This window comes from Listeria sp. ILCC797, assembly GCF_900186185.1.
Classification (GTDB): Bacteria; Bacillota; Bacilli; order Lactobacillales; family Listeriaceae; genus Listeria; species Listeria goaensis.
Genome location: NZ_FYBS01000001.1, coordinates 230686 through 461371 on the forward strand (window position 1 = coordinate 230686; position 230686 = coordinate 461371).

The following is a 230686-nucleotide window of genomic DNA, read 5'->3' on the forward strand; positions in this document are numbered from 1 at the left end:
AAGATTGAACGCGCAAGGCCCATTCCTTTATTTTTCCAGACAAGCTTCCACCAACCGCTTGCTCTCTATACTTTCCAAATAAAGTACTCTTCCTGCTTCGTGCTTTTTCATATAAAACGAAAAGGGTCTCCCGTCCATGTCTAATTACTAGACAAGGACGGAAGACCCGTGGTGCCACCTTGATTAACTTAAAAATTTAAGTTCACTTTATTCCATCTGCCAAAAGCTAAATGGTGCCTTGTATAACGATAAGGCTTAATCGCTAAATCCTACTTGGTTACCCCGTTCAGTTTAGAGCTAGAAAGTCCATTCACACTAATCATTGTTACCGGCTCACACCAACCGCAGGCTCTCTTGAAACAATTTTTTAGGTTACTTACTCTTTCATTCACGCTGTTATTTTAAGTTGTTCTCATCTTAACAAAATTAAATTTAAATTGCAAGCCTAATTTTTCATTCCCCTTTTTTCTAAAACAAAAGAACCAGAAAACGCTTTCGAAATAGACCTTAAGACTTAATTTTAATATTTTGTGAATCTTTTCACGTGAAACTATTTACAAACTTTTTATGCTGAGGTATACTAACGGTGTAATCAAGTCACACCTTAAAAAAGCTGGTAAAAGTCGACTGCCAAATTTTTTTAAACACATAGGGACGTTTTAAGTCTTTGTTGGACATTTTAAGTCCCTTATAATTCTAGGAGGTTGTAAAAATGGCAATTAAAGAAGAAGCTACTCGCGAAGTTTTAGAAGTTCAAAAAGTGATTGATAAGTTAGCAAACAACGGTGCAGAAGCGCTAAAAGCCTTTGAAAATTACACGCAGGAACAAATTGATTCCATCGTGCATGCAATGGCTGTTGCAGGACTTGACCAACATATGCCACTTGCAAAAATGGCTGTAGAAGAAACTGGTCGTGGATTATATGAAGATAAATGTATCAAAAATATTTTCGCAACGGAATATATTTGGAATAACATTAAAGCAAATAAAACGGTAGGCATCATTAACGAAGATAAACAAACTGGTGTTATCGAAATTGCTGAGCCAGTTGGCGTTGTTGCTGGTGTTACACCCGTAACCAATCCAACTTCAACAACTTTATTTAAAGCGATTATTGCCATTAAAACGCGTAATCCTATTATCTTTGCTTTCCACCCAAGTGCTCAAAAATGTTCGTCTGAAGCGGCACGTGTCGTATATGAAGCAGCTGTAAAAGCTGGCGCACCTGAAAACTGTATTCAATGGGTTGAAAAGCCATCTCTTGAGGCAACAAAACAACTTATGAATCATGATAAAGTTGCATTAGTTCTTGCTACAGGTGGAGCTGGAATGGTTAAATCCGCTTACTCAACTGGTAAACCGGCACTAGGCGTTGGTCCTGGTAACGTTCCTGCTTACATCGATAAAACAGCAAAAATTAAACGCGCTGTTAACGACATCATTCTTTCTAAATCATTTGACCAAGGTATGATTTGTGCGTCTGAGCAAGCTGTCATCGTTGACAAAGAAATTGTGAAAGAAGTGAAAGAAGAATTCGCTGCTAACGATTGCTATTTTGTAAAAGGCGCTGAATTCAAAAAACTTGAAAGCTATGTTATCAACCCTGAAAAAGGCACATTAAACCCTGACGTTGTTGGTAAATCCCCTGCTTGGATTGCTGAACAAGCTGGCTTTAAAGTTCCAGAAACAACGAAAATTTTAATCGTTGAAATTAAAGGCGTGGGTGATAAATATCCGCTTTCTCATGAAAAATTAAGCCCAGTTCTTGCTTTCATTGAAGCGAAAAATCAAGCAGAAGCTTTCGACCGCGCAGAAGAAATGCTTGAATATGGCGGTTTAGGTCACTCGGCTGTTATTCATTCAACAGATAGTGAAGCGCAAAAACAATTTGGTATTCGTATGAAAGCTTGCCGTATTATCGTGAATGCACCATCTGCTCAAGGCGGTATCGGAGACATTTATAACGGCTTTATCCCTTCCCTTACACTTGGATGTGGTTCTTACGGTAAAAACTCTGTTTCGCAAAACGTTAGTGCAACGAACCTTTTAAATGTAAAGCGTATCGCAGATCGGAGAAATAATATGCAATGGTTTAAATTACCGCCGAAAGTATTCTTTGAAAAATATTCCACGCAATACTTGCAAAAAATGGAAGGTTTAAATCGCGTATTTATCGTGACTGACCCTGGAATGGTACAATTTAAGTACGTTGACGTTGTTATCGACCACTTAAAACGTCGTTCAAACGATGTGGATTATCAAGTGTTTGCTGACGTTGAACCAGATCCGTCTGATGTCACCGTTTATAAAGGTGCAGAACTTATGAAAGACTTTAAACCAGATTGCATTATCGCGCTCGGTGGTGGTTCGGCTATGGACGCGGCAAAAGGTATGTGGTTGTTTTATGAGCATCCTGAAGCTTCGTTCTTTGGCTTAAAACAAAAATTCTTGGATATTCGTAAACGTACGTTCAAATACCCTAAACTTGGGGAAAAAGCTAAATTTGTTGCTATCCCAACTACAAGTGGTACTGGATCTGAAGTAACGCCATTTGCAGTTATTACTGACAAAGAAAACAACATTAAATATCCGCTTGCTGATTATGAACTTACGCCAGATGTTGCGATTGTTGATGCACAGTATGTCACAACTGTTCCAGCACACATCACAGCTGATACTGGTATGGACGTGTTAACGCATGCTATTGAGTCTTACGTTTCTGTTATGGCAAGCGACTATACACGTGGTTTATCCATTCAAGCGATTGAATTAGTGTTCGCCAACTTACGCGATTCTGTTCTTAAAGGTGATGAGGATGCACGTGAGAAAATGCATAATGCCTCTGCCCTAGCTGGTATGGCTTTTGCGAATGCATTCCTTGGAATCAACCATAGTTTAGCACATAAAATCGGACCGGAATTCCACATTCCACATGGTCGTGCGAACGCTATCTTAATGCCACACGTTATTCGCTACAATGCGCTTAAACCTAGAAAACATGCTTTATTCCCTAAATATGAAAGCTTTACTGCTGACGAAGATTATGCTCGCATTGCTCGTATTCTTGGATTAAAAGCGAATACTGCGGCAGAAGGCGTTGCTTCCCTTGTTGATGCCATCATTAAGTTAGGTAAAGACATCGGAATTGATATGAGTCTTAAAGGACAAAATGTTGATAAGAAACAATTTGATGCCGTTGTAGACACATTAGCTGATCGCGCCTTTATGGACCAATGTACAACAGCGAATCCAAAACAACCTCTTGTCAGCGAATTGAAACAAATTTATGTTGAAGCTTACAAAGGCGTTTAATGAAGACTCGCTCCCACCTTTAAAGAAATGAGTAGCGTAGATTGTTATCTTCATTCCCTAATATACAATCTCTAAAAACAACTTGCATGTAAGTATGCCAAGCTTACATAGCAAGTTGTTTTTTTCTACACCTAAAGACCTAATCGATGACCAATCTATAGATTCATGTTAATTGTGTAGATTTTGTGTATACTGATTATATTCTGTGAAAAAGGAAGTGAGCAAATGCCTGAAACGGTGTTACAACTTGAAAATATCTCGAAAAAAATTGGCAAAAAAGAAATCATACATAACATTAGTTTTGAAATTGAAAAAGGGGAAGTTTTCGGTTTACTTGGACCAAATGGTGCAGGAAAAACAACGATTATTCGCTCCATCGTTGGGTTAATCTCGAAAACAAATGGGCAAGTTTCCATCTGCGGGGTCAATTTAGACGAAAACTTCAAAGAAGCCATTCAAAATATTGGGGCTATCATTGAAAATCCTGAATTTTACATGTATATGTCTGGCTGGAAAAATTTAAAGCAATTTGCGCGTATGAGTCGAAAAGATATTTCAGATGAGGAAATTAGCGCGATTGTGGAAAAAGTAAAATTGAGTCATGCGATTCATAATAAAGTTAGAACGTATTCTCTTGGTATGCGCCAGCGTCTTGGCGTTGCACAAGCTTTAATTCATGAACCTGCCCTACTCATTCTCGATGAACCAACAAATGGGCTTGACCCACAAGGCATGGCGGAATTTCGAATGCTGATTAAAGAGCTCGCTGCAAATGGCACTTCTGTTTTAATTTCAAGTCATCTCTTAGCTGAAATTCAACAAATTACGGATCGCTTTGCCATTATTGACAAAGGGCATCTGACGCACATTGAGAAAATGACAGATTTAACTGCGGATAAAACGTTAAAAGTCACACTTGAGGTTTCAGACGGCGCTAGCGCTATGCTCGTATTAGACACGCTTGACCTCGAAATCATTGAACAAAGAGAGAATCAGTTTGTGTTAAATGTGACGCGCGAAGTCCTTCCAGAAATCGCCCGCGCACTTATCCGGGCTAATTTGGACATTCTTGAATTATCCAAAGTTCAATTCTCACTCGAAGATCGCTTCTTAGCACTTACAAACGGGGGGGAAATCTAATGCGTTTAATTCAAAACGAGTTTCAAAAATTATTTCTAAAAAAATCAAGTTGGAGTATGCAAATTATTCTTGTTGTTCTGATTTTCTTGATGACTATGTTGATGTTCACGATTTCAAGAACAGACGGTGTGGAAGAAAAGCTGCAACCACAAGGAATTACATCTTATTATAATGCGGACGGACAACCTATTTCAGAAGATGACTACTGGAACGCACAAAATGAGAATAAAGCAACTGGTTATACAGAAAAGGTCCTTTCTCCTAAAGATTCTGTCGCTGCTTTAAAAGTTTCAAAGGAAGCAGCTCCAAAAGAAGATCAGGAAAACATCCAAAAACAAATAGATTATTATCAAGTTTATGCTGATGAAGGTAAAATACCAATGTCATCTGTAAGTTCTATGACTGGTGCAGAATTTTTTGCAAGTCTTGGTACTATGAATATGATTGCGAGCATTCTAGTTGCTGTCATAGCAAGTATGATCGTTGCTTCCGAATTTTCGGGTGGAACAATTAAATTGCTTTTAGCTCGGCCTTACTCGCGAAGTCAAATTCTTGCATCTAAGCTTGCGGTTGTCATTCTGTATGCTGTGATTACGAGCATTGTGCTATTTATTTCTGCATTCTTATTCTCATTCATTTTGCCTAGCGGGGCGTATCTCATGCCAGTATCACCAGATTCTGGGGCATTAAATGCGTTGCAATCTGCGCTACTTCTGCTCGGCTCTAATTTTATTATGATGGTTGTTTATGCAAGTATTGCCTTCTTGTTCTCAGCCGTTGTTCGCTCTCAAGCACTTGCTGTTGGTGTAAGTTTAGGGGTATTGTTCTCTGGTTCTATTCTTTCAGCCCTCTTACCAATCGCAATCGAAAAATATGACTGGTTGAAATGGCTTATATTTAACTTGTTAAACTTGAACAGTGCTGTTACTGGAAACCCCATCGCTGGAGATTTAGCGATTTGGCAAATCATTTCGGGGCTTGCAGTCTATGTGCTGATATTTCTTGGCATCAGCTTTTATTTCTTTAGAAAACGAGATGTCGCACTTAGTTAATCTAAATTTGAAACGACAATAAAAAGAAGCATAATTCCAGAAAAACCATTTTTGAAAATGGTACTATTCCTGGATTTATGCTTCTTTTAATTTTAACTCATTGCTGGTTATAAGCACAAGTTACCGCGTGATCATTAATCACACCGATTGCCTGTAGATAGGAATATACAATGACGGGGCCGACAAACTTAAAGCCGCGTTTTTTCATGTCTTTACTTACTCGTTCGGAGAGTTCATCTTTCGCCGGCATTTCCTGATCTTCACTAAGTTGATGATTCATCACTTTATCGTCTGTAAAATGCCACATATATTTTGAAAATGAACCAAATTCTGCCTGCACCTTTTGGGTAGCCTGCGCATTCGTTCTAACGGCATTCACCTTCGCTTTATTTCGGATAATGGCGGCATTACTCACGATGTCTGCCAACTCTTCGTCTGTCAGTTTGGCGCAAGCGTCAATATCAAATTGTAAAAAGGCTTCTTGGTACCCTGCTCGCTTATTCAATATCGTGCGCCAAGATAAGCCAGCTTGAGCCCCCTCTAAGTTTAAAAGCTCAAAAAGATATGTATCCTCGTAGCTCGGCTTGCACCATTCATCATCATGATACGCCAGCATGACAGCATCGCCATTCGCTGCCCAACTACATCGCTTTTGTTCACTCATAAACACTCATCCTCCTAAAATATACTGCATGCACAGAAATGCACCACAAAAAAACGCGACATACGCAAAATAAAAATGCTTTGCTCGCCACTCCATCAGCCCTAGTGCAAGACAGATTGCTGTGAAAATAACTAAAACAAGTGGTGGCAACGGAATTTTATAACCACTTATAGACGTGATTAAACTAAGCATCAAACTAATAATAATAAGTAAAATTAATAACGTGTTTTTTCGCATCTCATTTTCCTTTCTCCACCCATTATAGAACATTAGTTCGCTAAATGCAATTAAAAAAAGACCGCTTTCTGAAAAGCGGTCTTTCGGATTAATTTTCTAGTTTTCCGCGTAAAACCATTTGCAAAATACCACCGTGGCGGTAGTAGTCGATTTCAACTTCTGAATCAAAGCGGGCAATCGCTTCGAATGTCGTTACTTTACCGTTTGGTGAAGTAGCGGTCACTTCAACAAGACTTCTTGGTGTGACGGATTCATCAATGGCAACGTGGAATGTTTCTTCGCCTGTCAAGCCGAGTGCGTCAGCACCTTCACCTTGTTTAAATTGAAGTGGCAAGACGCCCATCATGACGAGGTTGGAACGGTGAATTCGCTCGTAGCTTTTCGCGATGACCGTTTTAATCCCAAGTAAATTTGTTCCTTTGGCTGCCCAGTCGCGTGAAGACCCCATTCCGTAATCATCGCCGGCAAGGATAACTAGACCAGTGCCATCAGCCATATATTTGCGTGAAGCATCGTAGATAGACATGACTTCCTTTGTCGGGAAATAAGTTGTGTAGCCACCTTCTGTACCTTCTGCGATTTGATTTTTGATGCGAATATTCGCAAACGTTCCGCGCATCATCACATCATGATGGCCTCGTCTTGAGCCATATGAGTTGAAGTCGCGAATCGCAACACCTTGCGCTTGTAAAAATTGACCTGCTGGAGTATCTTTCCCAATGGCGCCGGCCGGTGAAATGTGGTCAGTCGTAACGGAGTCACCGAACTTCCCTATCACCCGAAGGTCAGACAAAGTTTCCACTTTTCCTTTTTCCTTCGATAAGTTTTCAAAAAATGGTGGGTTAGCGATATACGTTGAAGTATCGTCCCACTGATAAAGCGCCTCATCTGTTGTATTGATGGCATTCCATGCTTTATTTTCATCAAAAACACGCGCGTATTGTTCGCGGAATAGTTCAGGTGTTACGGTTTCTTCCACAAGTTGTTTCACTTCGTTTGAAGAAGGCCAAATATCTTTTAGGAAGTACGCCTTTCCGTCATTTCCGTGCCCAATTGGCTCATTTTCTAAATCGATATTTGTTGTGCCCGCTAAGGCATATGCCACAACAAGCGGAGGCGAAGCTAAAAAGTTCGCTTTTACAAGCGCATGAATCCGACCTTCAAAATTTCGATTTCCACTAAGAACAGCTGACACAAGCAGATCATTTTCTTGAATCGCCGCTTCAATTTCATCTTTTAATGGACCAGAATTCCCGATACATGTTGTACAACCGTAGCCGACTAAATCAAAGCCTAGTTTATCTAAATAAGGTAGCAATCCTGCTTTCTCCAAATAACCGGTTACTACTTTTGAACCAGGAGCAAGCGAAGTTTTCACAAATTTAGGCACTTCAAGTCCAAGTTCCACTGCTTTTTTTGCGACTAAGCCGGCTGAAAGCATGACATATGGATTGGACGTGTTTGTGCAACTTGTAATCGCGGCTATGGCAACCGAACCTGTTTTCATCACGGATTCATCGCCGTTTCCGTACACGACTTTCGCATGTTTATTTAGCGCATCTGGTTCTAAGCCGAATCCTTGATTACCAGCAGGCGCTGAGATGGATTTTTGGAACGTTTCCTTCATATCAGATAAAGGAATTAAATCTTGCGGACGTTTCGGTCCTGAAAGATTCGCTTCAATTTCGCTTAAGTTAATTTCTACCGTATCTGTATAATCAGGCTCACGGTTTTCTTTCGTAAAGAATAAATCATTTTCTTTTAAATAAGCTTCAACAAGGCGAATTTGTTCCTCGTTGCGGCCCGTTAAACGCAAGTATGTCAGTGACTCGGCATCAACAGGGAAAAATCCACAAGTTGCCCCGTACTCTGGCGCCATGTTAGCCACCGTTGCGCGGTCTGCAAGCGGTAACGTCGACACGCCTGGTCCATAAAATTCCACGAACTTCCCTACGACTTTTTTCTCCCGAAGAACTTGTGTCACTTTAAGTGCAAAATCCGTAGCCGTTGCGCCGTTCGGTAGAGCGCCTGTCAGCTTCACACCGATAACTTCAGGAATTGGGAAATACGAAGGTTGTCCGAGCATTCCTGCTTCAGCCTCAATCCCGCCAACGCCCCAGCCGAGCACCCCAATACCGTTAATCATCGTTGTATGGCTGTCGGTCCCAACGAGTGTATCTGGGAACACGATAGTTTCGCCGCTTTCCTCTTTTGCGATAACAACGCTCGCCAAATATTCCAGATTGACTTGATGCACAATTCCAGTTGCAGGCGGCACAGCGCGGTAATTATCAAATGACTTCTGCGCCCAGTTCAAGAACTGATAACGTTCCATATTGCGCTGAAACTCAAGCTCCATGTTGATTTTAAGCGCTTCTGGATTTGCATAGCTGTCTACTTGAACAGAGTGGTCCACAACAAGGTCTACTGGAATTTCCGGATTGATTTTCTCCGGATCGCCCCCCAAGTCCGCCATCGCTTTACGTAGTGAAGCCAAGTCAACAACAGCAGGGACACCCGTAAAGTCTTGTAAAATCACTCGTGCAGGTTTAAACGGAACTTCTCCGTCGTTTTGACTTGCTTCTTTCGACCAATTGCTAAGCCCCTTAATATGTTCTTCTGTGATTGCCTTGCCGTCGCTCTGTCTTAAAACCGATTCCAAGAGCACTCGAATCGAATAAGGCAACCTTTCAATGTTCGCTTCTAACGATTTTAATTTAAAATAGTGATACGTTTTATCATCCAATTGAAAAGATGATTTTGCTTTCGCTTTCAAGTTTGTCATCCACGTTTCCTCCTTCATTTCGAAACGATTGATATTCCCTACTTTATTTTACTGGAAAGTACATGATAAGTAAACTAAGTTATTTTGCATAAACACAATAAGTTTTAGTTATAAGCATAAAAAAAGGCATAAAGTTATGCCTTTTTATGCCTATCTTGCGAGCAATAATAATTTACCTTCATCAAGTTCGCTAACAAAATGAGCGATTTGTTCATCTGTTAAATCGAAATCCTCTAGTAGACGTTTCACCGTTTTATCATTTGTACGTGAAAACCATTTAGCAAATGGGCCTGCTGCATAGAGTGCGCCGTACTTCGGATTATATGCTTGCGGAATGACAATGGCGCCACTTAAACTTTGCAGAATACCGGAAATGATGCCGAATGCTTCTTCGTTTACTGGGCGTTCCTGTTCTGTTTCAGTTCGTTCGGCTATTTCCTCACTCATTTTCTTATTTTTAGCTAGAACAGAAATATCCTCTTTTGTATATCCTTTTTGAACAAGTTGTTCGATTTGTTTGACTGCTTCCTCTTCATTTTCTACTGACAAAACTTCCCATTTATCCATTTTTCAACGCATCCCTTCTTTATTAAATGTAAGTAGTGCTTTCATCTCATCAATGGTGAGTTTGTTAAGCAATTGTTCACCAGGTTGAATGAGCGCATCTACTAAGGCTTGTTTCTTTTGTTGAAGCTCAAAAATGCGTTCCTCAATCGTTCCTCTTGCAATAAAGCGAATGACTTGCACGACTTTCTTTTGTCCAATTCGGTGCGCTCGACTAGCCGCCTGTTCTTCAATCGCGGGATTCCACCACAGGTCGAATAGAATGACCGTATCGGCACCCGTTAAATTTAAACCCGTGCCGCCTGCCTTTAAGGATATTAAAAACACATTTTTTTCTCCTTGATTAAAAGCTAAGACATCGTCGACACGTTTTTTTGCATTCGTTTTTCCATCGAGATAAAAATACGGAATTTCTTGTTCTTCGCATCCTTCTGCAATTAATTGTAGCATACTTGTAAATTGAGAGAAAATAAGAACACGTTTCTCCCCTTGAAGTGCTGTCCCAAGCGTATCGAACAGTTGCGTAACTTTGCTTGACTCCCCTGTGTATTCTGGCATAAATAAGCGCGGATCACAGCAAATCTGTCTAAGGCGCGTCAAACCGGCAAGCAAACGAATATGCTCCTCACCTTGATTTAAGCCGCCGGAAGCAAGTTCAGCTTGAATTTTTTCCACATAGGCTAAATAAATTTGTTTCTGTTCAGTTGTAAGCTCTGAATAAAGATTCGTTTCGATTTTCTCAGGCAATTCACGCGCGACATCCTTTTTGAGCCGTCGAAGTAAAAACGGTCGAATGAGCGCAGCTACATGTTGATGGTCGACCTCTTTAAATTTGCGTAGTGACGGGAAAAAGCCTGGTAAAATCGTTTGAAAAATCGTCCATAATTCATCCACCGAATTTTCAAGTGGTGTTCCGCTAAGCGCAAACATCGATTTACGATCGAGCAATCTGACTGCCTGTGAAACTTTCGTCGTATAGTTTTTAATCATTTGTGATTCATCTAAAATAATTGTATGGAACAAGTTGCCTTCAAGCAAATCCGCATCTTGGCGCAGCGTTTGATAAGAAATCAAATACACTTGATTTTTTTTGAGTTCCGCCAATTGTTCTGCGCGTGAAAACTTGCTTCCTTCCACTATTTCCACGTTTATGCTACTTGCAAACGTCTGGAATTCATTTAGCCAGTTATAGAGGAGCGAGGCTGGTGTCACGATTAAAATTGGCTCGAGTTCTGCGTTTTCCTCCAGCTCAGATAAAAGAAATGCAATCGTTTGAATGGTTTTCCCAAGCCCCATATCATCAGCTAACACGCCACCTAGTTGGTATTTCGAAAGGGATTTCATCCATTCAAAGCCAACAATTTGGTAGTCGCGAAGTGTGGTATTTAGCGCTTTTGGAACGTTATAATGTTCATCGGAAAAATGTTGGACTTCTTCAAGCAATTCGCGATATTTCTTACTGAATTTTTGCCGATCTTGTTGGCCTTTTTCCAGTTCATAAAGCTGGATGCCGCGATAGACGGGCAACTGCATCGTTTGTTTGACTTCATTTTGCCGAACGTCAAGCAATTCGAAAATCCGTTTAATTTGCTCAAAGCTTTCGTCTTCAAGCGATAAAAATTGGCCATTTTTTAAACGATGATACGTTTTTTTCTCACGTAAGGATAAAAGTACATCTTTTGTTTCATCTTCTGGAATGCCCAAAAATTGGAAGGACACTGATAGAAACGTATTGTTTTCTGCCACATCAAAGGAAGTCACTGGCTGAATATCTTGAAATGCCATGTTTTCCATACCGTCTGCCATGAAGATTGCAACATATTCGCTAAGCTTTGGCACAATATGCGCATAAAAATGGTATAAGTCTTGTTCTTTCGCGCTTAAAACCATGCGATTTCCAGAAAATAAAATGGGGGCATTTTCAATAAGCTGCATAATTTTTGTTTCTGTTTCAATGTCACGGATAACAATTCGCTCGGCGCTCGCTCCGTTTTCCCCCGTGTGAAAAGGTTCAAAAATCCAATCTGCATACTCATATTGCAGGCGCAGCTCATGTTTGGCGTCTTCTGTCATTGAAATAAAAAGCTTTGCCTCAAGTGGAAAATTGATGATGCGATTTTGAATGGTCTCGTCCACATCGACTGTGCCACTTTTTTGTAGTGCTGGCAAAACGTAAGACACCATTTCGCTTAATCTAGCTTCGTTGAACTGTACAACATCACTTTTCGTTACTTTTTGGAATTCGAAAAGTGGCATTATGCTTAGCCATTCTTTTCGTTCTAAGTGATGGAAAGTGCCGTCTAAAAAGATGAGTTGATATTTTTCTAAAAAAACAGCTTGTTGCAGCGATTCGAGTTCAATTTGGTATTTCCCGTTTGACGTGCTTCTGAAAATATAGTTGAAATCCAGTTCCCCTTTGACCATCTTAATAGCGGGATAGCGCATTAAAATTTCATTTTTTTCGTTCATTATTTGTAAACTCGCGTTTTCCCCTGTGAGTTTTTGAAGTAACTCTTCTGCCAAATACGGCGTCACGATAAGCGTTTTGTCGTCTTCGTAACTTCTTGAAAAATAGCTGTCGGACAGTTCATACATCTTCTGGATATCGCAAATTTGCGTGAGCAGTTCGAGAATGGCGGAGTCTTTTTCTGAAAAAGTATGTTCATTTGGATCAAAGCTGAAATTTTTTGTAAAAACGAGCAACTGGTTGTAGCGCACGGCATCAAGAAAGGCTTGAATGTTTTTTACAACATACGTCCGCTCGGCGCCGACTTTTAGTTCCAGCACAATTTGTCGCTCTTCGTTTTCTGTTTTTAATGAAACATTGTAAACAATTTGTAGTGTTTTCTTTGCATCTAAAACAGGCACCTCAAATTGGTCCGCTAAACTTTCTTGAAAAAGTGCTAAAAGCGTGACGGATTCTTGTTCTAAAATGCGTTCTTTCAAACTGATTTTTTTCTTTTCGTGCAGCAACTCTACTTTTTTCAAATAAGTGGCATACATATGTTTACAGACGCGTTCCCCGTAAAGGTGACTGTCGCACGTGCAGTCCAGTACATCTGGTTCCGTTTCCGTGACAACTTCCCCGTCAGAAAAGTAAAAATTGGTCTGCTCGTTTTCTTCATCTATTTTATATAAGGCTTCGCTTTTTATAAGTCCTTTGGCATCTTGTTTCGTTTGATAAGGCACCATTTCATCTTGAATGTTGATTTGCCGTTTCATCATTATCCCTCGCTTTAAGAGTCCTCTAAACCTTTATTTTAACATAAAAAAAGGCATGAGGCTTGTTTATATACACCTCACGCTTTTTTTAAGTTTTTTAATAAGTTTTCTTTACTTTAACATCGCCAAAATCATCTGGTGAAAAACGGCTGTTATAAACTGAACACCAATCTGTTAGTAACTTATCTCTTAAAATGCTATTTCCTACTTGCTCCATCTCCTTTAAATTCGTACTATACTCCTCTAAATATTTTTTCACTTTATCTGTATCTCTTGTAAAATCATCATCTTGAAGAAATTTATCTTCAACACCTACTGTTTTTGTTAGTTTTTTATCTTTAACCTTGTAATTATATCCTAAATATACAATGACATTGTCACTCAATTCTTTTTGTATCGTTATGGAAAAGCTTCCATTATCTTTCTCCCCTGCAAAACTAAACATATAACTCAATCCGACTATCCCTTCTGGAAGGACATCATTAGAGTATGTTTCAAAAAAAGGAGTAAGTTCAAAGCTATGTGGGCCACTTCGATTCCATGGCTTCATCCCTTTAACTTGAGCTAAAGAAGCATCTCCAGAACCAAAAAGACCATCAGAAAGCGCAGTCCTTTCATCATAATAAATTTCATCAAAAATATTTTTGATTTTTATTTGATTTATAATCGTAACTGTTATCGGGATAGAAATAAGTAATATTAAGATAGTAGCTATAATTATCCATTTTTTCTTGCCCATAGTTCCTTCCCTTCATTTGCATAATTTTTAACATTATTTTGATTATATTCTACACTTTTAATAAAGTTATATGATTGTGGATAATTTTCTTTCACATAATTCAATTTCTCTGTTTCTGTTAATTCACGTTCCGTGTGTATATACGGACTATCATAACGCGCTTTACTACTTTGTTGCATTTTATTCCCATTATAAGTATATTCGTATCTAGGAGCCAAATCATCTAATATTGCTGACTTAACATATTCAAAGTCAACATTATTTTTAAACTTCTCTGCTCGTGTATATTTGCTATTTTTAATATCACTATAATATTGATTAGAAGCCATTAGATAATCTATTTCGTTATCTTCCATCATTCTAGTTATATTTACAGCATCTAAATCTGCTTGGTAATCATCATTTGCAATGCTAGGGTTAGCATCCGCTTGTGTTGTCGTATCTCCTCGCCACCCCGCTAATTCATTTGTAAATTCATTACTTAACCCCCTTAAATTTGAGAGCCTTAGAGGATTATTATATAAGATTGTTGCCATTGTAACAGATTGATGCGTAAAATCTGCCTTGTTTGAGAACCTATTTAAATTGGCATTCCATCTTTTTTCAAATTCTTCATCTGACATATTTCCATAGACATTTATAAGCTTTTTCTTAAATAAATTATATTTCTCTAAATCATTTTTCTTTATGAATTCTATATTATAAAGTTCAGATGCTCCCGAAAACTCATGCTGAATCCCAAGATTATATTTAAACTCTTTAATTTCTTGACTTGATAAACCCAATTCTTCTAGAATCTCTTCATAATTCTTAGCTATTCCTGTAACAGCAAAATCTCTAAAGAGAAAATAATAGCCTTCTAAACTCCCAGCAGTAAGTTCCCACTTCTTACTTCCATAAGTTACTCCGCTAAAAATCCGAAGCAAAATATAGTCTCTGTACTGTTGCGATATATCTGGAAACATTCTATCAAGATTCTCTTTTAACCTGTAAATTTGTTTAGCTGTTTCTTCATCAAATCCAAATTGCTCTTGCAAAGTAAGGAGAAACTCATGTTTTGATTTTCCTGCTAAATCACGCATGTCCCACTTATCATGAATACTTTGTGTCCAAGACAAGTCACTCGGAATGATAAAAGTACCACTTGTTGCACTCCATGCTGTTCTAGCTTGCGCTAATCCTTGATGAACCGTTTGCTCTAAGGAAGCAATCTCCGAAAATAAAGCAGGAGAACTGGCATTAAAAGCCAATAATTTATCAAGCTTTTCTTCTAAATCCTGCTTGCTTCTTCGATATATATTTAATATATTAGCATTAAAACTTAGTTGCTCATTTCTTGTTTCCCATGTCACGCTTGAAGATACTAGTTGACTACGGATATCTTCAAGCTCTCTTATTAAATATTCCGCTTGTCTAATTTTTGTTTCCAGTTCAGATTGCTTCAAATCACTACTATCTACTTGGGTAGTATACGTTTCTGGAAAGCTCTTCACTGCGTTATCTACCGCTTCGGTTAACAGCATACCACCTTTGGCAAGGGGAAGTAATACTTTTGCAAAATAGTCCTTTGCCGAGTCATACGCACGCCCTTGCAGTGCGGGAGAATTTATAACAAAATCATTGATAGCTTTTTGTAAATCTTCAAATCCTACTTCATAAGTTGCACACATCTTACTCACACTAGCTGCTTGATTTTTTGACTTCGAAACATACATATCAATGCTCATAAGTTGCTCTCCTTTGCTGCCAAAGCTAATTTGCGTTTATGATGCATCACATCATTTAATTCCTGCTCCATTTTCTTTTTCTCACGATAAGTAGTCTCTTCCGTTTCTTCTAAATATGTGATGGCTTGTCTGGATTCGTACGAAAATTCATCCATTGCTTGTTGATAAAAGTAAGGTTTATCACTTTTATGAAATAACTGCTCACACTCATGTATGAAGTTACGTCCTTCTCTAAGATTCGAATCATATTGTGCTTTGATATAACTTAATTGTTTTATTTCTTGCCTGATATGGTCTTCTTTCTCTAGCAATACTCTCTCTTGAGTATTCAGTTTTTCCCATTCATTCATAAGAGAGTCCTCCTAAAGTTTGAATGATTTGAGCATCTAATGCTTCAAATTCTTGAGATACAGACTGAATATCAGAAGAGGCTTTCATGATAGCTTCTGCTATTTTCTTCGCTGTGTCCTGTGCTTTCTTTGTAGCCTCGTGTGCATCCGAATTCCCACTCACCGTTGTTTGGTTATCCTGTTCGATTGTTAACGTTTGAACAAGGTTGTCCGTTGCATTCTTTAACGCTGTAGCTTTTTCCTTAGCCACATTTCCGTCTGTTTGTATGTTCAAAAATTAATTCCTCCCGTTTAAATAATCTTGATGTACTCTGGATTTCTTATAGTAAGAGAAAATCTTCATAACTATAATTATATAGTATTTTTCGGAATTGTAAATTATGAAATACAAAAAGAGACTCGCGACTTCTCTTCGCCGCGAGCCCTTTTATGTGTGTAACACGAACTCCGTCTTGCTTCCTTGGTTCGTTGCTGTCACTTCAAGCCGAGCCGGAATGCGCTCTTTAAGCTCTGGTACATGCGAAATGATGCCCACAAGTCGTCCGTTTTCCTGCGTTTCCAGCAAACATTCAATCGCCGTTTCCAAAGATTCCGGATCAAGCGTACCGAAACCTTCATCGATAAACATCGTATCAAGCGAAATGCCGCCAGCCATCTCCTGCACCACCTCAGCTAAAGCCAGCGCTAGCGCAAGTGACGTTTTAAAACTTTCACCGCCCGATAACGTTTTCACATGGCGCGTTAAGCCCGTATATTCGTCATACACCTCAAGCTCAAGCCCGCTCTGCGCGTTGCCTTTCGCTTTATCGCGCTTTCGGCTAAGCTCAAAACGCCCATTTGTCATCTTCAGTAAACGCACGTTAGCATGCTGAACAATTGTGTCGAGGAAAGTCGCGAGCACGTACCGCTCAAACGTAATCCGCAAATCATTTTTCCCGCGCGCAGTATCCGCAAGCAGACCCAAATCTGCGTATTCCGCTTCAAATTTAAGCAATTCTTCTTTTTTGGAATTAAAAAGCGTATAGCGACTGGACGTTTCACTTCCACGTTCGCGCACAACGAGCATTTTTTGTTCGGCCTCACTTTGAACAGCTTTCGCCGCATCTAGTTCTGCTTGCAATTTGCTGACGTCTTTCTTCTCGACGTTTTTTAGTTTTTCTGCTAGCACCTGTTTTCGATCTTCCGCCACAAAAAGCGCTTTTTCATAGCTCGAAAGTGTCGTTTCGGTCGTGGGGATTTCATTTTCGCGCGCCAAATAGGACTTAAAAGTCGCCTCATCTTGGAATCCAAGGTTGACTCGTTTTTCTTCAAAAAGTGTCTGATCGGCTTGCCATTCGTTTGAAAGTTCCGCGAGTTGTTTTTCTGTGCCTTTTAAGCGCGTTTCCATGTTGCTGACAAGCTCTTTTTGCGCCGTAACACCTTTTGAAACTTCCTGTTCGCGTTTTTCAAATTCTAACAGCGATGCCGCAATTTGGTTTTGCAAACGCTTGAAAGCTTCAGGTTCGCGCAAATTTTCCGGAATATCTGTGTAAAGCCAATTGATTTCCGTCTCCAAAAGGTCCAATTCGCGCTGCAACTTATCTTTTTCAATTTGCGCTTCAGTCATTTGATGCGTCAAATTCTGTTTCGCAGCTTGCTGTTCGTTTAGTTGCGCTTTGAGTTTGTTTCGTAGTTCCAGCTGTTCATTTAGCTTCGCTTGTTTTTGTTTGGCAGTTTCAATCGTAGCGGTCAATTTTGCTAGCTGCTCATCAAACACAGCAAAATCATTTCCGCTTACATCTCCCCACTGCTCAGTCTGCCATTTCAAACGGGCGATTTTTTCCTCAACTTGCTTTAATCCAAGCGTTTTAGTTTCCAGCTCTTTTGAAAGTTCCTCTAGCTTCCCAATATCCAAAGTTCCAGAAAACGTAGCCATTTGCGGGTGTTCCGTTGCGCCGCAGACTGGGCATGGATCACCGTTATGAAGGTGTGTCGCTAAGAGTGCGGCCTGCTCCTGTTTCGAAGCAGCAAGGAGTTCCGCTTCCTCTTTTTGAAGCGCTTTTACAACTGTCGTCTGCGCCTTTTGTTCTTGCCGCAAAACCGCAAGCTGCTCTTCTATTTGCAAAAGCTGGCTCGTTTTCTCAACATTTTCTGCCACTTGTTTCCGCTCGCCCTCTAGTTCGTTCATGTTCTCCAACAGCTGGAAACGTTCTTGCTCAAGGTTCTCAAGCGCCGCAATACGGTCCTCAAGCGAACTCACATCATGCGCAAGTATCTCGAAATCCACTTCAAATCTTTTAAAAGCTTCTTCTTTTGTAATAAAAGCAGCCTTTTTAAACTCCAATTGTGTTAAGTTTTCCGTAAGCTGCCTCATCTTCGGCGCCATTTTCTCAAATTCAATTTGATTGCGACGCCATTTTGCTACACGATTTGCCATCTCTAAAAGTTCCCGCTGCCCCTCTTCCCATTTTAAAAGCTCCGTGCGCGCATCTTCCGTCTGATTTTCAAGTTGCTCCTTTTCTAGCTGCACCGTGCGTATTTTTTCATTCGTTCGCTCCCGCTGCATAAACGCAGCTTGCAACTCTTTCGCCGCCTTCATTTTCGTTAGCTCCCGCTTCAACTCCTGCATTTTCTCCCGTTCACCGTATAATAGTTCGAGCTCCTCCAATTGCTTCTCAAGCTGTACAAAGTCCGCTTCGATATTTTCCGCCACCGCAACGCTTTGAGCTGCCGCGATGCTCACCTTCTCAAGTGTTGTTAGCTCATCTTGCAAACTTGCCATGTGCTTTTTCTGCTCCGCCATTTTCGTTTGAAATTGTTCTTCGATTTCGGCAATGGTTAGCGTTTCATCAGCGAATTCCGCTACAATCACTTTCCAAAGTTCGGTTCGCGTATTTTCTGCCAAAAGCTGTAACTCTTTTTGCTTTTCAAATAAAAGATTTTCGACATATTTGTAAAAATCCGTATGCGCCAACCGTTGTAAAATGACTTCCTTTTCCTTGCTTTCTGAAATGAGCAATTCACGAAACTCGCCTTGGGGAATCATTAAAATTTGCCGAAACTGGTCGACATTCAGTTGAATTAATTCTTCCATTTTTACTTTTACATCGCGCACGGAGCTAGCTAGCAATTTTTCGCCATCGTCCATTATTTCAAACAACTCGGCTTTTTGATTTAAAGAGCGCATGCCGTCGCCGCGCGCCTTTTTCACTTCCTGCTGCGGCATTCGTTTAATGAAGTACGTTTTTTCGCGCAACATGAAAGTGAGTGTCACTTCCGTTAAATCTGAATCCGCCGCAAAGTCACTTCGCATTGATGCGCCTTCCCGGTCAGCTAAATTTGTAACGCCAAAAATGGCAAAACTAATTGCATCAAAAATCGTGGACTTGCCCGCACCCGTTTTTCCAGAAATAACAAAAATACGTTCTGTCCCAAGTTCAGTAAAATCGATTGTCTCCAGTTTTTTATAGGCACCAAATGCCTCCATCGTTAACTTTAACGGCTTCATTCTTTACCTCCCTCACGCGCTTCTTTAAAAATTTCCGTCATCAGTTCTTTTTGCGCCGTTGTCATACTTTTACCTTCAGCAAATTCAAAAAACTGATCAAACAATGCCACATCATCCTTTTTCATCAGCTCATCAAACTTCAATTCAAGCTTGTCTTCCATCTGGTGCCGCATTCGCTCTAAATGCAAAATATTCGGATAGAACTTACGAAGTTGCCCCATCGGATCAAGAAGCGCACCTGCGTCTTCTAACTTCACTTGCAAGTAATCTTCTTTCTTGTCTAAAATATTGGTCGTAAGTTCGCTTAAGCTTCCGCTCACAATTCGCATGTCGCGTATTGGTTGCAAGAATACTTCACGTACGTCGAGCGTTTCTTCGAGTGTAACGATGCGCACACTTTTTTTATCCTTGCTTTCTGAAAAAGAATATTTTAACGGCGAACCGCTATAATGGATGGTGGGGTGCGTGATGGCGTGCGGGTGGTGCAGATGGCCAAGTGCAACATAATCAAAACCAGCGAAGCAGTTTGTCGAAACACGGTCTACATTCCCGACAGCAAGTTGACGTTCAGAGTCACTTGAAATGCCGCCAGCAACAAAGGCGTGTCCAACTAAAATTTGCTTTTTCGTTTTATCAGCACGCGCCCGAATGGAATCGGTTATTTTTTGCATCGCATCTTCGTAAGTTCGAATGTCGCTATCATTAAATTTTTCGCGCACAACTCCAGGCTCATGAAACGGGACAAGCCAAATTTCAGCATTTTGAAAGGCTACTTTTTGTACTGGGTCAGTGATTTTCCCAGCAAGATAAAGTGCCGTTTTTTCATACCATGCAGCGCCAAATTGCAGCCGCTCTGCGCTATCATGATTGCCGCTAATCGCAAAAATCGGCAAGCCAAGCGTCACGTTCCACTCGTAGAAAATATCGTTTAAAACGTCAACCGCGCTCGCTGGTGGAACCGAACGGTCATAGAGATCCCCTGCGATAATGATGCCATCTACTTTTTCCCGTTTAATAATTTCGGTTATTTGTTCTAAAATATATGTTTGATCCTCAAGCATCGAAACACCTGATACGATTTTTCCAAGGTGAAGATCTGCTGTATGTAAAAGTTTCATCATGGCCTCTTTTCTACTGCTTTATTTTTTTAATGCAAAAATCTGCATTTTTGAGTATACTTATACTAGTTGATGTCTTTTAGGGAGTGAAGAAGTTGTTTTATAAATTTGCGAAAACTGTCGTCCATATTATTTTAATCATCATTGGTGGACGATTTCAAGTACAAAACAAAGAAAAAATACCTGCGGCTCCTTATGTTGTTGTCTCGCCGCATACTTCATGGATTGAAATTATTTATCTTGGCTTTGCCGTCTATCCTGTATCTGTTCATTATATGGCGAAACAAGAGTTATTTAAAGGGAAATTCCTTAATTGGTTGATGACGCATTTAAACGCCTTCCCAGTTAACCGTGACAACCCTGGTCCTAGCGCTATTAAAGCGCCGATTCGTTTATTAAAACAAGGCAAAGTCGTCGGTATTTTCCCAAGTGGCACGCGTAAACAGACGAACTTGCATTTAAAACGCGGTGCTGTAACCATTGCTTTTAAAGGAAAAGTCCCGATGTTACCAGCCTTTTATGATGGCCCGAAAAACTTCAAAGAAATTTTAAAAAGAAAAAAAGTTATCATTCGTTTCGGTGATCCGATACATTTAAATGATACGGATAAAGAACAAAAAGAAGTTTTAGAAGAAAAATCACTTGAACTTATGGCAACATTCGAAAGACTGGAACAAGAAATTCAAGCTACGAAGAAAAAATAAATTTAAAAAAAGCATTTTGGGTAATCCCAAAATGCTTTTTTATTACATTGTATCTGTTAAAATATCCGAACCAGCTAAGCCATTATCTTCTAAGATTTTTGAGATATCAGCAGATGCTTTTTGAAGCTTCTCATCAGCACTTGTTGTGTCAACAGGTGTTGCGTTTAAAGCTGTTGCTTCATCGGCATAAGCAGCACTTAAATCCGAAACTGCCTTTTTAAAGTCGTCTGTAGATTTCCCTAAATCCGGAACTTTTTCAGCCGCTAAAGCATCGGAAACCGCTTGTGCAGAGGTCGATGCTTTTTTAGCAAGCTCCGCAAGTTCAGCTTCAGAAGGCTTAGGATCAGCAGTCGAAGCGCTTAGATAGGCACTGTAATCCGCGTTTTTATCACTAATAGTCGAAACTAAATCCATATAATAATTTAGTACATCTTCGCTTGATGTTTTCTTCGATTCTTCTTTTTTGTCTGTATCATTGTTGCTTGAAGATGAACAAGCTGCAAGCGTGAAAGCTAAAACAAACATAAGTAATGCAATTAACGTTTTCTTCAAAATATTTCCTCCTTTTTATCACATAAATGTGACCTTCCTCATTATAACTTTTACATAAATCTTACACAAGTATTTTTACGAATAAATCGCCTCATTCTGCCATTTCTTTAGTAGGTTGAAGGTTTTTAGCGACGTTTTTATATTGAAAATACATCGCAACACGCCACGGAACAATCATCGCGAACGCCATAATCCAAAACATTCCTGATAATTCCCCAACTTCAAGGCTACCACTAATTAAATATTTGATTAAAATTCGAATAAGTAACAGTGACATCAAAATGACCGGAAATGCCTTTGTACGTTTAATAAACACAAAATCCTTTTTAATTTCAAATTTCGTCGTCCAAATGAGAATGACAGAAAATACTAGCCCCATTAAAATGGCTTCGATAATATCAAGTCCCGAAACGCGGAAATACGGGACAACAAACATGAGCGCACCAGTCGACATCATCACTGGCGGTAAAATAATGCCTTTTATAGACGCTGGTCGTTTTGATGCTTTCATGCGAATTAAAATAATCATTGAACCAAAAATGAGTGTAACAATAATAGATAAAATAAGTGACATATCTGATTCCTCCTACAAAGCTTCGTTAGCCATTATAGCGCTTATTTTAAAGAAAAGAAACCAAAATGTTTACAATTCCATGCCACTATTTTGCAGTTGGTACATCGAATGATAAACTCCACCCGTTTGTAAAAGTTCGTCGTGTGTACCGCGTTCAATAATCTCGCCTTTGCTTAAAACTAAAATCAAGTCAGCATCTTTAATTGTCGAAAGTCGATGCGCAATCGCAATCGTTGTCCGACCTGTGCGCATGCGTTTTAAGCCCGTTTGAATTAAACTTTCCGTTTCCGTATCGATGTTCGCTGTCGCTTCATCTAAAACAAGAATTTGCGGATTCGTCACAACCGTACGTGCAAAGGAAATGAGTTGCCGCTGTCCACTTGAAAATGATGCTCCGCGTTCAATGACCTTATGGTCGTAAGTCCTATCTAACGTTTGAATAAAATTGTCTGCCTGTACAAATTTGGCCGCCTCTTCCACTTCCTGATCGGAAATTTCCTGGTTGTACAGCCGAATATTGTCCCGAATATTACCGTAAAACATAAAACTATCTTGCAGGACAAGACCCGTTTTTTTACGCAACTCACTCGTTTTATAATCTTTAATCGATTTTCCATCAATTAAAATTTCGCCGCGTTCAAATTCATAAAAGCGCATCATTAAATTAATAATCGAACTTTTTCCGCTTCCTGTATGCCCGACGAGCGCAATCGTCTGCCCAGATTCTGCCGTAAAGCTAATATTTTTCAAAACATCATGCTCCCCGTCATAAGCAAAGGATACATCTTTAAACTCAATTTTTGCGCTTTCAATTTTAGCTTGCGCATCATTTTTCTGAGCGGGCACTTCTTCTGTTTCGTCCATGATGCGGAAAACGCGCGCTGCCGCAGTAATCGCTTCCTGGTACATCGCAAGACGCTCCATCACATTATAAATGGCTTCTAAAAAGCGATCAAAATAGCTGACGAAAGCATAAATCGTACCAATGGCCACTGGACCGATGAGCGATTCTGCTCCGAAAAAGCCAAGGATAATTACGACCGCAATCGCATAAATGAAATCAATGGCTGGACCTAGTAACAGCGCATTAAATTTAATATTTTTTATCCCAACATCGTAGTAATCTTTGTTGATGACTTCAAATTCGCGAGCTAGACGTCTTTCCTGATTAAATTGTTGGACAATCGACATTCCTGAAATCGACTCGCTAATATTGGCGTTTAGTTGACTTAATTTTTCGCGCTTCGCCCGGTAAAATTTTGAACTTTTCTTCCGGTAAACGATAATAATAAAAGCGATGAGCGGAAATAGTGCCAAACAATACAGCGCAAGTTGCGCATCAAGAGCAAACATCGCTACGTACATACCAATTAGCATGAATAAACTTTGAATCGCAGTGGAAAGCACATTAATAAACATGTCTTTAATCGCTTCCGTATCGTTTGTCACACGCGACACAATACTACCCGCAGGGGTTTTATCAAAATAGCGCATGCCAAGCGTATGCAACTTAGAAAATATATCAATGCGAATGCGTTCCACAATCTGAAAGGCAATTTTTTGAAAGAAAAAGAGTTGGAAATACCAAATGATAACCTTTGCTAGCGCAAGTCCAAGGTATCCCGCCACAAGAATTGTAATCGCCTCTACTGCAAAGTTCATCGGTGTCAAATAATCATCTAAAAACTTCCGAATGATGAGTGGCGACACAACATCAATTATCGTCACAAACAACACGAGAAAACCAGTTAAAATTAATAGTGGAATATGGAAACGTGTGTAGCGCATCAGACGTTTTAAAACTTGCCGATGTTCTTTTCCTGTCATCGTTAATAAATCATCATTCATTTGCTCATTCACGTTCCCCACCACCTTTCAAATGTTCCGCTAATTGTTGCTCCCGGTATATCTCCGCATACCAACCATTTTCTCTAAGCAATTCTTGGTGTGTGCCACGTTCAATGACCCGCCCGTTATCCATGACGATAATGAGGTTGGCATGTTCGACGGAACTCAGGCGATGCGCACTAATGATGGTCGTTTTATCCGCTCGGCTCGCCTTTAAGTTTTCCAAGATGCGCTCTTCCGTCTTGGCATCAACTGCCGATAACGCATCATCTAAAATGAGCAATTCCGGATCCATAATTAAAGCACGCGCAATCGCAAGGCGTTGTTTTTGACCACCCGAAAGCGACACACCACGTTCGCCCACAACCGTTTGATACCCATCTACAAAACCTTCAATATCATCATGCACCGCCACGGTTTTCGCAATCTTCCTCACATCTTCAGGTGCCGCTTCTGGCACCCCAAAGCGAATATTATCTAAAACAGTCGTCGAAAACAAGAACTGATCTTGCGGCACATAGCCAATTGCTTTCCGAAGCGCATTTGTCTGATAATCTTGGATTTTGACTCCGCCGAACGAAATCGTGCCTGCATAGTCATCGTATTCACGAAGCAAAAGTTTTAAAAGCGTCGTCTTCCCTGAACCTGTTCGCCCAACAATTCCCAGTGTTTCACCTGCATTTATCGTGAAGTCAATATTTTCCAACACTGGCTCTTTTTCATCCGGATAAGAAAATCGGCTGATATGAGTGGCAAGAGCTCCGCTAGGCGTTTCTGCGCGCGCGTCTTCGTGGTCGACAATATCTTCTCTTTCGTTTAAAAGTTTGGTGATGCGGTCATATGAGGCACTTCCGCGTTGAATAATGTTGTACAAAAACCCAAATGCGAGCATTGGCCAAATGAGTAGAAATAAGTAATTGACAAACGCAAGGACTTGCCCAATTGTGAGCGAACCTTCAATGACAAATTTCGAACCAAATCCTATTGCGAGCACAAAAGAAATGCTTACAACAATCGAAATCATCGGGTCAAACATGGCATCGACGCGGGCTACGGCAACGTTCTTCTTCACGACAGCACTCGTTTGTTTGGCAAAATCCGCAATATCTTCTTTTTCCTGTCCAAACGTGCGTGTCACTTTAATGCCTGAAATACTCTCCTGTGTCTTATCATTTAGTTTTGAGAAAGCTCTTTGTGCGCCGTGAAAGCGTTCATGTAGTTTTTTCCCTAAAATCGATGACCCAAAAATCATAATCGGCATTGGAATGAGCGCAATGAGCGTCAACCGCCAATCAATACTAATCGCCATCATTAAAATAACCGTGCTACCTGTTAAAAATGAATCGGCAAGTGTCAGCACCCCAATGCCAGCAACTTGTTGAACGGCTGCAATGTCGTTTGTCGCATGCGCCATTAAATCGCCAGTCCGGTACCTCTGAAAGAAAAACGGTGACATCTTCGTCAAATGTTCAAATAACCGTAAACGCAAAGTTCGTTGCAATTTATTATCCGAACCAAAAATCATCAAGCGCCAAACGTAACGTCCGAGATAAGTCAAAACCGCAACAACAATCAAAATCACAATCCATTTTATTAACGTCTCTTTTGTCAAAGTCGAATCCGCTATCGCATCAACAATTTTCCCTATGACAAACGGCGGTATAAGCTGCAAAAGCGCAATGATGAATAAAATCGAAACCCCAAAAGTATACTGCTTTTTTCGTTCTTTAAAAAACCAGCCTAAATCCTTAAAAATCTTCACATGGCAACCCCTCCTTTTCCCTTTTTAGACAACAAAAAATAATGGACATCACTTCTGCCCATTATTACTTAAAAAGTATTATTTGCCATCTATTTTCCGCGCACAAAGCAAAGCATGCGAGAGGTCAATAAATCCCCTTTATACTTAAAGAATCGGTACGGAGCGACACAAATAATGAAATTTTAAGCAATAATGATTTTCCTACATATTTACGCATCTCGCATACCTCCTTTAAATTTTTTTATGCAACGCTTACATTTTACAATATCTTGAAAAAAATTACAACACCTTTTTTCAAAATTTTTCGTCATATAGCTTTTCCGCCACAACAAATAGCTGTAAATCAAGCGCAAGTCGATGCAGCTCACGAAGTGAACACCCGGATAAATCCTCTGGAATGAAAACGAGATCCATCGCTTGCTGTGCAAGCACCATTCTCCCTTCATCCGCCGCATTTTCCACCACAAACTGCCGCCCCAAAAGAGCAAGCACCTTCGCTTCCGCACCATGTTCCAGCTCCTCATCTAAAAGTAGCCGAATCACACCATTCTTCCTCGCGTCATGCTGAAACCGCGTCGAAAATAGCAACGCATAACCAATTTTCAGCCGATTCCCCGAATTATCCCCTAAAAATGGTGTCACATAGCCTGATAAAGTTTGCTCTACTTCTGATTCCAGCCGGTACAAACTGCGCTCTAAAATTAATGCTGCCTTCGCCTGTTCCATATTCTCTCCTCCTTTTCCCATATAAAAACGCCCTTTTAAACAAAAGGACGATCTTTATATTCTCAAAAAATGAAATTCGCTAACAGAAAATTATTTTTTCTTCTTCCCTGTTTCTTTTTCTGTTTGTTTATTCATCGCGCTCATCATTTGATTGATTTTCTTTTGAGACGGCTTTTGTCCCATTTGCGCCATCATCATTTGGAGCATTTGCTCATTGATAGGCGGGTTGTTTTTCAAATAGCTCATCATGTAGCGTCTTGCGATAAAGAAGCCACCAGCTAGTCCTGCAAGTAAGCATACAAGACCAACAAGAATGTAAATCCACATAGTTTCTTTCTCCTCCTTGAACGAATATACCTTCTTTATTGTACTTGATTTACGCCTCACAAACAACTCTTTTTTACAAAAGAAAAAGACGGACATTCAAATCACGAATATCCGCCTTGAAAATTATAAACTTTCGACTATTTTTACAATGTTTTCGACTGTAAAACCATAGTTTTCAATAATCGTTTCACCTGGTGCTGAAGCGCCAAATTTGTCAATACCAATGACTTTACCATCAAGCCCGGTGTATCTCTCCCAACCAAAGCTCGCGCCCATTTCAACGGCTACACGTTTACGTACAGCATTTGGTAAGACACTTTCTTTATAGTCAGCAGATTGTGTTTCAAAAAGGTCAAATGATGGCACTGAAACGACAGAAACATCAACGCCTTTTTTAGCTAGCTCTTCTTGTGCTTGAACAACTAAGTGCACCTCAGATCCGCTTGCAAGTAAAATCGCATCAGGCACATCTTTTTTCGCTTTAGACAGAACGTAAGCGCCTTTGCGTACGCCTTCTTCAGCAATTTCACTCGTATTTGGAAGTACAGGCAACCCTTGGCGTGTTAACACTAACGCATGTGGTTTGTTAGTTGATTCTACGGCTAATTTCCAAGCCACATTCACTTCGTTCCCGTCAGCTGGGCGAAGAATCGATAAACCTGGCATTGCACGTAGCGACGCTAATTGTTCAACGGGTTCATGCGTCGGTCCATCTTCCCCAACAGCAATACTATCATGAGTTAAAACGTAGGTTACTGGTAGATGTTGGATAGCTGCAAGGCGAATGGATGCGCGTAAATAATCCGAAAATACGAAGAATGTTCCGCCGTAAACCTTCAAGCCTTCATGAAGAGCCATACCATTTAAAGCAGCTCCCATCGCAAATTCACGAACACCAAACCAAATATTGCGATCTTGTGGTGTATCCTTTGTAAATTCACCATCTGTTTTAATCGTCGTATTATTTGAACCAGCTAAGTCGGCTGAGCCACCAAATAATTGCGGCAATGTTTCAGCAAGCACATTAATAGCTTCACCGCTTGTCGCCCGACTTGCAAGAGCTTTATCGCCAACTTCATATTTTGGTAATTTATCGGAAAATCCTTCTGGCAATTTGCCATCTAAGCTATACTCCAATTGTTTCGCAAGCTCTGGATATTTTTCTTTGTAAGCAACAAACATATCAGACCATGCTTTTTCAGCTTGTGCTCCGCGGCTCGCGATTGTGCTACCAAAGCGTTCATAAACTTCATTCGGCACATAAAAATCTTCTTCGTAATCCCAGCCATAAGATGCTTTTGCTGCTTTCACACCGTCAGCGCCTAGAGGAGCGCCGTGAACTTTACTAGTGCCGGCATTAGGAGCACCAAAACCGATTACAGTTTTCACTTCAATCATCGTAGGTTGCGATGTATTTTGTTTCGCTTTTTCAATGGCCGCTAAAATTTCAGCTGTATCATTGCCGTCTTTCACAAGTAAATGTTCCCATCCGTAGCTTTCAAAGCGAGCTTTCACACTTTCAGAGAACGACTTATCTAAATCGCCATCTAAGGAAATATCATTTGAATCATACAGCACAATAAGACGACCTAGTTGTTGATGACCAGCAAGACTCGCTGCTTCGGCAGAAACACCTTCCATTAAGTCACCATCGCCACATAACGCATATGTATAATGATCTACAACTTTAAACGTATCACGATTGTACATTGCTTCTAAATGACGTTCTGCCATAGCCATTCCAACAGCCATCGCAATGCCTTGGCCAAGTGGACCTGTAGTAGCATCAACACCGTCAGTATGGTGGTATTCAGGGTGTCCAGGCGTTTTGCTGTCCCATTGGCGGAAGTTTTTCAAATCATCGAGGCTTAATTTGTAACCACTTAAATGAAGCAGACTGTATAAAAGCATAGAACCATGTCCAGCAGATAATACGAAACGGTCACGGTTAAACCAGCGTGAATTTGCTGGATTAGCATTTAAAACTTTAGACCATAATGTATACGCCATAGGTGCTGCACCCATAGGTAAACCTGGATGACCTGAATTTGCTTTTTGAATGGCATCCATTGAAAGTGTGCGAATCGTGTTAATCGCTAATTGATCAGTTTTATCGAACAAATGAAACATCCTCTCTTAATTTAAAATTTTAACTACCTCCATTTTATTCCTAAAACTTAAATTACACAACCAAAAAAGCATAAATGATCAAACTTTTTGTTCGTTTGTTCATTTATGCTCATTTCAGCTATTTATTTTCTTTTTTTGCGCATTTGTTTCACCTTTGAAGGGGTGATATCCTTTCCATTCGGATCTAAGATTGTTGTATTCTCAATGGTTCCTTTCATATGTGTCCGAAATGATTTTAAATATTCTTTCCGCAATTCTTCTTGCTCTATTTTTTCATCAGCTGTTAAGCCTTCTGATTTTTTCTTACGAGAAAGTTCATTAATTCGATTAATTTTAGCTTTTTCCAACATAAATTTCATCCTATTCATCAATGTGTTTCTTTTATTATAGCATAAAATGTAAAACCAGTTCGTTGCGACCGATTGCTACTGAATATATTTTTAGTTCGTACCCTTTATTTAAAACGTATTACTGTACAAAATTACTCATTTGCTAATTGAATTGTTGAGTCGCTGTTCATCTCATTTTTCTTAATCGGAATAACAATTTCATCTCCCGCTTTTAATGTGCTGTTATTTAAATGATTTTCTTTTTCAACCCACTTAATAAAAGTCATTTTATCCATGTTCGCTTTTTCGGCATGTTCATTCGCAAGAACCCATAATGAATCTCCAGATGCTACGTCAATCGTTGAATATTTATTTTCATTTGTTGCACTCGCATAAAATAGTAATGTTAATCCCATAAGTACAGAAGCAACAACAAAGATAATCGCAATATAGTATTTATCCCAAAATAATTTCAAAGTCATCTTAATCCCCTCCAACGGAATATATGTTCGCTTTTTTATTATTATAGAACGTTCGTTCGTTTTTGTCAACAAAAAAATCGAACCTTTGTTTGCATATCCAAAAAACATTTGCTATACTATTGGTAACAACTAATTAAAATAACGGGGTGAAAACCATGAAATTATCAAAGCGACAACAAGATATATATGAATTTATAAAATCTGAAGTTAAGGACAAAGGCTATCCGCCCTCTGTTCGTGAAATTGGCGAAGCTGTAGGTTTAGCTTCAAGTTCAACTGTCCATGGCCATCTTGCTCGTTTGGAAACAAAAGGACTTATTAGACGTGACCCGACAAAACCTCGTGCCATTGAAATCTTGTCGATGGAAGATGATGTTCCTACTCCTGCTGTTGTGAATATCCCCTTAATTGGGAAAGTGACGGCTGGAATGCCCATTACTGCGATTGAAAACATTGATGAATACTTCCCGCTGCCTGAGAGCATGGCTGCCGGTGAAAAAGATATTTTTATGTTAGAAATTGATGGTGAAAGCATGATTAATGCCGGCATCTTAGACGGAGACAAAGTTATTGTTCGAAAACAAAGTAATGCAACAAACGGAGAAATTGTAGTTGCAATGACAGATGAAGACGAAGCAACTTGTAAACGTTTCTTTAAAGAAGCGAATCATTTCCGCTTACAACCCGAAAATGACACTATGGAACCCATTATTTTAAACCAAGTATCGATTTTAGGGAAAGTCATTGGTTTATTCCGTGATATTCGTTAATAGACACACCTTTTAACTCGCCTCATTCAGGCGGGTTTTTAAATTGGGAAAGTCTACCGTTTTATAGCAAAAATAAACACACCTTCAATCCATAGATTGAAGGTGTGCGACAAAAAGTCACTTTCTAGTCTTCTAATTCAAAGGTAGCATGCAAAACTTGGGCTGCTTCAATCATTTTTCGATCTGGCACGACGGTAGAAACTTTAATCTCTGACGTGCTAATCATTTTGATTGCTACGTCATTTTCAGTGAGCGCCTCAAACATCCGCGCCGCCACACCAGGGTTCGATACCATACCAGAACCAACAATGGAAACTTTGGCTAAATGTTGTTCAGATTCAAGTTTTTCATATTGGATTTCTGCTTTTTTATTTTCAAGAACAGCAAGCGTGTTTAAGAGCGCCGCCGATTTAATTGTGAAGGAAAGATTGCCATGGCCAAGTCCCGTAATGCCTTGAATAATAATGTCCACGTCAATATTATTTTTCGCAAGTTCCGAAAACACTTTTGAGACACGCATATTTTCTTTTTCGCTCCAATGAATCGTCACGCGCGTAATTTGGTCCTCAAACGCGATGCCGCGAACTACTTTTGCACTCTCCACATAAATCTCCTCCTCAATCATCGTCCCATTTTCCACCCCATGGCTTAAACGCACTTCAAGCGGGATTTTAAAATTCTTCGCATATTCCACAGAACGCGGATGTAAAACGCCGGCTCCTAAATTCGCAAGCTCCAACATTTCATCATACGTTAATTGCGCCAGTTTTTTTGCTTTTTTAATAAACCTCGGATCAGTTGTATATACGCCGTCCACATCTGTACATATCGCACATTTTTCGGCTGCAAATTCGGCTGCAAGGGCAACCGCTGTTGTATCGGAGCCGCCGCGACCAAGCGTTGTAATTTCTCCGCTTTGCGTCACGCCTTGGAAGCCCGCAACAATGACAATTTTGCCCGCCTGAAGTGCCGCTGTAATTTTTTCTCTTTCGATGTCTAAAATTCGGGCGTTACTATACACTTCTTCGGTTTCAATACCCGCTTGCCAGCCTGTAAAGGAAACAGCCTCCTGCCCCATTTCTTGAAGCGCGATGGAAAGAAGTGCAATCGTCACTTGTTCGCCTGTTGAAAGCAACATATCCATTTCGCGTTTGCTAGGCGTTTTGGAGATTTCTTCTGCCATTTGCACCAGCTTATCTGTAGATTTTCCCATAGCAGATACGACGACAATAACTTGATGCCCTTTTTCAGATTCACGGATTGCCTGTTCTGCTGTTTTTTGAATTTTAGCGACAGAACTTACCGAAGTTCCACCAAATTTTAAAACGACTAGACCCATTTCGTTCCCCTCTATTCTTCTTTTTCAGCTAATTTTGCATTCACTTCGCGGACTTTTTGATAGACGGCTTCTGCGACTTGTTTTGGAATACCACTTTCAGCAAGTTCTTCAACCGATGCCGCTTTAATTTTTTTCATGGAGCCAAAATGGCTTAAAATTTTCTTCTTACGTCCCGGTCCGACACCAGGAATGCCATCTAAAATGGACTGGAAGCCAGATTTACTGCGCAGTTGCCGATGAAAAGTGATGGCAAAGCGGTGGACTTCATCTTGAATGCGTTGCAACAAGTAAAATTCTTGGCTATTTCTTCCAAGCGGAACGATTTCAAGTGGGTCCCCGAACAGAAGCTGACTCGTGCGATGCTTATCATCTTTTGCGAGCCCTGCAACGGGAATATCAAGCCCTAACTCATTGATTAAAACATCTTTTGCGCTATCAATTTGGCCTTTTCCTCCGTCGATTAAAATTAAGTCGGGTAATGGCAAGCCTTCTTTTAATACGCGCCAGTAGCGTCTTCGTACAACTTCACGCATTGTAGCGTAATCATCTGGCCCTTCAACCGTCTTAATTTTATATTTACGATAATCATTTTTACTTGGCTTACCGTCCAAAAAGGTGACCATAGCAGAAACTGGATCAGTTCCATAAATGTTGGAATTATCGAAAGCTTCAATGCGCGAAGGTGTTGGAATGCCCATTTGTTCCCCCAGTTTTTCAACAGCACCGACTGTTCGCTCTTCATTCCGCTCAAGTAACATAAATTTCTCATTGAGCGCAATTTTGGCGTTTTTATAGGCTAGCTTCACTAGGTCTTTTTTATTCCCACGTTTCGGAACGATGATTTTTGTATCTGGTAAAAGAGCTTGCACTGCTTCATGGTCGATGTCATCTGGCAAGTAAATTTCTTTAGGCGGGATATGGTTTGCTTTTTGATAAAACTGGCCAATGAACGTCAAGAAATCTTCTTCTGCTTCTGTATAAAACGGAAATTGTGACACATCGCGTTCGATGAGCTTTCCTTGGCGAATGAAGAAAACTTGGACGCACATCCAGCCTTTATCAATGGCGTAACCAAATACGTCACGGTCAACAAAATCGTTCATCGTCATTTTTTGTTTTTCCATTGTCGTTTCAATCGCCGTAATTTGGTCGCGGAATTCGGCTGCTTTTTCGAACTGCATATCGGTTGCGGCCGCATCCATTTTGACAATCAATTCCTTTTTGACATCTTTGTACCCGCCGTTTAAGAAGCTGACGATTTCGTCCGACATTTTTTTATAGGTGGATTGGTCCACTTCAAAAACGCACGGCGCCAAACACTGGCCTAGATGGTAATATAAACAGACTTTGTTCGGCAAGGTAGTGCATTTGCGAAGTGGATACAGCCTGTCTAATATTTTTTTCACTTCATTTGCGGCGTATACATTCGGATACGGTCCGAAGTACTTCCCTTTGTCTCTTTTGACTTGTCTTGTGATAATCAGACGCGGGTGCCTTTCATTCGTAATTTTAATAAAAGGATAGGTTTTATCATCTTTTAAACGAATATTAAAGCGCGGATCATGCTTTTTAATCAAGTTAATCTCGAGGAGGAGCGCCTCCACGTCCGAGCTCGTTACAATATATTCAAAATCCTCTATTTCTTGGACTAAACGCTGCGTTTTAATGTCGTGGGCGCCAGTAAAGTAAGAACGCACACGATTTTTAAGTATCTTGGCTTTCCCCACATAAATGATGGTGCCTTGCTTATCTTTCATTAAGTAACAACCTGGCTGATCAGGTAGAAGTGCTAATTTATTTTGCAAGTGTGCGGATACCATTTGATCAACTCCTTATCATCATACAAAAGACATCGCAAAAATTTGCGATGTCTTTATTTTACCATAATTTGGTAGCATTATACATATTTATTAATGACTTCGTCGAGCTCTTCTTTTGGACGATAGCCAATGATTGTATCCACTACTTCGCCATCTTTTTTAATAAGCAGAGTTGGGATACTCATAACGCCAAATTTGCTTGGTGTTTCTTGATTTTCATCTACGTCCATTTTGACGATTTTTAAGCTTTCGCCACGTTCATTCGCAATTTCTTCTAAAACTGGCGCAACCATGCGGCAAGGACCACACCACGTTGCCCAGAAATCTGTAAGCACTAAACCTTCTTTTGTTTCTTGTTCAAAATTTGCATCGGTAATTTCAAGTATATTAGCCATGCTTGTTTCAACTCCTAACACAATTTGTATACTTAGTATAGCACCAGCTAGACGCATAGAGCCATCTTTTTGCTCACTACTTCAATTCAGCAATTGTGATGCCATTTCCGCCTTCAGCTGCATCGCCAAAACGAATACTTTTTACCATGCGGTGGTTTTTCAAAAACTCCGTGACGCCCGTTCTAAGCGCGCCAGTTCCTTTTCCGTGAATAATCGCCACACGCGGATAGCCGGCAAGTAGCGCTTCATCAATATATTTATCGACTTCAAAAAGTGCGTCTTCGTAACGCATGCCGCGGAGATCAAGTTCTGCGCGCACTGGTTCCGTATTTCGAACATTTGTAATTACGCGTTGTTTTTTCGGCTTTTCAGGCTGAATGTATTCCAAATCAGTTTCTTTTATTTTCATTTTAATAATCCCAATTTGGACGTTCCATTCTTTTTCGCTCACTTTGTCTAAAAGCACGCCTTTTTGACCTAAAGAGAGCACCCGAACGGCGTCACCTTCCTGATATTTATGTGCCACTTTTTTGACAGGATGAACAACATTTTTTTGAATGGTTTTCGGTTTTGCGCCCGCTAGACGCGATTTTGCATCAATCAACTCATGTTCCTTGACGCCTGATGCCCCGCGAAGTTGCAGTTCGCGCAACTCCCGAATGATTGACTCCGCCTCCACTTCCGCCGCTTCCACAACTTCACTTGCCTTTTCATTCGCGCGTTCGAGTAACTTCTCTTTTTGCGCATAATACGTTTGAATTTCCTTTTGTAAATCCTTCAAAAGTTTTTCGGCATCCCCTGCAAGTTCCGCCGCTTCCTCGTATTCTTTTTCGGCCAAATTGCGTTTTTCTTCCAAGCTCGAAATCATCTCGTTTAAATCGGCACTTTCCGTATCAACAAGCGCCCTAGCTCCTTCAATAACAGCATTGTTAAGCCCTAAACGGCGCGAAATTTCAAACGCATTGCTTCGCCCCGGAATACCAATTAGCAATTTATATGTCGGACTTAGCGTTTCCACATTAAATTCAACCGATGCATTTGTCGCAAAAGCACGATTGTACCCGTAGGCTTTTAATTCTGGATAATGCGTTGTCGCCACGACACTCGCCCCGCGTTTCGCGACCTCATCTAAAATAGCAATTGCAAGCGCCGCCCCTTCTTGCGGGTCCGTTCCCGCGCCAAGCTCATCAAAAAGGACGAGCGAACGATGATTCATTTTCTGCAAAATCGAAACAATGTTTGTCATATGCGAAGAAAATGTACTCAAACTTTGCTCTATCGACTGTTCATCACCAATATCTGCAAAAACATCATCATAAATCGCAACAACTGATTCTTCTTGTGCCGGAATTTGCAGCCCCGCTTGCGTCATAATCGTCAAAAGTCCAAGCGTTTTCAGCGTAATCGTCTTCCCACCTGTGTTCGGCCCTGTAATCACAATCGCAGAATACCCATCACCTAGCAGAATATCATTTGAAACCACATGCTCTTGGTCTAAAAGGGGGTGTCTAGCCGCAAACAATTTGGTAATGCCTTCTTCATTCAAGTGTGGCGTAACCGCTTTTAGTGACTTCCCAAACCTTGCTTTAGCCAAAATAAAGTCAAAACGTCCTAAAATGTACGAATTATGATGGATTTCTTGAATGAATTCCGCCAATTTCGCGGACATTTCAGCGAGAATGCGCTCCATTTCTTGATTTTCCTTCGCTTGAAGAGCGCGGCGTTCGTTATTTAAATCAACAACGCTTTGCGGCTCAACGAAGAGCGTTTGGCCAGAAGCCGACTGATCGTGAATGACGCCGCCGTAATGACTGCGATATTCCTGCTTCACGGGAATAACATAACGATCATTTCGAATCGTAATAATCGCGTCGCTTAACATCGTAGCCGCATTTCGATCGCGCAGTAAGCTTTCCAATTTTTCGCGCACACGACCTTCCGTGCGAGTTAGCGAGGAGCGCACAGAACGGAGCGTTTCGCTCGCCGTGTCCAAAATATATCCGGCCTCATCAACCGTTAAATTAATTTCTTCTTCTACATCACGGAGGACTAAAATCTCTCTAGCCAGCTCAAATAACAGCGGCAGTTCAACGCCAATTTCTTCTAAATCGTCCATGAAGTTTTTCATCAGCCGACTGACACGCAAGTTACTTCCCACTTGGTAGACTTCGAGGCCGTTTAAATCCCCACCAATTTCTAAACGCTTCAGGTGCTGAGCTACATCGCTCAAGCCAGTAATCGGCGCACTTCCCTTCAAACGAATGATTTTGGCGCCTTCCTCTGTTTCGCTTTGCATTTTTTGAACCGTAGCAAGCGAGGTTTCGGGCTCTAAGCTGCGAATGGCCTCCACACCAAGCGTAGAAACGGCGAAGGGTTCCAGTAATTTTTTTATTTTATCAAACTCTAAAACATGCTCGACTTTTTTCTCCATATTTTTTCATTCCTTTATTTCTTCTGCAAAAACTGCTTGAAAGCCTCTTTCGACATCGTGTTGATGATATCCTCTTTTGAAAGCCAGCCTTTTGTAGCCGCACGCACGCCAAGTTCCATAAAATCCAAATGACGCGTATCATGTGCATCTGTATTAATTGCAATTTTTACATGATTTTCTTTCGCAAGCTGTAAATGCTCTGCGTTTAAATCAAGGCGCTCCGGATTCGCATTAAGTTCAAGTGCCGTTTTAGTTCCTTGCGCCATTTTAACCAATTCTTCCATATTGACTAAATACGGATTTCGCCTGCCAATCACACGTCCAGTCGGGTGCGCAATCAAACGAACATACGGGTTTTCTACAGCTACCGAAAGCCGCTGCATGATTTCTTTTTCCGACCCTGAAAATCCCGAATGAATCGATGCAATGACAAAATCGAGCTCGCTCAAAATCTCGTCAGAAAAATCAAGCGTTGCATCCGTTAAAATATCCATTTCTACGCCGTGATAAATGTCAATTTCCGGATATTGCGATGCCGCCTTTTGGATTTCCTCCATCTGCTTTTTGAGCCGCTCTTCGTTTAAGCCATTTGCAACCCGCAAAAATTTACCATGGTCGGTAATCACCATGTATTCATAACCTTTTTGAATACATGCCTGAACCATTTCCGCAATCGAGTATGCCCCGTCTGACCAAGTCGTATGCATATGCAAATCACCACGAATATCCGCTAGCTGGACAAATGAATTTTCCTTTGCAATTCGACTCACTTCCGTGCCATCACGTCTTACTTCTGGTGGAATAAATGGCAAATCAAAATGCTTGAAAAATGCCGTTTCCGATTCAAATACGAGGTTTTCGCCTGAATTATCCTCAACGCCGTATTCACTAATTTTTTCCGAACGCGCCTTCGCAATTTGGCGCATTTTAATATTATGTTCTTTTGAGCCCGTGAAATGGTGCAGTGTCGTTGCGAAAAATTTTGGTTCCACCAAGCGAAAATCAATCGAGATTTTAATTCCCGCATCAAGCTCTGCCGAAACCTTCGTATCCCCCGCGCCAATCACTTCATCAATCAGCTCGAAGGAAAGCAATTTCTCGCGGACTTTTTCGATTTCTGTTGTGGCAATGACAAAATCCAAATCCTTAATGGTTTCCCGTAACCGCCGCAAACTTCCGGCTTCCTGGTACGTTTCAATTTCAGCGATGCCATTTAAAAATTGCGCCACTTGTTTCGCAACAGGCAGCACTTCTTTAATTGGATAACGCTCGGGGCGGTCGCCTAACGCCTTTACACCTTCCACCATTTTATCGACCGATTTTTGCCCAAAACCAGCTAGCGCCGTAATCTTCCCTTCCTCGGCCGCTACTAAAAGCGATTCTTTATCCGTAATGCCCAGTTCTTGATATAAACGTGCAATCTTTTTACCACCGAGTCCTTGCACATCAAGAAGCGGCACAAGACCAGCTGGCACCTCTTTTTTCAGTGTATCAAGTTCAGGCGATTCCCCGGTCGCTAAAAAATGCGTAATAATACTTCCTGTTGTTTTCCCAATACCAGAAAGCTTCGTAATATCGTCCATTTCGCTTAAACTTCGGTCATCTAATTCAATACTTTGCGCTGCTTTTCGAAACGCTGAAATTTTAAAGGCATTTTCCCCTTTTAACTCCATATATAATGCAATTTCTTCAAGTAAGCGAATAATATCTTTCTTACTTTTCACCATCACCTTCACCTCTTTGTAACTACCTTTTCCTTAAATAAGACCAGCTTTTTAAGCTGGTCTTATTTTACAAACTTTAAACTTAAGTCAAACAAAACGTACCACGCACAATCATACTGATGCTAAATCATGCATTGCCGAGTACCGTACTGGAGCGTATTTGTATACGTGAAGACCGGGACGGAGGCAAGAACTCCGAAGATTGCCATTTATCATCAGTCTGAAACCAGCTTAAAAAGCTGGTATTGAGGTTATTCAGGTAAAACGCCAGTCATCCAGTCGTAAAAGCGTTCGGAAAGAATAGGTGTGTTTTCGAGTATCCATTCCGAAATACTTGAGCCTTGAATCAGATTCTCTGCCCATTCAGCTGGGAAAATCGCTGTTAAGTATAGGACTACAAAGATAAATAAATAAATCGCAATGACGCCTAAAATACCACCAATCAAGCCATTGACTTGGCTAATAACAGGAATTTTTGTACGATTTCCAATTAGTGAGCTTATCATATGAACGATGATAATTGCTGCTAAAAAGATAAGAATAAATGCAATGGCATTATAGTAAGCTTCCTCTGTATGCAACACTTCAAGCAGTTTGTAGACTGAATCTGTTGCATCAGCACCCGGATACGGGATAAAGCTTAAGTGCGGTGCTAAATCTGAAAAATAATGATAAGCCACGAAGAAAGATAAAAAATAACCTAATGTCACGACAAGCTGTCTAATAAAGCCATTTCGGTAGCCGGTAAAAAAACCGCCTATAAGTAAAATAATAATGATAATATCTACAATCATACGTCTCTTCCTTTATATCTCGCTAATTCATTTTTTAGCGCATTATATTTTTCTTCTAACAACACATAATCGTGTGTTGCATTAACTGCTGTCAAGACAGCAAGACGTCCACTGTCTAATGCACGATTTTGAGCACTAATTTCATGCATTTTAGTGTCTACTAAATGCGCAACATGCTGTAAATGCTCGGTCGGTTCAGAGCCTACAATCGTATAATCACGCCCATAAATGGATGTTGTAATTCTATTTCTTTCATTTTCTGCCACTCTGTTCCCCTCCTTACCTCGCATTTTTGAATCGCTCTCGTAAATTCATATTATCACGAAAAGCTTTTTATGAAAAGATATAGCATTTAATTTCTAAATAATCAGCCTCTGGACTTAAAACTGTTTTGGCGTCCTTAAAATTGTGATACAATACGATTGACCAATCGTGAGAGGAAGAGGACTTATCGCAAATACCGTAATACAAGTAGCAACCAATCAATTGGGGGAGATGAAGCAGGCATATGCGAATTTTCTGAACCCGAAGCTCCCACCAGGCGCTATTTTTTCTGCCAAAAAAGGTAGTGTTTCGATAACGGCCTATAAATCTGGGAAAGTGATGTTTCAAGGGAACGGCGGTGAAGTCGAAGCAGCCAAATGGGGGCAAATGCTTCCGAAGCAAGCGCCTAAAGTAGCAACAAATAGCTTGCCAGAAGGCTTTGCCAGAAAAGATGTTTTAGGTTCTGATGAAGTTGGCACGGGTGACTTTTTCGGTCCGATTACCGTTTGTGCCGCTTATGTCGCGAAAGAACAAATGCCGCTACTCACTTCGCTTGGCGTCAAAGATTCCAAAGCGATGAAAGATCCTGAAATTTGCCGCATTGCTGAAAAAATTATGCCGATTATTCCGCACAGCGTTTTGCTTTGTCCAAATCCCAAATACAATGAACTTGTCGATGAGGGAATGAATCAAGGACAAATGAAAGCAATGCTCCATAACCGCGCACTCGGCAATGTTTTACGACGTATGTGGCCTGCCCAACCAGAAGCGATTTTAATCGATCAATTCGCGGAAAAGAACACCTATTATCGCTATTTAGCTAAAGAAAGTGATGTTGTTCGCGAACATGTTTATTTTGCCACCAAGGCAGAAGGACTTCATTTATCGGTTGCGGCCGCTTCCATCATTGCGCGCTATAAGTTTGTTGAAGCCTTTTCAGAAATGGAGCAAGAACTTCACATGCCGCTCACAAAAGGCGCTGGCGCAAAAGTCGACCAAGTTGCCGCTCAAATTATCAAAACCTACGGAGAAGCTACTTTGGAAAAATATACGAAAAAACATTTTGCCAACACGGAAAAAGCAAAGCGTTTGGCACGATTATAAGCGAATCCCCGAACAGTTTTTTGTTCGGGGATTTTTTATAAGTTCGGAATTTGCCAGTTTATTGGCGTTACACCATTTTGGGTGAGGTACATGTTCGTCTTGGAAAACGGTTTAGACCCAAAGAATCCGTAGTTTGCGGAATACGGGCTTGGGTGGGAACTGGTTAACGTGAGGTGATTGGGATTCGTGAGCACGGCTTGTTTTTGTTTGGCATTTTTGCCCCACAACATAAACACGACGGGCTCTTCTTTTTCGTTTAAAAGCGCAATGATTTTATCCGTCAGCCCTTCCCAACCACGATTATGATGCGAATTCGCGCGCCCTGCCTGAACAGTTAACACGGTATTTAGTAGTAATACGCCTTGGTCTGTCCACGGTTTTAAATAGCCATTATTCGGAAGCGCACAACCTAAATCCTGTTGCAACTCTAAATAAATATTTTGCAAAGACGGCGGAGCCGGAATTCCTTTTTGCACGGAAAACGAAAGTCCATGCGCTTGATTTGCTCCGTGATACGGGTCTTGTCCTAAAATAACGACTTTGGTATCAGCATACGATGTATATTTCAGCGCATTAAAAATCGAATACATATCCGGATAGATTTGCCGCGAACCATACTCATATTTTAAAAATTCACGAAGTTTCAAGTAATAGTCTTTTTCAAATTCTGCTGCTAAAAGTTCGTCCCAATCATTTCCAAGTTGAATCATGTTTTGTGCCTCCATCTGTCTGTTTCATAATTTTATTATAGCGAAAATATGGAACTGATGCCAAATTAAAAAGCAAAAATCAAGCGAAAATGCCATTTTAACACGGCTTCGCTTGATTTTTGCTGTTGATTAACGTTCTTCGTGTCGTTCACCTTTTGTTGGAACGAACGGCCACCAATTGCTTCTGCCAAATAGTTTAACCATGACTGGAACAAATAGTGGTAAGACGACAAAGGCGTATAGGATAAGGCCGATTAAGACGACTGTCGCAATTTCAAGAAGCGAAAGCACGCCAGCTGGCATCATCGCCGCAAAAGTTCCGCCTAGAATGAGAACCGCAGAGAAAATAACGCCGCCCATATTTTTCATCGTCAAAATCATTCGATCCTTAATTGCCATGCCTGTATATTCGTTGAAACGGCTCATGAGGAAGATGGAATAATCGATTCCGAGTGCAACGAGTACAACAAACCCGAAGAACGGCGTCGCCCACGTTAGCCCGCTGTAATCCAAAATCCTTGTGAAAATAATTTCCGCAAAGCCAAGCGCCGCATAATATGTTAGCACAATAGAGCCAACAAGGTAGAGCGGCATCACAAGCGAACGAAGTAAGATGACTAATGTCACAAAGACACTGACGAGAACTAAGATGACGACTAAGTGATAATCCGATGTGGACATATCACGCGTATCGTAGTTTGTACTTGTCATACCACCGATACCAACATTCGCGTTTTCCAGTTTTGTGCCTTTTAAGCTTGCATCTAATTGCGCGTTAATGTCATCGATGGAATTCATCGCCGCATTGGAATACGGGTTTTTCGTTAACACGACATTAATCGTCGCAAGCTTCCCGTCGCTTGAAATATATTGGCTGAGCGCCTTATTATACGTTTCATCCTGAAGAAGCGCATCTGGCACAAACACACCGGACTCGGAGTACGGCGCCTTCGCCCACTCTCCGACTAAACCGCTCGCACTCGTGAGCCCGTCTTGAACTTGTCCCAGCCCGTCAACGCTTGCTTGTAGTCCTGTCGAAAGTTGACCAATTTGCCCACTCATTTTGGAAAAACCGTCTTTCAAGCTTCCTTGGCCCTGTTCAATTTGGGTGAGCGCTGATTCGATTTGCGGCATCTGACTCACAACTTGTTTTTGCCCTGCTGCCGCTTGATTCAAACCAGATTCGAGGCTGGACAAGCCCGTTTCAATCGCCGCTAAACCAGTGTTAAACTGGCTAAGCCCGCTTGAAATTTGCTCCGACTGTGCATTCAGTTGCTGCATCGCATCTGATAGTGCAGCAATGCCCGCATTCAATTGTTCCATTTGCGTTTTAATTTGCGCCATCTGCTTGCCAATTTCCGATTTAAACTGTGTTCCAGCCGTTTCTAGTCCCTTTACATCTTGAACTAGTTGATTAAACTCCGGATTTTGAGCCGCCTGCGGATGCGCCGCTGCAAACGTTTGAAGTGAAGCCCCTACTTTTTTAATTTGATTGGTAAGCGCAGAAGTATCAATCGCAGATCCGTCCGCATTTTGCATGCTAGAAAGCTGATTGGAGATTTTCTGCAAATTCGCCTGAACTTCCTTGTAGCCGTCTAAAAGCTGCGTTTGCCCATTTTGCAGTTTGGTGAGCTCTGCACGAGCCGTTTTAACGCCCTCTTCTAGTTCACCAGCTCCACTTGCGCCGCTTTCAATCCCTGTTTGAATTTGTTTTAGAGCCGCTTCAAGCTGTGAAACGCCCGACTTTGTTTCGCTTGTCCCCGACTGAAGCGCATCAACGCCTGAAATGGCTGAATTTAATGCCGGCCCCGATTTACTTATTTCGGAGTTCGCCTCATCAAGTCCGTTTTTAATTTCACCAACGCCACTGTTCGCTTTACCGACACCTTGATTTAGTGCGTCAGCCTGATTTTTTACATATAAATCATCAAGCCGTTTTCCAGCTGGCCGTGAGGCGCTCATCACCATGTCGACTCCTTTTAAATTTGCAAGGTCTGCCGAGATGTTTTCAATCAGTGCGATATATTCGCTCGTTTTCATGTTGTCGTCATTTTCAAGATAAACTTGTGTTGGCGCTACTTGACCTGCCCCGAAGCTATCTGATACGATTTCAAAACCTTTTTTCGATGGATATTTATCACTAATTTCATCGAGTGAGTTAAAGCTTTCTTCACCAGTATGCAAAATAATTGGCGGTATCGTAATGAGCCCAACGATGAGGAGCGCAACAAACGGACGTAGGAAAGCGAGTGTTCCAGCAGCGCCCCACAATTTATTTTCTTTATGCGCAATATTTTTACTGAGCGGCCAGAAAAGATGCCGACCGAGTGTTGCCATGAAAAATGGTACGAGCGTGTAAATCGAAAGCATGAGCACCACGATGCCTACACCGACTGCAACTGCCGAGCGGTATAAGTCGAATTGTACAAAATAAAGCGAAAGAAATGCGACAAGGACTGCGATTGCACTATAAATGACTGTTCGCCCAGCTGTACGATAAGTTTCTATCACAGCTTCGCGCACAGAAAGCCCACTGCCAACCTCCTCTTTAAACCGACTCATCAGTAAAATACAATAGTCGGTCCCGATGCCAAACATGATACAAACCATGAAAATTTGTGTGTAGGTGGAAACCGGGAAGTTTAAATATTGCACAAGAAACGCGACAATACTTTGCGCCGCTAAATAACTAATCCCAACCGTGACAAGTGGGATAAACGGTGCGATGACCGAACGGAACACAAGAAATAGCACAACGAGAATGAACGCTACCGTAATACCTTCTGTTTTATGTAAACCGTCCTCTGAGCCTTGCACAACGTCCTCTTGAATGAGCGCGTTACCCGTTAAATACGTGTCAACACCTTGAACATTCATTTTTTTGTCTAAATCAGCACGAATTTCTTTTACCGGTGTGTCGCCTGCGTCAACCGTCAAACTCGCGACAAGCGTCTTGCCATCCTTCGATAAAAACTGATCCTTCAATTCAGGCGTGTCAAAGCTATCGAGTACTTCCGTGACGTGTAGTTGTTCTTTATCCTTTTTAATCGAATCCAGTGATTTTTCAATATTGTCAAAGTCTTTGTTCGTAAGTTTTGTGTCAGACGTATAAACCGCGATGTAAGCTTCACCTTTACTATCTGGATTATGTTTTTTCTGGAGGTCTGTTGCCATAGTTGATGGATAGCCGTCCGGCAACTTTAATTCCCCTTTTTCGCGAACAAGATCAGGCATGCTTGGTGCGACTAACATCAGGACTGCCGCTGCTGCAATCCATGCTACCAAGATTCCCCACCTTAGTTTCATGACCCAATTCATCATACTTTATTTCCTCCTCTTGCGTGCGTCTCCACAACCGAATCCATGACTTTATCATATAAATTCATAAACAAATCCGCATCTTCATCGCCAAGTTGTTGCAACCATTTATGAACAAGATTTTTCATTTCCATTTCGCACAGTTTAAAAATACTATTCCCACTTTCTGAAATATGAAGCATAATTGCACGTCTATCGGTAGGATTTTCAGTACGCACAAGTAAGCCTTTTTCTTCCAAATTGTGAATTTTAGCAGAAATCGCACTTTTGTTTACGTTCAATGAATTCGAGAGCTCTGTTGCACTCATGCTCCCATTTTGCGTTAGCTCGCGTAACAAAAAAAACTGTTCGACCGAAATCTTTTTTTGCTCAAATTGAACATTTTCAATGGCTTGATTCACTTCTTTAAAAGCAAAAATATATGTGCGCATGTAGCTGTTTACAAAACGATTAATTTGCTTCTCATTCATAATGATTCACCCCCTGAACTAAATTTAATATACGCTACTCACTTGAAAAAGTAAAACAAAAAGAATAGCCACGTCTTTTTAGACGTAGCTACTCTTTATTCCACTGATTTCAGCGCTTCAATCATATCAATCCGTTTAAGTTTAACATGCATGACGAGCATCACAATCGTGGAAAAAACAAGGGTCAAGATAGCTGAGTATAAATAGCTTGGCCATCTAATCATTGGACTAAACATCATGTTATCAATTTCCGCCGTTGTAATCACATACTGGTGCAGGAAAAATCCTAACACAAAGCCGCCTAAAATTCCCATCATACTTAAAATAATATTCTCACGGTACACGTACAGCGTCACTTCTTTTGGATAGAAGCCTAGCACTTTAATCGTTGATAATTCACGGATTCGTTCGGAAACATTTATATTCGTCAAATTGTAAAGCACAATAAAGGCTAAAATAGCCGCCGAAACAATTAATACAATCATCACGACATTTAAGCTATCCAGTGTATCTGTCAACAGCGAACTAATCGTGTTTGAATAGGTGACTTGAAGAGCAGCCCCGTCATCAATGAGTTTTTCTGCAAAACGATTCTCGGTTTTTTGCGAGGTATCTTTGAGATTTAGTAAATCAGTGTTATATTTTGGTGCCTCATGAAAGATTTTCGTGTAGTAGGATTTCGTCATATAAGCATAGTGCCCGGCGTAGTTTTCGGCAATTCCCGTCACTTTTAGCTGGTGCTCTTCGTTATTCGCATCCCGCACGGTTAGCGCATCACCTGCTTGTAAATCAAATAAATCGGCGAGTTTCTCGGTGATGACGACGCCATTATTTGAAAGTGGCACAGCGGCGTGAGTTTTCCGGTCGCGTAATACAATAAAGTCGTTTAAGTCAGCTGTCGACTCAAATGCGGTCACGTTAACGCTTTGATTTTTCCCTGTTTGAATCGCGTCCATTGCATTTAGCGAAGCCGATTTGCGTGCGGTAATATTAATATCTTGCATCAATTTCTCATATTCTGTATTTTGCGTTTTCGTTGCAGTAGTATCGCGCGAAACAAGTGCATCATATTTCATAATATTACCATATTGGAGCGTTGCAATATCGCTAATCGAATCGCGCAAACCAAAACCAGTTAGAATCAGCGCTGTACACCCCGCAACCCCAATAACCGTCATTAGCATACGCTGTTTATAGCGGAAAATATTGCGTGCGGTTACTTTGTCAGAAAAACGCATTCGCTTCCATATCGGTGTGACTCGCTCAAGTAAAATGCGCTTCCCTTTTTTAGGTGCTTTCGGTCGCATTAGTGTTGCCGCACTTGCTTTTAGTTCTGCGTAGCAAGCGACAAACGCCGTTACAGTCGTACAGACGAGCGCCACAATAAGCCCAATAATGCTGTAGCTTGGATAAAAGGCGATTTCAATTGGTGGCATTTTATACATCGTCCCGTACGCATTGAAAATGACATTTGGGAACAGTTGAAAACCAATGAGGAGCCCAAGAACAGTCCCCACCAAACTAGCAAGCGATCCGTAAACTAAAAACTTCTTCATAATATCCATGTTGTTGTAGCCGAGCGCTTTGTAAGTACCGATAAACGTTCGCTGTTCTTCCACCATGCGCGTCATGGTCGTCAAACAAACAAGTGCTGCAATTAAGAAGAAGAAAGCTGGAAAGGCCGTCGAAAGTGACGTGAGGCGTTCCGTATTTTCGTTATACTCATTGTATCCCGGGTAACTCGAACGGTCTAGCACGTAATATTTCGGTTTTTCCATATCCGCCAGTTTTTCCTTCGCAATTTGCAAGTCTTGTTCCGCATCAGCCAGTTCAGCTTCCGCTTTTTTCTTTTCCGTATTAAACGTCGCCAAGTTTGCCTCATATGCAGCTTGACCAGCATTCAATTTGGCAAGCGCCGCATTTAGTTCACGTTCACCCTTTGAACGGCCAGAACGAAGTTTTTCCTCGCCCGCGTTTAATTCAGCGACACCTGCTGCATATTCCTTTTCACCAGCCACCAGTTTTGCTTTCGCCGCATCTAGTTCAGCCTGCTTCGTCGCAAGCGTTTTTTCTGCCGCATCTAATTTTGCACGCTCCGCCGCCAGTTTTTGATTTGCCGCTTCAAGCTGTGCCTTCGCCGCTTCATTTGCCGCCCCAAGCGCCGCACGTTTCGCATCAAGTTCGGCTTGTGTCGCGTCTAAATCGGCTCTTCCGGCTGCCAATTGCTCTTTCGCCTGTTTGATTTCCTGCTCACCCGTTGCAATTTTTGCCTTCGCGTCCGTCATGTTTTGCTGTGCGACACGCAATTTTTCGCGCCCTGTCGCGAGTTCGGCCTCGCTCGTTTGCATCTGCGCATCAAATTCTGCCTTCGAAGTCTTATATTTCGCAAAGCCACTATCCAGTTCCTGCTTCGCCGCATCTAATTTGGCTTGGTTTTCCGCCAGTTCAGCACGGCCATCTTGCCATTTCTGTTCGCCGTCAGCAATTTTAGCTTTTGCGTCATTTTGAATTTTGGCGAACCTTTTATCCGCTTGCGTGTCGAGGACTTTTTCAATTTGCTTTTCATTTGCGTCCGCCGCCTCATTGTAAGCATCTGAAAAAGCCGCTTCGCCTACCGTATTCGTAAATGTCAAATTGGCTTGCGTATAGACCGACATATCGAAATCTTGCTTTGGCACAACAACAATCGCATCTGTTTTTCCTTTTCCAATGGAACTCGTCCCGCGACCGCTCGTTTCAATGAACATCGGACTGTTCACAAAACCGACCACAGTGTATGTATCACGCTTCAGCGTATCGCTCGGCTTGGCGCCATTATTTTTAACAAAAGTGACCTTGTCTCCGATTTTAAAGTCTTTTTTCATCGCCTCCGTGGCGTCAAGTGCGACTTCTCCTGACTTTTCGGGGAGGCGACCAGATTCAACTTGATATTGGTTTACTTTTTGCGTTTCCGTGTAAGAATATAAGCGCATGACCGCTTTATTTTGCTTTAAGAGCAAGTCAGCCGTATATTGCATTTCAACGCGTTTCACACCCGGCGTTTTTTTTAGTGCCGCTTCGTCCGTTTCGTCTAATCCATAAGTCGATTGCACGACGTTATCAGTCAAACCGTAATCCGTATAATATTGATTCGCCGTTAATAACATATTGGGACCCGTCGCTTTTAAACCTGCGAAAAAAGCAACGCCGAGCATAATTAAAGCTAAAATCGAGAAGAAGCGACTTTTCGTCTGCCAAACTTCGCGCCAAATATCTTTCCATAAAGCTTTTTTATTCACAAAAATCCTCCTCTACCACTCTATGCTGTCAATCGATACTGGATTTTTGTTTTCTCGAATATCCCGCACCTTCGCATTATTAATTTCAATAACGCGGTCAGCAATTGGCGTTATCGCAGAGTTATGCGTAATGACAATGACCGTCGTTTTCGTTTCACGACATGTATCTTGTAAAAGTTTTAACACCGATTTTCCTGTTTCATAATCGAGTGCCCCCGTCGGCTCATCGCATAAAAGTAGTTTTGGCGCCTTCGCAAGCGCACGCGCAATCGCCACACGCTGCTGCTCACCACCAGAAAGCTGTGCTGGAAAATTGTCCAAACGATGCGCCAAGCCAACATCATTTAAAACCTTTTCTGCGTCTAAAGCATCGGGTACAATTTGCGCCGCAAGCTCCACATTTTCCTTTGCCGTTAAGTTTGGCACCAAATTGTAAAACTGGAAAACAAAACCGACGTCCGTTCTTCGGTAACCCGTCAATTTCTTCGCCGAGTATGCGCCAATGTCCGTCCCGTCCACAATGATGGCCCCCTCGTCTGCCGAATCCATACCGCCTAGTATATTTAAAACCGTCGATTTCCCCGCGCCTGATGGTCCAACAATAATGACAAATTCACCTTTTTGAATTTGAAAATTAATGCCATCGTTCGCGACAACCGTCGTTTCCCCCATTTCATAACGCTTATACACATCTTTTAGCTCCACAAATGCCATATTCTATCCTCATTTCTTTTGAAGTTCCTTGTTCTATTATAGCCGAACAATGTGAAATTTCATACAAAAAAGTTGCAGGAAAACTTCCTGCAACTTTTCATGTTTAACGAATAACCGCGCCTAGTTTTTCTGTCAGAGCCGCCATCACTTTTTGATTGACTGCCGTAACTTCCTCCTCGACAAGTGTTCGTTCTGGATCCAAATAAGTTAGCGTATACGCCATTGATTTTTTGCCTTCGCCAATACTTTCGCCTTCGAAAATATCGAATAATTGCACGGCGTGAAGCAATTTACCACCATTTTCCTGAATCACATCTAAAATGGCACTTTGTGTCGTGTCTTTTGAAACAAGTAGCGCCACATCGCGCGTCATTTCAGGGTAGCGCGGAATCGTTTGGTAAACAACCGTCTTCTTCTCCGCGGCAACAATTGCTTGTAGGTTTAACTCAAATACGTATGTTTCTTTTAGATCATATTCTTTTTGAAGCGCCGGATGAACTTGGCCGATAAAGCCGATGGACGCATCGCCTAAAAATACTTGCGCTGTGCGCCCTGGGTGCATATCTTCTTTGACCAACTTCTCAAAACGAAATGGCGCTTGTAGACCTAAACGCTCGTGCAACATTTCCAGTATGCCTTTTAGCACAAAGAAATCGACTGTTTTTGTTTCTTTTTGCCAGTCAGGAAGCACACGGTTCCCCGTCATAAGGCCAGCGAGGTGCTCTTCCTCGACCGGTAGCGCGTCGCCTTCCGTGCCATAAAACACACTTCCCACTTCATAAAATGCCACATCTGTATTTTTGCGGGCTACATTATAGCTAGCCGCGTGCAGAAGCCCTGGAATAATGCTCGTTCTAAGCTTACTCCGCTCCTCACTCATCGGCATCGCAAGACTCACAACCCTTTCTTTAGATAAAGCGAGCCTTGTAGCCTCTTTCTCTGAAGTTAAAGAATAGGTGAGCGCTTGATTTAAGCCGGCCCCCTGGAGTGCGTCATGCAGTTCGCGCTTCAGCGTTTGAGCTGGCGTTAAGCCACCTGCCGTCGCCGTTTCTGGTAGCGTCACAGGAATTTTATCATAGCCATAAATTCGTGCGATTTCTTCCAAAATATCCGCCTCAATGGTAATATCCCAGCGGCGTGACGGCACGCGCACTTCAATTTGATCAGCTAAAATCGTCGCTTCAAATCCTAGACGATCAAAAATAACTTCGACTTCCTCGCTTGAAATGGCCGTACCTAGCAAGCGATTCACACGTGTCAGTGTGGTTGTCACAACATTTTTGTACGCATCCCGGTTGTCTTCCTCGACAGAACCAGCAAGCATCTTCCCACCGCTCAGAAGCGCAATTAATGCGGCGCCGTGCGCAAGAGCCTGTTCCACCTTGAACGCGTCGCTCCCCTTGTCGTAACGAATACTCGCTTCCGTACGAATGCCTAGTTCGCGTGACGCTTGACCAATATACTCACTTGCAAAAATCGCACCTTCTAGTAAAACGGTTTTTGTCACACTGGACACTTCTGAACTCTCACCGCCCATAATGCCGGCAATTGCAATTGGCTCTTTTCCATTCGTAATGACCGTATGCCCATCATTTAGAGTTCTTTTTTGCCCATCAAGCGTCGTGATTTCCTCGCCCGGAGTCGCTAGACGCACGACAATTTCACTACTCCCGATTTTCTCATAATCAAAAGCATGTAACGGTTGCCCGTAAAGCAAATTAATATAGTTTGTGACATCGACAACGTTGCTATGTGGGCGAATCCCGGCTTTCATAAGCATTACTTGAAGCCAAAGTGGCGAATCTTTAATTTCGATATCTTCCACCATTCGCACTGCATAATAAGGCGTCGTTTGCGCATCTTGAATCGCAACTGAAATGCGTCCTTCAATCGAACCCGTTTCAGACACATCAGGTTGTTCCGGAAGCGCCGGTTTCTCGTGCACAATCGCACCGATTTCATGCGCTACCCCTGTCATGCTTAAAGCATCGGCCCGATTTGGCGTAATCGCCATATCAAGAATCGCGTCATTTAGGCCGAGAAGTTCCACCGCGTTAGCCCCAACAACCACATCATCAGGCAAAACAAAAATGCCGTCTTGATAAGCTTTAGGGACAACACTATTTTCAAAGCCCAATTCTTGCAGCGAACAAATCATACCTTCCGAAACTTCACCGCGAAGCTTCGCGCGTTTAATTTTCAGCCCGCCTGGTAAGCGCGCCCCAACACGTGCCACAACAACTTTCTGACCAGCTGCCACATTCGGTGCTCCGCAAATGATTTGCACCGTTTCGCCGCCGTCCACTAAAACAGTCGTTTTATTTAGCTTATCCGCACTCGGATGCTTCTCACACGTTTTAACTTCCCCAACGACAATATTTTTTAGATCCGCATCTAAATAGTCAACGCCTTCAATTTCAATGCCGGTACGTGTAATCGCCTCCGCCAAATCAGCCGCATTTAAAGTTAAATTCGGGAAAAATTCCTTCACCCAATTATAAGAAACTAGCATTTTTATTCCCCCATTTCCTTCGCAACAAATTGATTCGTAAACCGTAAATCGTTCGTATAAAGATGGCGAATATCGTCCACCGCGTATTTCAACATCGCCACACGTTCAGGACCAAGCCCAAATGCAAAACCGCTGTAGCGTGTCGAATCAATGCCAGACATTTCCAAGACGCGCGGGTGTACCATACCAGCGCCTAAAATTTCAATCCAACCCGTGCCCTTACAAACACGACAACCCTCGCCGCCGCACGCAAAACAGGAAATATCCATCTCAACAGACGGTTCTGTGAACGGGAAGAAGCTTGGGCGCAAACGAATTTCGCGTTCCTCACCAAACATTCGTTTAGCCAAAATCGTCAGCGTTCCTTTTAAGTCCGCAAACGTAATTTTTTCCCCTACAACAAGCCCTTCGATTTGAGTAAACTGGTGCGAATGCGTGGCGTCGTCGTTATCGCGACGGTAAACTTTTCCTGGGCAAATAATTTTGATGGGCCCATTTTTAAAATCATGTTTTTCCATCGTCCGCGCTTGAACGGGCGACGTTTGTGTCCGCAAAAGCGTATTCTCCGTAATGTAAAAACTATCTTGCATATCACGCGCCGGGTGCCCTTTCGGAAGATTCAGCGCTTCGAAATTGTAATAATCGAGTTCAACTTCTGGCCCTTCGGCAATTTTATAGCCCATGCCAATAAACATATCTTCCAGCTCGCGAATAACTTGCGAAAGCAAATGCGCTTTGCCAAGCGACACTTTTGTACCTGAAAGCGTCACATCAATCGTTTCATTTTCAAGTTGCACAGCTTGCGCCGCCTCTTCTAGAAGTGTTTGTTTCACTTGAATTTTCTCGCTAATTGCTGTGCGCACTTCATTGGCTTTCGCCCCAACAAGCGGGCGCTCTTCATTTGACAGCTTTCCCATTTGTTTCATGATTTCAGTCATCGGTCCTTTTTTACCGAGATATTTGACGCGCAGCTCATTTAATTCTTTCAAATCAGCCGCCGCACCTACAGCCAAAACGGCTTCTTTTTCCAAAGCTTGCAGTTGTTCCAGCATTTAAAAACACTCCTTTTCGTTTTTAGACAAAAATAAAAAACCTCTATCCACAAAGGGACGAGATTTTGCTCGCGGTACCACCCTAATAGAAATGCCAAAACATTTCCACCTTCATTTGAATAACGGCTTAAACACCGATCTGCCTTTCAAATTTAATCCCGGCAGCGACTCGTGGAGCTGAAATTTTCACTATGCTTACATGCGAAATGGCTTTCAGTCTTTGACCATTTCTCCCTGTCCAGTAAAACAAAGCTACTTGTCTCCGTCATTGTCTTTGTCTTATTTAATTACTTTCTATTATAGAGGGAACTTAGCATGAATTCAAGTATATTTTATAAGCCACTTATCAAGTAGCGGCAAAAGGACTGGCGCAAGAACCGCGTAAAACGCCGCATTCCCAAGCGCATGAAGGAAATCAAACGACAAGCCCGCAACATAATAAACGAGAAAATAATGAAAACCATAAAGCGGTGCAATGAATAACGCCTGAATAAAACCGTACAAAAAACCTGTAAACGAAGCGTATAAAATCATCAACCAAAACGGCATTTTGTCAAACCGCGGACGAATAACAAAAGCCGTCAAAGCCGCGATGCAAAGATAACCAGCAATTTGCCCAATCGTCCATATGCCCATACCTAAAATCAAGTTAGAGCTAAGCATAACAAGCGTCGCAAAAATCGCACCGTAGCGAAAGCCAGTTAAAAGCGTCACCAAAATGACAAGCGTCGTCACCGGTTGAACATTAGGAATAAAAGCAAATAAAAGCCGCCCCGAAACCGTAAGCGCCACTAAAATCGCCATTAGCGTAATCACTTTAACATTTGTAAGCCGCAATTTCTCAAACTCATTATTTAGCTTCATGCAAATCAAAACTCACTTCGTCACCATTTTTAAGTTTCAGTTCCTTGGCACCTTTAGCCGCCATCTCCCCGTTCACCTCGTACATCCAGTAAAGCCCTTTCGACTCGTCTTGTGAAATGCCCTCGATACTCGTAATAAAACCATCTGTATCTTTTAGTTTAAAGTTCTTGTTCATAGCCTCATACACGGTACTGCCAGATGCCACCTTCACCTTTTTTGCGCCCACTTCGCCCTGTCCATTATTTCGAGTCACATGTAGCGAAGCCGAAATTGTATCCGCACTTTTCGTTGTTGTTTCGCCGTCCGAACAGGCGACGAGTATCAGAACAAAAATTGCCGACAACGCAATGAAAATCCCTCTTCTCATTTTCTTTCTCCTTTTTTAACCAAAATAAAAGACATAACCATCGTTACGTCTTAGGCTTGTAGAAAACACAAAACAAAACGCACCACACAAAATCAGAGCGATGACAAATGGCGAGATTCTAGGCAAAACCGAGTACCGCACCGGAGTACTTGAGTACGTGAGGAGCGGGACGGAGGTTTTAACGACGAAGATGGCCGTTTGTCATCACTCTGAGACATAACCATCGTTACGTCTTTCATTATCGCATTAGCTTTCCACTTTCTCAAGTGCAATCCACTTATCTGCCCAGCACTGGACTTGTTCCATGACTTCTTTAAGATCTCGACCTTTATCTGTTAAATCATATTCAATCCGAACAGGGGTTTCAGGATAAACGTGACGCGTCACGATTTCCATTTCTTCCAGTTCTTTTAAGCGTTCTGCAAGAACACGATCGCTCATTTGTGGAATCTCACCTGCTACTTGTTTAAAGCGCTTCGGACCAGTAAGCAAGACATTGATGATTAGTCCTGTCCAGCGTTTACCAAGAAGTTGGAACGCAGACTCAAATTTCGGACAAACTTTATGTGCTTCATTCATAACTCTCACCTCTCACATATTGTAACACAAAACCGTTCAGAAAGTAACTAATTAATATCAATTTACTTATTTTTAGTAAGTTTTACTTCAACATTGAAAAAAATGATTTTTGGGCATACAATAAAAGTAATCAAGGTGAAAGGATGAACGCATATGCCAAGTCATCGCTATGTTGTTAAAAGCTCTGTCGAAGAAACTATGGATATGATTAAACTTTCGCAATCCACAAGCACTCCCATTTTTGATGAAATCCGCACATTTGGTGACGGAAAAAAACTTGCCACTCTAGCTTATGAAAGATACTTTTTTCGGGCAAGTAATCGTGCTGCCCTTTTTATTACGATTCATAATTTCCATGGCGATTCAGAAGTGACAGCCATTTCAACTGGAAGTTCGGACAATTTAATCTTCAATTTCGATTGGGGCGCAGCAAACAACTACATCAAGAGCGTCAAAAAAGCACTCTCCCCAGTTCTCATTAGCGAAACAAAAATAGACGTGCCCAACTAAATTTAATTGGGCACGTCTATTTGGCATTATTTCCGGAAATGATACATTAAAATCCCCGCCGCAATGGCCACGTTTAAGGACTCACTTTGTCCGAAAATCGGAATGTATACTTTCTCATGAATACGTTCCGCGACATCATTTGAAATACCGCTACCCTCATTTCCAACAATAAGAGCTAGTGTTTCTTGACGTGGAATGGTGTCGTAAACTTTTGCCTGTTCATCGAGGAAAGCGCCAAAAACTGGGACCCCTTCCTCTTCCAAGCGACCAATCCATTCGAGTAAAGGCGCTTGAATAACCGGAATATGAAAATGGCTCCCTTGCGCACTACGAATCACTTTTGGATTATATAAATCCGCACTTCCTCTTCCAAGCACAACCGCATCATACCCCGCAGCATCCGCCGTCCGAATAAGCGTCCCCACATTTCCTGGATCCTGCACACGGTCCACTAATAAAAGCTTTTTCCCGTATAAAAGGAGAATGTCCGCCTCCGTCATGTTAATGACAGCAAAGATTCCTTGCTCCGTTTTAGTTTCACTAAGAAAATGACTCACCTCTTTTGACACATAAAACGTTTCAATGTCCTCTGGCAATTCAAGTGGCGAATAAACTTCCTCCGATAGGATCAACTCCCGTACAAGCCCATCTTGCCGTAGCGCTTCCTCTACCAAATGAAATCCTTCCACCATGTACGTACCCGACTTTTGTCGCCCCTTAGTCGTAAACAATTTCTTCCAATTTTTAACGCGTTCGTTTTTCGTCGACCGTATTGTATCCATATAACGCTCCTCGTAACATTCTCGTAACATAAAAGTGGTTTTACTAAATAAACAAAGTATGCACTCTTTTAAGCTAATAGTCCAAAAGACTCACGACCATATTCAGCCAAACGCCATGCTACCTTCCTTTTGTCCATTTTGTATCACTTAGTTTTGATACGTTATTTCTTTTACTTTGTCTGCATCAAGCCGTTTGACAACTTCTGTAATAAGTTTAACTGCCGCATCAAAATCATCACGATGTAATATAGAAGAATGCGAATGAATATATCGCGTTGCAATGGTAATCGGCAAGGAAGGAACACCATTTCCTGTTAAATGCATCGGCCCCGCATCAGTACCACCACCTGGAATAGCCTCAAATTGGTACGGTATACCGAGTTCATCAGCAACATCTGTCACAAAGTTCCGTAAACCAGCATGGCTGACAAGCGTTGCATCATAGATGATAATTTGTGGTCCGTCACCCATTTTACTTTGTGCTTCAGTCGGTTTAATACCCGGTGTATCACCAGCAATGCCAACATCAACGGCAAAACCAATATCCGGTTGAATCAAATGTGCAGACGTTTTCGCGCCTCTTGTTCCAACTTCCTCCTGAACCGAACCAACACCATAAACTGTATTCGCATGCTGCTCTTTTCTTAAATTTTTTAAAACTTCAATCGCAATCGCTAAGCCAATCCGATTATCCCAAGCTTTAGCTAAAAGATATTTTTCATTTTTCATTACTGTAAAATCAAAAGCAGGTACAATCATGTCGCCTGGTGTAATCCCAAAGCTTTCTGCCTCTGCTTTATCTTTCGCACCAACATCAATAAACATCTCTTTAATATCAAATGATTTTTGACGTTCAGCAGCCGTCATTAGATGAGGCGGTTTTGAACCAATGACACCGACAATTTCTTCCCCCTCACGTGTTACAATGGTTACTTTTTGCGAAAGCATCACGTGTGGCACCCAGCCACCTGTTGGTTGAAACTTGATAAAGCCGTTTGCATCAATTTGCGTCACCATAAACCCGACTTCATCCAGATGTCCTGTAATCATAATTTTTGGTCCATCTTCTGAACCTTTCTGAATCGCAATACTACTTCCTAATCCATCATGCGTGATTTCATCAGCAACAGGTGAGATATATTGTTCGAACACACGTCGAACCTCACGCTCATTTCCCGGAATGCCTTTTGCATCCGTTAAGTCTTTTAACATCTTTAATTGCTCGTCCAAAAAAACCCCTCCTCCATCAATACTTTCCATTCCGTATTATAGCAGAAAAATAAGGAAAAGGCGCAGAGAAAAGCACAAAAGCCGAAAATTAGGAGTGAAGTAGTTTTCCTAATTTTCAGCTTTTAATTTTTATAGCGCGTTTGCAAATGTTTCTTTTCTTAATAGCGGTATCATACTAATAACATGATAATGCCGTTCTTTTTCAGATGTCATGGCGATTTCTGACGGATTTAACATTTGATTTGACGCGAGTGCAGTTTCACTTGATGAATGATCAAATAAAAATACCGTTTTATATCGCAATGGCGAATGACTTTCTGAACTGTATAATACTTCGACTTTATCACTTTCAATCCAGCCACTTACAAAGTCAGAAAGCTCTACTTGATACCAAATTTGATTGTTCGCGATTTTAGCTTCGCGTTTAATCTCAATTTTAGGGCTCACACCATTTGAAAGTTTGGCAATTAATACCGCATCTTTTGTCCCTGCTGGATTGGTCCAAATATCCACTGTTTTACCAGCTTTAACTTGTCCTACTGCATGAAAAATCTTATCAGATGTTTTTTCTGCATAAGCGGCATTCGCCACATCATACTTATCTAAATTAAATTTTTCAATGACCTCAATTAATTTTTTGGAATAGTTTGGATCAGTCGAATAACCCGTGTGATCTAACGCCTTAGCCGCAAGACGATAATCCGTTTGATTAATTAAACTGCTGTATAAATCTTTATTCCAGCTTGGACCATTCACAAATAAGGTCGCGTGGTCATTTAATGATTCAAACCATGTTGGATAGGCTTTAAATCCTGCACTTGTTCCAACATAAGAAGAACCATTATGTTCCCTTGTCCCCATCACAATGGAGTTCCCATTGTAGGAACCTTTAATTCCGAATAAATTCTTCCCTTTTTGCGCAAGCTCGCTTTTCCCCCAATTTGATTCGAGAATAGCTTGAGAAATTGTAATACTTGCCAGAATCCCGTTTTCCTTCTGTACGATCTCTGCATGCGGCGCAATCTCATTAATAAACGCTTGTTGCGAGGAAGTAGCGAGGCTAGAATTAGCCTTTACTTGCATAGGAAGAGCCATTACAGTAATTGATAAACTGATTAAACCCACTTTAAGCAAGTGCTTCTTTGCAATATGTAGCATAATGAATTTTGCACATCCTTGTCTTTTTGAATTATCAAAACGTGTGTTCTTTCTTAGCAACCATTTCATTCTAACAAAACTTTTATGTAATATATATTTCTTTTAAGTAACAAAAATAACAAAAAAATAAAACACTTAGGCGTTAAGTGCTTTACTTCTTCAAAAATTTTTCTTTTGTAGTGAAAAAAAGGATACATATAGGTCTAAAAACCTACTAATAAGACAAGTTTTTTAGACCCTTTTACGTTGTTTTTTTCTATTTTAGAGTAACATAATCCGCTTTTATCCAACCTATTACTTTGTCATCTACAGCAAATTGATACCATTTTCCGCTACTTGTCTGTGCAACTTGCACAAGTTGTAAATGATCGCGACTATAATACTGAATATCTTCTACTTTCTGCGCACCAACAAGCCCGTAAGGTACCGTCCAAACCGTTGCATGCTCTTTCATACTTACATCAGCTACTTGCGAAATTTTCTTATTGGACAAAAGTTGATCTTGAATATTATCGTAGAGATGCAAATCATATTTTTCAACGATACTCACCAATTTACTCGCATAGTCTGGGTCAGTTGCGTAGCCTGCTTTCATTATTTCCTCTGCAGCCGCTTGGTAAGTTTTGGCAGAAAGAACGCCGTGATACTTCGTTTTTGACCAAGATGTTCCATTCAAAAATAAATTTGCATGATCATCAAGCGATTCATTCCAATTGGCATATTTTCGGAAATTAGCTTGAATCTCAATCCATTGCCCGTCTGAAAACTCTTTTGTCGTCATGTTCACGACTGGCTGCCCCGCCCTACCTTTCACACCAAATAAATTATTCGCCTGACTCGCAAGCTCGCTCTCACCCCAGTTCGACTCTAAAATCGCCTGCGCAAGCGTCACGCTCGTCAAAATTTGATGCTCTTTCTGAATTTCCTGTGCATGCTTTGAAAGCTGATTAATAAACTTCTCTTCTTTTGTATTAAATGCAGGTTCTGGCGCTGTTAAATCTAAATAAGCTTCCCGTATAAAAGACGCAATGACACCAACTAGAATGAGGCCGATAAATATACCTAACGTCATAAATAACTGACGCTTCTTTTTTCGTTTCATTTTTTTCCGCAATTGTGTGTCACACCTTTCTGTTCCCAGTCCCTGTCTACACAATACGTCAATTTGTAGCGAAATGCAATCCTCCTCTAGCCTAATTTAACTTTTCTTAAAAAGAGGATAAAAGCAAAATAAGCTGTCGGCAATTCGCCAACAGCTATTATATAGAAGAAACTCGTTTTATTTATTTCGAACGGTGAAACGTTCTTTAACATGTTTTGGTTCTTCAATTTCGTCAAGCATCGCTTTTGCAAAGTTTGCATAGCTCACTTCACTTTGTCCCGTTTCATCTACTAAAAGTTGATTTTCTCCTAAAATATAAGTACCTGTTCCCGCTCCTTCTGGATTAAAGAAAGCTGATGGGCTCATATAAGTCCAGTTTACTTCCGCTTCTTGTTTTAGCGCATCGAGCGCTTTTCCCATATGGCTTGCAGTTGGTAAAAAGGCAGCGGGGAAATCGGGTGTGTCCATTAAACGTAACGATTCTGCTTCATCGACATATAAACTTCCTGCTCCACCGACGACAAGTAGACGATTTGTTTTTCCTTTTAAAAGCGAGGTTACATGTTTTAATGATGTTTGGTGAAGCTCTTCTTGGCCATGCGGAGCATTGAACGCATCAATGACAACATCTTGATCTTGAATATCTTCGAAAGTTAAGTCAAATAAATCTTTTTCTAAAACTTGCACATTTGGATTCGTTATTTTTTCTTTATGCCGCACAATTGCTGTAACTTCCATGCCGCGGCGCACCGCTTCTTCTAAAATTTGGTTTCCAGCTTTCCCACTTGCTGCAATAATAGCTACTTTCATTTGTATTCCTCCTATTTCGTAACTGACTTAGTTACAATTTGTTTTATTTTTAGGGCAAGCCTTTAGTTTTGGCTTGCCTTTGTTGTCATTTCGGCAATGATATTGGCTAAGGTAACTTGTTTCAACTCATTTTCCATTTTTTGTTGAGCTGTTTGAAAGGTTTCATTTAACGTATCTTGAATATTTGCCCCGACAAAACAATTTGGATTAGGGTTTTGATGGATGTCAAAAATCGTTTGCGAGCCTAAAGCTGCCTCATAAATTTCATAAAGAGTCATGTCATCCGGTTCTCGCGCTAAATAGGTGCCGCCAATACCAGGTTTTGAATGTAGTAAACCGGCTTTTTTTAAGCGGCTCATAATTCTTCTAATGACTACTGGGTTCGTACCAACGCTTTCTGCGATAAAATCTGACGTAATTTGTTTGTCGCGATTTAAATAAACGAGTGTCAAAATATGCACAGCGACACTAAAACGTGTTGAAATGGCCATTTCCTCACCTCTTTGTAACCATTATAGTTACAAAACGTTTTTTTGTCAACAAAAAAGGACGCATACAGCATCCTTTTTAGCGATAAACTTATATGAAACAAAAAATTAGTTTTATGAACTTTTTCCTGTAAAACGTTTGATAGCCTTTAGCATGAACCATTCCAGGCTTGCAATTCGGAAGCGCAGGTGCGCGTTTTTTAAAAGTTGGCGGAACATTTTTTGCTTAGTTTTTGGGAGCGTTTCAATTGCGTTCGTTTGGAGACTTTCTTTCATGTAGTCGGACACCCATTTTTGAACGGTGCGGTAATCCTCATTTTTAACTAAGAAAAGCCATTCAATCATTGAGAAAAGATCGATTTCAAGATATTTCTGCTCTTTTTTGTAGCGCAGTGTGTTGTCTTGAATCGTGGAAAAAGCCTCGTCGCAAACGTGTAGCGCATCTAAGCGGTCGCGTGTCATACGCAAGTTATTTTTTTGCTGGGTGATAGATTTATCGCCAGAAACTCTGTGACGCCAGTAATAGCCTACATTTTTCAAGATGTTGACATGCTCGGCTTTTAAGTACGCGGGAATGACAACGGGAATATCTTCATACGTTTTACCGACTGGAAATTCCAGTTTTGCCTCGTTCCAAAAAGAAGCACGATAAATTTTATTCCAGCTCGTTGTATCGTATAAAAGTTCTGGTGTTTCAAAAATCGTCGTATTAAACTTATCCGTTTGCATAAAACGCTCATGCAATGCTGAGCGGTAAACATCTTCCCCCGCAAGACGTGCCACGCCAATCGTGACGATATCCGCACAGGAAATTTCTACAGATGCCATCATTTTTTTATACATGTCTCGGTCAATCACATCATCGCTGTCGACAAAGGCAATAAAATCGCCAGTCGCAAGCCTTACGCCATCATTTCGCGCTGCAGATAAACCGCCATTTTCTTTTGTAATCACTTGCATCGTCGGATATTTCTCTTGTAAGAGCGCCAACTTTTCCCCCGTGTCATCCGTCGAACCATCATTAATTACAATAACTTCTAACTTTTCATAAGACTGATTCATCACCGAATCCAAACACGCCTCAATATACTCCCCGACATTATACGCCGGAATAATCACACTTACCTTCATTTTTCTCTCCTTTTAAAAACCCGTTTGCTGTCTTCTTTTTTCAAACGGTACTTTCCAAACTAAATCACCTAAATGCACAAAACCTTGCAAATACAGGCGAACAGCCAAATATTTCAACTTCGCGGTCAAGCCGCTACCAGAGCGGTACCCATTTTTCTCCCACTTTGGAAAATGCGAGTTCATCGTTTCTCGTACAATTTTAAGCACTTCTTTACGCTGTTTTGTCCCCTCCAAATAAATGATTTTCCGAAGTACAGTCCGGTACACTAAATGTTCCATATAAAGTGTTTCCACTTCCGCCTTGGATGCCTCGAAAATATCAAGTGCTTTCAATTCGTTTGTGACATTTTCAAGCATTGGAATGACATCTAAAAATTTCGTATCATTTTGCAAATTCGACTGCGAATCCGCTCGGTCCGTTATGTAAAAATAAAGCGCATCGTCAAGTTTCACTGGCTTTTCAGCGCGCAAAACGACAGCTGGCACCACGCCGAGATCCTCATACCAATAGCCGGTCGGAAAACGGAGCTTTTCCCATAAAGAAGCCGTATAAAATTTATTCCACGGGACACTTCCTGCATCTGTCAAAAGATGCCCGCTATTCCGCGGTATGTACTGCATGTCGCCGCTTTGATTCACATTATAAGAAGTAAACATCACGAGGTCCGCCTCTGTTTGCGTGACCGTTTTCAAACATTTTTCGACTAAATTCGGCGCTATATAGTCGTCGCTATCCACCATGATGACGTAGTCGCCTGTCATCTGATCAAGCCCCGCATTGCGCGCCGCCGCCTGACCACCATTTTCTTGCGTAATCACGCGAATTCTAGGGTCAGAAAACGTTTCTAGCATCGCACCTGAACTATCCGTTGAGCCATCGTCAACAAAAATAATTTCTAAATGCGCGTACGTTTGCTTAAAAATACTTTCCGCACACCGCTCCAAATAGTTTTCCACATTATAAACTGGAACGATAACGCTTACTAAAGGTTCCATAAAAATTCTCCTCACAGAATGTTTTCACCCTTTAAGAATACCTTTTCCAAGCGCATTTGTCTAATTTCAAAAAAAACCGCAGCGAAAAACTGCAGTTTAACTTTTAATTTTAAAACGAAGCACCGTTTTCATTTTTTCAGGCGCTGTTTTTCGTGGATCTGACAAATAAATTTCCTTATGGTCCTTTGACAGCCGCACCCAATCATTTTCCAAACAGAAATCCTCCATTTGTTCAAAAGAAGCGGGTTCTGTGTCGTAAGGCCCTTTGTGGAGCATCTGCACGCTTGGCCCTTCCTCAATCGTTTCAAAGCGCAGCTCAGCCAAAAGCTCCGCAGGAATTTTTTCAGCGAATCGTGGCTTCAATTCTTCAAATAGCGCAGCTGTTACAAAATCAGGTTGGCGAATCATAATACGATACTCAAATAAGCTCTTGTCAAGCGGACCATTATCACGCTGGCTCGTCGTCCATTCCCCTTCAAGCGGATAAACTGTGTATTCAAAATATCCGTCCGGCGTCACGCCTTTTTTAGGAAGCATCCGAATCGTATAAGCTGCCGCATAAAGTGCCCCAACACGCTCGCTAAAAGCTCCTTCGTTCGGATCCCCTTTTCCCGTAATCGTAATATAGTTCATCGCCGGCACATCGAGTTTCATTGGTTTATTTTTGGGTAAATAAAGCCCCTTTTCAGCTTTGCGCCATTCATATTTTGTCATAGTCTTCGTCCTTTCGTGTTGGAAGTTAAGCAGCAAGTGAATCCCCGCTCTATTTAGATTATACCAATTTTAGGAACGGAATTGAATTTTATGATGCAGCAGAGCTTGAGGGGGTGGCGTGTAGACTAAAAGTAAGTAACTTATTACCTTTTATAGTGCATACTTGATTAATTGCTGAAAACGGGATTTACATTTCACAATACAGAGATTAAAACAGGCACCTATTTCAGCCCTACTCCTATAATAGCTCAAATGGGCATTTCTATCGACCTTTTCATTATTTGGTTTTTGGGTGTGATTTTCACATCTCGAAATCAGTCATATTTACACGTTTCCCTTCTCCCCTAAAGTTTCACAAAAATCTGTCGTCCCCTTGGTTTTTCACATTATCTCCGGTCGACAGAAAAATAGCGCGAAGTTTTAGCTTCGCGCTATTTTGGGTTAAATGAATTTTGCTGTAATCGAATCTGGGACGGCTTTCAAATCGGCTGGTTTTCCTCCAAAAAGAATTCTTCCGCCTTTGCTTCCGCCTTCTGGGCCGACATCGATAATCCAGTCGGCTTGGCGAATAATATCGAGATTGTGCTCGATAACAATTACTGTGTTGCCAGCATCGACCAGTCGGTTCATGATTTCGACAATATGCTTCGTATCCGACATGTGAAGCCCTGTCGTTGGCTCGTCCATAATATAGACGCTGCCTTTTTTATGAAGTTCTGTCGCGAGTTTCAAGCGCTGGCACTCACCACCTGATAGTGTGCTTAAAGCTTGGCCAAGTGTCAAGTAGCCAATTCCAACGTCCTCCATCGCCTGAAGTTGCTTTGTGATTTTTTTCAGTTCAAAAAACTGCAACGCATCAGTGACCGTCATTTCGAGGCAGTCACTAATCGTTTGTCCATTTAATTTGTATTGCAACACTTCTTCTTTAAAACGCTTGCCAGAACAAGCTTCGCAAGGTGTGCGAATCGCATCCATGAAAGCCATATCCATCGCAATGTAGCCGAGACCTTTACATTCTGGGCAGGCGCCTTTTGAATTGTAGCTGAAAAGCGATGGACTGACATCATTCGCCGTTCCGAATAGTTTTCGAATGCTATCCATAATCCCCGAATACGTTGCGGGGTTTGATCTGGAATTAGCATGAGCAGCGGATTGGTCAATCACAATTGCGTCGGGATATTGTTTTCTGAAAATCCCATTAATAATCGTACTCTTACCAGAACCCGCCACCCCAGTTATGACGTTCAAAACGCCTGTCGGAATTTCTAAGTCAAGGTCACGCACATTATGAAGGTTGGTTTTTTTCACAGGTAAAAAGCTTCGCGGGGTTCGCACTTCACTTTTTAAACTTTCGTGGTGTCCCATGAAGTTTCCGGTGAGCGTATCGCTTTTTAGAAGCTCCTCGTAAGTACCGTGGAAGGTGACTTCACCGCCGTGTTTGCCGGCTTTTGGCCCAATATCAATGATGTAATCCGCAATGCGAATGACGTCTGGATCATGCTCAACGACAAGTACGGTGTTCCCTTTATCGCGCAGCTTCTCCAAAAGTTCGTTTAAGCGGTGGACATCACGCGGGTGAAGCCCAATACTTGGTTCATCAAAAATGTAAATCATATCCGTTAAACTACTATTTAAATGACGCACCATTTTCACGCGTTGTGATTCTCCGCCAGAAAGCGTGCTCGTTTCACGGTCAAGTGTGACATAATCAAGACCAATATCAATCAAATGTGACACGCGCTCGTCGATACTCGCTTTCATCGCTTCCGCGTAAGGATTATCAATTTTAGCGATATTCTCCACCACTTCATCAAGTTGCATCGCCATATAATCCGCAATATTTAAGCCGTTAATCCGACAATCAAGCACTTTTTTAGAAAGTCTAGCGCCCCCACAAGCATCACAAGCCACTTCGGTTGTAAAAGCATCGACTTGTTTTTTCGTCCGCTCGCCCATTTCGCCTTCTTTTTTCAAATATAAGCGATCGAATTTTTGGATTAAACCCTCATAAGTTGAATTAATTGGGCCGCCTGCCGTTTCAAGTACAAACTTTTCTGTCTTACCATTTAGTAATTTTTCCATTTCTTCCGCAGAATAATCTTCCAATTTTTTATCGAGGTCAAAATAACCAGATAAAGCATAAATGTTCCAATACCACGAACCAACTGAGAAATTCGGAAATTGGATGGCTCCTTCATTTAATGATTTTGAGTAATCAAGAAACTTTTCTAAGTTTAGCGTAATTTTTCGACCGACGCCTTGACAATCCGGGCACATGCCAAACGGATCATTAAACGAAAATGAGCTTGCTGGTCCAGCTTCTGGCTGTCCAATTCTGGAAAAAAGAACGCGAAAAAGAGGATTGATATCCGTAATCGTGCCGAGCGTTGAGCGCGAGTTACCGCCAATCCGTTTTTGATCAATAATAATAGAGGCACCTAAACCACGAATGCCGTCCGTATCCGGCTCGCGATATTTTGGTAAAAAGCCGCGAACAAAAGCACTGTGCGTTTCGTTTAACTGACGTTGTGATTCTGTGGCAACGGTTCCAAAAACAATAGATGATTTCCCGGAACCAGAGACTCCTGTGAAGATAGTAATTTGACGTTTCGGAATTCTCACAGAAACATTTTTCAAATTATTTTCCCTAGCACCTTTAATTTCGATGTATTCTTGTGTCATGTCATACCCCCTAGTTTTATTACCTGAATGAAGCCATCAGGGTTTATCATTGTACCGAAATCAAAGCCCCCTGTCAACCAGAAATATGCTAAAATAGAAAAAAAGTAAGGAGGGGAAATTTATGTTAAACCTACAAAAGCTCCCTCGGCTTAAAAAGGGAGATACAGTCGCAACAATTAGTTTATCATCTGGCGCTGCCGGTGACCCAGAACTACTCGGACGCTATGAAGTCGGCAAAAAACGATTACAAGAACATTTTGGCTTAAAGGTCATCGAAATGCCGCATACGCTCGCCGGCTCTGATTTTATATACCACCACCCTGAAAAGCGCGCCGCAGACTTGATGGCCGCCTTCCAAAACCCAGATATCAAAGCGATTTTCGCCTGCATTGGCGGTAATGACAGCATCCGTATGTTGCCGTATATCGATTTTGCAATCATTCAACAGAATCCTAAAATTTTTATCGGCTATTCCGATTCGACCATCACGCATTTAATGTGCCTAAAAGCAGGCATATCCAGTTTTTACGGGCCGGCAATTTTGAGTGACTTTGCAGAAAACGTGGCACTTCCTACGTTCACCAAAAACGCGTTCGAACAACTTGCTTTCCATCCAAGTCAAGCTCTTCGGTTTGAAACAGCCCCTGAAATAACGGGTGAATTCCTGCCATGGCTCCCTGAAAACAGTGAGAAACCGCGCAAATTCATGCCAAATGACAGCTATGACATCATTCAAGGAACAAACCGCGCGTCTGGTCCGCTTATCGGCGGTTGCATGGAAGTTCTTGAAATGGCTAAAGGCACAGCTTTGTTTCCAGAGCTTGCCGCTTTCGACGATGCCATTTTATTTTTGGAAACCTCAGAGGTGAAGGCGAACCCGTGGTGGTTTGAAGATCAGCTGCGAAATTACGGTATCATGGGCGTTTTATCACGCGTAAATGGCATAGTTTTTGGCAAGCCAAAAGAAGGCGCCTACCAAGAGGAGTACCGCGAACTCGCGCTTAAAGTGCTCCGCGAATTTCATCTTGAAGATATACCAGTTTTCGCAAACGCAAGCTTCGGCCATAACGAGCCAAAAATCACGCTTCCATACGGCCGTATCGCCGAACTAAATCCCGCAGAAAAAACATTTACCCTACTAGAATCAGCCGTATACTAAATTAAAAAGAGATTGGGAAAATTCCCAGTCTCTTTTTAATTACTCGAATTTAACGAAACAAGTTCATATGTAATGATGGTCGCATCGCTTTCCCAAATGAGTTTTCTAGGGATAACGAGTCCATTCACTTCTCCGTCTTTCGTTTTGCGGAGCTCAATGGGTACATCAATCGGATAAATGCGGTACCCGTCTTTTTTTAATTCAAAAAAGTTTTCTGTAATTCTTTTCTCGCGGCCTTTCGTTACGACCATCGTATTAACTTCAAGTGGCATGCCCATCTGAATCCCTCCATTTCTTATTTATCATAGCAGAAAAGGCTTTTCTTTGGCTAGTTTCTCCTCTAAATTTCGTAAAATTTCCTGCATACCCGCATCACGCATAAAAAAACTGAATTCCGGTTGCTGCACGATTTCACGAATGTTTCCTTTCATGAGCACTGGGCCGTCTGTTTCCATGTAGTCGGCTTGAACATGGAACCCTTTGATTTGTGCGAAAAAAACGCGTTTCGAGAAAGTTCTTTCCGCTGATTCCACGAAATAATCGGCGACAAACTGAAAATCGTCCGTATAAGCGCCCGTCTCCTCCATCAATTCGCGTGCCGCGGCTTCAATTGGCGTTTCAACATGCTCACCTTTTCCACCCGGGAATTCAATGCCTCGTTTCTTGTGGTGTGTAAAAAGCCATTTTCCTTCATAAAACGGGATAATCAGGCAATCGTCTGACTGTTCTTCGCGCTGTTCAAACGAAATCGCGACTTTTGATCCTACAGCATCTAAATAAGAAAACATTTGCGTACCCCTTTCTTTTTTCAAAAAATATGATAAGCTATAACTAGCAAATTAATAGAAGGTGAAAACATGTTAAAACGCTTTTTACTTGGTGGCATACGCTTTTATCGCAAAGTCATTTCCCCTCTTACACCAGCATCTTGCCGCTTTTATCCAACCTGCTCTCAGTACGGAATGGAAGCCATTGAAACGCATGGCGCCTTTAAAGGAAGCTACCTCGCGATTAGACGCATTTTAAAATGCCATCCTTTCCATAAAGGCGGCGTGGATTTAGTCCCTCCTAAAAAAGAAACAGAATGCTCCCACCATCATCATCATTAATATAGCACATTTCATACAAAGCGAAAACTGCTAATTTTGATTAGCAGTTTTAATTAACACTTGCTTTTTTCAAAAAAATAATGTATTATCAATATCGTCCCTCAAATCGTAATCAGTACGATTTATTTTTACGAGGTGTAAAACGGAATCATTTTGATTTAAAATAAAGGAGTGGAAAAATGTTTAAAAAATTATTACTTATAACTCCAGTTTTAGCTCTCATACTTACACTTGCAGCTTGTGGAAGCGGAACTGCCTCTCAAGATAACGATAAAGTAAAAGTGTACACAACCGTCTATCCCCTTTCTTACTTAGCGGAACAAATTGGCGGTGACAACGTGGAAGTCACAAGCGTATATCCAGCGGGTTCTGATGCGCATAGCTTCGAACCTACGCAAAAAGATATGATGAAAATTGCCGATAGCGACTTACTCTTTTATGTTGGGTTAAACCTTGAAAGTTTTGTCGATAAAGCAAAATCATCACTTAAAGACGAAAATGTAAAATTCGTTCCTTTAGCTGAAAAATTAGACTTGCCGAAAGACCCTGACGCTGGTAAACACGAAGAAGAGGAAGAAGACCATGAAGGCGAAGAAGAGCACGGCGACTACAACCCTCACGTCTGGCTCTACCCTGTTTACATGGAAGAAATGGCTGCGACCGTTAAAGATCAACTAATTAAAGAAATGCCAGAGAAAAAAGCCACTTTTGAAGAAAACTATGAAAAAACTGTATCCAAGCTAAAAACGCTTGACGAATCTTACAAGGATATGGCAGCCACTGCCAAACACAAAGATTTCGTGACCGCACATGCCGCTTATACGTACTGGGAAACAGCCTACGGATTACACCAAATCCCAATTGCCGGCGTTTCAACGAGCGATGAGCCATCGCAAAAGAAATTACAAAGCATTGTGAGCACCATTGAAAAAGAAAACATTCCATACATTATGCTCGAACAAAATACCAATTCTAAAATTGCAGAAGTGATTCAACAAGAAACCGATACAAAGGCGCTTAAATTGCATAACCTCGAAACTTTAATGCCAAGTGATGTGAAAGCGAAACGCGATTACATTTCCATCATGAACGACAATTTAGACGCATTAAAAGAAGCGCTCAACTATTAAAACAAACCCCCGAAAGCAGATTGCTTTCGGGGGTTTTCGCTTGCTTAATAAATTTCCAAATATTGATCGCGTTCCCACGGATGAACGGCTGTTCTAAACATGTCACATTCAATTTGTTTCGCTTCAATGAAGTGTTCATAAATGTGGTCACCTAGACCTTCACGAACCGCATCATCTTTTGAGAGCTCAATTAAACCGTGCGCTAAGCTTTCTGGAAGATCATAAATACCTGCCTCGTGACGCTCCTCCTCGTCCATTCCATAAATGTTACGGTCAACTGGTGCTGGCGGAGTGAGTTTGTTTTTCACGCCATCAAGACCAGCTTTTAAAAGTACTGCCATCGCAAGATATGGATTCGCCGATGGGTCAACGCTACGAAGTTCAAGGCGGGTACTAAGTCCACGCGAACTTGGAACGCGGACAAGTGGACTACGGTTTTTACCACTCCACGCAATGTAACAAGGTGCCTCGTAACCTGGAACTAAACGCTTGTAAGAGTTGATGGTTGGGTTCGTAACAGCTGTGTAGCCACGCGCATGTTTTAACATCCCCGCCAAGAATTGGTAGGCTGTTTCGCTTAGTTGCAATTCACCGCTTTCATCGTAGAAGGCATTTTCGCCGTCTTTGAACAGTGACATATTAAAGTGCATGCCAGAACCATTAACACCGAAAAGTGGTTTTGGCATAAACGTTGCATGAAGACCATGTTTACGCGCAATTGTTTTAACAACCAATTTGAACGTTTGGATATTGTCGCATGCCGTAATGGCATCTTCGTATTTGAAATCAATTTCATGTTGTCCGGGTGCCACTTCATGGTGGGAAGCTTCAATTTCGAAGCCCATTTCTTCAAGTTCAAGCACGATATCACGGCGACAGTTTTCACCTAAATCTGTAGGGGCTAAATCGAAATAACCGCCGGAGTCATTTAGTTCCAGTGTCGGCTTACGGTTTTCATCGAGTTTAAACAGGAAGAATTCTGGTTCAGGTCCTAAGTTAAAGTCGGTGAAACCTAGTTCATGCATTTCTGCAAGCACGCGTTTTAAGTTCGCGCGCGGATCACCAAGAAACGGTGTCATATCAGGATTATAAATGTCGCAAATCATACGCGCTACTTTTCCTTTTTCAGCCGTCCACGGGAACACAACCCATGTATCTAAATCTGGGAAAAGGTACATATCCGATTCTTCAATGCGAACAAAACCTTCGATAGACGATCCGTCAAACATCATCTTATTGTCGAGCGCTTTTGCCAACTGACTTACTGGAATTTCCACATTTTTAATGATTCCAAGAATATCCGTGAACTGTAAGCGAATAAATTTAACATTTTGTTCATCTGCGAAGCGGAAAATATCTTCTTTAGTATAATTTGACATAATTTAAAATCCTCCCAATACTCAATTTATATAAACTTCTTAAAAGTTAATACCTATTTCGAATTTTGTTACAATTTCGGATATTGATTTTTTGATAAATCATCACCTTTAACGAAGCGCCCAGCTTGCTGCATTTCTTTACGGAGAATTTTGCGAACATCTTCATCCGTAAGTGGATTTTTCTTTTCTTGATCTTGCATTTGGTACATTTTTTTTATACCAGCAATGTTTAAACCATCATTTAAGTAGTCTTTAATTTCAAGGAGTGTGTCAATATCTTGAAGTGAGTAGTGCCTGTGGTTCCCTTGATTTCGAGCTGGACTAATCAGACCTTGGTCTTCGTAATAACGAATCTGCCTTGCCGTTAAATCTGTCAACTTCATCACGGGACCAATTGGAAAAAGAGGCATCGATCGTCGAATTTCTTTCTCACTCACGGCTTTTTCCCCCTCACTATTTTTTTATGATAGTAGCATTATAATGTACGTTAAATCATTTGTCAAATTTATGTCAGATAATCTAACATCTTATTAAAACTATTGTGGCAGAAGCGTTTTGACAATTAAAAAGACGCAGAAATTAAAACTGCGTCAAAAAAAATTTATTTTTTTTACAATTGATATGTTAGTTTTGTAAATTTAACGCACCCTTTTCTAAAAGCGCTTGAACTGCTCCAATGACAGCGACTTTCACATGCTCATAAGTTAGTCCACCCTGCACGTAAAGCTCATAAGGCGGACGTATCGGCCCATCTGCCGTAAGTTCTAGGCTCGCTCCTTGAATGAACGTTCCGGCTGCCATAATGACGTCATCCGCATAACCGGGCATATAGGCACCAATTGGTTTCACATGAGCGTTTACTGGCGAGGCTGCTTGAATCGCTTGCGCAAACAACACCATTTTTTCTGAATCATGAAAAGAAATACTTTGAATTAAATCAGTCCGTTTTGCATCCCATGCTGGGCTAGTTTCGATACCGCATAACGATAACATGGCTGCTGTAAAGCGCGCACCTTTAATGGCTTGTGCCACGACGTGCGGCGCCAAAAAGAAGCCTTGATACATTTCAAGCAGGCTATAAAGCGAAGCACCAGCTTCCAAACCAATTCCAGGCGTTGTTAGTCGGTAGCCACATAATTCGACAAGTTCAGTTTTCCCAGCAATATAGCCGCCAATTTTAGCAAGGCCACCACCTGGGTTTTTAATTAATGAGCCGGCAATTAGGTCTGCGCCAACATCGGTCGGTTCTCTTAGCTCAACAAATTCGCCATAGCAATTATCGACAAATACAATGACATCTGGTTTTATTTTTTTGACAAATTGAATCATTGCTTCAATTTCTTGAACCCTAAATGAATCGCGATTTGCATACCCTTTTGAGCGCTGAATGCCAATCATTTTTGTGTTTGCATTGATTTTTTGCGCCACTGTATCAAAATCAACTTGATTTCCTTTTAAAGGAACAGCATCATAACCAATTTGAAAATCTTTTAGCGAGCCATTGCCGCTTCCTCTCATGCCAACGATTTCTTCAAGCGTATCATAAGGTTTGCCGGTGATATACAAAAGTTCATCGCCCGGTCGCAAAACGCCAAATAGCGCGGTTGAAATCGCATGTGTTCCTGAAATCAGCTGCGGTCTGACGATAGCTTTTTCCGTATGAAAAACGTCGCTGTAAACGCGTTCGAGCGTATCTCGACCTTCATCATCATAGCCATAACCCGTTGACGGATTGAAATGATAGTCGCTCACTTTATTTTTCCGAAAAGCTTCTAGCACTTTTGCTTGGTTTTGTTCCGCAATCTCGTCCGTTTCCTTATGTAGCGCTTCAACCATTTGTTCTGCTCGTTCTTTTAATCGTTTCACTTGTTCCGTCATAATTTTTCCTTTCCAGAAAAGTAGCCGCGAATTTGATAGGTTTCATTTTCTTCATCAAACTCAATTTTTGAAACAAAAGTCGTTCGCTTCAAAAAGGCTATTTTCGTACCTTCACTTGCTTTTACTGTTAAAAAATAAGGAAGCCATATTTTTTTAACTTCCGTTAACAGCCATTCGCGCATATCGCCTGAAAACTCCGCACTAAGTGCTGAAATTTCCTTATAGTTTGCTTCTGTAGCAACAAAAGTCGGGTGCTTGTGATCTTTTTTATTATACAATGTTAAAATTGGAATATCACTTATTTGAAGGGCACGCAAAATCTCTTTTACCGTTTCAATATGCTTCAAATAATCTGCATTTGAGCTATCGACCACATGAAGAAGCATATCCATATCCGCACTTTCCTCAAGCGTTGATTTAAAAGCCGCAACGAGTGACGTTGGTAAATCTTGAATAAAACCAACCGTATCCGTTAATAACACTTCAAAACCAGCTGCAAGCTTTACTTTCCGAGTAGTCGGATCAAGCGTCGCAAAAAGCTGATCTTCCTCGAGCGTCTCGGCAGTCGTCAAACGATTGAAAATAGTAGATTTCCCCGCATTCGTATAACCAATTAAACCAAACCTGAAAATTCCATTTTGCTTACGCTTCTCGCGAATTCGCGCACGATGCTTCTCCACTTGTATAAGCGCCTCTTTAATTTCATGCATCTTCAACCGCAAAAGCCGCCGGTCCATCTCAAGCTTCGTCTCCCCAGGTCCACGCGTGCCAATTCCCCCACCTAATTTTGAAAGAGAGCTCCCTTGACCAGAAAGGCGAGGTAACAAATATTCATACTGCGCATACGCGACTTGCAATTTTCCTTCTCGCGATTTTGCGCGCATCGCGAAAATATCCAAAATAAGACCAGTTCGGTCAATAATTTTCGCATCAACCTCTGCTTCAATATTTCGAATTTGCGTTGGTGTCAACTCACTGTTAAAAACGACCGTTTCAGCTGCCAACTCTAAAACCAGATTTTTAAGCTCCTCTAGCTTCCCTCGCCCAACAAAACTTGCTTGGCGCACACGCTCCATTTTTTGAACCATCACATCAAGCACTTCGCCGTTAGCCGTTTTGACAAGGCGCCCTAGCTCCTCCATTGAATAATGAAACGCCGTCTCATCTCCATCTTTTAATAGGACGCCAACAAGAATGACTTTTTCTTTTTCCATAAATCCGCACCTCTTTTATGTTTGCAGCAAAAAAGACAGGCGTTTTCACCTGTCCCTCTTACGAATGAAATACAATTAGTCTTCTGGATTGAGTGCCACATTTTTTTGTGGTGAAAATGTCGAAATCGCATGTTTAAATACTAATTGTTGTTTTCCTTCAACATCAAGAAGAACCGTGAAATTATCAAAGCTAACAACTCTTCCACGCAATTGGAAACCATTTGTTAAAAATACAGTCGCCAAAATTTTCTCTTTTCTTAGTTGATTTAAGTATTGATCTTGTAACGCTTGTCCACCTTTAGTCATGTATACCTCTCCTATCTATCTTTCTAAGAACTCCCCCCAAAGAGGTTCATCTAAAACAGTCCGAGAACTATTTTAAATTCATTACCCTGTATTTCGCACTAATAAACCGTTTATTCGTTTAAAAAACGCTGTATAGCGTCATCTGCCTGTAAAAAACTATTTTCAGAAAGCATGTTAATCCACTTGACAGACATACGATTTCTAAACCAAGTAAGTTGGCGTTTTGCAAAGTGTCTTGAGTTCTTTTTAATTAATTCAACAGCCGCGTCCATAGTGACTTGACCATCAAAGTATTGAAATAATTCTTTATAACCAATTGCTCTTGTCGCCGAATTGTCGCCTAGATGTTGTTCATAGAGCCATTTCGCTTCATCAAGTAAGCCATCATCCATCATATGTCGCACACGTTCATTAATTCGCTCATATAAAAGTTCCCTAGGTAAATCCAAGCCAATAAAAAGCGGTGAAAACTCAGGATTCAATTCACGCTGGTTTTGCATGGCACTAAACGGTTGGCCACTTGCGTGCATGACTTCCAGTGCACGAATTACTCGTCGTTTATTGTTCGGATGAATGGTTTCAGCACTTTTTGGGTCTTCTTTTTTAAGGCGCGCAAAAAGCGTTTCATTATCAAGCTGTTCCATTTCAGTACGGAAATTAGCATCTTCGCCAGACTTTCCAAATGCGTAATCGTAAAAAACGGACTGAATATAAAGACCCGTTCCACCAACAATAAAAGGGAGTTTTCCTCTAGAAGAAATATCTCTTATCGCGGTGATGGTTGCTTCCTTAAATTTTGAGGCAGTAAACGGTTCGTCTGGGTTCACCACATCAATTAAGTAATGCGGTACGCTTTCTTTTTCAGTTTCCGTAATTTTAGCCGTTCCAATATCCAGCTTTTTATAGACTTGAACGGAGTCACCACTGATGATTTCTCCTTGCCATTTTTTCGCTAATTGGATACTTAACGCCGTCTTTCCTACTGCTGTTGGACCAACGAGGACAATGACAGGAATTCCAGCCAAATAAACCCCTCCTTGCATCTACTACTAATGTACCATGAAAAACGCTAGAAGCAAACCTTTTTTTCAAAATAAAAACTGACGATAATTTTGATATTATCGTCAGCTCTTTCTTTATCTATCGTGCCAATCCGCTGGCTCTCTAGCATCTTGTATCTCCGCTTCAAGCTCTTTTTTCAATTTTTCTTCTGTTTCAGCGTCCCAGTGGAATAAATTTTGCATTTCATCGACTACTGCATCTTTCCATTCAAGCAGATACGGCATATCGAAAAGCAAGTAACCTGTGCGTCGTAACAAGAAATCAACAGGGTGAATAGCGGATTCATGATAAACCGAATAGTGCAGTTCTGCGTATAAACTATTTGGAAGTGTCGTAATACCTTTTTCCTTATGTTCTTGTGCATACGTAAAGAGTTGATCAATGTTCGTACCGAAGCGTTTCGCTAATTCACGTGAAATGGCAAGTGACCAACCGAAGCGATTACTGCCTTCTTTTGCTTTTTTATCAATGAAAGCCTCTAAATTTTCAGAGCCGCCAATATCTCCACCTGAAATCGGTAAATGTTTCGTTTGAACAGTTTGATACGTTTTCCCCGTTTCGCTACTTAACGGTTTTGTCACTTCATCTAAAAGTTTTTCCGCCATTTTCCGGTAGCCCGTTAATTTACCGCCAGCCATCGTAATGAGACCACTTTCAGAAAACCACACTTCATCTTTACGGGAAATTTCAGACGGATCTTTTCCTTCCTCATAAATCAGTGGCCGAACGCCTGCCCAGCTAGATTCAATATCTTTTTCGGTAATTTTAACGTCTGGGAACATATAGTTAATCGCTTTAATCACATACGTGTGGTCGGATTCAAGCGCTCTCGGATGAATCGGAAACTCATCATAAAATGTATCCGTCGTGCCAACATAAACTTTTTTATCACGCGGAATCGCAAACACCATCCGACCGTCTGGCGTATCAAAATAAACAGCTTGCTCCATCGGGAACTTACTTTTATCGATAACAAGATGAACGCCTTTGGTTAAACGAAGATGTTTATTGTTGTGTGAATAGTCGAGGTTGCGCACACGGTCAACCCAAGGTCCCGCAGCATTGATTACTCTATGGCCTCGAATGTCGTATACGCGACCAGAAATACGGTCCGTAACTGTCACCCCGCGAACTTGTTTCGCCTCATCGTAAATTAATTTTTCCGCACGTGTATAATTGATGGCAAGTGCCCCAAGTTCAACCGCTTTTTTCATCACTTCAATAGTCAAGCGTGCATCGTCCGTTCTGTATTCCACATAAAATCCAGAGCCTCTTAACCCTTCTTTTTTCACAAAAGGATTTTTAGCGAGTGTTTCTTTCACGGAAAGAATTTGACGGCGTTCATCTTTTTTGACTCCAGCGAGGTAATCGTATAGGCGAATGCCCATGGAAGCCGTTCTTTTCCCCATGTTCCCGCCTTTATGGAAAGGTAACATCATCCATTCAGGTGTCGTGACGTGCGGTCCATTTTCATAAACGATTGCCCGTTCTTTTCCAAGTTCTGCAACTTCCTTCACTTCAAATTGTTGGAGATAGCGCAAACCTCCATGTACAAGTTTTGTCGAACGACTCGAGGTACCGCTTGCAAAATCCCCCATTTCAATGAGCGCCACCGACATACCGCGACTTGTTGCATCTAGCGCAATGCCAGCGCCCGTTATCCCGCCGCCAACAATAACAAGATCAAATGTTTCATCTTGCGCTTTTCTTTCAATTGTTTCTCTGTCAAATGCTGAAAATAATTGTACCATTTTGTATTTGCCCCCTTGATTTTAGACTACTATCCGTTAACTACTCGGCTTTTTCCACTTCGAGCGTTTTTTAAACATTTTGATAGAAAAAGGGACTACAAACATAGCGATTGCGCTCGCCGTTTGTAGTCCCTCTCATATCATTAGACTGTTTCGTATTAACTTACTTCCATTATACCGAATCCTCTTTGGAAAGCAAACTTTTTTGTTTGAGCCGCTCACGAAGCTGTACGGCGTCACTTGGGAAATCTGTGAAAATACCTGCTACTTGGGCTAAAAGGAAGGTTTCCATCTCCGCCGTCTGATTTACCGTCCAGTACCGCAATTTACGATTTGTTTTTCTCACTGGAAATGCTCGCTTAGAAAAATGCAACGACTGAATTTGATACGCGTCAAGGAGCGCTTCGTCTGCTTCATTTTCCTTGTAACAAATAAAAGCAAGTTCAACTGAATCGCTTAAAGCGCGCATGTTTTGGAGGGTTTTCATATTGAAGGAAGAAAAAATTATCCGCGGATTATCTTTCGTTTTTTGCCACACAATTTCTTCAATGCCCGTATATGAAAATTTATCCGTTTTAAGTTCGATATTTAAACGCATATGGCTGTTTTCAAATACGTTTAGTACTTCGTCTAGTCTAGGCACGCGCAAAGTTGACGCGTCCACCCCGCCCGTTTTAATCCAAAGTGCTTGTAGTTCTTTATAGGTCATGTCTTTTACGTAGCCGGTACCGTTTGTTGTGCGGTCAACTTTTTCATCATGGATGACGACTGGGACTGCATCTTTTGTGAGTTGCACGTCAAATTCAACCCCGTCGCACCCCGAAAGTAAGGCGTTTTGAAAAGCGGGAATGGTATTTTCTGGAAATGTGCCGGAACTACCTCGATGTGCATAGATTTCAAGCATATGCCAACACTCCTTTCTTTTTTACTATTCCAAATGGCTCAAATTTATTAAAATTCTCTAAAGACGCGTTTTTCTGCGTTACAGTGGTATATTTGTATGTTATTATTGTACATGACTTCAAGAAACAAACAAAGATATGACATTAATAGGAGATGTTATTTTGAAGAGAACAGCTCGATACAGTAGAAAATATGTTCCGAGTATTGATGGACTTCGTGCACTTGCTGTCCTAGCTGTTATTGCCTATCACTTAAACTTTTCATGGGCGCAAGGCGGTTTTATCGGCGTTGATATATTTTTTGTACTTTCTGGATATTTAATTACAAACATTCTTCTTACACAGTGGGAAAATGAAAATACGATTCACTTAAAAGAATTTTGGTTGCGGCGTTTTAGGCGTCTAATTCCTGCCGCATACTTGATGATAATTGTTGTTGTGATTTTTGCTGTTTTATTCAATCGCGAATTACTTACTACTTTACGCGGTGATGCCATTGCTTCCTTTTTTTATATGAGCAATTGGTGGTTTATTTTTCATAATGTGTCGTATTTTGACTCATTTGGCTTACCTTCCCCGCTTAAAAACTTATGGTCACTTGCCATTGAAGAACAGTTTTACTTAGTTTGGCCACTATTTTTATACGGTTTCTTAAAATGGATTAAAAATCCGAAGTGGTTGCTGCGCATCATTTTAATCATCGCACTTTTATCCGCGATTTTAATGGCTGTGCTTTACACTCCTGGAAGCGACCCAAGTCGAGTTTATTACGGCACTGATACACGTTTATTCGACCTCCTTATTGGCTGTGCTTTAGCCTTTGTTTGGCCGTTTAATCGTTTAAGTCCAAAAATACCGCGGCAAAGTAAACTTGCTTTAAATATTTCGGGAACGATAAGCATTGTTTTATTCTGCATACTCGTCTACACAATGAACGAATATCAACCATTTTTATACCGCGGAGGACTACTGCTTGTTGCGATTCTCGGTGTTCTTATGATTGCAGCTATTGCCCACCCTTCTTGTTATTTAAGCAGATTGTTTAGTTTTAGACCGCTACGCTGGATTGGAACTAGATCATACGGTATCTACTTGTGGCATTACCCGATTATTACGCTGACAACTCCTGTCACAGAAATCGGTCAACCGAGCTTACTGCGTGCGTTTTTCCAAGTGACTGCTACGTTCATCATCGCAGAACTTTCCTTCCGATTTGTCGAAACACCTATTCGTAAAAAAGGCTTTATCGCTTACATGAAAGGCTTTAAGCACAAAAATTACGCCGTGATTAAAAATAAACCAATCGGACTTTGGGCAGCTATATCAGCACTCGTTCTTTCCATCGGGATTTTTGCAATAGGCATGTCTGGCATTCTTCCCATCAAAACGCAGGCAGAACGGACCGTCACTGAAGTAAAAACGTCCACAAACAATGAAAAGACGGAAAGTAAACATGAAGAAAAACAACCAAATACACAACAAAAACCCGAGCAAAAAGAGGAACCGAAAAAAGCAACAACCCCTATTCCTCCGAAAAAATACACATACACCCAGACGTTAGCATTAGGCGACTCGATTATGATTGACATTGAGCCCTATTTAAAAGAAGCCATACCCAATGTGACGATTGATGGGAAAATTGGTCGACAGCTCGTTGATGCGATTGATGTGTCTTACAGCTATAAAAAATTCAACACTAAAGGAAGCGCCGTTTTAATTGAACTTGGTACAAATGGTCCATTCACCGAAGCCCAACTAAACAAGCTTTTAGACCGCTTCAATCAGGCCGATGTTTATCTTGTCAACACACGCGTCCCGCGCGGTTGGGAATCAGAAGTCAACCAGTCCATTCAAAATGCATCTAGTCGCGAGAATGTCACTGTCATTGACTGGTATTCAGTCGCCGTAAACCACAATAACTATTTTGGTTCTGATGGCGTACATCTTACAAAATCCGGCTCCCAAGCCTACGTTAATTTAGCGCTTAACGCAATGAAAAAATAAAGAGGTTCCGAATTCGGAACCTCTTTTCTTTATTATGCGAAAACATCTGCCCAAGTATCTTTTTCACTTAAAAATTCGCGTGCCAATTCTTGCGCGCCAGACAAGCTATGGCTAGCTGCAAAGCCACACTGGACTTCATTACACGCAGGAACCTCAGTCGCTTCTAAAACGTCGTTTAGTGTCGCCTCTAAAATGCGCAACACATCATCAAAATCATCATGATTAATAAGTGATACATAAAAGCCCGTTTGACAGCCCATTGGACTAATATCGACAATTTTATCCGTATGATTTCGAGCTAGTTCCGCCATTAAATGCTCCAGCGAATGAAGTGCTGGCATTTCCATATGCGCCTTATTCGGTTGCTTAAACCGGACATCATACTTATAAATTTCATCGCCATGATAGCCCGTTTTTGTTCCTGCGAGCCTTACATATGGCGCTTTTACTTTTGTATGGTCCAAATTAAAACTTTCCACATTCATTTTTTCAGACACGTTTTTCAGCTCCTTATTGTTTAAGATTCTGGTGTTTCGCTATCCGTAATTTCTGGAATTAACGTCCACATATCAACTGGCTGTCCTTCCATCGCTTCATCAAGAACAAACGAACCATTTGAATAGCGATCCGTGAGTCGCAGGTTGGCAGCATCTAATTCAACAAGCTGTTCTTTATTTGTTTCAATCACAAGTTTGTCTTCTGCACCAGCTAAAAGCAGCGCCACAAAACGGTGCGGATTCGATTTCAATTCCCGCAGCATAATTAAACCGCGTTTCGCACGTGTAATCGGTTCGAATTCCGAAAGTTTCATTTGTTTCAGTGACCCACGTTGCGTAACAAGAATCATATTTCTCGTTTCATCAGGCGTAATCACAAAACCGCCAATGACTTCATCGCCCGCTTTTAAATTAATCGCTTTAACCCCGGCAGTACGCGCCCCAGAATCCGGTACTTCACTTACATTGTAACGCAAACCATAACCAAATTTTGTTGCCAAAAAGACATCTTCTGTATTCGCAATAAGCGATACAGCAAGCAGTTCATCGCTATCTTTCAGCTTAATCGCCATCATTGATTTCGAGTAGCGTTGTGGTTTGTAGTTCGTCATAAGGGACGACTTAATCATCCCGTTCTTCGTTATAAACAAGAAGTAGTGTGCTTCGTCAAACGCATGTACAACTTTCGCCGCGATAATTTCCTCACCTTGACTAATATCCGTCGCTAAATGACTAATATGGTCCCCAATATTTTTCCAGCGAATTTCTGGGAGCTCGTGCACCGGACGATAAATGTAATTCCCTTTATTCGTAAAGAGTAGAATCGTATCCATCGTATTTACTTTTTCAATAAATATAGGATGGTCGGCTTCTTTCATCGCAAGCTCAAGCCCGTTTGAAGCCGCATAAGAGCGCATGCTTGTACGCTTCACATAGCCTTCTTTCGTAACAGACACAACAACATCTTCACTCGCCACAAGCACTTCCGTATCAATTTTAATTTCGGAAATTTCCGCCTGCACTTCCGTTAAACGCGGCGTTTTATACGTCTTCTTAATTTCCGTAAGCTCTTCTTTTAAAACGCCAACAAGCGCATCCGAACTCCCTAAAATCCGCTCTAAAATCGCGATTTTTTTAGTCAGTTCTTCCGCTTCCATGCGAAGTTCCGTAATATCCGTATTCGTCAAACGATAAAGTTGCAAGGACACAATCGCCTCTGCTTGCTTCTCACTAAACTCGTAGCGCTTCTCAAGATTCAGTTTCGCATCACGTTTGTCCTTCGACCCACGAATCAGCTTAATCACTTCATCTAAAATCGACAAGGCTTTGATTAAACCGTCTAAAATATGTTGCCTTGCTCGCGCCTTCCGAATGTCGAATTCCGATCGTTTTGTAATAATCTCTTTCTGGTGCGCGATATAGGCATCTAATAATTGGGTAAGCCCCATTAAGACTGGCCGTTTATTATGAATCGCCACCATATTAAAATTATAACTCACTTGCAAGTCCGTATTTTTAAATAAGTAATTAAGTACGCCCTCAGCATTAGCATCTTTCTTCAGTTCAATTGCAATTCTTAGACCCGTACGGTCCGTTTCATCGCGCACTTCCGAAATACCTTCAATTTTCTTTTCAATGCGAAGTTCATCAATTCGTTTCACTAAATTCGCTTTATTAATTTCATAAGGAATTTCATGAATCGTAATTTGTTTGCGTCCACCACGAATATCTTCAATCTCCGTCTTAGAACGCACAACAACTCGGCCTTTCCCCGTTTCATACGCCTTCTTAATGCCTTCTGCCCCTTGAATGATTCCCCCAGTTGGAAAATCAGGTCCTTTGACAATTTTAAGAAGCGCATCTAAGTCGCAATCTGGGCGATCCAGTCGTTTAATGACCGCATCAATAATTTCCGTTAAATTGTGCGGCGGTATGTCTGTCGCATACCCGGCTGAAATCCCCGTTGAACCATTAACAAGCAAATTAGGAAAGCGCGCAGGTAAAACTGTCGGCTCACTTGATGTATCATCAAAGTTTGGAACAAAATCAACCGTTTCCTTTTCAATATCCCGAAGAAGTTCCGCAGAAATCGGCGATAAACGCGCCTCCGTATAACGCATCGCAGCAGGCGGGTCGCCGTCCACGCTACCATTATTACCATGCATTTCAATGAGCGCATTTCGCACTTTCCAATCTTGACTCATTCGAACCATTGCATCATAAACGGACGTATCTCCGTGTGGATGGTAATTCCCGATAACATTACCGACTGTTTTGGCCGATTTTCGGAAACCTTTTTCTGCTGTATTCCCTTCTTCATTCATCGCAAATAAAATCCGGCGCTGTACAGGTTTTAAGCCGTCACGCGCATCAGGAAGCGCACGTTCTTGAATGATGTATTTACTATAACGACCGAAGCGGTCACCCATTACTTCTTCAAGCGCTAAGTCTTGAATATGTTGTTCTGGTGTACTCAAACTTCCCGCACCTCCTGACTGATCATATTTTCATTTTCAAGAATACTTTGATCGTCTTCTAAACTAAACTCAACGTTATTTTCAATCCATTTCCGTCTCGGTTCTACTTTATCGCCCATCAGTGTAGCTACTCGTCTCTCAGCTCGAGCGGCATCTTCAATGCGGACGCGAATCAATGTCCGTGACTCTGGATTCATCGTCGTTTCCCACAATTGGTCGGCATTCATTTCACCAAGCCCTTTGTAGCGCTGAATCATGTAGCCTTTACCAATTTTTTTAATACAGCTGTCCAGCTCGTCATCTGTCCAGGCGTATTCGACAACTTCCTTTTTCCCAGAACCTTTACTTACTTTATATAATGGCGGAAGCGCGATGTAGACTTTACCCGCTTCAACAAGCGGCTTCATGTAACGATAGAAAAACGTCAGGAGCAGCACTTGAATGTGCGCGCCGTCCGTGTCGGCATCGGTCATGATTACAATCTTATCATAATTACAATCTTCTACTTCAAATTCCGAACCTACTCCAGCACCCACAGTATGGATGATTGTATTGATTTCTTCATTTTTCATAATATCTTGTAATTTCGCTTTTTCCGTATTAATTACTTTTCCTCGAAGTGGCAAAATCGCTTGGAATCTTCTGTCACGACCTTGTTTTGCAGAACCTCCAGCCGAATCACCTTCGACTAAATACAGTTCATTTTTGTTAGGGTTACGCGACTGGGCAGGCGTAAGTTTACCAGAAAGCAATGTTTCCGAACGTTTCCGTTTTTTCCCATTCCGTGTTTCCTCCCGCGCTTTACGCGCCGCCTCGCGCGCCTCACGTGCTTTCACAGCCTTTTTCACAAGAAGGCTACTTGTATCAGGGTTCTCCGCTAAAAAGTAGGCTAAGTGCTCTGCTACGACGGCATCAACCGCAGGACGTGCTTCTGCCGTCCCCAGTTTTTCTTTCGTTTGCCCTTCAAATTGCAGCAGATTTTCTGGAACCCGAATCGAAAGTACCGCCGACAAGCCTTCACGAATGTCACTGCCCTCTAAATTCTTATCTTTTTCTTTTAAAATACCAACGCGTTTCGCATATTCATTAAAGACGCGCGTCATCGCAGCTTTCATGCCCGATTCATGTGTCCCAGCGCCTTTTGTACGCACATTATTAACGAAACTTAAAATATTTTCCGAGTAGCCATCATTAAATTGAAACGCCATTTCCATTTCAATCGTGCCGCTTTCTCCTTCAAAAGAAACAACCGGATGCAAAACATCTTTCCCTTCATTGATATATTCAACGAAGTTTTTCACACCTTCCTCAAAATGGAACGCCTCGCCCATACCAACACGCTCGTCGATAAGTTCAATGCGCATTCCTTTAAGCAAAAACGCCGATTCGCGCAAGCGCTCTGAAAGTGTTTCATAGTTAAAAGAAGTCACAGGAAAAATACTTTCATCTGGTTTAAAACGGATGGTTGTACCCGTCTCTTTTGATTTTCCGATTTTTCGAAGCGTACCATCAGGCTTACCGCCACGAATGAAATTCTGTTCATACATAGCGCCGTCGCGACAAATTGTCACTTTTAACCATTCCGAAAGCGCGTTAACTACGGAAGATCCAACACCATGCAAGCCCCCGCTTGTTTTATATCCGCCCTCTTGACCAAATTTTCCTCCCGCGTGAAGAACGGTTAAAATCACTTCAACGGTCGGTTTCCCCGTTTTATGCATCCCCACTGGCATGCCGCGCCCCTTATCCGTTACGCTGACGCTCCCGTCATCATGAAGGATAACTTTGATTTCATGGCCGAACCCAGCTAAAGCTTCATCGACCGAATTATCGACAATCTCATAAACAAGGTGATGTAAGCCTCTAACATCAGTCGATCCAATATACATGGCTGGACGTTTTCGAACTGCATCTAACCCTTCTAAAACTTGAATAGAATCATCATTGTAAACATTTTTAGGCATCTATTCTTAACTCCTTTCGTGCATATCCCTTAAATTATCAAGCAGTCCTTAAACAGCTACCCTAACAGAATAGCATTATCTTTTGAAAATGGAAAGCATCTTTCTCAAACCGCGAAAAAACAGGCTCTTTTTTTGAACCTGCTTTATGTCTTTTCATTCAGCTAGCTCTCGGTAAGCAATTTTTATACAATAATCCATGACCACTGGATGCGTTTGTTTGAGGAGTTCATATGCTTCTTCATTTTGAATACCAAGCTGTGCCCAAAATACATTAGCATCGATTTCTAAAAATTCACGCGCAATATCCGGCAAAAATTCAGAACGTCTGAAAACATTAACAATGTCAACAGGTTCTTTAATATCTGCTAAACGTGCTACAGCTTTCTCACCAAGAATTTTATCCGCCTTAGGGTTAACTGGAATAATTTTATATCCAGCTTCTTGCATGATTTTTGAAACTTGATAACTCGTACGTTCTGGTTTATCGCTTAGTCCAACTACCGCAATGGTTTTAGCTTCTTTTAAAATTTTATCGCGCGCTTCTTTTGTCGAATGATACATCCAAATCGCTCCTTTTTAAAAAGTGCCTCATTCCTTATTTTATCGCTATCTTGCGCGAATGTAAAGAACAGAACGATTTTTCACCAAATCACAATTTTTTTATGCTATAATTCTTAATATGAGTTTAAAAAGAGGAGTTTTCGCATGCTTACAAAACTAATTTTATTGTCTGTCCTTGCCTATTTAATCGGCTCCATTCCTTCTGGTTTATGGATTGGAAAACTATTCTACAAAAAAGACATTCGCGAACACGGCAGTGGCAACTTGGGCGCCACCAACTCATTTCGCGTCTTAGGCTTAAAACCAGGCATCGTCGTAACCGTGATGGACATCTTAAAAGGAACCATCGCCACGTTACTTCCATTCTTTTTTCTCCCTAACATCGACCACCATTACATGCTACTCACAGGTGTATGCGCGATTCTTGGTCATAGCTTTCCAATTTTCGCAAGTTTTCGGGGAGGAAAAGCCGTTGCAACATCGGCTGGGGTCGTTTTAGCCTACGCGCCAATTTTATTCGTCTTGGCCGTCCTAGTATTTCTTTTAACCCTTAAAATCAGTAAATACGTATCACTTAGTTCGATGATTGCGGCCGCTGCGGCCTTTGTTATTTCGTTATTTTTGGGAGACCCTATCTTAATCGGCCTTATTACAGCGCTCGCCATTTTCATCATCTGGCGCCACCGGGCCAATATTAAACGCATCAAAGAAGGAACCGAACCGAAAATTACATGGATGTAAAAAACCCGCCAAGAATAATCTTGGCGGGTTTTTAGTTACCCTACTTGAATGGTATAGTTCGCTGTGAAAATTGCTTCTGGTTCAAGCTGTTCAATTCCCGCTTTATCACGGAGTTCAACTGGACTTCCTACGCCATCAGCAATTCCGTACCACGGTTCAATACATAAGAACGGTGTGCCGTCTCTCGCCGTCCAAATACCGACGAAAGGAAAATTCGGAAAATCAACTTGAACAAAATGCGCGTGTTTTTTAGAACGAATCGCGATTTTATTCTCTTTAAGCCCCTCAAAAATCAAGGCATCATTGGCAAACAGCTCATAATTAATTGGCAGCTCCATCGTTTCTTCCGCCGTCACACGTTTTAACTTGCCAGACCGATATGGCCCTTCCAGTTGCAACGACTCGAGCTCTTCTTTCGCATGGAAATCCAAATAATAATCATCAAACGTCGTTCCACGAACAAGTGGGAGATTAAACGCTGGATGCGCACCAATTGAAAAGTAAATTCGTTTTTCATCCGTGTTTTCAACTTGATACTCAACATGCACGCCGTCTTCAAGCAGCGTATAGCTGACCGTCAAATGAAACGCATACGGATACACCAACCTCGATTTTTCATCCGCAGAAAGCTCTAAAACGCACTTATCTCGCAAAAGCTCGACCACTTTAAACTCGCGGTCACGCGCAAAGCCGTGCTGGGGCAGATGGAACGCCTCCCCGTCGACAAAATAGGTGTCCTCTACAAGCCGACCCACTGTTGGGAATAAAATAGGGGCATGACGTCCCCAAAATGCGGTATCCGCATTCCACAAATAGTCTAGCTGCGTTTGTTTGTTATAAATTTTTGTAAGCTCTGCTCCCGCTTCCTTAAGTTCGATAAGCATTGTATCATTCTCAAGTTTAATCATGTTTTTCTCCCTCCAAGTGGAACCTGTCAATCTGATCCCACTTCGCTTCATTTTTTAAAACCGCAAGTTGAATTTCCCCAAACAAGTCAAAATGTGGTAAATTATCGTGCCCAAAATCAATATACGCTTCCGGCAATTGGTACTTCTTCCCCCATGCCTTCAACACATTTAAATCCGAACTAGCCACTTTAGTGACCGTCTTCGAATTTGGAAAACGCTCATCTAGCCAGTAGTGCGTTAAAATGGCAATTTCGCCGCGCATTGCTTTATCTTTAAAAGCAGTCAATTCAGCACGTTTTACACCAAATGCCATATTATTCCGCCCCTTCGATAGCCCGTGCATACTTCTCATGCCAGTCTTTTAACACGCGTTTTAAAGCCACTGGTTTAAAGCCATCCTTCGTCACACAAACATGTTTCGTTTCACCAGTAATCGCAATCTCGCCTGATTCCGCATAACGAATTTCATATCCGTAAGTAACACGCACGCCGTCATATTCCGATAGCCAAGTTTTAACAATCGCATTTTGCCCGTAGCGAAGTGGCTTCCCGTAATGAATGGCGACATCAATGACCGGCGATAAGTAACCAAGCTGTTCCATATCAAAATAACGCAAGCCTAAACTTTCAATAAAGCGCGTTCTTCCTAATTCCATCCAGATTAAATAGTTCGCATGATAGACTACACCCATTTGATCAGTTTCGGCATAGCGAACTTCAATTTCCGTTTCCGTAAAAGTCATAATTTACCTCCCCAAAAACCAGTCTTCCATACCATTTTAGCAAATTTCCAATCAAAACAGAAACTATTAAGATGGAAAAAGCTCCCACAAGATGTGAGAGCTTTCAAGACTGATGACAAACAGCCTGCTTCGGCGTTCATCAGTCTAATCACTTAGTTATTTTTTAATTTTTCCAGCTCTACTAAGAATTTGTCATTTAATACGCGAATGAATGTACCTTTCATACCAAGTGAACGGGAATCAATAACGCCCGCACTTTCTAATTTACGAAGTGCATTAACGATTACAGAACGCGTAATGCCAACTCGGTCAGCGATTTTAGATGCTACTAGCAAGCCTTCTTTACCGTTTAATTCATCAAAAATATGTTCAATTGCTTCTAACTCACTGTAAGAAAGGGAGCTGATAGCCATTTGTACAACCGCACGGCTACGCGCTTCTTCTTCAATTTCTTCTGCTTTCTCATGTAAAATTTCCATACCTACAACTGTGCTACCATATTCTGCTAAAAGCAAGTCATCGTCTGTAAATTTATTTTCTAAACGAGAAAGAATTAGCGTACCAAGACGTTCTCCTCCGCCGACAACAGGTACAATCGTAGTTAATCCTTTCGTGAATAAATCGCTATTTTCAATTGGGAAAGCTGTATATTGACTGGAAACTTCAAGGTTTGCAGACGTTTCATTCACATTAAATAAGCTTTGCGTATATTCTTCAGGGAATTGACGCTCAGTAAGCATTTGCTTCATACGTTCGTTTTCAATTGGCAAAATTTCAGAATATCCTAAAAGTTTACCTTTACGACTTACAATGTATGTGTTTGCTTCAATCACATCGCTCAATGTATCTGCCATTTCTTTAAAGTTCACTGTTTTTCCTGCCGCATTTTGTAACATTGCATTAATTTTTCTTGTTTTTTCTAATAAAGTCATTATTAGATCCTCCTAAAATTTATAAAATAAATTGTGTTAAATCCTTACTTTGCATAATTGCTTCTAGTTTTTCATTAACATAACTTTCCGTGACTGTAACAGAATCCAGTGTAATATCGGGTGCTTCAAAAAGCAAATCCTCGAGCAATTTTTCTAAGATTGTATGTAACCTTCTTGCTCCAATATTATCAGATTCCTGGTTAACTTGAAAGGCAATTTCAGCCAATCTTTCCACTGCTTCTTTTGTAAAAATTAAATCAATATTTTCTGCTTTAAGTAAAGCCCGGTATTGTTTAATCAGCGCATTGTCTGGCTCCGTTAAAATCTTGATGAAGTCCTCTTGCGAAAGCTTATCAAGTTCAATGCGAATTGGGAAACGACCTTGAAGTTCGGGTATTAAATCAGACGGCTTCGAAATATGAAAGGCCCCAGCTGCAATGAACAAAATAAATTCTGTGTTTACCGTACCATACTTTGTCGCAATTTGCGACCCCTCAACGATAGGTAAAATATCTCGTTGTACACCTTCACGAGAAACTTGAGCATTGCCGCCACCATTTTGGCTTGCCACTTTATCAATTTCATCTATAAAAATAATCCCCATCTGTTCAGCACGGCGAATGCCCTCAGAAGAAACTTCTTCTTGATCAATCAATTTCGTTGCTTCATCCTCAAAAAGAATTTTCTTCGCTTCTTTCACTGTTACTTTGCGTTTCTTTTTCTTCTTAGGGAAAAGCCCTGAAAAAGCGTCTTGCATGCCCGCCATTTGATCCATGCCGCTTCCTTTAAACATATCAAACATTTGATTTTGTTGTTCAGCCACTTCAACTGTAACGACCTCATCATCAAGCTCGCCAGTTTTAATGCGATACTCTAGTTTATTACGCTTTTCTTTTAGCTCATCATCGACAATTTCTTGCTCGTCCTGATTAGGCGCAGCCCCTTGAAAAAGCGCTTCAAAGGGATTCTGAACTGTCTGCTGTTTTTTCTTCTGAGACGGCGCAAGCAACTTCGCAATACGTTTCTCTGCATTTTCTTCTGCTTTAAAACGCACCAATTGCATCTTCTCTTCTTTTACCAAGCGAACCGACACCTCAACTAAATCACGTACCATCGATTCAACATCACGACCAACGTACCCTACCTCAGTAAATTTTGTTGCTTCAACTTTTGTAAAAGGAGCTCGAACAATTTTAGCAATCCGCCGCGCAATTTCCGTCTTTCCAACGCCTGTTGGGCCAATCATCAGAATGTTTTTAGGAATGATTTCATCCCGCATTTCTTCGTCCATCATCATACGACGATAGCGATTTCTAAGCGCAACCGCAACTGATTTCTTGGCGCCATTTTGACCGATAATGTATTGATCAAGTCGTTCAACAATTTGTCGCGGGGTTAAACTTACCGTATCTTGACTATTCACCATCTATCACTCCTTCATAGCTCTTCAACAATAATGTGGTCATTTGTGAAAACACAGATTTCAGAAGCAATTTCTAACGCGTGCTTCGCAATTTCCTTTGCTTCCATATGCTCCCTGCTATATCGTTTTAAAGCTCGACCCGCACTAAGTGCATAATTTCCACCTGATCCAATCGCCAGAATGCCATCGTCTGGTTCAATAACTTCTCCAGTGCCAGAAACTAACAACAAAGTATCTTGATCCATTACAATAAGCATCGCTTCCAATTTGCGCAGAACATTATCGCTGCGCCATTGTTTGGCAAGTTCCACGGAAGCGCGTTCTAAATTGCCACCATATTCATTTAACTTACCTTCAAATTTCTCAAATAATGTAAAAGCATCGGCGACAGAACCTGCAAATCCAGCAATTACTTTATCATGAAATAATCGTCTTACTTTTCTAGCATTATGCTTCATAATAACCGATTCGCCAAGTGTCACTTGACCATCTCCTGCCATTGCAGCTTTTCCATTATGTTGAACTGCAAATATCGTTGTTGCATGCATCTCCATCGTTTTCGCCTCCTATTTTTTATGCTCTTGGATGATGTTTCATATAGGTTGCTTTCAAATGTTCCTTCGTAACGTGTGTATATATTTGCGTGGAAGAAAGACTAGCATGACCTAATAACTCCTGAACGGTACGCATATCCGCCCCATTATTAAGTAAATCCGTTGCAAACGTATGACGCAACATATGTGGATGAATTTTTCTTGTTAGTGATGCCTTTTCTATCACTTTCGTTAGCGCATAACGAATACCTCTTGCTGTCAACGGATCGCCATAATGATTGATCAGCAAAAAATTATGTTCTTTTTGGTGCTGCTTCATGAGAACTTTTCGCCCTTTATTCAAATATTCTTGCATCGCATCTTCAAAAAAAGAACCAAATGGCACATACCTTTCTTTATTTCCTTTTCCCCTAATTAAAATGGCTTGATAGGCTCGATCAATATCGTTCATCTGAATATCAGCACTTTCTGACACACGTATCCCTGTTCCATATAGAAGTTCAAGGATAACACGATTTCGCAGTGTAAGCGCTTCATCATTCTCGTATACAACTTGAAATAGAGCTTCCATTTCTTCATTGTAGAAAAACTTTGGAAGCCTTAACTCGCTCTTTGCATGTGAAACATACGTAAATGGGTTCGTACTCACAAACTCTTCGCGCAACATAAAATTGTAGAAGCTACGCAAACTAGAGATCTTCCTTGAAACTGAACTTCTTGAATACTCTTCCCTCTTAAGTTCAGTTAAATACAATCGAATCAACAAGTAGTCAACATCCTGATAATTCAAAATATGCTGCTGATTCAAAAAAGTTTGAAAATCCAAGATATCATCATGGTAAGCTACTACAGTATTGTCTGAATAATTTCGCTCATTTTGGATATATGTCATAAACATCTCCAGAATTTGCTGTTCTTTCACGATATTCACACCTTTCAAACACTACCATAGTATCATAAGGAATAACAAGTTGCAATAATTTCACGCATTTTTCGCAACATTTCCAATTAAACTAGAATCCCCTTCAATTTAACAAACTCAACTTTAAATCGCAAACATTTTCCATTAGATGCGGAACAATTCAAAAAATTAAAGTTGCGTTTTCTGAAAAGAAAGACTAAAACAAAGGCTGAACTTTACGTTCAGCCTAATTTATTATAGTTGTTTTCCAGTACTTCTGCAACCTTTTTTATAGCATTTAATGCTCGATTAGCCAGTTGTTCATTTCGTTCTTGTTTTGCTCTAACTTTTTCTGGCAGTTCAGGAAACAAACCGAAGTTAACATTCATAGGTTGGAAAGTTTTAGTATTCGCATTCGTAATGTAATGCGCAAGACTGCCTATCGCACTTTCAGCTGGGAATTCTACTAACTCATTGCCTAGTACATATTGCGCCGCATTAATTCCTGCCGCTAACCCACTAGCAGCAGATTCCACGTAACCCTCAACCCCTGTCATCTGTCCAGCGAAAAATAGATTTTCACGTGTTTTAAGTTGATAAGTATTTTTCATCGCTTTTGGAGAATTGATAAATGTATTTCGATGCATGACGCCATAACGAACGATTTCTGCATTCTCTAGCCCCGGAATAAGTCCAAAAACGCGTTTCTGTTCGCCCCACTTAAGATGCGTTTGGAAGCCCACCATATTATAAAGCGTTCCTGCTGCATCATCTTGGCGCAATTGTAGAACAGCATATGGTCGTTTACCTGTTTTCGGGTTTTCTAACCCAACCGGTTTTAGAGGCCCGAAAAGCATTGTTTTAATCCCACGTTTTGCCATGACTTCAATTGGCATACAACCCTCAAAAAACACTTCTTTTTCAAACTTTTTCAGTTCAGCCGTTTCAGCAGTCACAAGTGCCTCATAAAATGCATGGAACTCTTCTTCTGTCATCGGACAATTTAAGTAAGCAGCCTCACCTTTATCATAGCGCGATTTCAAGTAAACTTTATCCATGTCAATACTGTCTTTTTCAATTATCGGAGCTGCTGCATCATAAAAATACAAATAGTCTTCTCCAGTAAGGTTTTGTATCTTTTCCGCTAAAGCTTCACTCGTTAAAGGGCCTGTTGCTATAATTGTTGTCCCTTCAGGAATATCTGTCACTTCTTCAAGATGGACAGTTACAAGAGGGTGGTTTTTCACTTTGTCCGTAATATAACCAGAAAATTCATGACGATCAACCGCAAGTGCTCCCCCCGCTGGAACTGAAGCTCGGTCAGCCGATTCAATAATAATAGAATCCAACATGCGCATTTCTTCTTTAATGACTCCTACAGCATTTGTTAGACCATTAGCGCGAAGTGAATTGGTACACACAAGTTCTGCGAATTTATCAGTATGATGAGCTGGAGTTTGTTTTACTGGTCGCATCTCATACAAATCAACTGCAATTCCTCTTTTCACAAGTTGCCACGCTGCTTCACTTCCAGCAAGCCCTGCTCCAATAACATTTACTCTTTTTTCCAAAACGAAAATTCCCCTTCCATAAGCCTATAAACAGATGGACGAGCCAACCTCACTATTGAAGTTGGCTCTACCCTACTATTTTTGCGTTTCTTCTTTATAATCACAATTTGTACATTGAATTTGAATACCTTTTTTCAGTTTCTTCTCAATTAAAGCTTGCTCTCCGCATTTTGGACACGGACGTTCAACAGGTTTATCCCACGATACATAGTCACATTCAGGGTAACGATCACAGCCGTAAAAAATACGTTTTTTCTTACTCTTACGTTCAATCACGTGCCCTTTTTTACATTTCGGACAAGTAACACCAATTTCTTTTACAATTGGTTTGGTATTACGGCAATCAGGAAAACGACTACAAGCGAGAAACTTACCATATTTGCCCATTTTGTAAACCATAGGAGCTCCGCAAACATCACAGTCAATTCCAGCAGGTTCATCTTTAATCTCAATTTTTTCCATTTCTTTATCGGCGCGTTCAACATTAGGTTCAAAACTCTTATAAAATTCATCAATGACGCGAACCCACTGCTGTTTCCCATGTTCCACTTCATCCAGTTCCGACTCCATGTTCGCCGTAAAACTAACATTCAAAATCTCAGGAAAATACTCTTCAATTAACTCATTTACAATCTCACCGAGTTCGGTTGGCATGAAACGTTTATTCGTAAGCGATACATAGTTTCTACGCTGAATAGTATCTAAGGTAGGCGAATAAGTTGATGGACGCCCAATTCCTATTTCTTCAAGCGTCTTAACAAGTCTTGCCTCTGTATAGCGCGGAGGTGGCTGAGTAAAATGTTGACGCTGTTCAAGCGTTTCGTAATTCACTTTATCGCCTTTTTCCAAATCTGGAAGAATATTTTCTTTTTCTTCTTTATTGTCATCGTTACTTTCAACATAAACTTTCATAAAACCAGCAAATTTGATTTTTGAACCGTTTGCTCTAAACGTAACACCGTTATTGTCTAAATCAACTCGCATTGTATCTAATACAGCCGGTGTCATTTGGCTTGCAACAAATCGTTCCCAAATTAATTTATAAAGTCTGAGTTGATCGCGACTCAAATATTCTTTCATTTCTTGTGGTGTTCGTAAAACACTTGTTGGTCGAATCGCTTCATGAGCATCTTGAGAACCTTTTTGGTTTTTATCATTCCGCTTTTGGCTTCTAGCAAACTCATTTCCATAAGTATTCTTAATAAATGAATTAGCTTCACCCGTTGCCGTATCAGAAATCCTAGTTGAGTCCGTACGCATATATGTTATTAGTCCCACTGTTCCTTGTCTACCAAGTGCAATACCTTCATAAAGTTGTTGCGCAAGCATCATGGTTTTACGAGTTCTAAAATTAAGTTTCCGAGCGGCTTCTTGTTGTAGTGAGGAAGTAGTGAAAGGCGCTGCTGGATTACGAAGACGTTCTTTCTTAGTAACGTCAATAACTTCAAAAGTTTTGCCTTTGATTTGTCCCATAATTTCTTTTACATCAGCAGCATTACTAAGTTTCTTCTTCTTACCATTTACACCATAAAAGTTAGCTTGGAAAGCTTTTTTTCCTTTTTTAAAATTGCCATCAATCGTCCAATACTCTTCTGGTTTAAAGTTATTAATTTCCTTTTCTCTATCAATGATAAGACGGAGTGCCACTGATTGAACACGTCCAGCACTCAAACCTTTCTTCACTTTCTTCCATAAAATTGGACTAATATTATAGCCAACTAAACGATCTAAAATACGTCTTGCTTGTTGTGCATCTACTAAGTCCATATCAATTTTTCGTGGATTTTTAAAAGACTCCTTAACTGCATCTTTTGTAATTTCATTAAAAACCACTCGTAAATCGTCAGTCTGATCAAGTTCAAGGCTATTCGCTAAGTGCCATGCAATTGCTTCCCCTTCGCGATCTGGATCGGCCGCGAGATAAACTTTTTTTGCCTTCTTAGCTGCTTGTTTTAATTCTTTTAAAACGGGACCTTTCCCGCGAATTGTAATATAACGTGGTTCAAAATCATGGTCTACATCAACACCCATCTGACTTTTTGGTAAGTCGCGTACGTGTCCCATAGATGCTTTTACTTGGAATTTTTTACCTAAATACTTTTCTATTGTCTTTGCTTTTGCTGGTGATTCTACGATAACTAAATAATCCGCCATTGGCTTTTCCTCCCTGATTTGGGTCAAATGAGCGGGCTAAATAATACTTTCTTATTTTCTGCCTCGCTAATCGTTTGCTTTCTTCTAAATTGATATACAATTCAGTAGTCAATAATAGCTCTTTCAAAAACTTTTGTCAATCCATCTTTTGAAATCATGCTATTTTTCAACCATTCTTAAGCAAACTTATATCAAAAAAACAGGAATTGCAAGCCAAATCACTTCATTTAGTTATAATTTTTCCATATTTAGTTAATTTCTTCTATTATATGCATGGACTGTGATACAAGTTTCGCACCTTCTGAAATTAAGCCATTCGTTCCTCCAGAACCTGTTGCAAAAATATTTCCTGGAACCACAAAAATTTCTCTATTCTGCTCGAGCGCATAGCTTGCCGTCACAAGCGAACCACTTTTTTCTTCCGCTTCTGTTATAAGAACTCCCTTCGTTAACCCACTCATAATTCTACTGCGTTCTTCAAAAAAATTTTTTCTTGCTTGTTGATTTGGCAAATATTCGCTGACTAAAACATTCCCCAGAGCTTTGATTCTTTCAAATAATTCCTGATTGTTTAGTGGATACGGTACGTTGAAGCCAGAAGGTAATACGCAAATTAAATTGCCATCCACCTTTAAAACGCTCCTCGCAGCAGTTTCTTCAACACCATGGAGGATCCCCGTTACAACTACCATATTTTGTTTGCAAAGTCCTTTTGTTAAAAATTTAGTAACAGCTCTCCCGTAGTGTCTCATTTTATGCGTCCCGATAACCGAAATAGATGGTTCAGAGAGTAATGACACCTCTCCGTAAATTAAGAGAATTGGCGGTGCATTTTGAATTTCCCGTAGTTGAGCTGGATAGTCATCATCAAAATAAAATAGAAATTGACCTCCTGACTCTTCAAACGCAGAAAGTTCTGTCGTCACATCTGCTACCTCTAGCTCCTCTTCTCCATCTAAAAATAATGTATGAAATTCCCGCTCTTCATATTGGAAACAATCTTTATCTAAACAGTATTGCCAAATTCTTGCTCGAAGAGTAGCAGGTAAATATAGCAACTCCTGCCAAGTATTTTTTTCAAGTAAATCCATATCGTAACCTCCTTTTTCTCTATTTTACGCAGAAGCCATGATTTAGCAAATCGCGAAAATAGCATTTTTAAAACGCAAAAAAAGAGTAGTTCTACATAGAAATACTCTTTTCAAAATCTATTTAACTAGTTTCAAACTGCTTTTAACTTAAAGATACAATTTTACTGGTGCAAATGTCTTTCGATGAATCGGACAAGGTCCAATACTTGCTAAACCTTCTAAATGCTTTTTCGTTCCGTATCCCATATTATGAGCAAAATCATAGCCCGGATATCTCTCGTCATACTCCCTCATTAAACGGTCACGCGTAACTTTAGCTAAAATTGAAGCAGCCGCAATCGAAATACTCTTGCTGTCACCTTTAATAATTGATAATTCATCAGGCGAACGTTTTAGCGGCATCGCATCAATTAATGTAAAATCAGGCGCTGGAGCTAAACCGTCTAATGCCTCATTCATCGCTATTTTAGTCGCCTCATAAATATTGACTTCATCGATAATCGAATGCGGCACGATTCCAACATGATAGGCAATAGCATTTTCTTTAATTTCATCAAAAAAAGCTTCTCGTTTTGCTTCATTAAGTTGCTTAGAATCATTAATTCCAAGCACATTAAAATCGTCTGGCAAAATGACAGCCGCCGCAACAACAGGCCCCGCAAGTGGACCACGACCAACTTCATCAACGCCCGCAACATAGCGAAAACCTTTTTGATATGCTTCATTTTCAAAAATTTGCATCTCACGCATTTTTTCCTGAAGAAGATATGCTTTTTCCATCCGTTTACGTGCATTCTCAACAAGCTTTTGAACCCCTTTTCGCTCATCTTGAATAAAAGGGGAGAGTTCCTTTTCTGTATTAATTCCGCTTATAATCTGTTTTATCTCGCTTATCGAATAGCTCAATTTGTGTCACCTAATTCTGGTAAATCAAAAGAGATTTTACCGGCTTTTTGTTGCCTAATTTCCCGTACTAGCCACTCTGCCGCGCGTCCATAATCTGGATCGCGATATTTATCGAAGTAGCCGTGCTTGCTAGCAATTTGGGCTAATATTTCTGTATCATCCGAAGCATTTACAAAATCCAGCCATTCCTTTAATCTCACAGGGTAATGAGCTTCTAAAAAGTGAATGCCATATAAAGCGATTTCTTCCATGTTTAAAATGTCATCTTTAATCGCACCTGTCAGCGCTAATTTAAATCCTACTTCTTGGTCTTCAAATTTTGGCCAAAGAATGCCTGGCGTATCAAGCAGTTCAAGCGTTTTGCCCACTTTTATCCATTGTTGTGCTTTCGTAACGCCCGGTTTATTACCCGTCTTAGCAATATTTTTTTTTGCTAGGCGATTTATAAGCGTGGATTTACCTACATTGGGGATTCCTAAAATCATGGCACGAATAGCTCTCGGTCGCATTCCTCGCTCCTTTTGACGTGCGAATTTTTCCGCCATAAGCTCTTCGGCTGCGCGTTCGATTGCATGAAGATTTTTTCCTTGCTGTGCATTGACCGGAACTGCTTTTAAACCTTTTTCTTTAAAGTAGGCCACCCATTCCTTCGTTACTTTTTCATCTGCTGCGTCCGCTTTATTTAAGATAATGACGCGTTTTTTCTGGTGGATTATTTCTTCAAGCATTGGATTCGATGAGGATAGAGGAATTCTGGCATCCACAAGCTCGAAAATCACATCTACTAATTTTAATTTCTCGGTCACTTCTCTACGTGCTTTCGCCATATGACCGGGGAACCACTGAATTGTCATGAACGTTCTTCTCCTACTCAATAAATTTTGCATCCGCAAGCGGCCAGTAACAAATTGGCGCTGTACCAACTATCTTCGTTTCTGAAACGGGTCCGATGATTCTGCTATCTCGGCTCGCTCTTCTATTATCGCCCAACACAAAATAAGTGTTTTTTGGCACCTTGCCATCTGGAAGCATCTCTTTTGTGCTATAGTCTTCCGTCAAATAACCGTCTTTCATTTTCTTTTTATACTCATCTAAATAGGGTTCATCATATTTTTTCCCATTAATGTAGAGCGTATCTTCTTTATACTCGATAACATCGCCTGGAAGCCCAATAACACGTTTAATGTAATCAGTTCCATCTTCGCGGAAAACAACCACATCAAATCGGTCTATAGAGCCATAACGATTGATGATAACGCGATTACCATCTGTTAATGTCGGCATCATCGAAACGCCATCTACAATAATTGGAACAAATAAATAAAAGCGAATAAATAAAGCGAGTATAATCGCTACCACTGCCGCCCAAATCCACGCCCACAATCTTTTAAGATTCTTTTCCTTCAACTTTATTGCACCGCCTACTATTTAACTTCCATACTTCCATTATATACGAAAAAAATACACCTGAATAGGAAAACCCGCGAGATAATCTCGCGGATCTACTTTATTTTTTCGAAAATTGAAGGACAACGCCATCAATCGATGAGTCATCAATAAAGCCAAACATACGGCCGTCCATACTTCCTTCACGGTTATCACCTAAAACAAATAACTTACCTTTTGGTACAACACTTTTACCAGTTACATCTTCTAAAGTGAAGTTTCCGTCCCCATCGCCCGGTTCACGATATGTTTTCATACCATCTGCGAGATAAGATTCCGGATGTTTTTTTCCATTTAAATAAAGCTCACCATTTTTAAACTCAATTTTGTCACCAGGAATACCAATGACACGTTTAATGAAGTATTTTCCTTCATCACCAGTCGAAACTGGTGCATCAAACACAACAATATCATAGCGATCAGGTCCAGTTATTTTTTCAATAAAAACACGATCTCCATTTTCATATGTTGGATACATGGATAATCCATCTACTTTTACTGGAGCAAAAACAAAAGTTCTAACAAGGAGTGCAATCAGTAATGCAGTAGCAATAACAAGAACCCAACTAAGAATCTGTTGTTTTTTTGATTTCTTTTTCACTTCATTTTCTTCCATTTTCGACTTCCTCTCATGCACGTACATAATAAATATCGTGCCCTCTAGAATGGATAACACGACCTATTATCCCATTTATTTTTTTTGATGTAAAGTTATAGAAAACCTATCTTTGTAAAGTGTTTCCAAATGAGATTACTTTACCTAGAACATCAGCTTCTTTAATAAAGCCAATATAGCGACTATCCTTACTTATTCGGCGATTATCACCTAACACGAATAGTTCACCCTTTGGAACTTTATTCACACCACCACAAGCAGGCAGTTCATTTAGTTTAAAATCCTCAGTTAGATAGCCGCTTGTAATACTTTCTTTTTCGCTATCTAAGTACGGTTCATCATATTTTTTTCCATTAATATAAAGCTGGTCTGAACGATATTCCACCGTGTCGCCTGGTAACCCTATGACACGTTTAATATATTCAGCTCCTTCTTCATCAGGTGCAGGGAAAACGATAATATCAAATCGATCAGGATTTGCCATTTTGTTAATGAATAAATGTTCCCCGTCATGCAAAGTAGGATCCATTGAGTCCCCATAAACAGTAACTGGTGAGATGAGGAAATAGCGTATTCCAAACGCAATAATAAGTGCCAATAAAATGACTTTTAGCCATCCAAAAATGGCTGATTTTGGCTCTTTCTTCTTCGTTTCCATAAAATCCCTCATTTCATCCATTTCATTTTCTTGATTATAGCATGAAAAAGTTTGAAAGATATAACAAAATGCCCCCTTAACATACTAAAAAGCCAGTATCCCATAAGAATACCGGCTTTTATTTAGGCAGATGTTTTAATTGGAATCACAGAACCGTCTTCCAATTGCAGTTTAGGCTCTTCATCGCCAGTCACAGCATCTTTTGTAATGATACATTTCGCAATATCATCTCGCGAAGGAATTTCAAACATAACATCAAGCATAATACTCTCAATAATCGAGCGAAGCCCTCTGGCACCTGTCTTTCTATGAATCGCTTCTTTAGCAATTTCATGTAGCGCCTCTTCTTCAAATTCTAACTCGACGTCATCAAGTTCCAACATTTTTTGATATTGCTTCACAAGAGCATTTTTCGGTTTGGTTAAAATGGAGATGAGTGCTTCCTCGTCTAGTTGCTCAAGAGTAGCAATAACAGGAAGACGCCCAATGAACTCCGGAATTAAACCAAACTTCAGCAAATCTTCAGGTACAACTTTTGACAAATAGGTTTCCTCTTCTTTTAGAACTTCATTTTCCGTTCCGAAGCCGATAACTTTTTCACCCATCCGATTTTTTACAATTTGTTCAATACCGTCAAACGCACCGCCAACAATGAATAATACGTTGCTTGTATCAATTTGAATGAATTCCTGATGCGGATGTTTACGTCCCCCTTGAGGTGGAACGCTAGCAACTGTACCTTCCAAGATTTTCAGTAGTGCTTGTTGAACACCTTCACCAGAAACATCTCGAGTAATCGATGGGTTTTCTGATTTCCGTGCCACTTTATCAATTTCATCAATATAGATAATGCCTTTTTCTGCCTTCTCAACATCATAATCAGCAGCTTGAATAAGTTTTAGCAAGATATTTTCAACATCTTCCCCTACATAGCCAGCTTCTGTTAATGAAGTTGCATCAGCAATCGCAAAAGGTACATTTAAAATACGCGCAAGCGTTTGAGCAAGTAGCGTTTTACCACTACCAGTTGGACCGATTAAGCAAATATTACTTTTCGAAAGCTCTACTTCGTCTTCGGAAGACTCATTAGAGTTTACTCGTTTATAATGATTGTAGACAGCAACAGATAGTGCTTTTTTCGCACGTTCTTGTCCAATTACATAATCACTTAAAATGTGTCGGATTTCTTGTGGTTTTGGAACATCTCCAAAATCAACAAATTCCGAAACATTTAATTCTTCTTCAATGATTTCATTGCAAAGCTCAATACATTCATCGCAAATATAAACGCCAGGTCCAGCAACAAGTTTTCGAACTTGATCCTGTGATTTTCCACAAAAGGAGCATTTCAATTGGCCTTTTTCATCATTAAATTTGAACAAATCTTCTTCACCCCTTCGTTCCTATTCAGTCGAAATCTTTTCGACCTTATGATTTTATCATAGCACTATAAAAAAAGAAATTCTAGTTATCCATTCTCTATAAATAAAGGACACGAGAAGATTCTCATGCCCTTTTGTACGTTTTGCTTCAAATTACTGTTTGCTTATTTTTCAACAGCACTTTCCACTAAAACATCAATGGCTTTACGGATTTTAAGATCAGATTTAAGTTCGCTCAAATCTCCAAGTGCTGCACGAACAGCGTCTTTTTCCATTCCGTATTTCTCTGCAAGAGTTGCTACTTCTGCATCAACAGCATCTTCAGTAGGCTCAATGTTTTCTGCTTCCGCAATTGCTTCTAAAACGAGATTCATTTTCACACGTTTTTCAGCATCTGTTTCCATTTGTGCATGCATCGCTTCTTCTGTTTGACCAGTGAATTGGTAGTACAATTCAGGAGTAAGCCCTTGCGCTTGCAAGTCTTGCGCAAAATGGTTCATTAAGTGATCTGCTTCATGATGAACCATAGCATGCGGAATGTCTACTTCCGCATTTTCAACTGCTTTTGCAATCACTTCATCTTGTTTTCCTTGAACAGCTGCATCTTCTTTTGCTTCTTTTAGACGTTTTGTAACTTTTTCTGTTAATTCAGCTACTGTTTCTACTTCTGAATCAATATCTTTTGCTAACTCATCGTCAAGTTCAGGCACTTCTTTTGTTTTCACTTCGTGTACTTTCACTTTAAACACAACAGGTTGTCCAGCTAAGTTTTCAGCATGATATTCTTCTGGGAAAGTCACGCTTAATTCTTTTTCATCGCCAGCTTTTGCGCCAACCAATTGCTCTTCAAACCCTGGAATGAATTGACCAGAACCTAATTCTAGTGAATAGTTGTCCGCTTGACCACCTTCAAAAGGTTCTTCATTGTGGAAGCCTTCAAAATCGATGACAACCGTATCACCATTTGCTGCTGGCTCTTCTTCTTTTACAACTAAATCAGCTTGACGTTCTGTTAAAGTCTTCAATTCTTCCGCAACTTCTTCGTCCGTCAATTCGGAATCGCGTTTTTCAACTTCTAAGCCTTTGTAATCCCCAAGTTTAACTTCTGGTTTTACAGTAACTTCAGCTGATAATTTCCAGTTTTCGCCTTTTTCCATCGATTCGATGTTCACTTGTGGTGTGTCAACAGGATCGATTCCAGCTTCTTCAACAGCTTTTGTATAAACTTCTGGAAGGAGAATATCAAGTGCATCTTGATAAAGCGCTTCTTCTCCAAAACGTTGGTTAAAGATTTGACGTGAAACTTTACCTTTACGGAATCCAGGTACGTTTAGCGTCTTGCGAACTTTTTGGAAAGCTCTATCTAAACCTGATTTAATTTGTTCTTGATCAATTTCAAAAGAAAGCGTACCTACGTTACCTTCTTTTTTTTCCCATTTTACTGACATGGTCATATTCCCTCCATCATCTATTTAGTTCAATTAAAAATTCATTTCATGACAAGATTCAGCCATACTCACTCATAATAACATAAAAACATGCGATTTGAAAACAAATTAAAACAAATAATTTTGTCCGCTCTCTTCTAATTTTCGGATAAAATTCAACCCTTTTTCCACTTCCGCAGATAAATCACTCGACAACCTCACTTTTTCCTCGCCGTAAAGCTCATTTGCCCAAAGAATATAACATTCCACCCATAAAGATACATTTTTAGGTTTAAAAGAAAATGGATAGAGCATGAAATAATGATGTTGCACCATCTGAAAAATTTGCATAAATAAAACTGGATTATCGTTTTCCAAAACAAATGAAAGCTCCGCCTCCATATCATCCAAAAAAGAATCTGTTTCAAGTGACTGAGGATTGAAAACAGCCTCCTCGCCTAGTTTACAAACCAAAACGGTGTCATCAATTTGGCATTCATGTAAAAGTTCAAAAATGACTGATTGTACGAAAGGAGACGCTTTTTTATCTGCTAAAATAGCAATGAAGTCCCCCTTATACAAGTCAATATCAAACTTATTAAGCTCACTTAAAAAAACAAGTTGTTCTTGGCTATCTAAAGAAAGAAAATTAGCTTGCGGCTTCCTAGTAACTAGCTTTTTAGGGAACGGTATGATGTTATCCACGATTTGCTCTTCTTGCTGAATTTGATTTTCTTCCTCTGTATATTGCCGAACGAGCATAAAATATTGATCCATTTCATCCAAATTTTGATATGTACTTGCCAGCTCGCTTAAAATCTCTTTGTTGTACCCCACCATCATTAAAAATTCTTGCCCAATTGCTTTTGCTGCTTTATATTCCGCACCTTGGTTTAAAAGGCGAATGAAAGCATGCGTGATTTTAAAATCAGCCGGATTCAATGCATGTTGTGTTTCAAGATAATGAAATGCTTCGCTTCGTTCTTCGAGTGATAACTCATAATTTCGCTCCTGCATCATTTTAAGGATACTCGTTGGAAGCGAATCATTGTTTTTCTTCATCCTTACAACTCCTGTTCCGTCAATAGATTGGTTCATTCTATGTGATTTTAAGCGCATTGTCAACCATATAAAAAACGCCTCTTTTAAATAGTAGAGACGTTTACTTTTCCAGACTGATGACAAACAGCCATTTTGGTTTTAAAATCAGCAGCCTTATTGCGTATAAATTATTTAGTTTAGCGTAAATTTATTCTTTTTCTAACGAACTGATTTCGTAATTTTTAATCACAGAAATCGGTTAAGTCACAGTTTAAAATTTCGCTTAGAATTAGCGCATTTTGATAAGATAATCTTACCAAACCTTTTTCAACATTGGAATAGCCACTTGTATATTTATAGCCCATCTCCCGCGATATAAACGCTTGTGTAATACCTCTACCAAGGCGAATCTCTCTAATTTTATTCACATTGATATTTTTGGTGTTCAACTGTTCCATCTTAGCAAGTCTCCTTTCACACAATATGAGTTCATAAAAACATTTTAGCAACTCCTAAAGTGTATGTCAATTTATTTGCAATTCGATTCGGGTTGTTTTATACTTTATTTGTGTATAATATTGTATAATATGTGTAAAGGAGATGAAAACATGACAAAATTAAGCCGACAGTTAACAAACTTACGGGAAAAGCGTGGTTGGACAAAAAGAGAGACTGCAAAACGTCTTGGCTTAAATGCCCCTTCTACATACGGGAATTGGGAATACGGGATACGGGAACCTGATTTATCAACGGTGGCTGAGATTGCAACACTTTATGATGTCACGGTAGATTATTTGATTGGTGAAGATGATGTATCTGAAAGCAAAAAGCAAAGCCCAAATAAAAATATTAAACTGGAGCTTGAGCACATTTCAGAGCAATTGCTAGATGCGAATGAGTTGGCTTTTGGAGATGAACCGCTAAAACCTCATATCGCTGAATTTCTTAGGAAAAATATTCAATTTATTTTGGATAACGCTGAATTAATAAATCGAATCACCGATGAGGAGTGATGAACATGGCGAATTTAAGCGAAAGGCTTAAATTTTTACGCGAAAAAAAAGGTTGGTCAAAAGTTGAAACGGCAAAGCGAATTGGTTTAAAGGCCCCTTCCACTTACGGAAACTGGGAATATGGTCTGCGCCAGCCTGATTTAGAAATGATTGCTAAAATTGCAAAACTATACGGGGTTAGTGTGGATTACTTGCTTGGCGAAAATGATCTCCCTTCTTATGAAAAGCTACATACAAAAACTTCACCAGATATTACTATTTATGTTGAAGCAGTTTGCGAAAAGATGGAATTTGAAGATGATTTATTTTTAGGAAAAAAAGAACTTTCCGAATCGGCTAAAGATTATTTGGTTGAAAGTTTACAATTTGCTCTTAAACAAGCAGAAAAATTAAATAAAATTTAAAAGTTCGCCAAATAAAAAACACTTTCAGCTGAAGGTGTTTTTTATTTTTGGTTTAATCTTTAAAGATTGGTGGAATGTACTTTATGACTAACAAACGAGGGGGAGAATTTATGGAACGCTGGTATGTAAATAAAGATGGGCAGAAAAAAGGGCCCTATACTGAAGCCGAACTGGAAACACTGTTCCGAAAAAAGCAAATAAATGAGTTGACTGAAGTTCAGAAAGAGGGAGAAAGCGACTGGCAGCCTTTACAGGGGTCTTCTCTTAAATCTCATTTAACGCAGCATAAACACGGGGTTTTAAGTAGTATCGACCATTTGACAGGTGAAGAGGAGCATGCGAATCTGAATGTTGGCGATTTGTTTCGAGATGTTTTTAAAAAGCATAAGAAAGGTGAAGCCAACAAAATTTTTATTGTAGGAACCGAAAGTACAACGCCTTCTGAAAATATGATTTCGGCTTCTTGGCCGAGACCTTGGGTGTATTCTCGTGTATTTATTATTCTTGCTATCACTTATGGATTGCTTCTTGCATGTACATATATTTTTGGTAATGCTAACACGATTCCTGGGTTAATGGTAATTGGTTCGTTCACGGTACCGTTTTCGGCACTTGTTTTCTTCTTTGAAACAAATGCGCCGCGAAATATTAGTATTTTTGATGTTGTGAAGATGTTTTTCATCGGGGGTGTTGCGGCACTTGTTGCGACTTTAATTTTATATAGTATTATTCCGGTTGGAAAACTAAATTATTTTAATGCTTTACTTGTTGGGATTATTGAAGAAACTGGGAAAATGGTTATCGTTGCCCTCTTCATTAAATCACTTCGTTCTAAATATGTATTAAATGGTCTTTTAATTGGTGCGGCTGTTGGGGCTGGATTTGCAGCATTTGAATCGCTAGGGTATGCGTTCAATTATAGCCTTGAAGCATTTGCTTTAACCAAAAACGTTACTTTCGCAAGTGACACGATGCTTGAAATTATTTTCTCGCGTGGTTGGCAGTCGATTGGTGGGCACGTGGCTTGGGCTGCGATTACTGGTGCGGCTGTTGTTCTCGCTAAAAAAGGAAGCGAAAACTTGGAAATGCAGCACTTGTTTACTGGTCAGTTTTGGAAACTGTTCATTATTCCAATTGTCCTCCACTTCTTGTGGGATTGCCCGCTCAACCCGCTACCGCAAATCGCATTTAAACAAATTGTGCTGATTATCGTAGCTTGGATTGTTATCTTAACACTAATGAGTACGGGACTAAGACAAGTTTCTCGGCTCGGAAAAGCATCAAAAACGACACGTTCTGCTTAATAAGTAAAAGCTAGCCTTTAAATTGGAGGCTAGCTTTTTTTTGCGAAAAATAGCTGGTAAAAACTTCATTTTATAGTAAAATAGAAGTATTCTATTTCAGAAGGGGTAAGAAAAATGCGCGAATCTTTAAAACAGTGTAAACGAATTGTAGTGAAAGTTGGAACGAGTACACTTATGTACGAAAACGGCAATATTAATTTGCGAACAATTGAAAAACTGGCTCGCGTTTTGTCTGAGCTTCGTAATGAAGGCAAAGAGGTTGTCCTTGTGTCTTCTGGTGCGATTGGTGTCGGCTGCCGGAAGTTGCAACTTTTAGAGCGTCCGAAAACGATTCCTGAGCAACAAGCAATTGCGGCTGTTGGGCAAAGCGAATTGATGCACATTTATAGCAAGCTTTTCGGCGAGTATGGCTATACTGTTGGACAAGTTTTACTAACGCGCGATGTGACAGATTACCCGATTAGTCGAGAAAATGTCATCAACACTTTTGAGATGCTCATTTCTCAAGGAACGATTCCCATTGTAAATGAAAATGATACGGTCGCGGTTGAAGAAATCGAACATATTACGAAATTCGGTGATAATGACCGCTTATCAGCTGTTGTTGCTGAACTTATTCAAGCAGAACTGCTGATTATGCTTTCTGATATTGATGGCTTTTATAATACAAATCCACTTACAAATCCTAATGCAATGATGTTTCACGAAGTTCATGAAATCACGGCTGATATAGTTAAGTTAGCTGGCGGAAAAGGCTCTGAATTTGGCACTGGTGGTATGCTCACAAAACTCACTGCGGCTGCCCTCTGCTTGCAAAATAATCAAAAAATGGTGCTTACAAACGGGAATAACCCGGAAGTCATTTATTCGATTATTTCTGGTGAACAAGTTGGAACACTTTTCGCACATAAAAAGGAGGATATCTTAAATGGGTGAATTAGAAGTGAAAGGAAAACTTGCAAAAGAAGCAAGTCGCTTTTTAGCTTTGGCTAGCACGAAACAAAAAAATGCGGCGCTTGCTGAAATGAAAAACGGACTAATCGCGCATTACGAAACCATTCTTTCTGCCAACGAAAAAGACCTTGCAAACGCCAAACAAAATGGGATAGCGGACACGATGCTTGATCGTTTACGCCTCACAGAAGAGCGGATTCACGATATGGCAAACGGCATCATGCAGGTCGCCGAGTTACCGGACCCAATCGGTCAAGTTGACAATATGTTTCAAAATGAGGCAGGTCTTACTATTGGGAAAAAGCGAGTTCCCCTTGGCGTCATTGGGATTATTTATGAATCAAGACCAAATGTAACGGCGGATGCTGCTGCCCTTTGCTTTAAAACAGGTAATGCTGTCATTTTGCGCGGCGGAAGCGAGGCCATTCATTCGAATACTGCGCTCGTCGCCGTCTTGCAGCAAGGGATAGAGCTTGCGGGCTTTCCGAAAACGTCGATTCAACTTGTGGAAGATACGTCACGGGAAACAGCTCGCGATTTAATGCGCCTGAATACGTATTTAGATGTGCTCATTCCGCGTGGTGGTGCGCGGCTTATTCAAACCGTGCTTGACACGGCCACTGTTCCGGTTATTGAAACGGGAACGGGAAATTGTCACGTCTACATCGATCAAGATGCCGATTTTGAAATGGCCACACGGATTTTAGTGAACGCTAAAACGTCGCGCCCTTCCGTTTGTAACGCCTGTGAAACGCTGCTCATTCATGAGACGGTCGCAAGCGAGTTACTTCCAGTTATCGAAAAAGCGCTTGCGCCGTTCCACGTTGAACTTCGAGCAGACGACAAAGCGCGCTCCTTTTTAACAAACAGTGTCCCTGCAACTGAAGAAGATTTCGCAACTGAATTTTTGGATTTCATTTTAGCGATCAAAGTGGTTGCGAGTGAAGACGAAGCCATCGCACATATCAACCGCTACGGTACAGGGCATTCAGAAGCAATTGTGACAAACAACTACTTCACTGGATTAAAATTCCAAAATGAAGTGGACGCAGCTGCCGTCTATATTAATGCGTCAACGCGCTTCACTGATGGCTTTGAATTTGGCTTCGGCGCTGAAATTGGCATTAGCACACAAAAATTACACGCCAGAGGACCAATGGGCTTACACGAACTTACATCTACCAAATACATCATTTTCGGCGAAGGCCAAATTAGATAAAAAGGAAGACCTCAACTTGAGGTCTTCCTTTTTATCCAGCGAATAATATCAGCAAACACAGTTTCCTTGCATGTTTCGTTAATCAATTCATGGCGGGCGCCTTCATATAGCTTGTATGTCACATCAGACACGCCGTTTTCAGCCAAAGTGACGGCGAGTTTTGGAATGTCTTTGCCGTAGTGACCAACTGGGTCGGCTGTTCCCGATAAAAACAGCAGCGGCAAGTCTTCTGGAACGCGCTCAAAAGTCGTTTCTGCCTGCGACTCGGCAATCACAGTGAAAAGTGTGTGGAAGAAACCAGATGTTCCAACGATTGGCCCGCCGAACGGATCCTTTTCATAGGCAGCTTGTATGTGGCGGTCGCGCGTTAGCCAACTGAAATTCGACGGCTCGTGGTATGTACGGTTGTATCCCCAAAATGCCAATTTATTTAAAATCTCGCTGCGCCTAGCAGCATTCTTTTTAATTCGCTTGCTCGAAATCCATTTTGCTGCGGTTAAAAGTAGCGGCGGCTGCATACCACTACCGCAAAGAATGACGCCATCAGCCTTGAATTCCGCCATAAACAGCCGAATAATAAAGCTCCCCATGCTGTGCGCAAAAACGAAATAAGGCAAATTCGGATAGTTTTCCTGCGCATAAAGTTGCACAGCCCGCTCATCTAACACCATTTTCCGCACGCTATCGCTCGGTTCGATATGCCCAAGTTCACTTTTGTTTAAAGCTGTTTTGCCGAATCCCCTATGATCATCGGCCAAAGCGATATACCCCGCTTTGTTCAAAGTTTCCGCAAATAAATTGTACCTAGCCCCGTGTTCAGACATCCCGTGCACAATTTGTACGATACCAATCGGATTTTCCACCTCATCCCACACGTATAGATGCAAAGCCGAATTGTCATGCGTTTTCAGTTTCATTTCTTTATACATACCGCCACCTCCGCTTTCATTATAACATGTATCTTTTTGACTTTTTCTAGGTCTTTCGCATAGAAAGTAAAAAAATAAACAGTGCTTTAGGCGGATTTCTAAAAAAATGATTGTTCAAAATTTCACATTGTGGTATTCTAGCACTATAAGGAGATGATTCACATGTGCCAAAGTCTAGCACACATGCAAATGTACGATTATTTACTCAAAAAATATTGCAACAAGGAAATCTTTTCAGAAACCAAAATGGTTGTCGAAATAGAGGGTAAACTTTGGGTTGGCGATTTTATTCACCTTGAAGACTGCCATATCATTGAAATCGATTGGGACGATCAAAGATACACACGTGTTGAAAAAACTCGCGCCGCAATTAATGGTGAGTTTGACGAAAAAATTCAAAACTCAAACGTTAATGTGAGCGAAAACCGCATTGATTCAAAAATTGGTAAACTAAAAAATATTGAAATTTTATATGCAGAAATTAAAGCCTTTGTAGATACTATCGACAGCACAGAAACTACACTACAACCGTTCTTCTACAATGCCTTCTGCTTAGATACACGCGTCAAACTTCCTTTCCTTGATGTAACTGGAAAAGAAATTCGCTTCGTTGCCCTAACAAAATAGTCCAAACGGACAAAAAATCAGACTGTTTATCATCAGTCTGATTTTTTGGTAGTTTTATTGATGACTGGTTTCAAAATAAGAAAGAACAAAATATTTCCAATCGTAATCCCACATGCAAGCGCCACCGCTGAACTGATAACGTCGAAAAATGTAGCGGCGGCGGATGCCGTTTCCCCTGTAAACAGCTCTTTAAAAACTTCGTAAAACGTGATTCCCGGCACGACCGGCACAAGGCCCGGAATGAAGTAAACTGTCGACGGATACTTCCGAATGTAGCTATATGCAAAGCTTAATGTGCTCAAAATAAGCGAACAAAAGAAGCTTGTGATAAAAACGCCAAATCCATTTGCGCTAAGTAAAAAATAGCCGAGCCACCCCGCTCCACCAACGATGCCCCCAGCGATAATCGTCTGTTTCGGAATACGGCATAAAAAGCCGAATGAACACGATGCGATAAAACTAAAAACAAACTGATAGATGATTGTAAACGCCATTTTAATGCCCCTTTCACGATACGATTAAAATTACAAGTGCCACACCACAGCCAAGTGCAGCCGCAACAAACAAACTTTCAAATAACCGAATGATGCCCGAAATATAATGGCGCGCCATCAAATCGCGAATGGCATTCGTAATTCCGATTCCCGGTACAAGCGGCACAACCGTCCCAATCATCGTCAAATTAATATTCGTGCCAATAACATGATGAATCATATAGCCGACTAATCCGCCGATAAAAGTCGAAACAAACTCAAAAATAAATGGATAGTCCGCCAAATTCGTTAGCTTTTGAAAAATAAAATAGGCAAGCACGCCCGAAATGATGCTGCTTGGTAAGTCTGTCCAATTGCCGCCAAAAATAAGAACAATTGAACCACTTAAAAGCCCCGTAAAAAGGAGCTGTTTCCACATGGCATCATTGGAGTAATCTAAATCGAGCTGTCTTAATTGCTCGTACATTTCCGAAAGCGAAATTTGATTGTTCGCATAGTCGCGGGAAATTTGATTGACCGAAACGACCTTTTCTAAATTGTAACCGCGCGTATCAATTCGCAAGAAACTACTTTCAAGTAAATTGGTTTTCACAAAAACGCCCGAAAGCGTAACATATGTATAATAGCTTTTAGCAGCCACTTCTCCCATACTTTTCCGAATAATCCGCTCCATCGTATCTTCCACGCGAGAAGTTTCTGCTCCGTTTTCAAGCAAAATTTTCCCTGTCAAAAGAGCCGTTTGAATAATAAATTGGTTTTCACCATTTTCCATCTCCACCCCACCTTTTTCACTCCTTCTCCATTATATTTCCTACCTTTCATTTCGTCAAAAAAAGCTCATGACGCGAAAGGTCACAAGCTTTTAATTTCATTTTGCCATTTCTTGAATTCCTGATCCTCAGGATTCGCTAATAAAATATAGTTGATTTTCCCAAGAAGTGAAAGTTTATAGCGGAAAGCTGCGTTTTGTGTAACCTCAGCCGCTTGTATATTTTGGCGATACGCAAGGTGACTTGTCAGCCCATACTTGGTCGCAAAATAAGCCTCCTGGCGAACTGTTTTCCGGTAGTTTTTAGGAACTTGCACTTTTTCATTGACGACTAAACCTGTCACTTTTTGCTGGGATTTTTTAGTCAAAATTTGTGTTTTCGCTTCATTTACCGTGAAATTCATAGCTTCCAAAAACAATTTTGCCTTGTAATACATTTTTTTCGTATCAAAATCACCAGAAAAAGTCATATCATCTGAATAACGCGTATATACTGCACCCATTTCTTTTGCAACTCGCCCAATATAGTCATCAAATGGCTTTAATACAATATTCGAAATACACGCAGAAGTCGGGGCACCTTGTGGTAAACAGTCATGATAGCAACATAAACTCGCAAATAGTGCGCTTACACGCTTAGGAAACAGCGCTCTTGGAAAAGCAAAATTCATCACATCTTGAAATAAAATACTTCCAAAAAAGTTTTCAATATCTAATTTTAACACGTATTTTTGACCTACATGCCCCGCCACATTATCTAAAATACTAACACCCGTTTTATAAGCAGTGGCAAATTCGGAAACCGGTCGCTCGGATAAAACAGCAAATAAAATGCGCTTTTGCACCGTTTTAAGTAGCGGGCTAGGCGCACAAATCGTCCGCTCACTTCCGTTCCGCTTCGGCACCTGAAAAAGCGTGTAATGATCTTCAATATGGTTGGAAATCGCGTACAACGCCCCAATTTATTTTTCTTTTGACCAATCAGACGCGCCAAATAATTGTAGCGAATACAGGAAATCATTGATTTGTGCGTTCGTGGCATAGCCAAACACATCTTGATTTTGCATAACGCTCACACCTTTTTGTCCAAAATAAAAGAGGCAATACTAAAAATCGATCCGTAAAATGCGGAGATGTACTTGCCGACAGGCCAGCACATTTTAATGTGCAGTTGTACATTGTAGCATTTTATGGCTAATGCTCGAATTCTTGTGTTCAGATGACGACTCGCCATCCTTGTCTAACTATGTGATTAGACAAACTATTGCCTCTTCAAGGCGATTATAACATAATCATGTATGAAAAACAGTGAAAATCTGTTAAGCTAGCACTGAAAAAAATTTTTTGTAAAAAAACAAACTTTTTGCTATGCTGTATCGTCTATTAGGTATATGCATATTGAGGGGGCCCCTGTTCGATGAAAGAAGAAATACGCCATCATTTTGTTGAATGCATAACCGTCTACCAAGCTGACTTTTATCGTTTGGCATATAGTTATGTTAAAAATGAAGCGGATGCACTGGATATCATCCAAGATGCCATTCAAAAAGCGCTGCTAAATTTAAACTCTATTCAAAAACCAGAAGCGCTAAAAAGCTGGTTTTATAAAATTGTCATTCGAACGGCGATAGATTTTTTACGTAAAAATAAAAAATTAAAGCTGGTCGACGGAGAAACTTTAGAATTAATTAGCCAGCAACACGTGGATTGCTATGAAGATATCGATTTAAAAGAAGCGCTTGAACGACTGCCTATCAAATATAAAACTATCATCGTCTTGCGTTACTTTGAAGATTTGCGGATTGACGAAATAGCCGAAATTATCGGCAAAACCAGCAGTACAACTAAAACAAGGCTTTATAAAGCCCTACAATTACTTCGCATGGATATTCGCAAGGAGGATTTATTCGATGACAAATAAGAACTTTCAGAAACTAAGAAGAGCCTATAAAAACATTCCCATCCCAAGTGAATTAAATGAACGTGTCAATCATGTTCTACAAACTCAGCCAAAGAAAAAAAAGCACTTTCTAGCTTGGAGCGCATGTAGTGCCGTAGTAGTTTGCTTGATGTTTTTCGTTGTAGTGATGACGAATTCAACAGTTGCAAATGCAATGCGGAACGTGCCCATCTTAAATCAAGTTATTGCCGTCGTAACAGGTAATCAGTTTAAGGATAAGACTGAAAAAAACGAAGCCTCAATTGAAACGCCTGAAATAAAGGGACTTTCAAATGATGCCTTTGCGAAACAAATCAATAACGCTTATATCCAAACGAGCGAAGAGCTATACCAAGAATACAAAGAATATGTTTCAAAAAAAGGTGAGCACTATAGTGTTACAAGTTATTATGACACACTTGTTAACACCAAGCAGCTTCTTGTAGTTCGCTTCACAGTGGAAAAGACCATGGCGAGTAGTTATGTTCAAAATGAATATATCACACTTGATAAAGAGAAGCAGAAACTGGTGCGCTTAGACGATTTATTTAAAGATGATGATTATACCGTGATTTTACAAGAGTATATTAAAGCACAAATGAAGGCGGAAATGTCAGCAGATGATTCGGATAAAATTTATTGGGATGAAAATGAACTGGAACCTATTCTAACAAAAGAATACTTTGAAAATCATTTTTATATTGATCAAAATCGCAAACTCGTTATCACTTTTGATGAATATGATGTTGCCCCTGGCTACATGGGTCCGATATCATTTGTCATCCCAACTGAGGCCATTCAAGCTGAGCTAACAAATACAAATTATATTTACTAAAGGAGTTTTTTAAATGCGTAAGAAAAGGACGCAGAAAAAGCGAGTCGGAACACTGTTTCTGACTCTCTTCGTCCCACTTTGTATTATCCTATTGCTTTTACTTTGGAAAGTACCAAGCTATTTCACAAGTCAAGCAAATGAACATTCCACTGTTTCAACCAAGCGTACACAAGAAAAGCCAGATAAAATCAAAAAAGAAAAACCAAAAGCTCCTCCTGTGGAAAAAATAGACAGTAAAACAGTCTTCCTTACATTCGACGACGGGCCTACCCCTTTTTTAAATCAATTCATGGATTTTCTGACAGCCGAAAAAACGCCAGCGACTTTCTTTTTTGTCGGCAATAATTTACATCAAGCCGATAAAAAAACATTCCAGCGTTTAAAAAGCTCTCCTTTCAAAGTTGGCCTACATAGTTACACCCACGATGCCAAATTACTTTACCGCAAGAATAATCCAACTTTCCTCGAAGAAATGAAGAAAATGCAACTACAACTGCAAGAACTTTCAGGGATTTCGACCAAGCTCATTCGAGCCCCTTACGGGAGTACTTACTTAACAGATGCTGAATATGCGAAAGCAAAAGGTGAAGGGTTTCATCTACTTGACTGGAATATCGATAGCAATGATTGGCGCTATAAAGATGATACAAATCAAGTCATAAAATCAGTTTTAGCACAGGTGAAAAACTTAGAAGATTCTGGTAACCCCCTTATCATTTTGTTCCATGAAAGAAAAAGCACGCTGAACGCACTTCCGCCTATTATTAAAGAATTGAAACAACAAGGTTATCATTTTAAAGCTTTTAGCGAAGATACACCATATTATCGGAATTTTAAAGAACGTTAATTAATCATTTTATTTGAGGAGGCAGCTCATGAAAATTCTTTTATTTTCTTGCAAATTTCTACTGGTTGTCGTACTTATTTTCTCCATTTTATGGATAGCAAGCATTCCTGTCGCAGGTGATTTTAGTGAATTTAAATCTCTCTTTTCTACTACGACAAGGTTTTTGCCAAATCATTACTGACATACAAATTCCTCGTTTTATGCTATAATTTACGGGTAATGTTTTATTTTTCCAACTTTTGGCTAAAGAAACAACATGATATTGAAGAAACGAGGTGCTTTTCGTGACCGAAAGCAAAATGAACCCGAGAATTGATGAGTATTTAAGTAATGTAAAGCAGTGGTATGCTGAATCTGAAAAACTACGCTCCATTCTTTTAACGTGCGACTTAACAGAAGAATTAAAATGGGGCAAACCTTGCTACACATTTGATGATAAAAATATCGTTATCATTCAAGGTTTTAAAGCCTATATGGCTCTCCTCTTTTTTAAAGGTGCTTTATTACAAGATCCCGATGACATTCTTAAAAAAACTGGAGAAAATACGGTTGTTGGGCGTCAAATTCGCTTCACTTCCCTAGAAGAAGTCGAAAAACTTGAAGACTCCATCAAAGCTTACGTTAATCAAGCCATTGAGGTGGAAAAAGCAGGGTTACAAGTTCCTAAACAAGAAAAACAAGATATTCCTATCCCACCAGAATTCCAAGAAAAACTCAATGAAAATCCAGAACTACATGAAGCATTTTTCGCACTCACGCCTGGCAGACAACGTGGTTATATCCGCCATTTTGCAGAGCCAAAACAATCCAAAACTAAAATAGCCCGCATTGAAAAATACATTCCAAAAATTTTAAGCGGAAAAGGTTTAACAGATTTTAAATAACGAAGTAAACCGGTTATCCTCGCGGATAACCGGTTTTTTACTATACTTCAAATAAGAGGATTGTTTCTGTCAATTTGTTTTCCAGACGTTTCCGTATTTCCTCATCAATTTGAAAAAAGGAATTACCGTACTCATCGACAACATTCCGCGTAGCAAGCGTATTAATATATGGCATATAGCGCTGTAAAACTTTTTGAATGGCTAAAGCATCACCTAAAGTCGCCTCACAAATAATTTCGTAGTGCAGCAGCTTTTTCATAAGCATTTTCCTTCAAAATAAAGCTGTAACAAACTTAGCGCCTGATTGCGCCATCTAGAAACTGTTCGCCTAACCATGCCAAGTTTCTCCGCTATTTCATAGTCAGACATTCCTAAAAAGTAATAGTAAATAACCACTTGTCGGAATGTTTCAGGCAGTTCTAAAATACCATTTCTAATGACTTCATTTTTAATGATAACTTCACATTCTTGCACAACTATGAGTTTATCGCTCATAAACAGTTCATCTTTTTTTATAAAGCCAAGTTTAAACAGCTCACTTGGTGAAACTAGCGAAAGTGAAGTTTCCCTTTGACGCTTCCGTTCCAGCTCCTTATAAATATTCCGTACCTCATTTTTTAAAACTTTTTTACAATAAGCATCAAAAGTGTGTTGCTTATGCACACGATGTTTCTGATTTAACATAAGTCGTTCATCCCCTTTTCTTTGCTTTTTACTATCAGCATAAGAAAAGAAATTACTTGAAACATGCGCTTGCTATAAATAGGCTACTATTATGTCATAACCGGCAACCAATTTTGACATTTTCAAATTGGAATCCCACAGATTACGAAAGGCACAGAATATTTTTTATGCTAAATCTTAAAAATTTAAATGTGCTTATTCATAAACAATCCCCATTTTTTTACCAATAAACTGCTGGTATTTTTCAATGACATATTTTTTCTTTGCCCGACTTATATGAAATTGATCGTTGGTATATAAAAATATATCATCTGCCGTTATTTTTCTCACATAGGAAAGATTGATAATAACGGAATTATTAATTCTCACAAACAAATATGGGTTTAAATTTCTTTCAACGTTCTTTAGCCGACCATAAAAATTATACTCTTCCAATTCCGTTGTTAAAATATTCAATTTTCTCCCAAAAGATTGAATTACCAAAATATCTTTATTTTTAAACTGATGACGTTCATGTCCTTTTTTCAAAAAAACATAGTCAACTTGACTCATAATTTCTGCTATAGCAGCATCTAAATGAAGTGTAACCACTTTTTCAGTAACTGGTTTGATGATGTAGCGAAATGGCTGAACTGAAAATGTGTCGATTTCATATAAATCGGCGTTGGTCACATAAATAATTAGAGCATCTTTCTCGATAAAACGGAGTTTCTTTGCTGTTTTTATTCCATCTAAAGGTTTTTTTCCAATATTTAAGAAAATGATTTTGTAGTGAAATTCATTCGTTAGCACATACGTTAAAAAAGTTTCATCATCTTCAAAAATATCAATTTCCACCTTTTTCATCTCATTTTTTCTGAAGTAGCATAGCAATTCTTCTTCTAATTTAGTAGCATCCATCTTTGAATCATCTACAATTGCGATTCGCATTCATTATCCCACCTTTTTCTATGATTCCCCCTTAATCTCATTATAAATTGTTCATTTTATGCATACAATTTTATTTCTTATAGTATTAAAAGCTGCTGCGCGATCAAAAAGGATGATTTCGCAACAGCTTTTTTTCAAAAGAATTCGGCTTTACTCTTTTGAATTTTTTCTTCTTTTGCTGCTCCAAAACAATGTAAGCCCAGCCATTAATATAACTAATCCGATAAATAAAGCCATTTTATCCATTTCATCACCGAGCTGTGGCATCTCTTTCATTTTATAACGGTTTGATAGAAAATCTTTTGATGCGTCATCTGTTGAAGTCAGTGTTGTAATTTTCTCTTTTTCACTGTTCGTTATTTTCACAACAATTTCGCCGTTATGGCTGCCGTCCACCGTAATTTTCTCTGTTGCCCGGCATAGCGAGTAACCATCAGGTGCATCCGTTTCAATAAGCTCATATTCCCCGAACGGAACTGGCGCTGTTGTAACCTCACCATTTTTGTCAGTTGAAAACTCTTCTTTGCCATCTACCGGAACATATAATTTGGTCGTTAAATCCTTCAATTTGAATTTTGCAGGATTTCTCTTAATCGGTTGCTTCGTATCCGCATCTATTTTAATCACTTTAATTTGCTCTTTAATAACGTTTTCTTTTACTGTAACCGTTGTTGTAGCAAATTCAGAAAGAACATCATACTCCAGCTTAAAATGATGCTTTTCCACGTCCAACTGATACCCAAGCGGCGCCTCTTTTTCAAGCCAATAATAATCATCAAGCAGCAAATTGCTTACACTTGCCCGACCATCTTCAATTGTAATCGTATCGATTAATTCATCATCACTTGTCCGGTAAAGTTCATAAACCGCACCGTCTAGTTGCGCCATTCCTTGGGGCTTAGCTCCCGTTTCCGAGTCTTCCTTAATTAAAATAGCTTCGCCTCTTTGTTCTTTATCAAAAGCAGCAGCATTCACATTTGTGATTGCTACGTCTTGTCCTGCATATTCAAGTTTAAAAGGAATTTTTGCAGTATTTAATAAATAACCAGCTGGTGCAACTTCCTCCTGAAGATAATAATTCCCAAGTGGAAGTGCTTGTGATGTAGCGACACCCGTTTCACTGGTTTGAAGTTCAGCAACCCGAACGTTTTCACTCGTATAGACCCCGTAAACTGCACCTTGCAAGCTGTAGTATTGATTTGGCATCGCGGTACCAAATTCTTCACCTGTTTTAGCTAAGGAAACAGTACCTTTTTGCTTGGCATTATCCAAAATGATTTCAACTGTCTCAAGCGGCTTAACCGTGATTTCATGACGCGCTCTCAAATTATGATAACCATTCGGCGCTAAAGATTCTGAAGCCGTAACAATCGTCCCTTCAGGAATTCCTTGAAGTTCTGCAACTCCATTTGCATTCGTCACAACTTTCCGCTCTTGATCCCCGTAATTAAACTGAATCGTCGCGCCTGGAAGTGGCGCTTTCGTTTCTTGGTCAATTTTCATAATCCGAACACCGCCAAGTTTTTTAACTCTCACATTTAATTTCGCTTCCCCGCGGTCTTGCAATTTGAAATCTGTTAAGCTTTGAAAGTTAGCTCTGTGGTACACAATTGAAGCACCCACCACATTATCTGGAACTTTCGTAAATGTTAGCGCCCCAGTAGAAGCTGCACTACGTTCTGCTTTAAGACGTAACTTAGTTCCCTCTTTTTGAACAGAAATATTCGCTGTATTACTGACAAGATTCAGCCAGTCTGTCACATTATTCGTATCATCAAGGACCAATTCCTGGCCTTCAATTAAAGTGATTTCCTGATTGTGCCATGAAGGTTGTGTGTTATGTTTTTGGATTTTCAAATTAATTTGATGTTTTCTATCCCAGTAATTTGGAACTGAAGTCCACTCTAAACTATCCCCAAATGATTCCCAAATCATCAATTGGGTGACCGCAAAATCCGTATACGTTTGGTTTGTATTTGTGAAACCATAATAAGCTATTTTAGATAGACGATCTTTCTCGGCATGGAAATATTCCTCTGCGTAATACCCATCAGATGAATCTGCACGAGCGCCCGAGTCAATACAAAAGACGTCCTTCCCGTCCATTTTCATATTCCAAATATCATCATTATTAGCGTAATGTCCATTTGAAACACTCGTTCCAGTATAATAATATCCAGTTTCATCCAGTTGTAAATATGCTGCAGATCCAGTTTTCGGAAACAAAACACTTACTAAAAGAACCGCTAATAAGATGATGCTAATTATTTTTGTCCCCTTTTTTCTTTTTTGCATTTTTCCCCATCCCTTCTCGGTAGTTGTGTTTTTCCATGGTGAATAAGACAACGCTCCTCCTTTCAAAACCATGGATTCTGAAAGAAAAACAAATTTCCTTTCATTACTACTACAAAATAATTTTGTTTTTGGGACAAAAAAAGCATGATTTTTAAAAAATCATACTCCTACTCTTCACTTATTTAAAAAAGATTTCGTAATAACTGGGTTAAAAAAGATCTTTCTTCGGATGAAAATTCGATTTTCAGTAAGGATGCTACTACTAGAAACAATGCTAGCACACAAAATACGATGATTATTTTTTTATAGCGATTCATGTTTGCCCCCGTCTCAATTCAAATAAATTATTCTCGGTATTATTTTTTATTGTATCACAAAGAACTACATGACGTCTACCTGAAAATACACAAAAAACCTATAGACGCTTTAAACCATCTATAGGCCCAATAAAAACCTTATTTAGGTAATTGAATAATAAAAATACTACCTTTACCAAGCTCACTTTCGACACGAATATTCCCTTTATGTGCTCGAATAATTGATCTGGCGATGGCAAGTCCAATACCTTTGCCACGAGAGCCGTTATTTCGTGATAAATTCGTCATATAAAATCGATTAAAAATGTATTCCTGTTCCTCAATTGGGATGCCCTCGCCTGTATCCATCACTTTAATAATAACCTCATCTCCCGTATCTGCCGCTTGGACAATGACTTTTCCAAGAGCAGGCGTGAATTTTAAAGCATTGGCTAAAAGATTCGTGATGACTTGGCGAATTTTGTCTTCATCTGCAACTAATTCGATTTCAGGACTAATAATTTCTAACTCAACCTCTTTCGCCTCATACTGAGCTTCAAAATTATCACGCAAAGTAAACAACATTCTTTTTAAATCAAAAGGTCGAATATCTAGATTTTCGATATGACTTTCAATCGCTGATATTTGCTCAATGCTCCCAATAAGACGAGTTAATCGGTCCACTTCGTCATAACAGCTTTTCAGACGCTCTGGAGTCACCGGCCAAATCCCGTCAATCATCGCTTCAATGTGCGCTTTTACAGTCGTTAAAGGGGTTCGAAGCTCGTGCGCTATATCTGTTGTCAAACGATTCCTTAATTCGTTTTGTTTGCCTAAGCGACGTGACAGTTCATTAATCGATAATACAAGCTCATTGATTTCAATTGTTGAACTTTCTGGCAGCATCGTTTCAAGCCGATTTCCTTCTGCAATTTCTTTTGTCTTCTCATTCAAGCGAACAAGTGGATAACTCAGTCGTCTAGACATCCATGTTACGATAAAAGTCAAAAAGAAAAAGGCAGAAATGGAAACAATGAGTAGATTCATTTTCATATCGCGCATAAAAGCAAGGTCATGTTTGGTATAATTTAATGGACCAACATAATGAATGTCTAACGTTGCAATTTCTCGACCATTCGAATCTTCAAGATTAAAAATTTTCGTCATTTCTTCCGTTTTAGTTGGGTTCTTTTCTTGCAGCGCTTTCATCTCTTTCTGGCTGTCAATTTGCTCACTTTCTGTTGGTGAGAAAATTGAATTTCCCGAAACATCAAATAGAATGTACCATTGTCCCTTAGTAGCAATAGATTCATTAATTTGCCTAAGCCGCTTCGTATCCCATGTATTCGCATCCTCATTGTAAGCGAGCAAAACGCTGTGTTCCGTTTGCTTAATCATTTCATTTTGTTTTTCCATAATGTATCGTTCAAAATGCGTATTCATTAAATAAGCTGTAATAAAACTAATTGAGCCAATAATGAGGACCGAAAGCGCTGCAAATCCGAAAATAAGTTGCGTCTTAATCGTTCGTTTTTTCATTCTGCACACCCAAATCGGTAGCCTTTCCCGTGTATTGTTAAAATAAACCTTGGTTTTTTCGAATCAACTTCTATTTTTTGTCGCAAATTCTTAATATGGGAATCAATCGCTCTATCGGAATTTATTGAATCACAACCATATAATGCCTCAACAAGCGCCTCTCGCGGAAAATATTGCGTCGGATTCATCGCCAATGTAACGAGTAAGTCAAACTCCTTTTTAGTCAAAAAAATCTCTTCTTCGTGTAAAAATACTTGCCGAGAGCCCGGATAAATAATTAATGTTCCTTGATCAAAGGCTAACTTATTATTCTTTTTGCTCATTAAACTTCCGCTTCGCCTAAGAACCGTTTCAACTCGCATAACAAGCTCTTTTGGGCTAAATGGTTTGACGATGTAATCATCTGCGCCCAATTGTAAACCTGTTAAAATATCTTGCTCTTTTGATTTGGCTGTAAGCATAATAATCGGTGTATCGTCCCCGCTTGCTCGAATTTCTTTGCAAATCTCTAAACCAGATTTATCAGGTAACATTAAATCTAAAATGATTAAATCTGGGCTACTTAACGTATATTTCTTGAATGCAGTTTCACCTGAATTTGCCCGAAATACCAGATAATCTTTGGCAACTAAGTATGCCTCTACAACATCTAAAATTTTAGGCTCGTCATCTACAATTAAGATTTTCAATGTGAACACTCCCCGCGCTGATGATTTATAAATATTTCTTTTTATGCAAATACTCCTCTTCATTGATGTGACCGCGCATGAATTCGTTAAGTAAAACTTGTTCAGGCTGTTCACTAGAGGAGGCAAATTCAATTTTTTCCTTCTCGCGACTCATCATGACATACATGAGAAAACTAATCGCTGCCATCATGACCACCCAGAAAAGCAGCATCAGAAGCATTCCAACCGTCCCCCCACCAAAAATATAGTCACACAAATCTCCAATCATTTTCACACAACTCCTTTTTCTACAGCACCTTGACTTGAGCCATCATACCGTTTTCCTCATGCTCAAGGTTATGACAATGATACATAAACACACCTTTTTGATTAAAGCGGATTTTTAGCTTGACCGATTCATTTGGCGCAATCACAACCGTATCTTTCAATCCCCGTTCATTGCCCATGGTAGCCCTTCCATTTCGGCTTACAATTTGAAATTGCGTACCGTGAATGTGAAATGGGTGATTCATATCCCCCATCATGCCACCTTCATTTGTCACCTCCCAAATGACTTCCGTACCTTGCTTCACTTCCTTGTCAATGCGATTCATATCAAATTTCTGCCCATCAATTGCGACCATATGCCCCATTCCAGAAAGCGTAATTTTGTCCACCTTCGCATCTTCAGTTTCCATAGGGGAATCAATTTGGTTAAGCACTTGTTGTGGGTTCTCGGTTCGAATAAGCGAATCCGCCACAATGAAACGTAAAACGGTTGCCCGACCGTCTTGTAACGCCACTTTCTTATTCCGTATTTTTGTAAAATCTAAAATAATTTCTGCTCGCTCACCAGGCGATAGTTTTAAATTTGTTAGCGACACTGGTTTCAAAAGAAGTCCACCATCAGTCGCGATTTGCGTGATTTTGGCACCATTTGAAAGGGCCAAGTTATACTCACGCGCGTTTGAACCGTTCACCATTCTAAGTCTAATTTTATCATACTTCACATCAAGATACGGACGGATAGTCCCATTGATGACTAAGCTTTCGCCTTGTGTCCCGTCGCTGTTTCGATCGTTCGCATAATCAAATTGGTTGTCTTCCATAAAATTGCGGTCTTGTATAATCACTGGAAAGTCATTTTTCCCATAAGCTGAAGGAAGGTTTTTACTCTTTTGATTTTCATCATCAATATAAATTAAGCCGGCAAGGCCCTGATAGACTTGTTTTGCCGTGTTGCCTTTCGGATGAGGATGAAACCAGAGTGTCGCTGCATCTTGCTTCACAGTGAAGTTGACCTCTTTTTTACTATATTCAGGAATGGTTTGGTGCGGCCCACCGTCTGAAACAGCAGGTACAACAAGCCCGTGCCAGTGGAAACTTGTTTCCTCGTTCAAACTATTTTTCGTTCGAAAGGTTACTTTTTGACCTTTCTCCAGCCGAATAACTGGACCTAAATAATTTCCATTATAACCAAGTGTCTTCGTTTTTTCACCTGTTTTTATGACTGATTCGCCAGTTTTTGCTTCAATATCATAAACGACCCTTTCATCATTAACCGTCGATGGCTCAAGTATATCCGGTATTTTCAGTGGCCGAGGCGCTTCATCTGGTTCTTCTTTTAAGGTAACAACTTTATCCTCCGCTCCCATGTCCATATTGCGATGTTCATTTGGGGACATATTTTTATTCATCAGCCAAAAACCAATTAATAAAATACTTATCAGCAGTAAAACACCAATAACAATGCTCCAAATTAAACTTTTTTTCAATCTCACCCCTCCTTTATACATATAGGTTAGCAAAACTCTATGGAGAAAATATGGAGAATTTAGAATGCGCCTCCATATTTCCTCCACGTTATCATGGTATTATATAAATGTAGTAAACAGCTTTTTGCTGTTTGCTGCCCCACCTAGTTACCAAAAGAGCGAACTGGCCTTGTCGCTTTTTTGGTTTTTTTTGTTTAAAAAAAGCAACAATCAAGTGGAAAACCATTTGATTGTTGCTTTTTTAATTATCTTCCAAAAACTCGTCGCGATAAGATGGATAGTTGCTAAAAAAGTATTTCGATACAATAAAATGTTCTGTTTCCTCGTAGTCTACTTTTTGAATTGTGTCCTCATGATTGAATAAAAAAATGGCAGCATCCGGACACGACTGAAGTGCACCGCGAAAGTTGGACTTCTTGACTGAATTCAATGTTAATTCAGAGCATATGATTGAAATATCCATTTAAATCATCATAACTTAGTTCAGACTCAACCACTTTACATGAAATTGCCTTAATTGTCATGATACCATTCGGTGTATTGATTATGAATTCAGAAAATTCACTATGTATTTTTTCGTTAATTCCAGTTATTGTCATAGTGCTTTCAATATTCATGGATTTAACTCCATAAAATAATATATCTATAGTAGTATTTAAATCTTCGACACTTCTGAGCAATAATGTATTTAATGATACACTATATTTCCAAATTCTAAATTTCCTTTTGTCAAAGTGATTTTTCAGCATTTTATTTCCTCCAAATAATCATACTATTTATTTTTGAACTTCAAGTATTGTCTAGGCGATTTTCCATCAAGTCGCAAAGATATTCGCTCATTATTATAGTAGCTAATATAGTTATGTAGCTCGTTGGCAAAGTGCTTTATGCTTGTAAATTCTTGATTGTAGTAAAATTCTGATTTTACTGTGCCGAAGAAACTCTCAATGGCTGCATTATCTAAACAATTACCTTTCCTCGACATACTTTGAGTAATCTTCTGCTGGAATAGAATACTTTGGTATAGAAAAGATTGATAGTGATACCCTTGATCAGAATGTAAAATTGTTTCTGTTGCGTATGATCTTCGTCTTGCTACTTGTTTCATCATTCTCTCTATCATTTCTAGATTAGATGTTTGACTGATATCATATGCGATTATTTCATTATTGTACAAATCCATAATAGGAGAAAGAAATATCTTCTTTCCATTAACCTGAAACATTGTAACATCTGTCACCCATTTTTGATTGGGTTTATCAGTTTTGAAATTTCTATCAAGAATATTATTTGCAACCTTTCCAACAGATCCATAATATGAACGATATTTTTTGGGTCTAAGTGTACATTTGAGTCCGAGTTCTCTCATTAATTTTAAGACTGTTTTGGAATTTAATGTTATACCATATTCATGTAAGGCATAAGTTATTCTCCGATACCCGTACCTACCTTTATGTTGCTCATAAATTTCCTGAATATATTTTCGTATGTCTAGATATTTCCCTATTTTATCTAAATGTTTAACGTGATAATAGTATGTACTTTTTGCCAGTCTTGCTACAACTAACAACTCAGTTATTGAAAATTCATGCCTTAGTTCATAAACTATTTGTGTTTTTTCTTTTTCACTAAGATTTTTTTCTGTTGAACTAAGGCATCTAACTTTTTTAAGTATGCATTCTCAGTCCGTAATAAATTGACCTCTTCAACAAGTTCTTTTCTGGACTTATGAGATAGTTTTAATGATACAGGTTTTAACTGCTCTTTATCATGCCTTCCTGATCGTTTATCAATCATTAATCCTGGCTCACCATGTCCAAGGTATATTTTTTCCCAGCTTCTTACAATAGTTGAAGAATTCAGATTAAACTTTCTTGCGGTAACTGCCAATGATGAACCGGTTCTATGCATATATTTTACTACATTTATTTTGAATTGACCATCATACACCTTAAACTTTCGTCTTTTTAATACTTCTTCACCATTCGCTTTATAATCTGCAACCCACTTCTGGATTTGGGAACGATGGATTTCATATTTTTCTGCCAAGAATCCAAAATATACCATACCTTCAGTATACTCTTTGACTAGCTTTAGCTTAAATTCATAACTATATTTCATTCTCATTATTATTCCACTCCTGTCTCACTATTATTATAGTCTAACATTTATGGACCACCTCAGACATTATAATAGGCGAATGTGTGGCGATAATAAATTGCGCCCCTTTCTTCGCTAAATTATTTATCGCCTGAAGCAAAGTTAGTTGGTGACAAAGCCGCTTCCGGTTCATCCAATAAATACACGCCATTTTCGGAAAAACGATTCAAAATGACTGCCATAAAAGCCTCACCATGCGATTGTTCATGAAGAGATACCCTGTCCCGTAAGAATCAATAATCGGATTCCCACCACCTTCTTTATCCAATTAATCTATCGTTGTAGCTAAATTATAAAAGCTTTCTGCTCTTAAAAAGAAAGAATAATCTGCTCGTTTTATTCCCTTCACAACCCGAATTGCATCACTTAATTGGCTATGCGTTTCTTTCGTATAGAATGTAAAAATTTTTGTACAGCTTTCTGGATTCAATCCGTAGTTAACCGCCATCGCTTCTAAATAAAGTCGATTTTCCCATGCCGTTTCCGCCAACAAAAAATGTTATATTTTCATCAAAAACTAGTTCTTCGGTCTTTTGAATTGAAGGAATATTGAATGGGTAGATGTCTGCATTGTTTTTGTGGATTCGGCACTTTTTGATGTAGTTTTGGTTGGTGAACATCTTTGGCAGCTCCTTTGTGTTTGACTTTTGAAATAATGCTCTTCTAATTTTTGTCTCAAATTTCGTAATCCGCTTACCAATAGATGTTGGTTAGGCTAGAAAAAAGCAACATGAAAGAATTTAACGTTTTTTAGATTTTTTGACTTTCGATTGTTATTGTAGGGTTGGTTTGCAAAATAGTTGCAGATAAAATTCAAAAAATCTTTTTAAGTCATATCTCTTCAATTGTTTTTTCCAAAAAGGTGATATAATGAAAGATAAACGATATAAAAGCATTCTTGTAACAGTGTTGGGAGAGAAACCGATTATCATACAATCGAGAATTGATAAAATCGAAGGAGTAAAAATTCAATTTGAAAATTTAGTTGTGAATCCTTATGTATCAAATAAGTTCATTACTTTATCTTTCAAAGCAGATAATATGAATTATTACTAAAGGGGAGCTTTTGAATGAGTACAAGAGAGCAAGCAATTTTATACTGGATTCTAATTTCACTTTTCCTTATTATCATATTCGGAAGAAAAAATAATTTATTAAATTCTTTAAAGAACGTTATTAAATACATGATAAAGTTTTTATTAAATCCTATTGCTATAGTGATAATAGTAATAAATTTAATCTACTTAATTATAATATATTCTTTTGTATATAGAGATAATTTGCAGATTTCACCATGGTATATAAAAGACTACTTAATTGTTTTATTTTTTTCAGTCTTTCCAATTGTTGAGTATTTAAAAAAACTGAATTTTAGAGAATTAATTCTTGAAAAGAAAACCGAATTATTTAGTATTGTGGCTATTCCACTTTTCATAAATTCAACCTATACTTTGCCTGTTATCTGGGAAATGGTATTGATATTTATTATAGCAATTCTTTCTGCATTAATAGCAGTCGCAAATAAAAAAGAAGACACAAAAATTGTTGCTAATTTTTTTAACTTCTTTTTGATAAGTATTAGCTTGTTTATGCTAGTTACTGCGATAAATCAATTTTTGAAAAATATTAATGATGTTTTTTCACTGGATTTTTGGCTGTCATTTGGAATAGAACCTCTGGTTTGGGCATTAAATGTTCCTGTGATCTATTTAGCGAGAGAAATGGCTTTTATTGAAAAGAAAGTAATATTTAGCCGATATAAAAATAGAGTATATTCTTATGTAAAATACTATGCGAAATTATTAGTGCGAAAATCAAAATTTAGAAGGTACGAACACCTTGATTCTGATATTGCAAACTATATTCAAGAAGCAAGAGAACTTTCAGCTGCTGGAGGGAATAGGATATATATTAAGTTGAAAAAAAAAGATATATCAAATGAAATTTTAATAGCTATTGCTAGTGATGCAATTTTAGGGAGAAATACGTTTACTAACATAAACAATCAAAGAGAGAAATATCCTAATGTAGTTGAAATTATAAACGTAGATAATGAATTGTGCGTATTCTGGCAAGATAATTTTTTATCTACTGATTATAGAGATACTAGAATAGACAAAATGAAAACCATTGAATTGATAGAAGGAATTAAATTAGTTCAAAAATAAAATCCTAATGGTTACGCAAATAAAAAAACAACCGTGCCCCCTACTATCAAAGGGTTCACGGTTTCTTTATTTATTCCCACTCCACCGTCGCTGGTGGTTTACTCGTCACGTCATACACAACACGATTCACGTGCTTCACTTCATTCACGATTCGCACAGAAATTTTCTCCAGCACGTCCCACGGGATGCGCGCCCAGTCGGCTGTCATGCCGTCGATGCTTGTTACGGCGCGGAGGACGACAGTGTGGTCGTATGTGCGGCCGTCACCCATGACACCCACGCTTCGGATGTTTGGTAGGGCTGTGAAGTATTGCCAGATTTCGCGTTCAAGACCGGCATTTTTAATTTCTTCTCTTAGGATAAAATCGGATTCGCGGACGATTTCTAGTTTTTCTTCCGTCACCTCACCGAGTACGCGAATACCGAGGCCTGGACCTGGGAAGGGTTGGCGCCACACAATTGCGTCTGGCATACCGAGTTCCGTTCCGAGTGCGCGCACTTCGTCTTTGAATAGCGTATTTAATGGCTCAATCAATTTAAATTGCATGTCTTCTGGAAGTCCGCCAACATTGTGATGCGATTTAATTGTTTGCGCCGTCGCTGTGCCGCTTTCAATGATGTCCGTATAAAGCGTACCTTGCGCTAGGAATTCTACGCCGTCTAGTTTGCTCGCTTCATCATCGAATACGTAAATGAATTCGTTGCCGATGATTTTGCGTTTTTGTTCAGGATCTGAAACGCCTTTTAGTTTGTCCATGAAACGTTTTTTGGCGTCAACCTTAATAATATTCATGTTGAACTCGCCTTGAAGGGTTGCCATAACTTGATCGGCTTCACCTTTACGAAGTAAGCCATGATCAACAAAAATACATGTAAGCTTATCACCAATTGCCTTGTGGATCAAAACGCCGACGACGGAAGAATCGACCCCGCCAGAGAGAGCTAGGAGCACTTTTTTATCCCCAACAAGCTCTTGAATCTTTTTAATTTCGACGTCAATGAAGTTCTCCATCGACCAATCACCCTTACAACCGCATATGTTTAAAGCAAAGTTTTTAAGCAGGTCGTTGCCGTATTCTGAGTGGCGCACTTCCGGGTGGAACTGGACACCGTACATCTTTTTGTTTTCATCAGCAATCGCTGCAACCGGACAAGACTTGCTTGTACCGATAACGTCAAAAGTTGCTGGCGCTTCAACAACGAGGTCGCCGTGGCTCATCCAGACAGTTTGGTCAGTCGGAATGCCAGCAAATAAATGGTTTGGAATTTCTAGATGTACATTTGCTTTTCCGTATTCACGGTCTTTTGCAGGTTCTACTTTACCGCCAAAATGTAAAGTCATTAGCTGCATGCCGTAACAAATACCTAAAATTGGAATGCCCATTTCAAATAAGCCTTCATCACAGCGGAATGCACCTTCATCATACACACTGTTCGGCCCGCCTGAGAAAATAATACCAGTTGGGTTAAGTGCCTTCATTTCCTCTACCGTAATCGTATGCGGGTGAAGCTCACTATATACACCAAATTCGCGGATACGTCGCGTAATTAATTGGTTGTATTGGCTACCAAAATCCAAAACGATAATTTTTTCTTGCTCTAGAAATTCTTTCATCTTTTTTTCCAAAACCACCTTATCTATAAAATTAAGCCGAGATAGTCGGCTCAAACCACAAAATAAGAAAAGGACAATCGCTTGCCCTTTCATTCTTCTTACATTTTAACGTCTTGCGAGGAAAGTTGCAACCCTAGATTTCACCAGTGAGCCTAAGCGCCTGCTCTAAAATTTTCGCACCTTCCATGCGACCAAACGCAAGCGAATCAATTTTTGCACTTGGAATCCCGATTTCTCCCAAAACTTTCTCCACTTCTTTATACATGTAACTCACTTGCGGGGCAACCAAAACGGCGTCCACTTGCTCCTTAAAGTCGCGAAAATGCGCACTCGTAATCGCCGTCACCGGACCCATGAAAAACACAACATCACGATCTTTATTTTTTTGGAAAAAATCAGCTTTCAATTTTACGTCCTCCGGGAAAAGCAAAGCGGCGTCTAAGTTTTGTTCTTTCGCGCTTTTTACAACATATTGTGCCATTAAGCCAGAAGTCGCGCCGCCCGCGCAAACAATCATAATCGTTTTCATTTTATAGCCCTTTTCCACCGATAATATCGAGTTCCTTGTTGCGTTCCACGTTTGCAATTAGCGGCATTGCCCGTTCGATTGCAGCCTTCGTTGCCGGGTTTTCAAGCGAAGCGCGGTGGTGCCCTTCGTCCGTCCAAATTTCGCTCACGTAAACAATATTTTCATCTTGTTCAGATATGCCAACGATGTAAGAAAGGCAAGACGCCTCTTTTTCGAGACCAGCGGCACTTTCAAGTAAAATTTCTGCAAGCGCTTTTTGCTGGCCCGGGTGAGCGACAAACGTCGTGAATAGTCCAAATCCCATCTTCATTTTGCATCCCTCCTATTTCCAAAAATCATCAAATATTGTAATCGCCATATGACGTTTATGCATAGATTTTGTGTACCAAGCTTCGATTTTTTGTACAGCATCTTCTGGGACTGCGCGCCCTTCCAAGTAATCATCAATCTCATCGTACGTCACACCAAGTGCCACTTCGTCCGGCAAAGCGGGTTTATCGTCTTCAAGGTCCGCTGTCGGTGCTTTTAAATAAAGATGTTCAGGACATCCTAGTTCCTTAAGGAGAGCCTTACCTTGTCGTTTATTGAGGCGAAAAAGCGGATTGATATCCGTCCCGCCGTCCCCGTATTTCGTATAAAAACCAGTAACAGCTTCCGCAGAATGATCCGTCCCAACGACCACCCCTTGATACATCGCTGCAATGGAATACTGAGCCTTCATGCGCTCGCGCGCCTTTTCATTTCCTTTCGCGAAATCGGAAAGTGTTACGCCAGCTTGCTCTAGTGTGATGACGCTCACATCGACGGCAGCTTTAATGTTAATCGTAATCGTTTTGTCAGGCGCAATAAATTCGAGCGCATCCGTGCGGTCAGCTTCATCGATTTGCTTGCCGTACGGTAAGCTTACGGCGATAAATTGGTAGCTCGAATCGTTTGTTTCGGCGCGCAATTCGGTAATCGCAAGTTGGGCTAGTTTGCCAGCTAAGGTGGAGTCTTGCCCAGCGGAAATTCCAAGGACAAGCGATTTTAAAAACGGATTTCGCTTTAAATAGGCCTTTAAAAAGTCAATGCTCTTCCGAATTTCTTCTTGTGGGTTTATTTCCGGTAAAACGTGCATCTCACGTATAATTTGTTCTCTCAACATCAAAATCCTCCTATCAAAACAGCGACCTACTTTTAGACAAAAAGAAAGCCGCTCGTGTTTGTTAAAATGGTATATCTAAATCAACTGGTGAATGAAGCTGCACGCTTTTGCGCACTTTCTCGATGTTGCGCATCTTATTTTTCCAGCACTTCACGCTTAAATCAACTGGGTATTGTTCTGGACGAATCGTACGCTTGTATTCATCCCAAAGCAGCGCCAGGTTATCCTCTTTATATTGCTTGATTTCCTCTAAAGTCGGCATCTCATAGACAAGCTCGCCGTCCTCAAAAATCGGCACAAGTAGCTCGCGCGCCGTAAAATGCTCCACCGTTTTCGTAATGTAAGTATGCACCGGATGGAACATCGTAAGCTCCTCCACCCCGTCCAAAGATTCATCGGAAAGCGCCACATAGTCACCTTCTGCCTTCAAGCCTTCGTCCGTCGTGATGATACGATACACGGTCTTTTTACCCGGGGTGGAAACTTTTTCCGTGTTGCTCGACAGCTTAATTGAATCCTGCAGCACACCGTTTTCGTCCGCGATGGCCGCCATTTTGTAAACCGCACCAAGCGCTGGTTGATCATATGCTGTAATTAGTTTTGTGCCAACACCCCATGAATCAATTTTCGCTTTTTGTGCCTTCAAAGATAAAATCGTATGTTCATCTAAATCGCTCGACGCAAAAATTTTCACATCCGGAAATCCTGCTTCATCTAGCATTTGGCGTGCCTTCTTCGACAAGAACGCCATGTCCCCGCTGTCCAAACGAATCCCCATAAAATTCACCTTATCGCCTAGTTCCTTCGCCACCCGAATCGCATTCGGTACCCCTGATTTCAGCGTATCATACGTGTCTACGAGGAAAATAGCATTTTTATGACTCTTCGCATAACTTTTAAATGCTTCATACTCATCTCGGTACGCCTGAACCATCGCATGCGCCATTGTTCCTGAAACTGGAATGCCGAAAATTTTTCCAGCGCGCACGTTACTTGTGGAATCACAGCCGCCAATATAAGCCGCGCGCGTTCCCCAAATTGCTGCGTCCATTTCTTGCGCTCGCCGCGTGCCAAATTCAGCTAAGCTTTCCGCTTCCACAACCTCACGAATTCGCGCCGCTTTGGTCGCAATTAAGGTTTGGAAGTTCACAATATTTAAAAGTGCCGTTTCAATGAGCTGTGCTTCCGCTAAGCTCGCTTCCACTTGCACGATGGGTTCTGTTTTAAAAACAAATTCACCTTCGCGAACGGAACGAATGTTGCCTTTAAATTTAAAGTTTCGTAAATACTCTAAAAACGGGCCATCAAATCCTAGTTCATCGTGTAAATAGGTGATGTCGGATTCTGTAAAACGCAAATTTTTCATATAAGCAATAATGCGCTCTAAGCCAGCAAAAACGACAAAGCCTGAATCGAATGGCATATCGCGAAAGAAAACTTCGAATACGCTTTTACGCTCATGCAAGCCGTCATCAAAATACGCTTTCATCATATTAAGTTGATACAAATCAGTATGTAGTGTTAAACTGTCGTCTTGATATAAGTTCGTCATCGTTCTCTCCTATCCTCATTTGGAAACGAATTTAATAACCCCATCATAGCACAAAACGGGGTGTGTTACTACTTCCGTGAATTTTTGAACGCAAAAAATCCTACGCAAAAATGGGCGTAGGATTTTAGCTTAAATCATCTTTAATTTGTGTCGTTGAAATGCCGGTCGTTCTTGGTAAATAAATGACTTCACAGTAATCTTTTAGGAAGTCAAATTCGCCGCTCCAATCGTCCCCCATCACGAAAATATCAACGTCATGCGTTTTGACATCGTCAATTTTTTGTTCCCATGTTTTTTCTGGGATAACTTCGTCTACGTAACGGATAGCTTCTAAAATCAATTTTCTGTGCGGGTAACTGTGATAGGCTTCTTTATGTTTTAGCGCGTTAAATTCGTCCGTTGAGACGGCGACAATTAAGTAATCGCCAAGGGCTTTTGCCCGCTTTAAAAGTTCAATGTGACCCCAGTGGAGCAAATCAAACGTGCCGTAAGTTATCACTTTTTTCATCGTACGTCCCTCTTTTTTTAAAGATTTTTTTTAATAAAAGAAACAAGTTTTTCGCTTGCATTTCCTGTCGAGTACTTGTTCCAGCTTTTTTTAAACGCCTCAATTTGTTCGGCATGCGCAGCCTCCGCTAAAATAGCGTCTGAAAGCGCCTCTGTCGTCTGATACGGCGTCCCCGGAATTAGATCCAAGTAGCCTGTGACAAGACCGCGTTCGCTATCATACGTTTCTAAATCTGGCGTGTAGAAGTACACTGGGCGGTCAAGTAGCGCAAAATCAACGGGGGTGGATGAATAATCTGTCACGAGAATGTCGCTTCCAGCCAAGACTTCCTTCATTGATTCTTCTTTCGGCACAATGCGTACAAAATCATCTTCTGGTACGTCAAGTTGACTCGCAATTGCGGGATGCAGTTTTAACAGCAAGACGTATTCGCTCGCCAATTTTTCGCGCATCATTTCCACATCGATGAGCAATTTGGCCGCACCAAGCTCATTGTCCCGGTACGTCGGAGCATATAAAATTGTCTTTTTATGATACTTCGCGCGGTAGCGCTTATGCACCCTCATGACCTCTTCTTTTTGAAAAAAGTAGTCTGTACTTGGCACTCCGATTTTGAGCAGCTTACTGTCGTCTAACAAGAAAGAGCGTTTGAAAATGTCAGCCATCACATCAGATCCCACGACCACATGAGTGAACGCCGCGTAGACGCGTTTAAATCGCGTCTGTTCGGCAGCTGTCCGTCCCGCAACACTTTTATCTTCCCATGCAAACTTTTTGAGTGCGCCACTCGCATGCCAAATTTGTACGCAGATTGTTCCTTCTGCCCATTTCATCACAGCAAGCTCGGGGAAATAATTATCAACAAGGACAACTTTTGCCGTGCTCATATGATAAACGCGCGACACCAATGTTTTTGTTTTCATAGGAATCATTCGCATAAAATTTTGAGCGATTTTTGTTGTGTCTAAACGTGGGTCATAAAAAACAATTGTTTCAGGTGTCACTTTTAGTTCCACCATTTTTTTGGAGATTTGTTCTGGGCTATCGCTAAACGTAATCAGCATAACCACTTTGTTTTGCCGTTTAAACATGCGACAAAGGAAGGCGATTACCTTGACGAAACACATGTATACAGAAGCTAAAATACGCTTCATTTTCATCACACTCCTTATTCTTTGTCCCTTTTATAAAAGCGCCGCACAGCGACGCCTTTTTCTTATATGTTCCACGACATGACCGTTTTCCCCCACGGGCTTCGTAAATCGGATTCGAACGCTTCAATGACATCTTGAATACTGCGAACATCATGGATTTCACCGACTAAATTGGCTAAGTATTCCACAGCGCGTTTATTTTCATTTAAAAAACGAACGGTTTCTTCAAAGTCAACACGACCACTGCGGCTACTACCGTAAACGGTAAGCCCTTTTTCAAGCACCATGCGTGTATTAAACTCAATCGGATATTCTGAAACACCGAGTAGCGATATCGTACCTTCTGGTTTGATGAGGTCAATAATTTGGCTGACCGCGTACTGGCTGCCTCTGCCTCCCGCACATTCAAATGCTTGGTCAATAACAAGCCCTTCCGGAATCTCGTCAATATTATAGGCACCGTCTACAAACGAGAAGAAATCCAGTTTGTACGGTGTTTTTCCAAAAATATAGACCTTCGCATCTGGGTACTTATCTTTTAAAAGAAGCGTCATGATGAAGCCTAAGTTGCCATCGCCCCAAACGCCGAAAGACGAGCGATTTTGGTCGGCGCGTGAATCAAAGCGAAGTAGCGCATGAACAGCTACTGAAATGAGCTCTGAAAAAGCGGCAACTGACATGTCCATATCTTCTGGTAACACCACAAGACGGTCCCGACGCATGAAAACATTGTCCTGCATGAGTCCATCAAAACCGCTTGAACGGAATTTCGTTGAACGCAAGTAGTTTTCTGCAATGACGGGGTCAGTTTCAACGGGTGTATTAGGAATCATGACTACTTTTGTCCCAATAGGAAATTCTTTTTTAGCATCATAAACGACTTCTCCGACACCTTCATGAATCAGTGCCATTGGAAGTTTTTTCGCTAAAATTTCTTTTCCGCGTGAACCAGTATAATAGCGCTGATCGGCCGCACAAATCGAAAGATAAGTTGGGCGAACAACAACGACATCTTCCGTCAATGTTTCATCAATGTTCGCGACTTCGAATTGTCGTTCAGACACGAGCCTGTATACTTGATTAATCATTATTTATCCGCTCCTGTATAATGGCATTCGCTACTTGCAAATCGTACGGTGTCGTAATTTTAATATTAAAAATTTCACCTTTTACTAAACTCACTTTTTCACCAGCTAACAGACAAATTTTACAAGCATCCGTTAAAATTTCTTTTTGCTCGGCAGAAAGCGCGTTGTAGTGCCCATAAATCATTTTCATGTTAAAACTTTGCGGCGTTTGACCTTGATACATCACATCACGAACCGGAATATCTGTAATAAATTCATGGTTGGTCGATTCAACAATTGTATCCGTCGCCGTAATTACTGTATCTACTGTGCCGTATTTCAAAGCCGCATCAATATTTTCTTCAATAATTCGGTGCGTTAAAAATGGACGAACAGCATCATGTGTGATTAAAACATCATCTTCATTTAAACCGAAATTCTTCTCTACATAACGAATTCCGTTCATAATCGTTTCATTGCGGTCGGTACCACCTTCAATGACAACAACTCGGTCATCTTGAATATGTTTTTTTAGGACATCTTCTGTGTGGTTCATCCACTCTTTTGGTGAAGCCACAAAAATCTTATCAAAACGTGCATTTAAAATAAATTTTTCAACGGTATGCACAATAACGGGTTTACCGTTAAGCGGTAAATATTGTTTTGGCATACTCACATTGCCCATCCGGGTACCTTTACCCCCAGCAAGAATTTCAGCATAAATCATTTCTTTATTCTCCTTTATTTCTAAAGTTTGAAAGCTCATACAGCTATATTGTAACATAAAAGATTGTAAAAAGAAGCTATCCATATTCACGCGAGTCTTACGAACGTTTCGCTCTAAATCTTAACCAGATCAATAGCGCACTACCTGCTAGTAGCGCAAGGAATCCTGCAAAAAGACCAGGTTGTCTGTAGCTCAGCTCAATTTTATTTTTCCCTTTAGGCACTTCAACCCCAATAAAACTCTTGTTATAAAGTGGCGTTATTTCAGTTTTTTCGCCATTTACTTTGGCACTCCAGCCTTTGCTATACGGAATTGTAAATTGGACAGTTTCTTTTTCTTCTGCTACAAAATTTGTTTCTAGCTGATTTTCACGTATTTTTTCTACATGTACGTTACTTTTTTCTAGGGCATTCACTCGATTTCGGAACATTTCTAAATCCAGTTTAGCAAACTGTAAACCACCGATGTTTTCCACCGCGTTTCGAACTACAAAAGTAACGGTGGTCACCCCGCTTTTTTGTTCGCCAAGATTAATAATATGCGGCGCTACCTCAAAGGTAGAATGTGACACTTGTTTACCGTTTACATAGATTTGTAAAGGCGTAGCGCTATTCACGATTCCATTTAATGACAGGTAAAGTTGCGAAGGTTTTTGGATTTCAATTTGTGCTTCCAATTTCCCTTCCGTGACGTGTTGATTTTTTTGGAGCGTCAAAACATTATTGTTTCGCGTCACTGTTAAATCTTTTGCCTCCCATTTTACTGGGGTCGTCATTTGGAAATACGGTAACTCACTTCCTTTTTTGGAAAAAAGTAGGTTTTGCTTCTCAAAGTAATTTAGCGACGGATCATCAAGTTTACTGCTAACCGCTTGATAGTCCACTTGCGGAATGTAGGCTAAGGAAAGCGCGTTTTGATTTTGATAAACGTCGTAAGAAGCAGTTTGCATGACCCGCTTAAAACCCTCTTTTGTAATCTGGCTATTTTTAGGTTGTATGTTGTATGCCACGCCAAACAAGGAGTCGGTAATTAAAGTGTTCCCTTCGTAGCGTAACCACACCATCGAAGGTGTTGTTAAAAAGCCTAGTTTCCCTAGATTTTGGTTCAGTTGCTTATGCGTAAGTGTATTGTAATTGGTTATGCCATTCAAACCATAGCGGAATGAATCATTATTTCGAAACGGCTGTTGACTTGTAAAATCCATTCTTGAAAAATCGCTGCCGCCAACTTCCGAGACAATCGCTGTTTTTTCTTTATCAAATTGGTTGTATTGTTCATACGTTTCAGCCGGGTAGACGCGATTTGTTTGATAGGTGTTCATCAGTAAGTCCGCTGCAACGAGTAACACTAAACACGAAATAGCGATTTTTTGATATTTCTCGAGACCGATCAGGCCAATCGTCAAGCAAATAAGCATAGCCGCATTGATAACTAAAATTTTTCTAGAGATGATTTCGCCATTGTTCAAGTAAAGCAGTACAAATAACAGCAGCAGAGCAGATAAAACGATTAAGATTTGATACATTTTCAAACCTGAAAATACATCGATACTTTTAGCCGCCATGACAACTGCAAAGGCCGAAAAGATGAAAATATAACGATATGGCCATCCGTTTGGTTCCGCAAACCCGTGGAAAACATAGTTCATTCCAACACTTTGCGTCGCTATAAATAATACGATTAAAGCGGCTAACCACAACAACTTCGTTTTCAATAAAATAGTGCGATTTAAAAAGAATAACACAGCTAATAATAAAATAAAGAGGCCTACGTAAACATTGGGCGCATTTTGATTCACATCCACAAGTGGATACTGAACGCCCGTTAAAAATTTGCTTAACGTATTGATTGGTTCTGTTAAATCAAACTTAAACCATTGAATAGCCTGATCCTTTTTTGGTGCAGATAGCGTTTCTAACACTACTGACACAACAATTGGTGCCGCTAATAAGGCAGAAATAATTCCCGATGAAACGAAATGGAAAAACTTCTTCCAAAAAGAAATCGGCTTTTCCCCGAGCTCAAAAATCCGAACAAGAAAATATAAGAATGCCCCGATACAAGCCATATAGCCAATATAAAAGTTTGTAACAAGAGCATATGTAATACCAAAAATGAATATTCCAGATTTTCCATCTTGAATAAGTTTATCTACCCCAAGCATAATAATGGGGAAAATATAAACTACATCCAGCCACATAATATTCGATTGATAAACAACTATAAAACCTGATAGCGCGTAGCTAATAGCAAGCGGAATTGTCCACCACGTCATCTTTTTAAATGTGTTTTTTAAATAGATTGCCATGAATAATCCTGCAAGACCTACTTTAATCCAGTAAACAATTTGAATCAGGTATACTAATAAGTCCTTTGGGAACAACGCGATGATGAAAGCAAATGGGCTCATCAAATAGTAGCCTATTATCCCGAGTGTTCCTACACCCATGCCACCTTGAAATGTAAATCCCCAATTCGCTTTTCCGTAAATCAAATCATGCAGTAGATAGTGAAATGAGATATACTGGCTTTTCAAATCGGCAGCCAGAAACGTTTTTGTTCCCCAAAAAGACATGCTGTTTAATGATTGTGCAATGATTACTAACAAAATAGGCAAAACAAAACTAATGCCATATATCCACTTTTTATTAAGTTCTTTCGTCTCCATATTTATCCCCTCAGCCATAAAGAGAAGCTAGCTAGTTTTTTAGCTAACTTCTGTTTGATATTGATTTACTTGCTAAAAAATAGTTCATTACATTTTTGTAGTTCTTTATCAGAATTTGCCCGCACAGCTTTATACAATGCATTCGTTGTTTGACGGTAAAAACGCAAGTAGTATTGTCTTGAATTAAAATGCATTTGATCAAATAAAAATGTACTAAATTTCAGATATGTTTCGACAAATAATGGGTCGCTCTTTAAATTTTGATAATTTTCGATTGGAACTTGCACGAAGAAATAACCAAGTGAAACTAAATCAGAAACAATTATTTTATCTAATTGCTCTAGTTTTTTCAGTAAACTGGTTAAAAATGTTTCCGCTTTTGCTACTTCATTTTTGAGAATGAGTTGCTGGAAGTACGGGCCAATTTGCTCCCGAACTAAATAATTCAAAGTATTAATATTATACTTTTGATTAAGCAAACGAATATGGCTATGTTTCTCCTGCCGCATCTTTAAAAACGCATACTTCTCAAAAACTTGTTCCACATCCACTTCAGCTAATTCTTTTTGGAAAACATCATCTTGAAATTCTAAGATTTTTTGTTTAACGATACTTTGATTTTTCGAAAGCAATCTAAACATTAACTCCTCAAAATTATCGCGGCCATCAAGTTCACTCGCTGCACTCAAAAGTTCTTTTTTACGAACCAACATAAAATGATAATTTTCTTCAAAGATTAGAAAGGGTTCTTGTTCGAGATAGCTAGGCACAGAAAGCTCTACTTCATTGATATAGTTTAACCCTTCTTCTAACTCTGTTTTTTCATAAGAAAAGTTCTTGACTTCTTTTAAAAAGACAGGGTTTTTTTGAAAATAATGAATGTCTGCACTTGCAATAACTTCCTCATAATTTTTAGCGAAAGTCATAATTTGAGAAGTTACGATGTCCGATTCATTTCCATTTAAAAGGATAAATTCGCCTTCAGCTGTATTTAATTTCGGAAGTGCTTCTTGAACACGTTCCTCCGAACTCACTTGGATAATTGAAATCATGCTCTCCCCCCTTTATTATCTATAAAAGTTTCAATAAAGCGACGGGTGGATTGACCATCAATACTAGACATAAATTGCTTTCTAAATGAAACTAATTTCTCATAATCATATTGATCCAATTTGATAGCTTCAACCAATCGATCTGTTGTCTTGTAAATATTCCCGGGGATCATTTCCTCATAGTTGAAATAAAAACCGCGTTCATCAAAATAATTATCAATATCATAAGCAAAGAAAAACATAGGTTTATTCATAATGCTATACTCGAAAATCACTGAAGAATAATCTGTTATTAGAACATCACTAAATAGCATTACGTCATTTATATCATCTGTCGAATCAATCATAATAATAAATGGATCGTCTAAATCAATATTCATGGTGATATTTTTAATCATCGGGTGAAATTTTAAAATTAAGACGTATTCATCGCTCAAGCAGTCGCGCATTTTTTTGACATCCATGACAACAGAGAAATTCTTCCGCTCGTCTGGTCCGCCCCTAAAGGTTGGCGCATATAGAATGGCTTTCTTTTCGCGTAAAATCGGATATTGCTTCCGATAAACTTCCTCGATATATTCTTTATAGTCATGATCAAAAAAGATATCTGTCCTAGGCACACCAATTGGAAATATTTGAGATTCCTTTTTGCGAAACGCCTCTGCATATTGCGGGACAATCGCTTCTGAACTCGTTAAAACGGCAGAGTAAGGCGAATGCGCTCGCGCTTCAAATTCTTCAGTGTTTGAATCATCGGCTTCTAATGCGCTAAAGCCAAACTTCTTAAAAGCCCCTGCCGCATGCCAAGATTGAATAACATTAGTTCTTTTACTGAACTTCAATCCATAGATTTTATTGTAATAATCATCTAAAACAATATTCTCAGCACGCCCCAACACATAATAAAGCTGTAGTATTTCTAACCAACTTCGCTGTTTATTCAAAAAGACAAAAATTCGTTCAGGTCGATTATTTAAAAACATAAAGTCATAAATCGCTAATAAATTGCCTTCAAGCTTCACGCTTCTTTCTGTTGCAAGTACAAGATAATCTTTTTTCGGCAAAAAACTCACCAATTTAAATAAGATTCTTCGCGCAAAACCATTTACGAGGCGTGGCGTTTTTAATTTCGAACGAATAATAAATCGGTTAGAAATTCTCTTCGCTTTTTTCCAGTTGTCTTCCTCTATAATACTAATGGTCGCTTGGTAGTATACAGGATAGGTTTTGATGAAAGCATCCTTTGCCTCTTCTCTTTGTTTTGCCCACAAGTAAGTAATTAGTTTGCGGAAAGAAGCCCTAGCTCCCTTTCGAATATAGTTTGCTCGGTCCATCGTACTATACATAAGAAAATAACGGAAAGATGGAATTAAGTTTAAAAACTTATCCGATTTTGTTTCAAACCAATTTAAAATCATCGTATAACAGGTGTTTTGAATGTCAACATCTTTACTTTCTGTTGATGCCTTGAGAGCAGCCCACAATTCAACACTAGAAACACGTTTATAATACTCCAACGCAATATTTTCAGGCGTCTTACTGTTTTTAATTTCTTTCTCCCCGTAATCAAAAACACCAAACACAGATTGCAAAATACGCACAGGATCTTTATAGACTGATTGTGTTAAGGACTCACCTTCACCGTCCCTCAAACGGTAGTAATAAACCACTTTTTCTACCGTATAAATATTTTCTGCATTCAGCAATGCATGAAGTACGAATGGCTGGTCCTCTCCATATCTAATTGTTTCAGGAAAAAAAAGGTTTTCGATTAATTGGTGGTGATATAATTTAGCACACGGCCCTATCGAATAAAACAATTCCGGATTTTTGAAAATCGTTTTACTCCCCGGTTTGGCAATATTGTGTTCCACATGAGAAGGAATGAACCATTCTTTCTCTGAATTAAACCGTTTAGTTGCCCCTGTAACTAAATCAGCATTATTCTTAACTGCTGCTTGATACATTAAATCAAGCGCATTATCAGGAATAATGTCATCGCTATCTACAAAACAAATATACTCTCCTTGAGCCTTTCGAAGACCATGATTCCGAGCAACTGCTGGCCCCGCATTTTCTTGTTGAATAAGTTTAAATAGTTTATGGTTTTTGATAAAATCTTTTACAATTTCAATTGTTCTATCTGTTGAACCATCATCAATAAGTAAAACTTCATAATTATCAAATGTTTGAGCTTCAATACTTTTTAAAGTTTCTAAGATGACTTCTTCCACATTGTAAAGCGGCACGATAATACTTATTGCGACTCTTTTGTTTTCAGTTACTCGCATGTTCATAAAATATTATTCTCCTAACTAAATGGCATATCTTGTTTAATTTTAGCTATTAAATTTATGGATGTCAATTCCAATTCGATTTTCTCCCGCGCATGTTAGCTTCCGCCAATCTATTTCTACGCTTATCAGTACAGAAATCAGTCTTGCTATTCTGCATCAATATCGTTTATAATGTTAGGAGGCAATGAAGTACATATTTATTGGAGGTTTCGAGATGAAAGTAAGAAAGGCTGTTATTCCAGCTGCAGGATTAGGGACTAGATTTTTACCTGCTACAAAAGCTATGCCAAAAGAGATTCTACCTATTGTAGATAAGCCTACGATTCAATTTATTGTTGAAGAAGCGATGGCCTCAGGAATTGAAGATATTTTAATTGTTACAGGTAAGGGAAAACGTGCGATTGAAGACCACTTTGACTCTGTTCCTGAACTTGAAATAACATTACGAGAAAAGAACAAACTTGAATTACTCCACCTTGTGGAAGAAACAACAAATATTAACTTGCATTTCATCAGACAATCTAAACCTAAAGGGTTAGGTGACGCCATTTTACAAGCAAAGGGTTTTGTTGGTAATGAACCTTTTGTTGTCATGCTAGGCGATGATATTGTTAAGTCTAAAGTTCCTTGTGTGAAACAACTTATCGACCAGTATGAGCATACTCATAGTTCGGTCATTGGTGTTCAAACAGTTCCACACGAAGAAACATATCGTTATGGAATTATTGATCCTGCTGATAAGATGAGCGATCGTTTATTTAATGTAAAAGGTTTTGTTGAAAAGCCTGATCCAAATGAAGCACCATCTGATTTAGCAATCTTAGGTCGTTATTTATTGACACCTCAGATTTTTGATTATTTAGCAACACAAGAACCCGGCGCTGGTGGAGAAATCCAGTTAACCGATGCGATTAATCGCTTAAATGAAATCCAACGTGTTTTCGCGTATGATTTTGAAGGGCAACGTTTTGATGTTGGTGATAAATTCGGTTTTATCGAAACAACAATGAAATTTGCTTTAGAACACCCTGAAATTAAAGATAACGTACGTCAATTAGTCGATAAGCTTTATCTTGAAATGCATAAAGACGATAAGGCTACAAGCAAGAAAAAGAATTCTTAATTCACAACTATCGTATAGAGAAGGATCGGAATCCCGACCTTCTCTATTTTTGTTCAAAAAAATCCTCAAGGTATCGACTTATCGTCTCCCCCTTGAGGATTCACTATTTATTTACTTAAATAAACTTCGGGAATGTAACCTTTTAAATTATTGTAGGTCACATATAACCAACCATTTTTAGTTTTACTTAAATCTACAGCCACTTTTGCTCTAGCAGGAATCACACCAACAACGGCAGAATTCCAGTTACTATCGGCTCTTAAATTAATCGCATTTATCGCATAGTAAGCTGTATATTTATTCTCTTTTGAAACATATGCCTCAGACAAATATCCTGATTTCCCAGCATATGTCATGTAGGCCCAACCATTTTTCTCTTTAGAATCATTAATTTGCACTTTTTCACCAGCTGGCACCACGACACTAATCGCAGAACTCCAATTGCTGTCAGCGCGAACATTTAGCAAATCATTAGCATAAGCATAACGAATCGGATTCGTTGTTTGCAAATACGTCCCCGGCAAATACCCTGCAACACCTTTATAAGTGATATACCACCAACCATCTTTGGCTAAAGCAGAGTTTACAGTTACGGCTTCACCAACCGGAACAGTTGTGGTGACGTTTGAATCCCAGCTACTATCTGCCCTAAGATTCAAATTATCCTTGCCATAGTAAGTGGCAATCGGGTTTGTAGTTTGCAAATAACTTCCTGGCATGTATCCTGAAACGCCGTTGTACGTAACATGCCACCAGCCATCTTTAGCGAGCGCACTGTTCACAACAACCGCTTTTCCTACCGGTACTGTTATCGCAACTTTTGAACCCCAATTGCTGTCAGCTCTTAAATTAAGATCATTTTTCCCATAATAGGTTTTCAATGGGTTTGTATCTTGAAAATAAGCAGCTGGAATATAGCCAGAAATGTTTCCAGTACTCGTGACATACGTGACATATGACCAACCATTTTTATTCTTTGATGAGTTAGCCACAATAGCTTTCCCTGCCGGAACAACGCCAGATACGCTTGAACTCCAACTAGAATCAGAACGTAAATTCAAGTTATCTTTTGCATAAACCGTTTTAAAGGTGTTCTGTGTTTGAATGTATGCATAAGGAATATATCCAATCGTTCCATTATAATTGACATACGCCCAGCCATTCTTACTTTTAGCTGGATCAACTTTCATCGAACCACCAATTTTAATTGTTGCTACCGTCTTGGAAGACCAATTTGCATCCGCTCTTAAATTAATTGGCGAAGAAGCATAGTAAGTTACATCCATACGATCATATAAATACTGAACCAATTGGAAAAACTCATTAAATGAATAGTTCCATCTTGAAAAGTATCCAACCGGATCACTGTGTGTCGTACCACCTAGGTAACGTGATACAGCGTCATGAGACCAAACCGTTCCACTACCTGTATTATGGGCATTTACTGGTGCTAAATTATACTTCTTTAAAATATAAGCCGCATAGTAAGCATCATTATAAACAGAGCGGTAAAAACCATCTGCTGTTCGTTCACGTACTAGCTCAACTTGCACAAAATATGGATTTGCTTTCGGTCCAGCTCCCCAAACTGCATAATCAGTTGGATGGATTTCGATAATTTGATTATGATCTACGAACGTATGGACAAATGCATTTTGCCAATTGTTCGTCATATAATTGATTTCTTGCGTAATCGTTGAATTATCATTAGCCGTTTCATGAATAACAATACCTCGAGGCTTCCCAACACCATCCTGATAAGCAAAGCGATCAAAATTCTTGATTTGTTGTTGAATAGTTGCTTTCGGATAGTTTTGGTTAATGATATGCTGATTTAGCGTAGAAAGAGACGTCGCGGATACTCCTGGAAGTGCAGAACGAAAAAGCATTTGGCCCTGTTCTTCCTCGACAGGCTTTTGCTTATTCTCATCTTTTTCTTCCTCAGTTTGTTGTTTTGGGGTATACACCTTTTCGTTAACTTCTTTATCTAAAATTTCATTTGCTCCAATACCACTGTCCCCAGATTCTGCTAAAACTTTCTCCGGATTCACAAAAAATAACATCAGAGAAAATATTCCAAGCAGAATAACAACCCAATTTCTTTTTTTCATAGCGCATCCTTTCTATTATTAAATTTGTAATCAAAAATGATTACTATACATTCCATTCTAGCGCCTCAACAACAAAACTTCAATAGGTCTTTATGTTTTAAAAATCCGTTTTTTCTGATTATTAATATGAAAAACGACTTAATATGTAATTAAGTCGTTTTTCGTGTTGCTTTTTCTTTATATTTTACTAACTCTAAAAAATAAATTTGTTTATTTCGATGTTGAATTGTATCTAAAATAAGTCCACAAATGAAAAATAACATAGCTAGAATGATTAAGCCTACAGCTAAAATAGCACTAGGGAACTTCAAAACTAACCCAGTTTTAGCAAAACCAACAAGCACTGGAATACCTACGGCTATGCCAATAATTAGGAACAATGCTGCCAAAATGCCAAAGAACAAAAACGGTCTGCTATTTTTAAATAAGCGTATAATAGTACTAATTACCTTCATCCCATCAGAAAATGTATCCAGTTTCGATTCGCTTCCTTCAGGGCGGTCACGGTAATCAATTGGAATCTCTTTAAGTAAAAAACGATTTTCTAGCGCATGAATACTCATTTCTGTTTCAATTTCAAACCCTGGGCTTAGTACTGGCATTGTCTTTACAAAATACCGATTAAAGCCACGGTAGCCTGTCATGATATCACGAATATTACTCTTAAAAATACTATTAATCGTGTTGCGCACTAAATTGTTCCCAAAATCATGGAAATTCCGCTTATTTTCGCTCGAATACGTTCCATTACTTAAACGGTCACCAATGACCATATCAGCCTCGTTATTTCTTAGAACGTCTAAAATTTCGTGCACAGCTCCTGCAGGATATGTATCATCGCCATCAATCATCACATAGTAATCTGCATCTATGTCTGAGAACATGCTTCGAACAACATTCCCTTTTCCTTGTCTAACTTCCGAACGTACAATTGCACCTTCTTCTTTCGCAATTTCAACTGTTCGATCGCTTGAATTATTATCGTATACGTATATGTCAGCATTTGGTAATTCTTGCTTAAAATCCCGTATTACTTTTCCTACAGTAATTTCTTCATTGTAACAAGGGATTAAAACAGCCACTTTTTCCATGTTTTTCTTTGCCTCCAAATAATTCTAATTTTTTTCCAAGTTTAGCTTTGCAACAAAAAATAGGAAAGGCACTGTGAAAATGAAGCTAAAACTGTATCTAAAGTCTGTCGCTGGCATCGCAACAGCAATTGTTGCAACAGCTAGAAACGCTGGTACAAAAAGTAGCCAACTTAATCTTCTGCCCCTACCAAGATTTGAAACAAATGCAATTAGAAGTAGCAATAACGGAATTGCCCCTTTAAGTAAAATATTTTGCCAATCCGTTCTAACTTTTTCCATAAGTTGGTTTAAAAAATTGTCATAGCTTGTAAATTTAGAGTCGGAATATAGCGGTTTAGCAGATGGCTCAACACTATTTTTAATGTAATCTTCATAAGAAAGATTGCTGTCTACACCTACAGACTTAAGCTCATTCATATAGCGTTCGTACCCTGCCCGGTTAACCTTTTCAACATCATTCGGCGTATTTGTCATTATCGCAAATGTTCGAATATCATAATTAATATCTTGTAATTTTGCTGTTGAACCGAAAAAGACTGAATAGTTGTCTGGCGACTGATAACGCCAAATCGCACTAGTTTGATCCAAATATGATTTTACATAAATCCCAAAATTATCCGTCATTAACTTCGCCCAGTTTTTAATGTATAGCCCAAAATCCGCATCAATAGGCGCAGAGTTATAAGCTGCATCATGTTTAATTGGGTCAACCGTATAAGGATTATAGTCTTTTTTCCAATTTTCTTCAGGTAAAATTTCAGTAAAATAGTCCTTTAATTCTTTTGTAAACTGACCGTTGTAATAAAAAGTTGCACCAATTTGTTGTGACGGAATCGCTAAAGCTTGGTTTAACGGATTTTGCTGCACATTTAGTGCATTTGCAACCGGACCATTGAAAAGCAAATTCATTGCCATAACGATAACAAACACAAGGCCCGTTCGGATTCTGAATCCCTTCATAAAAATGACTAAAAGAAGCAAAGTAACGACGACAATAAATACACCATTATTTCTTAAATTAATTGTTACAAAAGCTACTAAAATAAGTGCAGTAAGATTAAGTGGTTTTTTCAACCAAGTACCGTTTGAAGCAACAATTTTTGCTAATAATGTTGTGAATAATAGAATGAATGCCGCGAACGGAATATCTTTCCACGCTGTCACACTGTATAACATCATAACAGGCCAAAGCGCGTAGCCAAAAACAAGTAAATATCCTAAAAATTTCGGTAAACCTAATTTCGTTAACGAATAGATGGCATAGCCAACAATAAGTGCCACTACGACGATTTGAGTGAAAATATAACTAGCTGGAGAATTATAAATATTAGATGTGAACTCCACCCATAAGGTGTGTAGTAGCGGATGCCATGCGCTATACTGCCTAACATCATGTGCCATTGCCCATTGATAATAAGAATCAAAAGTCATTTTTGCTGGAAAATAAGCTAAAAATGAAAACATCCATGAAACAAAAGGTATGCCGGCATATATGGCTAATTCATATTTTTTAATTCGACTCTTAACTAAAGGTGAGAACGGATGAGCAAGTTCAAGTAAAAGTAAGTAAAATAAATTTGTTAAAAAGTAAAATGCCCCTAATATGTAGATAAAGCTTATTATTGTGTGAGACGATAAATTTCCTAAATATGTAGATGCTAACCAAAATGCAGCTATCAAAATGCTACCCACGCATTTTAGCCAATTAAATGTGAGATGTTCCAATTGTCGTATGCATAAAAAAAGCATTGCTCCAAAGGAAAAGATAACTAAAAAACTAATGATATCAAATTTATAAAAGCCTAATAAACAAATAAATCCGATAAAAATAGAGAAAAGATACCACATCTTTTTTTTGCTCTTCAAAAAACCATCCTCCTTTTCAAACTATCTATTAATATAGCAAAATAAACTTTTTTAATCAACTTCTACTATAAAAATACAACATGAAAAGCCAAAGGTAATAATACCCTTGGCCTTTTGTTTACCTATAAATTGGTGTATCAAATTCTTGGGTGTAACGCGTAAGCTTGCTATAAATTTGATTCATTGTATTCACTTGCTTGTATGCCCAAGCAATGTCAGTTGCATACAAATGAGTACCTGGAGTAGCTGGATTCCATCTCATTTTGTATAACGTATTTTGACCTGCATTAATGTACTTATCACCAATAAATTTAGCTCCACCTATAATCGCTTTTTCAGGTGTGTCCCAACCTTCTTTATAGGCGCGTTCTGAGCCTTTTTGAAGTGGCGCGCTATCAACAGCTCCAATGCCATACATGTTATACACCTTTTTAGGTGTAACAGGTTTGCCATCTACGCTGCTCACAACTACACCATTTGCTAATTGAGATGTACCATTACCTGTTTCTAGAAGCGCATGTGCCAGCAAATAAATTTCGCTAACACTATTTTGCTGAGCCGCAGTTTGGAAACTAGTTGCTTTATTCGCTAGTATTCCTTTTCCAGCTAAGACCGTTCGATTAACCTCTGCTGGATCAATGTTTGCTGGCTTCGACAAAATAAGAAATTGCAAGTAGCTTGCTGAGTTTTTACTAAAATTATTAGGATTTAAATAATAGGCAGTATCAGTTCGATTGGCATTAAACCATTGTCTCGAAAAGTTCACTTGATACCATTTCTTCTTGTTGCTATCAGTTATCGTATTTAAAACGGTAAATGTCTGATCTTTTTTCAACGTTGCTACAACAAAACCATTGGTATTAGCGGCACTTCTAACTGAAATGTTAGTAGCCGTAACTTTGCCGCTTGTGCCTGTAACAGATGTTCCATCACTTGAAATATACATTTGACTTGGTTTTTTATCCGTCTGCGGAGTTAGCCTCATGTTTGTATCAAGCATGCTTGAAAACGTTGTAGGATAAGTTGTCGTGTAATAACGTTTTTGGATAGGAGCCCCATTAGACAAGTATCCTAACTTCGTATAACCAGGAATATTGTTATACACTACACGCACCCATTCTTTACCGATATCAGCCTTATTAACGAGTGCAGGTTGATTCGCAGGAATCGTTACGGTGGTTGGTGAATTATAGTCTTGTTTATTTCTTAAATTAACATTGTTAATTGCATAATAATTAACATATGTGGCATTAGGAATTTTAGCTGTAACATATCGCAATTGCATATAACCTTTTCGACCATTTGCTTGAAACTCTGTCCAGCCATTGCTATCTGTTGATCCTTGCAAAGCATACATGACTTGTCCTTTTGGTACCACGTAAGAAACGCTTGTTGAAAAATCACGACCTGATCGCAGATTTACTACATCAGAAGCATAATAATCGTTGTATGTCTTACGAGGATCATAGCCACTTAAATAACGTTGCTGCATATAACCAACGATATTATCTTGATAAATAATTCGCACCCATCCCGCACTATTTGCTGAGTTGTCTTCCACAGAAAAAGATGCATTTGTTGGAATTTGAGTTACCGTTGCTGAATCAAAAGTTGCTGATTTACGTAAATTAATCGGGCTCGGCGCATAATATGTGCCGTAACCTTTCGAGGGATTATACAACGTTAAATAGCGTTTTTCCATATAACCCTCTTTTTGATTATACATAATTCGTACCCAATTATTTCCATCTGCGGAGTTGTCTTCAACAATAAACGATGCATTTTTTGGAATAACGACAATCGTTTTTGAATCAAATGTTCGATTTTCACGCAAATTGATATTTGATGGCGCATAGTAAGTCGTGTATGTTTTAGTTGGATTTGTATTCGCGAAATAACGCGTTTGCATATATCCTTTATATGACTTATATGTGACCTCTGCCCAATCATTTTTGTCCTTTGATCCATCAAGCACCTTAAAGGATGCATTTTTCGGAATTTGAACAATCGTTTTGCTATCAAACGTTCTGCTTGCTCTCAAATTAATTGTATTTGGCGCATAATACGTACTATATGACGTAGCAGCTTGAGCATTTTCTGTCACAGGCAGAATGAATAGCAACATAAGAGCTAAACAAATCAAAAATCGCCAATGATTACTTCTATGTTTGATTAAAATCTCCTCCTTGTTTACTTTGGTACTTTTTAGTTATAACATATATTACAGCGCTTGCGGTCAAAAAATAGAATTGTAAAGAAATCGAAACATCTTTCGACAAAAAATATACACTTTTTAAGCAATGAAAGATTTAAATTTTTCTTTTTATGGTACAATATTTTATGTGAGCATTACAATGAAAAGGAGAATACGCATGGAAGTTATCGCTGCTAAAATTACTACCTCTACAGAAACACAATCTTGGTTAATTGATTTAAAAAGTTCTGTAGACATTCAAACTGTTTCTGCAGTTTATAAGCAACAAAACCAGTTTATCCATCCGGCGAAGTCATTTGAGTTAAAAACCGCTTTTGCAGATGGTTTCTATCAAATAGAAGTCCCTTTTGCTTTACTCTCTAAACAATCACTTCACGACCGAAAAACAAATTGGACATTTTTATGCCATACAAGTCGAGGCGAAGCTATCGTTCAAACGAATGACATCAGCCAAGTAGATACATTAAAAGATGCTGATAGCTTTTTTGAATTTGAGTTTAATCTTTCAACGAGTAAGCTTATTCTAGTCGCAACGCCTAAGCCATTTCAGGCCATATTAGAAACATTTACTTTAACCAAAAATGGTTTTAGTGGTTCCGGTTCTATTCAAGCAGATGCTTTTAACTGGGCTAGACAAAACTTGAAATTGCAGTTGGTGATTAAAAGACGTCCTAACCCTACCCTCTATAACTATTTTGAACATGTACAAAAATTCGAACTTTTTGATATTAAAAATCAGAATTTTAGCTTTGACATTTCTTTTGATAGATTAGATTATGCTTTCTTAGTAGATGATTTAAATAATTTAGACTGCTTTTTAGTTGTAAAAACTGCTGGCCAAGAATCTCATCCTATGTACTTAGATTTAGCCGAATCTTTGAAAAACAATGTGGATCAAACTGTTTTTCCGGATGCAATTCCTTACACGAGTATTTCTTTTTATAAAACTGGCTCAAATCGGTTGGCTTTTTATTTTATCAAAAAAGTGGAGCAAGAAGTGCAAATACAGAGTTTTTCTGAGAGTTCAAAAGAGCTATCGTTTAAATTTGAAAGCCAACACTCACTAAAGAATGGCAAATTTGTTTTAAAACGGCGCGATAAGAAATTCTTGAAATTTGAGTATTTAGAAGAGCTGATTTTTCCTTTTAAAACAAACTGGTTATCGTCCTATCATGTAAAAGTAAATAAAGCGAATTTATTTCCGTTCGATACTTTCAAGCCATATCAAATTTGGGATGCATTTATTCGTCTTGATGGTTTCCCTGATTTTCCTGTTTATGTGCCTGAAAGTATTCAATTTGAGAATAAATTACAAACGGCTCCCAAAAAAGCATTTGATTTTAAATTAGCTAAAATGTCTAGAAATAATTTATATATTCGAATTGCTCCAAGTCCAACGAGCAAAGGACAAGCTAAAAATATCGCTGTACTGGGAACTTGCTTTAGTCGCAATGCGTTTAACTCCTCCCCTTATTTTAATCCAGAGTATAAGTCTTTCTTTCATGTTGCTCTTACGCAAATGCATTCCTCGCTCATAAGCATTATGACGGAAGATTTTGATGAAAAAGTGGATTTTAATAAGTATAAGGATGAAATCACTCATTTTGATATGACTTATATGAAAGACGACTTTAAGAAGGATTTCTTTAAGCGGCTAAAAAAAGCAAAACCGGATTATTTTATTATTGATTTATATGCCGATGCTATTCGCCCTGTTATGTGGTTGAATGATAAAACGGCCATTACTTTTTCCTACATTGTTGAAGGTAGCCACATTGCTGATGATTTACCTTGTCACCGAATGATGACGCATTTGAATGATGAAGAATTTTTTAACGAATGGACGCATTATGCCGATCGTTTTATTGAAGAACTTACGACAATTATTCCTGAAAACCGGATTATCTTGAATAAAGGCGGCTTCACCTGTGAGTATTATGATGAAGTTGGGAAAAAAACAGTTTATCCAAATAAAATGGCTATTCAAAAAGCACAGTATTTATGGGACCGTTTAAATAACTACTTCTTGTTGAAAGCACCAAACGTTCGTGTCATTGATTTCACGAACAAAGGCTATATTGGTGATTATTACTATCCATTTGGGCATTCCTTTTCACATTTCGAATCGGATTACTACAAAGATTTCTTGAAAGAAATGATTTATATTGATCAAACCGATCGGCTTCTATAAAAAGAACAGCTGAACCAAAATGGTTCAGCTGTTCTTTTAAAATAAACCTAAAAATGAATGTCCTGTCGCAACTAAAGTTCCAAAAAGAGCCAGACAAGCTACGCCCGAAACGAGTAGCCATTTATCGCTTGCTTTTACTTTTTGTTCACTAAAAGCTGGGTTCTCATGAATTTTTTCAGGACGGCTTTTTTGTGCTGCTTTCATTTCTAGTTGGTAGGCTTTCTTAAACGATTTCGATTGTTCATTAAACCATTTTACAAACGACTCATAGGACTCCGCCACTTCATTTGCTGCGCCAATTTCCTTTAAGCTACCGTAATGCATCCAAATAATACGGTCACATAGCTTTTTCACTTGCTCTAAGGAGTGACTCACAAAAACAATTGTCTTCCCTTCTGCTTTAAACGACTCGATTTTATTCACACACTTATGATAAAATGTGTCATCCCCGACAGAAAGAGCTTCATCGATAATTAAAATATCCGGGTCAATATGAACCGATACAGCGAATCCCAGGCGTGAGCGCATGCCGCTTGAATAGTTTTTGACGGGTTGGTTGATAAAATCGCCAATGTCGGCAAAATCGATAATATCTGGTAGGATACGTTCAATTTGTTTGTTCGTTAATCCTTGCATAAGGCATTTCAGGCGGATGTTTTCAAGCCCAGTGAGTGGTCCCTTGAAACCTGCATTAATCGCAATGAGCGATGCCACGCCATTTGTTTTAACTTCGCCTTCTGTCGCCTGCACGATACCAGCCATAATACTTGAAATCGTGGACTTTCCAGAACCGTTAATGCCAATAATACCGATTGACTCCCCTTCAAAAATAGTAAAGGACACATCTTTTAATGCCCAAAATGAATCTTGGGACTCTTTACGGAAGGCAGCTTTCATACTTTCCGCCTTACTCGCAAATAAATCGTATTCTTTAGACACGTGCTTAAAAGATACTTTTAGATTTGTACTCATACAAAACGCTCCTTATACGAAATCAACGAATCTTTCGCGGAATTTCATGTGTAAGATTGATCCGACAAAGAGGAAAAATAAGGTGAGCAGCCAGAAATAAATCGTATAAGACGGCGACTCCCAGAACCATTTTCCGAGCAGAAGCGAATCTCTAAAGCCGTCTACAATGTACATAAATGGATTTAGTTTTAATAGGTTAGCAGCCCATTCAGGCAATAGTTGCGGGATATTCCAAACAATCCCAGTTAAATAAAATAAAACGCGCATAACGCTTTGAAGCGCCATGTAGTAATCTCGTACTAAGACAGTGATTGTCGCATTGAAAAGCGAAAAGCTAAATAAGAATAAAATCATCGAAACGAAATAATAGAGGTATTGCCCCCAGTAAATACTGATAGGTGTTCCTTTCACTAAGAAAATGATTACCATAATGATGGTCATCACAAAATAGCTCATTAGATTCGAGATGATAGTAATATTCGGCAAAATGCTCATCGGAAAATTCATTTTTGATACGAGATGAATTTTATTAAAAATACTATTTGTTCCTTGCATGACAACACTGTTAATGAAGAACCACGGCACAATTCCCGCTAGCATCCATTCAAGGAAACTAACGTCTGTCCCTTGAAGTGTGGAGCTTCCTCTTAACCCGTAACCAAAGACTAGGAAATAAATAGCGACTTGAATTAGCGGATTTAAAATCTCCCATAATAATCCTAAGTAGTGACTTTGATAGTTCGCTCGGTCTTCATAACGCGAAATACGAATCATCATCGGAGTATATTTAATTTGTTCTTTTAAAACTTCCCATACTTGTTTCACAAAAACACTTCTTTCCAAGTTTAGTAAATAAATTCTCGTCAATTTATCTCTCTCTTATAAAAATCGCCTCCAAGTTAGAAGCCTACGGATGTCGATGTATTTGTATGTTTTCTTATGTAACGCCTTCCGTTTCGCATAAGCTGCTTTCATTTGGTGGGAGAACCACCTTATGTTAAGTTACCTCAAAACGTAATATTTGTAAAGTAATTTCAAGCCTTTTTTCATAAAAAAGGGGCATGGCGAGCCATGCCCCTAGAGGTTTTCTTAAATGCGTGCGACTTCCATTAACAGATCGCCAGATTCAATCGTATCACCGTCTGATACGAAGATAGTTTTGACTTCACCATCAAATGGTGCTTGAATGGTCGTTTCCATCTTCATCGCTTCCGTGATGAGAAGTGGGTCGCCTTTTTTCACTTTTTGTCCTTTAGCCGCAACAACTTGGATAACAGAGCCAGTCATTGTTGCACCTACATGCTCCGGATTCGTCGTATCAATTTTACGCCGCGCAACAACAGTCGCTTGTACGTTGAAATCTTGCACGTTAATTTCACGTGGTTGACCGTTTAATTCGAAGTAGATGACTCGTGTTCCGTCAGCAATTGGTTCTCCGATAGAATTCAATTTGATGAGCAGGATTTTTCCTTTTTCAAGCTCCACTTGAATTGTTTCGCCGAGACGCATTCCTTTATAGAATGTTGGTGTATCAAGAACTGTTACATTACCATATTTATCAATCATTTTTTGATAATCAAGGAATACTTTTGGATAGAGAATGTAAGCCATCACATCGCGTTCAGTTGGCTCGTAGCCCATTTTCTCTTGTAATTCTTCTTTTACTTTAGAAAAATCAACTGGCTCCATAAGCGCTCCCGGACGATCGGTTAGTGGCTTTTGACCTTTTAATACGAGCTTTTGTAGCTTCTCAGGGAATCCTCCGTATGGCTGTCCAATTTCGCCGCGGAAAAATTCAATGACCGAATCAGGAAAATCAATCGTATCTCCTTTTTCATAAACAAGCTCTTCTGTTAAATCGTTTTGTACCATGAAGAGTGCCATGTCACCGACAACTTTTGAAGAAGGTGTCACTTTTACGATATCGCCAAACATTTGGTTCACCGTAGAGTACATTTCCTTCACATCATCAAAACGATCGCCCAGTCCTACAGCCGTAGCTTGTTGTTGTAAGTTCGTATATTGGCCACCTGGCATTTCGTGTACATATACTTCTGTTTGCGGTGAATTGAGCGCATTATCGAAGTCTTTATAGTATTTCCGAACATCTTCCCAGTAATGGTTCAAAATTTGCGAGTTATGCGCATCTAAATTTGTTTGGCGCTTCCCGTTTACAAGACCGTAATAAAGACCTGTCATGCTCGGTTGGCTCGTCGCCCCACTCATCGCGCTTGACGCAACATCGACAATATCCACGCCAGCACTAACAGCAGCAGCATATGTGTAAATTCCATTACCGCTCGTATCATGCGTGTGCAAATGAATTGGTACATCGACCGTATCTTTTAGTTCGTTAATTAAACGATAAGCAGCTTGTGGTTTTAAAAGGCCTGCCATATCTTTGATACCGAGGATATGTGTCCCTTGCGCCACCAATTCTTTGGCCATATCTTTGTAATAATCGATTGTGTATTTTGTACGCGTTTCGTCATCAATATCACCTGTGTAACAAATTGTCGCTTCCACAATTTTGCCTGTATCGCGAACAGCTTCAATGGACGTTTCCATTCCTTTAATCCAGTTTAAGCTATCGAACACACGGAAAACATCGACGCCTGACTGAGCGGAAAGTTTCACGAATTCGCGAATGACGTTATCTGGATAGTTTTTGTAACCGACGCCGTTTGCACCACGAAGCAACATTTGGAACATGACGTTTGGAATTTGTTTGCGCAAGGTTTCTAAACGTACCCACGGGTCTTCATTTAAGAAACGATAAGCGACATCAAACGTGGCACCACCCCACATCTCGAATGAAAACATATTTGGAAGCAAATGCGCCATAGCATCTGCAATTTGGAAAATATCTTTAGAGCGAACGCGTGTCGCGAGCAAGGATTGGTGCGCATCACGAAGCGTGGTGTCTGTGAGTAATACTTCATCTTGTGACTTCACAAAATCCACTACACCTTCTGGCCCTTTTGCGTCTAAAATTTGTTTCGTACCTGGTTCAATTTTTTGTCCGTAAGGGATTTTTGGCACTCGTGGCTCATTATAAACTGGCTTTTCATCTTGCTTAATTCCCGGGAAGCCGTTCACGGTGACGTTACTAATATAACGCAGGGTTTTTGTCCCGCGGTCGCGTACGTGAGGGAATTTAAATAGTTCTGGCGTTGAGTCGATAAACGATGTGTTGTAGTTTCCGCTAATGAAGTCTGGGTGACGTGCTACGTTTAATAGAAACGGAATATTCGTTTTTACGCCACGAATTCGGAATTCAACTAGATTACGAACCATTTTTCTTAGTGCTTGCTCAAATGTCATACCCCATGTTGATAATTTTACGAGTAGTGAATCATAGAACGGTGTTACGACTGTTCCTTGGAAACCATTCCCCGCATCAAGACGGACACCAAAACCACCTGTTGAACGGTAAGTATTGATTCGTCCAGTATCCGGCATAAAATTATTAAGTGGATCTTCTGTTGTGATACGGCATTGAATAGCTGAACCTTGAATACGAATATCTTTTTGTTGCGGGATAGCAACGAGTTGGTCATGCATTGAATAGCCATCTGCAATAAATAATTGCGACTGCACAATATCAATTCCAGTAATCATTTCTGTGATGGTGTGCTCTACTTGAACACGCGGATTTACTTCGATAAAGTAGAAATCTTCCCCTTCAACAAGAAATTCAACTGTACCTGCGTTTAGATAATCCACGTTTTTCATTAATTTAACAGCTGCCGAACAGATGCGCTCACGTAAATCTGATGTGATGGCATTACAAGGGGCAACTTCCACTACTTTTTGATGGCGTCTTTGGACAGAACAATCACGTTCAAACAAATGAACGATATTGCCATGCGAGTCGCCTAAAATTTGAACTTCAATATGCTTTGGATTCATGACGCATTTTTCAACGTAAACTTCATCGTTACCGAAAGCAGCTTTTGCTTCTGAGGCAGCCCGTTCAAAGGCTTCCTTTACATGCTCTTCTGATGGAACAACACGCATACCTCTTCCGCCGCCGCCTAAAGAAGCTTTAATCATGAGCGGATAACCGTTTTTCTTACCAAATTCAACGACGTCATCAATTCCAGAAACAGGACCATCGCTTCCTGGGATAACTGGAATATCAGCTAGTAAAGCTTGTTCTTTCGCTTTAATTTTATCGCCAAACATGTCTAAATGCTTCGATTTAGGACCAACAAAAATGATGCCTTCTTGTTCACATCTGCGCGCAAATTCAATGTTTTCAGACAGGAAACCATATCCTGGATGAATCGCATCAACTTCTGCTTCTTTTGCAATTTCAATGATATTTTCGATATCTAAGTAGGCATCGATTGGTTTTTTACCCTCTCCGACGAGATAAGCTTCATCCGCCTTATATCTATGAAATGCTCCCGTATCTTCTTGTGAATAGATTGCTACTGTCTTGATTCTGAGTTCAGTACATGCACGTAACACGCGAATTGCAATTTCACCGCGGTTTGCCACTAATACTTTTTTAATATTATTCATTTTTCTCCTCCTAACCAACACTCTGCCTTTTTAGCACAAAATAACCTTCTGGTTGCTTAAACCCTTTTTATCAACAACAAGAAAGCTCTTTTCATTTTGTTTATTCTGTCATGTAAAAAGCGGTATATAAATTCAATTATAGTATTAAAACATACTAGATGTAAATTACTTTCTACCAATTTTTTAGAAAGTCTACAAAACAAACGAATATTTTTGAAAGAATGAGGCAAAACATTCGTCATGTTTTGCCTCATTCTCCAATCATATTTCCTCTTGTTTTCCGTATTTCCGCTGATAGTTTGTGAACATCCCCACGTTTGCAACAATTCCAATTAAAATTGACATAACCATTAGCGAGGAGCCCCCGTAACTAATGAACGGCAATGTAACCCCAGTAATTGGAATTACACCAGTTGCACCGCCTAAATTGATAAACGACTGTATGCCAATAAGTCCAGCCGTCCCGTAACAAAGCAAAGCACCAAATGGATTGTTCGCACGTAATCCAGTCAAAATAATTCTAAAAATCATGAAGAACAGTCCGAAAATAACAACTAACACGCCGAATATGCCTAGTTCTTCAGCAATGACAGCTATAATGAAATCGGTATGCGCTTCTGGCAAATAACCAAGTTTTTGTACACTTTCTCCTAAGCCTTGTCCAAAAACACCTCCAGAACCGATGGCAAAAAACGAGTTGACGAGTTGATGTCCTGTATTGCCTCGGTCGATAAACGGGTTAAGGAAACTTGTCAGCCTTCCCATTCTAGTCGGAGAAATGATTTCTTTTTGAATTTCATCTGGCAGCAGAAGCACTATAACGCTTAAAATTAAAATGATACCTAGTCCAAGCCCAATTAGTTTTAAAATTGTTTTAAGACGCATGCCTGAACATATAATGATACAGCAGCCTGTCATAAAAATAATAAATGCGGATCCAATGTCTGGTTGAATGGCAATTAAAAAGCAAACGACCGCTAGGAAGAAAATAGGTGGCAATACACCGCGGTTAAAATCATCAATGTATTTTTGCTTTTTCGCATAAATCGCGGCTAAATAAATGATGACCGAGATTTTCACAAATTCCGCTGGTTGAAGCGAAGCAGTACCTAGTCTAAACCAACTTTGTGCATTGTTTGCCGTATGCCCCATCGCAAAAATAAGTAAGAGTAATAAAACGGAGCCGAACATCATCGGAATTAAAAATTTATTGTTTTGATAAATTCGGTATGGGAAAAAAGCAAACAAACCGAAACATAGCAAGCTAATCACTAAATTTTTAACTTGGCGCAAATAGTAAAAGTCCGCAGGCAAATCTTGCCGATAAGCAAGCGACCAACTGGAACTATAAACCATAATCAAGCCAAATATACATAGGACAAGATACACTGCTATTAACGAATAATCATACGATTTTAGAATTTTTTTAAGCATAGTCCTCTTCCAATCTTTGTTGCGCTTTTTTAAGCGTTCTATTTTAACATTATAAAGAAAAAGAGCCTAGGTGTAAACGAAAAAAAGCGTCTACAGAATTTGTAGACCCTTTTTAAAATCTCACTGTTTGTTCATTGACAATTCATGTAATGTCGACAATTCTTTTTCTAATGTTGCTAGAAGACGTTTGCCTTCTTCCATATCAATTAAGCCAAGTCTAGTTGCAAAATTAATTTCACGGGATAAACCGTACATTTGTGTATCTAGTACTTCTTCGTACGCTGGACACTGTGGCAAAGTTAAATTATCCATCTGAACTTTAATCAGTTGCAAAATTCGACGCGAATCTTCTTTTAGTAACTCAACAGCCTGATCTCGGTGGCTTGTATTTTCAGTCATCACAGCGACCTCCCTCTCTATGCGTTCTCTAGACGCTTCAATCTATTAATAAATTAAGTATAGCACAAAATCGGTGGACTGCAAACGGTTTATGTTAAAAATCGCGCTTCTCTTCTTTTTCTTTAAAACATGCTATAATGGATTCACGAGGTGATTTTTCATGAAAGCAACTTGCATTTTATGCGACCGGATAGACGATTTAGACAAACGTGAATTTAAAACGAAGCAACTGCGCAATAAACCAATTCGTATGTATATTTGCCCAGATTGCGATCATCGCGTTGCTATTCAAACGATGGCGCGAATCAATTCCGGGAAATTTCATTTTAATAAGCCGTTCAATAAACCGCTTAGTCAATTAAAGCGCGAAATTTTAGAGCGGGAATCTAAATAAAAACTGCGTGTAGCGCTTAGCTTAACCTGCTAAGTGGAACTACACGCAGTCTTTTTAATTTAAAGTTAATGTTGCAACTGCCGCTTCACTTTTCGGCAAGCTAGCATCAAACTGTCCTGGACTAGGAACTGCAACGCTTGGGCTCGCTTTAAAGTCCGCATATTTGGCATCGTCCATCATGTACGTAATGAAGCCTTCTGCTGTTTTCCCTGGACTAAACACATAAGGATCAGCTGCACTTCCTGCTAAATGGTACTTATTCGGAATGAAATTATCTAGGCTACCACCAGTACTTTTACTTTTTCCAACTAAATTAATTTGCTCGGCTTTATAAGTAATATCTTTCGTTGTTTTGTTAAAAATTGATACGTCTAATGTGACGACATACCCGCCGTGTTTCATGTAACTTTCAGGTGAGTAAACATCAATTTCCTTCGTCGGATTTTGAACGCGCTCTACTTTATATTGATTAATACGAATAACAAGCGAATTAAAATCTTTTATAAAAGATGGACTGTAATTTCCAGAAACAGTAGTCACTTGACCGCCTGTAATTGGCAATACGTTTGATACGCTAAATGCTGATTTATCAATTTGCGGTGCTGCAATCGTTTGTTTCGCTGCATCATTTGAATTCTCCGATGCATCTTTGTTCTGACTTTGATCCTGATTTTCATCAGCTGCTGGTTTGTCTGCTTCCGAGTTATCTTTACCATCATCAGAAGTTGTATTTGTATCCGCATCTTCTTTTTCCGCCTCAGATGTTGCCTCTTTTTTTGCAGTTTCCTTCTTCTGTACTTTTTCTTGCTTTTCAGATGTTTTTTCTTTATCAGAATTTGTTGCATCTGTTCCACAAGCCGCGCCTAAAATCGCGATGCTCAAAATGATTAAGCTTAGTAACCACTTTTTCATACTAAACACACTCCTTTCTCCTTATACTATAGCAAAAAACTGGGAATATTACAATCATATTACAATAAAAAGACCGCCAAAAAAATGGACTGGTCTTTTTCTGTTAAGCAGTTTCTTCAGTTCGCTTCATATAAAGTAAATAATTTACGCCACTATGCTTCTTATGTTTCATTTCAACGCGCATAAATTCTTTGAAACCAAGTTTTTGATAGAGCCTAACAGCATGGCTATTCGTATCCGCCACTTCAAGCGCGTAAGAGGTGAATCTGGCTGTTTCAAGGAGCGACTGAATAAGCGTGCTTGCTACTCCCATGTGCCGGTAATTTTCCGAAGTAGCTACGAATTCAATGTAGCCGAGTCCAACTTCTGACGGGAACGGATATTGCTTCTCTTCAAATTCATATTTTAAAACTCTAAAAGCAATGCTTCCGCGAATAAAACCGAGGTGTTTGCGTAACTCCTTTTTATCCAAAATAAGTGTTGGCTTTGAACCATCGTTTAGCGCGGTCATTCCGGCAATTTCCTGATCGATTATGGCCAGATGAAAGACGTCTAATTGGAATGCATGACTAAAGGCTTTCGCGAGCTTTTTCTTATCTTTCGAGAAAAATTTCAGCCACTGATAAAAGCCGTCCACAAAAATACGGCTCATTTCCATGCGTGGGTCCTTACGACACTCTGTAGCAGTAATTACTTGAATCAATGTGTCCACCTACTTTCCTACTTCCATCTTAGCAAATGATTACTTGGAATACAAAAAAACTGCTACTTGATTAAGTAGCAGTTCCATCATTCATTATTCAGCGCTTTTCGCGCGTTTTTGAGCTTTTTCACGTTCATTTTTATTGAGAATTTTCTTGCGCAAGCGTACACTTTCTGGTGTTACTTCACAGTACTCATCATCATTTAAAAATTCAAGTGATTCTTCTAAAGACATTTGACGTGGTTTTTTAATAACGTTCGTTTGGTCTTTCGTTGCGGAACGAATATTCGTCATTTGTTTAGCTTTTGTGACGTTAACCGCGATATCATTTTCACGACTATTTTCACCAACAATCATGCCTTCATAAATTTCCGTACCTGGCTCAACAAAAATGGTTCCGCGGTCTTCCACTTGCATAATACCATATGTTGTTGATTTTCCTGTTTCCATTGATACTAAAGCGCCGTTACGACGTCCGCCGACACGACCCGTTTGCATTGGTTCATACGCTAAGAACGTATGGTTGATAATACCATAACCACGCGTCATAGAAAGGAAGTCAGTTGTATAGCCAATTAAACCACGTGCAGGCACTTTAAATTGTAAGCGCACTTGACCGTTTCCGTCATTGACCATATTTTGCATTTCACCTTTACGCTGGCTGATTGATTCAATGACAGCGCCCATGAATTCTTCAGGTGTATCAATTTGAACATCTTCAACTGGTTCACATTTTACGCCTTCCACTTCACGAATGATAACTTCTGGTTTGGATACTTGTAGTTCGTAGCCTTCACGACGCATCGTTTCAATTAAAATCGACAAGTGAAGCTCACCACGACCTGAAACTGTCCACGCATCTGGCGAACTTGTTGGTTCTACGCGAAGTGAAACGTCCGTTTGAAGCTCGGCCATTAACCGCTCTTCAATTTTACGACTCGTCACATGCTTTCCTTCACGACCCGCAAAAGGACTATTATTTGTTACGAAAGTCATTTGAAGCGTAGGCTCATCGATACGTAATACAGGGAGCGCATCTTGTTGATCGAACGGTGTCACTGTTTCTCCAACGAAAATATCTTCCATTCCAGAAAGAGCCACTAAGTCGCCTGCTTTTGCTTCTTTAATTTCTTCACGTTTTAAGCCGAAGAAACCGAACATTTTTGTTACGCGGAACTGTTTCACAGAACCGTCAAGTTTCATAAGTGCTACCGTCTGGCCGACATGCATTGTTCCGCGGAAAATACGACCAATCCCAATACGACCAACATAATCGTTATAGTCCAAAAGGGAAACTTGGAATTGAAGCGGCTCATCGCTATTATCCACTGGCGCTGGAATATGATCCACAATAGTATCTAAAAGTGGCGCCATTGTTTTCTCTTGTTTTTCTGGGTCAGAATCTTCGCTTGAAGTCCCGTTAATTGCGGATGCATAAATGACAGGGAATTCTAGTTGGTCATCGTTTGCACCTAATTCAATAAACAGTTCTAAAACTTCATCGACAACTTCTTCGGGGCGCGCAAAATCGCGGTCAATTTTATTTACAACAACGATTGGTGTTAAGTTTTGCTCAAGCGCTTTTTTTAGTACGAAACGCGTTTGTGGCATTGTACCCTCGTAAGCGTCGACAACTAAAAGTACACCGTCAACCATTTTCATAATCCGTTCCACTTCACCACCGAAATCGGCGTGTCCTGGTGTATCCATAATGTTAACGCGGATACCTTTATAATTAATAGCTGTATTTTTTGCTAAAATCGTAATACCACGCTCACGTTCAATATCATTTGAGTCCATCGCACGTTCATCAACATGCTCATTTTCACGGAACGTTCCGGATTGTTTCAAAAGCTCATCCACGAGCGTTGTTTTACCGTGGTCAACGTGGGCAATAATCGCAATATTACGAATGTCTTCTCTTAATTTCACTGGTTTGTTTCCTCCTAAAATCGGGTTTCAATTTGCTTTTTTAGAACGAAATGTGTATGAATCTCATCTAACTTCCAAATAAAAAGAAAAAGGAAAATAATTTATTTTCCTCGGAAGCAGTAAAATTAAACTTACGAAGTACTAAACGCACGACGCGCAACCAGATGAGTCATCCGTGAAATCGACCATTTATGCCTAATCCGAACATTTCGTATAAATCAACTTTCCTATTATAGCACAACTTCTTTCACTTGACACCCATTTGTTTTCAGAAAACGAAATTTTTTATGATAAATAACTGTCCAAAAGTGTCTTATGAACGTTTGGTAAAGCCACAAGTGACGAGCCTTGTTCAAGCATGTTGATGGGGCTTCCGTCTAGGCGGGTTACGATGCAGCCCAATTCTTCGGCAATCATTTTACCTGCCGCAATATCCCACGGGGCCAAGTTTGCCGACATATAAGCGCCGACTTTTCCTGTTGCAACATACATATATTCCAGTGAGGCAGCGCCGTAAAGCCGCAAGCCGCGTGACGCTTTAACAGCATCCCAAAGACGTTCATTGGTCTGAATCGCACTTAAATTCGCCACTAGCAAATGATCAGCGAGCGTGTCGTCTGCGTTTACTGGTGTTAATTTTTTGCCGTTTAAATAGGCACCGCAACCTTTTTCGCACGTGTAAATGTCCCCTTTTTCAACTTCATAAATGGCGCCATATACGCCCATGCCATCGATGTAAAGCGCCACTGAAATTGTAAAGTTTTTTTGCTGCATGACAAAATTAAGCGTGCCATCAATTGGATCGACAATCCAAACGGGGCCTTCGAGCGAATCGATTTCGGCCGCCATTCCTTCTTCTCCGAAAATACGATGGTCTGGAAACTGTTCTAAAACGCGCTTCACAAATAAAGTTTCTACTTGCTTGTCGATATTCGTGACTAAATCATTACGATTTGATTTTGTTTCAATTTCTAATTTTTCCTCAAAAGAAGCCATGATTTCGGCCCCTGCTTCTTCAAAAAAAGCGCTAACAAATTGTTTTTCTTTATCCAGACGGCTCATCTCAACAGCTCCTTAGTTATAATGTTTTATTTTAGCATAAAATTCTTCTGATTGTATATGCCTCGCTACTTTCGTATAATAGTCATAACAACTATTTTTGGAGGGTATATAGCATGACAAACGGTTTTACAAAGAAGGAATTTAAGGCGATGAGAACGCCTGGACTCGCGAATCGAATGGAAGCGATTCAGACAGACATTCAGCCGAAATTTAAGGCGCTTGGTGAGGAACTTACGGGATTTTTAAGTGATGCCCTTAATACGGAGATGCATTTACATATCGCACGGCACGCTAGGCGGTCGGTGAACCCGCCTGATAGTACTTGGCTTGCCATTTGCGCGGATAAGCGTGGCTACAAGAAACACCCGCACTTTCAAGTCGGCCTTTACGGCGATTATGTGTTTATTTGGCTCGCTTTCATTTATGAAAACGAGGACCGGGATCAAATTGCCAGTCGCTTTTTGGCGCACCAGGCCATGTTTGAAGCGTTGCCAGATGGCTTCTCCCTCTCGAAAGATCATACCGTCAGCACCACTTTTGCTTTAAACAAAAAAGAACTTAAAAGCGCTTTAGAACGTTTTCGCGATGTGAAAAAAGGCGAGTTTTTAGTTGGGAAGATTTATTCGGAAAATTCGGCTGTGCTGCGCTCCGAGAAAGCGTTCATCGAGGAAGCGGAAGACGTTTTGCGCGCGCTCATACCACTTTACAAACTTGCGCTAAAATAAACATGTACAAATAGGCCTAAACTCGATATAATAGTGAAGTTGTGAGTATTTTGGAAAGGAAGTGAATTGTCATGAAGAAACAAAATCGAAAGCCTAGTGAGCCTGATCCACATCGAAGTATACAGGCGCGAGTCAATTTTGCGGAGGACAATTCCTTCACTAGTTGCAAAACGCCTGCTCTAGTTAAAAAAGAGGAGGGTTCCAAATGCACCAAATTTTTAAATCCGATGAAGATGGCAAATTAATTGAGCTTGAAGAAGTGGAACGCAATGCATGGATTAACATTGTTGCGCCTACATCAGAAGAAATCAATCAAGTTGCCGAAAACTACAATATTCCATTAGAATTTCTCGAAGATCCACTCGATAAAGATGAAAGTGCGCGGATTGAACGCGATGACGACACGGAAGCCGTTTTAATCATTTGTGACTTTCCAGTTGTGGATGAAGACGATATTCATTACGCCTCGTTTGAAACTATTCCAATGGGGATTATTTTAACAAAAGACTATTTTATTACGATTTGCACGATTGATTCGTCGATTATTCAATCCTTTATAAAACGGCGTATCAAAGGCTTTTATACGCATATGAAAACGCGCTTTGCCTTACAAATTCTCTATATGATTTCCACGCAATTTTTGCGCCATCTAAAACGCCTTAATCGTCAAACCGATGAAATCGAAAAAGAATTGCATGAATCCATGAAAAACAAGCAGCTCTATGATTTGATGGGGATAGAAAAAAGTTTAGTTTACTTTGTCACTGCCCTCAAATCCAACAAACTTGTGCTAGATAAAATGATGCGCCAACACATTGTAAAAATGTATGAGGAAGATCAGGATTTACTAGAAGACGTCATCATTGAAAACCGCCAAGGAATTGAAATGGCGGAAGTTCATTCCAATATTTTAAGTGGTATGATGGATGCGTATGCTTCGATTATTTCGAACAATATGAACATCGTCATGAAATTTTTGACATCTTTCACGATTATTTTAACGATTCCAACGATGGTATTCAGTTTTTATGGGATGAATGTAAAATTGCCGTTTATGGATATGTCACTCGCCTGGATTGTCACGCTAGGTATTTCATTTAGCATCGCCGGAATACTTGCACTTGTTTTTTGGCGAAGAAAGTTTTTTTAAAGCATAAAAAAGCATAAATCCTGTAAAATCCATTTTTCAAAATGGTAATCTTACTGGACTTATGCTTTTTTTATTGACTATCTTTTGGAATAAAAGCTGACGATGCTTACCCCACCTTTTTATTCCTTATCTGACTGAATCGTTTTAGTTAGTTCATCCACACTATTTTTCACATTACCCTTACCAGAAAAGTTCTCCAGCAATTCGCGAATGTCAAGGCCTGTAGTGGCTTTTAGGCTTTCTTGTGCGGTCGTCATCAAATTCGTTGCATACGCACTTACCTTATTTGCACCACTGTTTGTACCATCACTTCCAGTATCAACAACAGTAATCGTATCAATATTGCTCATTGGAGCTGCTACTTGTTTCGCATATTCAGGCAGCATATTGACAATCATATCGAGCATCGCTGCTTGGCCATACAATTCGTAAGCTTCCGCCACTTTTCGTTTTGCCTCTGCTTCTGCTAAACCACGTAATTTGATAACTTCGGCTGCCGCTGTCCCTTGTGCTTGCTCCGCCTCGGCTTTTGCAATCCCTTGAACGCGAACTTGTTCCGCTTCTGCTTTCGCTTTTGTTTCAATACGATATTGGTTCGCTTCTGCTTCTGCATATTCTTGGCTCTTTCTAGCCGCCGCTTGTTGCTCAACAGCATAACGATCCGCATCCGCTTTTTTCTTCACTTCCGCATCATATTGACGTTCACGGCGTTGAATTTCACGTTCTTCTAATTCAATTTGTTTTTGACGCTCAATAATTTGAATTTGCATTTGTTGCTCAACAACTTCTTGTTTCGCACGTGCGCTTTCTAAATCATAAGCTTGGTCGGCATTCGCCTTTGCTGTTTCTTGTTCCCGGCGATATTCAGCAACTTTTAATTGGTTTTGCTTTTCAGCTTCAGCAATTTCTGTTTTACGCTCTAGTTCAGAACGAGTCGCTTCTTTTTCTGCTTCCGCTCGTTTCATACGCGTTTCTTTACTCGCTTCTGCTTCCGCCACATCTGCATCACGCTTCACTTGCGCAATACGCGGCTTACCTAGCGCATCTAAGTAGCCATTGTTATCTCGCACTTCTTTAAGCGTAAAGGAAACAATAATGAATCCCATTTTAGCTAAATCTTGAGCCGCAACTCCTTGCACTTCTTGAGAAAACTTATCGCGATTTTTATAAATCTCTTCCACCGTCATGGACCCTAAAATCGCACGAAGGTGCCCTTCAACCACTTCAATCGCTTCTGCTTCTCGCTCTTCACTTGTTTTTCCCAAAAATTGTTCAGCGGCTGTGGCAATTTCGGAAATAGATCCACCGATTTTAATAATTGCCGTACCATCCGCCATAACAGGAACCCCTTGTTCCGTATAAATCTCAGGCGTTCTAACATCTAATTTACTCGAAAGTAAACTAATTGGACGCGATTGCTGGAAAACTGGCATTACGAATGTACCGCCACCACGAACAATTTTGACTTTTTTTCCGCCTTCATCAACAAAGACATTTTTACGACCTAAGTAGCTTCCCGAAACGATTAATGCTTCATCTGGTCCGACAGTTTTGTATTTGGTTACAAACACAATTAAAAACAAAATTAAAACAACAACTGCAACGATTAAAACTAATGTAATTCCTCCGGTTAAAATATTCAAACTTTACAGCCTCCCTTTTGTGTAGTAACTAATTTGTCCTTATCCTAAGAAAGAGGTATAGGGCGAAACTAAAATGTAAGCATCTTCTGCATCAATAATAAGCACTGTTTCTCCAAGCGAAATAGGTTCATTATCACTTGATTTCGCCGCCTTTGCTACTTTACCTGCATTCATTTCAATCAAGACCTCACCGAAACCATCGCTCGGAATAGAAGTAATGACGACACCTGTTTTTCCTTCTAAATCCTTTGTTTCATAAGCAATTGAATCACTTGTCCTAGAAAGTGGCAAAAGTATTCCAAAATAGAGGATTGACGAAAAAATCAATCCGATAATAATCGAACCAATTAAAACATTTATACTTGATAAAGACGTATATTTCTCACCTAAAAAGCCGGCTAATGAAAACGCACCTAAAAAGTATAAAATAATCGATCCTGGAATAGGTAATAAATCTAAGGCAAAGCTGACAATACTAACTGAGAAGATTAACGCCGATATTAGATCGATTACAATCAGTATACCTACCACAATCAATATGTAATAATATACATTCTCTATTGGCATTCCAAATACCATCATGTTGTTCCCTCCAATTACTTCTTTGTGAACAAATAGTCATACTTCCATTTTAACAGAAAGTCGGCACCACATCAATTGTTCCTAGGAAGCCAAAAAAAGAAGTGAGTACACTTCTCACTTCCATTAAAACATGTTATTTTTTAGCAAATTCAGCGTTTAAAAGTTCTTCCAGCTCTTCGGGTGTAATGTGTTCATCAAAAATATGTTCGCCGACAATGACAGTAGGAACAAAAACAACATTCGCGCGGTTCGCTTCCTCGATAATAGCCGCCGTCGCCTCTTCGTTATTTTGCTCTTTTAACTGCAATTTATCTTCCATATAAGAAGCTACTTCGTGAAGCGGCAAATTGCCCCACTCATCTTGCGTCGCATAAATTTTATCAATCACTTCCCACGTTTCAAACGGCGTATCGTAATTTAAATAGCGATGCGCCACGTTGCCCGGCTGAAGTTTTTCTTTTTCCTTATCAAATGGTTTAATAATTAACTCAATCTTTCCATCTCGAACGAAACGATCTAACACTTTTCTTGAATCAGTATGCCATTTACGGCAATATGGACAACGCAAATTCACAAATGACATCACTTTAACTTTCGCATTTTGTGACTGTGCAATATGAATTCCTTCTGTTGTTTTCACTTCAGCAGCCTTAATTTGACTAATATCCACTTTTATTCCCCCTAGTTATGGTTTCATTTTAATCGTACTCGTCGTAGCATTTTTCAGCATTTGCATCACCTGATAAGGCGAATAACCACTAACGTCTTCAAACTCACGCCCAAGACGCTTCTCCTCACCAATCGACGGCACGACCGTCTTAAACGCCCGGTACGTTTCTTTCAATTCCGCCGCACTGACGCCTTTCTCATAAGCCTTCTCAATCGACTCAAAATAATGGATGACGACCGCAATTTCCTCTTTCGTCCAGTCCATATCAATCGGATAACTATAATTCATTTCTTGTCACCCCTTCTTTTGGACAAATTCCCAAGTTCCACATTTCCAAGACAACATAAAATGCTCAGTTTCGGAACTAACAGCCTATTAAATTCATTTTATCATGCAACTTCCAAAGTTTAAAATGAATTGTTTACAAAAAAAAGATGCTAGCAGCACCTTTAATAACCTTGTTCTCTTTTCCGTTTTAGTAACATTGTCATCACAACAAAATAAGCCGGTAAAATGTAACTTACAATAATTAAAATGATAATTTCCAGCGTCGATTTTTGAATGTAGCCATTCGTTAATTTAATAAAACCAGTAATCGGTGTTTCTAAAATTTTAAAAACCGCCTGAAATCCCCCTGCATCATGCATATGTTGAATAAAGCCAATAACGAAAGCCACAATGGCTAGCAGAAAACAAATTCCCGCTATAACATAAGATATCCAAAACAAACTTTTTTTCATCACTTCACCTTACTCTCGTTTATTTCCCAGAATAAAAACATCAACGCCTAATAACTATGCGATTCCACATGTTTTTCTCTGTAACTGATTCTCGCGAAGTGCATGCCAACAAAAAAGAATGCGGGAAGAACAAAATTCAAAATAAACACGACTACATAGCGCACAAGAACGCTTGCAATTGGAATGGTGACAACAGGATTTGTAAACGGTGTCGCAATGATACGCAAAACAGCTTTATAGCCATCGGTATCATGCATATGATGAATAAAACCAATCCCAAATTGTATAAATGTATCCACTGTACAAAGCCCTGCAACAATCATAAGTAAAATAAAAACGGAATGCGGAATATGCCAATGCTTTTTCATTTTCACACCTGAATTCTAAGTTATTTTCGTGAAATATTCCTCTTTTTTACGCCATGTAAATTTTAACATATAAAATACGCTGTTTACAATTGTAAACAGCGTATTTTTTTATTAAATGTGAATAGGGCGTCCTAAAGCAAGTTCAGCCGCTTCCATTGTAAGCTCTCCAAGTGAAGGATGGGCATGGATTGTAAGGGCAATATCTTCTGCGGTTACACCCGTTTCAATTGCAAGACCGATTTCAGAAATAATATCTGAAGCGTTCATTCCTGCAACTTGAGCGCCAAGTACAAGGCCATCTTCTTTACGTGTCACTAAACGTACAAAACCTTCTGGTGCATCAAGTGAAAGAGCACGGCCGTTTCCGCCGAATGGGAATTTCGATGCTTTCACATCAATTCCTTTTTCTTTCGCTTCTTTTTCTGTCATACCTACAGTTGCAAGTTCAGGGTCACTAAACACAACAGCTGGAAGCACAGTATAATCATTTTCAGATTTTTCCCCAGCAATAGCTTCAGCAGCAATTTTTGCTTCGTAGCTTGCTTTATGGGCTAAAGGAACACCTGGAACGATGTCGCCGATTGCGAATACGTTCGGTACATTTGTACGTCCTTGTTTATCGACTTCGATTAATCCACGTTCAGAAACTTTTACGCCTAATTGTTCCAAGCCGATGTCATCTGTATTTGGACGACGCCCAACTGTTACAAGTACATAATCCGCTTCGATTGTGTTTGTTTCGCCATTTGCTTCATAAGTCACTTTCACGCCATTTTCAGTTTCTTCTGCTGACTTAGCGAGTGCTTTCGTTACGATTTCAACGTTTTTGCTCTTCAAGCTACGTTTAACAAGCGATACCATATCTTTTTCATATGTTGGTAAAATTTCAGGTCCGCCTTCAAGAATCGTAAGTTCAGTGCCTAGGTTAGCAAATGCTCCGCCAAGTTCAGTACCAATATAGCCACCGCCGATAACAACGAGTTTTTTCGGTACTTCTTGTAAAGCGAGTGCTCCTGTTGAACTTAACACACGTTTGCCATATTTGAAACCTGGGATTTCGATAGGACGTGAGCCAGTCGCAATGATAACATTGTTGAACGTATAAGTTTGAGCAGAATCTGGGTGAATGACACGAAGTGAATGTTCATCTACGAAGAATGCTTCCCCTTCTAACATTTCAACTTTATTCTTTTTAAGAAGGCCACGAACGCCTGTCGTTAATTTGTTAACAACGCTGCCTTTCCATTCTTGTGCTTTCGCAAAATCGAGATTAACATCTTTCGTTGTAATCCCCATATTATCAGAATGATTTGCTTCTTTAAAACGGTGACCAACTGTGATTAAAGCTTTGGAAGGAATACAACCGACGTTTAAACATACACCGCCGAAATATTCTTTTTCAATAATCGTTACTTTTTGTCCAAGTTGCGCTGCACGAATTGCGGCAACATATCCACCGGGGCCTGCACCGATAACTATCGTATCTCTTTCTTCTGGAAAATCTCCTACAACCATTATTTTACGCCTCCATTAGTAATAATTCTGGATCATTTAATAAACGTTTAATATTGTTCATTGCTTTTTGAGCTGTTGCGCCGTCAATTACACGGTGGTCAAAGCTTAATGATAAAGCAAGAACTGGAGCAGCTACAATTTCGCCGTCTTTTACGACTGCTTTTTCAGCAATACGACCTACACCTAAAATAGCAACCTCAGGATAGTTGATTACTGGTGTGAACCATTGTCCACCGGCAGAACCGATATTTGAAATTGTTGCAGAACCATGGCGCATTTCGTCAGCTGTTAGTTTACCATCGCGTGCTTTTCCAGCTAGCTCATTAATTTCATTTGAAATGGAGAAGATGGATTTTGTATCTGCATTTTTAATGACTGGCACATATAAACCATGATCTGTATCAGCCGCAATGCCGACATTATAGTAATGTTTATAAATAAGTTCTTCAGTTGCATCATCCATCGTTGTATTAAGCACTGGGAACTCTTTTAATGTAGCAACTAAAGCTTTCACCATGTAAGGGAGGAATGTCAGTTTGATACCTTTTTCAGCCGCAACTTCTTTGAAACGTTTTCTGTGCGCCATAAGAGCAGAAACTTCAATTTCGTCCATTAATGTAACGTGTGGTGCTGTGTGTTTCGAGTTCACCATTGCTTTTGCAATCGCGCGACGAGTTGGTGTAAGTTTTTCGCGTGTTTCTGGATAAGCATCGCCAGCAGCTGGAACTGGTTTTGGTGCTGCTTTCGTCGCTTGCGCTTCTTTTTGCGGTGCTGCCGCTTCTGCAGCTGGCGCTTCTGGTGCATCGCCACTTAAGTAAGCTTCGATATCTTGTTTTAAGATGCGGTTATTTTTGCCGCTTCCTGCAACAAGGCGAATGTCAACGCCTTTTTCACGAGCAAATTTACGAACAGATGGCATCGCAATAACAAGACCATTTGGATCTTTTTCAGCAGATGGTGTTCCGTTGCCGCCACTTACAGGAGCCGCCGCAGGTTTTTCTTCTACTTTAGCTGTTTCAGCTGGCGCTTCTGGTGTAGAGGAATGATCCGCTGTACCTTCAAAGTCACCAGTAAATGTGATCAACACTTGACCTACTGTTGCAACTGTACCTTCACCAACTAAAATGTCTTTAACCGTACCATCAACTGGCGATGTAATTTCTTCGACTGATTTATCATTTTGTACTTCAAAAATTGCTTGATCTTCTTCTACTTTGTCACCGGATTTAACAAACCATTTGACGATTTCGCCTTCATGGATTCCTTCACCAATGTCAGGTAATTTAAATTCAAAAACGCCTGCTCCGCTAGAAGGTTTTGCCGCTGGTGCTGTTACTTCTTCCTTCACTTCTTCAGCTGCGTCTTCATGACCTTCAACGCCATCAAAAGTAATTAAAACTTGACCTACAGTGGCTACTTCGCCTTCAGCTACTTTAATTTCTTTTACTGTACCTGAAACGGGGGAAGTAATTTCCTCCACAGATTTATCGTTTTGTACTTCGAATAGAGATTCGTCTTCTTCAATTTTATCGCCTGGTTTTACGAACCATTTGACGATTTCACCTTCGTGGATACCTTCACCGATATCCGGTAATTTAAATGAATATGCCATTGTCTATTAAGCCTCCTGTTTTTATTCAAACTTTATATAGAATATTACGCCATCACGTAACGTACGCTTTTAATTAGAAAGCTAAAACTTCTTTAACACGTTCAACTACATCGTTATGGTTAGGTAACCAAACTGTTTCCGCTTGTGAGAATGGGAAAACGCTGTCTGGTGCAGTAACACGCATAACTGGCGCTTCAAGTGAAAGAATTGCACGGTCATTAATTTCAGCGATAACGTTTGCCGCTACGCCACCTTGTTTTTGTGCTTCTTGAACCATAACAACACGGTTTGTTTTCTTCACAGAGGCAACAATTGTGTCGGTATCGATTGGGCTGATTGTACGCAAATCAATTACCTCAGCAGACACGCCTTCTTTTTCCAAAGCTTCTGCTGCTTTTAAAGATTCTTGAACCATTGCACCGTAAGCGATGATTGTTACATCTGTACCTTCGCGGCGAACTGCTGCTTTGCCGATTTCAACGGTATATTCGCCTTCTGGAACTTCTTCACGGAACGAACGATATAATTTCATATGTTCTAGGAAAATAACTGGGTCATTGTCGCGAATCGCAGAAATAAGCAATCCTTTTGCGTCATATGGTGTGGACGGAATAACGACTTTAAGCCCTGGGGATTGTGCCATTAAACCTTCTAAATTATCGGCATGAAGTTCAGGTGTGTGAACCCCGCCGCCAAATGGTGCGCGAATTGTAATCGGTGCAGTACGTGTACCACCTGTACGGTAACGCATACGTGCCATTTGTGCAACTACAGAGTCCATAACTTCAAATACGAAACCGAAGAATTGAATTTCAGGCACTGGGCGGTAACCTTCAAGTGCTAAACCAATTGAGAGACCGCCGATACCGGATTCTGCAAGTGGTGTATCAAATACACGGTCTTCGCCAAATTCAGCTTGTAGACCTTCTGTTGCACGGAAAACTCCGCCGTTTTTACCAACGTCTTCACCGAATACTAAGACGTTTTCATCATTTTTAAGTTCAACTGCAAGCGCATCTGTAATCGCTTGAATCATTGTTTTTTGCGCCATGATTATTTCGACTCCTTCGCTTCATAAATTGCCAATTGTTCTTTAACGTTGGCTGTTGGTGTTTCATACATATTTTTAAGAAGATCAGATACTTTTTGTTTAGGAATTGCGTCTGCTTCTTTAATTGCTTCTTTGATTTCTTCTTTCGCACGATCGATAACTTCATTTTCTTTTTCTTCGTTCCAAAGACCTTTGCCTTCTAAGAAAGTACGGAAACGAACGATTGGATCTTTTAGTTCCCATTCTCCGTCAAGTTCTTTCGTACGGTAACGAGTTGGATCATCCCCTGAAAGTGTATGTGGACCATAACGGTAAGTCATCGTTTCGATAAGTGTTGGGCCATCGCCTGCAACTGCACGTTCACGAGCAAATTTCGTTACGGCATAAACTGCAAGTGGATCCATTCCGTCTACTTGAACACCTGCAATACCAGCTGCAACAGCTTTTTGTGCAAGCGTTGGTGCTGCGGATTGTTTTTCACGAGGAGTCGAAATGGCAAACATGTTATTTTGTACAACGAAAATAGCAGGAGCATGGAACGCACCAGCGAAGTTTAATCCTTCATAGAAGTCACCTTGAGATGAACCACCGTCACCTGTATACGTGATAACAACATTATCTTTTTTACGTTTTTTAAGTCCTAATGCAACACCCGCTGCTTGCACGATTTGTGCGCCGATAATGATTTGCGGGGACAACACTTTTAAGTCTTCTGGGAATTGGTTCCCTACAAAATGTCCACGTGAGAAAAGGAATGCTTTTGTAAGTGGTAAACCGTGCCAAATAAGTTGTGGCACATCACGGTAACCTGGTAACACGTAGTCTGATTTTTCAAGGGCATAATGACTTGCAAGTTGAGATGCTTCTTGACCTGCTGTAGGTGCATAGAAACCTAAACGACCTTGACGGTTTAACGAAATGGAGCGTTGATCAAGCACACGAGTCCAAACCATACGCGTCATAAGTTCAACCAATTGTTCATCTGTTAAATCAGGCATTAAATCCGGATTTACAATTTCACCTTTTTCATTTAAAATTTGAACCATTTCAAATTGTTTCGCAACTGCATCAAATTGTTGCGTTACATTAATTACTGCCTTCTTTTCTTTAGAAGCCATTACGTATCTCTTCCTTTCGTTTAACAAAATAGTGGAGAAAATGAATGCGCCATCATTCAGACTCTCTGAAAGCTTCATTTCCTGAAAACCTGATTATGTATTAATAAAAATGCGAGCATTAATAATAGAAGAAATCATTCTAAATGTATGTAAAACTTGTTTGGTTGCACTTTAGAATATTTCTTCTAAACATGTTCACTGGTCTAGTTGCTGCTTTACTTTTCCCCAGACACACACAGCAAAACATCTGTATATTTCTGAGTTTGTGAATTTTCGAATGTTTTTTCACAAAAAGACCTTACCAATTTTTTAATCAGCTCATTTTCTTTACGAAATCTGTTCTAATCAAAAACGGAATCTTTATTAATACACCAATCTTCCCTTTTAATTTACACTACTAACCAAAGGAAGTCAATATAATGAACTTCGGAATTTCTATCGCTTTCATTAGCTTAACATCAGTCATTATTCGTTTATTCACACTGTACTAAAAAACACCTTCCATTTTAAATTCTGTTATATAATATAATAAAACAGTTATTACCACACCAGTAAGACACTTTTTCATCTGCCTATTAGTTAGTTTGTGAATTCACAAACTATAAAAATTTTTCTTCTGGATTAAAAACGAATAATCACTCAGATATTAATCAATTCGTTCGCTTTTATCTCTCAATATAATTTAGTTTTCTCAATCCATTCCAATTTTAAAACATATTTGATAGAATAAAGAGTAGTTAATGAATGAACAGGAGCGTCGATGAGATGATTTTAATGAAAGATATTGTTCGTGAAGGTCACCCGGCTTTACGCGAAGTTGCAAAAGAAGTAACTTTCCCTCTTTCTGATGAAGAAAAACAATTGGGACAAGAGATGTTAACTTTTTTAAAAAATAGTCAAGATGAAGAAATAGCAGAAAAATATGGACTACGTGGTGGTGTTGGTCTTGCTGCCCCGCAACTTGCTGTTAATAAACGAATTATTGCTATCCATATTGAAGATGAAAATGATAAACTGTATAGCTATGTTTTATATAACCCAAAAATTAAAAGCTATTCCGTTCAAGAAGCATGCCTTGCAGGCGGTGAAGGCTGTCTATCTGTTGACCGCGAAGTGCCGGGCTATGTCGTTCGCAGCGAGCGCATTACGCTTACTGCTTTTGATGAAAACGGAACACCTATTAAGCTTCGCCTAAAAAATTATCCTGCGATTGTGGTGCAACATGAAATTGATCATTTAAACGGCATTATGTTTTTTGACCACATTAATAAAAATAATCCATCTTACCTTCCGCCAGATGTGGACGTGTTAGGTTAAGATAAAAAAAGATGCCTATTTTGCGCATCTTTTTTAGGAGGTTTTGCTATGGAGAGATACGATAGACAGATTCGGGTTAAGGAAATCGGAGCTTTTGGGCAAAAAAAAATTAGGGAGACAACTGTCCTTATTGTTGGAGTGGGTGCAATTGGGACTTATGCGGCTGAAATGATTGTCCGTATGGGTTTTAAGCGGCTTGTTTTAATCGACCGCGATTTTGTTGAACTGTCGAATTTGCAACGTCAGACGCTTTTTACGGAAGCTGATGCGGAAGCAAGACTTCCTAAAGCGTACGCTGCAGCCTTAGCTTTAAAACAAATGAATCGTGATGTTGTGGTGGATTTTGTTGTGGACGACGCCAATGCGGAGTCGCTTGCCCCTTTTACGGACGTGAATTTTGTGCTCGATTGTACGGACAATTTTGGGACGCGGCGCTTTTTAAATGATTGGTGCCGGGAACACGAGATTCCGTGGATTTATACATCTTGTGCGGGGACTTACGCTGGGCTGATGCCGATTGATTCAAAAGCTTCTGCTTGTTTAACTTGCCTGATTGGGGAAATGCCGCAAACCAATGAAGCAAGTTGCGATATTATTGGGGTGCACGGTGCACTTATCCCCATTGTAGCAGGGGCGCAAGTTTCGCTGTTAATTAAAATGATGCTTGACGAAAATTTTACATATAATACGTTTTATCAAATTGATAACTGGCAATTCTCATTACAAAAAATTGCTGTTTTGAAGTTGCGGACTTGTCCATCTTGCGGGGAAAAAAAGCAAGAGCAGAGAGCATTTTCTTCGCAGCCTATTTTGCTTTGTGGGCGTGATACGGTGCAATTTCAACTGGTGGAAAGTCGGCAGGTTGATTTTGACGGGATTATGAAGCGGCTTGTGCGGGAACAATTGGACGTGCACCGCAATGATTTTCTGCTTTATTTTGATTTTGAAGGCTACCAACTCACGGTTTTTAAAAACGGGCGCGTTTTAGTTCATGGAACGGACGAATTAAATACGGCGCGGAAAATTTATCACCACTTTTTCAATTAAAAGGAGGCATTTCAATGCATGCAGGCAATTCATTTGTGGCGACTGTGGCCATTTTGACAATTAGCGATACGCGGACTTTTGAAACGGATTCTAGCGGAGCTTATATTGAAGAGAGTTTAGCGGCATCGCCTCACCGCGTTTTAAAGCGCGTAATTGTGCCAGATGACGCGGTGCAAATTAAGCAGGCAATGGAAGCTCTAAAACAAGAGGACATACACTGTATTATTTCGACTGGTGGTACGGGACTTGCGAAACGCGATGTAACATTCGAAACGCTTGTTTCGGAAATCATACAGGAAATCCCCGGCTTTGGTGAGCTTTTCAGACAAATTAGTTTTGCTGAGATTGGCACAAGAGCCATGGCAACCCGTGCGTTTAGCGGATTCCTAGATAACGATATTTTATTTTTTGCGTTACCGGGTTCAAAAAACGCCTGCGAAACGGGTATGAAACACTTAATTTTGCCGGAGATGGGGCATCTTTTGGCAGAACGACATAAATAAAAATGCAAAAAGGACGAAACCTTTTCCGAGATTTCGTCCTTTTTATTATCCACCAATCTGGCTCATTCGTCGCCAAGTTGGTTTATGCGAAGTATCCTCATCTTGAAGTTTCAAGGCCATTTCGTGATTTTCAGGCTTATTGTCAATGGATTGTTGCACAATCTTCATCAATTCTTCAGGATTATTTTGAATGTACGGGCGAATATTAAGCTCCTCGTCCCAGTATAAACATGCTTTAATGTAGCCATCTGCCGTCAGACGCAACCGATTGCAACTCGCGCAAAAATGCGAGCTCACCGGATGGATTAAGCCAAAAGTCCCGGCCGCCCCTTTCAAGCGGTAATTCTCAGACGGACCGTTCCCTCTCACTGAATCGACCGCTTCATATTCAAACCCAACTTCTTTACACTTGTCAAAAATGGTCGTTAAAGACAAATATTTCTTCTTCCAACTATTTCCAGCATGACCAATTGGCATGTACTCGATGAACCGAATGTTAATATCTTTATCCTGTGTAAACTTTAAAAAGTCGATGATTTCGTCGTCATTCTGCCCTTTGATGAGGACAACATTTAATTTAATCGGAAACAGGCCCACTGCTTCCGCTTTTTTTATGCCGTCAAGTACCTTCTGTAAGCGCCCACCGCGTGTGATTTCCTTGAATCGGTCCGCTTTTAAAGAATCAAGGCTAACATTAATTCGCGAAAGTCCCGCTTCTTTTAGAGCTTCTGCTTTTTTAGCCAAATACATGGCATTTGTTGTGATCGCGATGTCTTCAATTTCTGGAATTGCTGCGATGCCTCTGACGATTTCGACAATATCCGTCCGGAGAAGCGGTTCCCCGCCTGTTATCCGCACTTTTTTTATGCCAAATTGCGCCATAATTTTCATGAAATCGACAATTTCGTCCTTTGATAACACTTTTTCATGAGGTAAGAATTTAAGTCCTTCTTCTGGCATACAATAAACGCAGCGTAAATTACAACGATCCGTAACCGAAATTCGAATGTAATCATGCGCCCGACCAAAACGATCCGTTAAAACTTGCACAGCTATTCCCCCTATTTTGACGAAAATTCGCCACTTTTACCGCCTGATTTTTGAAGCAAACGCGTCCGTGTAATTTCCATGCCGCGGTCCATGGCTTTACACATATCATAAATGGTGAGTGCCGCGATGCTTGCTGCTGAGAGTGCCTCCATCTCGACCCCTGTTTTGCCAACTGTAACCACCGTCGCTTGGATGGTTAGCGTCCTGTCACCGTCATCTTGAAACGATAAATCCGCTTTTGTCGTCATTAACGGGTGACACATGGGGATAAAATCGCTCGTTTTTTTCGCAGCCATAATGCCAGCCACTTGAGCTACGGCCAAAACATCACCTTTTGAAATTTTACCTTCTTTAATGCGCGTTAATGTTTCAGGTTGCATCACAACAACTGCTTCTGCAACCGCAATTCGTTTTGTTTCATTCTTCTCTGTCACGTCTACCATTTGAGCGCGCTTTTCTTTGTTAAAATGTGATAATTTATCCATCATCAACCTCCACTAACAGGCGGAATGACCGCAATTTCTAGAATTGACTCGGGTAATTCATCTGTATCTTGTTTAAATTCCATGTTGACGGCAAGCATAGAGCGGTGTAAGTCATCTGCGATTTCTGGAAACTCACTGCTAATTAAATCCCGCACATCGCCTACCGTTTGGCAGCCTGTCACGTTGAGTGCAGCTTCAGGCGCGACTTTTTCTGTCAAATAGGCAAAAAACTTAATGGTTGTCATCGTTTAAGCCTCCCCATCTTACTTTATCCGTATCGAATTCCTCTTTCCAAATGGGAACCGATTTTTTCAACTGCTCAATAATATATCGAGAGCCTTCATAACTTTCAGCGCGATGCTTCGTTGCGACACCAATAAAAACGGCAATATCTGAAAGTTCTAGGTCGCCTAGGCGGTGCACAATAGCAACACGTGCATCAAATTTAGCTTCTACAAATTGGGCAAGCTTTTCCATTTCTAAAAGCGCCATCTCCTCGTAGGCTGTGTAACGCATTCGCTCCGTCTGAACTTCCCCCGTCCATTCGCGAATCGTACCTACAAATGTATTGATTCCGCCGTATTTAGCGTCAATTAGAAAATCATACAGCGGCGCAATTTCAATTTTTTTATGTGTTAATTCTACCCTTTTCATTCTAAAAACTCCCCAATTAACGATTCTAAAAATGCCGTTCTCGTTTCGTTTGTCCCAATGAAAGTCACTTCATTCTGTTCCAACCTCACAAGGGAAACAAACGCGATAATTTGCCCTACTTCCTGCTTAAACCACATCATCTCGTCTGCCGAACGCAGAAGGACAATTTTAGGAAAAGGCGCATTTTTATAGCCTTCTACAAGCGTTATATCTGCTGCCCCTAATTTTGCAATCGCATCATGAAGTGTGACATTTTCCTGACTGACGATGGCGTATTTTTCGCTAGACGTAATCATGACCGCATCCGCACCTTCTTCTGCAAAAAAATATGTATCCGTTCCGATATGATCCATCTCAAAATCATGAGCGTCATGCTTAATGGCGTGAACTGTATAGCTTTGTTGCTTCAACATGCCGATAAAATCGCGAATGAGCGTCGTCTTACCGCTATTTTTAAAGCCCACTACTTGGAGGACAATAGCCATACGCTAACCTCTTCTCCTTTTTTCTTGCCGACTTGTCCCCGCGGAATCATAATTAAACAGGTTGCTAGATGCAGGTTGCCAAGCGAACTCGACATATCACTTCCTACTTTGGAAACAAAAAAGGTGCCTGCTTGCTCGCTATATGTGCCGCGTAAGAAGCGGTCGTAGCCATTATTTTTTAAGTAGTCTTCTGCCATAATCCCCGTCACCTCACGAATCGGTAACTTTTTCCCCGAAAGTTTCGCAAGTGCAGGTAGAACAAACAAATGATAGCCTGTAAAACACGCGCCTGGGTTGCCAGACAAGGCGATTAAGAGTTTGCCGCGAAAGCGCAGAGCCGTGGTTGGACTGCCGGGACGCATTTGGATTTTGTTGAAAAGAAGCTCGTTTTGGGTCGCGATATCGGCCATAAAATCATAATCGCCAACGGACACCCCGCCAGTTGTAATGATCAAATCTGCTGTTTCGCTTGCCAAAGTCAATTTTTCAAGTGTCAATTCGTAATCATCTGGCAGCGCCTCTTGGAAACAAATTTCGCAATCAAATTCTTCTAGGAGCGTGCGCAACAGTGCGTCATTACTATTATAGATTTTCCCATCTGGTAAAGCTTCAAATGGTGAGACAAGCTCGCTTCCAGTTGAAAAAATAGCCACTTTGGGGCGTTGAATGGTATGTATTTCCGTTATGCCAAAAGCAGCAAGCAAGCTTACTGAACCCGCGTTTATGACATGGCCTTTCGGAAGTAAGACGTCACCAGCGCGAAATTCTGCTCCCACTTCAGTAATGTTACTTTGTGGTTGCGTATTAATTAAGGTGATAAAACCGTCTTCCGCTCGTTTTGACTGCTCCAGCATAATAATTTTAGCGGCTCCATCTGGCACCTTTGCACCGGTCATAATGCGAACCGTTTCTCCTTTTTTTAGCGGCTTGTCATACGTCGCACCACATGGCACTTCGCCCACCACACGAAGCGTAATCGGATAGTTCCAATCATCAGCCGCGCAAATCGCAAAACCGTCATAGCCTGACCTGCGGAAGTAAGGAAAGTCAAACGGCGCAAGAATAGCGCGGCTTAACACCCTTCCTTTACTTGAATAAAGCGCGGTCAATTCTTCACTTAATGTGACTGATTTCTCGACCACGATATTTTGAGCTTCTTTGTAGGAAATCGAATCCCGTTTAAACGTCATAAAAACCCCTCATTTTCTGTATGCGTTTACTTTATACTAATATAACGTAAATGAGCGTATTTGAACAGTGAAGCCGTTTGATTTCGGCTAATCATTGACATTTTATAGTCCAGAAAGCGATAATAATAGCAGAAAACATCTTCTTTTCTTGGCTTGGAGGTCATCAATATGTTTACGCCTGTTTGGCATTCTATTTTTGTGGCGGTTATTTCTACAACTATCGCCTTTTTCGCTATGTTACCACTTAGTTATTATTTTGCAAAACGGAAATCAAAAATTCAGCTTCCAGTTGAAACTTTAATTTTACTTCCACTCGTCTTACCACCAACCGTTGTTGGTTTAATTTTGCTTTCTATTTTTGGGAAAAACAACCCGTTTGGGGGCATGATTTGGGATACCTTCCATTTTAGCTTTATCTTTTCGCTGGCTGGTGCTATCGTTGCTACCGTCATCATCATTTTGCCCATCATGTATCAAGGTTTAAAAGCGGCGTTTTTATCCATTGATCACGAACTCGTCTGGGCAGCGGAAACGCTATCTGCAAGTTCCGGTCAAATTTTCCGCAAAGTCATTCTGCCAAATTGCTGGCAACCTATTTTAGCTGGTATTCTGTTAAGCTTTTGCCGCGCAATGGGTGAGTTTGGCGCAACCCTTATGGTCGCTGGTTACATCGAAGGAAAAACCGATACGATTGCATCAAGCATTTATTTTATGGTACAGCAAGGAAATATGAAACTTGCCTTTTATTTAGGACTTCTAAATTTACTTATTGGCGTTGTGGCACTCATGATTATTCATGTTTTAACCGTTAGACAAAGCAATTTGATGAGGGGGATGTAAAACGTGACTTTACAACTTCAATTTACTAAAAAAATGCCTTTTCATGATTTAAAAGTGGATTATACTTTTGGGAATAAAATCACCGCGATTATGGGAGCGAGCGGTGCCGGGAAATCAACGCTATTTCAATGTATAAGCGGCTTGAAGCGAATTGATTCTGGCATTATCCAGTTTGAGGATATCGCTTTCGACGACACGTCTATTGCCCTTCATTTGCCGACAGCAGAACGAAAAGTAGGCTACTTGTTTCAAAATTTAGCGCTCTTTCCCAATATGAACGTGTACGACAATATTTCTTTTGGGCTTAAAATGAATAAAGCTAAGCGAAAAGATACAGCAGCAATCGAACGCCAAGTTCGCCACATCGGCGATTACTTGCAAATTTCACACTTGCTTTATTCTTCCGTTCAAAAGCTTTCTGGGGGCGAAAAACAGCGTGTGGCGATGGCGCGCGCAATGATCATTAACCCGAACCTGCTCCTGCTTGATGAACCGTTTAATGGGCTTGATGAGGATACGCGCCACCTTTGTATGGACCTTGTTCAAAATATGGCTACGGATTTCAATTTACCTGTCATTTTTGTGACGCATTACCGTTTTGAAGCGCAAAAAATGACGAACGAAATTGTGATTTTAAAGGATGGTCACCTTGAAAAAGACGCCTAGTGTTGCCATAATTTTAGCTGGTGGGAATTCGACGCGCTTTGGCTGTGACAAGGCGTTCTATGTCCCGGAAGGTAAAACGAAAACGTGGGTGGAGGAACTTGTAGCCAAACTAACGCCCGTCGTCTCGCTGATTTATATTTCCATTCAGGAAAAACAATTGGGTAAGATGAACACCCTTTTTTCTCAAAACGAAAGAATTAAACTGGTTGTCGATGAGCCAGAACTTGCTGATTACGGCCCGCTTGGTGGCCTTTATAGCGTTTCGCGCATGTTACACGGGGAAAATTGCCTGATTACGCCCGTCGATGTGCCGCATATCCAAACAGCCGATTTTGTACGCCTTCTTGCCGCTCAGAACGTCTACGTCAAAACAAAAGAGCATGACCACTATTTAATGGCACATCTTCCGAATTTCAAAAGCGCCATCGCAAGTTGCATCCAGCTGGATGAGCATCGCGTGACACATCTTTTAGAAAAACTGGGCACTGCCCCGCTCTTTTTCAACGACGAACTGGCCTTTCTCAACCAAAATACGCCGTTATAATATGAATTTAAAAAGGCACAGCTCTAAAATGAGAGCTGTGCCTTTTTGAAATATCAGCCTGCAATTTGGCTTTTGAAGTATTCTGCCGCTCCAATTAGGTTGGCTTGATTTTGGAACTCGCATTGTCTGAGTTCTGGCGCAAAGTAGCCCCACTCCTTTTCTTCCAAAAAAGCGTCCATTGTTTGCTTCATTTCAGTAAGAAAAGCTTGGCGCGACGAAATCCCACCGCCTAGAACGATGCAGTCTGGGTCGAAAGCAACTTGCAAGTTAAAAATGCCAAGCGCAAGCGTGTGGTAAAATTTCTTGATTTCTTCTTGTGCGACTGTGTCTCCGTCTTCTGCACGTTTAAAAATAATTTCTCCGCTTAACGAGCCCTTTTCTTCTCCTGTTCGCTTACTATAGCGTTCTACGATGCGGACAACCGTGCCGAGTTCACTAAAGGTTTTATCGCCTTCTAAAAACATCATGCCGTATTCGCCAGCATAGCCATGTTTTCCTGTGTACAGCTGACCGTTTTGAATGAAAACACCACCAACCCCAGTTCCGAGAATTAGAAATAGGACGTTCGGTAAACCTTTCGCTGCCCCGCAAATTGCTTCCGCCATTCCGGCCGCATTCGCGTCGTTAATCATTTCTACTGGCAATTCGAATAGCTTTTTCAATTCTTCTTTGATTGGAAAGTGGTGAATATACGGAATAGCACTAATGCCATCGATAATCCCTTGTTCGTTTAATACAACGCCCGGGGCACTAATTGCGACGCCTGAAAACGAAAATTTATTTTGCCGACTTTCAAGTTCCTTTTTTAATAACGCTTTCATTTTGTCCCAAGTTTTAGGTGTTGGAAATGAAAAAGTGTCTTCGAGCGCATTATTATGCCAGACGCCGCCTTTTACACTTGTACCACCGAAGTCAAAAACTAGTAGATCCATTCTATTCCCTCCAAAAGCTTTTTCTTAATTAATGCCATAGTTTTTCGTATCTGTCAAAAAAAAGCTGGGAATGTTTTAACATTCCCAGCTTAGGTTAAGCTTTTCTCCATTTTAGCCAACCGTATGATTCAACAATTTGCAGGAAGCGGACTAAGCGTGATAGGCTCATTTCATCTTCATTACCGAAGGTTTCATTAAACTCTGCTTCAAGCTCAAACACGTTTTTTTGCCCGTCAATGCGGCTTAAAATAAATTCGCCTTCTGCATCTAATTGAATTTTACGAAAGGCTTTTTGTTTAAAAAAGCGGACTGCTATTTTTTCAATAGGGTTATTTCGTGCCACAAGTAAATACGCTTTATCGCCTTCTTTCGTGACTTGCAATTTATCTTTTAAAACCGGAATTTGATGGAGCAAATTCACTTTTTCTTTTGCCACAAAATGTCCCTCCTATTTTGCTTTTTTAGAACGTGGAACGGTTGAAATATAAAGAAGTGTACAGATGATTATAAAGACGATAAATGGTAACCACTGATTTTGAATGAGCACTTCTGTTGGAATGATGTTTGCGTTAATCGAAATGATGAAAGCGATAATAACGCCGAGTAGCGATTCACCGGCAATTAAACCGGATGCGAACAATGTCCCACGCTCAATTCTTTCTGCGCCTTTTCCTTCTGTATCTTTTTCTTTTTTATGCTTAATAACTGCATTTACAATCATTCGTACGAAGCCACCGAACATAACGGTTGCACTAATGTTTAGTGGCAAGTATAGGCCTACTGCAAATACGAGTGAATTCATGCCTAAAAATTCAATGACAATCGCAATTGAAACGCCGATGAATATAAGCGTCCACGGTAAATTGCCATTTAAAATTCCTTCTGCAAGAATTTTCATAAGCATTGCTTTTGGAGCTGGCAATTCAGCCGAACCCATGCCATAAGCATTGTCAAGTAAGGTTAAAATATATCCCATAACAAGACCACTAGCAAGTACACCTATCATCATTGCGACTTGTTGTTTCCAAGGAGTTCCACCAACTAAATAACCTGTTTTTAAATCCTGAGAAATATCTCCTGCAACAGCAAGCGCTGAGCAGACGATAGCCGCAACAGTTAAGGTTAATATGATTCCTTCATCACCGTGATAACCAAAAGCTTTATAAACGAGCGCAACAATAAGTAATGTTGCAATTGTCATACCAGAAACTGGTGAAGAAGAACTTCCGACAATCCCTACAATACGAGAAGCAACTGTTACAAATAAAAAGCCGAAAATACCGATGGCAAGCGCACCAATAATCCCTACATTTGTGAATGGATCAAAGGCGATAATAACGAGTAGAATTGCAATACAGATGATAACCCATTTCATTGGAATATCTTTATCTGTACGTTCTAATTCAAGCATTTTTCCACCTTTATTTTTGTTCATACTTTTCATTGTGCTGCGTAAAGTTTGAATAATGGCTGGTAAAGTTTTGACAAGTGTAATCAGTCCACCTGCCGCAACTGCCCCTGCGCCAATATATCTTATGTAATTATCCCAAATTCCTGCTGCATCAAGATTTTTAAGTGCTTCACTTGCAGGAAAGATAATTTGCGCACTCTCTCCCCCAAAAAAGGCGATGGAAGGTACTAAAACTAATGAAGCCATAAGACCACCAGCTACCATTTGACCAGCAATTTTAGGGCCGATAATAAAGCCGACACCGACTAATGCTGGATAAATTTGAGTTCCAATGAAGGCTTCTTGAAATTTATAAACGCCGACTTGGATTTCACTTTTAAAAAGTTTAAAGCCGTCTGTAAGTATTTTTACGCTACCGCCTGCTAAAAAGCCAAGTGCGACTAATTTTGCTTGTGAGCCACCTGTTTCACCAGATTTTAAAACTTCTGCACAAGCTGTTCCTTCTGGGTATGGAAGAGTCTCATGTTCATTTACAATGAGCATTCTTCTAAGTGGAACCATCATGAATACGCCAAGGAATCCCCCGACAAGAACGATGAATATCAACATAATTTGCTTAATTTCAACACCCATTAAGAATAGCGCCGGAATCGTAAATACCGCTCCTGCACCTAAGGCTTCGCCGGCTGTTGTCATTGTTTGTACAATATTATTTTCTAAAATGGAATCCCGCTTAAAAATACCTCGTAATATCCCCATCGAAATAACTGCGGCTGGAATAGATGCCGATACTGTTAGACCTACCTTTAATCCTAAATAAGCATTTGCTGCGCCAAATAGAATGGCAAGAATGATACCTAGAACGATAGATGTAACCGTAAGTTCTGGAAGTGATTTCGATGCAGGGATATAAGGAACAAATGGCTTACGCCCTTTTTGTTCACTCATATTAACACTCCTTTATATTTATTAACTGCTTTACAGCATAAAAGCAACATCTAATATAGTACACCTGTCACATGACTTTTACAACATATTTTACGTAAATAAGAATAAAACCATACATATTTCACCAAAAAAAAGACCCGTTTTTCCACAAAACAGGTCTTTTGACTTATCGCTATCTTAATATTATTCAAATTAATAGAATTTTCCTACAGAATCCCAAGATGTTGAAGTGCCTTCATAATGCCATCTTCTTCGACTGAATCTGTGACGTAATCTGCTACAGCTTTGACTTCATCGCGCCCATTTCCCATTGCAACGCCGCACCCAACTTCTTTTAACATATCAATATCATTAAGGCCGTCACCAAATGCGTATGTGTCCTCCATTTTAAACCCGAGCTTTTTAATTAACTCACGAATGCCTTTTGCTTTTGATCCGTTCGCTGGACAAACATCAACGGAAACGTCGTGCCAGCGTAAGAAACGATACTGCGGGAAATTTTCCGCGTAAAAATCATCATCTTTTTCGGCGCAGAAAAGGAGGCATTGATAAATGTTGCGTCCCTTATAATAGTTGGCATCTACTCTTGGATATTCACGTTTAATAGATGACATGCCTTCTGCTACACCAGGGTGATTAGGTAAATTTACTCGAAGTGAATCGCTTGCTGAAAATACGATTGGATTTTCTCGTTCAGTTGCAACTGTAATTAAGCGTTCAAGGGATTCTTGTGGGAGCGGATTTTTATAAATGACTTCTCCTTCAAAAATAACATATTGTCCATTGTAACTGACAAAGGATTGAATATTTAATTCTCTTGCAATTTCATCTAGCATAAACGGTGCTCTTCCTGTTGCAATGGCCACAAAAATGCCTTTTTCTTGAAGCTTTTGAACGGCTTCTTTTGTGGAAGCTGGAATTTCTTTTGCTTCATTCACAAGTGTGCCATCTACATCAAAAAATACAATTTTACTCATTTAGACATACTCCTCAGTACTTAGACTTCTACTTTAGTATAACAAATTCATTTAAAAAGTGGGAAAATCTATCTAAAAACAGCTTTTTTACGAAAATAAGGCATATTCTAGTAGCATTTATGTCATTTTATGGTATATTAGAAAGCAAGGATATTGTTCGGAGAAAAAGAATCTTGAAATACATTTGGAAAAAGGAGTTTTTAATGACGTTCACATCCCACAAATTTGTTTTAAATTCGTGGAATGATGGTATGTTAATTAAAACCTTACATGACACTTTATGATGCACGCAGATAGGATTAGCTTGTCCTGCTGTGCTACTTTACTTTTGTCTTTTTCCATGCCTACAAATTAATATCCGCAAACACTAAAATCAAAGTTTAGGACTTGTAGAGTTTACAAGCTGACTTTTTTTAATTTTTTATAACTAAGGAGAGAAAAAAATGATTTTTAAAGTATTTTATCAGGAAACAAGTACTGAAACACCTGTTAGAGAGAAAACACAAACTTTATACATGGACGCAAATGATGAAGTTGAAGTACGCCAAAATTTAAAAAATGAACCTTTCCACATCGAATTTATCGAAGGTTTGAGTGACAAGCATTTAGCGTATGAAGAAGGACAACCGGGCTTTTCGCTCTGGAAGAAGTAAGATTTTATGAAATTTGTAAAAAATAATGAAACGGCTGTTTTCGCCTTGGGTGGACTTGGTGAAATCGGTAAAAATACGTATGGCGTACAATTTCAAGATGAAATTATTTTGATTGACGCTGGAATTAAGTTTCCAGAAGATGAGCTATTAGGGATTGATTATGTCATTCCTGACTACACTTATTTAGTGAAAAATAAAGATAAAATTAAAGGGCTTTTTATTACGCATGGTCACGAAGATCACATTGGTGGTGTGCCCTATTTACTTCGCCAAATTAACATTCCCATTTATGCAGGGAAACTAGCGAGCGCTCTTATTCGCAATAAATTAGAAGAACATGGTTTACTTCGTCAAGCTAAAATTTATGAGTTTGAAGAAGACGATGTATTTAAATTTAGAAAAACGAGCGTTTCATTTTTCGGAACAACGCATAGTATTCCGGATACTTACGGTGTTGTCGTTAAAACACCTTCTGGTAATATTGTGCACACTGGTGATTTCAAATTTGATTTCACACCGGTTGGCGAGCCTGCTAACTTAACTAAAATGGCTGAAATTGGAAAAGAAGGCGTGTTATGTCTTTTGTCAGATAGCACAAACGCTGAAGTTCCTAACTTTACGATGAGTGAACGCGTTGTTGGGGAAAGTATTAAAAACATCTTCCGTGATGTACCTGGTCGGATTATCTTCGCCACATTTGCTTCCAACATTTATCGTTTGCAACAAGTTGTGGAATCCTCACTTGAAACGGGACGCAAAATCGCTGTTTTTGGTCGGAGTATGGAGTCCGCGATTGAGATTGGTCGTGAACTTGGCTATATTAAAGCGCCGAAAGATACTTTTGTTGAAGCTAACCAAATCAATCGTATTCCGGCAAATGAGTTAACGATTCTTTGTACAGGAAGTCAAGGGGAACCAATGGCGGCACTTTCGCGAATCGCAAACGGGACGCACCGTCAAATTCAAATTCAACCAGGCGATACGGTTGTCTTCTCCTCGTCCCCGATTCCGGGAAACACAATTAGCGTCAATCGTACAATTAACTTGCTTTATCAAGCAGGCGCAGAAGTTATTCACGGAAAAGTAAACAACATTCATACTTCTGGACACGGCGGCCAACAAGAACAAAAACTAATGCTTCGTTTGATGAAACCAAAATATTTTATGCCGATTCACGGGGAATATAGAATGCAAAAAATCCATGCTGAATCAGCAGCAGAGTGCGATGTGCCACTTGAAAACAGCTTTATTTGCGGCAATGGTGATGTGCTTGCGCTAACAAGTGATTCCGCCCATGTGGCAGGTAAAATTCAAGCAGCAAACGTCTACATTGATGGCAGCGGAATTGGTGATATTGGAAATATCGTCTTGCGCGATCGTCGCATTTTATCTGAAGAAGGTCTTGTTACTGTGGTCGTTTCAATTGATATGAAAAACTCAAGAGTAATGGCTGGACCAGATATCATTTCCCGCGGATTCATTTATATGCGCGAATCAGGAAATTTAATTGGCGAAGCACAAGACTTGCTTAAAAAACATTTAAATAAAGTTATGGGACGTAAAACGACGCAATGGTCGGAAATTAAAAATGAAATTACCGACACACTACAACCATTCCTTTATGAAAAAACAAAACGCCGTCCAATGATTTTACCAATCATTATGGAAGTATAAAAAAAACGAGTGGAAATTTCCACTCGTTTTTCTATTGGATTTTTTCTTGTAGACGTTCAATATCATCATCAGAACCGATTACGATAAGAATGTCTCCATCGTGTAAAGCAGCCTGCGCTTCTGGTGTGATAATCATTTGTTTGTCGCGTTTTATACCGACGATATTGACGCCGTATTCATTTCGGAAATCAAGTTCTTGTAAGCTTTTTCCGAGGAATCTTGGATCGGACACAGCAATTTCTACAAGACTGTATTCATCGGAAAGTTCCAAGTAGTCGAGCATGTTTTTTGATACGATGTAGTGGGCAATTCGTCGTCCCATGTCGCGTTCTGGGTGAACGACTCGGTCAGCTCCAATTTTATCGAGCAATTTGGCATGTTTGTCACTAGTAGCTTTTGCTGTCACGAATTTAACGCCCATTTCTTTTAAAATGAGGGTTGTTAAAATACTCGACTGAATATCTTCACCGATTGACACAATGACGTGTTCAAAATTTCGAATGCCAAGCTGACGAAGCGCGTTTTCGTCTGTTGAATTCGCAATAACCGCATGGGTTGCAATCGACATATATTCATTGACGCGCTCTTCACTCGAATCAATCGCGAGTACTTCCATTCCCTGCTCTATAAGAGAGCGGCAAATACTTCCACCAAAACGGCCGAGGCCGATAACTGCAAATCCTTCTTTCATTCTAAAAACGCCTCTCTATCCTTGATTTTTAACCAAATCATGTTTAAAAGCATAAATCGCTGCTTGAGTCCGGTCCTGCACGTCTAGTTTCGATAAAATATTGCTGACGTGTGTTTTTACGGTTTTGAGTGTAATGAAAAGCTCATCGGCAATTTCTTGATTTGATTTTCCTTCTGCGATTAAAAGTAAAATTTCATTTTCGCGATTTGTTAAATCATCATGCAAGTTCTTTTCTGGTTTTGCGGTTAGTCGTTGCATCATTTTCCCGGTCACTTCAGGTTCGAGCACAGAATCCCCGCCGTATGTAGCGCGAATGGCATCAGCAATTTCACTTGCTGTCGATGTTTTCAGCATGTAGCTACTCGCACCAGCTTCCAGTGCAGGATACACTTTTTCATCATCAATAAAACTTGTGACGATGATGATTTTCGCTTCTTTCCATTGTTGCATAATTTCTTTTGTTGCTTCGATTCCGTCCATTTCTTCCATGACTAAATCCATTAAAATAATGTCGGGGCGCAGGTCCATTGCCATTTTTACGCCTTCAAGACCATTTTCTGCTTCGCCTACGACTTCCATATCATCTTGGACAGATAAATAAGCAGATACGCCAATGCGTACCATCTCATGATCGTCTACTAATAAAACTTTTATCATTCGTCGTCCACTTCCTTCTCCGCCACTAACGGAATTTTAATCTCTACACTTGTTCCCTTTTTGGGAAAACTAATTATTTTAATGACCCCGCCAAATTCAGCGACACGTTCACGCATATTTTGTAAGCCGTATGAGCCTTGGGGCACATTATTCATGTCAAAACCGATTCCGTCATCTACGACTTTTAAAACGGCTAAATTATCAATGAAAACAAAACGAACTTCAAGCAATTCCGCTTTTGAATGACGTAGCGTGTTGGAGAGTAATTCTTGTACAATACGGAACAAATGATCTTCAATTCCTTTTTGCAATTTAATATCTTCAATTTGCCACTCCACTTTAATTGGCAGTTTGGTTGTTAGCTCTTTTAGAAGCTGTTCCATACCTTTTTTGAGCGACTTTCCTTCTAGTTGCGTTGGACGTAAATGCAAGAGTAGCGCACGCATTTCAGATTGAGATTCATTTACTATTGATTCTACCATTTTTAATTGTTTCTGCAAAACGGGAGAAGCATTGTTCTCAACTTGTTCATTCAGCGCTGATAAAAGCATCATGGCGGCAAACAATTGCTGGCTGACAGAATCGTGCAATTCACGCGCGATACGGTGACGTTCTTCTGACAGAATCGCTTCTTTTGTTTCACCGCTTGTTTCTGCTTTTTCGCTTGCTATTTTTTGCGTTAAGAGCGTTTGGGATTTCATTTTTTCGCGCAGCTGATCGATTTGTTTGTACACTTGCTGTACTTCAACAAAATTTTCTTCATCTTCATCGTGAACTTTCTTTTCTAAATCCCCTTGTTCAAGTAGGCGAATTGCAAAATCGATGCCTTCAAATTTCTGTTTAATAACATACCCAGAAACAGCCCCGATAATTACACCTGCTGAAACAGCCGTTAGTGGTACAAAAACAACGTAAGGTAAATATAGGATTTTAGATTGAAATAAGAGCTCATACCAACTTAAATTACTTGCGAAATAGTAAATGAGCGTTCCGACAAGCGTAGCCCCAAGTAATAGAGCTGAACAAAGCGCCATTTGGGTCTTCGTATAAGTCATAGACGAATCACCTCTAAATCTCCAAACACAACGGATGTGACGATTTTAATTTTACGTGCTGAACGATCATAATTATCCGAGTAAATCTTGACCGTATTATTTTGCATCATTGTACTTTGCTTATCATATTGTAATTTACCGAAAATAGCTGAGTGCTCTAGGCAAATGCCAATATCAAATGGAACAAGCAACCGAATTTTCCCGGATATACCACGAATCATAATAATGCTTTCTCCTGTAGGTAAAACGGTGTTCCCGAGATCAATTATCGTATCACCGATTCCAGTTTGCACATTAATATCTTCCCATTCATATACAACATCTAACACACGCTGATTGCCGAACCACTGATTGCGAATGAAATGGTTCGTCTTATCCGTTTTTGATTCAGGCTCACTTGTTTCAAGCATAAGTAGTTCTGGCGCTCGTTTACGACCAATGTAATGAAAAATCGCAAAGATTCCAACAATCACTAACCCTACTTTAAACGTAGAAGTGAGAAGAATGGCTATTAAAATAAATACGGCTGCTAAAAACAAACGATTGCGTTGCTTCCGCTTTGTTAAATCAGTCTTGCGCGAAGAAAATAGTAAGAAAATACCGATGGCAAGCATGATTAAAAGTTGCCATTTAAATAAAACTTCTAAACCAATTCCAACAATGACGATAATAAGACCAATAAAAAGCGTGGAACTTTCGAATTTTTTCATGACGAACACCTCCTTTTTTTGTCTAAATCAAGCCGTTAATAGGTTCATTATAGAAAACTCCGCTTAATGGGACAAACCGCTATAGCTGTAAGCGTGTCTACAACTTTAGTCGGATTCAGGCGGTGCTGTATTTAATTTCGTTGTGAGTCCGTCTTCTTGTGTGACTTTGCGTGCTTTCATTAGTGTGCCGATTGCGCGTTTGAACTGGGCTTTGCTGATGCCGAATTTAGCGCGAATGGCGTCGGGATCTGATTTATCGCCAAATGGCATTTCGCCGCCGACACTGTTTAAATAGGTCAAAATCATTTCGGCGTCGTCACTGAGCACTTCATGGACCCGGCCGCGCAAGGAAAGATTTAACGTGCCATCTGGTTTTACGGCAATGACGCGCGCCTTTACGTATTCACCAAGTCGTGGTTCGCTCGTGCGTTCGCTTTCGTGAATGAAGCCGATTGCATAGTTGTCCGTCAGCACAAATGAACCGATTTTTAGGAGCTTATAGACCGTACCGGATACATTTTGGTTGAACATATCTTCTTTTGCACGTCTTGAAATGGCTTTATATTCGGTTTCCGAACCAAGCTCGCCCCAAATCCGATGCTTTTCATCCACCCGAAGAGAGAGCATTAAGCGGTCGCCTTTTTTCGGCCAGAGATGCGTAAGTGCGGGCAGGTCGTCCATGGAAACGACGATATCTTTTTCGATGCCGATATCGACGAAAACGCCTAAATCTTTTCGAACATTTGTGATGGTTCCAAAGCCGTAATGCCCCACTTGGACTTTTGGTATTGTCGTGGTTGCCGTAACTTCGTGGTCATAATCGATGTAAACAAAAACCTGAATGTCGTCGCCTACCGCGAGGTCTAGGTTTTGGCTATTTCCTTTTTTTAATAAAACGAGTTCGCCTTCTTTTTCTAAAAGAAAACCGTCTTGTTTAACTTCTTTCACTGTCATCATTTGGCTTTTGCCAATTAAATTTTGCACAATTTTTGCCACCTTTTCCGTATATTCCTTGGTCTATTATAGCTTATCTTGCGCGAATTAGATAGCTAAAAAGCCACCAAAATTGGCGGCTTTTCAGAGCATATTTTATTTGGCTTACATTTAGAGGGAATGAATGGCTTGTTGTAATTTTGTGATTTTTTCTTTGTCGAGGGAATTTGCGAAACTACTGTCTTTTCGGGCACCGCTTCCAACGTGATAATCCGTATGGTTCAAAGCTTCCTGAAATTGTGCAATGTTTTCACTCGATACGCCGCTTCCGACAAGTATGCGGAATGAATTCGGTGCATTTTTACTATCTGCTATCCATCTTTTCAGGCGTGGAATCGAATCAAGCGCGCTATTTGTGCCTCCAGACGTCAAAATTTGGTCAATCTCTTCGCCGTATCCGCGGAGCACTTGATAGGCTTCCTCGATGTCAGACGCGTCCTCTAGCGCCCGGTGAAAAGTAAGTTTTAAGTCACCTTTCCAGCTAATCACTTTTTCAAGTAATGCCGTATCAATCTTCCCTTCTTTGGTTAAAGCACCGAATACAATTCCTGTTGTGCCCACTTCTTTTGCGACTTCGATATCGCGTTTCATGGCGCGAATGTCTGCATCATCATATGTAAAAGAAAAACTGTGTGGCCGAATCATCATCATCGCTTCTAGCTTCGAATTTTTAACAATTTCAGAAATGGCTCCGTAACTTGGTGTGAGTCCGCCTTCACTAATCGCCGAAACAACTTCCATTCGGTCAGCGCCAAACTGTTCCGCGCGTTTTGCATCTTCGGCATTTTGAACAATGACTTCTAACAAATTTATCCACTCCATTCTTTCTTCATTATCGCCAATTTGATTAGGCTTTTCAAGTAAAAAAGAGCGAGAATTAATTCTCGCTCTTTAGATTATTTCCCAGTAATGTCATGCAATTTATCTGCGACGAATTCAACGTCTGCGCCGACGATAATTTGAACATTTTCTTTATTAAGTTTAACGACACCGCGGGCGCCTGATTTTTTAAGCGCTGGTTCGTTGAGTAAATCCGAATCTTTCACTTGTAAACGTAAACGAGTTGTACAGTTGTCAACTTTCACGAGATTGTCTGGTCCGCCTAGGCCGCCTAAGTAGCCACGTGCCATTTCTTCGTATTTATCGACTTTACCGCCAACTGGCATTTCTGCTTCCGTAGAACCGACTGCTGCTGCGGCCGTTTGAACGCTTGCATTTGGCATTTCTGCTGCTAATTCTTCTTCCGTTTCATCTTCACGTCCTGGCGTCTTCAAATTGAATTTCTTGATGACGAAATAGAAGAGGACGAAATAAATGAGTGTGAAGATGAGCCCAATTGGGATGAGCTGCCATGCATTATGGCCCTTCGTGAAGTTTAAGGCGAAATCGATTGCCCCGGCGCTAAATGTGAAACCAAGTTTTATTCCGAGAAGGTTTGTAATAAACATCGACACACCCGTTAAAATGGCGTGAATTCCGTATAGGAACGGTGCGATGAACATGAACGTGAACTCGATTGGTTCGGTAATCCCAGTTAGAAACGCGGTAAAAGCAAGCGAGAACATCATCCCGCCGACTTCTTTGCGGTTTTTCTTTTTCGAAGTGAGGTACATCGCAAGTGCAGCGCCTGGAAGACCGAACATCATGATTGGGAAGAAACCTACTTGGAACGTTCCAGCTGTTGGATCGCCTGCGAAGAAGCGGTTAATATCCCCGTGTACCATTTGGCCTGCGGCATCAATAAAGTCACCGTAACCAAACCATAAATATGTGTTTAAAACGTGATGGAGCCCAGTTGGAATTAATGCGCGGTTCAGTACGCCAAATACTCCCGCACCAAATGCACCAGCGCTTGTAATCCAGCCGTTAACAGCGTCAAGACCATCTTGAATCGTTGGCCAAGCCCAACCAAATAAAGCAACTAAAGCAAGTGCTGCAATTGCATTTACGAGAATCGCTACGTGGCGACCATCAACAAAATTTTGATTTCCAAAAAACTTTTTATCATATAAGTAATTGTACAAAATTGGTGCGGTTAATCCGGCGATGAAACCAGCAAAAACGCCCATGTTGATGCTTTCATTTACACCGATAACACCAAAGTTTAAAATAAAGAATACGAGCGCGCCATTTAAGCCGGCTGCTCCGCTATTATCACGAGATAGACCGATGGAAATCCCGATGGCAAATAGTAAAGATAAGAACGTGAATAGTGCTGCTCCCCCTGAGTGGATGAATGGTACATTGAATACATCATCTGCTCCTAGTCGGTTTAAAAGGCCTGCTGCTGGCAATACGGCAATTGGCAGCATGAGCGCTTTTCCGATTTTTTGCAATCCACCTAACATTTCATTTCCTCCATTTCATTTTTTCGATATGTTTAGAATATTGCCGCAACGAATGCGCCAATGAATAAGGCTACAACAGATGTTATAATCGGAACAAAACGACGTCCACCGAAAAAGGCGAGCCATTCTGGCAAACGAATATTATAAAATTTATTGTATAAAACGCCTGCTGTTATTCCCATGTAAATTCCACTGAAGAAGTTGAAATTCGCTGAAAATTCCGTTGTTGTAAAGACTCCATCTTTTGGATAGTTTAGCGATACAATAACGGCTCCGTAAACTAACCAACCGACAGCACCTGCAAGGGCTGCTGCTCCGCTTTGATCTTTCGACATTCCGATTGCGATACCCATCGAAACAATTAATGGGAACATGAGCACAAGACCATCATAAATGGATTTCATTGCGTCCATTCCAGTTTGGCTCGCTACCCAGAAAATACCCATAATAATAAGGGCAACAATTGGGTACACAGCGCCAATCGCGAATCTTTTTAATACATCCATCTTTATTCCTCCTAAATAAGTTTAATTTCCCCAAAAACTCCTAAGTCTTTCAATGTGAAGGGCAATATATCCTAATTCCGCATCAGGCAAGGCTTTTTTGTAATCTCTTTGCAAGAGAAGTGCAACCTTCTTCGCGGTATTAAAACTAAATTCAAATTTGGACTTAATCATGTTTAGCATTTCATCGTCCATCGTATGTAATTCTTTTTTCTCTACACGGTTTAAAACAAAACGAAGATGTGTGATAAGTCGCTCATAGGCAATATCTTGGCCTGAAAGGGAGACGTTAAGTTCTGTCGTAATCGTTTCAACCATGCTAGAAATAATTGTGGCTTGGCGTACACTTTCATGAATGTCGCCTGAGCCTATTTTTGCGGTATGAATGTGCAGTGCAATATAAGCCGCCTCATCAATTGGCATATCAAGACCAAAGCGTTCTTTCACATGATTAATCGCCCATAAACCTATCTTAAATTCTGCTTCATATAATACTTTAATTTCATTCAAAAGTTTATTTTGCAAAATAATGCCTTCTTTTATTCTTTCAATGGAAAAGGCAAGATGGTCTGTTAACGCGATATGAATGTGCTCGCTTAGCTTTCCGCCTAAAGTGGCTTCTGCATATGAAATAATTTCTTCAGAGATAGCAAAATATTCTTCGTTGATACGATTTAATAGTTCTTGAAAATGTTCCGCTTCTTCTTGCATGACAAACATTTTTTCAATTTTACTTGGCGAGATAATATCATTGCGTTTTTTATTAAACGCGATGCCACCACCAATTGCGACTTTTTCTTGGTCACCATCACGAACGACCACCGCATTATTATTTAATATCCGAATAATCTTCATGTTGACTCCCCCTCTTATCGCAATTTTTAAGCAAGGGAGCCGTAACTCCCTCACTCAAAACTTATTTTAATTTTGAAACAAACACTTCTGTTTCGCCGGCAATTGTGTTGGTTACAGCTTTCCAGTCGAAATCAAATTTATCTTCTGCACTGTTTGTCACAACCATTGGAATGATTGTACTGCTCGCATTTTTCTCAATGAAATCTAAATCGGCTTTAATGAGCGCGTCGCCTTTTTTCACTTTTGCACCCATTTGCGTGAGCACTTCAAAACCTTCGCCTTTTAAAGCAACCGTTTCAAGACCGATGTGAACAAGAATTTCTTGACCAAGTTCTGTGCGAATTCCAAAAGCATGTTTTGTGTCAGCAAGCTGAATAATTTCTCCATCAGCAGGTGCTACAATCGTGCCATCAGTTGGTTTAATGGCAATACCTTCACCCATCATTTTTTGGCTAAACACTGGATCTGGTACTTCGTTAAGAGCGACAAAAGTTCCTGTTGCATGTGCAAAAATCGTTTCGTCTTTCTCTTTTTTGAACATTTTTTTAAACATTATCCATTCCTCCTAAGCATGCTTTCTTTTCCAATTGGTAATAGACATAAAAAAGGCACGGAGGGTGCAAAAACTCGGCAGTAAAACCAGCTTCACCTCTCCATGCCTGTTCGTGACAGTAACATGAAAGCATATTTAATAACTTTTTCAAATCTATCTTACTCTTTAAAACAAAAAAATGCAACCTTTTTTTTCACACTTAATGTGTTCCGTTGCTGGATAGCGCTTCGTTTGATACAATGGACTAGAATTTAGAATGAAGGACGTGACACATATCGTGAATCAGTTTTCAAAATGGTTAAGCACAATTGATTGGGATGCTTTCTGGGGGAATGTTATTTCCATTGGGATACGCGTTGCCCTATTAATTGTATTATATTTTGTATTAAATTATGTCGGTCGGAAAATCATTAAAAGTTTTTTCAAAAAATATCGCGCCAATCAAGCGGTTTCGCCTGGTCGGGCAGACACGCTTGAAGGCTTGACTTTTAATGTTTACAGCTACGTTTTATTTTTCACCTTTGCGATTTTGATTTTGCAAAATTTCATGGACGTGACGGCAATTATTGCGGGTGCCGGGGTGCTAAGTTTAGCGATTGCCTTTGGGGCACAGGGGCTTGTTAGCGATGTAGTGACTGGATTCTTTATTTTGCTTGAACGTCAGCTTGATGTTGGTGATAATATTACGCTTGATGCTGTGAATGGGATTGTGGAAAACTTGGGGCTCAGAACGACGCAAGTGCGCGATTTCGACGGGACGCTACACTTTATTCCAAACCGCCAAATTATGGTCGTGAGTAACCATTCGCGTGGAAATATGCGTGTGCTTGTTGATGTGGCGATTAGTCCAACCGCCGATACGGAAAAAGCGATGCAGATTATTGGTCAAGTTTGTACAGAAATGAAAGAGCACAATAAAAACATCGTGGAAACACCGGTTGTGCTTGGCGTGGAAAATTCAGACGGAACAAACATGATTATTCGTGTTGTTGGAAAAGCTGTGAACGGTGAACAATTCAATGTAAAACGCGATTTATTGAAAGAAATTCGGGCCGCACTTGTTGCTCAAGGAATTGATTTGCCGTTACCAACTTTGCTGACAAATCAAGCAAAATAAAAATAAGCATAGATCCAGTGAAATCCATTTTTCAAGATGGTATTGTTACTGGATTTTTGCTTATCTATTTTTGAAAAGAATCTAATTATGTCTCAGACTCTTTTCTTTATTTCCCAAATGCTTCTGGATTTTTATTCCATTCTTGTAGAATTTGACGCTCATTTTCTGTGACGTAGCCTTCTTCAATTGCGACATCAATTAGTGTTTCGTAATTGGTCAGTGTGACGAGTTTAATATGTGCTTCGCGCAATCGTTTTTCACTAACAGGTAAGCCATATGTAAAGATTGCGGCGATGCCGAGCACAGTGCAACCGGCTGCTTCAAGGGCTTCTACTGCTTTTAGCGAACTTCCACCAGTTGAAATAAGGTCTTCGATGACGACAACTTTTTGACCGGGCTCGATTGGTCCTTCAATTTGGTTGCCTTTACCATGTTTTTTTGCTTCACCGCGAACATATACCATCGGCAAGTTGAGTAAATCGCTTACCCATGCAGCATGTGGAATACCTGCTGTTGCCGTTCCTGCAACAACTTCACAGTCTGGAAATTCAGCTTTAATTTTTTCAGCTAAGTGCATCGCAATCATTTTGCGCACTTTTGGAAATCCTAGTGTTAGACGATTATCACAATAAATCGGTGACTTCATACCTGATGCCCATGTAAACGGGTCACTTGGCTGTAAAAAGACAGCCTTTATTTTTAATAGTGCTTCTGCCGTGTTTTTTTCCATCATTTTCCCCACTCCTCTACAATTTTCGCATATGCTTTTTGTGGATTTTCTGCTTGTGTAATTGGACGACCAACCACAATGGCACTCGCTTGCATCTCTCGTGCCGCGCTTGGTGTGACGATGCGCTTTTGGTCATCAGATGCGGCGTTTGCTAGGCGGATTCCGGGCGTGACACATAAGAAGTCTGGGTGCGTTATTTTTTTGATGTCATGCGCTTCAAACGCGGAGCAGACCACACCGTCAAGGCCTGATTCGTAGGCGAGCGAACTGTAATTTAAGACAGACTCTAAAAGTGTCGTCTGAATTTGTTGGTCACGCTGCATGTCTGCTTCACTCGTACTCGTAAGCTGCGTCACGGCAATCAGTTTCGGGCGTTTGCCACCTTGGCTGCCTTTTACAAGTCCTGAAAGCGCGGCTTCCATCATGCGTTTTCCGCCGGCAGCATGGACGTTCACCATGTCGACACCAAGCCGTGCAATGACCGCCATGGCGCGTTCCACCGTGTTTGGGATATCATGCAGCTTTAAATCAAGGAAAACTTCGTGCCCTTCCGCTTTAAGCGATTCGACAAAGGCTGGGCCAGTCGCATAGAACAACTCCATTCCTACTTTTAGCGCTAATTTCTCTTCTGCTATTTTTCCCAAAAATCCTGCGACTTGTTCTGCTGTACTAAAATCTAGCGCAATAATTGGTTTTGTCATCTACCTGCCCCTTCTTTCCTCAAGTCTTCTAGCGTGCTTATACCAAGCTCGTCCATGCGAGCAGGAAGTGCATCAATCAGCTTTGGACAAATATGTGGATCCGTAAAATTGAGTGTACCGACTGCGACCGCGTCCGCGCCAGCGATTAAAAATTCCAACACATCATCCACCGTTTGAACGCCGCCCATCCCAATGATGGGGAGTTGTGTGATTGTGCGAACTTCATGAATCATTCGAATTGCCACTGGCTTAATCGCCGGGCCTGACAAGCCACCAGTGCCATTTGCGATAATCGGCTTGCGCGTTTTTAAATCAAGCCGCATGCCAAGTAGCGTATTAATCATCGTCAAGCCGTCCGCGCCAGCTTCAGAAGTTGCTTGGGCAATCGCCTTAATATCTGTCACATTTGGCGAAAGTTTCACATAAACAGGCACCGTTGCCACTTCTTTGACCGCCTTCGTCAATCTGTGCGCCACTTCTGGGTCTGTTCCAAAAGCAATGCCGCCGTGTTTAACGTTCGGACAAGAAATGTTCAGCTCAATCGCTTTGACGGCTTTTGCATCACCGATTTTCGCACAAACTGTGACATAATCTTCTTCTGTTGCTCCCGCCACGTTGGCAATAATCGGCGTATCAAATTGTTCGAGGAAAGGCAGTTCTTCGTTCATCACCGCATCTAAACCGGGATTTTGCAAGCCGATGGCGTTTAGCATGCCACTAGGCGTTTCCGCGATTCGCGGCGTAGGATTGCCAAGACGCGGCTCTGGCGTACAAGCCTTAACCATAATCGCACCGAGTTTGTTTAAATCGAACAAATTCGCGTACTCGCGTCCAAAACCGAAACAACCAGAAGCTGGCATAATCGGATTTTTCAAGTTTAAACCGGGAATATTCACTTCTAAGCGATTCATAATTTCACCTCATTTGCGTTAAAAACGGGGCCATCTTGGCAGACTTTAAATTGCTTTCCGGCTTCATTTCCTTTGCAGACACAAGCATAGCAAGCGCCAATCCCGCAAGCCATGCGTTCTTCAAGCGAAAGGTAAACCTCGGCCTCTTGAAAGCTCGTTTGAACGGCCTGAAGCATCGCGCGTGGACCGCAACTAAAAACCGCATCAGGCGACCAGTCGAACTGGTTCGTAATATCCGTCACAAAACCTTGTGTTCCGTATGTTCCGTCGACCGTACTAATATGGACCTCGCCGAACTTGGCCATTTCCACCTCGTAAAAAATATCCTTTTTTGCCGAAAAACCGTTCACAAACGTTACCGCTGCGCCTAGCGCGTGTAGTTCTTTTCCTAGCTGGTATAAAGGAGGCACGCCAATGCCCCCGCCGACGAGCAGCACCTGCTTGCCCGCTAAATCTTCCTTGACTGAAAACCCATTTCCAAGTGGCCCTAAAACGTCAGCAGAGTCCCCGGCTTCTAACTGTGCCATTTGCCGCGTTCCGTCCCCTTCAACACGGTAAATTAACGTGCATTCGCTGCGCTCTTTATCGTACGCCGCAATACTAATTGGTCGCCTTAAAAGCAAGTCTTGCCTGTTCGGTTTAATCATCAAAAATTGCCCCGGTTGCATCTTTAAAACGTCTTCTCCGCCTAAAACCAGTTCAAAAACGCGGTCGGCAATTTCAGTTTGCCTAATGACTGCCATCTTTTTCGCTTCCATGTTTCTCCTCCCGTCTGTTTAAACGGACTGAATCGCTTCTAGTTCAAATGAGCGTGATTCGAGTACGCGTAAAATTGCTTCCGCCGTATCAAGTGACGTACAAACCGGTATGCCATTTTCAACCGATTCGCGGCGAATTTGGAAACCGTCACGTTCTGGTCTTTTCCCACTCGTCAGCGTATTCACCACAAGGGTAATTTGTCCGTTCCGAATGTAATCCAAAAGCGTTTCATGATTTTCACCAATTTTCTTCACTTCGGAAACTTGAATGCCAGCTTCTTCCAGCACTTTCGTTGTTCCAGCAGTTGCCATAATTGTAAAGCCAATCGTGTTGAAACGTTCCGCTAGCGCAGTGGCTTCTTTTTTATCGCGGTCAGCAATTGTTAGAAGCACCGTCCCGTAGTCATGCATTTTTGTTCCACTTGCTACAAAACCTTTATATAGCGCCTTTTCAAGCGTCACATCTTTCCCCATAACTTCGCCTGTTGATTTCATTTCTGGGCCAAGCGACGTATCTACGCTACGCAATTTCGCGAAGGAGAACACGGGTACTTTTACAAAAATTTCCTTCTTCTCGCGCGCAAGTCCTGGCATAAAGCCAAGCTCCTTCAAGCTCTTCCCTAAAATGACCTTCGTTGCCACATTTGCCATCGGAATGTCCGTAATCTTACTTAAAAACGGCGCCGTCCGACTCGAACGCGGATTCACTTCAATGACGAAAACTTCTTCGCCGCTCACTACATATTGAATGTTCAACATGCCAATAATGCCAAGTCCTGTCGCAAGTTTCGTCGTATAATCCGTAATTTGTTGCTTCACTTTTTGGTTTAAACTTTGGGCCGGATAGACTGCGATAGAATCGCCCGAGTGTACACCAGAACGTTCGATATGCTCCATAATTCCCGGAATAAGCACATCTTTCCCGTCGCTAATGGCATCGACTTCTACTTCCTGACCTTGCACGTAGCGATCGACGAGCACTGGATGTTTCGGATTCACCTTCACTGCGTTGTTCATATAATAGATTAATGCCTCTTCCGATTCGACGATTTCCATCGCACGTCCACCTAGCACGTATGACGGGCGAACTAAAACGGGATAGCCGATTGATTTTGCGACTTCAAGCGCGCCGTCCACAGATGTGGCCGTTTTGCCGGCTGGTTGCGGGATTTGCAAAATTTCAAGCGCCTTTTCAAACTTGTCGCGATTTTCGGCGCGGTCGATGTCTTCTAAGCTGGTGCCTAAAATTTTAACACCGCGTTCTGCTAGCCCTTCCGCCAAATTAATTGCTGTCTGCCCGCCAAATTGCACGACGACACCTAGTGGCTGTTCGATTTCAATGACGTGCATAACATCTTCTAGCGTTAGCGGTTCAAAATACAGCTTGTCGGAAATCGAAAAGTCAGTGGAAACTGTTTCAGGGTTATTGTTGATGATAATCGCTTCATAGCCAGCTTGTTGAATGGCCCAAACAGAATGCACCGTCGCGTAGTCGAATTCCACACCTTGGCCGATTCGAATCGGGCCGGAGCCGAGCACGATGACTTTTTCTTTCTCACTGCGAATCGATTCGTTTTCCTCTTCATAACTGCTGTAAAAATACGGTGTCGTAGAGGCGAATTCGGCGGCACATGTGTCCACCATTTTATAGACTGGCAGCAGATTTTCTTGTTTGCGCAAATCGTAAAGCGCGGCCTCACTTGTTCCCCATAACTCCGCAATAAACGCGTCGGAGAAGCCCATTCGTTTCGCCTCATAAAGCGCCTCGAGGTCTCCTTTTTGCTCTTTTAATTTAGTTTCAAGCGAAATGATTTTTTCTAATTTATACAGGAAGAAAAGATCGATTTTTGTTTTTTCGTGAAGGGACTCGATTGTTTCCCCTCGTCTAAGAGCAGCGGCCAAGAAAAACAGTCTGTCGTCCTCTGGGAAGCGAATTTTTTGTTCGAGCTTCTCGGCTGTTGCCTGTTCTGCTTCTTCTAAATACACGTGACTAGCACCGATTTCGAGGGAGCGTGCGGCTTTTAGGAGCGCTTCTTCCCATGTGCGACCGATGGCCATGACTTCGCCGGTTGCTTTCATTTGTGTGCCGAGTCGTCTATCGCCATTTTCAAATTTATCAAACGGGAAACGCGGGATTTTTGCGACAACGTAATCGAGGGCTGGTTCAAAATGTGCGAAAGTCGTGCCGGTTACGGGATTTTTAATCTCATCTAGTGTGAGACCAACTGCAATTTTTGCGGCTAATTTTGCAATTGGATAGCCGGTTGCTTTTGACGCGAGTGCTGATGAGCGACTAACACGCGGATTCACTTCGATGACGTAATATTGGTAGCTATCTGGGTCGAGTGCAAGCTGAACATTACAGCCGCCTTCAATTTCGAGGGCGCGAATGATTTTCAGCGAAACGTCTCGCAGCAGTTGGTATTCGCGGTCTGAAAGCGTCTGACTTGGCGCAACAACGATGGAATCCCCTGTATGTATGCCGACTGGATCCATGTTTTCCATGTTACAGACGACCATCGCGTTATCATTTGCATCGCGCATGACTTCGTATTCGACTTCTTTGAAACCAGCGATGCTTTTTTCGAGTAGGCACTGCGTCACTGGGCTTAGCTTTAAGCCACTTTGGACGATTTCTGCAAGTTCCGCGTCATCATGACAAATCCCGCCGCCTGAACCGCCAAGCGTATAAGCTGGTCGAACAATAACGGGGTAACCAATTTGGGCTACGAAAGCTTTTGCTTCTTCTAAATCATGAATGATTTCGCTTTCTGGTACAGGCTGTCCTAGTTCATTCATAAGGTCACGAAACGCCTCGCGGTCTTCCGCTTTTTTGATGGCCGTTAAATCGGTTCCGAGTACTTCCACGTTCATCTCATCTAAAATGCCGGCGCCAGCAAGTTCCATTGCCATATTTAGACCCGTTTGCCCCCCAAGTGTTGGTAAAATCGCTTCGGGACGCTCTTTGCGAATGATGCGCGACACAAAGTCGAGTGTGATTGGTTCAATATATACTTTGTCTGCCATTTCAGCATCTGTCATAATCGTCGCTGGATTTGAGTTCACTAAGACGACACGATAACCTTCCTCTTTTAAACTCAAGCAAGCTTGTGTGCCTGCGTAATCAAATTCTGCGGCTTGGCCGATTACAATTGGGCCAGAACCGATTACTAAAATCGTCTTAATATCCTCGCGTTTAGGCATAATCCATCCGTCCTTCCCGGTCTAAATCCATCATTTCTATAAATTGGTCAAACAAGTAATTAACATCGCTTGGTCCTGGGTTCGCTTCTGGGTGATATTGCACGGTGTAAGCAGGATAATCGCGGTGTTTTAAACCTTCAATTGTGCCATCATTTAATTCAACATGCGTCACGGCTAGATCGGTTTTCAAAAGGGAATCTGCGTCCACCGAGTAGCCATGGTTTTGTGCCGTAAAATCGACGCGTCCCGTAGCAAGCTCCTTCACTGGGTGATTGGCACCGCGGTGACCGAACTTCATTTTAAATGTATCCGCGCCATTTGCGAGTGCGAACAATTGGTGCCCTAGGCAGATTCCGAAAAGCGGCACCTTGCCTTGCAAGCCTAAAATCATATCCTTCGCTTCCGGCACATCTTTTGGATCTCCAGGGCCATTTGAGAGCATCACGCCGTCAGGATGCATGTTTAAAATTTCAGCAGCCGTCGTATCGTAAGGCACAACTGTCACGTGACAATTGCGCTTATTTAATTCCTTTAAAATCGAACCTTTCACCCCGTAATCGACAAGCACCACGCGTTTCCCCTCGCCCGGACTCGCAAATGGCTTCGAAGACGACACCTCACTCACTTGGTCAGAGGGCAGCCTAACAGAACGCAAGTGATGCAGTAAGCTTTCTTTATCGGCATCAGCTGGGGCTAAAATGCCTTTTAATGTTCCAACGCTGCGAATCATTTTGGTGAGTTTACGCGTATCAATTCCCGCAATACCCGGAATGTCTTTTTCCTTCAAAAATGCATCAAGCGTCATTTGTTCGCGCCAGTTGGAAGCAAAATCAGCCGCTTCACGGACAATCACCCCTTTAACCACAGGTTGAATCGATTCGAAATCATCGCGATTGATGCCATAATTCCCAACAAGCGGGTACGTGAAGGTAATCATCTGGCCGTAGTAAGAAGGATCGGTAATCGTTTCCTGGTAGCCCGTCATGCCCGTGTTAAACACGACCTCACCAATTGTTTCCTTGTCCGAGCCAATCTTATCGCCGATAAAATAAGTTCCATCTTCAAGCATTAACATTCTTTTCATCATTTATCCCCCCAAGTGTAGACGATTTCGCCACGTGCGATTGTTAAAACTGGCCATCCGAAACATTTCACGCCGCCAAACGGTGTATTTCTTCCTTTCGATAAAAACGTCTCCGGATTAATTTCCTCTTCTTTGTCTAAATCGATAACCGCAATATCGGCAACATCTCCGATACCAAGATGTCCGTACGAAAGCTTAAATACCTCTGCTGGTTTCTCCGCCATATAACGCGTAAGCTGTGCGAGCGTCCAGTCCCCGTTTTTCACAAAATGCGTGTACAGAAGCGGAAACGCCGTCTCAAGTCCGACAATGCCAAATGCGGCTTTCTCCATTGACACGTTTTTTTCGCTTTCCGCATGCGGGGCGTGGTCTGTTGCGATAAAGTCAATCGTCCCGTCAAGCAACCCTTCTAAAAGCGCGTTTTGATCCTCACGACTTCTAAGTGGCGGATTCATTTTCCAATTGCCAATATCGCCTGGAATGTCCTCCTCATTTAGTAGCAGGTGATGCGGTGAAACTTCTGCCGTCACATGAATGCCAGCGCGTTTTGCGTCGCGCACAACACGCACCGATTCTTTAGTTGAAATATGGCAGACATGATAGTGGCACCCTGCTCTTTCGGCGAGCAAAACGTCACGCGCAATTTGAACGGACTCCGCAATATTTGGAATCCCTTTTAACCCCGATTCCTTCGCGAACTTCCCGTCATGGACAACTCCCCCGTAGACAAGCGAGTTATCTTCGCAGTGAGCGACAACCGCCATATCGAGCTTCGCCGCGCGCTTCATCGCTTCGTACATTGTACCAGCCGTTTGAACGCCAACCCCGTCATCGGTAAACGCAAAAGCTCCTGCGCTTTTTAAGCCCGAAAAATCAACGAGCTCGTCCGTGCCAAGTTCTTTCGTAATCGAGCCATATGGTAAAACGCGAACGCGCGCTGTTTCCTGAATTCGTTCGACGAGTGCAGCCATTTTTTCTGGCGTATCTGGAACTGGCTTCGTATTTGGCATTGAGCAAACCGTCGTGTAGCCGCCTTTCGCTGCCGCTTTCGTCCCGGTTTCAATGGTCTCCTTATGCTCCCCGCCTGGTTCGCGCAGATGCACATGGACATCAATTAGCCCCGGTGAAACAAATTTCCCTTTGACGTCAATAACTGTCGCCGTTTCTTCCGTGATGTTTTCAGCAATCTTCACAATTTTGTCGCCGCTTATTAAAATATCTTGCTTTGTTAATTCCCCGTTTTCGTTTAAAATTTGTCCGTTTTTTAAAATGTACATGTTTTCACCCTCACTTCTTTTTCTTTTAAAACTGCTTCCAAAATTGCCATGCGCATATAAACGCCGTTTGTCATCTGTTCAATAATGCGCGACTTGGCCGACTCTACTAAAGAATCTGCAATTTCCACATCGCGATTAACTGGGCTTGGGTGCATGATAATCGCTTGTTCACCCATTTTATTTGCGCGCGCTTCCGTCAAACCAAATGTTTGATGGTACGTTTCTTTATGGAAAATCGCCTCGCCGTCGTGGCGCTCGTGTTGAACGCGCAGCAGCATGACAACATCTACCGTTTCAACGAGCGTATCCATCGTCATATGCTGTCCAAACGCGCTTAGCTCATTGTTGAACCATTCATCTGGGCCGGCAAAATAAATGTCAGCACCAAGTCGTTTGAGCACTTTCATATTCGAATTCGCCACGCGACTGTGGGAAATATCGCCGACAATGCCGACTTTCAAACCGGTGAAGTACCCAAATTGTTCGCGAATGGTGAATAAATCGAGCAGGCACTGGCTAGGATGCTCGCCGCAACCGTCACCGCCGTTTATAATGGCCATATCAAGCGTGCGTAATTCATCGAAGAAGTTTTCAGCTGGGTGGCGAATAATTGCGATGTCCGTCCCGAGTGCTTGCATGGTTAAAGCCGTATCATAAAGCGTCTCACCTTTTGTTACGCTAGAGGCACCAGGCTCAAAACTTAACACGTTCATGCCGAGTTTTTTCTCAGCCATCTCAAAGCTTGTATGTGTTCGTGTACTCGGTTCAAAAAACAAATTGACAGCGTAGACTTCTTTTTCGAATTTCGTTTTTTCTTCTTTTTTAAAAAAAGCCGCTTGGTTTAAAAGCCCTTCAATTTCTTCATTACTTAGTTCGTCCATCGTCAAAAGATGTTTCATTTTATAACGCCACCTTCCATTTTTTCTATATAAAGACCTCTTTTAGATTTTTCCAAAAGAGGTCTTACATTTACGCGTGTTTCTTCTCGGGAATGACTAAGTTTAAAATAATCCCAACGACAGCTGCCATCGCCATTCCAGTAATTTTCACGGAATTGATTTCTACGAAGAAGCCACCGATGCCGATAACGAGCACGACAGAAGTAATAATTAAGTTGCGGTTAATATTTAAATCGATTTGGTTGTCAATCATCATTCTAAGCCCACTTGAAGCGATAACACCGAATAACAGGAACGAAATCCCGCCTAGAACAGCTTGCGGTACAGATGTGATGATAGCGTTGATGTAGCCAATAAAGCCGAATAATACAGCGAACACAGCCGCCCCGCCAATGACGAAGACGCTATAAACCCGTGTAATCGCAAGCACACCAATGTTTTCCCCGTATGTCGTAACAGGAGGCCCACCGATAAGCGACGCAATAACAGAAGCCGTTCCGTCCGCAATAAGCGAGCGATGTAGCCCTGGATCTTTAAAGAAATTTCGGTTCGTAATTTTGTTTAAAACGAGTTGGTGCCCCATATGCTCAGCCATCGTGACGAATGCAAGTGGCGCCATACTAATGATGACCGTTGCCGTTACAACCGGGTCAGCATCAATAAATGGAATTGTGAAATCTGGAATTTGGAACAAACTAGCTTGTTTGACAAGTGAGAAATCAACGAGACCAAATGGAATGCTTACAAGGTAGCCAACGAAGAAGCCGAATAAAATCGGAATCAGTCCGAAAAATCCTTTGAAAGCAATCATTGCAATCACTGCGGCCATTAACGTAATCAGCGCAACAGCAACTGACTGGAAGCTATAATCGCCACCACTACTTGTTCCCATCGCCATAGCAGCAGCATTTGGTGCAAGGCTAAGCCCGATAACCATAATTACTGGTCCAACTACAAGTGGCGGCAAGACTTTTTGAATCCATTCAACACCTGCATAGTAAACAATTAAAGAAATAATCGCATACACGACCCCGACGGAAAACGTTCCGACCATAACCGAGCCCGGCGAATCTGCCAACATAAACATCGTGAGTGGCTGAATGAATGCGAATGAGGAACCTAAGTAAGCGGGAATCTTGCCGCGTGTAATTGCTAAATACGCGAGTGTCCCGAGCCCACTCGATACAAGGGCGACGCCGGGATTCATTCCTGTCACACTTGGTACAAAAATGGTTGAGCCAAACATCGTAAATAGATGCTGAATACTTAAAACAATCCATTTATTCCAAGTAGGTTTTTCGTGTATATCAAGTACTGGCTTTGCTTCGATTTGTTCTGACATTTTTTTCTCTCCTTTAATTAAAAAACTCCCTGCGCTAGGCAAAGAGTTAGAAAGGTAGAGTTTGGCTCTACGACTCCACTCTTTGCTAGCCTCTCTGGACTGCATTTAAAAAGTGTTTTATTTGAGTATCATGATGGCATCTTCGTCCGTATCTACTTCAGAAAGATGCACTTCAATACGTTCTTCTTTTGAGGTCGGCACATTTTTCCCGACAAAATCGGCGCGAATTGGTAGTTCTCTGTGGCCACGATCAGCGAGCACCGCAAGCTCAATTTGCTCCGGACGACCAACGTCCATTAGCGCATCCATCGCTGCACGCACCGTTCGCCCCGTGTATAGCACATCGTCCACTAAGACAATCTTTTTCCCTTCTAAGGAAAATGGGATTTCCGAGCCGTTTACAGATGGTTCTCGCGTTTCTGCGTTTTTAAAACTTAAATCGTCGCGGTAAAGCGCGATATCGACTTCCCCGACAGGCACTGCCACGCCTTCGATTTCCTGAATGCGCGCTGCAATTCGTTTAGCAAGGAAAATGCCACGCGTTTTAATCCCGACAAGCGCTAAGTTTTTTGCGCCTTTGTTGCGCTCAATAATTTCATAGCTGACACGAGTAAGGGCACGCCCTACTGCTGCTTGATCCATGACGACTACTTTTTCAGCCATAATGTCCTCCTTTACATATAAAAACCCTTCACCAAAGCGGCGAAGGGTATACGTATCATGCGTATAGGGAAATACACTTTTCCCGTACAAAACGTTTACCTTTTTAGCCTCTCTGGACTACCTTTAAAGGTGCTCTTTAACTTCCTTCAGCTTACAGGAAAAAAGAATATGTGTCAATGCTTTTTACCTAAAAAAATAAATTCATGTTATAATGATGAAAGAATAAAGTAAAGGAGTGGCATTTATGGCTAAATCTAAAGCAAAAAAACAGCGTGAAAAGCTCGTGCGCGAAGGTCGCCTAAACCCAGAAATAAAACGCAGTCCTTTCCACACACTCGACTTATCCACACGCAAAACGAAAACCAAAAAAGATGCGTTGTATCAAAACAAATATAAAAACCATTCTTTGGGTGATGAAAAGAATGGTTTTTATTTTGCAATTAAATTGTTGTTTTTGTGTATTTGGAAAGGAGAAGGAAGATACTCCTTTTCGCCTAAAATGTAACCTCCATACTATCAGGAGCATTCGCACTTGTAAGGTTTTCAAAATACCAGAAGTACACATTGTCACCATCTAAAGTAATTGGAATAACTTTTGTTGCGGTTTGCCCGTCTATTTTTAATTTTGGTGTATTTATTGCTTTAGAAATTCCCCATTGCAACTTCGTAGTTTCTGGACTTAAATTAAAAGTTTGTTTTGGATTGTTCATTTTAATGGCTAGTTGAATCATTTCTACATTTGATAGTTTTGATTTTTTCTGTGAATCCAGCTGCGCCTGCCAGACAATTTGTGTTGCATTTGTTGGATTTGAATACTGTTCTTGTCCTGAGTCTAATTTTAATTGGTATTTATACACTGTTATCGTATCTTTATTTTCATAAGAAGATTTGAAAAATATGATTTGATGATTGTCGTCTTTTAAAGATAATAATTGCTCACCCAAACTATCTTTATCAAGAGCAACCGAGAAGGTATTATTTGCAGTAGCCTTATCAATAGATGGATAAAATTTCACAACATTTTCTTCATTTTTCTTCTCCTCTCCCTTCAGAGATTCAGCTGTATTTGAACAGCCCATTAAAACAAAGAAAATGCTTAATGAAATTTTAAAAAAAGCTACATTTTTTTGATTCATATTATGGCCTCTTTTCATTATGCAATTGCGCATGCTTGGTTCCAGTCACTCTTAATCGGCTCCCTACTTTAACACCATTTTATCTTAAAATCTGCCGTCCCTTTTATCGCTGTGCACTTTTCCCCCAATATAACACAAAACTCTCGAACAAAAAAGAGCACCACGAAAGCACTCTTTTCCAAAAATATTCAATTTGATTCGCGTAATGTTGCGAGGGTTTCGTGAAAAACGTCTGGTAATGGAGCTTTAAAATGCAGGCGCTCGCCCGTTTTTGGATGTTCAAATCCTAACTCACTTGCGTGCAAGAATTGGCCGTTGCCTTTTAACGTGTTTTTTGGTCCATATTTCGGGTCGCCGGCAAGGGGGTGCCCGATGTATTTCAAATGAACGCGGATTTGATGCGTCCGGCCAGTATCTAGTTGGCATTTTATAAGCGTGTAGGCACCAAATCGTTCGACGACTTCAAAATGCGTGCGCGCTTCCTTGCCATCTGCAACAATCGCCATCTTTTTGCGATCTTCTTTTGCTCGTCCAATCGGCGCTTCAATCGTGCCCTTTTGGTGCTTAATATCACCATGGACGAGAGCCAAATAAATCCGGTCGCTCGTCTTGTTCTTCAGCTGTTCTGAGAGCGACTCGTGTGCCGCATCGTTTTTCGCCACCATTAGAAGCCCCGACGTATCTTTATCGATACGGTGAACAATGCCAGGACGGACGACCCCATTTATCCCCGACAAATCCTTACAATGATAAAGTAGCGCGTTCACAAGCGTACCGGACATGTGGCCCGCTGCCGGGTGAACGACCATGCCTTGCGGTTTATTCACGACCAAAACATCTTGATCTTCGTAATAAATATCGAGTGGGATATCCTCTGCTTCCGCAACAAGTTCTGTGACCTCCCGAATTTGGTAGGTGATAACGTCGCCCGTTTGCACTTTATAGTTCGCTTTGACGCTTTCGCTATTTACAAGAACATCACCCGACTTTAGCATCGATTGAACAAGTGAACGGCTTAAATCGGTCAGTTCACTAAGTGCCTTATCTAGGCGGGCACCTTTCATTTCTTCAGTAATTTCAAGCTTCATGAATTCGTTCCTTTCGTTTTGCGATCATCTAAGAAGACGTAAATAAGCATGAGCACTACCCCAATTGATAGCGAGGCATCCGCAATATTAAAAATCGGAAAATGATAGCTTCCCCACACGGTGGCAATGAAATCCACGACTTCCTGATGCAATAATCGGTCAATGAAATTCCCTAAAGCTCCGCCTAAAATGAGCGCCAAGCTAACAGAAAATAATGTGTGACCTTTCGCATACTTTTGCATAATATAAACAATAATGCCGACAACGATGACAGTAATAATATAGAAGAGCCACATTTTTCCTTCTAAAATGCTCCAAGCAGCTCCGTTATTTCGGTAACTTAGCCAGTAAAGGAAATTCGGAATCACCGTAATTTGTTCCCCGATTTCCATATTTTGTACCACTAGCCATTTTGTAAATTGGTCGACAATTAAAACGGCGACCGTGATGAGATAATAATAGTACATCTATTCTCCTCTTTTCCAAAAAGAAAAACCACCCATCGACTGGGCAGCTTTTCCGAGTCATTATATCCATTGTAAAATATATTGCGCTAAAAATAAAGCCGCAATCACATACATCACAGGCGAGATCTTTTCCTCTTTTTTTACAAATAAATGTAAAATGGGGTACGCGATAAAGCCTGCGGCAATTCCGTCCGCGATACTGTAGGCGAAAGGGATAATGACAATAATGAGTAGGCTTGAAAAACTATTCGCAGGATTTTTTAAATCCATTTCTTTTAATTCCTGTACCATCGACATCCCGATGATGATTAGAATCGGCGCAACCGCGCTGTTTGGAATAACTGAAAGGAATGGCATTAAAAAGAGCGAACATAAGAACAAAACACCCGTTGTAACACTTGCAAGGCCTGTTTTGGCGTTGCTTGCAATCATCGAGCCGCTTTCAAGTGCGGAAACCGTTGGACTTGTTCCGAAAATCCCGGATAAAAACACGGTCACAGAACTCGCTTGAAGCACTCGTGGTAAGCGTTCCTCATGTTTTAATTGCCGCACTTGACCGTATGTCAAACCGACCGTTTCAAACACGACAACCATCGTTAGAGAAAATACGCCAGACCAGAAGGCCACTTCCGTTATGCCGGAAAAATCGAGTTGCAAGAACACGTCTTTAAACGGTGCTAGGCTAAGCGCGCTTCCGCTCACTTTTCCGTTTATGCCGAAGAAATAGCCAATGATCGTTCCGATGAGTAGGCTGACTAAAAAGCCGCCTGGCACTTTGCGAATGACGAGAATCATCGTTACAAGTAGCGTGAGTATGGTCGCTAAAACGGCGGGGTCATCTAATTTACCAAGCGCTAAAATCGAATGACTGCCACGCGTTACAATTCCGCCTTTCTCTAAGCCAAGTAAAATCAAGAAGAACCCTAATCCAACTGTTATAGCTTGCTTCAAGACAAGTGGAATGGCTTCATTTAATTTTCGAGCCAAAGGGGTAAAAGCAAGCACCATAAAAATGATACCGCTCACGACAACGACAGCGAGCGCTTGCTCGAATGAAAGCCCCATCGTGTTTACTAGGCTGTATGCAAACAGCGCATTAATCCCCATACCGGGCATTAAAATAAGCGGTAAGTTTGCCCAAAAGCCCATTAGAAAACAGCCTACTACGGAAATGAAAATCGTTGCGATGACAACGCCCTCGTAACTCATTCCTGCCTCACTCAAAATCGAACTGTTGACAACAATGATGTACACAACGGTGAAAAAGCCAATCATGCCAGCTAAAAGTTCAGTGCGAATTGTCGTACCTTCCTTCTTTAGCTGAAACATTTGTTCAAAAACTTTTTTCATTTTTCTTCCCTCTATGAAATTGTCCCTCTCCCAACCCACAAGGATACGCCTTGTCACAAGATAAAATTATAGCAAAGAACTGGCTAAAAGTAAACGCTACTTCGCGAGTCCGCCGTGTATCCGCTCAAAATTGAGTTGCATCATTTCCAAATACGAGTCACCCGCTGTCCCGTTTTTCGCTGTTGAATCAGTAAACAGTTTGGCAACAATAGGGACGTCCGTTTCTTTGGAAACACTTTCCATGCTTCGCGGATCCACGCTCGTTTCAACAAATAAGCTTTTCACATTGCGCGTACGAATGGTCTTAATAATTTGGCGCATCTGTTCCGGAGTTCCTTGACTTTCAGTATTAATCTCCCAAATGTAAGCCGCAGAAAGTCCGTATCTTTCAGCAAAATATTTAAACGCTCCCTCACTTGTTACAAGCGTCTTCTGATTCTCATTCAAATCACCGAAAGCAGCAAGGCCTTCCGCATCTAGTTTCTCCAATTTGGCAATATAGTCCTTAGCCCGTTTTTCGTAATACGCTTTATTATCAGGATCTTTTTTGGAAAGTGCCTTCTCAATGTTTTTCACATAAATAATCCCGTTTGATACATCTAACCAAGCGTGCGGATCCGTTTCACTCTCCTTCCCCTTTTCCGTCAAATATTTCGGTTTTACACCTTCACTCAAAACTGTTGCATCGTCTTGCGATTTCCCGGCCGTTTCAAGCATCTTCGTAAACCAGCCATTGCCCGTTTCAAGATTTAAACCGTTGTAAAAAATAACATCCGCATCCGTTGCTTTCTGAATGTCCTCCGGTAACAAATCGTATTCATGCGGATCTACGCCTGCCTGCACAATGTTATATAAATCAATTTTATCTCCGCCAACATTTTTCACCATATCTGCTAAAATCGAATACGTGGCGACAACTTGCAATTTGTCAGTTGATTTTTCTTTATCGCTAGCCGCACCGCACGCACCAAGCACGACCAAAGCGAGGAAACTCGCAAATAAAATAACGCGTTTCATCCTAAAACCCCTTTCTTTTTAACTAAAATAAGATTTTTGCTTATAAAAATGATGATAAATAAAAGCGTTGCCGTGAGTACAATGGTTGCGCCGGAAGCCAAGTTATAGCGATAGCTTAAAAACAGCCCAATCACAGAACTCACTGCACCGAATGAAGCAGCCAGAAAAATCATCGTCTTCAGCCGGTGGGTGATTAAATACGCTGTAGCAGCTGGCGTAATGAGCAGTGCAACGACGAGAATAATCCCCACTGTTTGCAGCGCCGCAACCGTCACGAGCGTGAGCATCAACATAAGAAAATAGTGCAAGAAGCGCGTGTTATAGCCATATGTTTCGGCCACAACCGGATCAAAAGAACTGATAAACAATTCTTTGTAAAAAAGGCCAATTAATGTGACGACAATGGCCGCAATTCCAATCGTCAGCCACATGTCTGATGAACGTACAGCGAGTACATTCCCAAACAAAATGTGATACAAATCCGTGCTGCTTTTCGCAAGCGTAATTAAAATAATGCCTAGTGCAAAAAAAGCACTAAATACGATTCCAATCGCCGTATCGCTTTTAATCGTACTTTTCTGGTTCACAAATCCAATCCCGAACGCCGCCAAAATACCGAATAGCACCGCCCCAAAGAAAAAATTAATGCCTGCCATATACGAAATCGCAACGCCTGGTAACACCGCATGACTAATTGCATCCCCCATCAGCGACATACCACGCAAAATGATAAAACTACCAATGACGCCGCACACAATTCCTACCGCAACAGACGTAAGCAATGCTTTTTGTAGAAATTGGTATTCAAATAATCCTTGAACAAATTCCATTTTATCCGCCCCTCACCATTTGAACCTCATAAGCTCGTTTAATCATCTCGTCTGTAAAATGAGCCTCAACAGGTCCAGCTGTAATTAATTTTTTATTTAGTAAAATAATCTCATCGAAATATTCTGCTACTTTATGAAAATCATGGTGAACAACGACAATTGTTTTGCCAGAGTCGCGCAGTTTTTTCAGCAGTCCCATAATAAATCTTTCACTCGTCGCATCAATTCCCGCAAAAGGTTCATCTAGCAAAAAAATTTCCGCATTTTGTGCTAGCGCTCGTGCAATAAAAATGCGTTGCAATTGTCCGCCAGATAATTGACCAATTTGTTTCTTTGCATAGCTTTCCATTCCAACTTGTTTAAGCGCCTGATGCGCCCGCTCTTTTTCTTTCTTTCCGGGCTTTTGCATCAACCGCAAACTTGGATAGGTTCCAAGCAGAACCGTTTCTTGGACAGTTATAGGAAAAGTTAAATCGATTTCACTACGTTGCGGAACATAAGCAATTTTTTGTTTCACTTTTATAAGCGCCACATCCGAAATCATCACCTCTCCTGCTTCACGCTTCACGAGCCCCATCATCGCTTTTAGTAACGTCGATTTCCCAGCCCCGTTAGGCCCAATAATTCCCGTTAATTTTCCAAGCTTTATCGCAACACTAATATCGTCCAACACAACTTTATCTTCGTATCGAACCGTGATATTTGTAATATCCATAAAATCCTCCTCTTTCCCAAAAGACTCTTTTTGAACTAAAACTAAAATTGTTTCCTTTGACCAACTTTTATTTTAGTATAATCGAGACATTTTAAAAAGGCAAGGTTTTTGTATAAAAAAGAACCTCACATACGTGAGGTTCAATCAATTGAGTCCGCTAACTTTTTTAATAGCCGTTTAAATTCTTCTTGTTCGGCATCTGAAAAGACAGCGAAGCGTTTTACAATTAATTCGCGTTTTCGTTTGCTGACTTCCTTAACAATTTTCTCCGCTTCGTCAGTGAGTGAAAGCAAAATGATGCGTCTATCTTCTGTTAAACGATTGCGCGTAATAAGCGAACGAGCGACTAGCGCGTCCGTGAGTGATGTAATGTGGCTCGCCGAAACGTCCAGTTTTCTAGCTAAATCACTCGTTTTATTAACACCACTACTAATCAATCTCAAGACGCGGTATTCACCGCTGCTCATTTTTTTGTCTAAAACAGATTCAATATCATGGCGAAAACTGCTGAATACTCTTTTGACGGCTGCTTCAATTTCTAAATAGTTATCCACTTCAATATCCTCCTGTGTGTATCTCTTATTTGGTCATCGCTTTTGCGGCATTTAATTGCGGATCGTTTTCCTTCAGTTGTTTTTGAATCAACTCCACTAACTTGTCCGTCGTTTTCCCAGTCATAATGCCTGTTTGTTCCAAATCATTATCACGTTGGAAGCGTTCCACTGCATAGGCGGTTTCGGTTGTGTAAAGCCCATCAACATCGCCAACATTGTAGCCAAGCGCTTTTAGGAGTTCTTCAATGGTCTTAACATTATCGCCAAAATCATTGATTGTATATTTCTCGCTGCTAGGTGGAACTGTTGCTGTCGCATAAGCTGGCATGCTGATGACCTTATCAGGCGTAATTCCTTTTTTATGAATCCATGTGCCGTTTGGTGTGAGCCACTTCGCAATGGTTAGTTTAATCGTTGACCCGTCCTCGATAGTTTTAGCTGTTTGGACCGTGCCTTTTCCAAAGGACTTCGTACCAACGATTTGAATATCCCCTGATTCACTCGCTGCTGCTGCTAAAATTTCCGATGCACTTGCGCTACCATTATCAATCAATATCGTTGTTGGCACTTTTACTTTATAGCCATCATTTGCTGAACTGTCTGCTGTAATGGCTGTTTTTTCGCCATCTTTGTCCTCTTCTTGCACAACCACTTTCCCATCTGGAACGAACATACTAGCAATACTTACCGCTTGATCCAGCAAGCCGCCTGGGTTTCCGCGCAGGTCCATAACAAGACCTTTCATGCCGTCTTTATCAAGTGATTTCAATGCTTTTAAAAGTTCTTCAGATGTATTCTCAGAGAAAGTACTGATGGTGACGTGCGCAATTTTATCGTCGCCCATTTCTTTATAAACCGTTTCAATCGGAATTTCTGCACGCGTGATTACCACATCAAAAGGCTTATCAACACCAGGGCGTTGAATAGTAAGTGTTACTTTCGTGCCTTTTTCCCCGCGGATTTTTTTCGTTGCTTCTGTGGCAGTATCACCTTTGACTGATTTCCCGTCTACTTTTAAAATAATATCTTTTGGTTTAATGCCCGCTTTTTCAGCTGGAGAATTTTTAATCGGTGAAACGACCATGATGTTTCCGTCCTGCTCTTGAATTTCAGCACCGATTCCTTCAAAGCTTGAGCTAATCGAATCATTGAAATCCTCCGACTCTTTTTCTGTCATAAAAGTTGAGTAGGGATCATCTAGCGAATTTATCATCCCTGTAATCGCTCCATCAACTAAATCTGCTGAATTCGTGTCTTGGTAGAAGTTTTTCGTAATCTCGTCGTACGCTTCATATAATTTTGTAAACTCTTTACGTTCTGGAATGGAAACTTTTACTTGTTTATCTTCCCCAAGTGACATCACAATCGTTGTAACAAGCGCTGTCACGAACACAAAGGCAAATAAAAGCATAATAAATGGAAATGTCTTTATTTTAATATAGCCATGTCCTGGCTTCTGTTTTTTCGAGTTATTCTCATCTTGTTGTTGGTTTTGATCCATCAACCTTCACCACTTTCTTTATGTATAGCAACTTTCATTTACTATCCTAACTTTTTTATTTTAACAGTTTTTCCCCGTTTATGGTATCCTTTTCCATTGAAATAATTGTAATAAGCTTACAATATAAAAAGCGCAATCAAAAAAGATTGCGCTCAGCTTGTAGAAAAACTCTAAACTTTAAGCCAAACAAAACGTACCACGCACAATCAGACTGATGACAAATGGTGAGATTCTTACGCATTGCCGAGTACCGCACCGGAGCGTACTTGAGTACGTGATGACTGAAAACAGGAAGGGCGTAGTTTGCCCGACCATGTGAGAAGTTAGGCGAAGCGGAGCGGAACGGAGGCTTTAACGACGAAGATTGCTGTTTGTCATCAGTCTGAGCGCAATCAAAAAAGATTGCGCTTTTTATATTTCCTTCGCGATTAAACGACTTCATAGCCTGCTTCTTCAACAGCTTCCGCCATTTGTGTTTGGGTTACTTTGCTAGCATCAAAGCTAACCGTCGCAGTTCCTTCTTCAAGTGAAACTGTGGCTGCTGAAACACCAACTAATTCTCCTAGCGCTTTTTCAACGCGCGCTTTGCAATGATCGCAGCTCATTCCTTCAATTTCTAATACTTCTTTTTCCATACTAATCTCCTCCTAATTTTTAAATTTATATCTTTTTAGTCGCAGTGCGTTACTGACAACAGATACGGAACTAAACGCCATGGCAAGTCCTGCAACCCACGGGGCAAGTAGCCCAAGGGCTGCAATTGGAATACCGGCACAATTATAGGCTAACGCCCAAAAGAAGTTTTGTCGAATGTTTCGCATCGTAGCACGGCTAAGCTCAACGGTTTCTGGAATGAGCGTTAAACGATGGCCAACAAGCGTTACGTCACCAGTTTCAATTGCTATGTCGGTACCTGTTCCGATGCTAATTCCTACATCAGATGCGGCAAGAGCTGGGGCATCATTTATACCATCGCCAACAAAGGCTACGACATGACCTTCATTTTGCAGTTTAACGACTAACTCACTTTTATCCCCAGGGAGTTGTTCTGCAAAAAATCCATCAAGTTGTAAGGCGTCAGCCATATTTTGAACGACAACGGTTTGGTCACCCGAGGAGACAAAAGTTTTAATCCCTTGCGCCTGCAAGCTTCGAATCGCCTGAACCGCTTCTGGACGAGCTACATCAGATAACGCGAAAGCACCCGCAAAAGTTCCTTCAATCGCCATTAATACGACCGTTTTCCCCTCTTGCATAAAGGATTCAACTTGTTCGCGAGCATCCTCAGAAAGCTCCGTTATCGCCTGAATATACCGGTAAGAACCGAGCTCCACTTTTTGACCGTCCATGACACTTGACATGCCGTGGCCTGCTTTTGCGCGAACGCGACCAATTTCAACGCCGTCCGTTTGAACACCGTCTTCAGCGAGCTTACGATTTATCGCCATCGCAATTGGATGTTCACTTTGCGACTCAATTACGAGCGCATATTTTAGAAAGCGTTCATCGGTACTAAAAACATCCGTCACATTTAGCTTGCCTTCTGTAAGCGTACCTGTTTTATCGAAAATAATCGTGTCAACTTTCGACGTGCGTTCAAGATGTTCGCCACCTTTGAATAAAATACCATTTTCAGCGCCTTTCCCAGTTCCAGCCATAATGGCGGTTGGAGTCGCTAAGCCAAGCGCACATGGACAGGCGATAACAAGAACGGCGATAGCAACTTCAAGTGCATGACTCAATTCGCCGCCGACTAAAAGCCAAGTAATGAAAACAACAAGGGCGATGCCTAAAACTACGGGAACAAAAATACCTGAAATTTTATCGGCGATTCTTTGGATAGGAGCTTTCACACCCTGTGCCTCTTCTACTAATCGAATAATCGATTGTAAAACAGTTTCTTCCATTCGTTTTGTTACGCGAACTTGCAAGACACCATCAAAATTCACCGTACCACCGATGACGTCGTCGCCTGCTTTTTTATTCACGGGGACTGGTTCTCCGGAAATCATTGACTCGTCGATACTCGTTTCGCCAGATACAATAATACCATCTATGGGTATTTTTTCGCCCGGACGAATGACTAAAATATCCTCTAGGCGGAGCTCTTCAAGCGGTACCTTCCATTCTTTTCCGTCGCGAAGCACGTTCGCTTCTTTCGATTGAAGTTTTAGTAACCCTGCGATGGATTCCGTCGTGCGTGAAGTCGCATAGCTTTCGAGTAGTTTCCCAAGCAAAATGAGCGTAATCAGAATCGCACTCGTTTCAAAATAGTAATGCGGCATATCTGTTTGTCCTGTCATTTGCAAAATGTACTCGACAAGGCTGTAAAAATAAGCTGCGCTCGTTCCAAGTGCGACGAGAACATCCATATTCGCGCTTTTCCCCCGAAGTGCTTTGTAAGCTCCGTCATAAAAACGATACCCAATAATAAACTGCACAATGCTGGCCAAAACGAGTTGAACTGTCGGGTTAATGACGTTCATCACAGTGTGGGCAAAGCTTGTCGTAGCAAGCCCGGGAATATGTGAAATCATCGTAAGTAAGAGCGGAAGCGAAAGAATCGCCGAAATGACAAAACGCCAAACTTCTTTTTGGAAATTCTTCGCTAAAATTTCGTCTTTTTCGGCTTTGGACATTTTTTCTTTCGCATCATATCCTGCGTGCTTGACAACCCCAATCAAACCATCTGGCGAAATCACGTCTGGGTCATAGTAAACCGCCGCGCTTTCCGTTACCAAATTGACGTTCGCCTGCTTAACGCCATCTGCTTTATTTAATGATTTTTCAACGCGCGTCGAGCAGGCCGCACACGTCATACCAAATATATTTAAATCTTGCCGAATGTATTTCTCCTCCATTTAAAACACTCCTTTTACGTTTTGGAAAATTGGCGTATTGTTTGGACCAAATCATCCAAAACTGCTTCGCCGTCGCCCTGACTTGCAGCGTCCATCACGCAGTGCTTCGTGTGATGCTCAAGCACTTCTAGTCCAACTTTTTTTAGCGCCGAATTCGCCGCCGAAATTTGCACGAGAATATCCGTACAATACCGATCATCTTGCACCATTTGTTGAATTCCACGAATCTGTCCTTCCACGCGCTTTAATCGATTTAAAATTTGCTTTGTTTCCTCCGAATCGCGCGGAACAATTGGTTTATCCATATTCATGCGAGCCCCTCCTTTTTCGATTTACAATTACTATTATACCCCCTATAGGTATAAAAGCAAGTGTTTTGTTCAAAAAAAAAGAATCATGATACATCATGATTCTAAAAAACTACTTCGCACTAGCCGCCTGAACTTCCTTATCCAAAGCTTCTACGTGGTCAAAAAATTCTTCTAGCGTCCAGTTATTTTCGTAAATAATTTTAGCCGCATCTACACCCACATAACGGAAATGCCAAGACTCATATTGATATTCTGTAATGGCTTCCTTGCCTGCTGGATAGCGTAAAATAAATCCATACTGATGCGCATTTTCTTTCGCCCACTTGCCTTCTGGTGTGGCGCCAAAGCCTTCGCTTAAATTGAAATCCGCACTTTTAGATGAAATATCCATCGCGAGCCCCGTTTGATGTTCGCTAGTTCCCGGATAAGCCACAGCCTCGCGCGCCTTAGCATCACCTTTCGCATTTACTTCGGCTTGGAAAACTTCTTGTTGGCGTTTATAAGAACGATACCCCGATACGGCATATAAATCGTACCCAGCCTCTTTTGCTCCTTGGAACATTTTCGAAAGACCTTCCGCTGCCTCTTTTCGCATATGCGCTTTTTCAATAGAAGTATCTCCGAATGAGAAAGCGACATCAGGCACGACTAAGTCGGCTGGTGCGTACGTTGGTTGCATCGAGTATTTCTTATTCGCTAAAATTAAAAGATTATCTTCATTTTCAATATACGTAATACCATTTTCCACTTTTGTCTGATTTTGCTTATCAATAAACGGATAAAGTGGGTCTTTTTTTAATTTTTGCAGTTCCGTATTTTGTGTAACTTCGTTTGTCGGTGCATTTACTTGCTTTTGCGAATCAACATCATGAACAGTTTGTACGATGGACACACAAATCGCAAGCGCTATGCCAATAATTGTATTCATGTGAAATGATCAACCTTTCTGAATAACTGCACAATGCCCCCATCAGCTTTTTAAGTTCTAAATTTCGTTTTAGCGTGTAGCGGAAAGCGCCACTTCAATCATATCATCGAAAGTCGTTTGGCGTTCTAATGCCGTTGTTTCTTCCCCAGTAAAAATATGATCGCTAACGGTTAAAATTGCTAACGCACGACGATTGTATTTTTGAGCTAGCGTATAAAGTGCAGCGGCTTCCATTTCAATCCCAAGCACACCATAATCCGCTAATTTTTGTTTATCAAGCTCATCATTGTAGAAACGGTCAGATGAAAAGACATTGCCAACTTTAATTGATAAGCCTTTTTCAACACCTGCGTCATACGCTTTTTTTAGTAAGCTAAAATCTGCAACAGGTGCAAAATCAACACCGTCAAACGTATTGCGATTAATTTGTGAATCAGTAGAAGCCGCTTGAGCAATGACTACATCACGTACTTTGACGTCTTTTTGCATGCCGCCCATTGTACCAACACGAATTAAATTTTGAACGTCATAACTTTGAATGAGCTCATTCACATAAATCGATATCGAAGGTACACCCATTCCTGTTCCCATGACGGACACTTTTTGCCCTTGATAAGTTCCTGTAAAACCAAGCATCCCGCGAACATCATTAAATAAAACTGGCTTTTCAAGAAAGCGCTCTGCAATATGTTTCGCACGTAAAGGATCTCCTGGCAATAAAATACTTTCGGCAATTTCACCTTGTTTTGCTGCAATATGTACACTCATCTTACTTTCCTCCTTAGCGGTTTTTTTCTTCGTCTAACAAGTACTCGTCCCAAAGTTCATCAAAAGTCGCCATACCATTTAAATAAGGCGCATTTAACTCTAAATAATCACTTAAAGTATGATAATTTTTCGCTTGTTTTGGAAAACTATGATCTTTATAAGCTGCATTCGCAAAATTTGTCTTTGCGTCCTGCTTTACTGGATCCCGATAAGTCATTAAAAAATGGTAAAAAGATCGTCCCAAATTCGTTCCCTCCATCTTGTTTTTCAACTTTTACTATAGAGGATTTTCGCGAAAAGGTAAAGCTAAATTGTAAAAATGATGAAATCAGCGCTCAGATAGCTTTTTCAAGATTGCTTCACAAATTTCGTGGGTTTCTAGTGCGTCATCTTTTGAAATTGGTTCTGCCGCACCGCTTCTGACAGCATCTAAAAAGGCATGGATAATCGATACGAAGCCGCGTTTTGCGAGCGTTCCTTCCCAATCTGCATGGCGCACTAGGCGCGTTTCGATGCCGGTTTGAATCGTTAGTTCCGTCAAATTGGCGACGGTCCATTTTCCGTTTTTCGTCATCAATTCAGCTTTTTCTTCGCTGACACCGCTATTTCGGTTCATGATGGCCGTTGCGTTTTTCGTTTCGCCCTTGAATTGTACCGTTACACTCGCTAATAAGTCTCCGTCAAACGTACCGTAGACATCAAAATCCTGAATTTTTTCCCCTAAAAGAAAACGAACCGAATCGATAACATGAATGAAATCGTCATAAATGAACGTTCGCGCCTCACCTGGTTGGTTCGGGCGATTTTTTTGAATGACAATCATATTGGCATCTGGAAGCTCTTTAAGCGTTTGATAAAACGGCACAAAGCGGCGATTGAAGCCCGTCATAAACAGCGTCTTTTTTTCTTTTGCAAGTGCTGTCAATGCGCGCGTTTCCTCGATATTATCCGAAATCGGTTTATCAACATATACGGAAATCTGATTGTCTAAAAGTTGGCGCACGATTTCTGGATGACTTGCCGTTGAACTATGTACAAATGCGGCTTCAATACCCGCTTCAATGAGCGAATCAATCGACTGATGAATATACGGAAAGCGATATTTATCGCTAAGCTGTTTCAATTTCAACGAATTTCTTGTATAAAGATGAATTTCAACATTTTCCATTTCTGCAAAAACTGGCAAATACGCCTTTTGTGCAATCCCACCTAACCCAATAATTGCGACTTTCATTCTAGCACTCTCCTTTAAAAGAAGGCCCTTTAGAATGTCCAAAGAGCCTCCTGATTTATTCAAACAGTTTTTGATATTCTGCATAACCTTCTTTTTCCAAGTCACTTCGTGGTACAAAGCGAAGCGCTGCTGAATTAATGCAGTAGCGCAAACCACCACTTTCCCGTGGTCCATCTGTAAACACGTGTCCTAAATGGGAGTCGGCTTCTTTTGAACGAACTTCTGTCCGTCGCATGCCGTGACTCGCATCAAATTCTTCTGCGATTTCTGCCGCATCAATTGGCTTTGTGAAGCTCGGCCAGCCGCAACCCGCATCATATTGATCTTTAGAAGAAAAAAGCGGCTTTCCAGATACGATATCCACGTAAATACCTTCACCAAAATGATTGTAAAATTCATTTTCAAACGGGCGCTCCGTTGCGCTTTCTTGCGTCACTTTATATTGTAAATCCGTGAGTTCGCGTAGCCTTGCTTGTTTTTTCTCATTATTCATAGCGCATCACCCTTCCCAGTGCGACTGAATAAACTGATCACGGCCAGATGCATTTCGGTAGCCCTTATAATGACGCGCATCTTTTTTATAAAAATCTTGATGGTAGTCCTCTGCCGGATAAAACGTTTCAGCCGGTACAATTTCCGTTACAATCGGTTTTTTAAAACGACCACTTTTGTCTAAAGCTAGTTTTGATTTTTCGGCAATAGCCTTTTGTTCAGCATTATGGTAAAAAATTGCTGGCCGGTAGGAATCGCCGCGGTCAACAAATTGGCCAGTCGCATCAGTTGGATCCGTTTGCTGCCAGTAAACCTCGACTAATTTATCATAAGGAAAAACTTCTGGATCAAACGTAATTTCAACCGCTTCCGCATGTCCCGTCTTACCGCTACAAACTTCCTCATACGTTGGATTTTCCGTAAACCCTCCCGTATATCCCGATACAACTTTCAAAATGCCCGGTTGCGTGTCAAAAGGCTTCACCATACACCAAAAACAACCGCCTGCAAATGTCGCTTTTTCTAAATGTTTTTCCGTCAAAATTATCACCCTTCCTACCAAAAAAACTATTTCACTGGTACTAAAAGTGTAAACGAAATATCATCTTTCTTCAAATTTAGCGCATCGACACGAACTTTCGTATCCCCTTTTAATTTTAAACGATCGAGTGCAAGATAGATTGTTTTCTTTTTCGGAATCACCGTCACCCAATCAGGGAATTTATATTCCTTGTTCACAAAACTCATCACAGAAGAAACCGGCAGCGGCAGCGCACCAACCGACATACTTTTAAGCGTGAGTAGCACATTTCCATCGTCCACTACTTTTGGGGAAAAATTAAGTGTCAGCTGGATCGGTTCATTAAACAGTTCCGCTTCCGCTTGGAAAGTCACCGTGTTGCCAACATAAACGTCATAGCCAATATCATCATCATTCGTAAAATCATCAATGTACGTCGCAATCAGCTTATTTAAATCCGCTTTCGTCGTACTCGTTTGAAACTCCACATTCTTTTTATTGCTAATTAAAGCCGGCCCACCAGATTCAGTAGGACTTAAAACGAAAATCGACAAATAAATCCAAATGAAAAATCCGCCAATAAGAAGTAATAACGCCAAACAAATGATTTTCCAATAATTTATTTGCCGCTTTAAATCCGCTTTCGTTTCATTATTTCGCTTGCTCCGCTCCAAACCAATCACCTTTCTTATTTTGGAATTTCCCCGTCTTGTATCGCTTGATTTATGCTTCCATAAAGCTCAGCCGCCATCTTTTCATAGCCTTTATGATTCGGATGGAAATAATCACCCGAAAGTAGCGGGTTCGGCTTGTCCATATTTTTCTTTTCGCGATTTTCAATAACATTCGCAACTGGCACAAAAATAACGTCTTGTTCGTCTGCAACAATTTTTTCAGACCCTTTATTCCAACTCGAAATAATCGTATCCAGTTGTTTAATTTGGCTGAAATATGTGGTGTACGGATTATAAATCCCCACTAAAAAAACAGGCGCATCTGGATTTAAGGTACGGATTTCTGAAAAGAGGGTGACTAATTGCTTTTGGAAATTTTTTTCCGCTTTCGTAAAATCACTTACTTGTGCTTCAAGTAAGCGCGACTTGAGGATTTTCATGACATCATTTCCCCCGATTGTAATTGTGACGACATTCGCCTTTTTTAAATCGGAACGGAAATCCTCATTTTCATCCAAACGTTTTAAAAGCTGATCAATTCGGTTGCCCGAAACGCCATAATTATACGTTTTGACGCTTCTGACATCCTCATTTTGTTTCAGTTCTCGCTCTAAAATCCCGACATAGCCGCCATTTTTCTCTTCATCGCCAATGCCCTCCGTCAAGGAATCGCCCATCGCGAGCAATCGAATTGGCGTCTGTTCCGCAATCCTTTTTTGCTCCATATAATCTTTCAAATAAAATCCGCCTAGAATCCCCGCAACAATGACAAATACGGCGACTAAAAGCCAAATCCATTTTTTCTTCATCTATCTTATTCACTCACTTCAT

Annotated in this window: 220 protein-coding genes and 3 other annotated features (2 of these 223 running past the window's edge); of the genes, 38 read left to right on the top strand and 182 right to left on the bottom strand. The window is 40.4% G+C overall.

The genetic code is table 11. From position 1 onward, the window contains the following. Window positions 1–109: a binding site (T-box leader), on the bottom strand (it extends 102 nt beyond the left edge of the window). A gap of 41 nt (window positions 110–150) precedes the next feature. Then, window positions 151–400, bottom strand: a binding site (T-box leader). A gap of 312 nt (window positions 401–712) precedes the next feature. The 3 genes from adhE (at window position 713) to BN1609_RS01145 (ending at window position 5505) form a co-directional block, all read left to right on the top strand. Beyond that, on the top strand, window positions 713–3313 hold the full coding sequence (gene adhE / locus BN1609_RS01135) for a bifunctional acetaldehyde-CoA/alcohol dehydrogenase (protein WP_088840413.1): 2601 nt from the start codon (window positions 713–715) through the stop codon (window positions 3311–3313). Between the two features lie 225 nt (window positions 3314–3538). Beyond that, window positions 3539–4453, top strand: coding sequence for an ABC transporter ATP-binding protein (locus tag BN1609_RS01140; protein ID WP_088840414.1), 915 nt, complete (start codon window positions 3539–3541; stop codon window positions 4451–4453). After that, complete coding sequence (locus tag BN1609_RS01145) at window positions 4453–5505, top strand: ABC transporter permease subunit (protein ID WP_088840415.1); 1053 nt, start codon at window positions 4453–4455, stop codon at window positions 5503–5505. The genes BN1609_RS01140 and BN1609_RS01145 overlap by 1 nt, the downstream gene beginning before the upstream one ends. A 97-nt stretch (window positions 5506–5602) precedes the next feature. On the opposite strand, the gene BN1609_RS01150 is transcribed toward BN1609_RS01145, so the two are convergent. The 11 genes from BN1609_RS01150 to BN1609_RS01200 all read right to left on the bottom strand — a co-directional run bounded on the left by BN1609_RS01150 (window position 5603) and on the right by BN1609_RS01200 (window position 20398). Further along, a complete protein-coding gene (locus BN1609_RS01150) occupies window positions 5603–6169 on the bottom strand; it encodes a DNA-3-methyladenine glycosylase I (RefSeq protein ID WP_088808817.1) in 567 nt (188 codons plus the stop codon). A gap of 6 nt (window positions 6170–6175) precedes the next feature. Next, window positions 6176–6406, bottom strand: coding sequence for a hypothetical protein (locus BN1609_RS01155; protein WP_240310278.1), 231 nt, complete (start codon window positions 6404–6406; stop codon window positions 6176–6178). Between the two features lie 88 nt (window positions 6407–6494). Beyond that, the gene (acnA, locus tag BN1609_RS01160) at window positions 6495–9191 is read right to left on the bottom strand and encodes an aconitate hydratase AcnA (RefSeq protein ID WP_088808815.1); all 2697 of its coding nucleotides are present in this window, start codon (window positions 9189–9191) and stop codon (window positions 6495–6497) included. Between the two features lie 150 nt (window positions 9192–9341). Continuing rightward, window positions 9342–9758, bottom strand: coding sequence for a general stress protein (locus BN1609_RS01165; protein WP_088808814.1), 417 nt, complete (start codon window positions 9756–9758; stop codon window positions 9342–9344). A gap of 3 nt (window positions 9759–9761) precedes the next feature. Continuing rightward, window positions 9762–12977 (bottom strand): DEAD/DEAH box helicase, encoded by a 3216-nt coding sequence (locus tag BN1609_RS01170; RefSeq protein ID WP_088808813.1) that lies wholly within the window; start codon window positions 12975–12977, stop codon window positions 9762–9764. 97 nt (window positions 12978–13074) lie between these two features. Next, the gene (locus BN1609_RS01175; RefSeq protein WP_088840416.1) at window positions 13075–13716 is read right to left on the bottom strand and encodes a TipC family immunity protein; all 642 of its coding nucleotides are present in this window, start codon (window positions 13714–13716) and stop codon (window positions 13075–13077) included. After that, window positions 13695–15443: a T7SS effector LXG polymorphic toxin gene (locus BN1609_RS01180; protein WP_088840417.1), complete on the bottom strand. Its 1749-nt coding sequence runs from the start codon at window positions 15441–15443 to the stop codon at window positions 13695–13697. The genes BN1609_RS01175 and BN1609_RS01180 overlap by 22 nt, the downstream gene beginning before the upstream one ends. After that, complete coding sequence (locus BN1609_RS01185; protein WP_088840418.1) at window positions 15440–15793, bottom strand: DUF3958 family protein; 354 nt, start codon at window positions 15791–15793, stop codon at window positions 15440–15442. Before BN1609_RS01185 ends, BN1609_RS01180 begins: the two co-directional genes overlap by 4 nt. Beyond that, window positions 15786–16067, bottom strand: coding sequence for a TIGR04197 family type VII secretion effector (locus BN1609_RS01190; RefSeq protein ID WP_088840419.1), 282 nt, complete (start codon window positions 16065–16067; stop codon window positions 15786–15788). Before BN1609_RS01190 ends, BN1609_RS01185 begins: the two co-directional genes overlap by 8 nt. 153 nt (window positions 16068–16220) lie before the next feature. Then, window positions 16221–19280: an AAA family ATPase gene (locus BN1609_RS01195; RefSeq protein WP_088840420.1), complete on the bottom strand. Its 3060-nt coding sequence runs from the start codon at window positions 19278–19280 to the stop codon at window positions 16221–16223. After that, window positions 19277–20398, bottom strand: a complete 1122-nt coding sequence (locus BN1609_RS01200) for an exonuclease SbcCD subunit D (RefSeq protein WP_088840421.1) — start codon at window positions 20396–20398, stop codon at window positions 19277–19279. Before BN1609_RS01200 ends, BN1609_RS01195 begins: the two co-directional genes overlap by 4 nt. 95 nt (window positions 20399–20493) lie before the next feature. On the opposite strand from BN1609_RS01200, the gene BN1609_RS01205 reads away from it, so the two are divergent. Beyond that, the gene (locus tag BN1609_RS01205; protein ID WP_088808810.1) at window positions 20494–21102 is read left to right on the top strand and encodes a 1-acyl-sn-glycerol-3-phosphate acyltransferase; all 609 of its coding nucleotides are present in this window, start codon (window positions 20494–20496) and stop codon (window positions 21100–21102) included. A 42-nt stretch (window positions 21103–21144) separates the two neighbouring features. On the opposite strand, the gene BN1609_RS01210 is transcribed toward BN1609_RS01205, so the two are convergent. The 9 genes from BN1609_RS01210 to yneA form a co-directional block, all read right to left on the bottom strand. Continuing rightward, on the bottom strand, window positions 21145–21654 hold the full coding sequence (locus BN1609_RS01210; RefSeq protein WP_088808809.1) for a hypothetical protein: 510 nt from the start codon (window positions 21652–21654) through the stop codon (window positions 21145–21147). A 91-nt stretch (window positions 21655–21745) separates the two neighbouring features. Continuing rightward, the gene (locus BN1609_RS01215; RefSeq protein WP_088840422.1) at window positions 21746–22228 is read right to left on the bottom strand and encodes a CcdC family protein; all 483 of its coding nucleotides are present in this window, start codon (window positions 22226–22228) and stop codon (window positions 21746–21748) included. Window positions 22229–22297: 69 nt separating this feature from the next. Further along, window positions 22298–24076, bottom strand: coding sequence for an ABC transporter ATP-binding protein (locus BN1609_RS01220; protein ID WP_369821878.1), 1779 nt, complete (start codon window positions 24074–24076; stop codon window positions 22298–22300). 4 nt (window positions 24077–24080) lie between these two features. Then, window positions 24081–25838 (bottom strand): ABC transporter ATP-binding protein, encoded by a 1758-nt coding sequence (locus BN1609_RS01225; RefSeq protein WP_088840424.1) that lies wholly within the window; start codon window positions 25836–25838, stop codon window positions 24081–24083. 294 nt (window positions 25839–26132) lie between these two features. After that, window positions 26133–26564: a hypothetical protein gene (locus tag BN1609_RS01230; RefSeq protein ID WP_088808806.1), complete on the bottom strand. Its 432-nt coding sequence runs from the start codon at window positions 26562–26564 to the stop codon at window positions 26133–26135. Window positions 26565–26654: 90 nt separating this feature from the next. Then, the gene (locus BN1609_RS01235; protein ID WP_088808805.1) at window positions 26655–26891 is read right to left on the bottom strand and encodes a YneF family protein; all 237 of its coding nucleotides are present in this window, start codon (window positions 26889–26891) and stop codon (window positions 26655–26657) included. Between the two features lie 123 nt (window positions 26892–27014). Beyond that, on the bottom strand, window positions 27015–29012 hold the full coding sequence (tkt, locus tag BN1609_RS01240) for a transketolase (protein ID WP_088840476.1): 1998 nt from the start codon (window positions 29010–29012) through the stop codon (window positions 27015–27017). A gap of 131 nt (window positions 29013–29143) precedes the next feature. Next, on the bottom strand, window positions 29144–29371 hold the full coding sequence (locus BN1609_RS01245; protein ID WP_088808804.1) for a DUF896 domain-containing protein: 228 nt from the start codon (window positions 29369–29371) through the stop codon (window positions 29144–29146). 131 nt (window positions 29372–29502) lie between these two features. After that, on the bottom strand, window positions 29503–29832 hold the full coding sequence (gene yneA, locus BN1609_RS01250; protein ID WP_088840425.1) for a cell division suppressor protein YneA: 330 nt from the start codon (window positions 29830–29832) through the stop codon (window positions 29503–29505). Between the two features lie 155 nt (window positions 29833–29987). On the opposite strand from yneA, the gene lexA reads away from it, so the two are divergent. Then, a complete protein-coding gene (lexA, locus tag BN1609_RS01255; RefSeq protein WP_088808802.1) occupies window positions 29988–30602 on the top strand; it encodes a transcriptional repressor LexA in 615 nt (204 codons plus the stop codon). A gap of 124 nt (window positions 30603–30726) precedes the next feature. On the opposite strand, the gene BN1609_RS01260 is transcribed toward lexA, so the two are convergent. From BN1609_RS01260 to zapA, 7 genes are all read right to left on the bottom strand, one after another. Continuing rightward, complete coding sequence (locus tag BN1609_RS01260; RefSeq protein WP_088840426.1) at window positions 30727–31941, bottom strand: aspartate kinase; 1215 nt, start codon at window positions 31939–31941, stop codon at window positions 30727–30729. A gap of 11 nt (window positions 31942–31952) precedes the next feature. Continuing rightward, window positions 31953–33761 (bottom strand): excinuclease ABC subunit UvrC, encoded by a 1809-nt coding sequence (gene uvrC, locus BN1609_RS01265; protein ID WP_088808800.1) that lies wholly within the window; start codon window positions 33759–33761, stop codon window positions 31953–31955. A 77-nt stretch (window positions 33762–33838) separates the two neighbouring features. After that, window positions 33839–34156 carry a thioredoxin gene (gene trxA / locus BN1609_RS01270; protein WP_088808799.1) on the bottom strand — a complete coding sequence of 106 codons (318 nt, stop codon included), beginning with the start codon at window positions 34154–34156 and terminating at the stop codon, window positions 33839–33841. A 76-nt stretch (window positions 34157–34232) separates the two neighbouring features. Next, window positions 34233–36587: an endonuclease MutS2 gene (locus tag BN1609_RS01275; RefSeq protein ID WP_088808798.1), complete on the bottom strand. Its 2355-nt coding sequence runs from the start codon at window positions 36585–36587 to the stop codon at window positions 34233–34235. Window positions 36588–36601: 14 nt separating this feature from the next. After that, the gene (polX, locus tag BN1609_RS01280; protein ID WP_179946592.1) at window positions 36602–38314 is read right to left on the bottom strand and encodes a DNA polymerase/3'-5' exonuclease PolX; all 1713 of its coding nucleotides are present in this window, start codon (window positions 38312–38314) and stop codon (window positions 36602–36604) included. 248 nt (window positions 38315–38562) lie between these two features. Further along, complete coding sequence (locus BN1609_RS01285; protein ID WP_088808797.1) at window positions 38563–39105, bottom strand: CvpA family protein; 543 nt, start codon at window positions 39103–39105, stop codon at window positions 38563–38565. Further along, a complete protein-coding gene (zapA, locus tag BN1609_RS01290) occupies window positions 39102–39395 on the bottom strand; it encodes a cell division protein ZapA (protein ID WP_179946365.1) in 294 nt (97 codons plus the stop codon). Before zapA ends, BN1609_RS01285 begins: the two co-directional genes overlap by 4 nt. Window positions 39396–39555: 160 nt before the next feature. Here zapA and rnhC point away from each other — a divergent pair, with 160 nt between their 5' ends. Further along, a complete protein-coding gene (gene rnhC / locus BN1609_RS01295) occupies window positions 39556–40473 on the top strand; it encodes a ribonuclease HIII (RefSeq protein ID WP_088809068.1) in 918 nt (305 codons plus the stop codon). A 35-nt stretch (window positions 40474–40508) separates the two neighbouring features. On the opposite strand, the gene BN1609_RS01300 is transcribed toward rnhC, so the two are convergent. From BN1609_RS01300 to BN1609_RS01345, 10 genes are all read right to left on the bottom strand, one after another. Then, window positions 40509–41183 (bottom strand): uracil-DNA glycosylase, encoded by a 675-nt coding sequence (locus BN1609_RS01300; RefSeq protein WP_088838728.1) that lies wholly within the window; start codon window positions 41181–41183, stop codon window positions 40509–40511. A gap of 129 nt (window positions 41184–41312) precedes the next feature. Then, entirely contained in the window at window positions 41313–44501 is a 3189-nt protein-coding gene (locus BN1609_RS01305) for an MMPL family transporter (protein ID WP_088815306.1), read from the bottom strand. Further along, window positions 44501–44971 (bottom strand): MarR family winged helix-turn-helix transcriptional regulator, encoded by a 471-nt coding sequence (locus tag BN1609_RS01310; protein WP_088808794.1) that lies wholly within the window; start codon window positions 44969–44971, stop codon window positions 44501–44503. The genes BN1609_RS01305 and BN1609_RS01310 overlap by 1 nt, the downstream gene beginning before the upstream one ends. A gap of 95 nt (window positions 44972–45066) precedes the next feature. Then, window positions 45067–48249, bottom strand: coding sequence for an ABC transporter permease (locus tag BN1609_RS01315; RefSeq protein ID WP_088840427.1), 3183 nt, complete (start codon window positions 48247–48249; stop codon window positions 45067–45069). Between the two features lie 12 nt (window positions 48250–48261). Beyond that, window positions 48262–48963, bottom strand: a complete 702-nt coding sequence (locus tag BN1609_RS01320) for an ABC transporter ATP-binding protein (protein ID WP_088808792.1) — start codon at window positions 48961–48963, stop codon at window positions 48262–48264. 103 nt (window positions 48964–49066) lie between these two features. After that, entirely contained in the window at window positions 49067–51475 is a 2409-nt protein-coding gene (gene pheT / locus BN1609_RS01325; RefSeq protein ID WP_088815201.1) for a phenylalanine--tRNA ligase subunit beta, read from the bottom strand. 2 nt (window positions 51476–51477) lie between these two features. Continuing rightward, window positions 51478–52527 (bottom strand): phenylalanine--tRNA ligase subunit alpha, encoded by a 1050-nt coding sequence (gene pheS / locus BN1609_RS01330; RefSeq protein WP_088840428.1) that lies wholly within the window; start codon window positions 52525–52527, stop codon window positions 51478–51480. A gap of 50 nt (window positions 52528–52577) precedes the next feature. Further along, window positions 52578–52805: a binding site (T-box leader), on the bottom strand. Between the two features lie 43 nt (window positions 52806–52848). Further along, complete coding sequence (locus BN1609_RS01335) at window positions 52849–53391, bottom strand: ECF transporter S component (protein ID WP_088808789.1); 543 nt, start codon at window positions 53389–53391, stop codon at window positions 52849–52851. After that, complete coding sequence (locus BN1609_RS01340) at window positions 53378–53758, bottom strand: DUF4430 domain-containing protein (RefSeq protein WP_088840429.1); 381 nt, start codon at window positions 53756–53758, stop codon at window positions 53378–53380. Before BN1609_RS01340 ends, BN1609_RS01335 begins: the two co-directional genes overlap by 14 nt. Window positions 53759–54004: 246 nt before the next feature. Next, window positions 54005–54337 (bottom strand): helix-turn-helix domain-containing protein, encoded by a 333-nt coding sequence (locus tag BN1609_RS01345; protein WP_088808787.1) that lies wholly within the window; start codon window positions 54335–54337, stop codon window positions 54005–54007. A 153-nt stretch (window positions 54338–54490) separates the two neighbouring features. Between BN1609_RS01345 and BN1609_RS01350 the strand changes: the two genes are divergently transcribed. Beyond that, window positions 54491–54847 carry a DUF6054 family protein gene (locus tag BN1609_RS01350; RefSeq protein ID WP_088808786.1) on the top strand — a complete coding sequence of 119 codons (357 nt, stop codon included), beginning with the start codon at window positions 54491–54493 and terminating at the stop codon, window positions 54845–54847. A gap of 26 nt (window positions 54848–54873) precedes the next feature. Here the strand turns inward: BN1609_RS01350 and BN1609_RS01355 are convergent, their stop codons facing one another. The 10 genes from BN1609_RS01355 to BN1609_RS01400 form a co-directional block, all read right to left on the bottom strand. Continuing rightward, window positions 54874–55629, bottom strand: a complete 756-nt coding sequence (locus BN1609_RS01355) for an RNA methyltransferase (protein ID WP_088808785.1) — start codon at window positions 55627–55629, stop codon at window positions 54874–54876. 147 nt (window positions 55630–55776) lie between these two features. Then, window positions 55777–56859 carry a M42 family metallopeptidase gene (locus BN1609_RS01360; protein ID WP_088808784.1) on the bottom strand — a complete coding sequence of 361 codons (1083 nt, stop codon included), beginning with the start codon at window positions 56857–56859 and terminating at the stop codon, window positions 55777–55779. Window positions 56860–56988: 129 nt separating this feature from the next. After that, a complete protein-coding gene (locus BN1609_RS01365) occupies window positions 56989–58017 on the bottom strand; it encodes a glucosaminidase domain-containing protein (RefSeq protein WP_088808783.1) in 1029 nt (342 codons plus the stop codon). A 256-nt stretch (window positions 58018–58273) separates the two neighbouring features. Further along, entirely contained in the window at window positions 58274–59089 is an 816-nt protein-coding gene (locus BN1609_RS01370; protein WP_179946612.1) for a glucosaminidase domain-containing protein, read from the bottom strand. A gap of 207 nt (window positions 59090–59296) precedes the next feature. Next, the gene (locus BN1609_RS01375) at window positions 59297–59929 is read right to left on the bottom strand and encodes an NAD(P)-dependent oxidoreductase (protein ID WP_088808781.1); all 633 of its coding nucleotides are present in this window, start codon (window positions 59927–59929) and stop codon (window positions 59297–59299) included. A 62-nt stretch (window positions 59930–59991) separates the two neighbouring features. After that, window positions 59992–60420, bottom strand: coding sequence for an Rrf2 family transcriptional regulator (locus BN1609_RS01380; RefSeq protein WP_088808780.1), 429 nt, complete (start codon window positions 60418–60420; stop codon window positions 59992–59994). Between the two features lie 111 nt (window positions 60421–60531). Continuing rightward, complete coding sequence (locus BN1609_RS01385) at window positions 60532–61548, bottom strand: glycosyltransferase (protein WP_088840431.1); 1017 nt, start codon at window positions 61546–61548, stop codon at window positions 60532–60534. Between the two features lie 12 nt (window positions 61549–61560). Next, a complete protein-coding gene (locus BN1609_RS01390; RefSeq protein ID WP_088840432.1) occupies window positions 61561–62544 on the bottom strand; it encodes a glycosyltransferase family 2 protein in 984 nt (327 codons plus the stop codon). 96 nt (window positions 62545–62640) lie between these two features. Then, window positions 62641–63258, bottom strand: a complete 618-nt coding sequence (locus BN1609_RS01395) for a GyrI-like domain-containing protein (protein ID WP_088840433.1) — start codon at window positions 63256–63258, stop codon at window positions 62641–62643. Between the two features lie 441 nt (window positions 63259–63699). Further along, on the bottom strand, window positions 63700–65940 hold the full coding sequence (locus BN1609_RS01400) for an excinuclease ABC subunit UvrA (RefSeq protein WP_088825251.1): 2241 nt from the start codon (window positions 65938–65940) through the stop codon (window positions 63700–63702). Between the two features lie 121 nt (window positions 65941–66061). Between BN1609_RS01400 and BN1609_RS01405 the strand changes: the two genes are divergently transcribed. Next, the gene (locus BN1609_RS01405) at window positions 66062–67099 is read left to right on the top strand and encodes a S66 peptidase family protein (protein ID WP_088825252.1); all 1038 of its coding nucleotides are present in this window, start codon (window positions 66062–66064) and stop codon (window positions 67097–67099) included. 35 nt (window positions 67100–67134) lie between these two features. On the opposite strand, the gene BN1609_RS01410 is transcribed toward BN1609_RS01405, so the two are convergent. Continuing rightward, entirely contained in the window at window positions 67135–67377 is a 243-nt protein-coding gene (locus BN1609_RS01410; protein WP_088808774.1) for a DUF2584 domain-containing protein, read from the bottom strand. 24 nt (window positions 67378–67401) lie between these two features. Then, window positions 67402–67887, bottom strand: coding sequence for an RNA deprotection pyrophosphohydrolase (gene ytkD / locus BN1609_RS01415; protein ID WP_088840434.1), 486 nt, complete (start codon window positions 67885–67887; stop codon window positions 67402–67404). Window positions 67888–67956: 69 nt separating this feature from the next. Here ytkD and yidD point away from each other — a divergent pair, with 69 nt between their 5' ends. Both yidD and BN1609_RS01425 read left to right on the top strand, forming a co-directional pair. Next, entirely contained in the window at window positions 67957–68208 is a 252-nt protein-coding gene (gene yidD / locus BN1609_RS01420; protein WP_088808772.1) for a membrane protein insertion efficiency factor YidD, read from the top strand. A gap of 179 nt (window positions 68209–68387) precedes the next feature. Beyond that, entirely contained in the window at window positions 68388–69338 is a 951-nt protein-coding gene (locus BN1609_RS01425; protein WP_088840435.1) for a metal ABC transporter solute-binding protein, Zn/Mn family, read from the top strand. A 44-nt stretch (window positions 69339–69382) separates the two neighbouring features. On the opposite strand, the gene glnA is transcribed toward BN1609_RS01425, so the two are convergent. From glnA to BN1609_RS01465, 8 genes are all read right to left on the bottom strand, one after another. Next, on the bottom strand, window positions 69383–70717 hold the full coding sequence (gene glnA, locus BN1609_RS01430; protein WP_088808770.1) for a type I glutamate--ammonia ligase: 1335 nt from the start codon (window positions 70715–70717) through the stop codon (window positions 69383–69385). Window positions 70718–70785: 68 nt separating this feature from the next. After that, window positions 70786–71154: a MerR family transcriptional regulator gene (locus BN1609_RS01435; protein WP_088808769.1), complete on the bottom strand. Its 369-nt coding sequence runs from the start codon at window positions 71152–71154 to the stop codon at window positions 70786–70788. Between the two features lie 187 nt (window positions 71155–71341). Then, window positions 71342–72595, bottom strand: a complete 1254-nt coding sequence (locus tag BN1609_RS01440; protein WP_088840436.1) for an aminotransferase class I/II-fold pyridoxal phosphate-dependent enzyme — start codon at window positions 72593–72595, stop codon at window positions 71342–71344. Beyond that, window positions 72592–73809 carry a GTPase HflX gene (gene hflX, locus BN1609_RS01445; protein WP_088840437.1) on the bottom strand — a complete coding sequence of 406 codons (1218 nt, stop codon included), beginning with the start codon at window positions 73807–73809 and terminating at the stop codon, window positions 72592–72594. The genes BN1609_RS01440 and hflX overlap by 4 nt, the downstream gene beginning before the upstream one ends. A gap of 75 nt (window positions 73810–73884) precedes the next feature. Further along, complete coding sequence (hfq, locus tag BN1609_RS01450; protein WP_088808766.1) at window positions 73885–74115, bottom strand: RNA chaperone Hfq; 231 nt, start codon at window positions 74113–74115, stop codon at window positions 73885–73887. Window positions 74116–74225: 110 nt separating this feature from the next. Beyond that, window positions 74226–75140: a tRNA (adenosine(37)-N6)-dimethylallyltransferase MiaA gene (gene miaA, locus BN1609_RS01455; RefSeq protein ID WP_088808765.1), complete on the bottom strand. Its 915-nt coding sequence runs from the start codon at window positions 75138–75140 to the stop codon at window positions 74226–74228. A 111-nt stretch (window positions 75141–75251) separates the two neighbouring features. Continuing rightward, window positions 75252–76928 carry a glycerol-3-phosphate dehydrogenase/oxidase gene (locus BN1609_RS01460; RefSeq protein WP_088808764.1) on the bottom strand — a complete coding sequence of 559 codons (1677 nt, stop codon included), beginning with the start codon at window positions 76926–76928 and terminating at the stop codon, window positions 75252–75254. A gap of 172 nt (window positions 76929–77100) precedes the next feature. Continuing rightward, window positions 77101–77832: a glycerophosphodiester phosphodiesterase family protein gene (locus tag BN1609_RS01465; protein ID WP_088840438.1), complete on the bottom strand. Its 732-nt coding sequence runs from the start codon at window positions 77830–77832 to the stop codon at window positions 77101–77103. Between the two features lie 160 nt (window positions 77833–77992). On the opposite strand from BN1609_RS01465, the gene BN1609_RS01470 reads away from it, so the two are divergent. Further along, a complete protein-coding gene (locus BN1609_RS01470) occupies window positions 77993–79834 on the top strand; it encodes an acyltransferase family protein (protein WP_088840439.1) in 1842 nt (613 codons plus the stop codon). Between the two features lie 32 nt (window positions 79835–79866). Here the strand turns inward: BN1609_RS01470 and BN1609_RS01475 are convergent, their stop codons facing one another. The 4 genes from BN1609_RS01475 to BN1609_RS01490 form a co-directional block, all read right to left on the bottom strand. Next, on the bottom strand, window positions 79867–80331 hold the full coding sequence (locus BN1609_RS01475) for an S-ribosylhomocysteine lyase (protein ID WP_088808761.1): 465 nt from the start codon (window positions 80329–80331) through the stop codon (window positions 79867–79869). A 20-nt stretch (window positions 80332–80351) separates the two neighbouring features. Then, window positions 80352–82808: a DNA topoisomerase IV subunit A gene (gene parC / locus BN1609_RS01480; RefSeq protein ID WP_088840440.1), complete on the bottom strand. Its 2457-nt coding sequence runs from the start codon at window positions 82806–82808 to the stop codon at window positions 80352–80354. Next, window positions 82805–84772 carry a DNA topoisomerase IV subunit B gene (gene parE / locus BN1609_RS01485; RefSeq protein ID WP_088808759.1) on the bottom strand — a complete coding sequence of 656 codons (1968 nt, stop codon included), beginning with the start codon at window positions 84770–84772 and terminating at the stop codon, window positions 82805–82807. The genes parC and parE overlap by 4 nt, the downstream gene beginning before the upstream one ends. Window positions 84773–84925: 153 nt before the next feature. Beyond that, window positions 84926–85333, bottom strand: a complete 408-nt coding sequence (locus BN1609_RS01490) for a CoA-binding protein (RefSeq protein ID WP_088808758.1) — start codon at window positions 85331–85333, stop codon at window positions 84926–84928. Between the two features lie 144 nt (window positions 85334–85477). Between BN1609_RS01490 and plsY the strand changes: the two genes are divergently transcribed. Next, a complete protein-coding gene (gene plsY, locus BN1609_RS01495; protein WP_088808757.1) occupies window positions 85478–86074 on the top strand; it encodes a glycerol-3-phosphate 1-O-acyltransferase PlsY in 597 nt (198 codons plus the stop codon). Between the two features lie 35 nt (window positions 86075–86109). On the opposite strand, the gene BN1609_RS01500 is transcribed toward plsY, so the two are convergent. The 19 genes from BN1609_RS01500 to BN1609_RS01590 form a co-directional block, all read right to left on the bottom strand. Further along, window positions 86110–86982, bottom strand: a complete 873-nt coding sequence (locus BN1609_RS01500; RefSeq protein ID WP_088840441.1) for an aldose 1-epimerase family protein — start codon at window positions 86980–86982, stop codon at window positions 86110–86112. Then, window positions 86975–87295, bottom strand: a complete 321-nt coding sequence (locus BN1609_RS01505) for a hypothetical protein (protein WP_088808755.1) — start codon at window positions 87293–87295, stop codon at window positions 86975–86977. Before BN1609_RS01505 ends, BN1609_RS01500 begins: the two co-directional genes overlap by 8 nt. Before the next feature lies 1 nt (window position 87296). Further along, window positions 87297–87725: a thioesterase family protein gene (locus tag BN1609_RS01510; protein ID WP_088808754.1), complete on the bottom strand. Its 429-nt coding sequence runs from the start codon at window positions 87723–87725 to the stop codon at window positions 87297–87299. A gap of 152 nt (window positions 87726–87877) precedes the next feature. Further along, window positions 87878–88657 carry a GTP-sensing pleiotropic transcriptional regulator CodY gene (gene codY, locus BN1609_RS01515; RefSeq protein ID WP_088808753.1) on the bottom strand — a complete coding sequence of 260 codons (780 nt, stop codon included), beginning with the start codon at window positions 88655–88657 and terminating at the stop codon, window positions 87878–87880. Window positions 88658–88676: 19 nt separating this feature from the next. Beyond that, complete coding sequence (hslU, locus tag BN1609_RS01520) at window positions 88677–90083, bottom strand: HslU--HslV peptidase ATPase subunit (RefSeq protein WP_088825260.1); 1407 nt, start codon at window positions 90081–90083, stop codon at window positions 88677–88679. A gap of 11 nt (window positions 90084–90094) precedes the next feature. Beyond that, a complete protein-coding gene (gene hslV, locus BN1609_RS01525; protein ID WP_088840442.1) occupies window positions 90095–90634 on the bottom strand; it encodes an ATP-dependent protease subunit HslV in 540 nt (179 codons plus the stop codon). Window positions 90635–90653: 19 nt separating this feature from the next. After that, on the bottom strand, window positions 90654–91559 hold the full coding sequence (gene xerC, locus BN1609_RS01530) for a tyrosine recombinase XerC (RefSeq protein WP_088825320.1): 906 nt from the start codon (window positions 91557–91559) through the stop codon (window positions 90654–90656). A gap of 218 nt (window positions 91560–91777) precedes the next feature. Continuing rightward, the gene (gene trmFO, locus BN1609_RS01535; RefSeq protein ID WP_088838717.1) at window positions 91778–93106 is read right to left on the bottom strand and encodes an FADH(2)-oxidizing methylenetetrahydrofolate--tRNA-(uracil(54)-C(5))-methyltransferase TrmFO; all 1329 of its coding nucleotides are present in this window, start codon (window positions 93104–93106) and stop codon (window positions 91778–91780) included. 75 nt (window positions 93107–93181) lie between these two features. Further along, a complete protein-coding gene (gene topA / locus BN1609_RS01540; protein WP_088808749.1) occupies window positions 93182–95260 on the bottom strand; it encodes a type I DNA topoisomerase in 2079 nt (692 codons plus the stop codon). Window positions 95261–95508: 248 nt separating this feature from the next. Continuing rightward, on the bottom strand, window positions 95509–96351 hold the full coding sequence (dprA, locus tag BN1609_RS01545; RefSeq protein WP_088815184.1) for a DNA-processing protein DprA: 843 nt from the start codon (window positions 96349–96351) through the stop codon (window positions 95509–95511). Between the two features lie 147 nt (window positions 96352–96498). After that, entirely contained in the window at window positions 96499–97257 is a 759-nt protein-coding gene (locus BN1609_RS01550) for a ribonuclease HII (RefSeq protein WP_088815183.1), read from the bottom strand. Further along, on the bottom strand, window positions 97254–98111 hold the full coding sequence (gene ylqF, locus BN1609_RS01555) for a ribosome biogenesis GTPase YlqF (protein WP_088808746.1): 858 nt from the start codon (window positions 98109–98111) through the stop codon (window positions 97254–97256). Before ylqF ends, BN1609_RS01550 begins: the two co-directional genes overlap by 4 nt. A gap of 13 nt (window positions 98112–98124) precedes the next feature. Continuing rightward, window positions 98125–98664 carry a type I signal peptidase SipZ gene (gene sipZ, locus BN1609_RS01560; protein ID WP_088808745.1) on the bottom strand — a complete coding sequence of 180 codons (540 nt, stop codon included), beginning with the start codon at window positions 98662–98664 and terminating at the stop codon, window positions 98125–98127. Window positions 98665–98764: 100 nt separating this feature from the next. Next, window positions 98765–99319: a type I signal peptidase SipY gene (gene sipY / locus BN1609_RS01565; protein ID WP_088815182.1), complete on the bottom strand. Its 555-nt coding sequence runs from the start codon at window positions 99317–99319 to the stop codon at window positions 98765–98767. 106 nt (window positions 99320–99425) lie between these two features. After that, on the bottom strand, window positions 99426–99977 hold the full coding sequence (sipX, locus tag BN1609_RS01570; protein ID WP_088808743.1) for a type I signal peptidase SipX: 552 nt from the start codon (window positions 99975–99977) through the stop codon (window positions 99426–99428). 122 nt (window positions 99978–100099) lie between these two features. Next, entirely contained in the window at window positions 100100–101359 is a 1260-nt protein-coding gene (gene clpX, locus BN1609_RS01575; RefSeq protein ID WP_088808742.1) for an ATP-dependent protease ATP-binding subunit ClpX, read from the bottom strand. 164 nt (window positions 101360–101523) lie between these two features. After that, window positions 101524–102807 (bottom strand): trigger factor, encoded by a 1284-nt coding sequence (tig, locus tag BN1609_RS01580; protein WP_088838714.1) that lies wholly within the window; start codon window positions 102805–102807, stop codon window positions 101524–101526. Between the two features lie 108 nt (window positions 102808–102915). Beyond that, complete coding sequence (locus BN1609_RS01585; protein WP_088838713.1) at window positions 102916–103848, bottom strand: hypothetical protein; 933 nt, start codon at window positions 103846–103848, stop codon at window positions 102916–102918. A 221-nt stretch (window positions 103849–104069) separates the two neighbouring features. Further along, window positions 104070–104285 (bottom strand): helix-turn-helix transcriptional regulator, encoded by a 216-nt coding sequence (locus BN1609_RS01590; RefSeq protein ID WP_088808739.1) that lies wholly within the window; start codon window positions 104283–104285, stop codon window positions 104070–104072. Between the two features lie 150 nt (window positions 104286–104435). On the opposite strand from BN1609_RS01590, the gene BN1609_RS01595 reads away from it, so the two are divergent. The 5 genes from BN1609_RS01595 (at window position 104436) to BN1609_RS01615 (ending at window position 108721) form a co-directional block, all read left to right on the top strand. Continuing rightward, a complete protein-coding gene (locus BN1609_RS01595) occupies window positions 104436–104840 on the top strand; it encodes a helix-turn-helix domain-containing protein (RefSeq protein WP_088808738.1) in 405 nt (134 codons plus the stop codon). A 5-nt stretch (window positions 104841–104845) separates the two neighbouring features. Further along, window positions 104846–105244, top strand: coding sequence for a helix-turn-helix domain-containing protein (locus tag BN1609_RS01600; RefSeq protein WP_088808737.1), 399 nt, complete (start codon window positions 104846–104848; stop codon window positions 105242–105244). A gap of 110 nt (window positions 105245–105354) precedes the next feature. Continuing rightward, the gene (locus BN1609_RS01605; RefSeq protein ID WP_088840443.1) at window positions 105355–106548 is read left to right on the top strand and encodes a PrsW family glutamic-type intramembrane protease; all 1194 of its coding nucleotides are present in this window, start codon (window positions 105355–105357) and stop codon (window positions 106546–106548) included. Between the two features lie 114 nt (window positions 106549–106662). Next, the gene (proB, locus tag BN1609_RS01610; RefSeq protein WP_088808735.1) at window positions 106663–107484 is read left to right on the top strand and encodes a glutamate 5-kinase; all 822 of its coding nucleotides are present in this window, start codon (window positions 106663–106665) and stop codon (window positions 107482–107484) included. Beyond that, window positions 107477–108721 (top strand): glutamate-5-semialdehyde dehydrogenase, encoded by a 1245-nt coding sequence (locus tag BN1609_RS01615; RefSeq protein ID WP_088840444.1) that lies wholly within the window; start codon window positions 107477–107479, stop codon window positions 108719–108721. The genes proB and BN1609_RS01615 overlap by 8 nt, the downstream gene beginning before the upstream one ends. Window positions 108722–108732: 11 nt before the next feature. On the opposite strand, the gene BN1609_RS01620 is transcribed toward BN1609_RS01615, so the two are convergent. Further along, window positions 108733–109650: an alpha/beta fold hydrolase gene (locus BN1609_RS01620; protein WP_088825265.1), complete on the bottom strand. Its 918-nt coding sequence runs from the start codon at window positions 109648–109650 to the stop codon at window positions 108733–108735. Between the two features lie 162 nt (window positions 109651–109812). On the opposite strand from BN1609_RS01620, the gene BN1609_RS01625 reads away from it, so the two are divergent. Beyond that, window positions 109813–110277 carry a hypothetical protein gene (locus BN1609_RS01625; protein WP_088808732.1) on the top strand — a complete coding sequence of 155 codons (465 nt, stop codon included), beginning with the start codon at window positions 109813–109815 and terminating at the stop codon, window positions 110275–110277. Window positions 110278–110309: 32 nt separating this feature from the next. Here the strand turns inward: BN1609_RS01625 and BN1609_RS01630 are convergent, their stop codons facing one another. From BN1609_RS01630 to BN1609_RS01640, 3 genes are all read right to left on the bottom strand, one after another. Further along, entirely contained in the window at window positions 110310–110771 is a 462-nt protein-coding gene (locus BN1609_RS01630; RefSeq protein WP_088808731.1) for a threonine/serine exporter family protein, read from the bottom strand. A 13-nt stretch (window positions 110772–110784) separates the two neighbouring features. Beyond that, window positions 110785–111543, bottom strand: a complete 759-nt coding sequence (locus BN1609_RS01635; protein WP_088815177.1) for a threonine/serine exporter family protein — start codon at window positions 111541–111543, stop codon at window positions 110785–110787. An 80-nt stretch (window positions 111544–111623) separates the two neighbouring features. Beyond that, window positions 111624–112493 carry a reverse transcriptase family protein gene (locus BN1609_RS01640; protein WP_159458319.1) on the bottom strand — a complete coding sequence of 290 codons (870 nt, stop codon included), beginning with the start codon at window positions 112491–112493 and terminating at the stop codon, window positions 111624–111626. A gap of 464 nt (window positions 112494–112957) precedes the next feature. On the opposite strand from BN1609_RS01640, the gene BN1609_RS01645 reads away from it, so the two are divergent. From BN1609_RS01645 to BN1609_RS01660, 4 genes are all read left to right on the top strand, one after another. Beyond that, the gene (locus BN1609_RS01645) at window positions 112958–113461 is read left to right on the top strand and encodes an RNA polymerase sigma factor (RefSeq protein ID WP_088808728.1); all 504 of its coding nucleotides are present in this window, start codon (window positions 112958–112960) and stop codon (window positions 113459–113461) included. Next, on the top strand, window positions 113451–114314 hold the full coding sequence (locus BN1609_RS01650) for a DUF3298 and DUF4163 domain-containing protein (protein WP_088840446.1): 864 nt from the start codon (window positions 113451–113453) through the stop codon (window positions 114312–114314). Before BN1609_RS01645 ends, BN1609_RS01650 begins: the two co-directional genes overlap by 11 nt. 13 nt (window positions 114315–114327) lie before the next feature. Further along, window positions 114328–115161: a polysaccharide deacetylase family protein gene (locus BN1609_RS01655; protein WP_088825269.1), complete on the top strand. Its 834-nt coding sequence runs from the start codon at window positions 114328–114330 to the stop codon at window positions 115159–115161. Window positions 115162–115445: 284 nt separating this feature from the next. Then, a complete protein-coding gene (locus BN1609_RS01660) occupies window positions 115446–116045 on the top strand; it encodes a YdeI family protein (protein WP_088808725.1) in 600 nt (199 codons plus the stop codon). Between the two features lie 40 nt (window positions 116046–116085). Here BN1609_RS01660 and BN1609_RS01665 read toward each other — a convergent pair whose 3' ends face one another. The 12 genes from BN1609_RS01665 to BN1609_RS01725 all read right to left on the bottom strand — a co-directional run bounded on the left by BN1609_RS01665 (window position 116086) and on the right by BN1609_RS01725 (window position 127012). Beyond that, window positions 116086–116304: a helix-turn-helix domain-containing protein gene (locus tag BN1609_RS01665; protein WP_240310279.1), complete on the bottom strand. Its 219-nt coding sequence runs from the start codon at window positions 116302–116304 to the stop codon at window positions 116086–116088. Further along, window positions 116301–116729, bottom strand: a complete 429-nt coding sequence (locus BN1609_RS01670) for an RNA polymerase sigma factor (RefSeq protein WP_088840447.1) — start codon at window positions 116727–116729, stop codon at window positions 116301–116303. Before BN1609_RS01670 ends, BN1609_RS01665 begins: the two co-directional genes overlap by 4 nt. 195 nt (window positions 116730–116924) lie before the next feature. Next, window positions 116925–117659, bottom strand: coding sequence for a LytTR family DNA-binding domain-containing protein (locus BN1609_RS01675; protein WP_088808722.1), 735 nt, complete (start codon window positions 117657–117659; stop codon window positions 116925–116927). A gap of 150 nt (window positions 117660–117809) precedes the next feature. Further along, entirely contained in the window at window positions 117810–119954 is a 2145-nt protein-coding gene (locus tag BN1609_RS01680; protein ID WP_159457874.1) for a thioester domain-containing protein, read from the bottom strand. A 455-nt stretch (window positions 119955–120409) separates the two neighbouring features. Beyond that, window positions 120410–121789, bottom strand: a complete 1380-nt coding sequence (locus BN1609_RS01685; RefSeq protein WP_088815172.1) for a cell wall metabolism sensor histidine kinase WalK — start codon at window positions 121787–121789, stop codon at window positions 120410–120412. Then, window positions 121786–122478: a response regulator transcription factor gene (locus BN1609_RS01690; RefSeq protein ID WP_088808720.1), complete on the bottom strand. Its 693-nt coding sequence runs from the start codon at window positions 122476–122478 to the stop codon at window positions 121786–121788. The genes BN1609_RS01685 and BN1609_RS01690 overlap by 4 nt, the downstream gene beginning before the upstream one ends. Window positions 122479–122503: 25 nt before the next feature. Then, window positions 122504–122746, bottom strand: a complete 243-nt coding sequence (locus tag BN1609_RS01695) for a hypothetical protein (RefSeq protein WP_088808719.1) — start codon at window positions 122744–122746, stop codon at window positions 122504–122506. A 19-nt stretch (window positions 122747–122765) separates the two neighbouring features. Continuing rightward, a complete protein-coding gene (locus BN1609_RS01700) occupies window positions 122766–124232 on the bottom strand; it encodes a multicopper oxidase family protein (RefSeq protein WP_088840448.1) in 1467 nt (488 codons plus the stop codon). Between the two features lie 437 nt (window positions 124233–124669). Next, window positions 124670–124981, bottom strand: coding sequence for a hypothetical protein (locus BN1609_RS01710; protein ID WP_088840450.1), 312 nt, complete (start codon window positions 124979–124981; stop codon window positions 124670–124672). Window positions 124982–125004: 23 nt separating this feature from the next. Beyond that, the gene (locus BN1609_RS01715) at window positions 125005–125907 is read right to left on the bottom strand and encodes an IS3 family transposase (protein ID WP_117590146.1); all 903 of its coding nucleotides are present in this window, start codon (window positions 125905–125907) and stop codon (window positions 125005–125007) included. Next, window positions 125838–126359, bottom strand: a complete 522-nt coding sequence (locus BN1609_RS01720; protein ID WP_088840451.1) for a helix-turn-helix domain-containing protein — start codon at window positions 126357–126359, stop codon at window positions 125838–125840. The genes BN1609_RS01715 and BN1609_RS01720 overlap by 70 nt, the downstream gene beginning before the upstream one ends. Before the next feature lie 470 nt (window positions 126360–126829). Next, window positions 126830–127012: a hypothetical protein gene (locus tag BN1609_RS01725; protein ID WP_088815165.1), complete on the bottom strand. Its 183-nt coding sequence runs from the start codon at window positions 127010–127012 to the stop codon at window positions 126830–126832. Between the two features lie 450 nt (window positions 127013–127462). Here BN1609_RS01725 and BN1609_RS01735 point away from each other — a divergent pair, with 450 nt between their 5' ends. Beyond that, window positions 127463–128560, top strand: a complete 1098-nt coding sequence (locus tag BN1609_RS01735; RefSeq protein ID WP_088815164.1) for a hypothetical protein — start codon at window positions 127463–127465, stop codon at window positions 128558–128560. Between the two features lie 70 nt (window positions 128561–128630). On the opposite strand, the gene guaA is transcribed toward BN1609_RS01735, so the two are convergent. From guaA to BN1609_RS01795, 12 genes are all read right to left on the bottom strand, one after another. Next, window positions 128631–130187, bottom strand: a complete 1557-nt coding sequence (guaA, locus tag BN1609_RS01740) for a glutamine-hydrolyzing GMP synthase (protein WP_088815163.1) — start codon at window positions 130185–130187, stop codon at window positions 128631–128633. Between the two features lie 121 nt (window positions 130188–130308). Then, a complete protein-coding gene (locus BN1609_RS01745; RefSeq protein WP_088809064.1) occupies window positions 130309–130704 on the bottom strand; it encodes a PTS sugar transporter subunit IIB in 396 nt (131 codons plus the stop codon). Between the two features lies 1 nt (window position 130705). Continuing rightward, window positions 130706–131014 (bottom strand): putative quinol monooxygenase, encoded by a 309-nt coding sequence (locus BN1609_RS01750; protein ID WP_088808706.1) that lies wholly within the window; start codon window positions 131012–131014, stop codon window positions 130706–130708. Between the two features lie 12 nt (window positions 131015–131026). Continuing rightward, on the bottom strand, window positions 131027–131851 hold the full coding sequence (gene nadE / locus BN1609_RS01755) for an ammonia-dependent NAD(+) synthetase (protein WP_088840452.1): 825 nt from the start codon (window positions 131849–131851) through the stop codon (window positions 131027–131029). A 58-nt stretch (window positions 131852–131909) separates the two neighbouring features. Next, window positions 131910–133400: a nicotinate phosphoribosyltransferase gene (locus tag BN1609_RS01760; RefSeq protein WP_088808704.1), complete on the bottom strand. Its 1491-nt coding sequence runs from the start codon at window positions 133398–133400 to the stop codon at window positions 131910–131912. A 124-nt stretch (window positions 133401–133524) separates the two neighbouring features. Then, a complete protein-coding gene (gene tagD, locus BN1609_RS01765; RefSeq protein ID WP_088815161.1) occupies window positions 133525–133908 on the bottom strand; it encodes a glycerol-3-phosphate cytidylyltransferase in 384 nt (127 codons plus the stop codon). A 17-nt stretch (window positions 133909–133925) separates the two neighbouring features. Further along, window positions 133926–135062, bottom strand: coding sequence for a CDP-glycerol glycerophosphotransferase family protein (locus BN1609_RS01770; protein ID WP_159458320.1), 1137 nt, complete (start codon window positions 135060–135062; stop codon window positions 133926–133928). A gap of 62 nt (window positions 135063–135124) precedes the next feature. Continuing rightward, window positions 135125–136150, bottom strand: a complete 1026-nt coding sequence (locus BN1609_RS01775; protein ID WP_088808701.1) for a ribitol-5-phosphate dehydrogenase — start codon at window positions 136148–136150, stop codon at window positions 135125–135127. Then, window positions 136143–136856, bottom strand: a complete 714-nt coding sequence (locus tag BN1609_RS01780; protein ID WP_088815158.1) for a 2-C-methyl-D-erythritol 4-phosphate cytidylyltransferase — start codon at window positions 136854–136856, stop codon at window positions 136143–136145. The genes BN1609_RS01775 and BN1609_RS01780 overlap by 8 nt, the downstream gene beginning before the upstream one ends. Window positions 136857–136953: 97 nt before the next feature. Next, window positions 136954–139524 carry a YfhO family protein gene (locus tag BN1609_RS01785; RefSeq protein WP_159458321.1) on the bottom strand — a complete coding sequence of 857 codons (2571 nt, stop codon included), beginning with the start codon at window positions 139522–139524 and terminating at the stop codon, window positions 136954–136956. Between the two features lie 65 nt (window positions 139525–139589). Next, complete coding sequence (locus BN1609_RS01790) at window positions 139590–140576, bottom strand: hypothetical protein (protein ID WP_088840455.1); 987 nt, start codon at window positions 140574–140576, stop codon at window positions 139590–139592. After that, a complete protein-coding gene (locus tag BN1609_RS01795) occupies window positions 140573–142873 on the bottom strand; it encodes a CDP-glycerol:glycerophosphate glycerophosphotransferase (protein ID WP_088840456.1) in 2301 nt (766 codons plus the stop codon). The genes BN1609_RS01790 and BN1609_RS01795 overlap by 4 nt, the downstream gene beginning before the upstream one ends. 214 nt (window positions 142874–143087) lie before the next feature. Here BN1609_RS01795 and galU point away from each other — a divergent pair, with 214 nt between their 5' ends. After that, window positions 143088–143996 (top strand): UTP--glucose-1-phosphate uridylyltransferase GalU, encoded by a 909-nt coding sequence (gene galU, locus BN1609_RS01800; RefSeq protein ID WP_088808696.1) that lies wholly within the window; start codon window positions 143088–143090, stop codon window positions 143994–143996. Window positions 143997–144103: 107 nt separating this feature from the next. On the opposite strand, the gene BN1609_RS01805 is transcribed toward galU, so the two are convergent. From BN1609_RS01805 to BN1609_RS01820, 4 genes are all read right to left on the bottom strand, one after another. Continuing rightward, on the bottom strand, window positions 144104–146107 hold the full coding sequence (locus BN1609_RS01805) for an SH3 domain-containing protein (protein WP_117584596.1): 2004 nt from the start codon (window positions 146105–146107) through the stop codon (window positions 144104–144106). 149 nt (window positions 146108–146256) lie between these two features. After that, window positions 146257–147198: a glycosyltransferase gene (locus BN1609_RS01810; protein ID WP_088808695.1), complete on the bottom strand. Its 942-nt coding sequence runs from the start codon at window positions 147196–147198 to the stop codon at window positions 146257–146259. Between the two features lie 24 nt (window positions 147199–147222). Continuing rightward, a complete protein-coding gene (locus BN1609_RS01815) occupies window positions 147223–148878 on the bottom strand; it encodes a DUF6020 family protein (RefSeq protein ID WP_159457868.1) in 1656 nt (551 codons plus the stop codon). 304 nt (window positions 148879–149182) lie between these two features. Next, window positions 149183–151189, bottom strand: coding sequence for an SH3 domain-containing protein (locus BN1609_RS01820; RefSeq protein ID WP_088808693.1), 2007 nt, complete (start codon window positions 151187–151189; stop codon window positions 149183–149185). A gap of 247 nt (window positions 151190–151436) precedes the next feature. On the opposite strand from BN1609_RS01820, the gene BN1609_RS01825 reads away from it, so the two are divergent. Then, on the top strand, window positions 151437–153470 hold the full coding sequence (locus tag BN1609_RS01825; RefSeq protein ID WP_088838692.1) for a DUF6270 domain-containing protein: 2034 nt from the start codon (window positions 151437–151439) through the stop codon (window positions 153468–153470). Between the two features lie 36 nt (window positions 153471–153506). Here the strand turns inward: BN1609_RS01825 and BN1609_RS01830 are convergent, their stop codons facing one another. From BN1609_RS01830 to BN1609_RS01850, 5 genes are all read right to left on the bottom strand, one after another. Beyond that, complete coding sequence (locus BN1609_RS01830; protein WP_088838691.1) at window positions 153507–154442, bottom strand: ABC transporter ATP-binding protein; 936 nt, start codon at window positions 154440–154442, stop codon at window positions 153507–153509. A 12-nt stretch (window positions 154443–154454) separates the two neighbouring features. Next, complete coding sequence (locus BN1609_RS01835; RefSeq protein WP_088809062.1) at window positions 154455–155267, bottom strand: ABC transporter permease; 813 nt, start codon at window positions 155265–155267, stop codon at window positions 154455–154457. A 264-nt stretch (window positions 155268–155531) separates the two neighbouring features. Further along, on the bottom strand, window positions 155532–158972 hold the full coding sequence (gene pyc / locus BN1609_RS01840) for a pyruvate carboxylase (RefSeq protein WP_088838690.1): 3441 nt from the start codon (window positions 158970–158972) through the stop codon (window positions 155532–155534). Between the two features lie 261 nt (window positions 158973–159233). After that, a complete protein-coding gene (ftsW, locus tag BN1609_RS01845) occupies window positions 159234–160406 on the bottom strand; it encodes a putative lipid II flippase FtsW (RefSeq protein WP_088815152.1) in 1173 nt (390 codons plus the stop codon). Window positions 160407–160526: 120 nt separating this feature from the next. Next, window positions 160527–160805 carry a YlaN family protein gene (locus BN1609_RS01850; RefSeq protein ID WP_088808688.1) on the bottom strand — a complete coding sequence of 93 codons (279 nt, stop codon included), beginning with the start codon at window positions 160803–160805 and terminating at the stop codon, window positions 160527–160529. A 160-nt stretch (window positions 160806–160965) separates the two neighbouring features. Here BN1609_RS01850 and BN1609_RS01855 point away from each other — a divergent pair, with 160 nt between their 5' ends. Continuing rightward, window positions 160966–161199, top strand: a complete 234-nt coding sequence (locus BN1609_RS01855) for a YlaI family protein (protein WP_088808687.1) — start codon at window positions 160966–160968, stop codon at window positions 161197–161199. A gap of 54 nt (window positions 161200–161253) precedes the next feature. Here BN1609_RS01855 and BN1609_RS01860 read toward each other — a convergent pair whose 3' ends face one another. The 4 genes from BN1609_RS01860 to BN1609_RS01875 all read right to left on the bottom strand — a co-directional run bounded on the left by BN1609_RS01860 (window position 161254) and on the right by BN1609_RS01875 (window position 165799). Further along, window positions 161254–162111, bottom strand: a complete 858-nt coding sequence (locus BN1609_RS01860) for a DUF5068 domain-containing protein (RefSeq protein WP_088808686.1) — start codon at window positions 162109–162111, stop codon at window positions 161254–161256. 103 nt (window positions 162112–162214) lie between these two features. After that, complete coding sequence (locus BN1609_RS01865; protein WP_255377277.1) at window positions 162215–162814, bottom strand: GNAT family N-acetyltransferase; 600 nt, start codon at window positions 162812–162814, stop codon at window positions 162215–162217. Between the two features lie 93 nt (window positions 162815–162907). Beyond that, entirely contained in the window at window positions 162908–164746 is a 1839-nt protein-coding gene (gene typA / locus BN1609_RS01870) for a translational GTPase TypA (protein WP_088808685.1), read from the bottom strand. A gap of 285 nt (window positions 164747–165031) precedes the next feature. Then, the gene (locus BN1609_RS01875; RefSeq protein ID WP_369821879.1) at window positions 165032–165799 is read right to left on the bottom strand and encodes an inositol monophosphatase family protein; all 768 of its coding nucleotides are present in this window, start codon (window positions 165797–165799) and stop codon (window positions 165032–165034) included. Between the two features lie 122 nt (window positions 165800–165921). On the opposite strand from BN1609_RS01875, the gene BN1609_RS01880 reads away from it, so the two are divergent. Both BN1609_RS01880 and BN1609_RS01885 read left to right on the top strand, forming a co-directional pair. Beyond that, window positions 165922–166533: a YktB family protein gene (locus tag BN1609_RS01880; protein ID WP_088808683.1), complete on the top strand. Its 612-nt coding sequence runs from the start codon at window positions 165922–165924 to the stop codon at window positions 166531–166533. Between the two features lie 205 nt (window positions 166534–166738). Next, window positions 166739–167683, top strand: a complete 945-nt coding sequence (locus BN1609_RS01885; protein WP_088808682.1) for a magnesium transporter CorA family protein — start codon at window positions 166739–166741, stop codon at window positions 167681–167683. Window positions 167684–167802: 119 nt separating this feature from the next. Here the strand turns inward: BN1609_RS01885 and BN1609_RS01890 are convergent, their stop codons facing one another. From BN1609_RS01890 to pdhA, 10 genes are all read right to left on the bottom strand, one after another. Further along, window positions 167803–169305 carry an SPFH domain-containing protein gene (locus BN1609_RS01890; RefSeq protein WP_369821506.1) on the bottom strand — a complete coding sequence of 501 codons (1503 nt, stop codon included), beginning with the start codon at window positions 169303–169305 and terminating at the stop codon, window positions 167803–167805. Window positions 169306–169365: 60 nt separating this feature from the next. Next, window positions 169366–169908 (bottom strand): NfeD family protein, encoded by a 543-nt coding sequence (locus tag BN1609_RS01895; RefSeq protein ID WP_088808680.1) that lies wholly within the window; start codon window positions 169906–169908, stop codon window positions 169366–169368. A gap of 133 nt (window positions 169909–170041) precedes the next feature. Beyond that, complete coding sequence (locus BN1609_RS01900) at window positions 170042–170578, bottom strand: DsbA family protein (RefSeq protein ID WP_088808679.1); 537 nt, start codon at window positions 170576–170578, stop codon at window positions 170042–170044. A gap of 15 nt (window positions 170579–170593) precedes the next feature. After that, window positions 170594–170866, bottom strand: a complete 273-nt coding sequence (locus BN1609_RS01905; RefSeq protein WP_088808678.1) for a UPF0223 family protein — start codon at window positions 170864–170866, stop codon at window positions 170594–170596. Window positions 170867–171027: 161 nt separating this feature from the next. Then, window positions 171028–171318: a hypothetical protein gene (locus tag BN1609_RS01910; protein WP_088808677.1), complete on the bottom strand. Its 291-nt coding sequence runs from the start codon at window positions 171316–171318 to the stop codon at window positions 171028–171030. A gap of 47 nt (window positions 171319–171365) precedes the next feature. Continuing rightward, a complete protein-coding gene (locus BN1609_RS01915) occupies window positions 171366–171686 on the bottom strand; it encodes a hypothetical protein (RefSeq protein WP_088808676.1) in 321 nt (106 codons plus the stop codon). A gap of 111 nt (window positions 171687–171797) precedes the next feature. Beyond that, a complete protein-coding gene (gene lpdA, locus BN1609_RS01920; RefSeq protein ID WP_088840458.1) occupies window positions 171798–173201 on the bottom strand; it encodes a dihydrolipoyl dehydrogenase in 1404 nt (467 codons plus the stop codon). A gap of 4 nt (window positions 173202–173205) precedes the next feature. Further along, window positions 173206–174813 carry a dihydrolipoyllysine-residue acetyltransferase gene (locus BN1609_RS01925; protein ID WP_088840459.1) on the bottom strand — a complete coding sequence of 536 codons (1608 nt, stop codon included), beginning with the start codon at window positions 174811–174813 and terminating at the stop codon, window positions 173206–173208. A gap of 73 nt (window positions 174814–174886) precedes the next feature. Then, entirely contained in the window at window positions 174887–175864 is a 978-nt protein-coding gene (locus BN1609_RS01930) for an alpha-ketoacid dehydrogenase subunit beta (RefSeq protein ID WP_088808673.1), read from the bottom strand. 2 nt (window positions 175865–175866) lie between these two features. Then, a complete protein-coding gene (gene pdhA / locus BN1609_RS01935; RefSeq protein ID WP_088808672.1) occupies window positions 175867–176982 on the bottom strand; it encodes a pyruvate dehydrogenase (acetyl-transferring) E1 component subunit alpha in 1116 nt (371 codons plus the stop codon). 765 nt (window positions 176983–177747) lie between these two features. On the opposite strand from pdhA, the gene def reads away from it, so the two are divergent. The 3 genes from def to BN1609_RS01950 are packed head-to-tail and all read left to right on the top strand — an operon-like array spanning window position 177748 to window position 179849. Next, window positions 177748–178299 (top strand): peptide deformylase, encoded by a 552-nt coding sequence (gene def / locus BN1609_RS01940; protein WP_088808671.1) that lies wholly within the window; start codon window positions 177748–177750, stop codon window positions 178297–178299. Window positions 178300–178347: 48 nt separating this feature from the next. Next, entirely contained in the window at window positions 178348–179346 is a 999-nt protein-coding gene (locus BN1609_RS01945) for a ThiF family adenylyltransferase (RefSeq protein WP_088808670.1), read from the top strand. A 14-nt stretch (window positions 179347–179360) separates the two neighbouring features. After that, window positions 179361–179849, top strand: a complete 489-nt coding sequence (locus tag BN1609_RS01950; RefSeq protein ID WP_088808669.1) for a molybdenum cofactor biosynthesis protein B — start codon at window positions 179361–179363, stop codon at window positions 179847–179849. 45 nt (window positions 179850–179894) lie between these two features. Here BN1609_RS01950 and moaA read toward each other — a convergent pair whose 3' ends face one another. From moaA to BN1609_RS01980, 6 genes are read right to left on the bottom strand one after another with little or no spacing between them, the layout of a single operon-like run. Beyond that, window positions 179895–180899, bottom strand: a complete 1005-nt coding sequence (moaA, locus tag BN1609_RS01955; RefSeq protein ID WP_088808668.1) for a GTP 3',8-cyclase MoaA — start codon at window positions 180897–180899, stop codon at window positions 179895–179897. An 11-nt stretch (window positions 180900–180910) separates the two neighbouring features. Next, window positions 180911–181387: a cyclic pyranopterin monophosphate synthase MoaC gene (gene moaC / locus BN1609_RS01960; RefSeq protein ID WP_369821452.1), complete on the bottom strand. Its 477-nt coding sequence runs from the start codon at window positions 181385–181387 to the stop codon at window positions 180911–180913. Continuing rightward, window positions 181387–181629: a MoaD/ThiS family protein gene (locus BN1609_RS01965; RefSeq protein ID WP_088808666.1), complete on the bottom strand. Its 243-nt coding sequence runs from the start codon at window positions 181627–181629 to the stop codon at window positions 181387–181389. Before BN1609_RS01965 ends, moaC begins: the two co-directional genes overlap by 1 nt. Beyond that, window positions 181616–182038, bottom strand: a complete 423-nt coding sequence (locus BN1609_RS01970; protein WP_088808665.1) for a molybdenum cofactor biosynthesis protein MoaE — start codon at window positions 182036–182038, stop codon at window positions 181616–181618. The genes BN1609_RS01965 and BN1609_RS01970 overlap by 14 nt, the downstream gene beginning before the upstream one ends. After that, window positions 182035–182523 (bottom strand): molybdopterin-guanine dinucleotide biosynthesis protein B, encoded by a 489-nt coding sequence (gene mobB, locus BN1609_RS01975; RefSeq protein WP_088808664.1) that lies wholly within the window; start codon window positions 182521–182523, stop codon window positions 182035–182037. Before mobB ends, BN1609_RS01970 begins: the two co-directional genes overlap by 4 nt. Continuing rightward, window positions 182502–183713 carry a molybdopterin molybdotransferase MoeA gene (locus tag BN1609_RS01980; protein WP_088808663.1) on the bottom strand — a complete coding sequence of 404 codons (1212 nt, stop codon included), beginning with the start codon at window positions 183711–183713 and terminating at the stop codon, window positions 182502–182504. Before BN1609_RS01980 ends, mobB begins: the two co-directional genes overlap by 22 nt. 168 nt (window positions 183714–183881) lie before the next feature. Here BN1609_RS01980 and BN1609_RS01985 point away from each other — a divergent pair, with 168 nt between their 5' ends. The 3 genes from BN1609_RS01985 to BN1609_RS01995 are packed head-to-tail and all read left to right on the top strand — an operon-like array spanning window position 183882 to window position 185763. Beyond that, window positions 183882–184553 carry a molybdenum ABC transporter permease gene (locus tag BN1609_RS01985; RefSeq protein WP_088808662.1) on the top strand — a complete coding sequence of 224 codons (672 nt, stop codon included), beginning with the start codon at window positions 183882–183884 and terminating at the stop codon, window positions 184551–184553. 33 nt (window positions 184554–184586) lie between these two features. Further along, window positions 184587–185219: an ATP-binding cassette domain-containing protein gene (locus tag BN1609_RS01990; protein ID WP_088809060.1), complete on the top strand. Its 633-nt coding sequence runs from the start codon at window positions 184587–184589 to the stop codon at window positions 185217–185219. Beyond that, complete coding sequence (locus tag BN1609_RS01995) at window positions 185203–185763, top strand: molybdenum cofactor guanylyltransferase (RefSeq protein WP_088840460.1); 561 nt, start codon at window positions 185203–185205, stop codon at window positions 185761–185763. The genes BN1609_RS01990 and BN1609_RS01995 overlap by 17 nt, the downstream gene beginning before the upstream one ends. 53 nt (window positions 185764–185816) lie before the next feature. Here the strand turns inward: BN1609_RS01995 and BN1609_RS02000 are convergent, their stop codons facing one another. The 4 genes from BN1609_RS02000 to BN1609_RS02015 all read right to left on the bottom strand — a co-directional run bounded on the left by BN1609_RS02000 (window position 185817) and on the right by BN1609_RS02015 (window position 190031). Continuing rightward, window positions 185817–186695, bottom strand: a complete 879-nt coding sequence (locus tag BN1609_RS02000; RefSeq protein ID WP_088840461.1) for an ROK family protein — start codon at window positions 186693–186695, stop codon at window positions 185817–185819. Window positions 186696–186789: 94 nt separating this feature from the next. Then, on the bottom strand, window positions 186790–187131 hold the full coding sequence (locus BN1609_RS02005; protein WP_088815144.1) for a PqqD family protein: 342 nt from the start codon (window positions 187129–187131) through the stop codon (window positions 186790–186792). A 12-nt stretch (window positions 187132–187143) separates the two neighbouring features. Next, window positions 187144–189054 carry an OPT family oligopeptide transporter gene (locus BN1609_RS02010; protein WP_088808658.1) on the bottom strand — a complete coding sequence of 637 codons (1911 nt, stop codon included), beginning with the start codon at window positions 189052–189054 and terminating at the stop codon, window positions 187144–187146. A gap of 206 nt (window positions 189055–189260) precedes the next feature. Further along, window positions 189261–190031 (bottom strand): Cof-type HAD-IIB family hydrolase, encoded by a 771-nt coding sequence (locus BN1609_RS02015; RefSeq protein ID WP_088815143.1) that lies wholly within the window; start codon window positions 190029–190031, stop codon window positions 189261–189263. Between the two features lie 443 nt (window positions 190032–190474). Here BN1609_RS02015 and BN1609_RS02020 point away from each other — a divergent pair, with 443 nt between their 5' ends. Both BN1609_RS02020 and rnjA read left to right on the top strand, forming a co-directional pair. After that, a complete protein-coding gene (locus BN1609_RS02020) occupies window positions 190475–190684 on the top strand; it encodes a DNA-dependent RNA polymerase subunit epsilon (RefSeq protein ID WP_088808656.1) in 210 nt (69 codons plus the stop codon). 6 nt (window positions 190685–190690) lie between these two features. Next, window positions 190691–192358, top strand: a complete 1668-nt coding sequence (rnjA, locus tag BN1609_RS02025; protein ID WP_088808655.1) for a ribonuclease J1 — start codon at window positions 190691–190693, stop codon at window positions 192356–192358. A 31-nt stretch (window positions 192359–192389) separates the two neighbouring features. On the opposite strand, the gene BN1609_RS02030 is transcribed toward rnjA, so the two are convergent. From BN1609_RS02030 to BN1609_RS02075, 10 genes are all read right to left on the bottom strand, one after another. Next, window positions 192390–193049, bottom strand: a complete 660-nt coding sequence (locus BN1609_RS02030) for a TrkA family potassium uptake protein (RefSeq protein WP_088808654.1) — start codon at window positions 193047–193049, stop codon at window positions 192390–192392. 15 nt (window positions 193050–193064) lie between these two features. Continuing rightward, window positions 193065–193706 carry a response regulator transcription factor gene (locus BN1609_RS02035; RefSeq protein WP_088808653.1) on the bottom strand — a complete coding sequence of 214 codons (642 nt, stop codon included), beginning with the start codon at window positions 193704–193706 and terminating at the stop codon, window positions 193065–193067. Next, window positions 193703–194761 carry a sensor histidine kinase gene (locus tag BN1609_RS02040; protein WP_088808652.1) on the bottom strand — a complete coding sequence of 353 codons (1059 nt, stop codon included), beginning with the start codon at window positions 194759–194761 and terminating at the stop codon, window positions 193703–193705. The genes BN1609_RS02035 and BN1609_RS02040 overlap by 4 nt, the downstream gene beginning before the upstream one ends. Beyond that, the gene (gene liaF, locus BN1609_RS02045) at window positions 194758–195471 is read right to left on the bottom strand and encodes a cell wall-active antibiotics response protein LiaF (protein WP_088808651.1); all 714 of its coding nucleotides are present in this window, start codon (window positions 195469–195471) and stop codon (window positions 194758–194760) included. The genes BN1609_RS02040 and liaF overlap by 4 nt, the downstream gene beginning before the upstream one ends. Before the next feature lie 105 nt (window positions 195472–195576). Beyond that, window positions 195577–196455, bottom strand: a complete 879-nt coding sequence (locus tag BN1609_RS02050) for a S1 RNA-binding domain-containing protein (protein WP_088825291.1) — start codon at window positions 196453–196455, stop codon at window positions 195577–195579. A 120-nt stretch (window positions 196456–196575) separates the two neighbouring features. Further along, window positions 196576–197271 carry a copper homeostasis protein CutC gene (locus BN1609_RS02055; RefSeq protein WP_088808649.1) on the bottom strand — a complete coding sequence of 232 codons (696 nt, stop codon included), beginning with the start codon at window positions 197269–197271 and terminating at the stop codon, window positions 196576–196578. A gap of 89 nt (window positions 197272–197360) precedes the next feature. Continuing rightward, window positions 197361–198812 (bottom strand): PTS transporter subunit EIIC, encoded by a 1452-nt coding sequence (locus tag BN1609_RS02060; protein WP_088808648.1) that lies wholly within the window; start codon window positions 198810–198812, stop codon window positions 197361–197363. Window positions 198813–198844: 32 nt separating this feature from the next. Then, entirely contained in the window at window positions 198845–199318 is a 474-nt protein-coding gene (locus BN1609_RS02065) for a PTS transporter subunit EIIC (RefSeq protein WP_088808647.1), read from the bottom strand. 21 nt (window positions 199319–199339) lie between these two features. After that, window positions 199340–200170 (bottom strand): PRD domain-containing protein, encoded by an 831-nt coding sequence (locus BN1609_RS02070; RefSeq protein ID WP_088808646.1) that lies wholly within the window; start codon window positions 200168–200170, stop codon window positions 199340–199342. 61 nt (window positions 200171–200231) lie between these two features. Beyond that, window positions 200232–200723, bottom strand: a complete 492-nt coding sequence (locus BN1609_RS02075; RefSeq protein WP_088808645.1) for a PTS glucose transporter subunit IIA — start codon at window positions 200721–200723, stop codon at window positions 200232–200234. A gap of 256 nt (window positions 200724–200979) precedes the next feature. On the opposite strand from BN1609_RS02075, the gene BN1609_RS02080 reads away from it, so the two are divergent. Continuing rightward, window positions 200980–201840 (top strand): mechanosensitive ion channel family protein, encoded by an 861-nt coding sequence (locus BN1609_RS02080; protein ID WP_179946614.1) that lies wholly within the window; start codon window positions 200980–200982, stop codon window positions 201838–201840. Window positions 201841–201946: 106 nt separating this feature from the next. On the opposite strand, the gene pyrE is transcribed toward BN1609_RS02080, so the two are convergent. From pyrE to pyrR, 10 genes are all read right to left on the bottom strand, one after another. Then, entirely contained in the window at window positions 201947–202573 is a 627-nt protein-coding gene (gene pyrE / locus BN1609_RS02085; protein ID WP_088815139.1) for an orotate phosphoribosyltransferase, read from the bottom strand. Next, window positions 202570–203271 (bottom strand): orotidine-5'-phosphate decarboxylase, encoded by a 702-nt coding sequence (gene pyrF / locus BN1609_RS02090; protein ID WP_088808641.1) that lies wholly within the window; start codon window positions 203269–203271, stop codon window positions 202570–202572. The genes pyrE and pyrF overlap by 4 nt, the downstream gene beginning before the upstream one ends. Further along, window positions 203268–204182 carry a dihydroorotate dehydrogenase gene (locus tag BN1609_RS02095; RefSeq protein ID WP_088808640.1) on the bottom strand — a complete coding sequence of 305 codons (915 nt, stop codon included), beginning with the start codon at window positions 204180–204182 and terminating at the stop codon, window positions 203268–203270. The genes pyrF and BN1609_RS02095 overlap by 4 nt, the downstream gene beginning before the upstream one ends. Further along, complete coding sequence (locus tag BN1609_RS02100) at window positions 204179–204940, bottom strand: dihydroorotate dehydrogenase electron transfer subunit (RefSeq protein ID WP_088840463.1); 762 nt, start codon at window positions 204938–204940, stop codon at window positions 204179–204181. The genes BN1609_RS02095 and BN1609_RS02100 overlap by 4 nt, the downstream gene beginning before the upstream one ends. 18 nt (window positions 204941–204958) lie before the next feature. Beyond that, complete coding sequence (gene carB / locus BN1609_RS02105; RefSeq protein ID WP_088825292.1) at window positions 204959–208144, bottom strand: carbamoyl-phosphate synthase large subunit; 3186 nt, start codon at window positions 208142–208144, stop codon at window positions 204959–204961. After that, window positions 208137–209231 carry a carbamoyl phosphate synthase small subunit gene (locus tag BN1609_RS02110; RefSeq protein WP_088808637.1) on the bottom strand — a complete coding sequence of 365 codons (1095 nt, stop codon included), beginning with the start codon at window positions 209229–209231 and terminating at the stop codon, window positions 208137–208139. Before BN1609_RS02110 ends, carB begins: the two co-directional genes overlap by 8 nt. After that, entirely contained in the window at window positions 209228–210505 is a 1278-nt protein-coding gene (locus tag BN1609_RS02115) for a dihydroorotase (protein ID WP_088808636.1), read from the bottom strand. The genes BN1609_RS02110 and BN1609_RS02115 overlap by 4 nt, the downstream gene beginning before the upstream one ends. Then, on the bottom strand, window positions 210493–211404 hold the full coding sequence (locus BN1609_RS02120) for an aspartate carbamoyltransferase catalytic subunit (protein WP_088808635.1): 912 nt from the start codon (window positions 211402–211404) through the stop codon (window positions 210493–210495). Before BN1609_RS02120 ends, BN1609_RS02115 begins: the two co-directional genes overlap by 13 nt. Window positions 211405–211474: 70 nt before the next feature. After that, window positions 211475–212746 carry a solute carrier family 23 protein gene (locus BN1609_RS02125; protein WP_088808634.1) on the bottom strand — a complete coding sequence of 424 codons (1272 nt, stop codon included), beginning with the start codon at window positions 212744–212746 and terminating at the stop codon, window positions 211475–211477. A gap of 117 nt (window positions 212747–212863) precedes the next feature. After that, complete coding sequence (gene pyrR / locus BN1609_RS02130) at window positions 212864–213409, bottom strand: bifunctional pyr operon transcriptional regulator/uracil phosphoribosyltransferase PyrR (protein ID WP_088808633.1); 546 nt, start codon at window positions 213407–213409, stop codon at window positions 212864–212866. A gap of 244 nt (window positions 213410–213653) precedes the next feature. On the opposite strand from pyrR, the gene BN1609_RS02135 reads away from it, so the two are divergent. After that, window positions 213654–213914 carry a hypothetical protein gene (locus BN1609_RS02135; protein ID WP_088825294.1) on the top strand — a complete coding sequence of 87 codons (261 nt, stop codon included), beginning with the start codon at window positions 213654–213656 and terminating at the stop codon, window positions 213912–213914. On the opposite strand, the gene BN1609_RS02140 is transcribed toward BN1609_RS02135, so the two are convergent. The 21 genes from BN1609_RS02140 to BN1609_RS02240 form a co-directional block, all read right to left on the bottom strand. After that, a complete protein-coding gene (locus BN1609_RS02140; RefSeq protein ID WP_088825295.1) occupies window positions 213904–214545 on the bottom strand; it encodes a hypothetical protein in 642 nt (213 codons plus the stop codon). The two genes, BN1609_RS02135 and BN1609_RS02140, sit on opposite strands and share 11 nt — an antisense overlap. A gap of 188 nt (window positions 214546–214733) precedes the next feature. Beyond that, a complete protein-coding gene (locus BN1609_RS02145) occupies window positions 214734–215633 on the bottom strand; it encodes an RluA family pseudouridine synthase (RefSeq protein ID WP_088815135.1) in 900 nt (299 codons plus the stop codon). Beyond that, on the bottom strand, window positions 215630–216100 hold the full coding sequence (gene lspA, locus BN1609_RS02150) for a signal peptidase II (RefSeq protein ID WP_088808629.1): 471 nt from the start codon (window positions 216098–216100) through the stop codon (window positions 215630–215632). Before lspA ends, BN1609_RS02145 begins: the two co-directional genes overlap by 4 nt. A gap of 60 nt (window positions 216101–216160) precedes the next feature. After that, the gene (locus BN1609_RS02155) at window positions 216161–217450 is read right to left on the bottom strand and encodes an NCS2 family permease (RefSeq protein WP_088808628.1); all 1290 of its coding nucleotides are present in this window, start codon (window positions 217448–217450) and stop codon (window positions 216161–216163) included. A gap of 96 nt (window positions 217451–217546) precedes the next feature. Further along, on the bottom strand, window positions 217547–218467 hold the full coding sequence (locus BN1609_RS02160; RefSeq protein WP_088825296.1) for a metal ABC transporter substrate-binding protein: 921 nt from the start codon (window positions 218465–218467) through the stop codon (window positions 217547–217549). Then, window positions 218464–219297 carry a metal ABC transporter permease gene (locus tag BN1609_RS02165; RefSeq protein ID WP_088808626.1) on the bottom strand — a complete coding sequence of 278 codons (834 nt, stop codon included), beginning with the start codon at window positions 219295–219297 and terminating at the stop codon, window positions 218464–218466. Before BN1609_RS02165 ends, BN1609_RS02160 begins: the two co-directional genes overlap by 4 nt. Window position 219298: 1 nt before the next feature. Further along, entirely contained in the window at window positions 219299–220012 is a 714-nt protein-coding gene (locus BN1609_RS02170) for a metal ABC transporter ATP-binding protein (protein WP_088840464.1), read from the bottom strand. Between the two features lie 140 nt (window positions 220013–220152). After that, complete coding sequence (locus BN1609_RS02175) at window positions 220153–220566, bottom strand: MarR family winged helix-turn-helix transcriptional regulator (protein WP_088808624.1); 414 nt, start codon at window positions 220564–220566, stop codon at window positions 220153–220155. 25 nt (window positions 220567–220591) lie between these two features. Beyond that, window positions 220592–222067, bottom strand: coding sequence for a S41 family peptidase (locus BN1609_RS02180; protein WP_088808623.1), 1476 nt, complete (start codon window positions 222065–222067; stop codon window positions 220592–220594). A 428-nt stretch (window positions 222068–222495) separates the two neighbouring features. Continuing rightward, on the bottom strand, window positions 222496–222702 hold the full coding sequence (locus BN1609_RS02185) for a copper ion binding protein (protein ID WP_088808622.1): 207 nt from the start codon (window positions 222700–222702) through the stop codon (window positions 222496–222498). 12 nt (window positions 222703–222714) lie between these two features. After that, window positions 222715–224928, bottom strand: coding sequence for a cation-translocating P-type ATPase (locus BN1609_RS02190; RefSeq protein WP_088840465.1), 2214 nt, complete (start codon window positions 224926–224928; stop codon window positions 222715–222717). Between the two features lie 14 nt (window positions 224929–224942). Continuing rightward, window positions 224943–225239 carry a metal-sensing transcriptional repressor gene (locus tag BN1609_RS02195; protein ID WP_088808620.1) on the bottom strand — a complete coding sequence of 99 codons (297 nt, stop codon included), beginning with the start codon at window positions 225237–225239 and terminating at the stop codon, window positions 224943–224945. 109 nt (window positions 225240–225348) lie between these two features. Continuing rightward, entirely contained in the window at window positions 225349–226167 is an 819-nt protein-coding gene (locus BN1609_RS02200) for a D-alanyl-D-alanine carboxypeptidase family protein (protein ID WP_088808619.1), read from the bottom strand. Window positions 226168–226236: 69 nt separating this feature from the next. After that, window positions 226237–226935 carry a purine-nucleoside phosphorylase gene (gene deoD / locus BN1609_RS02205; protein WP_088808618.1) on the bottom strand — a complete coding sequence of 233 codons (699 nt, stop codon included), beginning with the start codon at window positions 226933–226935 and terminating at the stop codon, window positions 226237–226239. 13 nt (window positions 226936–226948) lie between these two features. Continuing rightward, complete coding sequence (locus tag BN1609_RS02210) at window positions 226949–227179, bottom strand: YozE family protein (protein WP_088815129.1); 231 nt, start codon at window positions 227177–227179, stop codon at window positions 226949–226951. 84 nt (window positions 227180–227263) lie between these two features. Then, window positions 227264–228169 (bottom strand): Gfo/Idh/MocA family protein, encoded by a 906-nt coding sequence (locus BN1609_RS02215; RefSeq protein WP_088840466.1) that lies wholly within the window; start codon window positions 228167–228169, stop codon window positions 227264–227266. Between the two features lie 55 nt (window positions 228170–228224). Beyond that, complete coding sequence (gene msrB / locus BN1609_RS02220) at window positions 228225–228662, bottom strand: peptide-methionine (R)-S-oxide reductase MsrB (protein ID WP_088808615.1); 438 nt, start codon at window positions 228660–228662, stop codon at window positions 228225–228227. 6 nt (window positions 228663–228668) lie between these two features. Continuing rightward, window positions 228669–229202: a peptide-methionine (S)-S-oxide reductase MsrA gene (msrA, locus tag BN1609_RS02225; protein WP_088808614.1), complete on the bottom strand. Its 534-nt coding sequence runs from the start codon at window positions 229200–229202 to the stop codon at window positions 228669–228671. A 26-nt stretch (window positions 229203–229228) separates the two neighbouring features. Then, window positions 229229–229855 (bottom strand): YpmS family protein, encoded by a 627-nt coding sequence (locus BN1609_RS02230; protein WP_088808613.1) that lies wholly within the window; start codon window positions 229853–229855, stop codon window positions 229229–229231. Between the two features lie 14 nt (window positions 229856–229869). Beyond that, window positions 229870–230664: an SGNH/GDSL hydrolase family protein gene (locus tag BN1609_RS02235; RefSeq protein WP_088838674.1), complete on the bottom strand. Its 795-nt coding sequence runs from the start codon at window positions 230662–230664 to the stop codon at window positions 229870–229872. 18 nt (window positions 230665–230682) lie between these two features. Beyond that, window positions 230683–230686, bottom strand: partial view of a DegV family protein gene (locus BN1609_RS02240; RefSeq protein ID WP_088808611.1) — the final stretch only. 836 nt of this gene lie beyond the right edge of the window; only the last 4 of its 840 coding nucleotides appear in the window; its start codon lies off the right edge, out of view; its stop codon occupies window positions 230683–230685.

Coding starts and splice junctions, on each gene's coding strand:
- BN1609_RS02145 (WP_088815135.1), bottom strand. CDS start 215,633: ATGAAGCTTGAAATTACTGAAGAAATGAAAGGTGCCCGCCTAGATAAG.
- adhE (WP_088840413.1), top strand. CDS start 713: ATGGCAATTAAAGAAGAAGCTACTCGCGAAGTTTTAGAAGTTCAAAAA.
- BN1609_RS01795 (WP_088840456.1), bottom strand. CDS start 142,873: ATGAACATGCGAGTAACTGAAAACAAAAGAGTCGCAATAAGTATTATC.
- deoD (WP_088808618.1), bottom strand. CDS start 226,935: ATGAGTGTACATATTGCAGCAAAACAAGGTGAAATTGCCGAAAGTATT.
- BN1609_RS01505 (WP_088808755.1), bottom strand. CDS start 87,295: ATGGCATTTGGTGTAAAACGTGCTGAATTGACTGCTTTTAAAGATAAA.
- ftsW (WP_088815152.1), bottom strand. CDS start 160,406: ATGCTTAAAAAAATTCTAAAATCGTATGATTATTCGTTAATAGCAGTG.
- BN1609_RS01465 (WP_088840438.1), bottom strand. CDS start 77,832: ATGCTTGAAATCTATGCACATCGAGGTAGTTCCGGCACATTTCCAGAA.
- BN1609_RS01140 (WP_088840414.1), top strand. CDS start 3,539: ATGCCTGAAACGGTGTTACAACTTGAAAATATCTCGAAAAAAATTGGC.
- glnA (WP_088808770.1), bottom strand. CDS start 70,717: ATGTCAAATTATACTAAAGAAGATATTTTCCGCTTCGCAGATGAACAA.
- BN1609_RS01785 (WP_159458321.1), bottom strand. CDS start 139,524: ATGGAGACGAAAGAACTTAATAAAAAGTGGATATATGGCATTAGTTTT.
- BN1609_RS01215 (WP_088840422.1), bottom strand. CDS start 22,228: ATGTCACTTATTTTATCTATTATTGTTACACTCATTTTTGGTTCAATG.
- BN1609_RS02115 (WP_088808636.1), bottom strand. CDS start 210,505: ATGTACATTTTAAAAAACGGACAAATTTTAAACGAAAACGGGGAATTA.
- lpdA (WP_088840458.1), bottom strand. CDS start 173,201: ATGGTTGTAGGAGATTTTCCAGAAGAAAGAGATACGATAGTTATCGGT.
- BN1609_RS01850 (WP_088808688.1), bottom strand. CDS start 160,805: ATGACTGAAAATACAAGCCACCGAGATCAGGCTGTTGAGTTACTAAAA.
- BN1609_RS01650 (WP_088840446.1), top strand. CDS start 113,451: ATGACAAATAAGAACTTTCAGAAACTAAGAAGAGCCTATAAAAACATT.
- BN1609_RS01500 (WP_088840441.1), bottom strand. CDS start 86,982: ATGATTAAACTTGAGAATGATACAATGCTTATCGAACTTAAGGAAGCG.
- ylqF (WP_088808746.1), bottom strand. CDS start 98,111: ATGACAATTCAGTGGTTCCCCGGTCATATGGCGAAAGCACGTAGAGAA.
- BN1609_RS01885 (WP_088808682.1), top strand. CDS start 166,739: ATGCACCAAATTTTTAAATCCGATGAAGATGGCAAATTAATTGAGCTT.
- BN1609_RS02015 (WP_088815143.1), bottom strand. CDS start 190,031: ATGAGTAAAATTGTATTTTTTGATGTAGATGGCACACTTGTGAATGAA.
- BN1609_RS01595 (WP_088808738.1), top strand. CDS start 104,436: ATGACAAAATTAAGCCGACAGTTAACAAACTTACGGGAAAAGCGTGGT.
- BN1609_RS02140 (WP_088825295.1), bottom strand. CDS start 214,545: ATGAATCAAAAAAATGTAGCTTTTTTTAAAATTTCATTAAGCATTTTC.
- BN1609_RS01145 (WP_088840415.1), top strand. CDS start 4,453: ATGCGTTTAATTCAAAACGAGTTTCAAAAATTATTTCTAAAAAAATCA.
- def (WP_088808671.1), top strand. CDS start 177,748: ATGATTTTAATGAAAGATATTGTTCGTGAAGGTCACCCGGCTTTACGC.
- BN1609_RS01910 (WP_088808677.1), bottom strand. CDS start 171,318: ATGAAAAAAAGTTTGTTTTGGATATCTTATGTTATAGCGGGAATTTGT.
- BN1609_RS02060 (WP_088808648.1), bottom strand. CDS start 198,812: ATGTTAGGTGGATTGCAAAAAATCGGAAAAGCGCTCATGCTGCCAATT.
- BN1609_RS01670 (WP_088840447.1), bottom strand. CDS start 116,729: ATGTTAAATCAGAAACATCGTGTGCATAAGCAACACACTTTTGATGCT.
- BN1609_RS01855 (WP_088808687.1), top strand. CDS start 160,966: ATGAAAGCAACTTGCATTTTATGCGACCGGATAGACGATTTAGACAAA.
- BN1609_RS01175 (WP_088840416.1), bottom strand. CDS start 13,716: ATGGGCAAGAAAAAATGGATAATTATAGCTACTATCTTAATATTACTT.
- msrB (WP_088808615.1), bottom strand. CDS start 228,662: ATGAATAATGAGAAAAAACAAGCAAGGCTACGCGAACTCACGGATTTA.
- BN1609_RS02080 (WP_179946614.1), top strand. CDS start 200,980: ATGAAGGACGTGACACATATCGTGAATCAGTTTTCAAAATGGTTAAGC.
- BN1609_RS01275 (WP_088808798.1), bottom strand. CDS start 36,587: ATGGAGAAAAAAGTCGAGCATGTTTTAGAGTTTGATAAAATAAAAAAA.
- pdhA (WP_088808672.1), bottom strand. CDS start 176,982: ATGGCTTCTAAAGAAAAGAAGGCAGTAATTAATGTAACGCAACAATTT.
- BN1609_RS01655 (WP_088825269.1), top strand. CDS start 114,328: ATGCGTAAGAAAAGGACGCAGAAAAAGCGAGTCGGAACACTGTTTCTG.
- BN1609_RS02070 (WP_088808646.1), bottom strand. CDS start 200,170: ATGAAGATTATTCGGATATTAAATAATAATGCGGTGGTCGTTCGTGAT.
- pyrF (WP_088808641.1), bottom strand. CDS start 203,271: ATGACAAAACCAATTATTGCGCTAGATTTTAGTACAGCAGAACAAGTC.
- BN1609_RS01720 (WP_088840451.1), bottom strand. CDS start 126,359: ATGAGAATGAAATATAGTTATGAATTTAAGCTAAAGCTAGTCAAAGAG.
- BN1609_RS02215 (WP_088840466.1), bottom strand. CDS start 228,169: ATGAAAGTCGCAATTATTGGGTTAGGTGGGATTGCACAAAAGGCGTAT.
- BN1609_RS02195 (WP_088808620.1), bottom strand. CDS start 225,239: ATGAATATGGATAAACCAATTGTTCCGCGCGATTCGGAGGAAACAAAG.
- BN1609_RS01985 (WP_088808662.1), top strand. CDS start 183,882: ATGTTTACGCCTGTTTGGCATTCTATTTTTGTGGCGGTTATTTCTACA.
- BN1609_RS01725 (WP_088815165.1), bottom strand. CDS start 127,012: ATGTTCACCAACCAAAACTACATCAAAAAGTGCCGAATCCACAAAAAC.
- BN1609_RS01630 (WP_088808731.1), bottom strand. CDS start 110,771: ATGGCGTTTACAATCATCTATCAGTTTGTTTTTAGTTTTATCGCATCG.
- BN1609_RS01440 (WP_088840436.1), bottom strand. CDS start 72,595: ATGACGGAACAAGTGAAACGATTAAAAGAACGAGCAGAACAAATGGTT.
- BN1609_RS01680 (WP_159457874.1), bottom strand. CDS start 119,954: ATGCAAAAAAGAAAAAAGGGGACAAAAATAATTAGCATCATCTTATTA.
- BN1609_RS02155 (WP_088808628.1), bottom strand. CDS start 217,450: ATGAAAAAAGTTTTTGAACAAATGTTTCAGCTAAAGAAGGAAGGTACG.
- BN1609_RS01950 (WP_088808669.1), top strand. CDS start 179,361: ATGCATGCAGGCAATTCATTTGTGGCGACTGTGGCCATTTTGACAATT.
- BN1609_RS01510 (WP_088808754.1), bottom strand. CDS start 87,725: ATGACTTTTACGGAAACGGAAATTGAAGTTCGCTATGCCGAAACTGAT.
- BN1609_RS01355 (WP_088808785.1), bottom strand. CDS start 55,629: ATGGATACAATACGGTCGACGAAAAACGAACGCGTTAAAAATTGGAAG.
- BN1609_RS01980 (WP_088808663.1), bottom strand. CDS start 183,713: ATGACGTTTAAACGGGATTCGATTTCCTACAAAGAAGCTCAAAATATC.
- BN1609_RS01320 (WP_088808792.1), bottom strand. CDS start 48,963: ATGGCATTTGTGGAGCTAAAAGATGTGTATAAGCGTTATGAAATGGGG.
- BN1609_RS01635 (WP_088815177.1), bottom strand. CDS start 111,543: ATGGAAAATGGTGAAAACCAATTTATTATTCAAACGGCTCTTTTGACA.
- BN1609_RS01925 (WP_088840459.1), bottom strand. CDS start 174,813: ATGGCATATTCATTTAAATTACCGGATATCGGTGAAGGTATCCACGAA.
- BN1609_RS01625 (WP_088808732.1), top strand. CDS start 109,813: ATGTGCCAAAGTCTAGCACACATGCAAATGTACGATTATTTACTCAAA.
- BN1609_RS01195 (WP_088840420.1), bottom strand. CDS start 19,280: ATGAAGCCGTTAAAGTTAACGATGGAGGCATTTGGTGCCTATAAAAAA.
- hslU (WP_088825260.1), bottom strand. CDS start 90,083: ATGGTGAATAGTCAAGATACGGTAAGTTTAACCCCGCGACAAATTGTT.
- BN1609_RS01590 (WP_088808739.1), bottom strand. CDS start 104,285: ATGGAACAGTTGAACACCAAAAATATCAATGTGAATAAAATTAGAGAG.
- BN1609_RS01235 (WP_088808805.1), bottom strand. CDS start 26,891: ATGTGGATTTACATTCTTGTTGGTCTTGTATGCTTACTTGCAGGACTA.
- hflX (WP_088840437.1), bottom strand. CDS start 73,809: ATGGAAAAAGAAAAAGTCATTCTTGTTGGCGTCCTATTAAAAGATGGA.
- acnA (WP_088808815.1), bottom strand. CDS start 9,191: ATGACAAACTTGAAAGCGAAAGCAAAATCATCTTTTCAATTGGATGAT.
- BN1609_RS01820 (WP_088808693.1), bottom strand. CDS start 151,189: ATGTTGCTATTCATTCTGCCTGTGACAGAAAATGCTCAAGCTGCTACG.
- liaF (WP_088808651.1), bottom strand. CDS start 195,471: ATGAAAAAATTCGAAAGTTCCACGCTTTTTATTGGTCTTATTATCGTC.
- trxA (WP_088808799.1), bottom strand. CDS start 34,156: ATGGCTAATATACTTGAAATTACCGATGCAAATTTTGAACAAGAAACA.
- BN1609_RS01350 (WP_088808786.1), top strand. CDS start 54,491: ATGCCAAGTCATCGCTATGTTGTTAAAAGCTCTGTCGAAGAAACTATG.
- BN1609_RS01770 (WP_159458320.1), bottom strand. CDS start 135,062: ATGAAGCGTATTTTAGCTTCTGTATACATGTGTTTCGTCAAGGTAATC.
- yneA (WP_088840425.1), bottom strand. CDS start 29,832: ATGACTTTGAAATTATTTTGGGATAAATACTATATTGCGATTATCTTT.
- BN1609_RS02200 (WP_088808619.1), bottom strand. CDS start 226,167: ATGAATACAATTATTGGCATAGCGCTTGCGATTTGTGTGTCCATCGTA.
- BN1609_RS01810 (WP_088808695.1), bottom strand. CDS start 147,198: ATGGAAAAAGTGGCTGTTTTAATCCCTTGTTACAATGAAGAAATTACT.
- BN1609_RS01605 (WP_088840443.1), top strand. CDS start 105,355: ATGGAACGCTGGTATGTAAATAAAGATGGGCAGAAAAAAGGGCCCTAT.
- plsY (WP_088808757.1), top strand. CDS start 85,478: ATGCTTACAAAACTAATTTTATTGTCTGTCCTTGCCTATTTAATCGGC.
- BN1609_RS01245 (WP_088808804.1), bottom strand. CDS start 29,371: ATGTTGGAAAAAGCTAAAATTAATCGAATTAATGAACTTTCTCGTAAG.
- carB (WP_088825292.1), bottom strand. CDS start 208,144: ATGCCTAAACGCGAGGATATTAAGACGATTTTAGTAATCGGTTCTGGC.
- BN1609_RS01345 (WP_088808787.1), bottom strand. CDS start 54,337: ATGAATGAAGCACATAAAGTTTGTCCGAAATTTGAGTCTGCGTTCCAA.
- BN1609_RS01645 (WP_088808728.1), top strand. CDS start 112,958: ATGAAAGAAGAAATACGCCATCATTTTGTTGAATGCATAACCGTCTAC.
- uvrC (WP_088808800.1), bottom strand. CDS start 33,761: ATGGTATCCGCACACTTGCAAAATAAATTAGCACTTCTACCTGATCAG.
- sipX (WP_088808743.1), bottom strand. CDS start 99,977: ATGGAAACGAAGAAGAAAGAGCCAAAATCAGCCATTTTTGGATGGCTA.
- BN1609_RS02110 (WP_088808637.1), bottom strand. CDS start 209,231: ATGATGAAAAGAATGTTAATGCTTGAAGATGGAACTTATTTTATCGGC.
- BN1609_RS01165 (WP_088808814.1), bottom strand. CDS start 9,758: ATGGATAAATGGGAAGTTTTGTCAGTAGAAAATGAAGAGGAAGCAGTC.
- BN1609_RS01695 (WP_088808719.1), bottom strand. CDS start 122,746: ATGATTGGAGATTTGTGTGACTATATTTTTGGTGGGGGGACGGTTGGA.
- moaC (WP_369821452.1), bottom strand. CDS start 181,387: ATGATGGATAAATTATCACATTTTAACAAAGAAAAGCGCGCTCAAATG.
- BN1609_RS01775 (WP_088808701.1), bottom strand. CDS start 136,150: ATGATTAATCAAGTATACAGGCTCGTGTCTGAACGACAATTCGAAGTC.
- BN1609_RS02010 (WP_088808658.1), bottom strand. CDS start 189,054: ATGAGTGAACAAAAAGGGCGTAAGCCATTTGTTCCTTATATCCCTGCA.
- BN1609_RS01780 (WP_088815158.1), bottom strand. CDS start 136,856: ATGATTTATGCTGAAATTCTTGCTGGGGGTAAAGGTACCCGGATGGGC.
- BN1609_RS02165 (WP_088808626.1), bottom strand. CDS start 219,297: ATGGAATTTGTTCAAGGATTATTTGAATACCAATTTCTACAAAAAGCA.
- BN1609_RS02190 (WP_088840465.1), bottom strand. CDS start 224,928: ATGGAGGAGAAATACATTCGGCAAGATTTAAATATATTTGGTATGACG.
- BN1609_RS02030 (WP_088808654.1), bottom strand. CDS start 193,049: ATGAAAGAAGGATTTGCAGTTATCGGCCTCGGCCGTTTTGGTGGAAGT.
- BN1609_RS01400 (WP_088825251.1), bottom strand. CDS start 65,940: ATGACACAAGAATACATCGAAATTAAAGGTGCTAGGGAAAATAATTTG.
- BN1609_RS01405 (WP_088825252.1), top strand. CDS start 66,062: ATGTTAAACCTACAAAAGCTCCCTCGGCTTAAAAAGGGAGATACAGTC.
- BN1609_RS01915 (WP_088808676.1), bottom strand. CDS start 171,686: ATGAAAAAGCATTGGCATATTCCGCATTCCGTTTTTATTTTACTTATG.
- pyrR (WP_088808633.1), bottom strand. CDS start 213,409: ATGGCTGAAAAAGTAGTCGTCATGGATCAAGCAGCAGTAGGGCGTGCC.
- BN1609_RS01220 (WP_369821878.1), bottom strand. CDS start 24,076: ATGAATGATGATTTATTAACGATGACAGGAAAAGAACATCGGCAAGTT.
- BN1609_RS02035 (WP_088808653.1), bottom strand. CDS start 193,706: ATGATAAAAGTTTTATTAGTAGACGATCATGAGATGGTACGCATTGGC.
- BN1609_RS02020 (WP_088808656.1), top strand. CDS start 190,475: ATGATTTTTAAAGTATTTTATCAGGAAACAAGTACTGAAACACCTGTT.
- mobB (WP_088808664.1), bottom strand. CDS start 182,523: ATGGCTATTGTCCTCCAAGTAGTGGGCTTTAAAAATAGCGGTAAGACG.
- pyrE (WP_088815139.1), bottom strand. CDS start 202,573: ATGATGGAAAAAAACACGGCAGAAGCACTATTAAAAATAAAGGCTGTC.
- BN1609_RS01410 (WP_088808774.1), bottom strand. CDS start 67,377: ATGGGCATGCCACTTGAAGTTAATACGATGGTCGTAACGAAAGGCCGC.
- rnjA (WP_088808655.1), top strand. CDS start 190,691: ATGAAATTTGTAAAAAATAATGAAACGGCTGTTTTCGCCTTGGGTGGA.
- BN1609_RS01380 (WP_088808780.1), bottom strand. CDS start 60,420: ATGGCCATTTCAACACGTTTTAGTGTCGCTGTGCATATTTTGACACTC.
- BN1609_RS01760 (WP_088808704.1), bottom strand. CDS start 133,400: ATGACGAACTTATATCAAGACGACAGTTTAACACTACATACTGATTTG.
- lspA (WP_088808629.1), bottom strand. CDS start 216,100: ATGTACTATTATTATCTCATCACGGTCGCCGTTTTAATTGTCGACCAA.
- BN1609_RS01735 (WP_088815164.1), top strand. CDS start 127,463: ATGAGTACAAGAGAGCAAGCAATTTTATACTGGATTCTAATTTCACTT.
- BN1609_RS02185 (WP_088808622.1), bottom strand. CDS start 222,702: ATGGAAAAAGAAGTATTAGAAATTGAAGGAATGAGCTGCGATCATTGC.
- BN1609_RS01665 (WP_240310279.1), bottom strand. CDS start 116,304: ATGAAAAAGCTGCTGCACTACGAAATTATTTGTGAGGCGACTTTAGGT.
- BN1609_RS01185 (WP_088840418.1), bottom strand. CDS start 15,793: ATGAATGAATGGGAAAAACTGAATACTCAAGAGAGAGTATTGCTAGAG.
- BN1609_RS01340 (WP_088840429.1), bottom strand. CDS start 53,758: ATGAGAAGAGGGATTTTCATTGCGTTGTCGGCAATTTTTGTTCTGATA.
- zapA (WP_179946365.1), bottom strand. CDS start 39,395: ATGCGAGGTAAGGAGGGGAACAGAGTGGCAGAAAATGAAAGAAATAGA.
- BN1609_RS02170 (WP_088840464.1), bottom strand. CDS start 220,012: ATGGATATTACAAATATCACGGTTCGATACGAAGATAAAGTTGTGTTG.
- BN1609_RS01710 (WP_088840450.1), bottom strand. CDS start 124,981: ATGCTGAAAAATCACTTTGACAAAAGGAAATTTAGAATTTGGAAATAT.
- BN1609_RS01230 (WP_088808806.1), bottom strand. CDS start 26,564: ATGGAACAGGCGAAGGCAGCATTAATTTTAGAGCGCAGTTTGTACCGG.
- topA (WP_088808749.1), bottom strand. CDS start 95,260: ATGGCGGATTATTTAGTTATCGTAGAATCACCAGCAAAAGCAAAGACA.
- BN1609_RS02120 (WP_088808635.1), bottom strand. CDS start 211,404: ATGAAACATCTTTTGACGATGGACGAACTAAGTAATGAAGAAATTGAA.
- BN1609_RS02065 (WP_088808647.1), bottom strand. CDS start 199,318: ATGGATGTATTAAAAAGATTCGCGATTGGCGCTGTGTACCCAATTGTT.
- BN1609_RS01805 (WP_117584596.1), bottom strand. CDS start 146,107: ATGAAAAAAAGAAATTGGGTTGTTATTCTGCTTGGAATATTTTCTCTG.
- hslV (WP_088840442.1), bottom strand. CDS start 90,634: ATGGAGATGCATGCAACAACGATATTTGCAGTTCAACATAATGGAAAA.
- lexA (WP_088808802.1), top strand. CDS start 29,988: ATGAAATTATCAAAGCGACAACAAGATATATATGAATTTATAAAATCT.
- BN1609_RS02160 (WP_088825296.1), bottom strand. CDS start 218,467: ATGAAACGCGTTATTTTATTTGCGAGTTTCCTCGCTTTGGTCGTGCTT.
- BN1609_RS01155 (WP_240310278.1), bottom strand. CDS start 6,406: ATGCGAAAAAACACGTTATTAATTTTACTTATTATTATTAGTTTGATG.
- ytkD (WP_088840434.1), bottom strand. CDS start 67,887: ATGTTTTCTTATTTAGATGCTGTAGGATCAAAAGTCGCGATTTCGTTT.
- codY (WP_088808753.1), bottom strand. CDS start 88,657: ATGACTTTATTAGAAAAAACAAGAAAAATTAATGCAATGTTACAAAAT.
- BN1609_RS01825 (WP_088838692.1), top strand. CDS start 151,437: ATGGAAGTTATCGCTGCTAAAATTACTACCTCTACAGAAACACAATCT.
- BN1609_RS01390 (WP_088840432.1), bottom strand. CDS start 62,544: ATGGAACCTTTAGTAAGCGTTATCGTTCCAGTTTATAATGTGGAAAAC.
- BN1609_RS01750 (WP_088808706.1), bottom strand. CDS start 131,014: ATGAAGATGGGATTTGGACTATTCACGACGTTTGTCGCTCACCCGGGC.
- BN1609_RS01460 (WP_088808764.1), bottom strand. CDS start 76,928: ATGGTACAATTATTTTCAGCATTTGACAGAGAAACAATTGAAAGAAAA.
- dprA (WP_088815184.1), bottom strand. CDS start 96,351: ATGGATTTACTTGAAAAAAATACTTGGCAGGAGTTGCTATATTTACCT.
- BN1609_RS01945 (WP_088808670.1), top strand. CDS start 178,348: ATGGAGAGATACGATAGACAGATTCGGGTTAAGGAAATCGGAGCTTTT.
- BN1609_RS01365 (WP_088808783.1), bottom strand. CDS start 58,017: ATGCTACATATTGCAAAGAAGCACTTGCTTAAAGTGGGTTTAATCAGT.
- BN1609_RS02000 (WP_088840461.1), bottom strand. CDS start 186,695: ATGGATCTACTAGTTTTTGACTTCGGTGGTACAAGTGTAAAAGGCGGC.
- BN1609_RS01385 (WP_088840431.1), bottom strand. CDS start 61,548: ATGAAGGTAAGTGTGATTATTCCGGCGTATAATGTCGGGGAGTATATT.
- BN1609_RS01180 (WP_088840417.1), bottom strand. CDS start 15,443: ATGAGCATTGATATGTATGTTTCGAAGTCAAAAAATCAAGCAGCTAGT.
- pheT (WP_088815201.1), bottom strand. CDS start 51,475: ATGCTAGTTTCTTATAATTGGGTGAAGGAATTTTTCCCGAATTTAACT.
- BN1609_RS01335 (WP_088808789.1), bottom strand. CDS start 53,391: ATGAAGCTAAATAATGAGTTTGAGAAATTGCGGCTTACAAATGTTAAA.
- BN1609_RS01990 (WP_088809060.1), top strand. CDS start 184,587: ATGCCTTTTCATGATTTAAAAGTGGATTATACTTTTGGGAATAAAATC.
- BN1609_RS01300 (WP_088838728.1), bottom strand. CDS start 41,183: ATGATTCAACTTGGAAATGATTGGGACGAACTTTTAGCAGCAGAATTT.
- BN1609_RS01790 (WP_088840455.1), bottom strand. CDS start 140,576: ATGATTTCAATTATCCAAGTGAGTTCGGAGGAACGTGTTCAAGAAGCA.
- BN1609_RS01745 (WP_088809064.1), bottom strand. CDS start 130,704: ATGAAAACGATTATGATTGTTTGCGCGGGCGGCGCGACTTCTGGCTTA.
- BN1609_RS01880 (WP_088808683.1), top strand. CDS start 165,922: ATGACAAACGGTTTTACAAAGAAGGAATTTAAGGCGATGAGAACGCCT.
- BN1609_RS01260 (WP_088840426.1), bottom strand. CDS start 31,941: ATGGGTCTAGTCGTTTTAAAATTTGGTGGAACTTCGGTAAGTTCTGTC.
- BN1609_RS01285 (WP_088808797.1), bottom strand. CDS start 39,105: ATGATTGTAGATATTATCATTATTATTTTACTTATAGGCGGTTTTTTT.
- BN1609_RS01375 (WP_088808781.1), bottom strand. CDS start 59,929: ATGAAAGTAGCTATTATTGCAGCAAGTGGGAAAGCTGGAAACCAAATT.
- BN1609_RS01685 (WP_088815172.1), bottom strand. CDS start 121,789: ATGAAAAAACGAACGATTAAGACGCAACTTATTTTCGGATTTGCAGCG.
- BN1609_RS02180 (WP_088808623.1), bottom strand. CDS start 222,067: ATGGATCAAAACCAACAACAAGATGAGAATAACTCGAAAAAACAGAAG.
- BN1609_RS01675 (WP_088808722.1), bottom strand. CDS start 117,659: ATGCGAATCGCAATTGTAGATGATTCAAAGATGGATGCTACTAAATTA.
- BN1609_RS01370 (WP_179946612.1), bottom strand. CDS start 59,089: ATGACGTTAGGTATATTTATCGGCCTCATTCTAGTTGGTGTCATTGCG.
- sipY (WP_088815182.1), bottom strand. CDS start 99,319: ATGGAAGAAAATGAAGTGAAAAAGAAATCAAAAAAACAACAGATTCTT.
- BN1609_RS01965 (WP_088808666.1), bottom strand. CDS start 181,629: ATGACAACCATTAAGTTTTTTGCCTATTTGACAGAAAAAGTCGCGCCT.
- BN1609_RS01930 (WP_088808673.1), bottom strand. CDS start 175,864: ATGGCGCAAAAAACAATGATTCAAGCGATTACAGATGCGCTTGCAGTT.
- BN1609_RS01615 (WP_088840444.1), top strand. CDS start 107,477: ATGGGTGAATTAGAAGTGAAAGGAAAACTTGCAAAAGAAGCAAGTCGC.
- BN1609_RS02075 (WP_088808645.1), bottom strand. CDS start 200,723: ATGTTTAAAAAAATGTTCAAAAAAGAGAAAGACGAAACGATTTTTGCA.
- BN1609_RS01860 (WP_088808686.1), bottom strand. CDS start 162,111: ATGAAAAAGTGGTTACTAAGCTTAATCATTTTGAGCATCGCGATTTTA.
- BN1609_RS01620 (WP_088825265.1), bottom strand. CDS start 109,650: ATGTATAAAGAAATGAAACTGAAAACGCATGACAATTCGGCTTTGCAT.
- BN1609_RS01150 (WP_088808817.1), bottom strand. CDS start 6,169: ATGAGTGAACAAAAGCGATGTAGTTGGGCAGCGAATGGCGATGCTGTC.
- proB (WP_088808735.1), top strand. CDS start 106,663: ATGCGCGAATCTTTAAAACAGTGTAAACGAATTGTAGTGAAAGTTGGA.
- BN1609_RS02135 (WP_088825294.1), top strand. CDS start 213,654: ATGGCTAAATCTAAAGCAAAAAAACAGCGTGAAAAGCTCGTGCGCGAA.
- galU (WP_088808696.1), top strand. CDS start 143,088: ATGAAAGTAAGAAAGGCTGTTATTCCAGCTGCAGGATTAGGGACTAGA.
- BN1609_RS01170 (WP_088808813.1), bottom strand. CDS start 12,977: ATGAAACGGCAAATCAACATTCAAGATGAAATGGTGCCTTATCAAACG.
- BN1609_RS01305 (WP_088815306.1), bottom strand. CDS start 44,501: ATGAATTGGGTCATGAAACTAAGGTGGGGAATCTTGGTAGCATGGATT.
- BN1609_RS02100 (WP_088840463.1), bottom strand. CDS start 204,940: ATGGAAGCGAAAAAGATGGCAGTCATTAGGCAAACTGAAATTGCCGAC.
- tagD (WP_088815161.1), bottom strand. CDS start 133,908: ATGAAAAAAGTGATAACTTACGGCACGTTTGATTTGCTCCACTGGGGT.
- BN1609_RS02235 (WP_088838674.1), bottom strand. CDS start 230,664: ATGAAGAAAAAATGGATTTGGCTTTTAGTCGCCGTATTTGTCATTGTT.
- yidD (WP_088808772.1), top strand. CDS start 67,957: ATGTTAAAACGCTTTTTACTTGGTGGCATACGCTTTTATCGCAAAGTC.
- BN1609_RS02125 (WP_088808634.1), bottom strand. CDS start 212,746: ATGTCAGAACAAATCGAAGCAAAGCCAGTACTTGATATACACGAAAAA.
- BN1609_RS01395 (WP_088840433.1), bottom strand. CDS start 63,258: ATGACAAAATATGAATGGCGCAAAGCTGAAAAGGGGCTTTATTTACCC.
- BN1609_RS02095 (WP_088808640.1), bottom strand. CDS start 204,182: ATGAATCGCTTAGAAGTGAATATTCCCGGTTTAAACTTGAAAAATCCG.
- BN1609_RS01970 (WP_088808665.1), bottom strand. CDS start 182,038: ATGAAAAGGGTAGAATTAACACATAAAAAAATTGAAATTGCGCCGCTG.
- tig (WP_088838714.1), bottom strand. CDS start 102,807: ATGTCAGTAAAATGGGAAAAAAAAGAAGGTAACGTAGGTACGCTTTCT.
- BN1609_RS02040 (WP_088808652.1), bottom strand. CDS start 194,761: ATGACTTATACGAAGACCCAAATGGCGCTTTGTTCAGCTCTATTACTT.
- BN1609_RS01310 (WP_088808794.1), bottom strand. CDS start 44,971: ATGAATGAGAAGCAAATTAATCGTTTTGTAAACAGCTACATGCGCACA.
- BN1609_RS01490 (WP_088808758.1), bottom strand. CDS start 85,333: ATGTATCATTCGACAAAAGAAGCGCGCGATAAAATTTTAAAAGAAGCT.
- BN1609_RS01905 (WP_088808678.1), bottom strand. CDS start 170,866: ATGAATTATAGTTATCCGATTGATATGGACTGGACGAAAGAGGAAATT.
- hfq (WP_088808766.1), bottom strand. CDS start 74,115: ATGACTAAAGGTGGACAAGCGTTACAAGATCAATACTTAAATCAACTA.
- parE (WP_088808759.1), bottom strand. CDS start 84,772: ATGCCTAAAAATGTTTACAATGATGATTCTATTCAAGTTTTAGAAGGG.
- BN1609_RS01600 (WP_088808737.1), top strand. CDS start 104,846: ATGGCGAATTTAAGCGAAAGGCTTAAATTTTTACGCGAAAAAAAAGGT.
- BN1609_RS01830 (WP_088838691.1), bottom strand. CDS start 154,442: ATGAGTACAAATCTAAAAGTATCTTTTAAGCACGTGTCTAAAGAATAC.
- polX (WP_179946592.1), bottom strand. CDS start 38,314: ATGGTGAAAAGTAAGAAAGATATTATTCGCTTACTTGAAGAAATTGCA.
- BN1609_RS01585 (WP_088838713.1), bottom strand. CDS start 103,848: ATGAAGAAAAACAATGATTCGCTTCCAACGAGTATCCTTAAAATGATG.
- pheS (WP_088840428.1), bottom strand. CDS start 52,527: ATGCTGGAACAACTGCAAGCTTTGGAAAAAGAAGCCGTTTTGGCTGTA.
- BN1609_RS01200 (WP_088840421.1), bottom strand. CDS start 20,398: ATGAAACTTTTACATACAGCAGATCTTCACCTTGGAAAAATCGTATCA.
- BN1609_RS01895 (WP_088808680.1), bottom strand. CDS start 169,908: ATGATGGTATTTGGAATGCCAATAGAGAATGTATATTATTACATATTG.
- BN1609_RS01425 (WP_088840435.1), top strand. CDS start 68,388: ATGTTTAAAAAATTATTACTTATAACTCCAGTTTTAGCTCTCATACTT.
- pyc (WP_088838690.1), bottom strand. CDS start 158,972: ATGAATAATATTAAAAAAGTATTAGTGGCAAACCGCGGTGAAATTGCA.